Here is a 230,686-nt window from a genome sequence, read left to right on the forward strand (position 1 = left end):
GGCAGCGCGAGGCGTGATCGATCACGGCGCCGCGGTTCAGGGCGCCCGTCAGCGGGTCGTGCGTGGCGCGGTATTCGAGCTGGCCGGCCAGGGTTTGCAATTGGCGGTTCAGCAAATGCATGTCGCGCTCGGCGCGGTCGCTGCGGCCAATCAGGCGCCGCGTCTCGCGCATCAGCCGTTCGTAGTGATTGATCAGTTCACCGAGCACGCGCCGCTGCGCCTCGCCGCTGGCGTGAGTATCGGCGTGCATGCGGCGCGCGGCAGCCAGCGCCGCCGCTTCCACGGTGAACAGGTCGGGCTCCAGGCCGGACTCGGAGATGGCGGCGCGCATGCCCTAGCTGCCCTGCACGGGATGGTCGTGGAAGTCCAGCGCCATGAAGTCCTGCTGCAGCTCCTGGCCGAATTCCAGGATGGTGTCGTCGTCCTCGTCGTGATACCAGTTCAGGCGCACCTGGTTGCCATCGACGGCCGCCTGGTTCAGGGTGTCGAACAGGGTAAACAGCATCTTCGTGCTGGAGCTGTTGAAGTAGGCCAGCGAGACGTTGACGGTGATGGCGCTTTCGCGGCAGCCTTCCAGGTAGGCGCGCACGGCGGCGATCAGCGGGCCATAGAAGGCGGCTGCGTTTTCCGGATACGACTCGCCCTTGATCGACAGGGTGTGCTGCTCGAAACGGAAGTCGATTTCGGGCGAACTCGGGGTCGCGGCGATGAACAGTGGTGACGGTAATTGCATATGCTTTCCTGAGTCGGCTCTTTCAAATGATGGCTTTGATGCAGAAGATGGTGTGGCCCGGCTCCTGGGGATCCTGGACGAATTCGAATTCCAGCGGCTCGCTGGCGTCGCGCGCCATGGTCAGAAAACCCAGGCCCGCGCCCTTGCTGTCGGCCGGCGCTTCCTCGCGCAGGGCCTTCTTGTAGGCCAGGCGGATTTCTTCCATCGTCATGGTGTGCAGCGGCTCCAGCCGGGCGCGGATCTGCGCCACGTTGTCCGTCGAGACGGGGTTGGCGCACAGGAGGAAAAAGCTGTCGCCGCGCGTGCCGATGCAGAACGAGCCGCGCCGCATCTGCTGATCCAGCTGCGCATCGGGCGTCAGGCTGTCGGCGGAATAGTGCATGATGTTTTGCGACATCTCGATGAACGAGGAAAAGATGCGCCGCCGCGTGGGCCCGGCCGCGCCGGCCGTGTCCAGGCGCGCCTTGATGGTTTCGGAAATGGCGCTGACCACGTGCTGCGAGAAATAGCCCACGTAAAAAAAGATGATGTTGCGCTTGCGCGCCACATCCCAAAACTCGTTGAATTCTTCGTACAGCACGTCCGTGCTCCTGGCTAGCCGGTGACCCGGTTTCTTGTTGATAAGGTGGCTCGATGGCGCCCAACTACAGGCGAAAACAGAAAAAGGTCAGGTCGTCGCGGCGCGGCTGCTTGCCTTGCCATGCCGCGCTGTCCTGCAGCAGCGCCGCCGCCACGTCGCCGGCGGGCGCATCGCGCTGCGCCAGCAGCTGTTCGCGCATGCGCCGCTTGCCGTAGGCGATGTCGCGCGCGCCGCCGATCTGGTCGAGCAGGCCGTCGGTGGTGAGGAACAGCAGGCTGCCGGCGGGAATGTCCAGCATCTCGTTGTGCCAGCAGTAGCCGGCCGGCGTGTCGACATAGCCCACGCCCATGCGCGCGCCATCGATGGCGCGCACGGCCTCTTCGCCCGGCGCGACCACGTGCAGCGCCAGTTTCGCCCCCGCGAAACGCAGGCTGGCGCTGGCCGTGTCGTAGCACAGGAAGGCGCAATCCATGCCGTCGTTCGAGCCGGCGTGGCCCGTGGCTTCGCCGCTGCTGGCGCCGTCCTGGCCCAGCAGGGTCTTGATGGCGCGGCTGACGGCGCCGATCAGGGCGGCCGGATCGTGCGGCCCCAGCTCGCGCAGGGCCTGGCTCAGGGCCGACGAGGCAATCAGGGTCATGAAGGCGCCTGGCACGCCGTGGCCGGTGCAGTCGGCGATGGCGGCAAACCAGCCGCCCGCGTGGCGCTCGAAGAAGTAAAAATCGCCGCCGACCACGTCGCGCGGCTGCCATTCCAGGTGCGCGTCGGGCAGGGTGGCGCGCAGTTCCGCATCGGAGGTGCGCAGCAGCGCGCGCTGGATCACGCTGGCGTAATCGATGCTGTGCATGATTTGCCGGTTCTTTTCCGCCTGCATGGTGGCGACCACGTTCATCAGCTGCAAGCCGAAGCCCACGCCGGCCAGCGCGCCATCCTCGGTGATGATGAAGCCGTCGGCCAGCGCCTTCTCGCCCGCTTCCACGGCGCGGAAGGTGAGGTCTTCGATGCTCATGGCGCCGTCGACGATCAGCGGTTCCTTGTCCATGAAGGCGATGCAGCTCTTCTTGCCGTACACCTCGTGATAAAAGGGCTTGGACATCTGCGACATGAAGATGTTGCGGCTGATCAAACCGATGGGCTTCTGCTGCTCCGTGACGGGCAGGCTCATCATGTCGCGCCGTTCCGTGAACAGTTCCAGCACGGCGAAATTGCTGGCGTCGGCCTGCACGGATTCCGTGGGAATGCACAGATCAAACGCCACGGACGTGCGATAACGGGGAAGATGCAATCGAGAAGCGTTGAACTCCACAGCGGCTACCTTTACATGACGATCGGACCCTTGTTGTCGCGACGGCAAGGCGACTGACAAACAGGCAATATCATCATGGTAGCCTTGGAATATGACGGCTTGATTACCAGCTTGTCAAAACCGTATGCAAGATGGCTGCATGGCAAGCAACTTACAGGCGCCGGGCCAGCGCCTGTGCCTGGGCCAGCCAGCGCGCGCGCTGCGGCTCGGTGGAGTCGAGGAGGGGGCCGAAGCTGGCCACCCTGACGGGCTTGATGCCGCAAAATTCCAGCGTCGTCTTGCGCAACTGGTGGATGCCGGGCATGCGGTAGACCCAGCGGAAATACCAGGGCGGCGTATCCATCGTCACCAGCAGCTGCGCCGTGCGGCCCTTCAGCAATTGCGCCGGGAAGGCCTTGCCGGGGCGGTACTTGAAAGCGTAGCCGGGCAGGAAGACGCGGTCGACGAAGCCTTTCAGCAGGGCTGGCGCGCCGCCCCACCAGATCGGGTAGGCGAACACCAGGTGTTCGGCCCACCTGATGGCTTCCTGCGCGGCCAGCAGGTCCGCTTCCAGCGGCTGCACCTGGCGGTAGCCTTCGTGCAGGATGGGATCGAAGTCGAGCTGGCCCAGGCGCAGCTCGCGCACGGTGTGGCCCGCGCTGCGGGCCGTGGCGGCATAGGCTTCGGCCAGGGCGGCGCAAAAGCTGTCGCCCGACGGGTGGCCGAGGAGTATCAAAATGCGCTTGGGTGTCGTCTTGGTCATGGTGCAGGCTGTCCGTTAAAGAAGAGCTTGCATGCTAAAGCCTGCCCCTGAGGGCAGAGTCAAGCGGCCGCTTGAAGGTATTGGTGCGCCAGGCAGTCGTGGATTTCCGTGTCGATGTCGGCCAGTTGCGCGTCGAGCTGGCGCAGGCGGGCGATATCCTGCTGTATCTGCGTGCGCTTGGCGGCGATGTGCTGCGACAGGGCGGCCCAGTCCGTATCGTCGCCGGCCAGGATGGGCAGCAGTTCGGCCAGGCGGAAGCCCAGCGCCTGCGCCTGGCGTATGAGTTTGACTTGCGCCAGGTCTTGCTGCGTGTAGACGCGGTAGGCGCCGGCGCGGCGCACGTCGCCCAGCAAGCCCAGCGCTTCATAGTGGCGCAAGGCCTTGGGCGAGGTGCCCGCCAGGCGGGCGATTTCTCCGATGTACATGGGTGATCCTTTCTCAAGCTTGAGCGAATCTTACCGTATGGCAGCGGCGCCCAAACGGCCCAGGCATCCTCAGGCCCGGCGCGGCGGCACTTTCTTCGCCGTGCACTCGGCGCAGGTGCCGTACAGCGACAGCGCGTGCTCGTGCAGCACGAAGCCCCGCTCGGCGGCGATCTCGTTCTGGCGCAGTTCGATGCCTTCGTCGACGAATTCATCGACCTTGCCGCAACCCGTGCAGACCAGGTGGTCGTGGTGCTGGCCTTCGTTCAGTTCGAAGACGGCGTGGCCCGATTCGAAATGCCGGCGAAACAGGATGCCCGCTTCGGCAAACTGCATCAGCACGCGGTAGATGGTGGCCAGGCCCACGTCGATCTTTTCAGCCAGCAAGAGTTTGTAGACATCGTCCGCACTCAGGTGCTTGATCGTGCCTTCTTGAAACAGCTGCAGAATCCGCAAGCGGGGGATGGTCACTTTCAAGCCCGATTCACGCAGTTCCCTCAATATATCCATGTCTCCCATTCCTTTTTGTAGTCGCCCTAGCGAGGTATTGCATTATATCGCAAATGATAATCATTACCATTCTCATGTGTGTGCTGTAAATAGTATGCCGCGGGGACGGGCGGCAATCCAGTGACATCGGCGCAAGTGGCGCTTGCGTGGCAGGCAACTGATGCCAGCAGTATTGGTTGCTGCTGAAAAGTGGCGGTCGAATCGCTATACTGTGCAGCAAGAAATAACAATGGAGGGAGCATGGACCGATTTGATGCGATGCGCATCTTTACGCGCATCGTCGAACTGCGCAGTTTTACGCAGGCGGCGCATGACCTCGGCTATCCGAAGGCCACCGTCACGCATGCGATCAAGCAGCTGGAAGCGCGGCTGCGCGTGCGCCTGCTGCAGCGGACCACGCGGCAAGTGACGCCTACGCCCGATGGCGACGCGTATTACCAGCGCTGCGTGCGCCTGCTGGCGGACCTGGAAGAAACGGAAGCCGTGTTCAGTTCGGCGGCGCAGCAGCCGGCCGGCAAGCTGCGCATCGACTTGCACGCGACCCTGGCCATGCACTTCGTCATGCCCGTGCTGGACCGCTTCTGCGCCCGCTATCCGCTGATCGAACTGGAAATCGGCATGGGCGACCGCCTCGTCGACCTGGTGCGCGAAGGCGTCGATTGCGTGCTGCGCGTGGGCGAACTGGGCGACTCGTCGATGGTGGCGCGCCGCGTGGCGCTGCTGGAACAGGTGACCTGCGCCAGCCCCGCCTACCTGGCCGCGCACGGCACGCCGGAGCATCTGGCGCAGCTGGATGGCCACCGCGCCGTCAATTTCTTTTCCGCCCAGACGGGCAAGGTCTGGCCCTTCGATTTCAAGGTGGAAGGCCAGCGCCGCAGCGTGGCCTTGCCGGGCACCGTGTCCGTCAACAATGCCGACGCGTATCACGCCTGCTGCCGCGCGGGCATGGGCTTGATCCAGGCGCCCCGTTATCACCTGGAGCGGGCGCTGGCGGCCGGCGAACTGGTGGAAGTGCTGCGGGACTGGCGGCCCGACCCGCTGCCCGTGTCCGTGCTGTATCCCCACCACCGGCAATTGTCGCCGCGCGTGCGCGTGTTTGCCGACTGGGTCGCCAGCCTGTTTGCCGACGTGCATTGATGCGCTGCAATGCGGCAATTTTTGACCTGGGCAAAGGAAAAAATCCCTCTGGTGATGCCATATAGCACTATTTGATGTGGATCAAAGTTTTTGTTGCACTGCACTCTTAGACTTCGCAGCGTTACTTAACGACAGAGGAAAACATAATGAAAACGTCCGCAACTGCAGCAGCAATCGTCCTGGCCGCCATTGGTGCATTCGCCGGCAACGCCATGGCACAGGAAAGCCCATGGCTGGTCCGTGCGCGCGCCGTGCATATCGATCCTGCCAACAAATCCACGCCGGTCTTGGGCAATGGCGCATCGGACACGATCCACGTCAGCAGCAAGACGATTCCTGAAATCGATATTTCGTATTTCTTCACGCCGAACATCGCTGCCGAGCTGATCCTGACGTATCCGCAAAAGCATGACGTCACCCTGGGTGGCCAAAATATCGGCACGTTCAAGCATTTGCCTCCGACCTTGTCGCTGCAATACCACTTCATGCCTGAAAAACAGTTCAGCCCATACGTGGGTGCAGGCGTGAACTATACGAATATTTCGAGCGTGAAACTGCTGAATGGCGCTGGCCGTCTGGAGCATGACAGCTGGGGCTTCGCGCTGCAAGCTGGCGTCGACTACAAGCTGGACAAAAACTGGTCGCTGAACTTCGACATCAAGAAAGTGCAGATCCGCAGCGACGTCTTCGTCGGTGCCGCCAAGGCCAGCGAAGTCAAGATCGACCCTGTCCTGATCGGCGTAGGCGTGGGCTACCGCTTCTAAGCATGGCATGACAGCGCCCGCGCGGCGCGGACAATAAAAAAGGACGGCCTTGGCCGTCCTTTTTGCATGGCATGCAGCGGTCTATTTTTTCAGCGTCTTTTCCAGCGCCAGCTGGTAATCCGTCTTTTCGTAGCCGGCCAAATACTTGTTCGTCGCGTCGAGGAAGGCGCGCGAGCGGTAGGCCGCTTCCAGGTCCTTGACCCATGGCTTGGCCTTGTCGGCCGTGCGGATGGCTACCAGGTTGATGTAGCTGTCCGAAATCTTTTCCACGCTCAGGGCCGACGTCAGCTTCATGCCGGCGGCCAGGGCGAAGTTACCGTTGACGAAAGCGTAGTCGGCGTCGGCCAGCGAACGTGGCAGCTGCGCCGCTTCCAGCGGCACCAGTTTCAGCTTCTTCGGGTTTTCCAGCACGTCGCGCTCGGATGCGCGCAGCGGGTCGACGTTCGGTTTCAGCTTGATCCAGCCCATCTTGGCCAGCATCACCAGCGCGCGCGCCTGGTTGGTCGGGTCGTTCGGCATGGTGATGGTGGCGCCGTTCTTGACTTCCGCCAGCGTTTTCTGCTTGCCGCCGTACAGGCCGATCGGCATGGTCGGCACGGTGATCAATGAGCTCAGTGGCAGCTTGTTATCGGTGGCGAACTTGGTCAGGTAGACGATGTGCTGGAACACGTTGGCATCCAGCGAGCCTTCGGCCAGCGCATAGTTCGGCTGCACGTAGTCGTTGAATTCCACGATCTTGACCTTGTAACCCTGTTTTTCCAGGATAGGCTTGATGCCCAGCTTCAGCTGGTCAGAATACGGGCCGGAGCTGGTGCCGATGACGAGTTCTTTCGGGTCCTTGGCGTGGGCGGCGGTGGCGAAGGCCAGGCTGGCAGCGGCCAGGAGCAGGTTGCGGCGAATGTGGTTCATGCTTTTCCTTGTACTGAAATACTGAATATGAATTAACGTTTGTCGAGGCGCTTGGCGATGCGCGTGCCGGCGAACTGGATGGTTTGCACCAGCACGATCAGGATGGCCACGGTGGCGACCATGATGTCCGTCTCGAAGCGGTAGTAGCCGTAGCGGATGGCCAGGTCGCCGATACCGCCGCCGCCCACCACGCCGGCCACTGCCGAATACGACAGGAAGCTGATCGACAGCACGGTCAGGGCCAGCACCAGGCCGGAACGCGCTTCCACCAGCAGCACGCGGAAGATGATCTGCATTTCCGACGCGCCCATGGCGTGCGCCGCCTCGATCACGCCGCGCGGCACTTCGCGCAGGTTCTGTTCCACCAGGCGCGCCAGGTAGGGAATGGCGGCGAACGACAGCGGCACGCTGGCCGCCAGCGGGCCGATCGAAGTGCCCGCGATGATGCGCGTAAACGGCGTCAGGGCCACCAGCAGGATGATGAAGGGGAAGCTGCGCACGGTATTGACCAGCCAGCCGAGGATCATCGACAGCGGACGGTTTTCCAGCGACTGGCCTTCCGAGACGAGGAACAGCAAGATGCCCAGCGGGCCGCCGATCAGGATGGCGGCCGTCAGGCCGATACCCAGCATGGTCATGGTCTGGCCCAGCGCCACCCAGATTTCCGGCAGCAGGTTGATGACGTTATTGATCGATTCTTCAAACATGTGTTGCATCCTTCCATGCGGTGGCTTCAAACGCCTCGGTGCCGTAGTAAGCCAGCTCGCGTCCCAGCGCCGTCTTGCGCGGGGTGGCCGTGTCGCTCAAATCGAATTGTTCGGCGATGGCGCCGCTTTCCACGACGGCGACCCGGTTGCAGATGGCGCCCAGCACCGACAGCTCATGGCTGACGATGACGATGGTCACGCCCAGACGCGCATTGATGTCGCGCAAGGTATCGAGCAGGGCGCGCGTCGTTTCCGCGTCCAGCGCGGACGTCGGTTCGTCGCACAGCAGCACGTCGGGGTGGCTGGCCAGGGCGCGGGCAATCGCCACGCGCTGTTTCTGCCCGCCCGACAATTGCGCCGGATAGCTGTGCAGCTTGTCGGACAGGCCCACCAGCGCCAGGCATTCCTCGACGCGGGCGGCGATGTGCTCGCCCTTGGTGGTGCCATGGATTTTCAGGGGGAAGGCGACGTTGTCGAACACGCTGGCGTTTTGCAGCAGGTTGAATTGCTGGAAAATCATGCCGATATTCTGGCGCGCGTCGCGCAGTTCGCCCTTGCTCAAGCTGGTCAATTCGCGCCCGGCGACCGTGATGCTGCCGCTGTCGGGACGCTCGAGCAGGTTAATCAGGCGCAGCAAGGTCGATTTGCCGGCGCCGCTCTTGCCGATCAGGCCGAAAATATCACCGGGATAGACTTCCAGCGTGACCGATTTGACCGCGTGGAATTGTTCGCCCTTGGGCAGCGCGAAGGTCTTGTTTGCGCCATCGATGCGAATCACCGGCGTACGGTGTGGTGTGGTCATGCAGTGTTTCCTTTTTTATTGGACCGTGACAGGCGCGCTTGCAGGGGCCAAATCGCCCAGCCTGTTACGTCGGTTGCGTAGTATACCTCCGATCGTGTTATTACTCCTACGACAGAATCTTGCTTTGAATATGCAAATAATGTCTATATGGGTGTTTGGCGAGAGTAAAAGCGGTTTTTACGCGATCAGCCGATGGAAAATTCGACGGGAATCGATAATTCCAGCGGCTCCGGCCGTTCCTTGGGAATGCGCGGCAGTGGCGCCGCCCGTTGCAAAGTGTCGAGCGCGGCCTGATCCAGCGCAGCGGAACCGGAACTGCGCTCGATGGCGGCCGCCAGCACCTGCCCGTCGCGGTCGATGCGGCAGCGCAGGTATACCACGCCCTGTTCCTGCTTCGCGCGCGACGCCGTCGGATAGCGGCGGAAGCGTTCCATGCGCGCCAAAACCTTGCCTTCCCAGCTCGATACGCCGCTGCGCAGCTCCTGTGGTGCGGGCGGCAGGGCGGGCGAGGGAGGCGCCGCCGCGACGGATGCCGTGGCCACCGGTGCCGGCGTGACGGGGGCAGGGCGCACCTCGGCGACGGCCGCAACGGCCTCGGCTTGCGGCGGCATGGGCGCGGCACCCGGCTGCGGCGGCACGAATTGCGGCAGGGCTGGCGCTGCTTTTTTGGCAAGGGCGCGCGACGGCGCGGCCGCGGCGCTGGCCTGTTCAGCAAGATTCTGCTCCAGTGGGCGGGGCGGGGCGGCGGCCGGCAGGAACAGCAGCATGGCCGGCTGCGCGGAGTCGGGCGCGATGGCCAGCACGGGCGCTGCCGGCGCGCGGTGGTACACGGCCCATCCCAGCAGGGCGCCATGCATGGCGAAGACCGTGGCGATGGTCAGCGGCTTGTGCCAGTCCGCCGGCGGCGTCTTTTCTGGTGCTGGCACCGGCGCCGGCCCTTCCGGGCGGCGCAGCAGATAGATGATCACGGCGATTTCCATCGTTGCCACGAGGACGATGACCCACCAGGGCGGATGGCCGAGGCACATGGCGACAAAGCCGATGGCCATGCCCAAGCAAGCGAGGACCTTGCCGCGCCGCGACACGGCGCGGTGTTCGCGCCACTGGCGCAGCGGCGCGCCGAAGCGCGGGTGGTGCAGCAGCCAGTGTTCCAGGCGTGGCGAGGCGCGGCTGAAGCAGGCCAGCGCCAGGATCAGGAAGATCGTCGTCGGCATGACGGGCAGCAGGGCGCCGATCACGCCCAGCGCCACCATCAGCATGCCGGCGGCCGTCCAGGCCCAGCGGCGCAGCCGTGCCGTATGCGCTTCCGCGCCGGCCTGGATTACTGGCTCTTCCATCAGGCGCAAGCCTCCACGTGGCCATGCATGCGCAGGAAGGCGGCGCGCGCGCCGTCGATTACGCGCGCTTCACCGGCGGCGTCAAGGACGGCCGTATCGAGCACGGACGTAAAATCGCGCCAGTGGCGCGCGCGTCCGTCCGGATGGCCGGCCAGGTGGCGCGCGCCGTGATGCTCGTCCAGGCCGATCTTGCCGGCCAGCTTATACAGGATGGCCGCGCCCAGCTTCGAGCCTTCGCTCACGTACAGCCAGCCCAGCGCCGTGGCCAGGTCCAGCTGCGCGTCGAACGGCGGCGTGGCCGTATCGGCCGGCAGGACGGTGCCCAGGTCGTGCAGGTCGGCCGCGATGCTGGCGTAGCGGCGGCGCTGTTCCAGGTCCGGCAGCAGGGCGGCCAGCTGCGCGTTGTCGTACAGCGCGTCGACATCGCGCAGGAACGCGTACTGCGCCTGCAGGAAGCGCGCGTAGTTGTCGCGGCTGGAAAACGGCGCGCTGGCCATGATGCGCTGGTCCAGCAAGTCGTGGGTGGCCATGGTGTCGGCTTTCAGGCGCTGGCTGCGGCTAGGGGCCGCGTTAATCGGAACGGTGTTCAAGGTGCTGCTGGTGTCGCTTGCTGCATGCATGGAATATCTGCTCTCTATTATAAGGATGAATCAAATCAGAAACGAACGCCAAGCGTGACGCGCGCCGTGCGGCCCGGCCCCGGCATCAGGCTCAGGGTCAGCGGATCGAGGTAGTAGCGGTCCGTCAGGTTGTCCACCGCCACGTCGACGGTGGCGTTGGGCGTGATCTTGTAGCTGGCGAACAGGTCGGCCAGGGTGTAGGCCTGCGTCAGCACCTGCGGCGAGGTGCCCGTCCACGACTGCCACACGGCCTTGTCATCCTGGCGCGCCAGCGGATGGCCGACGTGCGTCAGGCGCGTGCCGACGGTGAGTTTTTCCTGCAGCCAGCGCGTGCCCAGGGTCAGGTTGGCGCTCAGCTTGGGCTGGATATGGTTGCTCACGTAGGAACTGGAAAAGCCGATGGGCGAGCAGTCGGGCGTGTTCCAGATGTCCGATTCCCACTTGCTGGCCTTGCGCAAATAGGCCGCCGTGGCCGCGTCGCAGATCAGGGTCTTGCGGTTCCAGGTACCGGAAAAATCGGCAAACACGCTACCCCGGTCATATGACGACTGCAGTTCGATGCCCGAGACGCTGTATTTGTCCGTGTTCGCCATCGAAAAATTCTGCGCGTAGGCCGGCAAGTCGGGAATCGGGCGGCGCGTGATGTAGCCGTGGGTGACGTTGTCGAAGTAGGAGATGCGCAGGCGCAGCTTGTCGGCGGCGCTCCACACGCCATCCTTGATCACGCTCACGCCCACTTCGCGGTTGTGGCTGCGCTCGGCGTTCAAGGGGGACGAATACGTGGCCGAGAAGCCCATCGTCGATTCGTACAGGCTGGGCATGCGCAAGCCGCGCGCATCGCGCAGGAACAGGCTGACGCTGTCGGACAGGCGCGCCGTCAGCGCAAACGTGGGCGCAAAACCGTGGTCCTTGCGGCGGATCGGCGTGCTGTACTTGAACAAGCCGGGGATGGCGTCGCGGTAGACATAGCCATTGCCGCTCCACTGGTCCACCTGCGAGACGTCCAGCGGCGCCGGCGCGGTGCCGTAGTTTTCCACCATGCCGCCCACCAGCGCGGGATTGGTGGCGGGCGTGAACCGGCCCTGCGCATCCTGGTACCACTTCGCCGCGCCGATCTGATCGCCGTCCTTGTCCCACATGGTGACCCATTGCCAGCCTTGCGGATGGTATTGCTGCTCGGCGCGGCGGTTGCGGTCGCGCGTATCGAAGCGCTGGAAGCGTCCGCCCGCCTCGACACTCAGCCAGTCGCGCGCCTGCCACTGCAGCGAGGCGAAGGCGCTTTGCTCGTGGCGCTTGCCGTTGCGCAGGGTGTGATTGGCGTTCAAGTCATCATCGAGGATGCGCACGCTGTCGGCCGGGCCGATATCTTCATTTTGCAAGGACAGGCCGTAATCGAGCTTGAGCGCACCCATGCCGGTGGCGAAGCGCGAGGTATTCGTCAGGTCCGCGCCCACGCGGCGCGCCTGGTTCTTTGCCAGGTACAGCACTTCCACGCATTCCTTGCATTCGTGGTCGCCTGGATTGGTCTTGCCTTCCAGCGGATTGCTGAAGATATCGCCGTTGCGCGACTTGCTCTGCATGTCCGTCAGCCACAGGTTGGCCTTCAGGTCGATCAGGTTCTGGCCTTCCGGCTTCCATTCGTAGCGCGCCGTCAGCGCGTTGGTGCGCACCTGGCTGGGGTCCCATTGCGGGATGCTGCCGGTGCTGTTGCGGTAGATTTGCGAGGGCATGATTTCGCCATAGCTGCTGTCGAAATAGCGGTAGCCCAGCTCCAGCTTCTGTTCGTGCGGCAGGCGCAGGTTGGCCTTCAGCAGGACCGAGGTGGTGCGGTTGGCCGTGTTCAGCACTTCATCGCCTTTCTTGAAGAACTGCGTCACGCCATCGTCGCCACCCCATGCATTGGGCAGCTGATAGCGTTCGAAACCGCGCGTGCCGGAAAAATAATTGCCGATGCTGCGCTGGCTGATGGCGGCCACCAGGTCGTAGTCGTCCTGGCGCGTGGCCACGGCGATGCTGCCAAAGCCGCTGCGCGGGTTGCCCAGCTTGTTGCGGTGCGTGCGCGGCGCGCTGCCGAAATCGTCCGGCGCCGAGACGCTGTTGTCCTGGATGCCGCCGCGCAGGCGCACGCCCGTGCGCTGGCCCGGGCGCAGGATGTCTTCCGGGCGCAGGGTCTGCATGCTGACCATGCCGCCGATGGCGCCCGCGCCTTGCGCCGACAGGTTCGGCCCCTTGTCGATGCGGATGGCGCTGATCAGGTCAGGGTCGATGTAGCTGCGGTCGGCGATGCCCGCGTAACCGCGGTAGACGGTGGATGATTGCAGGCTGCCGTCGATCAGCAGGGGCACGCGGCCCTGGCCCTGCATGCCGCGCACGTTGACGTCGACGGCGCCGCTATTGCGGCTGTCGCCCACCTGCACGCCGGCCACCCCCTTGAAGATGTCGGCCGGCGAGGTGCCGCGGAAGCGTTCGATCTGTTCGCGCCCGATGTAGGCGGACGAGGAGGACGTGACGTAGGGCAGGTCGGCCGGGTCCGTGTCGTCCGTCTCGAACGTGCCGCTGCCGCCCTGGCCATTCACGCGCAGGGTGCCGATCTGCACGGCGCCTGCGGCGACGGGGGCGGGCGCGCTGATGATGATGGTCGTGCCGCCTTGCAGCTGCGCCTGCAGGCCGCTGCCGGCCAGCAGCTGGCGCAGCGCCTCGGGCAGCGAATGGCGGCCTTGCAGCGGCGCGCTTTGCCGTCCCTGCGTCAGGCGCGCGTCGGCCAGCAGCACCATGCCGGCCTGGCGCGCCAGTTCGTTCAGCGCGCGGTTCAAGGGCTGCGCGGGGATGTGCCATTCGACCTGCGCCACCGGCGCGGCGGCGGCATGCACGGCGGGCGTGGCGAAGGCCAGGCCGATGGCCAGGAAGAGGGGAGACAGGCGGGCGTGCAAGGGATGGCGCGGTGGAGTCATATGCATGTTTTTCCTATGGTGATGTGGTGATCCTTCATAGTTAAAACGAATGAGTCTCATTTACCCTGACGTGCGGATGCATTTTATTTCGCTGCATGTGGACTACATCAGCGGGCGAGAATGTGCAGCCTGCCGTCCTGGCGCAGCAGGCGCACGGGCAAGGCCAGGGGCAGGGCGGCGGCAAACTGCGCCGGCAGCTTCGCGTCGAAGCTGCCGTTCAGGCGCAGGCCGGCCAGGGCCGGGTCGTCAAGCACGAGGCCCGAATCGCCATAGCGCTCGAATTCGGCCAGCGCCTCGGCCAGGGTGGCGTCCTCGAAATCGAGGCGCCCGGCACGCCAGTTGCCCACCGCTTGCGCGCTGACCCTGGCCAGCGCTTGCACGCCCTGCGGCGTGACGGTGACCGTGTCGCCCGCCCGCAGCACTTCGGCATGCGCGCCGGCTTCGCTTTCCACGCGCACCGTGCCTTGCGCCACGCTCACCTGGGTCGTGGCGCCCACGTGGCGCACTGAAAAATGCGTGCCCAGTACCGTCGCCGTGGCCGCTCCCGCGATGACCTGGAACGGACGCGCAGGATCGGCCTGCACATGGAACATGGCCTGGCCGCGCAGCAGGCGCACGCTGCGCCGGTCGCGGTACAGGGCCACGTCGACGGCGCTGCCGCTATCGAGTTCGATGCGGCTGCCGTCGGGCAGGACTTGCGTGGCGAACTGGCCGCGCGCGGTGCTGTAATCGTGCTGGAATCCGGGGCGCTGCAGATGGCCGGCCAGCGGCCAGGCCAGCAGGCCGCACAGCAGCAGGCAGCCGCCGGCCAGCGCGCCGCGCGGCGGGAAAGAGGCCGCCTGGCGCAGCCGCCGCAGCAGCGATGACGGCGTGTCCGCCGCCGCGACGGGCTGGCTGAAGGCCGCCACGCGCTGCACCGGCAGGCTGGCCAGCAGCGAATCGGTGCGGGCCAGCGCCTGCCAGGCCTGCTGGTGGCGCGGGTCCGCTTCCAGCCATTGCTGCAATGCCGTCAGTTCGTGCGCGGCCAGGCCGGTATCGCGGCGCAGCAGCCATTGCGCCGCCAGGAAGTCGATGTCGTCTGCCGTCGTGTCTTGTGATGTCATGTGCTGTTTCATAGCGTATCCCGCTCGGGCAAGCCTTTTTTACAGGCGAGCATGCCGTTGATGATGTGTTTTTCCACCATGTTGACGGAGATATCCATCTGCGCGGCGATCTCGATCTGGCTCAGGCCGTCGAACTTGTACAGCGCGAAAGCCTGGCGGCAGCGCGGCGGCAAGCCCTCGATGATGAGCAGCAGGCGTTCCATGGTTTGCCGGTCGTGCAGCCGTTGCTCGGGTTCATCGGCGCGCGGCGCGCGCAGCTGCATGTGCGGCTCGTCGAGCGCGTCATGGGGCCGCCTCTGGCGCAAACGCTGTTCGTCGATGGCGATGTTTTTCGCCGTGACGTACAGCAGGGCGCGCTGGCCGCTGTCGGGCGGCGCATCGCCATGCAGGGCGCGGGCGCCGCCTTGCGGCTGGCGCGCCAGGAGGCGGGCGTAGGCTTCCTGCACCACGTCCTGCGCCTTGTCGCGGCATCCCGTGGAGCGCGAAATCAGGCGCAGCAATTCCTGGTAATAGCGTTCAAGCACCGCGCATGTCCCCGTGATCAAAGCGCGCCATGATAGCAAGCCCATCAAATAATAACAAGAATCATTCTCATTTATGATGTAATCTGAGGTGCCGGATAACGCTGGATATTTTTGGCAATGCAGACAATAATCGGCAGCAGAAGGCGCTGTCACAGAGAATATCGCCATGTATTATCGATTTTATCGATGCTAACTAGGTATATTTTCCGTTTTACATCGATCTTCATGCCATGCATAATCTGTTGCAACTGAAGCCAGACAATCAGCCGCATGCGCCAGTCGCCTGCAGCTAATTGCGGTTTTGACATCCTCCACTTTCTGTTAGGAACCAACAATGAAAAAACTGCTCGCTTTTATCGCCGCCGCCGGCTTCTCGCTGTCCGCCGTTGCCGCTCCTGAAGTCTATGTCATCGATGGCAGCCACACTTTCCCCCGCTTCGAGTACACCCACATGGGCTTCTCGACGCAGCAAAGCCGTTTCAATAACACCACCGGCAAGGTCACCCTGGACCGCGCCGCCAAGACGGGCGCCGTCGAAGTGCTGATCGACACCAAATCCGTCGACACGGGTTCGACCCTGTTCAACTCGCACATCCAGGGCGAAGACTTCCTCGACACGGCCAAGTTCCCGGTCGCCACCTACAAATCGACCAAGTTCAATTTTGACGGCGACAAGCTCGCTTCCGTCGACGGCAACCTGACCCTGAAAGGCGTGACCAAGCCAGTCACCCTGACCGTCACCTCGTTCACCTGCGCACCGCACCCGATGCTGAAAAAAGACGCTTGCGGCGCCAACGCCACGGCCAAGATCAAGCGCTCGGAATTCAACGCCGGCAAATATGCGCCAGCCGTCAGCGATGACGTCACGCTGACGTTTGCCATCGAAGCCATCAAGCAGTAATTGTTGGCTGCATGATGCAAAATGGCGGCGGACTTCGGTCCGCCGCCATTTTTTTTATCTGCTTGCCCCTGCCATCACGCCAGGTGATGTACCTCCTGCTGCCCATACACGGGGGTGGTCAAGCCTTCCATGCGCGCCTTCAGCTGCAGCGACAGGTACTGGGAATAGTGGCGCGACTGGTGCAGGTTGCCGCCGTGGAACCACAAGGCTTGCTGCTGCGTGGGCTTCCACATATTGCGCTGCTCGCCTTCCCACGGACCGGGATCCTTCGTCGTGGCGGAGCCCAGTCCCCACACCTTGCCCACCTTGTTCGCTACTTCCGGCGAAATCAGGTCGGCCGCCCAGCCATTCATGGAGCCGTAGCCGGTGGCGTACACCACCAGGTCGGCCGGCAGTTCCGTGCCGTCCGACAGCACGATGGAATGGCTTTTCAGTTCCTGCACGCCGACGCCGCTTTTCAGCTTGATCTTGCCCTCGGCGACCAGCTCCGAGGCGCCCACGTCGATGTAGTAGCCGGAGCCGCGGCGCAGGTATTTCATGAACAGGCCGGAATCGTCATCGCCGAAATCGAGCATGAAGCCCCGTTCTTCCAGGCGCGCATAAAAGTCCGCGTCGCGCTCGCGGATGGCCTTGAAGACGGGCTTCTGGAAGTCGGCCAGCAGCTTGTACGGGATCGAGGCGAACGTCAGGTCGGCCTTCGCCGTCGTCATGCCGGCCGCCAGCGCCCGTTCCGAATACAGGTCGCCCAGCGCCAGGTCCATCAGCGAATCGGACTTGACGATGTGCGTGGACGAGCGCTGCACCATGGTCACGTCCACGCCCGCTTCCCACAGGGCGGCGCAGATATCGTGCGCGGAATTGTTCGCGCCGATGACGACCACCTTCTTGCCGACATACGCGTCCGGCCCCGGATGCTGCGACGAGTGCTGCTGCTCGCCCTGGAACACGTCCATGCCCTTGAACTTCGGCATGTTCGCCTTGCCCGACATGCCCGTGGCCAGCACCAGCTGCTTCGGCTTCAGGGTGACGGGCTGGCCGTCGCGCAGTACTTGCACCGTCCACTCGCCGGACGCTTCGTCGAAGCTGGCCGATTCGCAGGAAGTCGAGCCCCAGTAGTTCAGTTCCATCACCTTGGTGTACATTTCCAGCCAGTCGCCGACCTTGTCCTTGGGCGTGAAGACGGGCCAGTTGTCGGGGAAGGGGATGTACGGCATGTGGTCGTACCAGACGGGGTCGTGCAGGCACAAGGACTTGTAGCGCTTGCGCCAGCTGTCGCCCGGGCGCGCGTTTTTCTCGATGATGATGGTGGGGACGTTCAGCTGGCGCAGCCGCGCACCGAGCGCGATGCCGCCCTGGCCGCCGCCGATGATGACGCAGTAGGGCTGGCGCGCGTAGCCCAGTTCCTTTGCTTCCTGCTCGCGGTGCTCCAGCCAGCTGCTGCGGTTGGTGCGCGCGCCGTGTTCCGCGCCCATGGGCCGCCGGCCGCCCTTGGCTTCCTCAAAACCCTTCAATTCGCTCATGGTGGTGAGCAGGGTCCAGATATTGCCGTCGCGGATGCGGATGAAACCCACGCCGCGCGCCGCCTTCGTTTCCACCGTGATCCAGCTTTGCAGCACGCCGCCGGCTTCCGCCGCATGTTCGCCGTCGGCGATGCGGATGGAGAGCGGCTGCACGGCGCCCAGCTGGGCGGCCAGCATGGCGGCGATCTGCTCGCGGCCTTCCAGGGTTTTCAAATTCCAGGTAAACAGCACCAGGTCGCGCCAGTAGCCGTCCTGTTCGAACAATTGCGCGGCGCCCGTGCTGTCGCCGGCGCGCAGCGCGCCTTCGAGCTGCTCCAGGATGCCGGCCACGGCCAGGTCGTGCGGGTTGCTATCGGTTTGCATCGGGTCTCCTCCAAGTCTGCTGACTTTATGATGGGATGCGGCTGTGTTGCCGCTGACGATGTTGTAACACTGGCGTTCCGGCGCTGCATTGCGCAGCGCAGCATGGCTGAATTTGAGACGGAAATCTCAGCTTTTCGGATGGCTACTGGCGGTGCGGCGGCACGATGTGCAACTGCTTGAGGCGCCGGTACAGGGTGGCGCGCGAGATGCCCAGCATGGCCGCCGCTTGCAGCGGGCGCCATTTGGCGGCATTCATGGCGTGGGCGATGCGCGTGCGTTCGGCCTGTTCCGGCGCGGTGTATGCCAGTGCGTCCGGCGCGACAGGCGCCTCGCGCGTGGCGCGCACGCCGGCCTGGCGCAGCGGTGCGCGCACGCGGGCGTGCAGCCAGGTGCTGCCGCCGGCCAGGCGCAAGGACAGCAGATTGTGTCCCATGCGCGCATCGAACAGCCGCTCGGCGCGCACTTCCAGCACGTCGCCGACGGGACGCGGCAGGGTGTCCAGGCCCCCGATGACGTCGCGCGCGCAGCGGTTGGCGGCGACGATGTCGCCATGCTCGTCGATGGCGAGCAGCATCTCCGGCTGCACTTCCACGAAGTGGCGGTTGCGGTGCGCCAGCAGGATGCAGCAATGGCCGTAGGACTTCAGGAAAAAGCCATCCTCGATCAGGGTCGCGCCTTGCCGCACCAGTTGCCTGACCAGGCGCTGGCTGTCGCGCGCGTCGGGAGAAGTCAGCGCCGAGGCATCGAGCACGCCGATCAAGTCGCCGTGCGGCGAAAAGATCGGCGCGGCGCTGCAGGTCAGGCCCGTGAACGCGGCGCGAAAATGGTCGGTCTTGTGCACGGTGATGGCTTCCTGGTCGAGCAGCACGGAAGCGATGCCGCACGTGCCTTCCTCCTCTTCCGACCAGCACGAACCCGGGTACAGGCCCGCCTTCTTGAAATCCTTGCGCTGGTCCGCATCGACCGCGTAGTCGATGGTCACGCCGCGCGCATTGGCGAGGATGACGCAGTAACCCGCTTCGCGCACCATGGCGTGCAGGCGCGGCAGGCACTGGCCCGTGGAGCGCAGAAAATTTTCTTCGGATTGCTGGATGGCGCGCAGCTCGGCGCCAGTCAGGATGCGCGGCCCCGTGGTGGAGGCGGGGTCGAGCCGGTAGTCGTCCAGCGAGCGCCGGTACGATGACGCCAGCCTGGCCGTATCGGCCCCTGGATTGACGATGCGGCCGGCGATCAGGTCGCGCACGCGGTCGATATGGCTGGTCTGGCGGACGTAGGGCATGGCGCTCTCCGGTGTCTCGGTATTTTTTATGGTATGCCCGTTTTTAGCACGAAGCGCAGGCACATGCATGCCGCATTGCAGCATGGGACTGCCGTGAGACGTTCGTCTCACCACAGCCGCGTCGCACAATAGGATGCTTTACAACAATAAAAAAGAGCATCTCTGATAACATTCGCTCAAATTGACAGTCAGCCAGCGCAAGGGATATCTATGGCAATGCAAGCGATGTTCCTGGCACGCAGAACGATGGTGCTGGTCTTGCTGGGAGCGAGCGCCGCCTGCGCCGCCGCCGGCCAGCTCGATCCCGATGGCCAGAGCAGCCTGGAAAAGGAAGTGGCCCGGCGCGCCGCCGTCGAACCGGCCATAGTCGCCAGCTGGCAAATGACGCGCTCCGTGGAAGCGGGCGTGCAGGTGGCCGGCGAAAGCAATCTGTTCTGGAAGCTGTCGAATACGCCAGCGCGTAATCCCGGCTTCGAATTCAACCCCTATTGGTACGAGTTCTATGTCAAGCCGGCTCTTGGCTTCAAGCGCAATCTGGGCGACGGCAAGCAGCTGTATGCGCGCGTGTCCGCCGTCGGCTCCGGCACGGCGCGCCATGATCCGTTCGGCGCCGGCGATACGGGCCGCATCTCAATCGAGGAATTCGTCGCCGGCATCCGCATGCCGCTCGGCGGCACGCGCGCCATGCTCGACCTGTCGGCCGGCGCGCAAAATTTCACGCTGGGCACCGGCATGCTGATCGCCAATGGCGGCTCGAACGGCTTTGACCGTGGCGCGCTGAAACTGGGGCCGCGCAAGGCCTTCCAGAATTCCGTGGTGGCGAAAATAAGCCAGGATGCGTTCAGCGCCCAGGCGTTTTATCTCGACCCGAATGAAAACCCCGACAACGATTCGGGCACGCGCGTCGCCGGCGTTGATTTCAGCTACGCGCCAGCGAACGACCGCAAGGCCGGCATTGCATATGGCAAGGTGCCCCGTTCGCATGCTGCGTATCCGCAGGCGGCGCCAGGCGGCATCGGCGCGCCGCTGGCCGTGCCCGAAGGCCGCAAGGACTTGCAGTTCGTGTATGGCTACGCGCGCGTTCCCGTATTGCCCACCGTGCTGCCGAAAGGCTGGTTCGGCGTCGACGCGGCGCGCGAATGGAATACGCGCGAGCCGATGCGGGCCTGGGGCTGGCGCACGGAAGGGGGCTTTTCGCTGCCCGACGTGGCCTGGACGCCGAAGTTTACGCTCGGCTACCAGAGTTTTTCCGGCGACGACCCGCACACGGCCCGCAACGAGCGCTTCGACCCGCTTTTCTTCGAAGGCACGCCCGGCGCCTGGGCCTCGGGCAGCAAGGCGACCTGGGTCTTCGTCAACGCCAACGTGAATGCGCTGCAGGCCACCATCGAGCTGCATCCGACGCCGAAAGACACCGTGATTGCTTACCTGGCCCAGGTGCGGGCCAACCAGATGGGCAGCCCGCTGCAGTTCGGCCAGGCCACGCGCCTCGACGTGCCGGGCGACGCGCCCGTGGTGATCGCCGGCGTGCTGCGTCCGATGCTGGCGAACGATGTCTTCGTCAAGTACGTGCGCGTGGTGAACCCGAATACCTATCTGACCCTGGGCTTCAGCGCCTCGTTCGCGCAGTCGGGCGTCAACCAGCTGGTGAATGGCCAGGCCAGGACGTGGACGGGCTGGCTGGCGAACGTCGTATGGGTCTATTAAGTATTCTGTCTATCAAGGAGAGCATCACATGAACAATTTCCCCAGCATGAAACGCCTGGCCCTGGCCGCAGCCTGCCTGGCGCTGGCCGCCGGCGCCCATGCGGCAGAAGCGACGGCGCCGCTGTCGGCCGCCGCCAGCGACCCGGCCACCTTGCAATGGATGGTGGGCGCGCCGCCGCCGGCCGATAAGATCATCCGCTTCGACGATGGCAGCTACTTCACCTTCCCGCAGCTGCGCTGGAGCGTGTCGCATTTCCGCCAGCTGATGCCGACGGTGGAGGTGTCGCGCGGCCTGAAGGCGCCCGTGCCCTTGCCGCGCGCGCTGCGCACGGATATCGACAGCCTGCGCTTTACGCCCCTGGGCGCGACGGAAACGATGACCTGGGAGCAGTCGCTGGGCGCCAACTACACGGACGGCATCGTCGTGCTGCACCGGGGCCGCATCGTGTATGAGCGCTATTTCGGCGTGCTGAAGGACAGCGGCCAGCATGGCGCCATGTCCGTGACGAAGTCCGTGATGGGTACCATCGGCGCGGCACTGGTGGCCGAAGGCAAGCTCGACCCGAACAAGAAAGTGGCCGAGTATGTGCCGGAACTGGCCAAGTCCGCGTTTGGCGACGCCACCGTGCGCCAGGTGCTCGACATGACCACGGGCCTGAAATTCAGCGAAGATTACGCCGACCCGAAAGCGGAAGTGTGGCAGCATGCGGCGGCCGGCAATCCGCTGCCCAAGCCGAAGGATTACACGGGGCCGCGCAGCTATTTCGAGTACCTGCAGACGGTGCGGCACGAGGGCCGGCATGGCGAGGCGTTCGGCTACCGCACGGTAAACTCCGACGTGCTGGGCTGGATCATCGCCCGCGTCACGGGGCAGAACGTCAACGCCTACCTGTCCGAACATATCTGGCAAAAGCTGGGCGCCGAACAGGATGCCTACATGAGCGTCGATTCGACGGGCACGCCGTTTGCCGGCGGCGGCTTGAGCGCGGGCTTGCGCGACCTGGCCCGCTTCGGCGAAATGCTGCGCAACGATGGCCGCTACAATGGCCAGCAAATCATCCCCCGCGCGGCTGTCGCGGATATCCGCCGCGGCGGCGACAAGCAGCTGTTCGCCAAGGGTGGCTACGATTTGCTCAAGGGCTGGAGCTACCGCGACATGTGGTGGGTCACGCATAACGACCACGGCGCCTACATGGCGCGCGGCGTGTATGGTCAGCGCATCTACGTCGACCCGAAGGCGGAAATGGTGATCGTGCGCTTCGCCTCGACGCCGACGGCAGCCAATGCGGCCAATGACCCGACCACCACGCCAGCCTTCGAAGCGCTGGGCAAGCTGCTGCTGGCCAGGCCGAAGTAGGGTGCCAGGCTGACCCTTGCCAGCCGTGCGGCGAAACGGGCACAACTGCAATATACTGTCCTTTCGTCACTACTTGTTGCTTGAGTGGTAATTTATTCGTTGCGCGCAAGGAGCAGGCACCGTGGAAACCAGCCAGCCGGATCAACCGCACCTGCCGCTCTGGCGGCGCCTGCTGTGGCCGGTTACCCAGCTGGGTTCGGCCTTCAAGCTGACGGGCACGCACCTGCTGCACCACGTGATCGGCGCCAGCCTGATCGCCTCGCTGATGCTGGCGCTGGAAGGTTTTCACGTGCTCGAATGGCTCGATGCGGCCATGCTGCGCGCCAGCGCGGCGCAGGAGCAGTTGCTGGACCGGGGCAAGGACCCGGGCGCCGCCTACCGGCCCGGCATCATCGAAATCGACCAGCCCGCGTTCGAACAGGTCTTCGACGAGCGCGAACCGCTGGAACGCACGCGCCTGGAGCAATTGATCGCCAGCGCCGCTGCGCGCGGCAGCCAGGTGCTGGCCATCGACCTGGACCTGGCGCCGGCCGTGTACGAACAGCACAAGGCGGGCGAGCGGCCGCTGGACCGCCTGCTCGACCGGCTGGCCGCCGATGGCCGGCAACTGGTGCTGATCCTGCCCGAGCAATCGGACGAGAATGCGAACCTGCCCTGGATACGCGCGCGCTGCGCGGCCGGCATCCACTTTGCCAGCCCGCGGATCCGCGAACGCATGGGCGCCGTCACGCGCATCGAGCTGAAAAGTCCCGTGCTGGCGGCCGTGGCCTTCGAGCTGGCGCATGGCGCCGATGAACAGGAGCAGAAGCAGCCCATGCCGGCCGTCCTGTCCGAGCAAAAGCAAGGGCTGGCGCTGGCGGGCCGCGTGTGCCAGCTGGCGCGGCGCTCGGGCAGCGAAAGGGACTTGGCACGCTGGGCGTTCGAACCCGTCATCCACGGCGACGCCAAGGATGCGGCAGAGCAGAACGCCGTCACGGCGCCGTTTCATCCGGCCGCCGTGGCGCCGGCATTCCTGAACCCCACGCGCACGCGCGTCAAACTGATCGAAGGCCAGGCCGGCGTAGATGCCGGGGCGTTGCGCAAGAACGTCGTGTATATCGGCAGCACGTATGATGTGCGCGACCGCTATACGACGGCCGAAGGCGAGCAGGCCGGCCTGCACCTGCATGCGGCCGCCCACACGTCGCTGGGCATCGGCACGGCCGACGTCAATAAATATGCGGTGTTCGTAGCCGATATCGTCATCGGCGTGCTGCTGGGCTGCCTGTTCGGCGGCCTGTGGACCCTGTACGGCCGCGCCGAACTGGCCATCGACAAGCGCATGGAAGACCACGATTTCAGCCGCCTGCACCGCATGGGCACCCTGGCGGAATTCTATGGCATCCGCCTGATGCTGGCGCTGGTGTGGGCTTCGCCGTTTGCCATCGGCGCGCTGGCCATCTACCTGTCGCGCGGCTTGCTGGAGCTGGGCTGGTGGGTCAATCCCGGCCCCCTGATCGCCGGCATGTTCCTGCACGCGATGTCGCTGCGCGACGAAGCCCACCATCCGCACGAGGAAGTGCCGGGCCTGAACGTCTGGGCCCAGCTGCGCCGCACGCATCCCGGCATCGTGCTGGTGCAGGCGCCGCTGGCGGTGGTGTTGCTGGTGGTGGCGCTGGTGTAGCGAGATGGCAGTTGATTAATTGATCAGCTTCAACCCCGGCGGCAGCGCCTCGCCCAGCATGCGCTTGGTATTCGCTTCGTCCAGCTGCGTCACTTCGCTGACCATCGCTTGCCACAGGGGCGGGGCGCCGACGGCTTTCAGGCGGGCGAGGATGGTGGCGCGCAGTTCGTCGGCGATGTCGCGCGAGCGGTCTCCTGTCATGCGCGCCAGGTGGGTGGCGGCGAAGGCGGCCGGTTCCACCTTTTTCCAGTCCAGCGCCAGCAGCACCTGCAACCAGTCGGCCACGGTGGCGCTGTCGACCACTTCGTGCGCGCTGCCGTGGAAGGGCTGGCGCGCGCCGACCCTGGCCAGCGCCCACAGGGTGTTCGTGTCCGCCGCTTCCCCCTTCTTGCCGGCTTTCTCCAGGCGTTTCAGCAGCCAGGCGCCCACTTCCGCCTTGTAGGCGCCAGGGATGCGCTCGAGCGAGGCGCCCAGGCGCAGCATGTCGTCGTCGCTGCCGTTCACGAGGGTGACGGGGCGGCTGCCGCGCTGGGCCGCATCGGCTTGCAGGTTGAAGGCGAAGTCGTCGAGCAGGCGCAATTGCTGCTCCGTGTTCAAGCCGCCGGCCACCCGGCGCCACAGGGTCCACCATTCGGCGCACACCTGGCTATCCTTGTGGTGCTGCACGCCCGTGTCGAACATCGCCCACAGCTGCTCGATGCGCCACGGGTCCAGCACATCGCCGTAGCCGGGACGCAGGCAGTAGCCGGCCAGGTTCAGCCAGGCCCGTTCATGCTCGGCGGAGCGGCGCCGGCCGCGGGCGCGCAGCAGGAGGGCGTCGAACAGCTGGCGCAGCAGCGGTGTATCCCAGCTTTCGCGCCCGCCCAGGCCACGTTCCAGGTGCTGGCGCAACTGGCGCACTTCCTTGGCGTCGACTTTTTGCGCCTTGCCGCCGAAAATGCGCTCGATCTTCTCGACCGCTTCCTTCATGCGCGGCGACACGGCTTGAGCCTCGCCATCGCCTTGCTCTTCCTTGCCAGCGCGCAACTGGAATTCCAGCAGCCAGCGCGCGCTGGCATCGGCTGCGGCCACGCAATGCACTTCCAGCGTCCCCACCTCGGTCATGACTGTCGCCAGCTGCACGGTGATTTCGCGTTTGTCATTGCCGTCGTCTTTGGCGTGCAGCACGCTGGCCAGCGGCGGCAGGCGCAAATACTCGCCGTCGTCCAGGTCGACGATCTCGCCCAGCTGCGGCGGCGTGCCCGCCTCAAAGAGGGACGTGGCCAGGTGGAAGCGCACGGGCCGGCCCAGGCGCAGCGCGAACAGGCGCTCCGTCAGGCGGATTTCTTCGCCGCTGGCGCTGCCACGGGGCAGGATGCAGACGGCGCGGTGGTCCTTGCCCGCCTCGCCCAGCACGAGGAAATAGCTGCGCGGCGAACCGCCGCCGATGCGCGGCGCCTGGCCGCGCCGGGCCAGCGCGTAGGCGACGGCGCCACGGGCCACGGCCACGTCGGGATTGTCGTTATGCAGGATGGTCAAGGGCTGTCCGCGCCAGTGCGCCAGGGTCTCGGCCAGGCGGCGCGCCAGCGCATAGGCACGGAACACGCCGCCATTGAGCAGCAGGGTATCGGGCAGTGCGCCCGCATGCTGCTGCAGAAAGCTGGCCAGGTGGCGCGTGATGGCCGCGTCCTGCGCATACGGCAGGCCGAATTCGACGATGCCGGCGCGGCCTTTTTTCGCCGTGTCGCCCAGTTCCCCCTTCGGGAAGAAGCCGTCGACCACCATGGCCGCCACTTCCTCGCGCGTGACGTCGACGGAACGGCTGCCGCCGATCAGGCGCGAACCGGCGCCCAGCAGGGTGACGGTGGCGCTCTCCGGCGCATCGTTCGACAGCAGCAATTCCTTGGCGGCGCGGCAGCGTTCCATCAGTTGCGACAGGCGCGCGGCGGACAGCTTCATGCCGCCTTCGCTGCCTGCCGCCATGCGCGTTTCTACCAGGTGGGCCAGCGCCAGGTCCATATTGTCGCCGCCGAGTATCAAATGGTTGCCCACGCTGCTGCGCGTGAGCTGCGGTTCGCCGTCGTCATCGAAGGCCACGTCGATCAGGCTGAAATCCGTGGTGCCGCCGCCCACGTCGCACACCAGAATGCGGCGCGTATCGGCCAGGTCCTCGCGCAGGGTGGCGCGTTGGCGGTGCAGGAAATCATAGAAGGCCGCCTGCGGTTCTTCCACCAGGCGTAGCGCAGGCAAGCCCGCCATGCGGGCCGCTTCCAGGGTGAGTGCGCGCGCACCCTCGTCGAACGAGGCGGGGATGGTCAGCACCAGTTCCTGGTTTTCGAGGAGAGCCTGCGGGAATCGGTGGTTCCAGGCGGCGCGCACGTAGGCCAGGTAGCTGGCGCTGGCCGCGACAGGCGACACCCTGGCCACGTCGGCCTCGGCGCCCCACGGCAGGATGGGCGCCTGGCGGTCCACGTTCGCGTGCGACAGCCAGCTCTTCGCGCTGGAAACCAGGCGGCCCGGCACCTGGGCGCCGAGCTGGCGCGCCAGGGCGCCCAGTACGGCATGGTCCACGCCGGCCACGTCTTGCTGCGGCCAGGGCAGCTGCAAGTCGCCCGCCGCCAGTTCGCCGGCGGCGGGATGGTAGCGCAAGGAAGGCAGCAGGGGGCGTGCGCCCACTTCACCGGGAGCGACCAGCTGCTCGATGGCGAACAGCTCGATGCCCGCCTGCGCATCGGCGGCATTGGCATAGGCGACCACCGTGTTGGTGGTGCCCAGGTCGATGCCGACCAGGAAGGCCGGCTTGCCCACAGCGCTGCGCATGCCTATTGCTGCGGCGTGCCGCGCACGTCGAATTCCACTTTCCAGCGCTCGGCGCCGTCAGGGGAAACTGCCAGCAGTTCCAGGGTGCCCGCTTCCGTCACGCGCGCGTGCAGTGTCACCTGCACCACGTCGCCGGCCGACCGGCCTTCGGCGGACAAGGTCGCCTGGATTTCGCTCAGTTCCTGCAATTCGTCGGGACCCCAGAAATCGAGCAAGTCGCCGATCTGGTCGTTGCGGCGCGTGGACGAGGCGAAGAAGCGGAAGTGCACGGGTTCGCCCACCACCAGGCCGAATTGCTGGCCCGGCAATTCCAATTCGCTGCCTTCTTCCATGCCGAACGGCGCCACGCACAGGGCCTGGATCGGCGGTTCCATGCCGGGGATGGCGGGCATGGCCGATTCGATGGCGACATAAAAGGCGCTGGCGGTGCCGCCGCGGATGCGCACGCCATGGCCGCGCCGCACGTAGCTGTAGTAGGCGGCGCCGCGCGCCACGGCCAGGTCCAGATCGGCCCCGGCCAGCATGCGCGCCGGTTCCGCGCCTTCCATGTACAGCCAGTCGTTGACGGTGGCCATGATGCGCTGCACCAGCAGGTCGGACTTGAAGACGCCGCCGTTGAACAGCACGGCCGTCGGGTGCAAGAAGCTGGCGTCGGCCGACTGGCGGCCCGCAAAGCCTTCCAGTTCGCTGGTGGCTGCCACTTGCCGGCCCAGGAACGCGGCCAGGTGGCGCGTGATGGCCGCATCCTGCGCATACGGCAAGCCCAGTTGCGTCAGGCCGGCGCGCGTGCGCACGGCAGGACGGCTCGATGCTTCCACTTGCGGGAAGAAGCCGTCGAGGATGAAGGTGGACACTTCCGCGCGCGTCAGTTCCGTGCGGATGGAGCCGCCGATCAGCTTCGAACCGCGGCTCGGCACGACGATGGGCGCCACATCGAGGCCGCTGTCGGCCAGCAGGCTTTCCTTGGCGCTGCGGCAGCCGTAGGTCAGTGCGCGCATCTGCCAGGCGTCCAGCTGGGTGCCGTTGGCGGCCAGCTTGCGGGCCACCAGGTGGGCCAGCGCCAGGTCCATATTGTCGCCGCCCAGCAGGATATGTTCACCGACGGCCACGCGGTGCGGTTCCAGCACGCCATCGCGCTCGAGCACGGCGATCAGCGAAAAGTCGCTGGTGCCGCCGCCCACGTCGACGACCAGGATGATGTCGCCCGGCTTGACTTCCTTGCGCCAGCGCCCTTCGCTGGTCTGGATCCAGCTGTACAAGGCCGCCTGCGGCTCTTCCAGCAGGGTCAGCGAAGCGTAGCCGGCCGCCTGCGCCGCTTCCATCGTCAGCTCGCGCGCGGCCGGATCGAACGAGGCGGGTATCGTGACGGTGATTTCCTGCTCGGCGAACGGCGCTTGCGGATGGGCGTTGTCCCAGGCCTGGCGCAAATGCGTCAGGTAGCGCGTGGCGGCCGTGATGGGCGAAATGCGCGCCACTTCCGCTGGCGCGTCGTTCGGCAGGATGGCCGCGCGGCGGTCCACGCCCGGGTGGCACAGCCAGCTTTTCGCGCTCGACACGAGACGGATGGGCGTGGTGGCGCCGCGGCTGCGGGCCATCTCGCCGACGACGAACGGCGCTTGCGCTTCCTCGGTGACCCAGGGCAGGGCCAGGTCGCCCGCCGCCACTTCATCGGCGTGCGGCAGGTAGACGAACGACGGCAGCAGCGACAATTCTTCGACGGTGCCCGGCGCCGACAACTGCGGCACTTTCAGCACGCCGTGGCTCGATTGCTCGCCGTCGCTCTCGACCAGGTTCACATACGACAGGGCGCTGTGGGTGGTGCCCAGGTCGATGCCGATGGCGTAGCGCGGGCTTGGGTTGGCTTGATCGTTCACAGTTCCACCTCGGCTGGCGCCAGGATGGCGGCGTCGTGCTGCTCGCTCAGTTTCGGCAGGCGCACGCTGGACGCGCGCCAGCCGCGGTGGCTGAGGGTGCCCGTGAACGGCGCGGAACCGACCACGTTGCCCGTCAGGCGCACTTGCGCGGAATCAAAACCTTCCTGCAGCACGATGCGGCTGCCTTCGGCTTCCTGGCGCACGGCCTCGATGGTGAAATACTCGCGCATGACCTTGGCGCAGCCTTCATGCACGACGCGGGCGGCCGCGCCGATGTCGGCATCGGCATGGCTGCCCAGGTTTTCCTGGGTAAAGTCGATCAATCGCGCTTCGCGTTGCAGCAGGGCCAGCAATTGCAGGGCCGCATCGGGCGTCGCTTCCTTCAAAATGACGGGCGCGGCGGCCGGCGTCGGCACGGGGGCGGGCGCCGGAGCCGGGGCCACTGGCGCCACCGGGGCGGCTTCGGGCAAGGAAAGCTTTTCCACGCGGGCCGCATAGGCGGCGTCCGACAGGGTGCTGAAGAAGGCGCCGAAAGCCAGCGGGACTCGGCGCCAGAACGATGGGTGGGACGATGAAGTGCTCATAGGGAACTCGTTTCTCTGATCTGTAGGGAGGCGTCGGCGGCGGGGGCCGCTTCGCAAGGTAGTGCCATGTGCGGGGCCAACAGGGCCGGCTGCGTTTGCCCGCATGATACCAGCTACCGGGCCGCCGCCAAAGTCGCCGCCCCCTGGCAGGCAGGCCGAAGCGTGGATTTTCTTTGTTCTTGCGCAAGGAAACGTTCGATTTCGTGCCGCTTCGACTAGAATCGCGCATTATCTTTTTGCATGACCTCGATGCCATGTCTACCGACTTTTCCCTGTATTTAGCCAGCAGCACTTACATCGACAGCGACCATCCGGCCGTGCGCGCCAGGGCGGCCGCGCTGGCGGAGGGCGCGGTGGGCGACGCCGCGATCGCGGCCCGCTGCTTTGCCTTCGTGCGCGACGAGGTCGCCCACAGCTGGGATTACCAGCGCAATCCCGTCACTTGCCGGGCGTCCGACGTCTTGCAGCATGGCACGGGCTACTGCTATGCGAAGAGCCATCTGCTGGCGGCGCTGCTGCGCGCCAACGGCATTCCTGCCGGCCTGTGCTACCAGCGCCTGGCCGTGGGCGAAGTGGGGCCGCCGTTCTGCCTGCATGGCTTGAACGTCGTGTATCTGCAGGAGTTTGGCTGGTACCGCATCGATGCGCGCGGCAACAAGCCCGGCGTCGCTGCCGCCTTCACGCCGCCACGGGAACAGCTGGCCTTTCCCGTGCTGGCGCCGGAGGAACGCGATTTGCCGGAAATCTGGCCGGCGCCGTTGCCGCAGGTGATCGCCTCCCTGACGGGCCATGCGACGGTGCAGGAAGTGGCGGCGCACCTGCCCGATATCGAATTGTTGCCGTTGCAAAAATAATCCAAAGAAAGAAACCATGAAAAAAATCTGTATTGGCCTGATGGGCCTGATGCTGCTGGCCGGTTGCGGCAGCAAGGGCGAGAGCGGCGGGCAGTCGAGCGCCGCGCGTCTCGATGGCAAGGAAAAGGGCAGCGAGTTTCTTGCCTATGAACATAATGTCAGCGTCGATACGCACGAGGCGCAAGTGCGTCCCCTGTATGAAAAAGTGGTCGCCGCCTGCAAGGCCGATACGGAAAACGGCTGCCTGCTGCTCGATTCCAGCGTCGACAGCGGCCGCTACCTGCATGCGCGCATCAGCATGCGCGCCAAGCCGGCCGGCATCAGGAAGCTGGTCGCGCTGGTCGCGGCCGAAGGCGACGTCACCAGCCAGGGCACCAAGGTGGAAGACCTGGGCCGTCCGGTGCTCGACAGCAAGAAACGCCTGGAAATGCTCAAGCAATACCAGGCGCAGCTGCAAGACCTGGAAAAGCGCTCGGGCACCAACGTCGATGCCCTCATCAAGGTGACCAAGGAGCTGGCCACCGTGCAAGTGGAACTGGAGCAGGCGACGGCCGCCAACGCGCTGTTGATGCAGCGCATCGATACGGACTTGCTGAACGTGGCCATCAGCGCCGAAGGCAAGCAATCGTTCTGGCGCCCCGTCAAGCGCGCGCTGGGCAATTTCACGGAAAACCTGTCGGAAGGCGTGGCCAACGCCATCACGGCCATGGCCTACATCCTGCCGTGGCTGATCGCTTTCGTGCTGCTGTTCCCGCTGGGCCGCAAGGGCTGGCGCCGCCTGCGGGGCGCGCCGCGCAAGGATTGATGTCGGGATTGTTGCTTCCTACGCACCGTTTTACGGCAATTTGAAACCTGGCTGCACAGTCCTTGTGCAGCCAGGTTTTTTTTCGTGCGGCGCTGGCCCCGTGCACCATGGCGGACACCTGCTGGCGCTGGCATGCATTCTGCTTTAACAACATCGCAGGCCCAGCTCGACCCCCCACGAACCCATCACAGGAGTCCCCATGTCACGACGCATCATCCTGAAAGCGGCCGCCGCCGGCGCACTGGCCCTGGCCACCTCCACCTATATGCAGGCAGCCTTGGCCGCCGATACGATCAAGGTGGGCATTTTGCACTCCCTGTCGGGCACCATGGCCATTTCCGAAACGTCGCTCAAGGATGTGGCGCTGATGACGATTGCCGAGATCAATGCCAAGGGCGGCGTGCTGGGCAAGAAGCTGGAAGCCGTCGTCGTCGATCCCGCATCGAACTGGCCCTTGTTCGCGGAAAAAGCGCGCCAGCTGGTGGCGCAGGATAAGGTGGCTGTCGTGTTCGGCTGCTGGACGTCCGTGTCGCGCAAGTCGGTGTTGCCCGTGTTCAAGGAACTCAACAGCCTGCTGTTTTACCCGGTGCAATACGAGGGCGAGGAGCTGGAAAAGAATGTGTTCTATACGGGCGCCGCGCCGAACCAGCAGGCGATTCCCGCCGTGGAATACCTGATGAGCAAGGATGGCGGCGGCGCCAAGCGCTTCGTGCTGCTGGGCACGGACTACGTGTATCCGCGCACCACCAACAAGATCCTGCGCGCCTTCCTGAAAAGCAAAGGCGTCAAGGATGGCGACATCAGCGAGGTCTACACGCCATTCGGCCACGCCGACTATCAAACCATCGTCGCCAACATCAAGAAGTTTTCCACGGGCGGCAAGACGGCCGTCATTTCCACCATCAATGGCGATTCCAACGTGCCGTTCTACAAGGAACTGGGCAATGCGGGCTTGAAAGCCACGGACGTGCCCGTCGTCGCGTTTTCCGTGGGCGAGGAAGAGTTGCGCGGCATCGATACCAAGCCGCTGCTCGGTCATCTGGCGGCCTGGAATTATTTCGAATCCGTCAAGAATCCCGTGAATACGGCCTTCATCAAGCAGTGGAAAGCGTATGCGGTGGCGCAAAAGCTGCCGAACGCGGGGTCGGTCGTGACGAACGACCCGATGGAAGCGACCTATGTCGGCATCCACATGTGGGCGCAAGCCGTGGAAAAGGCGAAATCGACGGACACGGACAAGGTGATCGCCGCCATGGCCGGCCAGAGCGTCAAGGCGCCGTCCGGCTTTACCCTGACCATGGATGCCACGAATCACCACTTGCACAAGCCCGTGATGATCGGCGAAATCAAGGCTGATGGGCAATTCAATGTCGTTTGGAAAACCAAGGAAGCAATACGCGCCCAGCCGTGGAGCCCGTTTATCAAGGGCAATGAGGGCAAGCAAAAGCTGTAAAAGCCACGCCGGCGCCATCGGGCCATGCGTCCGGTGGCGCCGACCATCAACGCTTTCCCGGGATATCAATGAGGCTATTCACATCGCTGCTGGTCTTCGCCTGCCTGTGCCTGTCGTCCATGGCGCAGGCTGCCATCCCTCCAGACCTGCTCAAGCCGCTGGCCGGCGATGACCCTGACGCCCGTGTCGCCGCCGTCGCGCAGATCGCCGCCCTTGCCACGCCCGAGGCCGCCCGTGTGCTGCAAGCCTTGCAGGACGACGCGTTGTACGCCACGCCCGACGGCAAGGTGTACATCGTCGACGGCGAGCAGGCGCTTGACCCGGCACTCGGCAAGAACGTGCCGCTGCCCGACGGCATCGATGGCGTGATGGTCAACAACCGCTTGCGCTCGGCCGTGGCGGGCGCCTTGTCGGGGCTGAAACTGCTGGCACCGGAACGGGCCGAACGGCTGGCGGCCGCGCAAGCCTTGCAAAAGGCGGTTGATCCCGCGCAGCTTCCCTTGATCCGCGCGGCGCTGGGGCAGGAAAGCGATGCTGACATCAAACAGATATTGCAGGTGCTGATCGCCAGCGCCAACCTGCATGCGCCCGACGTCGCCACGCGCAAGGCCGCCGTGCAGGCGCTGGCCGGCAGCAGCGATGCGCGCCTGCTGCCCGTGCTGCAAGCCATGCTGGAGAAAGGGCCAGATGGCAAGGCCGGCGAGCCGGACGAGGCCGTGCAACTGGCCGCCATCGAGACCATGCGCCAGATCAAGGGACGGGTGGCGCGCATGGAGTTTGCCGGCAATGTGTTTTACGGCATTTCGCTGGGCAGCGTGCTGCTGCTGGCGGCCCTGGGCCTGGCCATCACGTTCGGCTTGATGGGCATCATCAACATGGCGCACGGCGAACTGCTGATGATAGGCGCTTACACGACGTATCTGTGCCAGCTGTTTTTCCGCCACTTCCTGCCTGGCGTGCAGGACTGGTATTTGCTGACCGCCTTGCCGGCCGCTTTTTTCGTCTCCGGCCTGGTGGGCGTAGTGCTGGAACGCACGGTGATCCGCTGGCTGTATGGCCGGCCGCTGGAAACCCTGCTGGCCACCTGGGGCATCAGCCTGATCCTCATGCAGGCGGTGCGCACGATCTTTGGCGCGCAAAACGTGGAAGTGGCCAATCCGGCCTGGATGTCGGGCGGCGTCACCGTGCTGGGCGGCCTCGTGCTGCCGTACAACCGCCTGGCCATCATCGTTTTTGCCATCGTCGTCGTGGTGGCCGTGTGGTTGATCTTGAACAAGACGCGGCTGGGCCTGTTCGTGCGGGCCGTCACGCAAAACCGCCGCATGGCCGATTGCGTGGGCGTGGCCACGGGCAAGGTCGACATGCTGACCTTCGGCCTCGGTTCCGGCATCGCGGGCCTGGGCGGCGTGGCCCTGTCGCAGCTGGGCAATGTGGGACCGGACCTGGGGCAAAGCTATATCGTCGATTCCTTCATGGTGGTGGTGCTCGGCGGCGTGGGCCAGCTGGCCGGCACCGTGATTGCCGCGCTGGGCCTGGGCGAAGTGAACAAATTCCTCGAGCCGGTGGCGGGCGCCGTGCTGGCGAAGATCGCCATTTTGATATTCATCATCATTTTCATCCAGCGCCGGCCGCAGGGCCTGTTTGCCATGAAGGGACGCAGCGTCGAATGATTACCTCCCATCAAATCAAGCCTGGCTTGTTCACGCGGCCCGTGTGGCTGGCGATTGCCGCCTGTACATTACTGGCCGCGTTGTTGCCGATTTTTAACCTGGCGTTTGCCGAAGGGCATGCTTTGCACGTGTCCGCCTATACGGTGGCGCTGGTGGGCAAGTTCATGTGCTACGCGCTGGCCGCGCTGGCGCTGGACCTCGTCTGGGGCTACACGGGGATATTGTCCCTGGGCCACGGCGTGTTCTTTGCCCTGGGCGCGTATGCGCACGGCATGTATCTGATGCGCGCCATCGGCGACCAGGGCCAGTACCACAGCAGCTTGCCCGACTTCATGGTCTTTCTCGACTGGAAAACCTACCCGTGGTACTGGGCTTTCACGGAACATTTCTGGTATTGCATGGCCCTCGTCGTGCTGGTGCCGGGCGTACTGGCCTTTGTGTTCGGTTACTTTGCCTTCCGCTCGCGCATCAAGGGCGTGTATTTTTCCATCATCACGCAAGCGATGACGTATGCCTTCATGCTCTTGTTCTTCCGCAATGACACCGGCTTTGGCGGCAACAACGGTTTCACGGACTTCAAGACGATATTGGGCCACAGCATCACGGCGCCCGCCACGCGGGCCGTGCTGTTCCTGCTGACCCTGGCTTTCCTGCTGGCAGCGCTGGTCGGCGCGCGCGCCATCGTCCGCTCGAAGCTGGGACGGGTGCTGCAGGGCGTGCGCGACAGCGAGGCGCGCTTGATGTTTCTCGGCTACAACCCGCTGTGGTTCAAGCTGTTCGTGTGGACCTTGTCGGCCGTGCTGTGCGGCATCGCCGGCGCCCTGTACGTGCCGCAAGTGGGCATCATCAACCCGTCCGAGATGTCGCCGGCCAACTCCATCGAGATGGTCGTGTGGGTGGCCGTGGGCGGGCGCGGTACCTTGCTCGGCCCGATTCTGGGCGCTTTCACCGTCAACGGCTTGAAAAGCTGGTTCACGGCCGCCATGCCGGAACTGTGGCTGTTTGCGCTGGGCTTGCTGTTCATCGTCGTCACCCTGTTCATGCAGCAAGGCATGCTGGGCGTATTGAGCAAGCTCAAACGTAAAAAAGCCGCCGTCGTGGCAGAGGAGGCTGCATGAGCATCCGCATGCTGCCCGGCATGGCCAGCGCCGAAGCGGCCCCCACGTATGCGCGCGTGAAGGGCGAGGGCGTCGACACGACGCATGGCGCCATTTTGTATCTGGAAGATATCAGCGTGTCCTTCGACGGTTTCAAGGCCATCAACAAGCTCAGTCTCGATATTTCCGTGGGCGAATTGCGTTGCATCATCGGGCCTAACGGCGCGGGCAAGACGACGATGATGGATGTGATCACGGGCAAGACGCGGCCCACGTCCGGCACGGCCTGGTTCGGCCAAACGATGAACCTGGCCACCATGACGGAAGCGCAGATCGCCCACGCGGGCATCGGCCGCAAGTTCCAGCGCCCCACCGTGTTCGAGCAGCACACGGTGTTCGACAACCTGGAACTGGCGATGAAGATGGACAAGCGCGTGGCGCCCACCCTGTTTGCGCGCCTCACGTCCGAGCAGGCAGGCAAGATCGAAGCGGTATTGCGCTTGATCCGCCTCAACGGCCACGAAGCGCGGCCGGCCGGTTTGCTGTCGCACGGGCAAAAACAGTGGCTGGAAATCGGCATGCTCCTGATGCAGGAGCCGCAGTTGATTTTATTGGATGAACCCGTGGCCGGCATGTCGGACGCGGAAACGGCGCGCACGGCGGAATTGCTCAATGAATTACGGGGCAAACATTCGATCATGGTGGTCGAGCACGACATGGGCTTTGTGACGGAAATCGCCCGGCAAGGCATCGTCACCGTGCTGCACGAGGGTTCCGTGCTGGCGCAGGGCCGCATGGACCAGGTGCAAGCCGACGAGCGGGTCATCGAAGTCTATCTGGGAAGGTAATAGGGGAGATCGCAGACTATGCTGGAAGTGCAACAGTTAAATCAATACTACGGTTCCTCGCACACCTTGCGCGGCATCAACCTGTCGGCGCGCAAGGGCGAGTGCCTGGCCTTGCTGGGCAGGAATGGCGTGGGCAAGACGACCTTGCTGAAATGCCTGATGGGCGTGCTGCCCGTGGCGCAGGGCCAGGTGCTGTTCCACGGGTGCGACATCACGAAGCTGGCGCCCCATGCGCGGGCCAAGCTGGGCATCGCTTACGTGCCGCAGGGGCGCGACATCTTTGCGCGCCTGACGGTCGAGGAAAACTTGCTGATGGGCATGGCGGTGAAGCGGGGCAGGCAAGCTGCGCGCATCGATCCCCACGTGTATGAACTGTTTCCGGTATTGAAAGAGATGCTGCAGCGGCGCGGCGGCGATTTGTCAGGCGGGCAACAGCAGCAACTGGCCATCGCCCGCGCCCTGCTGGCCGAGCCGCAGCTGATCATTTTCGACGAGCCGACGGAGGGCATCCAGCCGTCCGTCATCAAGGATATCGGCAGGGTCATTTCCTTGCTGAAACAGCGCGGCGACATGGCCATCGTGCTGTGCGAGCAATATTTCGATTTCGCCCGCGAACTGGCCGACGAATTTATCGTGCTGTCGCGCGGCAGTGTCGTGGCCAGCGGCAATGCAGAACAGATGGATGGCGAGGAGGTGAAGCGGCACCTGGCGGTGTAGCAACTACACCAGCTGCAGCCAGCCCAGCACGGCGCCGGCCGCCAGCAGCCACAATAAATGGATCTTCGTGCGCCAGATGATCAGGCCAGCCACGATGGACAGGGTCCACAGGGGCCAGTCGGTGCGCCATTGGTGGTTGGCGCCGCCCAAGATCATGCCCGTGGAAATCAAGAGGGCGACGACGATGGGCGCCATGCCTTGCTTGAAGGCGCGCACGGGGCGCAGGTCGCGGTTGCGGTAGCCCCACTGGGCTGCCACGTAGGTGAGGGTGGTGCTGGGCAGCATGATGCCCACCATCGTGATGAACACGCCAAGCCAGGCGGCCGTGTAGCTGCCCGCGTTCATGCCCACGTTCCAGCCCATCAGGGCGACGAACAGCACGTTCGGGCCGGGTGCGGCCTGGGCGATGGCGATCGATTCATTGAATTGCGCCTGCGTCAGCCAGCCATGCTGCTCGACGAGGAAACGGTGCATTTCGGAAGTGGTGGAAATGGCGCCGCCGATCGACATCAGCGACAGCATCAGGTAATGGCCGAACAGGTTCAGCCAGTCGCCCGCGCTCAATACCAGTTGCAGGGGCGGCGTCATGCGGACAGCTTTCGATACGTGAGCAGGCAGCCGATGCCGCCCAGGCCCAGCAGGATGTACAGCAGGGGCCAGCGGAAGATCGCCACCATCAGCACGCCCAGCACGGTGATGGGCAAGGTCAGCCACAGGGGCAGCGGATGCCTGGCCAGCGCGGTCGCCAGTTTCACGCCCGTGGCGGCGATCATGCCGGCCGAGACGGCCGCCATGCCGCGCAGGGCACCCGCCATCTGCGGATTGTCGCCGAAGCGCGTGTACAGCACGCCCAGCACGAGCACGATGACGAGGGGCACGGTCAGCATGCCGACCAGCGCCGTCAGCGCGCCTTTCAAGCCGAAATAGCGCCCGCCCACCATCAGGGACAGGTTGACGACATTCGGCCCTGGCATGATTTGCGCCACGGCCCAGTCTTCCAGGAATTCCTCCTGCGTCAGCCAGCGCTTGCGCTCGACCATCTCGCGCTGGATCACGGCCAGCACGCCGCCGAAGCCTTGCAGGGCCAGCCAGGTGAACGAGAAGAACAGGTCGGCAAGCGAGGCGGGCTGGGGGCGGGGGAGGTCGGGCTGGGTGGCGGAGGGGGCAGGCATGGCTGATTATCGCCGTGGCCGCTCGCGCTTGTCCATCGCTTTCGGCTGCGGTTGTGCCTGGAAGAAAAAAACCGTGGCTCATGTTTCCCTGCCATTGACATCGAGAGTTTATCGGCAATACTTTTATCGGCACCATGATCGCTGTCCCTGTCCGCGCTGTCGCGGTTCGCACCGCTACGCCGTCTCCCCCCTCCGTCCCCTTCGCAGGAGTTGTCCATCATGCCTCAATCCACAGAAACGCTGCATATGCCCGTCAAAACCGTGGTGCCGCATGCCCGGGTCGACCAGAAGATGTGCGATATCGTCAATCTGGGCATCGCCGTGCAGGCGGCCTTCAGTACCTTGTGCGCACTGGAATACCTGAAGTCATACAATGTCGCCCCGGAACTGATCGAGCGCGTGCTGCTGCACCCGGAGCAGCGCCGGCAGACCGTGCATTGAGTATCCGCACGGCAACTGTGTTGCCGGCGGCCGCGATCCGCTGTTGTCGGATTGATCATTACGGCTCAGTTATGCACAAATGATGAGTTAACGAAATTGGCGAAATAATTTTCTTGTGATTATGTGTGAGTTTCTAAGTGCTTGATTTTAATGGCTTTTATTTTTGCTGTTTGATTGAGCAGTTTATTGAAAGCCGCACGGGCTGTGGCTTTGAGGGCTGTCAATAGGCGCTTATCCACAAAGATATCCACAGTCCGTGTGGATATCTGAAAAAGCGCTTAACAATCCGCCACTTAGGAAATTGACGCCGCTCAGCCCATGCAATCGGCGGGCAAGATGGGCCGGAATGGGGCATGCCGCAAGCCTGTATGCCTATCCAGTGCTCTTGTTTTTATGACTGAAAGTAGCGTCGCAGGGTCAGGGCGTGCCGCCGGCCGGCGCCGCTGGCGTATCGCCGCACTGGGCCAGGGCGGCGGCCAGTTCGGCGACCTGTTGCTGCGCTTCGCGCAAGGTGGCGTAGGTACGCAGCGAGGCGATCACGGTGGTAAACAACTTGCGCGTGGTGAGGTCGGTCTTGCACCAGAAATCGTTGATGTCGTAGTCGATGATGATGCGGTGTTCCAGCGCCTGGCCGGGCTGGCCCGTGCGCAGGATGATGCGCACGGCGCTGTTGTGCAAGTCTTCGCGCACCTGGCGCGCCACTTGCAGGCCGGCATCCTGGGTTTCCATGATGACATCGAGCAGCACCACGGCGATATCTTGTGTGCCACGCAGCAAGGCCAGCGCCTCGGCGCCAGAATACGCGTGCAAAAAGCTCAGCCGGCGGCCCTGGAAGCTGGCCTGGCTGAGGGCGAACTTGGTCACCACATGCACGTCGACATCGTCATCGACGATCAGCACGCGCCAAGGCGCCGCGTTGGCGGGTTCCGCCGCCGCTTCTGCCCGTTCCAGCGGTTCGTCGACCAGCCAGTCGGGTTCGTCCGCCCCCTTGGCGGAATTATCGCTATCCATATTCATGCGTTTATCCACCGTTGATCGTCGTCGCTACTCCACACTATGCCAGTCTGCGGGGTTTGTCAAAACAATGCTGTTCAAGCAAGACGGCCTGGACCGGGGATTGCCAATGCACCGCAAAATATATTTTCATGGTGACAGAGAAAGTTTGTTCTAGCGCAAACTCCTGATTGCAAGTCATTGATTTCATTGGGGTAAAAAATTGCCTGTGAAATCAGCAAATTGTTGAAACCCGCATCAATGCTGGTGTTGCGGCTTGTCAAGAGGGGCTTATCAACAACTTTATCCACAGTTGCTGTGGATATCTAAAAAAGCCGTGCAAAAACCGGGGCTTAGCGCCCGTTCGTGCGGCTGGGGGCAAGCATTCATGCGGCGACCCCGAGGCCGCCCCACTGGGCAAACGCCTGCAGGAAGCGCTGCTTGGCTTCGGCCGGACCCATGGCCTCGATTATACCGGGCAAGGGGGCGATGCCGTCAAGGTAAGCCCAGCGCTCGGCCGAGTGCGGCATCAGGTCGCGCTTTTCTGTCGCCAGCGCGATCAGGTCGGCCCGTTTGATGGGGGCGTAATCGGAAAAGTCCAGGCCATACGTGGCGGCGATGATGGCGCTGACCTTGTCTTCCAGCACGGCAAACTCTGGCAACAGCACTTTCAGGGGCTTCACCATGTCGCCCAGGTAGGCTTCGGCCGCGTCGTGCAGCAGGGCGGCCAGGCGCAAGGGGGGCGGCACCAGCTCGGCGACGATCAGGCTGTGCTGGGCAACCGAGTAAAACACTTGCGTCTGTCCATTGAAGCGGCACTGGTAAGCGAGGCCGTGGGCGATGTCTTCGATGGAGACCTTGTCGATATGCGGGCGCAAGGGATAAAAACGGTTGCCTGAATAAGTGGATACGTAGTCGGTAGTAATCATTTCTGGATCAGCTCGCCTGCTTTGCACGGATGATCCATCCTACACCCGATGGCCGCCGCTTGCCTTCCGCCCGTCCTTCGCCCTTCCGGCCGAGCCTATGCATCTTGGCAAATCCTTTAATTTATTTCATATCATTCATTGATATTTCTCAAATACACTGTGGAAATCTTGTTTGTCTGAAATTTAAATTGGGGGCAAGGCAATGACGGCGATACCTACGGCAAGACCTTCGTATATCTATCAGGGCGGTTCGGTGATGATGCACTCGCCGCTGCAATTGAAACAGTCGGAAATGTACGGCTATTTCGTCCGGGGCGACCTGGCGAAGCTGCAGGCGACCGTGAATACTACCCTGAACCAGGTGGCGGGCAGCAAGATGACACTGAAAGCCCTGTCGCCGTATGTGATGCTGACGTTTACGCGCGTCAACCATGCGGATTCCGCCAACCCCGTCGACCAGGCCAAGGGCTGGATCACGGAAGTCGATATCGTCACCTGGATCATGGTCGGCCAGATGGATGCCGCTGGCAAGCTCGCGCATATCTACTGGTATCCGTGCCATATCTTCGTCGATGACGCCATGGCCTTGATCAACGGGCGTGAACTGTTCGGCTACCCGAAGTATCTGTGCGACTACGAGATCCCCGCCGCCGGCAGCGAGCCGCTGCGCTGCTCCGTGGCCGCCAAGGGTTTCCAGCATTTTTCGCCGGAAACAAAACTGGCCCTGCATCCATTGCTGGAAGTCAACGCCACCGTGCAGACGGGGCAGCACAAACCCATCAATAGTTTCCTGGAACTCATCGAGCAGGCGTTCCAGATTTTCCTGTCCATCCCCGATTTCTTTGACATGGATCAGGCCGGCTGGGCCGATGTTTTGTCGCTGCTGCGCAATCCCCGCATCGACCAGATTTTCCTCAAGCAATTCCCCGACAGTGCGGGCGTGAAAGCCGTGTACCAGGCCCTGGTGGCCGCGCCGGCCGAGATCAACCGCCTGCACAGCGCGCGCCTGCTTGGCTACGAATACGAATGCACGCTGCACGCCTTCGACAGCTTCCCGCTGGACCAGACCCTGGGCCTGAAACTGGGGCCGCAGGCGGCGATCTTGCCGTTCCAGGTGAATTTCGACTTCACGGCCATGCCGGGCGAGGAGCTGGTCGACAATTCCCGCATCGCGCCGGAAAAGATCGCCATCCTCGGCGGCGGCGTGGCGGCCATGACCACGGCGTACTATCTGACGAACCAGCCGGGCTGGCAAAACCGGCACGCCATCACCGTGTACCAGCTGGGCTGGCGCCTGGGCGGCAAGGGCGCCAGCGGACGCAATGCGCAAGCGGGCCAGCGCATCGAGGAGCACGGCCTGCACATCTGGTTCGGCTTCTACGCGAACGCTTTCAAGATGATCAAGGAAGCGTATGCGAGCCTGGACCGTCCGCCCGGCGCGCCGCTGGCCACCTGGCGCGACGCTTTCAAGCAGCACGATTACGTGGCCCTGTCGGAAGACGTCAAGGGCAAGTGGCGCAACTGGTCCATCGTCTTTCCCACCTTGCCGGGCGAGCCGGGCGAGGGCGGCGAAGACATCACCCTGTGGCAGATGGCCGTCGCCATGGTGGGCTGGATCGAGCAGTGGATACGCCAGATCCGGCAGGTGGCGGACGCCGATGCGCGCATCGTGCGCGCCAGCGCATCGCAAGGCGAGGGCGTGTGGCCGGGCTGGCTGCGCCGCCTGGCCGATGAAGTGGTGGGGCAGGCCGATGAGCTGGGACTGGACGTGGGCCTGTCCGTGGGCGCGCTGGCGGCGCTGGTGGCCGACCTGGCGCCGGACTCCACGCGCCATGACCAGGCCCGCCACCAGTTGCTGGCCAGCACCCTGAACGGCATCCGCGCCTGGCTGCGCCTGCGCTACCGCGCCCTGATCGATGGCGACGATGAATTGCGCCGCCTGTTCATTTGCCTGGACCTGGGCATCACGGTCATGAAGGGCATGTTCCAGGATGGCGTGTTCAAGAACGGCTTCGACGTCATCAACGATATCGATTTCCGCGACTGGCTGCGCAAGCATGGCGGCGACGAGCAGTTCAGCGTCAACTCGGCGCCCGTGCGCGGCTTCTATGACCTGGTGTTCGCCTACGAAGGCGGCGATTTTTCGAAACCGAACATCGAGGCGGGGACGTTGTTGCGGGCGATGGCGCGCATCGGCCTGGCCTACAAGGGCGGCATCATGTTCAAGATGCAGGCCGGCATGGGCGACACGATCTTCACGCCGCTGTACCAAGTGTTGAAAAAAAGGGGCGTGGAATTCAAGTTCTTCCAGCGCGTGGAAGAACTGGTGCCCGGCGCGGGCGACATCGACAGCATCCGCATCACCGAGCAGGTGCAATTGAAGGACCCCGCCGCCGGCTATGCGCCGCTGGTCGACGTGAAAGGCTTGGCGTGCTGGCCCAGCGCGCCCGATTATGCGCAGATCGAAGCGGCGCAGGCGGCGCTGCTGCAGGAAAAAGAGGTCAACCTGGAATCGTACTGGAGCGACTGGCCGCAGCAGTACCAGCAAGCGTTCGGCCGCGCGCTGCCCGCCACGGTATTGAAGAAGGGCGTCGACTTCGACAAGGTGGTGTTCGGCATTTCCATCGGCTCGCTGCCCGCCTTGTGCCCGCAACTGCTGGTACAAAGCCCGGCCCTGCAACTGGCGGCCGACAAGGTGAAAACCGTGGCCACGCAAGCCTACCAGGTGTGGCTGAACAAGGATTTGCGTCAGATGGGCTGGACCACGCAACCGAAGGGCCAGCAGCCCGTGCTGTCGGCCTTCACGGAGCCGTACGACACGTGGGCGCCGATGGATCAATTGTTGGCGCACGAGGATTGGCCGGCGGGACTGGTTCCGAAAAACGTCTCCTACTTTTGCAGCGCCTTCCCCGTCGACAGCTATCCGCCCGTCACCGACACGGATTTCCCGGCCCGCTGCGCGGCCAGGGCGAAGCAGGGCGCGCTGCACCAGCTGGAACGCGAGATCGGCGCCCTGTGGCCCGAGGCGGGCGGGCCGGGCGCGTTTCCATGGCAATGGCTGGTCGACGCCAAGGCGGCCACGGGCGCGGCCCGTTTCGACAGCCAGTACTGGCGCGCCAACGTCGACCCGTCCGAGCGCTATGTGATGTCGGTGGTGAACAGCACGCAGTACCGGCTGGCCACCGACCAGTCAGGGTTCAGCAATCTGTTCCTCACGGGCGACTGGATCAAGACGGGCATCAACGCGGGCTGCGTGGAAGCGGCCGTGATGGCGGGCATGCAGACGTCGCGCGCCATGACGGGGTATCCGGCCGTGATCCAGGGCGAGACGGATTTTTAGTGATTTCGCTATGATGGCGTTTCATTGTTCCCTGCGCGAGCGAATCATGCAACGCCTGATGCTGTTGTTTCTGATCTGTATCAACCTGCACGCGGTCGCAGCGCCGCCCGGCGCGATCATGCTGTGGCCCGGCGCGCCGCCCGGTGGCGCGGCGCCTGGGCCGCAGCGCGACAGCGCCAAGGGTTCCATCACGCAGGTCGAACAACCGTATCTGATCGCGCACCGCCCGGCGCAGCCGAACGGTATCGCCATGCTCCTGGTCAGCGGCGGCGGCTATGCGCATATCGAGGCGGGCAAGGAGAGCGGCCCCACCGCCCGCTGGCTGCAGGCGCAGGGCGTCACGGCGTTTGAACTCGTGTACCGCCTGCCGCAGGAGGGCGGAGGCGTCAGCGCGCCGTTCCAGGATGGCCAGCGCGCCATGCGCGTGATCCGTGCGCGCGCGGCCGAATGGGGCATCGACCCGGCGCGCATCGGCATGCTGGGATTTTCCGCCGGCGCGCACCTGGCCGGCATGACGGCCGTGCAGCCCGACGCGGCCCGCTACGCGCCCGTCGATGCGGTCGATACCGTCTCCGCGCGGCCCGACTTTGCCGTGCTGCTGTACCCCGTGCTGACCATGCAAGCGCCATTCGACACGACGCATGCGAAAAAGCAGTTGCTGGGACGTCACCCCGCGCAGGCGGCGCGCGATGCGCTGTCGGTGGAATTGCACGTCGATGCGCGCACGCCGCCCATGTTCATTGCGCAGGCGCTCGATGACCCGATTGCGCCGCCCGAGAACAGCCGGCTGATGGCGACCGCCCTGCGCCGTGCGGGCGTGCCCGTCGAGCTGCATTTGTTCCAGCATGGCGGCCATGGCTGGGGCCTGGGCAAGCCGGGCAGCGAGCCGGCCGCCTGGCCACGGCTGTTGCTGGCGTGGCTGCAAGCGCATGGCTGGATGGCTCAGCCGGAGGGCTGAGTTTCCAGGTCGCGCCGCGCCACGCTCAGCGCCTCCTGCAGCTGCGGCAGGAACTGTTCCACGTTATCGAGCTGGCCGTTCGAGGCCAGGGTTTCCATCTGGTGGCACAGGCCGTGCAGGGTAGGGCGGCTCAGGTAGCCGGCGCTGCCCTTCAGGGCGTGGAAGGCGGCCGCCGCCGCGCTGGCGTTGCCATCGCGCACGGCGTGGCAAGCCAGGTCCAGGCGCCGCGGCGCTTCCGTCAGGAACGCTTGCGCGATGCGCTGCAAATGCTGCGGCGACAGGCCGGCCAGCGGCAAAATGTGCACGGGCGCCGTCATGGGGTCGGCCGGCGTCTCCGCCTGCGCCGTGTTGGCCTCGTCCAGGCCGAACTGGCGCGCCAGGCTGTCGTCCCCGGTGGGCGCGGCAGGCGGCAGCGCGTGGCCGCGCGCCAGCAGCAGGTCGATGAGGGCGTCGATTTTCTCGAACAGCAGCGCTTCGTCGACGGGCTTGCTGAGGAAGTCGTCCATGCCGGCGGCCAGATAGCGTTGCCGGTCATGTTCGCTGGCGTTGGCCGTCAGCGCGAGGATGGGAATGTGTGCGTCGGGAATGGGGAATTCGGCGTTGCCGCCGTCGCGGATCAGGCGCGCCGCCTGTTCGCCATCCATCAGCGGCATGCGGCCATCCATCAGCACGCAATCGTAGGCGCCCGCACCCAGTGCGCGCAGCGCCTGCTCGCCGTTTTCCACGATGGTGACCTCATGCCCCATGCTTTCGAGCAGGGTGCCGATGATGATCTGGTTGGTGCGCACGTCTTCGGCGCACAGGATGCGCAGGCGGCAGGCGTGGCGCGCGTGGCGTGCCGGCCGGCGCGCGTCGGCCGCCGGCGCGCTGCCTGGCGTCAGCGGCAAGGTGAAATGGAAGCGCGAGCCGATGCCGATGCGGCTTTCCACGCCGATCGTGCCGTTCATCAGTTCGACCAGCTCCTTGCAGATGGCCAGGCCCAGGCCCGTGCCGCCGTAGCGCCGCGTGGTGGAGTGGTCGGCCTGCTCGAATTTCTGGAACAGGCGCGGCAAGGTGTCCGCGTCGATGCCGGGGCCCGTGTCGCTGATGATGAATTCGATCTCGCTGCGGCCGTCGCGGCGCGGCGGCGTGCGGGCGCGCCGCACTTCCAGCAGCACTTCGCCATTCGCCGTGAATTTCAGCGCATTGCCCAGCAGGTTGATGAGGATTTGCCGCAGGCGCGTGGGATCGGCGCGCACGTAGCGGGGCAAGTCCAGCGCCAGTTCGCGGCGCAGCAGCAGGCTCTTGGCGTCGGCCTGGCCCTGCACGATGCCGGCCGCGTCCCCGATCAGCGCCAGCAAGTCGAAGTCGACGGTTTCCAGGGTCAGCTTGCCCGCGTCGATCTTCGAGAAATCGAGGATGTCATTGAGAATGGTCAACAGCGACACGCCATTGTGCAAGCCGATGCGCAGGTATTCCTGCGTGCGGCCTTTGACGGACTGGTCGCGCAGGGCGAATTTCAGCATGCCGATCACGCCGGCCAGCGGCGTGCGGATGTCGTGGCTCATGGCAGACAGAAAATCGATGCGGTGGCGGCTGACCACTTCCGCGTGTTCCTTGGCTTTCAGCAGGGCGTCGTTGCTGAGGGTGAGCGCCAGGGTGCGCTCCTGCACGCGCTGTTCCAGGTTGTTGCGCAGCAGGCGGATCTGGTCGGCCAGGGCGAAGGCCAGCAGCAAGCCGTCGAGCGTGCCGCCGAGCAGGGTCACCAGCTGGGCGTTGGCCACCATGGCGGGCATCAGGCCCAGGTTGGCCGGCAGGATCAGGAAGCCGGGCAGCATCAGGGCGACGAAGGCCAGCACGAAGAAGCGCGCCGGCTGGTAGCCGCGGCACCAGACGACGATGCCGCAGACGAGCGCCAGCAGCATCCAGATGCTGATGACGATGGTGGCCAGCGTGTGCGCATACGACAGGGCGAAGAAGCAGCTGGGCAGCAGCAGCAGGGGCAGCACCAGGTTGATCTTGCTGATGCGGTGCAGCAGGGGCGAGTAGTCGCGCAGGCGCAGGAAATGCGTGTAGAACAGGGTGCTGAAGACGGGCAGCAGGAAAAACGGCACGTAATGCAGCTGCAGCAGGCGCCAGTCGAACAGGTCGGCAAAGACGTGGAAGGTCATGGCCCAGGCCAGGCCATAGGTCAGCACGTACAGCGCGTAATAGGCCGAGGCTTTTTCCAGGGTGATGGAAAAGATGAAGAAATTGAACAGGCCCAGCGCCAGCAGGGCGCCGATCGACGCCACCATCAGGAAGTTTTCCTTGCCCACCAGCTTGCGGTAATCCTGCTGCGTCTGCACGCCGAACAGCGGCGCGCGCGCGTAGTAGGGGCTGGAAAAGCGGATCAGGATGTCATACGTGGCGCCCGGCGCCAGTTGCACGTTCCTGCCGTAGTGCAACAAATACTCGTGCGGACGCTGGTAGCCCGTCAGCAAGGTCTGCGGCGCCGCCTGCAGTCCGGGGCCATACACGTACACGTCGACCAGGTCGATCAGGGTGTCGTTCGGGTCGATGACCCAGGCCGTTTCGCCGCTGTCGTTGCGCACCTGCGCGTGCAGCCAGTAGGCGCCGCCGAACAGGTCGACCTGGCTGGCCGGGCGCTGGTGCGCCAGCCAGGCGGGCAGGGCGGCCGCATCGGCGGGCGCGGCGTCATTTCCGGCGAGAAACAGTTGCCCACCGTTGCCCAGGTGCTGGATGCCTTGCTTGCTCAGGGGCAAGGGCGCCGCCTGCGCCCCACCTGCCAGGCCCAGCAGGCCGATCAGCAGGCCGACCAGGAGCGGCCAGCCGCATAGCCAGGCGCAGATGCGGGAGCTGGAAGCGCGGTGGCGGGAAAGGGGCGGGTGGGCTGGCATCGATGGGTTTGGTGATGGTCGCGCGGGAAGCGGCGGCAACGCCGTTTGCTGTGGAGTGCCCATTTTAATCGACTCTTGCTGGCATACGGGCAATTTCATGTCCTGCCGGCATGACGCCCGCTCCGGTATCATGGCGCCTTTGCCCGCGAGATATTCATGCTCAGTCCCGACCAGTTCCTGGCCTTCCTGGCCGCCGCCGTCCTCATTACCGCCAGTCCCGGCCCCGACAACCTGATGGTGCTGGGCGTGGGCATGTCGCGCGGACGCCGCCAGGGCATGGCGTTCGGCCTGGGCTGCGCCCTCGGCTGCCTCACGCACACGGTGCTGGCGACCATCGGCGTGTCGGCCCTGCTGGCCGCCTCGCCCGCCGCCTTTACCACGCTGAAAGTGGCTGGTGGCCTGTACCTGGTATGGCTGGGCATCGGCGCCTTGCGCAGCCGCGGCGGCGCCAAGGTCGATGGCGCGGCGGCCTTGCCGGACGAATCGCTGCTGCGCCTGTTCGGCAAGGGTTTGTTTGCCAACAGTATCAATCCGAAAGTCGTGCTGTTTTTCCTGTCGTTCTTGCCGCAGTTCATCGTCGCGGGCCAGGGCAATGCCAGCTGGCAAACGGCGCAGCTGGGCCTCGTCTTCACGGCACAGGCTTGTGTGCTGTTCGGCCTGCTCGGCTATTTTTCCGGCGCCGTGGGACACTGGCTGAACCGCCGTCCGCGCGCCGGCCTGTGGCTCGACCGGGTGGCCGGCACGATCTTCATCGGCCTGGGCTTGCGCCTGATCCTGGCGCGTTGAGCTCTTGCCTGGCGGTAATGCGAAACGCCAGTTCCATCTGATCCTGCACGGCCATGGCGCCGCCCAGGACGGCGAAGGGCACGATGCCGAAGTCGCTCTGTTTCAAGAGCAGGCTGCCGCTGGCCTGCAGCTGGCGGCCATCGGCCGATTCCTCAATCCGCACCGGCAGTTGCAGCGTGCGCGTCACGCCATGCAGGGTGATGTCCGCCTCGAGCACTTCCTTGTCGTCCGTGCGGCGCGCCTCGATGTTCACCCACGGATAGCGTTCCGCCTCGAGCACGCGCACCAGCATGTTGTGGCGCGTGCCGGCGATGGCGTCGGCCGACGGCGTCGTCGTCAAGCCGGCCGCCTGGCGCAGGCCGGCTTCATCCACACTCATCTCGTCGAGCCGGAAACGGAACTGCGCGCGTCCCGGCGCGGGCGCCACCACGCCCTGCAGGCTGCGGCTGGCCACCACGTGGTCATGCCCGAGCCGCGCCAGCGCGCCGCCGCGGCGCACGGTGATGGTCAGCAGGGATTCCTGCGGGGCGATGTGCAAGATGCGCACGCCCGGCTGTTGCCAGGGCGGCGCCTGCATGGCTGGCGTCGCTGCCGGCGCGGCCGGGAGCGAGGCGGCGGGCGGCGGGGCGAACGGGCTGCAGGCCGCGAGCAAGGCGCAGGCGCAGGCCAGCAGCAGGCGGCGATAGGCGTGGGGCATCAATGAGGACTCCTGGCAAAGGGATGGCGGTGGCGCAGGGCGCGATGGGACGATAGTAAGCGATCCGGGCACCGGTGCGATAGCCGCGACGCATGCGCCCCCGTTTTGCAAGACCAATTCCTTCAGCCGCATGCCCTGTCTTGCAGGGAAATGGACGTGAATGCAATGGGATTGGTATTAACAGCAGGCGCCAGAAAATGAATGTGCGGCGGTGCAAAATCGAATGGCGGAATTGCCGCGCATGCCGGGAAAAGGCATATTCGAATTAATGCTGTTAATTGGCATTAATAGTTTCTTTTGAAAAACAAACTACGCGTTTGATAGTTTCGCATGATTGTGCAAATGATAATTTAAATATAATGCCGAGCTAATCAGTATGCGGTAAAAATAGAATGTCGGCGTGTCTACACGATGAATTCGATGAATGTGTTGTGAAATATCAACGAGATAATTTAATTTCATTGTTGGAAACAAAAAAACCACTGTTGTCGTACGCTTGAAGTGTTACTTGTTCATATAATCATGACAAATAAATGTCATTTTTATATTTGTCTGCATCTTGCAGCGGTACATTTCTTAGCGAACAACATGATCAAAACACACCAGGAAACGGCAGGCCGTTCCGGCCGCCACGCAGCTTTTTCGTCCGCCGGGCGCTATCTGGGGATGCTGGCCGCGCTTGTCGGCCGCGCCCGCCTGCCTCATTTTTCCAAGTGTCATGTTGCGCCGCTGGCGCTCGCTTCCCTGCTGCTGGGCGCCGCCGCGCCCGCCGCCGCACAGGTGTTATGGGAGGATTACCGCGGCATCGAGCGGGTGCCGGCCAATCCGCCCGCGCCCAATTACAACAACGGCTTCAACGCGGGCAGCACGGGCCGGCTCGCCAGCCTGGCGGCGCTGGCCGCCAATCCCGCTGCCAACGCGGCGCGCACGGGGACGTCGGCGCAGCTGGACTGGGCCAATGGCACGACCGCCAATCCCGGACAGCTATGCAACTTCGATACGCAGCAAACGTCGGCCGCCTGCCGGGCCTGGATCATGGGCCGCGTGATGTACACGCTGGTGGTATTTCCCCAGGCGGGCAATTACAAATTCAGCGTCGCGCACGATGACGACGTGAAGGTGGATTTCTCGACCCAATATTCGACCAATTACCGCAATACCGTGTACAACGTGGCCGTGGGCAGCGTGGCCGAATATTCGAATAATGAAACGGATTTCCAGAATTTGGCCGGCAATTTCAATAGCGCCACGCCCGGCGGCTGTTATCTGGCCCGCGTCCTGTGGAATAACGTGGGCGGCATCAATTATTTGCACATGCGCTGGACGCGTCCTGACAATGTGACGGAAATTATTCCTGCTGCGCAATTGCGCGATCCCGGCCTGGCCAGTTCCTATGCCGACTGTACCAATAGCAAGACGGACCTGGCCGTCAGCAAGGTGGGACCGGCGCAGTTTTCCGTCGGCAAGCCCCTGAGCTACACCATGAAGGTGTGGAACCGCGGCCCGGCCCTCAGCACGGGCGCCACCTTCAGCGACGTGCTGCCGGCTAGCCTGAGCAATGTCAGCTGGACCTGCGCCGCCAGCGGCAGCGCTTCCTGCGGCACGAAAACCTCGGGTGCGGGCAGCAACAACGTGAGCATTACCATGGGCAACCTGCCCGTGAATGGCGCCGTCAGCGACCCTACCGCGGGTGCCTACCTGACGGTGACGATCACGGCCACGCCGGGCGACGCCGCCAGCATCGTGAATACGGCCAATGTGACCGTTTCGCCCAACGAAACGGATAGCGACCTGAGCAACAACAGTAGCAGCACCACGGCCACGGTCAGGACGAGTACCTTGACGGTGCTCAAGGTGCTGGCACCCGTTGGCGACAGCGGCCTGTTCATCATGAATGCCAACGGCACGGCAGGCGTGCAGGGCGGCAACGGCGCCACGGCCAGCGCCGTGGTGCGCGTGGGCAACCTCGTCACGTTTGCGGAAACCGGGGGCACGGCCACCGTGCTGGCCCAGTACCAGAGCAGCTACAGCTGCGCACGCACGGATACGGCGGCCGTCATTTCCAGCGGCGCGGCCAACGCGGGCAACTTCACCATGCCCGAGGCGCCCGTCACGTGTACCATCAGCAACCGCCGCCTGCAGGCGGACATGCAAGCCGTCACGACGGTGCCGGCCGGTCCCTACAATGCCGGTTCGCCCGTGACGGTGACGGGCGTGTGCACGAACAACGGCCCCGACAGCGCGGCCGCGCCCACCTGCGTGATGAGCGGCTTGCCCGCCGGCGCCACGGCCAGCTGCAGCGCACCCGTGTCGCCCTTCATTCCCGGCTCGCGCATCAATTGCAGTTCCACCTTCAACCTGCCCGCCAGCGGCAGCCTGACGATCACCACCACGGCCGGCGCGAGCACGCTGGACCCCATCCCCGCGAACAACGTCGACAGCGACACCCTGGGCATCGTCAGCCCGCTCGTGCGCGTGCAAAAAAGCGTCGACAAGACCAGCGCCTTCATCGGCGACACGGTGCAGTGGACCTTGACGGCGAACAATACCGGCACAGGCGCCACCACGGCCATCCTGACCCTGACCGATACCTTGCCAGCCAACCTGGCCGGCATCGTCGTCACGCCCACGGCGCCCGCCACCTGCGCGCCGCTGGCCGGCAATACGCTCAGCTGCAGCGTGCCGGCCGGCCTGGCGCCGGGCGCCAGCGCCGTGGTCAGCCTCACTGGCGTGCCGACGGCGGCCGGCAATTTCGTCAACAGCGTGGCGCCGTCCGGCGGCAATGGCGCCAGCTGCGCCACGGCCGGTGCCTGCCAGACCACCACCGTGGTCAGCAAGGCGCTGGTGGACGTCACCACCACCCTGAACGGCTTTCCCGGCTCGACGAATGCGGGCGATGCCATCAGCGGCACGGTCACCTACCGCAACATGGGACCGGGCGCGGCGGAAAACGTCACATACACGCTGCAATTGCCGCCTGGCTTGACGGGCGTGTCCGTCGGCGGCGTGACGGGCGTGTACAACGCGGGCACGGGTTTCATCGTCCTGTCGGGCCTGCCGCCGAACTTGGCGGCCGGGCAGGGCGTCACCTTCAATCTCAGCTATACGCAGCCACCCACGAACAGTTCGTTTGTCACCAGCGTGATCGGCACCTCTTCGGTCGAAGTGGCCAACGATTTGCCGAATACGGCCACCGTGATGGTGCCGGGGCCGAACGTGCGCGTCACCAAGGTGGCCGACAAGCTGACGGCCAACGTGGGCGAAAACATCACGTGGACGATTACGGCCAGCAATACGGGCAATATCGCCAACCAGGGCGTCGTGAGCCTGGCCGATCTGCTGCCGCCCAACCTGGTGGTGACGAACGTGGTGGCGGCGCCCGGGGTGACCTGCCCGCCGCTGGCGGCCTGGGTGGCATCGAGCACCCAGACGTGCACCATCGCCGCCGGCCAGCTGGCGGCCCTGAACGGCAGCCGCAGCGTCAGCATCACGGCGCATGCGACGGCTGGCGGCAGCCTGGCCAACCGCATCATGCCGGCCGGCCCCGATAATCCATCCTGCGCCACGGCGGAAAATTGCAGTACGGTCACTGCGATCACCAGCCCCAAAGTGGCGGTGACGAAATCCGTCGACCACGCCAGCATCAATATCGGCGCCACCCTGACCTGGAGCGTCACGGCGACCAATAGCGGCGATGGCGCGAGCACCGCGCCCATCACCCTGACCGACACCTTGCCGGGCAACCTGACGGGCGTGAACGTGGCGCTGGTCGGCAGCGCCACGTGCGCCGCGCCGGTGGGCAATACCCTCACGTGCACGGTGCCGGCCGGCCTGGCCGCGAATGGCGGCGTGGCCGGTTTCACCGTCACGGCCCAGCCTGCGGCGGCGGGAACGTATGCCAACAGCGTCGTGCCGTCCGGCGCCGACAACCCGGCCTGCGCCACGCCTGCCGCCTGCGCCACCACCAGCACGGTGACCAGCCCCAGCGTGGCCGTGACGAAAGGCGTCGACAGGACCACCGTCAACCTCGGCGACACCATCACGTGGACCCTGAAAGCCATCAACAGCGGCAGCGGCCCCACGAATGGCCCGATCACCCTGACCGACACCTTGCCCGCCAACGTGGGCGCGCTGCAGATCCTGCCCGTGGCGCCCGCCAGTTGCGGCGTGCCCGCCGGCACCACACTGACGTGCACGGTGCCGCCAGGCCTGGCCAGCGGCATGCAGGCAACGGTGACCATCAAGGCCGTGGCGAATGCGGCCGGCACGGTGGCCAACAGCCTCGTGCCTGGCGGCGTCGACAATCCTGCCTGCGCCACGCCGGGCGATTGCCAGACCACCACCACCGTCACCAGACCGAACGTGGCCGTGAAGAAAACCGTCGACAAGGCCAGCATCAACGTGGGCGACACGCTCACGTGGACCTTGACGGTGAGCAATAGCGGCACGGGCGCCAGCACGGGCGCCGTCACCTTGGCCGACACCTTGCCGGCCGGCTTGGCGAACGTCGTCGTCAGCCCGCAGGCGCCCGCCACCTGCGCGCCCGTGGCGGGCCAGAACCTCGCATGCAGCGTGCCGGCCGGCCTGGCTCCCGGCGCCTCGGCGAAAATCGTCGTCAGCGCCACGGTCACCGTGGCTGGCGCCGCCGTCAACAGCGTGCTGCCATCGGGTCCCGACACTCCCGCCTGCGTGCTGCCCGGCGATTGCGGCACCACCACCACGGTGGTCAAGCTGCTGGTCGACGTCACCACCACCCTGAACAATTTCCCGCCGAATACCCTGGCGGGCGACATGATTTCCGGCACCGTCACCTACGCCAACGTGGGACCGGGCCCGGCCGAAGGCGTCACGTACACCCTGCAACTGACGCCCGGCTTGAGCAATGTCACCCTGACGGGCGCCGTGGGCAGCTACAATCCCGCCACGGGCGTCGTCACCCTCAGCGGCTTGCCCGTGGGCCTGGCGAATGGCCAGAGCACCAGTTTCAACGTCAGCTACACGCAGCCGGCCGACAACCTGTCGATGGTGACGTCGAGCATCGCCACCACGTCCGTGGAAGTGGCGAACCACTTGCCGAACACGGCCACGGCAACCGTGCCCGGCCCCATCATCCGCGTGACGAAACTGGCCGACAAGACGACGGCCAACGTGGGCGAGACGATCACCTGGACCATCACGGCCACGAATACGGGCAGCCTGGCCAACCTGGGCGTGCTGACCCTGACCGACATCCTGCCCGCCAATGTGGCGGTGCTGTCCGTCACGCCGGGCGCGGGCGTCAGCTGTCCGCCGCTGGCCAGCTGGCTGGCCAACAGCGCGCAAGCGTGTACTATCGCGCCAGGCCAGCTGGCCGCCGTGAATGGCAGCCGCAGCATCACCATCACGGCCAGGGGCACGGCCGGAGGCAGCCTGGGCAATAAAGTGCTGCCGAGCGGGCCAGACAATCCCGCCTGCGCCCAGGCCGCTTCGTGCCAGACCGCCACCACCATCCTCAGCCCGCAAGTGGCCGTGCGTAAAACCGTCGACAAGAGCAATATCAACGTGGGCGAGGCGCTGACGTGGACGATCGCCGTGGCCAATACGGGCACGGGTGCGACCATGGGCATCATCACCCTGACGGACACCTTGCCGGCCAACCTGACCCTGTGGCAAGTGTTGCCCGCGTCGCCCGCCACGTGCGCGGTGCCGAACGGCAACCAGCTCGTGTGTTCCATTCCCGCCGGCATGGCGGCGGGCGCCACGCTCAATATCGTCGTCAAGGGCGTGGCCAATGCGGCCGGCGCCTATGTCAATACGGTAGTGCCGAGCGGCCCTGACAATCCCGTCTGCCCGCAGCCCGGCGATTGCAGCACCACCAGCACGGCCGTGAAACTGCTGGTCGACGTGACCACCACCCTGAACGGCTTTCCCGGCAGCACGCATGCGGGCGACACGATCGCGGGCACCGTCAATTTCAGCAATATCGGCCCCGGCCCGGCCGAAGGCGTGACGTACAGCCTGCAACTGGCGCCCGGCCTGGCCGGCGTCAACCTCGGCGGCGTGACGGGCAGCTACAACGGCGGCTCCGGCCTGGTGACCTTCAGCGGCGTGCCGGCCACCCTGGCGCAGGGGCAGGGCTTCAGCTTCCAGCTCAGCTATATCCAGCCTGCCAGCAACCTGTCGACCGTGGTCAGCCGCATCGCCACGACATCGACGGAAGTGCCGAACGACCAGCCCAACGTGGCCACCGTCACCATGCCCGGTTCCATCATTCGCGTCAGCAAGACGGCCAACAAGGCCGTGGCGAATGTCGGCGAGGAAATTATCTGGACGATTACGGCCAGCAACACGGGCAGCCTGGCCAACCAGGGCGCCGTGATCCTGACGGACTTGCTGCCAGCCAATATCGTCGTGACGAATGTGGCGCCCGACAGCGGCGTCACCTGTCCGCCGCTGGCCAGCTGGGTAGCCAACAGCAGCCAGAGCTGCAGCGTGGCCATCGGCCAGCTGGCGGCCGGCAACGGCCAGCGCCAGATCGTGCTGACCGGCAAGGCCAGCGCGGGCGGCAACCTGGCCAACCAGGTCATGCCGAGTGGTCCGGACAATCCAGCCTGCTTCCAGGCCAACAGTTGCCAGACGCAGACCACCATCACCAGCCCCAGCCTGGCGCTGAGCAAGAGCGTCGACAAGCTGGCCCTGAATATCGGCGACAGCCTGACGTGGACGGTCACGCTGGCCAATAGCGGCACGGGGGCCAGCACGGCCGTCGTCACCCTCACCGACACCTTGCCGGCCGGCTTGGCGAATATCGTCGTCACGCCCGCCGCGCCCGTCACCTGCGCGCCGCTGGCCGGCAATGTGCTCACGTGCAGCGTGCCGGTCGGCCTGGCCGCCGGCGCCAATGCCACGCTGCAAGTGACGGCGCGCGCCGCTGCCGCCGGCAGCCTGGTGAATGGCGTCAGCGCCAGCGGCACGGATAACCCCGTCTGCCTGCAGGCGGGCGATTGCAGCACCACCAGCACCGTCAGTTCGCCGCTGCTGCACGCCAGCAAGACGGTCGACAAGACGGCGGCCAACGTAGGCGATACCCTGACGTGGACCTTGACTTTGCGCAATACCGGCACGGGACCGAGCACGGCTATCGCCACCCTGGCCGATACCCTGCCCGCGGGCCTGGCGAACGTGCAGGTGACGCCCACGGCGCCCGTCACCTGCGCCGCGCCGGCGGGCAATGTCGTCAACTGCAGCGTGCCGGCCGGCCTGGCCGCCGGCAGCGCCGCCACCGTCAAGCTGAGCGCCACGGCGACCCTGTCGGGCAGCCTCGTCAATGCGCTGCTGCCGGGCGGGCCGGACAATCCCGTCTGCGCCGTGCCCGGCGATTGCCAGACCACCACGGTGGTGTCGAAACTGCTGGTCGACGTGACCACCACCCTGAACGGTTTTCCCGCCAGCAGCAATGCGGGCGATGCCATCCGCGGCGTGGTGACGTTTGCCAACGTGGGGCCGGGCGTGGCGGAAACGGTGACTTACAGCCTGCAACTGGAAGCGGGTCTGGGCGGCGTCTCCGTCAGTCCCGTCAGCGGCGCGCCCGGCATCAGCGGCGTCTACAACAGCGGCACGGGCTTGTACGTGCTGAGCGGCTTGCCGGCCACCCTGATCGCGGGGCAGAGCGCCAGCTTCAACCTGTTCTATACCCAGCCGGCCAGCAACAGCTCGCGCATCACCAGCGTGGTGGGAACCAGTTCCACGGAAATCGTCAACGACTTGCCGAATACGGCGACGACGAACTTGCCCGGCCCCGTGATTCGCGCCAGCAAGACGGTCGACAAGGTGAACGCTGCCGTCGGTGATATCCTGACCTGGAGCATCACGGCCACGAACTCGGGCAATTTGCCGAATCAAAACGCCGTCGTCATCGCCGACGTGCTGCCCGCCAATATCGTCGTGCTCGGCGTGACGCCCGATGGGGGCGTGAGCTGTCCGCCGGCCGCCAGCTGGACGGCAGGCAGCGTGCAGTCATGCACGATTGCGGCAGGTCAATTGGCCGCCGGCAATGGCAGCCGCAAGGTCGTCATCACGGGACGCGGCACTGCGGGCGGCAGCCTGTCGAACCGCGTCGTGCCCAGCGGTGGCGACAATCCTGCCTGCGATACGGCCAGCGCCTGCCAAGCCACGACGACCCTCGTCGCGCCGCAAGTGACGGTGCGCAAGAGCGTCGACAAGGGCAATGTCAGCGTGGGCGACTTGCTGACCTGGACCATTACTGCCAGCAATGGCGGCACGGGCGCGACCAAGTCCGCCATCGTGCTGACCGACAACCTGCCAGCGGGCGTCAGCGGCGTGCAAGTGCTGTCCACGCAGCTGGCCACCTGCGCGCCCGTGGCGGGCAATATCGTCACGTGCAGCGTGACGGCCGGCCTGGCGCCGGGCGGACAGGCGCAAGTGGTGCTGCGCGCCACGGCCAGCGCGGCCGGCGTGCTGCAGAACACGGTGTTGCCTGGCGGCCCGGACAATCCTGTCTGCGCGCAGGCGGCGGACTGCACCACCACCACCACGGCCATCAAGCTGCTGGTCGACGTGACCACCACCCTGAACGGTTTCCCCGGCACCACCAGCGCCGGCGACCAGATCAACGGCATCGTCAGCTACAGCAACGTGGGTCCCGGCATGGCCGAGAACGTGACGTACAGCCTGAAACTGGCGCAAGGCCTGATGGGCGTGACCCTGAGCGGCGCGGCCGGCAGCTATGACGCCGTCAGCGGCATGCTGACGGTGACGGGCTTGCCCGCCAGCCTGGCGGCCAACGAAGTGCACAGCTTTGGCCTGTCGTATATCCAGCCGGCCAGCAATGTCTCGACCATCGTCAGCATCATCGCCACCAGCTCGACGGAAGTGCAGTACGACTTGCCGAACACGGCCACGGTGACCATGCCTGGTCCCGTGATTCGCGTCAGCAAGACGGCCAACGTCGGCAATGCCAACGTGGGCGACAGCATCATCTGGACCATTACCGCCATCAACAGCGGCGGCGTGGCCAACCTGGGCGTGGTGACCCTGGCGGACATCCTGCCGCCGAACCTGACGGTGCTGGCGGTCAACGCGGATGCGGGCGTGACGTGCCCGCCACTGGCGAACTGGGTGGCGAACAGCGTGCAAAGCTGCAACATTGCTGCTGGCCAATTGGCTATCGGCAATGGCACGCGCAGCGTGCGCGTGACGGCCACGGGCACGCTGGAAGGCGTGCTGTCGAACCGCGTCATGCCGAGCGGACCCGACAACCCGGCTTGCGCGCAGGCGAACAGCTGCGAATCGAGCGTCGTGCTGACGGGACCCAAGGTAGCGGTGCGGAAAAGCGTCAACCGCGCCAGCGCCAATGTGGGCGACACCGTCGTGTGGACCATCACGGCCAGCAACACGGGCACCGGCCCCACGCGCGCCGTCATGACCCTGGTCGACACCTTGCCGGCCGGCCTGGCGAACGTGGTGCTCACGCCCGTGCGCGCCACTTGCGCGCCCGTGGCGGGCAATGTGCTCACGTGCAGCGTGCCCGCCGGCCTGATCGGCAATGGCGGCGAAGCCAGCGTGGAAGTGTCGGCGACCGTCACCCAGGCGGGCGCGGCGCTCAACCGCGTCGTGCCGTCCGGGCCCGATGCGCCGCTGTGCTTGTCTCCGGCCGATTGCCAGACCACCACCAACGTCACCAGCCCCAGCGTGATGGTGAAAAAAGTGGCGGACAAGGCCAATGCCAGCATCGGCGACACCGTCAGCTGGACCATCACGGCCACCAACAGCGGCAGCGGCGCCACCACGGCGGCCATCACCTTGACGGACGACCTGGCCGCCAGCCTGGCCGAGATCGTCGTCACGCCCGCCTCACCGACCACGTGCGCGCCGCTGGCGGCGAATAAACTCGTCTGCACGGTGCCGGCCGGCCTGGCGCCGAATGCCGTGGCCGCCGTCACGGTGAGTGCGAAAGTGGCGGCCAGCGGCACCCTGAGCAATATCATCGTGCCGACAGGTCCCGACTTGCCGCGTTGCGCGCAGGCATCCGATTGCACGGCCGTCACGGAAGTGGCGAATCCCGCCATCGGCGCGGCGCTGGGCGTGGGCAAGGTGACCCAGCTGTCGGCCAAGGTCTTCAACGTGCCGTACACGGTGGTGATCCGCAACGTGGGCAAGGGCGCGGCGCAAAATGTACAGGCGCTCGACAGCCTGCGCGCCGCCTTCCCTGAACCGGTCGCGTGCCGCATCGTCGCGCCGCCTGCCGCGCCCGCCATTGGCGGCAGCCGGCAGCTGGCCGTCAATCCGGGCTTTACGGGCGGTTGCGGCGGCAGCGACTTGCGTTTGCTCAATGGTGATGCGGCCTTGGGCGAGGGCGAGTTGAGCGTCATTACTTTCACCGTGGAAATCACGGTGCAGGATACGACCTTGCCGCAGTACAACAACAGCGTGTTTGCCAGCGCGCTGGGCGGCAATGTCGCCAACGGAGGCGGCGCCATCAGCGTGCCGCCCGCCCCGGCGGCAGGCGTGATCGCCGCCAACCCGACGTACACGCCGCCCGTGGGCAGCCTCGTGTTCGATGCGTCCAACAATGGCGGCAGCCATGCGGGCGCCGCGGCGACGGCGGCGGAGGTGGCCGCGCTGGCGGACAAGGTCGATCCTAACCGCAACGGCAATGCGTCGGATACCGTGGGCGGCGTCGCCTTCACGGGCGAAGACACGCCCACGCCCGTGGTGTTGCTGCGGCAAGTGGTCGATGTCATCAAGGCCGTGTCGGTGCAGCAGCAGGTGGACGCCAGCAAGTTCGAGATCAGCTACACCGTGCAGGCGGCCAACCGCTATCCTGCCGGCTATCCGACCTCGACCATGGTGCAGGTGGCGGAAAACCTGAAGGCCGTCTTCCCCACGGCCACGAACGTCACTTTCAAGCCGGGCAGCCTGGCCGTTACGGGGCGGCCCGCCGGCGCCACGGCTTGCGCGGCGAATGCCGACTTCAACGGCGTCACCGTGTTTGGCTTGCTGAGCGGCCAGGGTGACTTGCAGCCGCAGGAAAGCTGCAACATCGTCTTCACGGTACTGGTCGACTTCGGCAGCGTGGCGGCGATTCCCACCGTGCCGCAATTGAACCAGGTGTATGCGAGCACCATGCTGGGCACGGATGGGAGCGGGCGCAACATCGGCCACAGCTACAGCGGCGCCGGCGGGATCAGCACGCCGGTGGCGCCGGCCAGCGTGCTGGCCCTGGCCAGTTCGGCCGACACCTTGCTGCTGCCGGCCACGCCAGGCGCCACGCCGCCCAGCTTTACACCCGTGGTGTTCAACACGAAGGACAAGCCGATGTTGTTGATCAGCAAGAGCGTCAACAAGACCCAGGCCGAGATCGGCGACAGCCTGCAATACACGATCGAGGTGAAGAACACGGGCCTGGCGACGGCGTTCGGCGTCAGCGTGCTCGATAAACTGCCGGCCGGCTTCCGCTACATCGACGGCACGACCACGCGCAACAATGTGCTGCAGCCCGATCCTTCCGGCAAGCCCGGTCCCCAGCTGAGCTTCAAGCTGGAATCGCTGGCGCCGAACGCCAGCGCCAGCTTCCACTACCGCCTGCGCGTGGGCGTCGGTTCGCTGCAGGGCGACGGCATCAACCGGGCCCAGGCAACCACCACCAACGGCCCGCCCTCGAACGAGGCGCGCGCGAAAGTGAAGGTGACGGGCGGCGTGTTCACGACGGATGCCTGCATCGCCGGCAAGGTGTTTGTGGACTGCAACAACAACCACGTGCAGGACGGCGAGGAACTGGGCATCCCGGGCGTGCGGCTGTACATGGAGGATGGCACGAACTTCACCACGGACGTGGAAGGCAAGTACAGCTATTGCGGCATCACGCCGAACAGCCATGTGATCAAGGTCGACGGTGCGACCTTGCCGCGCGCCAGCCGCATGATGGAAGCGTCGAACCGCAACCTGGGCGATCCGCACAGCCTGTTCCTCGATACCAAGAACGGCGAGCTGCTGCGCGCCGACTTCATCGAAGGTTCGTGCTCGAATCCCGTGCTCGAGCAAGTCAAGGCGCGCCGGGCGCAGGGCGAGGTGCGCAGCGTGGAAAGGGAGGGCGGCAAGGGAGGGGGCTTGAGTTTCAGCAGCCAGCCGGCCGCCGCGCCGGCCCAGGCAACGGACAGCGCCAACCAGCCTGTCGTCGCACCGCGCGTACCTGCCGCCGTGCCAGCCGCAGGAGGCAGCCATGCGCAATAAGCCTCTTCCACCTTACTTGCCGCTCGCCAATGCTGCTAAAGAGAAACAAGCCATGAAGAGAACTCTCCCCGCGCCCCGGCGCATGGCGGCCGCGCTGGCCCTGCTGGCCTTGCCGGCGGCCAGCCTGGCGCAACTGCCCTTGCCGGACCGTGCGGCAAGCTCCACCGTGGCGGCGCCATCCTTCCTTGCCGGCAAGGTGGGCGCCACCGATTACGCCATCAACCGGGGCGTGGCGCGCATCGCCGTCGAGACGGACGTGAACGGCGTGCCGGCCGATGGCCAGAGTCCCGTCAAGGTGACGGTGAGCCTGTTTGACGAGCAGGGCCAGCCCCTGGCGGGCAAGGCTTTGCTGACCATCGAAGCCAGCGGCGGGCGCATCCTGCTGCCCGGCGCCCGCACCGATGAACTGGGCCCGGAGCGGCGCGACGCCGACAAGGTCACGCCCGGCACACAGCTGGCGGTGGAAAACGGCGTGGCGACGTTCAGCCTGCTTGCCCCCGCCACGCCGCAGGACGTGCTGCTGCGCGTGTCGGCCGGTGCCGTGGCGGCGCAGGGCACGATCAGTTTCTTGCCGGAACTGCGCGACATGCTGGCCGTGGGCTTGATCGACGGCATCATCAGCAAGCGCAGCCTGTCGAGCAGCGACATTTCGCCGTCGCGCTTCAATGACGGTTTCGAGCGCGACATCCAGCGCTGGAGCCGGGCGTTCAACAATGGCAAGGCCAACGTGGCGGGCCGGGCGGCGATGTTTTTGAAAGGAACCATCCGAGGCGACGCCTTGCTGACGGCCGCCTACGATTCGGACAAGGATACGCGCGCGCGCCTCTTGCGCGATGTCAATCCGGAAGAGTTTTATCCCGTGTACGGCGACAGTTCCGTGCGCAATTTCGACGCCCGCTCCAGCGACCGTTTATATGTGCGCATCGACCGGCAAAAAAGCTATGTGCTGTACGGCGACTTTGCCACGGGAGACGGCTTCAGCCAGATGACGGGCGGCGGCGCCGTGGCGAACTTGCAGCAGAGAAAACTGGGCCAGTACAACCGCACGGCCACGGGCGGCCGCGGCCATTACGAACAGGATGGCATCGTCGCGAATGCCTTCGCCATCAACGATAGCCTGAAGCAGGTGGTCGAGGAATACCGGGCGAACGGCACGTCGGGGCCGTTCGCCGTGCGCAACAACAACGCCATCGAAAACTCGGAAAAGATCGAGATCGTCGTGCGCGACAAGAACCAGAACGGCAATATCGTGCAGGCGACGCAGTTGCGCCGCTTCGAGGATTACAGCTTCGAGCCGTTCAGCGGGCGCATCCTGTTCAAGCAGGCGATCCCCGCGCTGACACCGAATGGCGACCCGCAATCGATACGCATCAGCTATGAGGTGGACCAGGGCGGCGAGAAATTCTGGACCGTGGGCGTGGATGGGCAAGTGCAGCTGGGCAAGATGGTCTCGCTCGGCGGCTCGGCCGTGGAAGACAGGAATCCCTTGTCGCCGTACAAATTGCATAGTGTCAACGCGGGTGTGCGCCTCGGCGAGCACAGCCTGCTGGTGGTCGAGGTGGCGCGCACCACGTCCACCAGCTACAGCGCGGGCGGCAGCATCTACACGACGCCGTCGGGCCAGGCGGGCGAGTTGCGCGATGAAGTCAGCGGCAATGCGGCGCGGGTCGAGTTGCAGCACAAGGATGAGAAGCTGGAAGCGAAAGCCTTCTGGAGCCGTTCCGACCAGGATTTCAATAACACGGCGGCCGGCATCACGGGCGGGCGGGGCGAGGCGGGGCTGAAAGCGGGCTACAAGCTCAGTCCCTCCGTTACCGTGTATGGCGAGGCCATCCGTAGCGACGAGCGCAGCACGGATGCGCGCCGCGATGCGCAGCGCCTGGGCGTGGCGTGGAATGCCAGCGAGCGCTGGCTGCTCGATGTGTCCGTGCAGCACATGAAGGAGAGCGGCGGCATGCCGTCGACGGCCGGCATCGCGCCGAACACGTCGCCGCTGGGCACGGGCTTGAATCCCACGGGCGGCTTCTTCGGCAACGGCACGGCGAACACGGCCATCGACCCCGTCACGGGCGGCAGCATCACCACGTTTGCGCCGATCAATCCCGGCGTGGGCGCGGGCGCGACGGTGCCGCTGGACGCCACCACCGTGCGCCTGGGCGCGCAATACAAGGCGACGGACCGCTGGACCCTGAATGGCGACGTGGAAAAAAGTATCGCCGACGCGGACCAGCACCGCTACGGCCTGGGCGCGCAATACCAGCTGGCCGAACGCAGCCGGCTGTATGCGCGCTATGAAAACCAGACGGGGCTGGCGTCCGCGTATTCGCTCAATCCGGCCGACCGCAGCACCAGCTTTGTCGCCGGCGCGGATACGGGCTACATGCCGGGCGGCACCGTGTTCGGCGAGTACCGCATGCGCGACGCCATGGATTACAGCCTCAGCAACCAGCGCGACTTGCAGCTGGCGTCCGGCTTGCGCAACACGTGGAACCTGGGCGAAGGGCTGGCGGCGAACACGAATGTGGAATACCTGAAAGTCATGAACGGCCAGCAACAGCAATCCGTGGCCGTGGCGGCAGGCTTCGACTATGCCGTCAATCCCCTGTGGCGCGGTTCCGTCAAGCTCGAGTACCGGCGCCTGTTCGACAGCGACATCGCGCCGGGCAACCAGCGCCAGGATCAATGGCTCAATACCATCGCCTGGGCGCGCAAGCTGAGCCGCGACTGGACTTTGCTTGCACGCAACTACCTGCTGTACACGCGCAACAACGACGACGCCAGCGGCGCGCCCGTGGGCAATGTGCTGCAGGACCGGGCGCAACTGGGCTTTGCGTGGCGTCCCGTCGACGACAACCGTTTCAACGGCCTGGCCCGCTATGAGTACAAGACGGTGCGCGACCAGTCGCAGATCGATGGCGACAATTACCGCGCGCATATCGTTTCCACGCACCTCGATTACCACCCCAGCCGTCCCTGGTGGTTCACGGGCAGGGTTGCCGCCAAGCACAATAACGACAGGAACCTGCCCGCCGGGCAAGAGAAATACACGGCGTGGCTGTTTTCCGGGCGCACCGTGTACGACATCAGCAAGCACTGGGACATCGGCGTGCTGGCGGCCGTGATGGGCAGCCCGCAAGGGGGCAGCCGCCAGTGGGCCAACGGCGTCGAGGTTGGCTATCTGCTGGCGCAAAACCTGTGGCTGTCGGCCGGCCACAACTGGTCGGGCTTTTCCGACCGCGACCTGACGGGCGCCGACTACACGGCCCGCGGCCCCTATTTGCGCCTGCGCTTCAAGTTCGATGAAAACTTGTTCAAAGGCAAAGACGCCACCATCAACCGTACCCTGGCCCGGCCATGAAAGCTACCATGACTTCCTCACTGATACCGACGATGACACCGATGATGACCACGACGATGAAACTGCTGCCGCTGGCCGGCCTGCTGGCCATGGGCCTGGCCCAGGCGGCCACGCCGACCCTGCCGGCGGCGCCGCTGGCCATGCCCCAGCTGCGCATCAGCGACCAGGCCGTCTCTGCCGACCAGCAGGCGTACCGGCTGCTGCAGGAGCGCATCAAGAAGCTCAACGACGGCGGCGTGCGCGTGGGCGACTATTACCTGTCCAAGGCGCAATGCTGGCTCGACGTATCGTTCCACGAATACACGCGCAACGACCGCTCGGCCTTTCCCCTGCAGGCGCTGCAGGAATCGGCGAAGATTGTTGCCGCGCTGGAAGACGGCAGCACGCCCAATCCCGGCGACGCCACGCCGCTGGTGAACGACGCCACGCGCTTGCGCGACGACCTGTGGGCCGGCTTCGGCAAGTTGCGCGCCTCGCCGGGCTTTGCCTGCGCGGCGCAAAAGGTGGCGTGCGGCGAAGTGGAGCTGGCGCATGCGGGCAATGAATACAAGCAGCAGGGCTGGCGCCACGCGAACCCGTACGTGCAACTGGCCGAGGATGCGCAGGCGGCCGCCCAGTCCGCCGCGGCATCCTGTCCTGCCGACCAGCCGAAGCGGGTAACGCCGCCGGACATCTTGCCGCCGCGCATCGAGCATGAACGCATCACCCTGGACATGGACGCCCTGTTCCGCTTCGACAAGGCGGGCGCGGCCGACGTGCTGCCGCAGGGCATCGAGAAGATCCGCGACCTGGCGGCGCGCCTGAAGCAGGGCTATGTGCAGATCGATACGCTGTCCGTGACGGGGCACACGGACCGCCTGGGCTCGGACAGCTATAACCAGGCCTTGTCCGAGCGGCGCGCCTTGACGGTGAAACAGTTGCTGCGCGAACAGGGCATCGCCAATGTCATCAGCGCGTATGGCAAGGGCAAGGCGGAACCCGTCGCCGCTTGCGAGAAGGTGGCGCCGGGCGCGGCCCTGATCGCCTGTCTGCAGCCGAACCGCCGCGTGGAGATCGAGTTGACGGGTATCAAGAGTTCTGCAAAGGAGGGCGGCGCACCTTAGCGCTACGTCATAAGGCGGTCATATGCCGCTGTTATGATGCTTTTGTTGGCACACAGCATGCGGTGCGCAAATCACTACGTTCCGGGAGCGATAGGATGCAGGCATGACTCAACAGCTTAGCCGGTGAGCTCAACCATCGGCACCAGACAGGCCGGCGCAGCGTGAAATTGCTGCGATGGCAAGGCATGCAGGGTGAAAGCGGGAAAATGAAGGGGCTTTAATGAAGTCCTAAGCCTGACTTAGTGAAGGGCTGGCATAGTGGATACATGGCGCACGGAAACCCCGGGCGCAAGGTTGCCGGACACCTCAATGACCGGCACGATTTCCACTTTTCCATGTGTTTTCCGTTTTATCCCTGCGCTCTGAAACAGCGTTTCAACCGGCTGCCGCGACTTGCGAAGCCGGTTTTTTTTGCCCGGATTTTCGTGCAGGGCCGGAAAATGCCCGGCGCCGCCATACTGCGGCGCCGGGCGCGGGCGCTTAACCCGTTTGCTTGGCCAGCCATGCATCGACAGCCGGCAGGCGCTCGGTACGCACCTTGATGCGGTACTTGATGCCGGCCACGGAACTGTCGGCGTCGCCGCGTGCGCTGGCCGGCAGGTTGGCCTGCGCATACGCTTCCAGCTTGGCGATCATTTCCGGCTGCGCCGAGCCGGCGGCCAGGCGGGGGAAGTAGCGGCTGCGCGAACTGGCGTCGATGCGCGCATTGACTTGCTCCAGGTGGGCCAGCGCGAAGTCGAACGCCAGTTCCGGATGCCTGCGCGACACGCGCGAAATCATGGCCGGGCTGTTGGTCACGCCAGGTTCATCCGTCAGCGCCAGCGCCAGCGCGCGCTGCGCCAGGGCCGCGTCGTCGGTCGAGGCCAGCAAGTCGTACAGCTGGTTCTTGACCAGCGGCGTCTTTTCCTGCTGCGCCCTGGCGTGCAGCTGTTCCCAGGTGGCGGCGTCCGCATGCTGGGCCACCACGCCCAGGATGGTGCGGCGCAGCGGCGCGGGCATGGCGGACGGATCCTGTTCGCTGGCCGCGTAGCGGCGGCGCGCTTCCGCGATCACGCCCGGCTCGCCCATGTCGCCGAGGATGGCAATCAGGCGGCCGCGCAGGGTCGCCACGCTCGATGCTTCGCCCGCGCGCGCTTCCCAGCCCGTCTGCTCCATCATCGGCGCCAGGCGCGCCATGGCAAAGCGGGCGAAAGCCTGCTGGCGCGCCGTGTCGCCCGCATACTGTTCATACAGGCCGTTCAGCGAGCCGGCCACGCGGCCCAGCACTTGCGGGTCGGCCGACAGGGGCGTGGCCTTCACCAGTTCCAGGAAAGCGGCCGGGTCTTGCAAGCCCGCCATGCCCAGCGACTGGCTGTCCGCCAGCAAGCCCAGCTGGTCGATCGGCGCCAGGCGCGCGAAGCTGCCCGCCAGCGCGTGCGTGCCGGCCGGCGCGTACAGGGTGCGGTAGTAGCCGCTCTGGCCCGCGTTCACCAGCAGGGCGCCGCAACCGGGCACGTTCAGGGTGGCCTTGCCATTCTTGACCAGCACGCGGGCCAGCTTGCCGTTGCCGACCGTCGACGCGATGACGGGCACTTTCCACGACAGCGGTTTCTTGTCCGGCTGGTCCTTGGAAAATTCCGTCTGCGTCAGGGTCACGCGCGTATTGCCCTTCCTGCACACGGCGTCGCCCACGGTGATCATGGGCACGCCCGGCTGCAGGGTGAAATCATGGGCGATGGCGCTGACAGGCTTGCCCGCGGCCGCGTCGACTTCGCGCCACAGGTCGTCGGATACCGTATTGCCATACGCATGCTTGCGCATGTAGCTGCGCACGGCCGTGCGCCACGTGTCGGCGCCCACGTACGCTTCGAGCATGCTGATCACGGCCTTGCCCTTTTGATAGGTGATGCCGTCGAAGGCCTGGCTGGCCTGTTCCACGGTGGCGATGCGCTGCACCACCGGATGCGTGGTGCGCAGCGCATCCTGGCTCATGGCCGATTCGCGCCCGCCCACCTTGGACAGGGTCGTGTTCCATTCCGGGTGCAAACGCTCCGTGGTGCGGCTTTCCATCCACGAGGCAAAGCCTTCGTTGAGCCACAGGTCGTCCCACCAGCGCATGGTGACCAGGTCGCCGAACCACTGGTGCGCCATTTCATGCGACAGGGTGGTGTAGATGTTTTCCTTGTCCGACTGGGTCGAGATGGCCGGGTCGAGCAGCAAGCCATATTCGAAGGTGAACACGGCACCCCAGTTTTCCATGGCGCCGAAGAACTGGCTGCGGCCCGGCGCGGCGATGTTGTCGAGCTTGGGCAGCGGGTAGCGCACGCCGAAATAATCGTTGTATTCGCGCAGCAGGGCGGCCGACTCGTCGAGCGCGAAGCGGCTTTGCGCCAGCGCGCCCTTCTTCGTGATGACACCCAATTCCGTGCCGTCGGCCATCTTTGTCGCCCGCTCGAAGTCGCCCAGGCCGAAGAACAGCAAATACGTCGACATGCGCGGCGTGGTGGCGAAATACACGTGCTTCATGCCATTGCCCAGTTCTTCGCTGCTGGCGATCGGCATGTTACCGACGGCCATCTGGCTGCTCGGGACGACCACGTCCAGCGCGAAGGTAGCCTTGTAGTCCGGTTCATCCCACGACGGCAGCATGCTGCGCGCGTCCGAATTCTCGAACTGCGTGTACAGCGCGCGCTGGCGTCCTTGCGGCGTGTCGTAGTCGAGCGAGAACAGTCCCGTGGCCTGCGTGCCGATCTTGCCGGTGTAGTCGATGCGCAACAGGTACTCGCCCTTGGCCAGCGGCTCGGCGAAATGCACGGTGGCCGTCTGCTTGTCCGCGTCGATGTCGATCTTGCGCGTCACCTGCTTGCTGCCGCCCGCGCCTTCGATGGCGGCGGCGGCAAACGCCAGGTTCAGGGCATTGAAAGTGATGCTGGCCGTCGGCGTGTCGACGGCCACCTTGATGGCGGCTGCGCCCTTGAAGGTGGAGGCGGCGGCGTCCGGCGTGATCGACAGGATGTAGTGCAAGGGCGTGACCCCGCGCGGCAGCTGCGTGGTGGTGCCAGGGGAGTGGCTGGCCGAGGCGTACTTGGCGGCGGGTGCGGCGTGGCCAGCGCTAAAGGCCGTGACGGCGGCCAGGGCCAGGACGGCGGCGGCCAGTTGGCTGCGGCGGAAACGCGGAGTCGGTGTGCGATGCATGGTATGCCCTTCGTTCATGGGTAAAACGCCCGCCGGCCGGGTAGGCTGCGAGCGTTGATGGCGGTTGGGGGACATCGCTGGAACTGGAAGCCAGCGTTCCCGTACAGCAATCTAAGTGGAAACGGGGGCAAAGTCAACGCGCCAGGAGCGCCGCACCATCACGGTGCGCTGGTATGATGGGCGCCTGACCGCCTTGCCACAGGCCGGTGCCGCACCTGATTGTCAACCACCCTAACGAGACGAGACTTGCACATGAAACTGTATATCAGCCCCCGCACGCCGAATCCACGCCGCGTCACCATGTTCATCGCCGAAAAAGGCATCACCGGCATCGAGGAAGTGGCGCTCGACCTGATGGCGGGCCAGCACCGCGATCCCGCCTTCCTGGCGAAAAACCCGCTGGGCCGCGTGCCCGTGCTGGAATTGGCGGACGGGCGCGTGCTGACCGAGACGCGCGCCATCTGCACTTACCTGGAAGGCTTGCAGCCGCAGCCGAACCTGATGGGCGAAGGTTTCGAGGAGCGCGCGTTCATCGAAATGGCCGACCGCCGCGTGGAACTGCATTTGTTCAGCGCCGCCGCCAACTGGGTGCGCCACGGCCATCCGGCCCTGGTGGCGCTGGAAAACCCGCAGTTTCCCGATTTCGCCACGGCGCAGGCGGGCAAGCTGCGCGAGACGGCGCAATGGCTGGACCAGGTGCTGGCGCAGCAGCCGTACATCGCCGGCGAGCGCTTCACCATTGCCGACATCACGGCCTTCTGCGCGCTGGAGTTTGCGCGCGGCCTGATGAAGTACCGCCCCGGCGCGGAAGGCTTGCAGCACCTGCAGGCCTACCGCGACCGCATCGCCGAACGCCCCAGCGCGCAGGCGAAGTAGGCCCATGAAAAACGCCTGCGCCGGAAGATCCGGTGCAGGCGTTCTGTCTTGCGGGGGCCGTCAGGCCGGGTTTACTTCGACTTCCTTACTTCAGCTGCTCCAGCAGGAAGGTGTAGGTCAGCGCCCACATCAGCGCCTGCTGGTCGTTATTGGCGGCGCCCGCATGGCCGCCTTCCGTGTTTTCCCAGTACAGCACGTCGTGGCCTTGCTCTTCCATCTTCGCCACCATCTTGCGCGCATGGCCGGGATGGACCCGGTCGTCGCGCGTCGAGGTGGTAAACAGCACGCGCGGATATTTCTTGTCCTTGAAGACGTTCTGGTACGGCGAGTACTTGCTGATGTACGCCCATTGTTCCGGCACGTCCGGATCGCCGTACTCTCCCATCCACGAGGCGCCCGCCAGCATCTTGTTATAGCGGCGCATGTCGAGCAGCGGCACCTGGCTGACGACGGCGTTGAACAGGTCGGGACGCTGCACCAGCACGGCGCCCGTCAGCAGGCCGCCATTGCTGCCGCCCATGATGCCCAGGTGGCGCGGACTGGTGATCTTGCGCTGGATCAAATCCTGCGCCACCGAGATGAAATCGTCATACGCGCGCTGGCGGTTTTCCTTCAGCGCCGCCTGGTGCCAGCGGGGGCCGAATTCGCCGCCGCCGCGGATATTCGCCAGCACGTACACGCCGCCTTTTTCCAGCCACGCGACGCCCGTGGTGCCGCTGTAGCTCGGTTTCAGCGACACTTCGAAGCCGCCGTAGCCATACAGCACGGTGGGGTTGCTGCCGTCGAACTTCGTCTTCTTGCCCATGATGGCGAAATACGGCACCTTCGTGCCATCCTTCGACGTCGATTCGAACTGCTCCACCTTGTACGGCGCCGCGTCGTAGTAGGCGGGCAGCGACTTGATCTTTGTCCGCTTGTCGCTTTGCGCCGTGGCCAGGTACAGCGTGGTCGGGTTGAGGAAGTCGGTCACCGTCAGGAAGTACTGGTCCGAGTCGACGGGATCGAGCGCGCTGACGGCCAGGGTGCCCAGCTTCGGCGCATCGACGGCGCGGCGCTGCCACTTGCCGTTCACGTGGCGCAGTTCCGTCAGGCGGTTCTTGACCTTGTCCAGGGTAGTGACGAGGATGGCCGATTTCGTCGCCGTGACATTGTCCAGCGATGACGTGGCCGTGGGCGCGTACAGCACTTCCAGCACCTGCTTGCCCTGCATGAAGGACTTGAAGTCGGTCGCCAGCAATGAGCCTTGCGCATAGGTCTTGCCATTGACTTTCCAGTCCGAGCGCAGGGTGATGACCAGCTGGTCGCGCACGGTGAAGGCCGTCGCGTCGTCCGGTTTCGGCACTTTCTTCAACTCGGCGCCGTCGCGCAGGAACATTTCGCCGCTGTAGAAATCGATTTGCCGCTCGATGAACTGGTGTTCGTGGCCGGGCGTGAAATCCTTGTAGGCGCCCGCGCTCAGGTCGTCGGCTTTGGCTTCATACAGCGTTTGCGCCTGCGCCAGCGGCGTGCCGCGCTGCCACTGCTTGATGATGCGCGGGTAGCCGGAGCTGGTCATCGAGCCGGGGCCGAAATCCGTGGAGACGAACAGGGTGTCCTGGTCGATCCAGCTGGCGCTGCCCTTCGCTTCGGGCAGGGTGAAGCCGCCGTCGACGAAGGCGCGCTTGGCCACGTCGTATTCGCGCACCACCTTGGCGTCGCCGCCGCCGCGCGACAGGGAAATGAGGCAGCGTTCGCCCTTCGGATACAGGCAGGAAGCGCCGCCCCAGACCCAGTTTTCACTCTCGCCGGCGGCCAGCTGGTCGAGGTCGATCACGGTTTCCCACGCGGGTTCGGCCTGCTGGTACTGCGCCAGCGTGGTGCGGCGCCAGATGCCGCGCACGTGCTGGGCATCGCGCCAGAAGTTGTAGTAATACTCGCCTTCCTTGCTGACGTAGGGAATGCGTTCCTTGGAATTGAGGATGGTTTTCAGGCGCGCCTGCAGGGCGGAAAAGCCGGGCTGGGCTTCCAGTTCCTTGGTGGTGACGGCATTGTGCTGCTTGACCCAGGCCAGCGGCTTGTCGCCGAGGACGTCTTCCAGCCACAGGTGGGGATCGGTGTTGGCGGCGGCGGGCGCGGGGGCTTGTGCATGGGCAATGCCCGCTGCGGCCAGGCCGAGCAGCATGCTGCCGGCGAGAATGCGATATGACGACATGTAGGGTTCCTGGTTGGTCCGATGGAGGCCGCGTTGCAGGCAAAACGGCGCAGCCATGGTGCCATGGATTGCTGTGAGGAACCAGTGTCTATGGGCGACTACTTAAAAAATAGCATGCTTTTCCAATATTGTTTGCTGGAATGGAAGCAGGCCGCAGAATCTGCGGCGTGTCGCGCCTTTCAGCATATGCCAGGCCCGATCAGCGAGGTCAAGGTGAGCCGCGTCGGTTCGACATCGCCGCCGTCGCAGTGATAGATCCACAGTGCATCGTTGTCGCGGCTGTCGATGAACAGGATGCGCGTGTTTTCCTCGCCGATGGACAGGCAAGCCGCCAGTTCGGCAAGGCTGAACGGTGCTGCCTGCTTCGACCCCGTTCCCGCCGCTTGCGCCAGGGCCTGCGCAAAGCCGGCCAGCTGCCTGACTGCCAGGTAGCTGGTTCCATCCACATCGACGTCCTGGCACAGCGCGTCCAGGCTGTACAAGGTGAAGGGCTCTTCGTCCTTGAAAATCGCCACGCCGGGTAGTGACTTTGCGCTGCGGAGGTGCGCGAGATAGGCCCGGGGCACGGTCACTTGTTCCCTGGCCAGCAATTTTTCCAGCTGCTTGCCGTTTTTCTTCGCGACTTTGGCGGCCCTGGGCGCAGCCGTCTCGCAAGCCTGGGCTATCCAGGCGACCGGATTGAACTGGAACATCCTTGCACATGCGGGGCAGTGCAGGAACATGAACGTCATTTTCTTGCCGATGGCCGTGTTTAAAAACGCAGCATCCGGGGCATCCATGGCGCTGCTGTCGAAGCGGCGCCCGCAGTCGCCGTCGTAGGGACAAGTAATCTCGGTCATGGCGTAGCGTGTTTAGGCATTGAAGTATTTCTCCATCCGTAAAGCGATTGCTTCTTTTTCTTCGGGAAAAGAGGCGCCGGGATTTTTCTTCCAATAGGCAAGGCCCTCGTTCAGTGCCCACAGGGCTTTTTCCTGCAGGCCCGCCATCAGATAAAAATCGCAGGCCCTGGCATGCGCGTCTTGCGCTTCGACCAGGCTCAGGGCGGCATTTTCCCAATTGGAAAGGCGCTCAAGCCAGGGCAGGGCCAATGTGTGCAGATTGTGCCGCAGGCAGTGCATGACTGTCGCACTCCGGGCCGGATCGACGAGCTGGTGATGCGCTTCGCCGTCCACGCTCGCGCATTGCCAGTTCGGAATATTCCAGTCCGCCACGGCGCCAACGATGTGATTGGCAGGTTCATGACCGTAACGCGCCTTGTGCCACGAGGCGTAGGATCTGGACGAAACCTGATAGTGGCTCCAGAATGCCACGCAGACATGCTCTTCATTATGGCGGTTGGCCTGGAAATGGATGGTCTGGACGAATTCGTTCCGCGCGCGCTTGAAGGTCAGCTGGCCTGGCGAGAACTTGAAGCCCGCTGCGGTCAGCGGCTCCAGCAAGAACGCTTCAATATTGGCGATGATCAGCGCTTTTGGCTTCATTCTGTTTCCTGGCATGGGTTGCTTGCGCCGCCTTGCTGTCAAAATGCTGTCCAAACGGCGCTGTCATGTTGCCATAGATCAGCGCCAGCGCACCTTGCGGCGGGCAATCGTGCGAGGGGAAACCTGCCGCTATTTTTCCTGCACGCTTCCAGGGGCTGTGTGGTGGCCAGGCAGCCTGGCCACCACCTTGATCTCGAACTGGAAACCATACAGCCACGTCACGCCAACGGCCGTGACGGTGGGGTGGGGAGCTTCGCCCCAGTAACCGGCTTGCACGATATCCCAGATGCGCTGGAAGTTGGCCTGCGGGTCGACGATAAAGATGGTCACGTCCTGCACGTCGTCGAACGAGCAGCCGGCCGCTTGCAAGATGGCATTCAGGTTGTCGAAGGCGCGCCGGACCTGGGCTTCGAGCCCGGGTTCGGGCGAACCGTCTTCGCGGCTGCCGACCTGTCCCGACACGAACAGCAGGCCGTTGGCGCGCACGGCGGGCGAATAGCGGTTCTGCTCATACAGGGCTTGGCGGCCCGGAAGGAATACGACGTCGCGTTTCATCAGTTTTCCTTTGTCGATGCAGCGAAGTTGCTGCCTGGAGAACACTTTATCTGCTGCCAGCCTGCTGATAAAGCGGCCAGAATCGCCTGCACTGTTTGTATAATCCAAACAATAGGGTGGCGGAGGTGTGGATGGACAAGTTGGATACGATGCGGGCATTCGTGCGGGTGGTCGAGACGGGCAGTTTTACGCGGGCGGCCGCGACCTTGCATATGAGCCGCACGACGGTGACGCAGCTGGTGCAGCAGCTCGAGGCGCGGCTGCGCCTGAAGTTGCTGAACCGCACCACGCGCAAAGTCAATGTGACGGCCGATGGCGCCGCCTACTACGAGCGCATCGTGCAGGTGCTCGACACCCTGGAAGAAATCGAAACGAGCTTGCCGCATGCCGCTGCCTTGCCGCGTGGCCAGTTGCGCGTGGACGTGCCCAGTCCGCTCGCCGCTTTGCTGCTGGTGCCGGCGCTGCCCGGGTTTCATGCGCGGTATCCCGATATTGTGCTCGACATGGGCGCCAGCGACCGCATGGTCGACGTGATCGGCGACAATGTCGATTGCGTGATACGTGGCGGTGACATCACCGACCAGTCGCTGATGGCGCGCAAGCTGGCCGACTTGCCGCTGGGCGTGTATGCGGCGCCTGCCTACCTGCAACGGGTGGGCACGCCCTTGCATCCGCTGGACTTGCAGGACAGCGCGCACCGCATCGTGCGCTTTCGCTGGGGACGCAGCGGCAACGGCTTTCCGTACGTGATGCATCGCGAGGGCAAGAGCGTGAAGATCCACGGCCAGTACGTGCTGTCGATCGACGACGGCAACGCCTACCTGGCGGCCGGGGTGGCGGGGCTGGGCGTGCTGTGGCTGCCCGATTATATGGCGCGGCCGCACGTGGCCAGGGGCGAGCTGCTGCCGCTGTTCCCCGCATGGACGGTCGACGCCATGCCGCTCCATCTCGCCTATCCGCCGAACCGCCATGTCAGCAAGAAACTGCGCGTCTTCATCGACTGGGTCGCCGAACTGATGGCCCGGCATTCCGCCCCCGCTGTCACCGTCACGGCAACTGATTGACCCACACGGGCGCCGACCAGACGATATTGCCGTCGTCCTGCGTCAGCCGCGCGTAATAGAAATGGGGGCCGGGCGCGGGCGTGAGGGTGAGCTCGGCCTGCTCCGATACCTGTGTGACGGAGCCATTGCTTCCCGGCATGCCGTGGAAAATGGCGATGGCGGCCGCCTGCCGCCCCGCGCTGTTGCTGAAGCTGATGGCCAGGTGCAAGGGACCGTGGTTGTCGAAGCGCTCGCCCATCAGCTTGCCGTTGGCCGTGAACAGCAGTTGCGCGTGCTTGTCCATGGTGGCAAACACGCGGCGCGCGCGCAGCGCTTCGAGGAAGCCGTCGCGTGACACGGGCGTGCCGGCGGCCGGGCTGGCCACCAGTACGGCCGTGCGGTTGCCGTAAGCCGCGCCCCAGTTGGCGCAGTGGTTGTCCTGGTTGCTGCTGAAGGCCACGTGGTAGCCGGCCGCCAGGGCCCGGTTGCAGGCCGCCTCGTAATTGCTGCGCCGCGTCTCCGTTTCCTCGTCGTTGGTGGAAAAAGCGGACGTGTTCATGACTTCGCACAATACCATGGCCGCGTCGCCATCCGGCGTGTAGCCCAGCGGCTGGCCATCGACGAGAAACTGGCCCGCATAGGCGGGGTGGTTGAATTGCCCGATCCAGCCCCGTTCGCGCATCAGCGCGTACAGGCCAGCGTAATCGCTTTTCGGCGTTTCCACGTCGGCCAGCAGCTCGCCCAGGGCATTCCTTTCCCAGCCCAGCAACTGGTCGCTATTGAAGATGTTCAGGTGGCCGCCCTTGTTGATGACGCCCCATTCCATGCCATACAGGGCCAGGAAGCCGGGATGGGCGGCGGTATACGCGGCCGCTTCGGCCAGCCCCGTCTGGTACAAGGCTGTCGCTTCGGCCGGGATGGCAGCGGCGTTGGTGCCATCGGAACCGTCATACATATGGTTGTGCTCGGATGTCAACAGGGCGTCGAGTCCATGTTGCTGCGCATATTTGTAGGCATCGATGGGACCGAAGGGCGCCGTTTGCGGTTCCTGCGCGCCATGACAGGCATCGAGCGCCGCGCCGCCGTCGCTGTGGCGCGTCTGGCTGTGCAGGTTGGCGTAGACGATGCGGTACGCAAGCTGGCCATCCAGGCTGGGCAGCTGCTGCAAGCCCGCCTGGAAGGCGGGCACCCTGGGCGCCGTGTTTGCGCCCCGCTGCACCTGGATGTGCCATTGCTGTTCCACCTGCGCTTCCTGCGGCGTGCCGGCATCGGCCACGGCCAGCAGGCGCAGTTCATATAAACCGTCCGGGACCGGCACGCGCCGTGCGCGCGCATCGGCGTCGGCGCGGCCATCCCAGGGCAAGGTGACGCTCTGGCCGCCGGCCCCTACCTGTTCCGTGCCCGACCAGTGCCGCAGCACGGCGCCTTGCGGCCCCGGGCCGGACAAGGTCAAGGTCCAGCGCACCGCATGCGCGCGCCCCGCGTCGGGATAGGCGAGGCGGACCAGAAAGGTGCGCGCCTGCGTTGTCCGTGCCCCGGGCGCGGCGCGGAAGGGCGCGACGACAGTGGCGTCGAGTTCGCTGTGTTCCTTCGGCTCTTGCGCGGCGGCGCTGTTGCTCCACGTTATGAGCAACACGCCGGCACACACGCAAGCGAGCCACGGCGGCCAGGGCGACCAGGGTGGCCGCCAGCGGCGCAGTGTCTTGAGCATCGTGGCCTCCCGCAACTGCTTCAGATGGTAAGTTAGACAAGAGTTGCTACGTGCCGGTTCCCGCATGCACCAGCAAGTGGCGTGCTTGCACCGTGATTGGCCATGATCTGGCGCAAAGCCAGTGCAAATGGTGCCGCGTACCCCTGAAAAAGCTGGCACGGCGCTTGCTACACAAGAGATACGGATCAACGGCGATCCCCTGAATAAACGCACAACGGTCCAACGACGGACCACATGGACAACGGCGTCCGCCCAGGCTGATTTTTTTGATCGGCGGGGGCGGGCGCCGTTTTGTTTTATCAACGGGATACTTCGGGAACCATCATGGCCAGCCAAAAAGCAACGCGCATCGCGCTCTTCTCCCTTGCCACGCCGCCCATGCGCGCATTCCACCTGACGTGGATGGCATTTTTCGTGTGTTTCTTCGCCTGGTTCGCCTGCGCACCCCTGATGCCTGTCATCAAGGGCGAGTTCGGCCTTTCCTTGGCGCAAGTGGCAAATATCAATATCGCGGCCGTCGCCATCACCATCCTCGTGCGCCTGATCGTGGGGCCCTTGTGCGACCGCTACGGCCCGCGCAAGACCTACACGGGCTTGCTGCTGCTGGGCGCCATACCCGTGCTGGGCGTGGCCGCGTCGCAAAGCTATGAAAGCTTCCTGTTCTTCCGCCTGGGCATCGGCGCCGTCGGCGCCAGCTTTGTCATTACGCAATATCACACCTCCGTGATGTTTGCGCCCCGCGTGGTGGGCACGGCGAATGCGGCCGCCGCCGGCTGGGGCAATGCGGGCGGCGGCGCGGCGCAGGCATTGATGCCCTTGCTGCTGGGCGCCGTGCTGATGCTGGGCGTGTCCGAATCGATGGGCTGGCGCATCGCGCTGCTGGTGCCGGGCGTGCTGATGCTGGTGATGGCTGCCCTCTACTGGCGCTATACGCAGGATTGCCCGGAAGGCAATTACGCGGACTTGCGCGCCGCCGGCGCGGCTATCGAGGGTGGAAAGGCCGGACATGCTCCGGCCGGTGGCTGGGACAGCTTCAAGGCCGCCAGCAGCAATTATCGCGTGTGGCTGCTGTTCGTCACCTACGGCGCCTGCTTCGGCATCGAAATCTTCATCCACAATATCGCCGCCGTGTACTACGTCGACCATTTCGGCCTGTCCTTGAAATCGGCGGGACTGGCCGCCGGCAGCTTCGGCTTGCTGGCCCTGTTTGCCCGGGCTTTGGGCGGCTGGATGTCGGATAAATTGGCCCTGCGCGGCAATTTGAACAGCCGCGTGACCCTGCTGTTCATGCTGATGATCGGCGAAGGCGTGGGCTTGCTGTGGTTTGCCAAGGTCGACAGCGTCACGTATGCCGTCATCGCCATGCTGGTCTTCGGCCTGTTCACCCACATGGCGTGCGGCGCGACCTATGCGCTGGTGCCCTTCATCGACAGCCGCGCGCTGGGCGGCGTGGCCGGCATCATCGGCGCGGGCGGCAACGTGGGCGCCGTGGCGGCCGGTTTCCTGATGAAGGGCACGGGCGACATCCGCCAGACCTTGATCATCCTCAGCGCGCTGGTGGTGATCTCGGCCCTGTGCGCCATCGCCGTGCGTTTTACGCGCGAAGCGGCCGAACCGAACATGGCCGCGGCCTGAGGAGACAGCAATGAACCACCCCCTGAACATCGTCGTCCTTGGCCATGGCATGGTCGGGCATAAATTCCTCGAACGCCTGGCCCTGGAAAATGCGCCGCACCTGCACGTCACCGTGTTGTGCGAAGAGCCGCGCCCCGCCTACGACAGGGTGCACCTGTCTGAATTTTTCAGCGGCAAATCGGCCGACGACCTCTCCTTGGTGGCGCCCGGCTTCTTCGACAAGGGCAACGTCGTGCTGAAGCTCAATGCGCGGGCCGTGTCCATCGACCGCGCGGCGAAAACCGTCACGGCCAGCACGGGCGAAGTCTTGATCTACGACAAACTCGTGTTTGCCACCGGCTCGACGCCGTTCGTGCCGCCGCTGCCGGGCAAGGAGCGCGACGGCTGCTTCGTCTACCGCACCATCGAAGACCTGGAAGCCATGCTGGCCTGGGGCGCCAAGTCCCGCACGGGCGTGGTGATCGGCGGCGGGCTGTTGGGCCTCGAATGCGCGAAGGCCTTGCGCGATCTGAAGCTGGACACCCATGTGGTGGAATTCGCGCCGCGCCTGATGGCCGTGCAGGTCGATGAAGGCGGCGCGCGCGTCCTGCGCCGCAAGATCGAGGAACTGGGCGTGACCGTGCACACGCAAAAGAATACCCTGGCCATCCTTGACGGCGAAGCGGCCACGCACCGCATGCAGTTTGCCGACGGCAGCCACCTGGAAGCGGACATGATCGTCTTCTCGGCCGGCATCCGCCCCCGCGACGAGCTGGCGCGCGCCTGCGGCCTGGAGGTGGGGCCACGGGGCGGCATCGCCATCGACGACAGCTGCGTCACCTCCGACCCGGACATCTACGCGATCGGCGAATGCGCGCTGTGGGGCGGCCTGGTCTTCGGCCTGGTGGCGCCCGGCTATGAAATGGCGCGCATCGCGGCGCGCCATGTGCTGCAGGAGGAGGAAGGAGAAGCGGGCGAAGCGTCGTTCAAGGGCGCCGACATGAGCACCAAGCTCAAATTGATGGGCGTGGACGTGGCCAGCCTGGGCGACCCGCACGGCAATGCGCCGGGCAGCCGCTCCTACCAGTTCATGGACGAGCGCAAGCAGATCTACAAGAAGATCGTCGTTTCCGATTGCGGCAAGTACCTGCTGGGCGGCGTGATGGTGGGCGACGCCAGCGAATACGGCACCTTGCTGCAGATGATGCTCAACAAGATAGAGCTGCCGGCATCGCCCGAATTCCTGATCCTGCCGCAGGCGGACGGCCAGCAAAAGATTGGCCTGGGCGTGGACGCCTTGCCCGAATCGGCGCAAATCTGCTCGTGCAACGACGTGTCGAAAGGCGCGCTGTGCGCGGCCGTCGCCGATGGCGCCACGACCATCGGGGCACTAAAATCCTGCACGAAAGCCGGCACCGCGTGCGGCGGCTGCGTGCCGCTCGTGACGCAGATCATGAAGGCGGAAATGCAGAAGCAGGGCCTGGCCGTCAACAACCACGTGTGCGAACACTTTGCGTACTCGCGCCAGGAATTGCACCACCTGGTGCGCGTGGGCAAGATCCGCAGCTTCGGCGCGCTCCTGGGCGCGCATGGCCAGGGTTTGGGGTGCGACGTGTGCAAGCCCGTGGCGGCGAATATCCTCGCCTCTTGCTGGAACGATTTCGTGCTCTCTCCCGTACACGCCAGCTTGCAGGACAGTAACGATTATTTCCTTGGCAATATCCAGAAGGATGGCACGTATTCCGTCGTACCCCGCATGCCGGGCGGCGAAGTGACGGCCGACGGCTTGATCGCCGTGGGCATGGTGGCGAAAAAATACGGTCTCTACACGAAAATCACGGGCGGCCAGCGGGTCGACCTGTTCGGCGCGCGCGTCGACCAGTTGCCTGCCATCTGGGAAGAGCTGATCGCGGCCGGCTTCGAGTCGGGTCACGCCTACGGCAAATCCTTGCGCACGGTCAAATCGTGCGTCGGCTCCACCTGGTGCCGCTACGGCGTGGCCGACAGCGTGGGCTTTGCCATCCAGCTGGAAAACCGCTACAAGGGCTTGCGCACGCCGCACAAGATCAAGTTCGGCGTTTCCGGCTGCACGCGCGAATGCGCCGAGGCGCAAGGCAAGGATATCGGCCTGATCGCCACGGAAAAGGGCTGGAATCTGTACGTGTGCGGCAATGGCGGCATGAAACCGCGCCATGCGGAATTGCTGGCGTCCGATCTCGACGAAGCCACCCTGGTGCGCTACGTCGACCGCTTCCTGATGTTTTACGTGCGCACGGCCGACCGCCTGCAGCGCACCAGCGTGTGGCGCGACAACCTGGAAGGGGGCCTCGATTACCTGAAGTCCGTCGTCGTGGCCGACCGCCTGGGCATCGCCCACGAACTGGAGGCGGACATGCAGCACGTGGTCGACACCTATGCGTGCGAATGGAAAGCGGCCGTCACGGACCCCGCCGTGCGCCAGCGCTTCCGCCATTTCGTCAACAGCGAAAAGAACGATGAAAACGTGGTGTTTGTCGAAGAGCGGGGCCAGATCCGGCCCGCCACGCTTGACGAACGCCGCGGCACCGTGATCCCCATCCTTGCCGTGGAGGCTTGAGCCATGAATGCGATGAATGAACTTTCCGGCGCCACCGCCGACAACTGGGTGGCCATCTGCCCCTTGACCGACATCGTGCCCGACACGGGCGTGTGCGCCTTGCTCAATGGGCGCCACGTGGCCGTGTTCCGCGTCGGCGATGCCGCGCCGCGCGTGTACGCCATCGACAATATCGACCCGAACGCGGGCGCTTCCGTGCTGTCGCGGGGCCTCGTGGGCAGTATCGGCGAGCGCGTCGTCGTCGCCTCGCCCATCTACAAGCAGCATTTCGACCTGGCCAGCGGCGAGTGCATCGAAGCGCCGGAACACTCGGTCGCCGCCTGGCCGGCGCGCGTGTTTGCGGACATGGTGTGGGTGGCCCTGTGAATCCGCCAGTCAGGGCCACTGCGCGTCCCTCGCTGGTCGTCGTCGGCAACGGCATGGCCGGCATGCGCACGGTCGAGGAACTCTTGAAACTCGCGCCGGACCTGTACGACATCACCGTGTTCGGCGCCGAACCGCACGGCAATTACAACCGCATCCTGCTCTCTCCCGTGCTGGCCGGCGAAAAGTCGGTGGACGATATCATGCTGCATACGCGCGACTGGTATGCGCACAACGGCATCACCCTGCACGCGGGCGACCCCGTCGTGCGCATCGACCGCCAGGCGCGCACCGTGCAGTCGCTGTCCGGCATCACGGTTGCCTATGACCGCCTGCTGCTGGCCACGGGTTCCACGCCCTTCATCGTGCCCGTGCCGGGCCATGCGCTGCCCGGCGTGATCGGCTTTCGCGATATCAGCGACGTCGACACCATGCTGCAGGCGGCGCGCACGCACCGCCACGCGGTGGTCATCGGCGGCGGCTTGCTGGGGCTGGAAGCGGCCAACGGCTTGCAGCGCCAGGGCATGGACGTCACCGTGGTGCACATGAGCGGCGCCCTGATGAACCAGCAGCTGGACGCACCCGCCTCGATGCTGCTGAAAACGGCGCTGGAAGCGCGCGGCCTGCGTTTCCTGATGCAGGCGCAAACGTCCTCCATCCTGGGCAGCACCCGCGTGGAAGGCGTGCAGTTTGCGGACGGCAGCAGCATTCCCGCCGACCTGGTGGTAATGACGGCTGGCGTGCGGCCCAACATCGCCCTGGCGCAAGCGGCTGGCCTGCACTGCGAGCGTGCCATCGTCGTCGACGATTGCCTGCAAAGCTATGACCCGCGCGTGTACGCCGTGGGCGAATGCGTGCAGCACCGGCGCGCCACCTTCGGCCTGGTGGCGCCCATCTGGGAGCAGGCGCGCGTGTGCGGCGCGCACCTGGCCGGCGCGGGCCACCGCCGCTACGTGCAGCAAGCCAGTGCCACCAAGTTGAAGGTGACGGGCATCGACCTGTATTCGGCCGGCGACATCATCGGCGGCGAAGGCAGCGAAGACCTGGTGCTGCGCGATCCGCGCCGCGGCGTCTACAAGCGCCTGGTGGTGCAGGGCAGCCGCCTGGCCGGCGCCGTGCTGTATGGCGACGTGCAGGACGGTCCCTGGTATTTCGACCTGATCCAGCAGCGCCGCGACATCAGCAAGCTGCGCGCCCATTTATTGTTTGGCCAGGCGCTGTGCGCCCAGGCCGCCTGACAGCGACCAACAGGATACTTTCATGACTAGCTGCACGCCCGTGAAAACCACTTGCCCGTACTGCGGCGTCGGCTGCGGCGTGGAAGCAACACGCCTGCCCGACGGCGCCATCCGCATCGCCGGCGACACGGCCCACCCGGCCAACCTGGGCCGCCTGTGCGTGAAAGGCTCGGCGCTGGGCGACACCCTGGACCTGGAGAACCGTTTGCTGCAGCCGCAGGTGCGCGTCGACGGCGTGCTGCGGCGCGCTTCCTGGGACGCCGCGCTGGACCAGGTGGCCGGCGGCCTGCGCGCCATCATCGCCGAACACGGCCCCGACGCCGTGGCCCTGTATGTCTCGGGCCAGCTGCTGACGGAGGATTATTATGTTGCCAATAAATTCATGAAGGGCTATGTGGGCAGCGCGAATATCGACACCAATTCGCGCCTGTGCATGTCGTCCGCCGTGGCCGGCCACAAGCGCGCGTTCGGCGAGGATATCGTGCCGGGCTGCTATGACGACCTGGAACTGGCCGACATGGTGGTGCTGGTGGGCTCTAACACGGCCTGGTGCCACCCGATCCTGTTCCAGCGCATCGCCCGCATCCGCGAAACCCGGCCGCACATGAAACTGGTGGTGATCGACCCGCGCCGCACGGCCACCTGCGAGCTGGCCGACTTGCACCTGCCCGTCAAACCGGGCACCGACGTGTGGCTGTTCAACGGCTTGCTGTGCTATCTGGCGCGGGAAGGCGCGATCGACGACGCTTTCGTCACGCAGCACAGTGCGGGCCTCGACGACGCGCTGGCGGCCGCCCACGTGGATTGCGGCGACCCCTTGCAGGTGGCGGCCATCTGCAAGGTCGACCCGCACGCCTTGCTGGCGTTTTACCAGGCGTTTGCCGCCACGCGCAAGGTCGTCACCGCGTTTTCCCAGGGCGTGAACCAGTCATCGAGCGGCACGGACAAGGTCAACAGCATCATCAACTGCCATCTGGCGACGGGACGCATCGGCCAGCCCGGCATGGGGCCGTTTTCCCTCACGGGCCAGCCGAACGCCATGGGCGGGCGCGAAGTGGGCGGCCTGGCCAACATGCTGGCGGCGCACCTGGAGCTGGACAAGCCGCTGCACCGCGAGGCCGTGCAAACCTTCTGGGACTCGCCGCGCATGGCCAGCAAGCCTGGCCTGAAGGCCGTGGAACTGTTCCACGCGATTGAATCCGGGAAGGTCAAGGCCGTGTGGATCATCGCCACCAATCCGCTGGTCAGCATGCCGGACGCGGACCAGGTGCGCCGCGCGCTGGCCAAGTGCGAACTGGTGGTGGTGTCGGACATCAGCGCCGGGTCGGACACGAATGTCCATGCCGACGTGCTGCTGCCAGCCCTGGGCTGGGGCGAAAAGGATGGCACGGTGACCAATTCCGAGCGCCGCATCTCGCGCCAGCGGGCGTTTCTGCCGGCGCCCGGCGAAGCGCGCGCCGACTGGGACGTGCTGTGCGACGTGGCGCGGCGCATGGGTTATGCCGGCTTCGATTTCGCGTCGCCGCAGGCCATTTTCGATGAACACGCGCGCCTGTCCGCCTTCCGCAACGAGGGGGAATTGGCGCGCCTGTTCAATCTGTCGCACCTGGCGGCGCTGAGCGCCGCGCAATACGACGCGCTGGCGCCGCAGCAGTGGCCGCAGGGCCAGGCGCGCCTGTTCGGCGACGGCCGCTTCGCGCATGGGGACGGGCGCGCGCGTTTCGTGCCCACGGCGCCGCGCGCGCCGCGCAACATGCCCGACGAGGACTATCCGTTGATCCTGAACACGGGCAGGGTGCGCGACCAGTGGCATACGATGACGCGCACGGGCAAGGCGGCCAAGCTGTCGGGCCACGTCGCCGAAGCCTTCATCGATCTCCACCCGCAGGATGCGCTGCTGTACAGCGTGCGCGAAGGCGAGCTGGCGCGCATTTCCAGCGCCTGGGGCGCGATGGTGGCGCGCGTCGTGCATGGCGGCGGCATCGCGCGCGGCCAGGTCTTCGTGCCCATCCACTGGAGCGATGCGAATGCGTCCGACGCGCGCGTGGGCGCCGTCGTCAACCCGGTCGTCGACCCCGTCTCGGGCGAACCGGAATTCAAGCACACGCCCGTGCGCATCGAGCAATTCCGCGTGCACTGGCATGCGTTTGTCCTGAGCCGCACGCCCTTGAACCTGGATGGCGTGGCGCACTGGACGCGCATCCAGGGCGAGCAATTCCTGCGCTACGAACTGGCCGGTCGCCAGCGCATCGAGGATCTCGGCGCCTGGGCGCGCGCGCTGCTGGGCGTGACGGACGAGCATGCCGACTGGCTCGATTATGCGGATGCCAGCGCGGGCGTGTACCGCGCCGTGCACCTGGACGAGGGGCGCATCGCGCAATGCGTGTATGTCTCGCCGCGGCCCGACCTGCCGTCGCGCAGCTGGCTGGCGGGCCTGTTTGCGCACGCGCAAATGGATGCGCTTGATCGCGCCGGCGTGCTGCTGGGCCAGCCCATCGGCAAGGGCATGGACGCCGGCCCCACCGTGTGTTCGTGCTTTGGCGTGGGGCGCAACACCATATGCGCGGCCATCGTGGAACAGAAGCTGACGACGACGGCGCAGGTGACGGCCTGCGTCAAGGCGGGCGGCAATTGCGGCTCCTGCGTACCGGAGATACGACAGTTGCTGCTTGAGGCGCGCAGCGCGGCCTGAAAATCTGTCCTTTCCGGCACGGCTTTGTTATATTGCCAGCTCTATAACAGAGAGGCAGTGTGATGACAGCAGTACAACACCCGACGGTCTGGCTGACGGGCTTGAGCGGCGCCGGCAAGACCAGTATCGCCCTGTCGCTGGCGCAGGCGCTGAAGGCGCAGGGCCGCGCCGTGGCCATGCTCGACGGCGACCAGCTGCGCCATGGCTTGAACCGCGACCTGGGTTTTACGCCCGAAGACCGGCATGAAAACATCCGCCGCGTGGCCGAAGTGGCGTGCCTGATGAACGGCGCGGGCCTGACCGTCATCGCCGCCTTCATTTCCCCCAGCCGCGCCGACCGGGCCATGGCCGCCGCCATCATCGGCACGGCGCATTTCATCGAAGTCCACGTCAGCACCCCGCTGGCCGTGTGCGAGGCGCGCGACGTCAAGGGCCTGTACGCGAAGGCGCGCGCGGGGCAGATCGCCGAATTCACGGGCGTGTCCGCTCCCTACGAAGCGCCGCTGGCGGCCGCGCTGACCCTCGACACGGGCGCCCTGGCGCTGGAAGAGTCGGTCGAGCGTCTGTGCCGGCATTTGCAGCAGCGGCCGTGACGACCTGGCGCAAATGGCTGCGCCGGCACTTGCCCGCCAGCCTGAAGGCGCGCATGAGCGTGGTCGTCTTCCTGCTCGTGCTGGGCGCGGTCGCCTCGCTGGCGCTGGCCACCCTGGCCGTGGCCGAGCGCGGCATGCGCGACGTGACGGGGCGCCAGCAGTACGTATCGCTGTCCAGCGCCGCCGTCTTCATCGATGAAGAACTCGACGCGAAGCGCAATGTGCTGCGCGCGATGGCGGACAGCCTGGCGGCCGGCGGCGCGCACGACGGCGCCAGCCTGCAGCGCTTCCTGGCCGCGCAAACGGTGCTGGGCAAGGAGTTTTATTCGGCCGGCGTGGTCGGCATCGACGGCGTTGTCCTGGCCAGCGTGAGTCCCTTCAAGCCGCAGGCGGGGTTGAACGTCAAGGGCCGTCCTTACTTCGAACAGACGCTGGCGACGCGGCGCTCGGTGATTTCCGCGCCGCTCAACGGCAGCATTTCCGGCATGCCCATCGTCGTGGTGACCCAGCCCGTGTTCGACGCGCAGGGCGGCGTGCGCTATGTGCTGGCGGCCAGCGTGAACCTGCGCCAGCCCGATTTCCTGGGCCGTCTCGGCGCGCTCAAGCCGGGTCCGGGCGGCTACCTGTACATCATGACCAGCGCAGGCGTGATCGTCGAGCATCCCGACAAGTCGCGCATCATGCAGCATATCGAAGCGCATGGCCCCATCAGCGTACCGACGCGGCGCGCCATGCAGGGTTTCGAGGGCTGGCTGACGGGCACCACCTCGCAAGGCGTCGATGCCCTGTTTGCCTACCACCGCATCGCCTCGACGGACTGGATACTGGCTTCTGTCTATCCCATGAGCGACGCGTTCGCGCCGCTGCATGCCATCCGCAGCAAGATCCTGCTGGCCGCCGTGCTGCTGGCAGCGCTGGCGGGCCTGGCCGGCTGGCGCGTGGTGCTGCGCCTGTTGCAGCCTTTGGCGCGCTTGCGCCACCAGGTGCATGAGATCCGCCGTCATCGCCTGGGCATCGATGTGCTGCAAATCGAGCGGCGCGACGAAATCGGCGACTTGAGCCGCGACTTTTATTCACTGGTGGCCGAGCGCGAAATCGCCGAGGCGCAGACGCGCGGCAGCGAACGGCGCCTGAAACTGCTGACGGACCATGTGCCCGTGGTGATCGTGTATATCGACCGCGAGCACCGCTACCAGTTCATCAACGCCACGTTTGAAAAATGGTTCGGCAGGTCGCAGCGGGAAAGCCTGATGCAGTCGATCCGCGACGTGCTCGGCGAAGAGGCGTATCAATTGCGCGAAGCCTACCTGCGGCGCGCCTTCGCGGGCGAGGAGGTCGAATATGAATTTACCATCGGCGGCGAAGGGGAGGCCGGCCCGCGGGCCTTCCAGACCAGCTACGTGCCCGACGTGGGCGAGAGCGGCGCGGTGGAAGGCGTGTATGGCCTGATCCACGAAATCACCAAGACCAAGGCGGTGCACACGGCGCTGCAGTCTGCCGCCGCCACCGATACCCTGACGGGCATCGCCAACCGGCGCCGCTTCGACGAGCAGCTGGCGCAAAGCATGCAGCGCACGCGGGCCGCGCGCGCGCCGATGGCGCTGGCCTATCTCGATATCGACCGTTTCAAGGCCATCAACGACAGCCTGGGACACAAGGCGGGTGACGAGGTGCTGAAGGAATTCGCCGCGCGCCTGGTGCGCAGCGTGCGCGCCAGCGATCTGGTGGCGCGCCTGGCCGGCGATGAATTCGTGATCATTCTCGAAGGCGTGAACGGCGCGGCCGAAGTGCGCCAGGTCGGCGCCAAGATCATCGACGCCATCCGCCAGCCCTTCGCGCTGGCCAGCGGCCCGCTGCCGGTGACGACCAGCATCGGCATCGCCATCTTCCGCGAAGGCGCGCTGACGCCGGCGCAGTTGCTGGACCTGGCCGACCAGGCCCTGTATGCCGCCAAGGGGCAGGGCCGCGATGGCGTGGCGCTGCTCGAGGCGGCGCCGTAGGTTTTACTTACAGGGTGGCGCTCCAGTGGTCGAGCTGCTGCGTGGTGGCCGTCACGCCGCCGCAGACGATGACGAGCACCTTGCGGTAGGGCGCCAGTTCCGGCGCCTTGCCGTAGACGGCCGCCAGCGCCGCGCCGCAGGCCGGTTCCACCACCAGGCGCTGGTCGGTGATGAAGCGCTGGCAGGCGTCGACGGCGTCCCGGTCCGACACCACCACGCTGTGCAGCAGGCGCGTCTGGCTGATGGCAAACGCCTGTGCGCAGACCTGGCGCGCGGCCAGCGACGTGGCGATGCTGCTCACGGCCGGCAGGGCCACGTGTTCGCGCGCGGCCACGGCCGCCGCCAGCGAGGCGGCGCCTTGCGTTTCCACGGCCACCAGGGCCACGTCATCCCAGCCATTGCGCTGCAAGCCTTCGGCCACGCCGGCCAGCAGGCCGCCGCCGCCCACCGACAGCACCACGGCGTCCGGCTTCAGGCCCGCGCGCGCCACTTCATCGATCATGCCCGCGTGACCCTGCCACAGCAGCGGGTCGTCGAACGGATGCAAAAAGGCGTCTTGCGGCGTGAGCATCGACTGCGCCAGCGCGTTCGCTTCCTGCCACGCGGCGCCGTGCACGATGACTTCGGCGCCTTCCTGCGCGATCAGGGCCTTGGCCCGTTCGCTGGTCGTTTCCGGCACGACGACGATGACGGGGATGCCCAGCTGGCGTCCCGCATAGGCGACGGCGATGCCGGCATTGCCGCCGGAAGAGGAGATGAAACGGCTGGCGCCGCGCCGTGCGTATTCCTCGCAGGCCAGGCCGATGCCGCGGATCTTGAAGGAGCCGGGCGGCTGCAAGGCTTCGAGCTTGAGCCAGATGGCGCGTTCGCTGTGCAGGCTCAGGGCGCGCGAGTTGAGCAAGGGAGTTTCGATGTGCAGGGCCATGCGGATTCCTGGTAAACGGTCAGGCCAGCATCATAGCCGAAGCGCCCGCGCCACCGCGTCACCCTTGCTGATACATGACTGCTGCTAGTTCAGCGGGGCGTTCTTGAGCTGGTGCGTGCGCGCCACTTCCTTCATCGCTTCGAGCAGGTCGTCGCGCAGCTGGCGCGGCAGCTTGCCGAAGAATTCCTCGTCGTTCTGGTCGGCCATCCCGGCCAGCACGGGCACCAGCGCCTCGCCTTCCGTGGTCAGTTCGATCGAATGCTGGCGGCGGTCGGCCAGCAGGATCGACTTGCTGACCATGCCCTTGCTTTCCAGGCGGTCGATCAGTTTCGATACGGCGCCCTTGCTCATGCCGGACACTTGCGCCAGCACCGTGGGCGAGGTGCAGCCCAGGCGGAACATTTCGCGCAGCACCACCCATTCGGAGACCGTCACGCCATTGGCCTCGGCTTTTTTCTGGAAGCTGTGGGAAACGTGGTTGGAGACGAAACGCAGCCAGTAACCGAGATGGGCTTCCAGCTCGCTGACGGGGACGCTGTTGGGGTGGGCGGCTTGCGGCATGGCGGCCGTTTCAAAATTATGGCTCATTTCTTTTCCTTCACTGGGCGGCGTTGCCGGCATGGTTAAGGCCTTCACGCTTGCTGTCGAGTGGTTTGTTTGGGAACAATCATCGTGCTTGAGGTATTTCTAACACTGTTTTCACAGGAAATCACTTACCGGCAAAGAGTTTTTCCTTTTTTCTTGCTCTGGATAGATAAAAAACAATATCAAGCGAATAATCGTATTGCCAGAGAGGAAGATTAAAAAAATAACTCATGTTGCATCAATGGTAACAGGATTTTTGCCGAATTGATAAATATTTCATATCATTCCGTGTGCTTGCCCACATACGACGTATTGCCCACGCGACAGTGCGAGGTTTTGATGCAGAAATGCGGCCCGCTCAGGCCAGCACCACCTTCACGCCCGCTTCGCGCAGTACTTCGGCAAAGCGGGGCGGCGGCGGCGCATCCGTAAACAGGATATCGACTTGCGCCAGGTCGGCCAGCCGCACCAGCGCCTTGCGGCCGAATTTGTGCTGGTCGGCCACCAGCCACACTTCGCGCGATTGCTCGATGATGGCTTGCGCCACCTTCACTTCGCGCGCGTCGAAGTCGCGCAGGCTGCCATCCTCGTCGATGCTGGAAATGCCGATGATGCCGATGTCGACCTTGAACTGGCGGATGAAGTCGATGGTGGCTTCGCCCACGATGCCGCGGTCGCGCCCGCGCACCACGCCGCCGGCCACGATGACTTCGCAGGCGGCGTTGTCGGCCAGGATGGCGGCCACGTTCAGGTTGTTCGTCACCACGTGCAAGCCCGTGTGCCGCCCCAGCGCGCGCGCCACTTCCTCGGTCGTCGTGCCGATATTGATCAGGAGTGAGCAGCCGTGCGGCACTTGCGCGGCGACGGCGGCGGCGATGCGCCGCTTGGCCTCGCTGTTGAACACTTGCCGCTGGCTGTAATCGATGTTTTCCACGGACGAGGGCAAGCCGACCCCGCCGTGGTAGCGGGCCAGCAGGCGCGCTTCTTCCATCTGCTTGACGTCGCGGCGCACGGTTTGCGGCGTCACGCCCAACTGCTGGGCCAGCTCTTCGACGGACATGGTGACCTTCTGGCGCACCACTTCGAGCAGGCGGCGCTGGCGGGGATTCAAAATCATGGGCTTGTCTCTTTAAAAATCAAAAACGAACAGAAACGAACAAATAGTGATGAAAATATGTTGCTATGAGTTCGCATTCTGGCGTATCTTATTCATATTGCATGCGTATTACTAGATGGTGATCTTAACGACAGTCGCCGGCGATGCCTAGTCTTTCCTCGCCGCCCTTTCCCCGACAGACACGGAGTCCCGATGGCCGCAGCACAGCAAGGTGTGGAGACAGCGATGGCATACGACGTGCTGGTGGTGGGCGGCGGCATCAATGGCGCCGGCATCGCGCGCGACGCGGCCGGACGGGGCCTGTCCGTGCTGCTGTGCGAAAAGGACGACCTGGCCGCGCACACCTCGTCCGCGTCCACCAAACTGATACACGGCGGCCTGCGCTACCTCGAATACTATGAATTCGGCCTCGTGCGCAAGGCGCTGATCGAGCGCGAAGTGCTGCTGCGCTCGGCGCCGCACATCATGTGGCCGCTGCGCTTCGTCATGCCGCACGCCAAGGGCCAGCGCCCGGCCTGGCTGATACGCGCCGGCCTGTTCCTTTACGACATGCTGGCGAAGCGGGAAATCCTGCCGGCCTCCAGCGGCATCGACCTGACCCGCCACGCGGCCGGCACACCGTTAAAACCCGAGTTCAAGCGGGGTTTCGTGTATTCCGACGGCTGGGTCGACGATGCGCGCCTGGTGGTCCTGAACGCCATCGACGCGGCGGACAAGGGCGCGCAGGTGCTGACGCAGACGCGCTGCACGGCCCTGTCACGCGACGGTGCGGGCGGGGACGCTGCCTGGCTGGCCACCTTGCAGCACGCCAGCGGGCGGCAGAGCACGGTGCGTGCGCGCAGCATCGTCAACGCGGCCGGGCCGTGGACGGCCGAGTTCCTGCAGCAGGCCGCGCCCGGTGGACAGGGCCGGCATTTGCGCCTGATCAAGGGTAGCCATATCGTCGTCAAGCGCCTGTTCGAGCATGATCATGCCTACATCTTCCAGCATCCGGACGGGCGCATCGTGTTTGCCATTCCGTATGAGCACGATTTCACCCTGATCGGCACTACTGACCTCGACTACCACGGCGACACGGGCACGGTGGAAATCGATGACGAGGAAATTCGTTACTTGTGCGAGCTTTCCAGTTACTATTTCAGCAAGCCAATCTCGCCGGCCGACGTGGTCTGGACGTATGCGGGCGTGCGCCCGCTGGTGGAAGACGCGGCGGCCGACGCCAAGGCCGTCACGCGCGATTACCGCTTCGAGCTGGACCAGGAAGGTGCGCCGCTGCTCAGTGTTTTCGGCGGCAAGATCACCACCTTCCGCAAGCTGGCCGAGGAAGCCATGGACATGCTGGCGCCCTTGCTGGGCAATACACTGCCGGCCTGGACAGCCAGCGCCTGCCTGCCCGGCGGCGACGTGTTCGGCAGCACGCCGCAGAACCGGTCCGTGCGCGAGTTCGGCCAGTTCGTGCAAGGCTTGCAGCGCGAGTACGCGTGGCTGCCGGCGGCGCTGGTGGCGCGCTATGCACGCGCCTACGGCACGCGCATCCACGCGCTGCTCGCCGGGCGCAGGGACGTGGCGGCCATGGGCGAGGAAATCGCCGCCGGCCTGTACGCGGCGGAAGTCGATTATCTGCGGCGCCACGAATGGGCCGTCAGCGCGGCCGACATCCTGTGGCGGCGCTCCAAGCTGGGCCTGCACCTGCCGCGCGGGACGGCGGACACGCTCGACGCCTGGCTGTTGCAGCATCCTTTGCCGTAAGCAGCACACGTTGGCGACCGCGCCCCGCAGAGGGTGCGGCGAAGAACAAGAAACCATCACTGGAGGAGAAGCGCGTGCAACTGGTACTGGACAAGATCAGCAGGAAGCAGGGGGCTGACGACTTTTTATATCCGATGTCGCTGGCCCTCGTGCCGGGCGCCATCAACGTCTTGCTGGGCACCACGCGTGCCGGCAAGACGACCCTGATGCGCGTGATGGCGGGCCTGGACAAGCCTAGCGGGGGCACCGTCACGGCCGATGGCGTCGACGTGACGGGCGTTCCCGTCAGCAAACGCAACCTGGCCATGGTGTACCAGCAATTCATCAATTATCCCGCCTTCACCGTCTATGACAATATCGCTTCGCCTTTGCGCTTGCGCAAGGAACCCGAGGAACAGATCCGCACGAAAGTGCTCGCGCTGGCCGAGCGCCTGCACATCACGCCGTATCTGCAGCGCACGCCCGGAGAATTGTCGGGCGGCCAGCAGCAGCGCACGGCGCTGGGGCGCGCGCTGATCAAGGATGCGTCCTTGCTGCTGCTCGACGAGCCATTGGTCAACCTCGACTATAAATTGCGCGAGGAATTGCGCCGCGAATTGACGGAACTGTTTTCCGGCGGCAGCACGACGGTCGTGTACGCCACCACGGAACCGCTGGAAGCGCTGCAGCTGGGCGGCCACGTGGCCGTGCTGCACGAGGGACGCCTGCTGCAGCAGGGGCCGACCCTGGACGTCTTCAACGCCCCCAATTCCATCGATGTGGCGCGCACCTTCAGCGATCCGCCCATCAACCTGATCCCCGCGCGCGTGGATGCGCACGGCGTGGCGCAGGCGGCCGACGGCCTGGCCATCCACCTGAGCGGCGCGCAGCGCGCCCGCCTGGGCGACAGCACGGAGGTGATCCTCGGCGTGCGCGCGCACAGCCTGCATCTGTCTCCCCAGTCCGATGGCGACGTGCCCATCGCGGCGCAGGTGGACCTGGCGGAAATCAGCGGCTCGGAAACCTATGTGCATGCGCGCCGCGGCGAGCTGGCCCTGGTGGCGCAGCTGGGCGGCGTGCACAACCTGGAGATTGGCAGCGCCTGCACCGTGTATTGCCAGCCGCATGCCTTGCTGATCTTCGCGCAAGACGGCGGGCTGCTGTTTGCTCCAGAACAAGGAGGAGCTTGACATGGCGCGCATCGAACTGGTGGACCTGGCCCACGCCTATAAACCGAACCCGACGGCGCCAAGCGACTATGCGCTGCGGCCCATGAGCATGGAATGGCATGACGGCGGCGCGTATGCCTTGCTGGGGCCGTCCGGCTGCGGCAAGACGACCTTGCTCAATATCATTTCCGGTCTGGTGAAACCGTCGCATGGCAAGGTGCTGTTCGACGGCAAGGATGTGACGCAGCTGCCGACCGAGGCGCGGAATATCGCGCAAGTGTTCCAGTTTCCCGTCATCTACGACACCATGACCGTGCACGACAACCTGGCGTTTCCGTTGCGCAATCGCGGCTGGAAAGAGATCGAAGTCAAAAAGCGCGTGCAGCAGGTGGCGCAGATGCTGGAATTGACGGGCGACCTGAAGCTGCGCGCCAGCGGCTTGTCCGTGGACGCCAAGCAAAAGATTTCGCTGGGGCGGGGCCTCGTGCGCCCGGACGTGGCGGCCGTGCTGTTCGACGAACCGCTGACGGTGATCGACCCGCACCTGAAATGGCTGCTGCGCCGGAAACTCAAGGAAATCCACCACGAACTGAAATTATCCTTGATCTACGTCACGCACGACCAGGTGGAAGCGCTGACCTTTGCCGACCAGGTGGTCGTCATGACGCAGGGCGAAGTGGTGCAGACGGGCAGCGCGCAAGCGCTGTTCGAGGAACCGGAACACACGTTTGTCGGCTATTTCATCGGCAATCCGGGCATGAACTTGCTCGATTGCACCTTGGACGATGGCGGCGTGCGCGTGGCGGGGCAGGCGCTGGCCGTGTCCGCCGCCGCGCGCGCGGCGCTCGCTGGCGCGCAAGGCAAGATCACGGTGGGCGTGCGGCCCGAGTTCGTCGAGTGCGTCAAGGCGTATCCGGGAGAAGAGGGGGGCGACCATTGCCTGGACGCCACTGTCACGGCCGTGCGCAACATGGGTACGCATTACCTGGCGGAATTCCAGCTGGGCGGCGCGACGGTGGCGGCCAAGCTGCGCGCCATCGATGCAGCAGCGGGTGATGCCGTGCGGCTGCGCTTCCCGCCGCAACGTACCTTGTTCTATGTCAACGATAAGCGGGTGGCCTGATGATACATAACGGTAAAACCGATAACAACCGCCGCGCCTGGCTTTTGATCTTGCCCGTGCTGCTGTGCGTGGCCTTTTCCGCCATCCTGCCGCTGATGACGGTGGTCAACTATTCCGTGCAGGATATTCTGAGTCCCACGCAAAAAGTGTTCGTGGGTACGGAGTGGTTCCGCATGGTCATGCTGGACGGCGACTTGCACAGCGCCTTGCTGCGCCAGCTGCTGTTTTCCGGCTCCGTGCTGGCGATCCAGATTCCGCTGGGCATCTTGATTGCCCTGTGCATGCCGGCCGATGGCTGGAAGGCGTCGCTGGCGCTGGTGCTGATCGCGCTGCCCTTGCTGATTCCCTGGAACGTGGTGGGCACCATCTGGCAAATCTTTGGCCGCGGCGACATCGGCCTGATGGGCTATAGCTTGAATCAATTGGGCTTTGACTACAATTACAACGGCAACTCGCTCGACGCGTGGCTGACGGTGATGGTGATGGATATCTGGCACTGGACGCCGCTCGTCGTGCTGCTGTGCTATGCGGGCTTGCGCGCCATTCCCGACGCGTATTACCAGGCGGCGCGCATCGACGGCGCTTCGCGCCTGGCCGTGTTCCGCTACATCCAGCTGCCGAAACTGCGCAATGTGCTGATGATCGCCGTCTTGCTGCGCTTCATGGACAGTTTCATGATCTACACGGAGCCGTTCGTGCTGACGGGCGGCGGTCCCGGCAATGCCACCACCTTTTTGTCGCAATACCTGACGCAAAAGGCCGTGGGCCAGTTCGACCTGGGGCCGGCCTCGGCGTTTTCATTGATTTACTTCCTGATCATCCTGCTGTTCTGCTTTGTGCTGTACACGTGGATGCAGCGCGTCGGCACGGGAGACCAGAAATGATGCACAAGAAAATGAGCAGCGCCATCCTGATCGTATTCCTGCTGGGCTCCTTGCTGCCCATCTACTGGATGCTCAATATGTCGCTCAAGACCAACGAGGAAATCGTCGGCGTGCTGAGCCTGTGGCCCCAGCAATTGACGTTCGCCAACTATCACACGATTTTTACGGACCGTTCCTGGTACAGCGGCTACATCAATTCCATGATCTACGTGGCCTTGAACATGGTGATGTCCGTCACGGTGGCCTTGCCGGCAGCGTATGCTTTCTCGCGCTACAACTTTGTCGGCGACAAGCATCTGTTCTTCTGGCTCTTGACCAACCGCATGACGCCGCCCGCCGTCTTCCTCGTGCCGTTCTTCCAGCTGTACTCGACGGTGGGCTTGATGGATACGCATCTGGCCGTGGCGCTGGCGCACATGGTCTTCAACGTGCCCTTGGCCGTGTGGATACTGGAAGGCTTCATGTCCGGCGTGCCGAAGGAAATCGACGAGACGGCGTACATCGACGGCTACAGCTTCCCCCGTTTCTTCATCCGCATCTTCTTGCCGATGATCAAGTCTGGCGTGGGCGTGACGGCGTTCTTCTGTTTTATGTTCAGCTGGGTGGAACTGTTATTGGCGCGCACCTTGACGTCCGTCAATGCCAAGCCCATTGCCGCCACCATGACGCGCACCGTGTCGGCGGCCGGCATGGACTGGGGCGTGCTGGCGGCGGCGGGCGTGCTGACCATCGTGCCCGGCGCGCTGGTGATCTGGTTCGTGCGGCATTACATAGCCAAGGGTTTCGCGATGGGGAGGGTGTGACATGGAAAATACCGATAGCACCGCCAGCCTGTTCGGCTGGATGGCCTGGACGCCTGAAGTGGCCATCTTCTTCATTTGCATCGGCCTGATGCTGGCGGGCATGACGGTGTGGCAAATCCGTTCGCCCAGCATCGAACGAAAAGGTTTCCTGCCGATGCCGACGACGCGCGGCGACCGTTTGTTCATCGGGCTGTTGACGGCTGCGTATGTCAATCTGGCGTGGGCGGGGTTCACGGAAATGCAGCAGGCCATCGGGGCCGGCATCAGTTTTGTAGTGTTGTTGGTGGTAATGCGTTGGGGATAAGTCGTAGATGAGAATACCGGCCCGCCACCGCAGGCCGGATGACAACTAAAAAGGAGATTCACGATGAAATTGAAGTTCACGGTCTTCGCGGCTGCGGCCATGCTCGTGTCGAATGCGGCCCTGGCCGACGCCAAGCAGGCGCAAACCTGGATCGACAAGGAATTCCAGCCATCCAGCCTGAGCAAGCAGCAGCAGCTTGCTGAAATGAAATGGTTCATCGATGCGGCGGCCAAGCTGAAAGCCAAGGGCATCAAGGAAATTTCCGTGGTCTCGGAAACCATCGACACCCACGTCTACGAATCGAAGACCCTGGCCAAGGCTTTCGAGGAAATCACGGGCATCAAGGTGCGCCACGACATCATCCAGGAAGGCGACGTGGTGGAAAAGCTGCAAACGTCCATGCAGTCCGGCAAGAGCATCTATGACGGCTGGATTTCCGATTCCGACCTGATCGGCACCCACTACCGCTATGGCGCCGTGGAACCCCTGTCCGACTACATGGCCGCCAAGGGCAAGGAATTCACGAATCCGGGCCTGGACTTGAAGGATTTTATCGGCATCAGCTTTACGACGGCGCCGGACGGCAAGGTGTATCAATTGCCCGACCAGCAATTCGCCAACCTGTACTGGTTCCGCGCCGACTGGTTCGCGCGCAAGGATTTGCAAGCCAAGTTCAAGGCCAAGTATGGCTACGAACTGGGCGTGCCGCAAAACTGGTCCGCGTATGAAGACATCGCCGATTTCTTCACGAATGACGTGAAGGAACTGGATGGCAAGAAAGTCTATGGTCACATGGATTACGGCAAGAAAGATCCGTCGCTGGGCTGGCGCTTCACGGATGCGTGGCTGTCTATGGCTGGCGCGGCCGACAAGGGCATTCCGAACGGCATGCCGGTCGACGAGTGGGGCATCAAGGTGGCGGCCGACAAGTGCACGCCCGTGGGCGCTTCGATGTCGCGCGGCGGCGCCACCAATTCGCCGGCGGCCGTGTTTGCGCTGACGAAATATATCGACTGGATGAAGAAATACGCGCCGCCGCAGGCGAACGGCATGAATTTCTCGGAATCGGGCCCCGTGCCGGCGCAGGGCGAAATCGCCCAGCAAATCTTCTGGTACACGGCATTTACGGCCGGCATGACGAAACCGGGCTTGCCAGTGGTCAACAAGGATGGCACGCCGAAATGGCGCATGGCGCCGTCGCCGCACGGCCCGTACTGGAAAGAGGGCATGCAGAACGGTTACCAGGACGTCGGTTCCTGGTTCCTGTTCAAGTCCACGCCGGACGACCGCAAGGCCGCCGCCTGGCTGTACGCGCAATTCGTCACGTCGAAAACCGTGTCGCTGAAGAAATCCATCGTCGGCCTGACGTTTATTCGCGATTCCGACATCCGCCACGATTATTTTACGAAGCACGCGAACGAGTACGGCGGTTTGATCGAGTTCTACCGCAGCCCCGCCCGCGTGGCGTGGACGCCGACCGGCAACAACGTGCCCGACTATCCGAAGCTGGCGCAGTTGTGGTGGAAGAACGTGGCCACGGCGATTACGGCGGAAAAAACGCCGCAAGCCGCCATGGATAACCTGGCCGAGGAAATGGACCAGGTCATGGCGCGATTGCAGCGGGCCGGGATGAAGGCGTGCGCACCCAAGCTCAATCCGAAGGTCGATCCGAACCAGTATCTGTCGGATCAGCACGCCCCATGGAAAAAGCTGGCGAATGAAAAGCCGAAGGGTGAAACGATTGCCTACGATAAATTATTGCAGGCTTGGAAAGAAGGCAAGGTAAGGTAGTCGTGTAAGCTTCTGCCGGGGCTGTCCCGAGGGCACGGAGCGAATCAGCTCCGTGCCTGTTTTTACCCGATTTTCGCACCACCAGACAATGACCAAATACATACTTGCTTTAGATCAGGGCACCACCAGTTCGCGCGCCATTTTGTTCGACCATGCGGGTCGGCCGCACGCCAGCGCGCAGCGCGAGTTTCGCCAGATTTTTCCCCAGCCGGGCTGGGTCGAGCATGACGCGAACGACATCTGGGCCTCGCAAGAGGCCGTACTGCAGCAGGTGTTGCGCGACAGCGGCGTGGCCGCATCCGACGTGGCCGCCATCGGTGTGACCAACCAGCGCGAAACGACGGTGCTGTGGGACCGCGCCACGGGCGCGCCCGTCGCCAACGCCATCGTCTGGCAAGACCGCAGAAACGCCGCTTACTGCGAGCAACTGGTCGAACAGGGCAAGGCGGACGTGATCCAGCGCAAGACGGGACTCGTGCTGGACGCCTATTTTTCCGCCACCAAGTTGAAATGGCTGCTCGACAACGTTCCCGGCGCCCGCGCGCGCGCCGAACGGGGCGAGCTGGCCTTCGGCACCGTCGACAGCTGGCTGATCTACAAGATGAGCGGCGCCCACTTGACGGACACGAGCAACGCGGCGCGCACCATGCTGTTCAATATCCATACCTTGCAGTGGGACACGGACTTGCTGGCGCTGCTCGACATTCCCGCCTCCCTGCTGCCCGACGTCGTGCCATCGAGCGGCGTGGCGGCGCACACGCATGCCAGCTTGCTGGGCGTGTCCGTGCCGATTGCCGGCATCGCGGGCGACCAGCAGGCGGCGACTTTCGGCCAGGCGTGCCTGAAACCGGGCATGGCGAAGAATACCTACGGCACCGGTTGCTTCATGCTGATGAACGTGGGCAAGCGCCCCTTGCCATCGAAAAACCGGCTGTTGACGACGGTGGGCTGGAGCCTGGGCGCGGGCAGCGACCAGACCGATTATTTACTGGAAGGCAGCGCCTTTATCGCGGGCGCGGCCGTGCAATGGATGCGTGACGGCATCGGCATCATCCGCGACTCGTCCGAAGTGGAAGCCTTGGCCACCAGCGTGCCCGATTCGGGCGGTCTCGTCTTCGTGCCCGCGTTCGCGGGCCTGGGCGCGCCATACTGGGACCCGTATGCGCGCGGCACCCTGATCGGTATCACGCGCGGCACGGGCAAGGCGCACATCGCGCGCGCGGCATTGGAGGGTGTGGCGTACCAGAACGTGGATGTGCTGTCCGCCATGCAGGACGACGCGGGCATCGCGCTATCCGAGCTGCGCGTGGACGGCGGCGCGGCCCGCAACGACATGCTGATGCAGTTCCAGGCCGACATATTAAATGTGCCCGTGGTGCGTCCCGTGGTGACGGAAACGACGGCCCTGGGCGCCGCCTACCTGGCGGGACTGGCCGTGGGTTTCTGGGACTCGCAGGAAGAAATCGCCGCCCAGTGGCAGGTGGGGCGCCGCTTCGAACCGGCCATGGCGGCCGACGAGCGCCTGACGCGCTTGCATAAATGGCAGCGCGCCGTGGAACGGTCGCGCGACTGGAGCGAGTGAGCCAGGGAATCAGCCGGGATCAGGGCCGCGCGTAATACACGGCATAGCCCACCGTTTCGCGCGGCACTGAATACAGGTCGCGCAGTTCAAAATAAGGGGCGTGCACCTGGCCGCTGACGACGATGCCGCTGCGCTCCAACGCCAGCTTGAAGCGGGGCACGTGGAAATATTGTGTGGCGACCATGGCCGTCGTCCAGCCGTGCTCGTGCATCAGGGCCGCCGCATTGCGGGCCGTGGCCTCCGTGGTCCAGCCTTGATTATCCTCAAGGATGGCGCTGGACGGCACGCCGCGCGACTGCAGGTAGCGGGCCATCGATGCGGCCTCGTCAAAACCTTCCTTGCCCGTGGCCCCGCTGACGAGGATGCGCGGCGCCCGGTGTGCCTGGAATTGCTGGAGCGCCACGTCGAGCCTGGCCTGCAGGCGGGGGCTGGGCGTGCCGTCGGGCAAGATCGTATTGCCGGGCACGACGATCACGTCGGCGGACGCCAGCTTGTCGTTGAGTCCGGCCAGTACCAGGGCGGCGGTGGCCAGCAGGAACACGCCAACAGCGCTTGAACCAAGCACAGTTATTTTTCGCATAGAGCATCATCAAGTAAGGAATGGACGCATGATACCCGTCCATTCCCGCCGGCGTCAGTTCGCCTGCGCCTTGCGCGCGCGCTGGTTCGACAGATAAATATTGTCCTTTTCCAGCGGCTTGCCCTCGCGCACGGCAGCGAGCCAGTCCTGCGTGCTGACGACGGCGGCGAAATTCGAGTGGAACACGGCGCTGAAGACGCGGTGGATTTCCTCGGCGCTGGCCGTGCCGCCCGCATTGCTATAGGGCAAGGTGCCCGTGGCGTCCTGCAGGAACTCGACTTGCAAGCCGTCGTGCGCGGCGTGGAAGATCGTGGCGGCGTCGCAATTGTGCGTCATGTAGCCGACCACCGTCAGGGTGTCGATGCCGTGGCTGCCCAGCCAGGCCTGCAAGTCCGTGCCCGCGAAGGCGCTGCCCATGACCTTGTTGATGCGGTGGTCGGCGGCAAAGGCGGCTACTTGCGGATGCAGCTGCCAGCCGTCGCTGCCCTTGGCAAAGATGGGGGAGGCTTCCGGCGCATCGTGCTGGACGACGATCACGGGCACGCCGGCGGCGCGCGCGGCAGCCATGGCGGTGACGATGTTGGGCAGGGAAATATCGACGGACGGATATTCGATGGGCATGTCGCCCGTAAAGTATTCATTTTGCACGTCGATGACGAGCAGGGCGCGACGTGGGGCGGTGGAAGCGTGGGTGGACATGGTTTCTCCTGGAACGGTTGAAAGAGGATGGACTTCCTCGATAGCGCCATTTTCAAGCCGCGCGCCGCAAATAAAAAGTGGCCCGAAGGCCTATGTACGATAAAATCGGGCCATGCCTACTGTTCCTGCACCTTCCTCCCCCTTGAGCGTGGCCGTGATCGCCTTCGACGGCATGACGCCCTTCCACTTGTCCGTGCCTTGCCTCGTGTTTGGCGCCCAGACGGACGAGGCCGACCTGCCGCCTTTCCACGTGCGCGTGTGCGCCGCCGATCCCGCGCCCTTGCGCACGGCGGCCGGCTTCGGCATCACGCCCGAGTTCGGCCTGGAAGGGCTGGATGGGGCCGATATCGTCATCATGCCGGCCTGGCACGACGATTGCCGCGATGCGCCGCCGCCCCTGGTCGCGGCGTTGCAGGCGGCCAGCCGGCGCGGCGCGCGCATGGTGGGGCTGTGCCTGGGCGCGTTTCCCCTGGCGCAGGCGGGCTTGTTGGATGGCAAGAGTGCTGCCACGCACTGGGGCATGGCGGAGCGGCTGGCGACCCGCTATCCCAGGGTCAGGGTGGACCGGGAAGTGCTGTACGTGGACGATGGCGGCGTGCTGACGTCGGCCGGCGTGGCGGCCGGCCTCGATTGCTGCCTGTATCTGCTGCGCCAGCTGGCGGGCGCCGAGGTGGCCAACCGGGTGGCGCGCCGGCTGCTGGTGGCGCCGCACCGCCAGGGCGGGCAGGCGCAATTCATCGAGCGCCCACTGCCCGTGTCCGGCAGCGAAGGGCGCTTCGCCGAGGTGCTGGCTTGCGTGACGGCCAATCTGGGCATACCCCACAGCATCGATGCGCTGGCCGAACGGGCCGCCATGAGCCGGCGCAACTTTACGCGCCATTTCCGCCAGGCGACGGGCACGTCGTTCAAGCAGTGGCTGCTGAACCAGCGTCTTGCGCATGCGCAAGGCTTGCTGGAAAAGAGCGGGGCCTCGATCGACGTCGTGGCGCAGGAGGCCGGCTTCGGCACGGCCCTGTCCCTGCGCCAGCATTTCCGCGCCAGCTTGCAAACCTCGCCATCGGCATACCGCAAGCTGTTCCGCCAGCAGCTAGGCCAGCTCGCTTGACCAGAGCAGCGCCGGGTCCCGGCTGCCCTGGGGCAGCAGTGCGCTGACGGCGATTTGCCGGGCGATGAAGGCGGCCGGCTCGAAGGCATGGCGTTCCTGGAAGGAGACGGTTTCCGCGCTCATCAGTTCCGCATAGGTTTGCATCAGGGTCGCGGCGCAAACATGCTTGCCCTGCGCCAGGTAGGTATCGATGGCGGCCAGCAGCACGGGGTAGTCGGCATTGTCCTTGCTGCCGCCAAAGTTGAACGACAGCTGCCCGCAGGCGCGCCAGATGGGGTCGATTTCCCCTTCCGGCACAGGCTGCGTGCGCAGCCATTGCAAGGCTTTCAAGGGAGGGCCGCCGAACGAGGGGGGCGAGATGATGGCCTGGATCGCCACCTTGACGGCCTCATCGATTCTTCCCGCGCGCACATACTGGCCGTGCAGCAGCACCAGGGCGTCCGTGTATTCGGGCACGATGGCCAGCGCCGCTTCCAGCAGCGCGATGGCCGCGCCCGGGTTGCGCTGGGCGATCAATTCCTTGGCCGCAAGGAAGGTGGCACGCGGCGAAGCGGGGTCGTCGGCCAAGGTGGGCAGCGCCACGTAGACGTCTTCGTCTTCAGCGTCGCCGGCTGCCGCATGGGCGCGCAGGAAAGCGGCCAGGCTGGAAAAATTCGGCTGCAAGCGCGATTCGTCATGCCACGTTTCGACGACGATCGGTTCGGATGCTTCGCGGCCGATGGGCCAGTACAGGCCGAACGTGTCGCCATTGCCCAGCGCGCCTTCGGAAAACGGGGTGAAGCCGAGCGGTGGATACGCTGTCGTGTGTTGCCAGTCTTGTTCCGCCGAAATGTGGGTGAGGCTTGCGGGTAGTTGCATGGAGGCACCGGAGAATAAAACGCCAGTGTAAAACAAGAGGGCGCGGCGGGCGCGCACCGTCGAACTGCGCGGCGGCACGCCAGGCCAGGCGGACCGCCGCGCCGAAGCGGCATGAGCAGTGCAGGGCCAGGCCCTTCAGTCGCGTTCCGGCACCGGCACGTTGAAGCCGTTCAAGGTGGTCGATACCAGTGCGTACAGGCCCACGAGGTAGATCAGCTCGTTGATGCCATGCTGGCCGAAGGTGGCCAGCGCCAGCCGGTACAGCGGTTCAGGCAGCGTGCCGCCACGGCTGAGCGCGTAGGCCAGGTCGTAGGCCACGCTTTCCTGCTTGTCCAGGTCGAGCGGCTTGACGTCCGCTACCAGCGTGGCGAGGCGCTCGGCAGGCATGCCTTCGCGCTCCGCGACGGCGATGTGGGCGTAGATTTCATAGGCGGCGTTGTAGCGCGCGCCGACCACCAGGATGGCAATCTGGCGCACCTTGTCGGGCAGCGTGGCGTTGGCCGTCATGGCCAGGGTCAGGTTCCAGATCGCCTTGCCGATGGCCGGTTCGTGCAGCCATGGATTCCACGGCCCCATCAGGGCGCCATCTTCGCGCACGGCGATGAAATCGTTGAAATTGCTGGTGATGCCTTTGCGCATATCGTCGTACAGCGGCTTTTGTTCGGTCGTCAGGTCTTTCGGAGCGATCAGGGGCAGGCGCATGGAAACTCCTTGCAGGGTAGGTGGGTGGTGGGCGGCGGGAGCCAGCAGCCAGTATAGCCATCTGGCTGGCGGCTGCCTTACGCTGTCGCACACGTGCGCGGCCTGCGCCTACCTGCGCGGCTCGTGGATGCGGAATTTCTTGACGATGCCCGCCTGGTCGAACATGACGGCCACTTCGCGCGTGCCTTTTTCGCCCAGCAGGGGGATCAGCCGCGTCACGCTGGGCGTTTTCAGCTGGTTCTTGTAGACCCAGACTTCATAGCCGGGATCGAAGCTGACGACGGTGGCGTTGCCCAGGGCCGCGTCGAGGTCGAGGCGGGTGGTCTTGCCGACCTTGATGTTTTGATAGATGGCGCCATTGTCCGGCGCACGGTTGACCTTGTATTCACTGGCGGTGCACATGGCCACGGCCAGGCCCGCGAGGCAGGAAGCTGCCAGTTTTATCAATGTGTTCATATGGACTCCCAGTGTGCATCACTGCTTCCAATCTCAGAGGGGACGGGCGTGATGTCAGGAGGGAGTGTGCTTGTGTCGCCGCGAATGTGCTACAAGATTATACAAAGGTGCAAAATTTGATGCTGTCGGTACCGGCAGGCGGTACCTTTAGCGATTTTGCAGCACGTCGGTCGACAGCGCCAGGGTTTCCTTGATTTCTTCCATCACCACATAGCTCTTCGATTGTGCGGCGCCCGGCAACTGCAGCAGCATGTCGCCCAGCAACTTGCGGTACTCGGCCATTTCATGGATGCGCGCCTTGATCAGGTAATCGAAGTCGCCCGACACCAGGTGGCATTCCTGTACTTCGGGAATCTGCAGCACTTCGCGGCGGAATTGCTCGAAGGCGGACGCGGATTTTTGATTCAGCGTAATCTCTACAAAGACGAGCAGCTTGGCGCCCAGCGCGGCCGGGTTCACCTTGGCGTGGTAGCCCGTGATGACGCCGTCGCGCTCCATGCGCTTGACCCGTTCGATGCAGGGCGTGATGGACAATCCCACCTGTTCGCCCAGGTCTTTCATCGAGATGCGGCCATCCTGTTGCAGGATGCGCAGGATGTGGCGATCCAGCTTGTCGAGGCCACGTGCCGATTCTTTAAGGATTCTCATGATTTATTGCTGAATATCTCGATTTATACGTGAACAAATACTGGCTCTTTCCCAATATGATAGCGGTTAATCTGGCGTCAGCCTAAAAAATATAATGAGGAAACTATGCGTATTGTGATTCTGGGTAGCGGCGTCATCGGCGTCACCAGTGCTTACTATCTGGCCAAGGCAGGACATGAGGTGACCGTCATCGACCGCCAGCCGGGCCCGGCACTGGAAACCAGCTTCGCGAATGCGGGGCAAATCTCGCCCGGCTACGCTTCGCCATGGGCTGCGCCCGGCATTCCCCTGAAGGCCGTGAAGTGGATGATGCAGCGCCACGCGCCCCTGGCCATCTCGCTCGACGGCAGCGCCGCCCAGCTGAAATGGATGTGGCAGATGTTGCGTAATTGCACACCGGAAGCGTATGCCGTGAACAAGGAGCGCATGGTGCGCCTGGCCGAATACAGCCGCGACTGCTTCAAGGTGCTGCGCGCCGAGGCCGGCATCACGTATGAAGGCCGCCAGCAAGGCACGATGCAATTGTTCCGCACCGAAAAACAATACAACGATGCCGCCAAGGATATCGAAGTATTGAAAGACGCGGGCGTGCCGTATGAAGTGCTGCAGCGCAACGAACTGTCGCGCGCCGAGCCGGCCCTGGAAGCGGTCAAGGATAAACTGTTCGGCGGCTTGCGCCTGCCCAACGATGAAACGGGCGATTGCCAGCTGTTTACCACGCGCCTGTCCGAGATGGCCGAGGCGCTGGGCGTGAAGTTCCGTTATGGCGTGTCCATCGATGCATTGCTGACACAGGGCGACGAAATTGCTGGCGTGCAATGCGGCGCGGAAATCGTCAAGGCCGATTCCTATGTCGTGGCGCTCGGCTCCTACTCGACGGGCTTCATGAAGCCGCTGCTGGACATTCCCGTGTATCCATTGAAGGGCTATTCGATCACCGTGCCTATCGTTAACGCGGCCAAGGCGCCCGTGTCGACCATCCTCGATGAAACCTACAAGATCGCTGTCACGCGTTTCGACGACCGCATCCGCGTGGGCGGCATGGCGGAAATCGCCGGCTATAACCTGAACCTGAACCCGCGCCGCCGCGAAACCCTGGAAATGGTCGTCAACGACCTGTTCCCCGGCGGCGGCAACACGGCCGAGGCTACCTTCTGGACGGGCTTGCGCCCGATGACTCCGGACGGCACGCCGATCGTCGGCCGCACGCCGTTGCGCAATCTGTTCCTGAACACGGGCCACGGCACCCTGGGCTGGACCATGTCCTGCGGTTCCGCGCAATTGCTGGCCGACCTGATGTCGTCGAAAAAGCCGGCCATCCTGGCCGACGACCTGTCCGTCAGCCGCTACAGCGGCGCGCAGGGCAATGGCAAACTGCAGCACGCGGTGGCTTGAGATGGGGGCCAGCATGCCTCCCAAGGAACGTAGCGGCGCCATCCTGACGGTGGACCTCGATGCCGTGCGCGCCAACTACCGCTTGCTGCGCGACAAGGCGCACCCGGCCGCCTGTTCGGCCGTCGTGAAATCCGACGCGTATGGCCTGGGCGCCGCGCAAGTGGGCGCGGCCCTGTATGAAGAAGGGTGCCGCCATTTCTTCGTGGCGCACCTGGAAGAGGGCATCAGCCTGCGCCCCCACGTGGCGCCGGACGCGTCCATCTTCGTGCTGCACGGCCCGCCCGTCGGCACGGAAGGCGAATTCACGGCCCATGGCTTGACGCCCGTGCTCAACAGCGAGCCGCAGGTGGCGGGCTGGCGCGCGCATGCAAAAGCGCTGGGCAGCACCCTGGACGCCATCGTGCAGGTCGATACGGGCATGTCGCGCATGGGCTTGTCGCCGCAGGAAATCGACGCCTGGCTGCTGGACCCGCACTTTCTTGACGGCATCAAGGTGCGTTACCTGATGAGCCACCTGGCCTGCGCCGACGAGCGGAGCAACCCCATGAATGGCGAGCAGCTGGCCCGTTTCATCGCCATCCGCGCCCGTTTGCCGCAGTACCGCGCCAGCCTGGCCAATTCATCGGGCATCTTTTTGTCGCCCGATTATCACTTCGACCTGGTGCGCCCGGGCGCGGCCCTGTACGGCATCGGGCCGCAGGGCGGCGAACCGAACCCCCTGCGCTCGGTCGTGCGCCTGCAAGGCAAGGTCTTGCAGACGCGCACGATTGCCGCCGGCGACCACGTGGGCTACAGCCGCCGCTACACGGCCAGCGAGCCGCGCCAGGTGGCGACGGTGTCCGTCGGCTACGCCGATGGCTGGCTGCGCAGCATGAGCAACCAGGGCCTGGCCATCGTCGACGGCGTGAAGGTGCCGCAGATCGGCGCCATCTCGATGGATTCCATCACCCTCGACGTGAGCGCCATCGCCGGCGACCGCGTCGCGCCGGGCAGCCTGGTCGACCTGATCTGCGCCGAACACCCGGTCGACGCCGTGGCGGCCATGGCCAATACCATCGGCTACGAGGTGCTGACCAACCTGGGCGGGCGCTATTACCGCGAGTACCAGGGCTTGGCTGGCGGCGCACGCTAAGCAGCGCAAACCCCATGATTGTGTGGCAAGATAGTCCTGCAGTGAAGTTCACTCCAGGGCTATTTTTTCACCATCATCGGGGATATATATGAGTCAATATAACGTTGCTATCATCGTCGGCAGCTTGCGCAAGGATTCCTTCAACCGCAAGCTGGCCGACGCCATCATCAAGCTGGCGCCGCCCGAGTTTTCCTTCAAGCACATCGAGATCGGCGATTTGCCGCTGTACGACCAGGATGACGATGGCGCGCAGTCCGAGCAAGTGCTGCGCCTGAAATCCGAAATTTCCGCATCGCAAGCCTTGCTGTTTCTCACCCCCGAATACAACCGCTCGATTCCCGGCGTGCTGAAAAACGCCCTCGACCAGGGCTCGCGTCCGTACGGCCAGAGCGTGTGGGGCGGCAAGCCGGGCGCCGTGCTCGGCGTTTCCGTCGGCGCCACGGGTACGGCCCTGGCGCAGCAGCATTTGCGCAATGTGCTCGCCTACCTGGACGTGCCGCTGCTGGGACAGCCTGAAATGTTTATCCAGGCCAAGGAAGGCTTGTTCGACGAGCATGGCGGCATCGGTCCGGCCAGCCTGGGTTTCTTCCAGGGCTGGATGCAGCGCTACGTGGACTGGGTCCGCAAACACGCCATCCACGCTTGATGCATGTCAAGGCGGCAACGCTCGGCGTTGCCGCTTGTACACATTCTTTGACCATTGATGCCAAGATTTCAATATTGGCACGGGTGTCTCGGTATAATGCGCCCTTTCTTTAGCGCAATACTTTCCCGACCATCCCATTTCTTGTCGACCCCATGTGGACTAAACCTGTTCTGCGCATGAATTTGCGCCGCTTGATCGTGCTCGTGGCCTTTGCCAGCGCCCTGGTGTCCCTGGCCAATACCTTCTACGCCAGCTACAGCGTGCAGCGCCAGCTGCTGATCGATACCACCCTGGAAGCGAACCACGCGTATGCGAGCAAGCTGGCCAGCACGGCCGAGGATTTCCTGCAATCGGCGCGCCAGCAACTGGCCTACAGCGCGAGCGGCCTGCCTTCGCGCATGGGCGACGAGCAATGGCTGACGGACGAGGCGCAACGCCTGCGCCTGCAAACGAACAGTTTCAATTCCGTGCTCATCGTCGATGCCCAGGGCAAGGTGCTGGGCGTGTCGCCGGAAACCCTGGCCCTGAAAAACCGCACGCTCGATTCGGTCGGCGCCATCCAGGCGCTGCGCGAGCGGCGCCCGCTGGTGACGCAGCCGTACGTATCGTCGGCCGGCAACCTGGTCGTGTTCATTTCGCATCCCATCCTGGGCAAGGATGGCCGCTACCTGGGCTACGTGGGCGGCAGCATTTACCTGAAACAGAAAAACATCCTGTACACCATGCTGGGCCAGCATTACTACCGCGACGGCTCCTACCTGTACGTGGTCGACCAGAACCGGCGCCTGCTGTACCACCCGGACCCCGACCGCCTGGGCGACGTGGCCGGCAGCAATGACGTCATCGACGCCATCATCGCGCAGCAGGGCGGCGGCAACCGGCGCATGAACAACAGCCTGGGCGTGGACATGCTGGCCGGCTACGCCATCATGCCGTCGACGGGCTGGGGCATCGTGGCGCAGCGCCCGACGGCCATGACCCTGGCCCCGCTGAACCAGCTGATGGCCAACACGGTATGGCATTCCCTGCCCATCGCCTTGCTGAGCCTGCCATTCATCTGGTGGTTGGCCAGCCTGATTTCGCGCCCCCTGGTGCAGCTGGCCGAAGGCGCGCGGCGCATGGATGCGCCCGGTACGGCCGAGCACATCGCCGCCATCCGCTCGTGGTACGTGGAAGCGGCGCAAATCAAGAAAGCCTTGCTGAAAGGCTTGGCATTGTTGCAGAACAAGATCGGCAAGTTGAAGACCGATGTGCAGACGGACCCGCTGACGGGCCTGTCGAACCGGCGCGGCATGGCGGCGGCGCTGGAAGGGTGGCAGGCGCAGGCGCGGCCGTTTTCCGTCATCGCCATCGACATCGACCATTTCAAGCAAGTCAACGACCGCTGGGGCCATGCCGTGGGCGACGAAGTCATCCTGCGACTGGCGCAGCTGATGCGCGCCTGTTCGCGCGATGCCGACGTGCTGTGCCGCAATGGCGGCGATGAATTCATCATGCTGCTGCCCGATGCCGACCTCGACGTGGCCATGCAGGTGGCCGAGCGCTTGCGCGCCAAGGTGGCCGCCGCCGTGATTCCCGGCGCGGGCCTGGTCACGATATCGCTGGGCGTCGTGTCGTCGGAACAGGAGGCGGGCAGCACGGACGCCGTGCTGCGCGCCGCCGATGCAGCCCTGTACGTGGCCAAGGAAAACGGCCGCAATTGCGTGGGCATCACGGAGCCCGCCTGACGCGGTTTTCCGTTGGACCGGTTCGATCTTGTCATTCGGCAAACGTCAAACTGATCCTATGTTTTCTCCCGTTTCTGAGTCTGTTATGTTTTGCCCGGAAAGCCTAGAGTGGAGGCCTGGGTAAAACAGACGTCACACGTCGGGAAGGCAACACATGTTAGGGCTTACGGCACTGGAACTGGCGCGCGTCCAGTTCGGCTTCACCATCTCGTTCCACATCATTTTTCCTGCAATCACGATCGGCCTGGCCAGTTACCTGACGGTGCTGGAAGCGGCGTGGCTGCGCACGCAGGACGGCGTGTACCGCGACCTGTACCATTTCTGGTCGAAGATTTTCGCCGTCAATTTCGGCATGGGCGTCGTTTCCGGCCTCGTCATGGCGTACCAGTTCGGCACCAACTGGAGTTTCTTTTCCGATTACGCGGGCAGCATCACGGGGCCGCTGCTGGCCTATGAAGTGCTGACGGCCTTCTTCCTGGAAGCGGGCTTCCTCGGCGTGATGCTGTTCGGCTGGCACCGCGTGGGTCCCGGCCTGCACATGTTCGCCACGGCCATGGTGGCGCTGGGTACCCTGATCTCGGCCACGTGGATCATCGCCTCGAACAGCTGGATGCAGACGCCGCAAGGCCATGAAATCATCGACGGGCGCGTCGTGCCCGTGGACTGGCTGGCCGTCATCTTCAATCCCTCGTTCCCGTACCGGCTGCTGCACATGAGCGTGGCCGCCTTCCTCGCCACGGCCTTGCTGGTGGTGGCGTCGGCCGCCTGGCATTTGCTGCGAGGCAACGACAACGCGGCCATCCGCAAGATGATGACCATGGGCTTGTCCATGCTGCTGGTCGTCGCGCCCATCCAGGCCGTCATCGGCGACGTGCACGGCTTGAATACCCTCGAGCACCAGCCGGCCAAGCTGGCCGCCATGGAAGGCCACTGGGAAAACACGGGCAACGAAGGCACGCCGCTGATCCTGTTCGGCTGGCCCGACATGGCGCGCGAAGAAACCTTGTACAAGGTGGAAATCCCCCGCTTGGGCGGCCTGATCCTCGCGCACGACTGGAATGGCACGATTCCCGCCCTGAAGGAATTTGCGCCGCGCGACCGGCCCCCTTCCGCCGTCGTATTCTGGTCGTTCCGCCTGATGGCGGGGCTGGGCATGCTGATGATCGCGCTGGGCATCTGGAGCGCATGGTTGCGCTGGCGCAATACCTTGTGGCGTTCGCGCCTGTTCCTGCGCTGCGCCCTGTGGATGGGACCGAGCGGACTGGTGGCCATGCTGGCCGGCTGGTACACGACGGAAATCGGCCGCCAGCCGTGGACCGTGTACGGCTTGCTGCGCACGGAAGACGCCGTCTCGGCCCACGGCGCCACGCAGCTGGGCATCACCTTGCTGTTGTTCATCGTCATCTATTTTGCCGTGTTCGGCACGGGCATCGGCTACCTGCTGCGCCTGATCCGGGTGGGGCCGCAGCCGCACGAGGGGGAGAGCGTCGAGCATGGCGGCCCCGGCCAGGAACGTACGCCTGCACGGCCGATGTCGGCCGCGCATCTGGAAGAGCAAGCGCAAGGAGGACATTCGCATGGGCATTGATCTGCCGCTACTGTGGGCCATTATTATCCTGTTCAGCATCATGATGTACGTGGTGATGGATGGCTTCGACCTGGGCATCGGCATCCTGTATCCGTTTTTCCAGGACAAGAGCGAGCGCGACGTGATGATGAATACGGTGGCGCCCGTCTGGGATGGCAATGAAACCTGGCTGGTGCTGGGCGGCGCCGGCATGCTGGCGGCCTTTCCGCTCGCGTATTCCGTCGTGCTCAGCGCCTGCTATCTGCCGCTCAGCTTCATGCTGATGGGCCTGATCTTCCGCGGCGTGGCCTTCGAATTCCGCTTCAAGGCGCGCGAGCACGAGCGCCACGTGTGGGACAAGGCCTTCATCGCCGGCTCGGTGGCGGCCGCCTTCTTCCAGGGCGTGACCCTGGGCGCCTACATCCAGGGCATGCCGGTGGTCAACCGCAGCTATGCGGGCGGCGCGCTGGACTGGCTCACGCCGTTTTCCCTGTTCACGGGCGCCGGGCTGGTGGCGGCGTATGCCTTGCTGGGCAGCACCTGGCTGATCATGAAGACGCAGGGCGGCCTGCAGGCGCGCGCCGTGCGCCTCACGCGCGTGCTCGTCTGGCTGCTGCTGGGCGTGATCGCCGTCATCAGCGTCTGGACGCCGCTGGTCGACCCGGCCATCGCCGCGCGCTGGTTTGCGCTGCCGCAATTGTTCTGCTTCCTGCCCGTGCCGCTGCTGGTGCTGGGCGCGGGCTGGCTGCTGCTGCGCTCCCTGCGGCAGGGGCGGCAGGCGGCGCCGTTCCTGTGCACGCTGGCGCTCGTCTTCCTCGGTTATACGGGCCTGGGCATCAGCGTGTGGCCGCACATCATCCCGCCATCGGTCTCGATCTGGGAAGCGTCGTCGCCGCCGCAAAGCCAGGGCTTTACGCTGGTGGGCGCGCTGTTCATCATTCCCGTGATCCTGATGTATACGGTGTGGTCATATTATGTGTTTCGTGGCAAAGTCCTGCCGGAAGATGGGTATCACTGATGCAAGGACAAGGACAACAGACATGGTGGAAACGACTGGCCTGGATGGCCGGCCTCTGGCTGGCCAGCGTGGCGACCCTGGGCTTGGCGGCCTGGGCGATGCGCCTGCTGATGCGGGCGGCGGGGATGGGCAGCTGATGGCGGACGGCCAGGCATCCGGCATCCGCTGCGAGGTCGGCGGCCGGCGCCATCCGCTGGCCTTCCTTGGCTGCCGCGGACTCAATTACGGCCAGCACAGCGCGCTGCCGCTGCATCCGTTCCGCCTGAGCGTGCCGGAAACGGCGCTGGCGGGCTTGCTCGACGAGCCGTTCAACAGTTTTCTCCAGACTTGCCGCGAAGACGACTTGCAGTACGAGGAAAGCGACTTGCCCGAGCTGATGCATGCCGGCTATCCCGACATCACGGCCATGCTGGTGGGCCACCGGCCGCTGCTGGCCGGAATGCTGCTCGACTTCATGATCGGCGATGTGATGGATGCGATCGGGCGCGCCAGCGGCTACCGCCCCTTGCACGCGCGCTACTGGGGCGATGTCGAGGCGGCGGACGGTCGCGCGTATTTCACCGTGAATCAAGTGCAGACCGTGTCGTTTGCCGATGGCCAGGTCATCTTCGAAGGGCAGGGCTACTACGGCGTGTACGTAATCTGGCTGACGCATGGGCAGCGAGCGTGAATAGGGACTTGACCTTCCTCATGTGGGAAGGTTTATAGTGGCGCCATGAACCGTGCCTTTTCCCGCTTTCTCGCCCGCTCGCTGCTCTGGCTGCTGGCCGTCACGCTGCCCATGCAGGGCTTTGCGTCGGCCATGCGCAGCTGCTGCGTGGACGAGCTGGCGGCGGTGGTCACGGTCGCCGTCGAGGCGCTGCCAGCGCCCCAGTGCCACAGTATGGCCGACATGGCCGACATGCGGATGGCGGACCAGCCGATGAAAATGGCCATGGACGATGGCGGCGCCATGCACCATGGCCACGATTGCAGCAACCATGGCGCCTGCACCGTGGGCGCCGCGGCGCCGCCCGGCATGCCGCCCCTGCATGCCTTGACCCTGCGCGCGCCGCCCCCGGCGCTGGCGCCCGATTCCCTGTTCGCCGGGCATATCCCGTCCGGTCCCGAACGTCCCCCGAGAAGCACGCGCTCCGCCTGACCGCCCGTTGAACCTGGCGGTGCCGCCGTCGCACGTCCCTGCAGCTTGTATCGTGCACCTTGCTCCGGCCGCGCCAGCGTTCCAGTCGCGCGCCCGCCGCGCCATACCCTGTTCTTCAAGGAATACCATGAAATACCTGTTCAGCTTTGCGCTGGCTGTGCTGCCGCTGGCCGCCGCAGCGCAGTCACAGCCCGCCCCGCAAGAGGCGCAAGCCTCCGTGCCGGCCACCACTTACCGCTCCGCCTTCGCCGGCTACCGTCCCGCCGCCGAGGATGACGCCACGCCCGACCAGGCCTGGCGCGCCGTCAACGACAAGGTCGGCAAGGCCGGCGGCCACATGGGCATGATGAAGATGGGCGGCCACAAGATGGAAGGCCATGCCATGAAGGGCCACACGATGCCGATGGATAAGCCCAGCCCCAAGCCCGATGCCCAGCCGGCCCCGCAACATCAGCACGAAGGACACTGACATGCCACGTTTCACCAAATCAACTTGCCTCACGCCGCTGGCGCTGGCGGCCGTCCTGCTGCTCAGCGGCTGCGCCAGCTTCAGCGCCGATGGCGGCATGCAGGCCGTGTCCGCGCTGGCCGACGCCCGCACGGGTGCGCCCGAGGCGCTGGCCGACAAGGGCGGCCAGGAAAAACTGGCTGCCTTGCTGGCCCAGCCCCTGGACGCGGACGGCGCCGTGCGCATCGCCCTGATGAACAACCACGGCATGAAGGTGGCGCTGGCCGAACTGGGCGCGTCCGAGGCGGACCTGGTGCAGGCGGGGCGCTTGCGCAATCCCGGCCTGTCGTTCGGCCGCTCGCATGGCAGTCACGGCAATGAAATCGACCGGGGCGTCAGCTTCGACCTGGCCGGCTTGCTGACCATGCCGATGCGCGTGAACATCGAACGGGGCCGTTTCGAACAGGCCAAGCTGCAAGCGGCCGGCAGCGCCGTGCAACTGGCGTCGGATACGCGCCGCGCCTACTTCAACGCGGTGGCCGCCGTGCAGACGGAACAGTTCATGCAGCGGGCGCTGCTGTCGGCCGAGGCGGGCGCCGAACTGGCCACGCGCTTGCAGCAGGCGGGCAACTGGAGCCGCCTCGACCAGGCACGCCAGCAAGTGTTTTACGCGGACGCCGTCGGCGACCTGGCCCGCGCGCGCCACCAGGCCACGGCCACGCGCGAGCACCTGACGCGCTTGCTGGGTCTGTGGGGCAAGCAGGCCAGCTTTAGCTTGCCGTCGCGCTTGCCCGATTTGCCGGCCAAGCCAGCCGAGGCGGGCAATATCGAGGCGCAAGCCATGGAGCAGCGCCTCGACGTGCAAAGAGCGAAACTCGACGCGCATGCGACGGCCAGCGCGCTGGGCCTGTCCAAGGTGACGGGTTTCATCAACGTGCTCGACGTGGGCTATACCAACAAGAGCACGAGCGAGGCGCCCCGTGAAAACGGCTACGAAGTGTCGCTGGAACTGCCCCTGTTCGACTGGGGCTCGGCGCGCAATGCGAAGGCGCAAGCCTTGTATGAGCAGTCGCTGCAGCGCACGGCGGGCACGGCAGTACGGGCCCGCTCGGAAGTGCGCGAGGCGTATTCCAGCTACCGCACGGCCTATGACCTGGCGCGCCACTACCGCGATGAAGTCGTGCCGCTGCGCAAGACGATTTCGCATGAAGTATTGCTGCGCTACAACGGCATGCTGGCCAGCGTCTTCGAACTGCTGGCCGATGCGCGCGAGCAAGTTGCCAGCGTCAACGGCGCCATCGACACCCAGCGCGATTTCTGGATTGCGCAAACTGAACTGCAAGGCGCCATCAATGGCAGCGGCCCTGCCAACAAGGAATAATGATGATTACACGTAGAAACTTTTTCATGAATGCGGGCGCGGTCGCCCTGAGTGCGGCAGCGGTGAGCCGCGTGGGCGCGGCATCGCTGCCGGAAGCCGTCAGCATGGCTGGCGCGGAGACGAAGGCGCCGCCACCGCCGCCGAACGGACGGCCGTACAACCCCGTCGTCACCCTGAATGGCTGGTCCTTGCCCTGGCGCATGAACAACAACGTCAAGGAATTCCACCTCGTGGCCGAACCCGTCGTGCGCGAACTGGCGCCCGGCATGATGGCCAATCTATGGGGCTACAACGGCCAGTCGCCCGGTCCCACCATCGAAGTGGTGGAGGGCGACCGCGTGCGCATTTTCGTCACCAACAAGTTGCCCGAACACACGAGCGTGCACTGGCATGGCCAGCGCTTGCCCAACGGCATGGACGGCGTCACGGGCCTGACCCAGCCGGGCATTCCTCCCGGCAAGACCTTCGTCTATGAATTCGTCGCCAAGCGGCCCGGCACCTTCATGTACCACCCGCACGCGGATGAAATGACGCAGATGGCCATGGGCATGATGGGTTTCTGGGTCACGCACCCGAAAGACCCGAATTTCATGAAGGTGGACCGCGATTTCGTCTTCTTGCTGAGCAATTACGACATCGATCCGGGCAGCTACACGCCGAAGATCATGACCATGACGGATTTCAATCTGTTCACGTTCAATAGCCGCGTCTTTCCCGGCATCGACCCGATGGTCGTGCGCCAGGGCGACAAGGTGCGCGTGCGCGTGGGCAATCTGACCATGACGAACCACCCGATCCACATGCATGGCCATGAATTCGAGGTGACGGGCACGGATGGCGGCTGGACGCGCCCCGAATCGCGCTGGCCCGAAGTGACGACGGACGTGGCCGTGGGCCAGATGCGCGCCGTCGAGTTTACTGCCACGGACCTCGGCGACTGGGCTTTCCACTGCCACAAGTCGCACCACACGATGAATGCCATGGGGCACGACGTGCCCACCATGATCGGCGTCGACCACCAGGGCGTGGCGGCGAAGATCAATCAATTGGTGCCCGGCTACATGGTGATGGGCGAACGGGGCATGGCCGACATGGGCGAGATGCAGATGCCGATCCCCGACAATACCTTGCCGATGATGGCGGGCGACGGCCCCTTCGGCGCCATCGGCATGGGCGGCATGTTTACGACGGTCAAGGTGCGCAAGGATCAAAAAACCGGCGACTACCGCGATCCGGGCTGGTACAAGCACCCGGCCGGCAGCGTGGCCTATGAATGGACGGGCGCCTTGCCGGAACCCGTGCGCGGCCAGGGTACGGGCAAGCTGCCGGCCAAGGGGAGCGTCGAGATGACGGTGCGCAAGCCGGCCAGCCATAGCGGACATTAATTGTCGGCATTTCCGAGATGACAGCGAACGGCTTGCCTAGCATGGCAAGCCGTTTTGCATGTTGCTATAAATCAAGGAATTGTTGTTTGGTGACAATCCGAGCATTTTTTTCCGTGTTTTTTCTTTATATTCAAGCCAGTACGCTCCAGTTGCATCGAGTATCGGCCAGTCTATGGGAGAAATCATGTTGAACCGGATGAAGGTGGGAACGCGCTTGCTGGCGGCATTCTTTTGCGTCGCGCTGATGGGGGCCATCGTGGCCGGCATCGGCATCTTCAACATGGGCAAGATCGATACCATGGCGGGGCAGATGTACAACCATGAACTGTTGGGCTTGTCGTACATCAAGGAAGCCAACATCGCCTTGATCAAGGTGGGCCGCGCGCGCAGCAATTTCTTGCTGGCCACGACCGCCGAGGAGCGCGCCACGCGCCAGGCCGACATCGCCAAATTCCTCGAGTTGAATAAAAGCTATTTGGCCAAGGCGGAACCGCTGTTCGTCACGCCGGCCGCCAAGGAACTGTTTGCCCGCTTCGCCGCCGTCGAAGCGGAATATATCGCCACCATGCAGCAGGCGCTGACCCTGGCGGCAGCCGAACCGCTGGCCCAGCGCAGCGCGCAACTGACCGAACTGCTCAACAAGACGCGCCAGCATGCCGATGAACTCGACGGCGTGCTGGACAAGCTGTCGCAGCAGAAGGAAGAGCGCGCCAAGGCCGCTTCCGAGCAGGCGTCCGGCGTGTACCAGGCCAGCCGCAGCTTCATGATTGCGCTGGTGCTGGGCAGCGTGGCGGCGGGCCTGGCGCTGGGGGCGCTGATCACGCGCGGACTGACGCGCCAGCTCGGTGGCGAACCGGCGTATGCCGTCAAGATCGCCGGCGCCATCGCCGAGGGCGACCTCACCGTCGATATCCGCACGGCCAACCACGACAGCGCCAGCCTGCTGTTTGCCATGAAAACCATGCGCGACAAGCTGGTGGGCATCGTCAGCCAGGTGCGTTCGGGTACGGACACCATCAACACGGCCTCGGGCGAAATTGCCCAGGGTAACCTCGACTTGTCGTCCCGCACGGAAGAGCAGGCCAGTTCGCTGGAAGAAACGGCGTCGTCGATGGAAGAGCTGACGTCGGCCGTGCGGCAGAATGCGGACAATGCGCGCCAGGCCAATGCGCTGGCCGGCGCCGCGTCCGACGTGGCGGGCAAGGGCGGCGCCGTGGTGGGGCAGGTGGTGCAGACGATGGAATCGATCAACGCGTCGTCGCGCAAGATCGTCGACATCATCAGCGTCATCGACAGCATCGCCTTCCAGACGAACATCCTGGCCTTGAACGCGGCCGTGGAAGCGGCCAGGGCGGGCGAGGAGGGGCGGGGATTTGCCGTCGTCGCGTCCGAAGTGCGCAACCTGGCGCAACGCTCGGCCAGTGCCGCCAAGGAAATCAAGATTCTGATCGGCGACTCCGTCGAGCAGGTGGAAATCGGCTCCAGACTCGTGCATGACGCGGGCAAGACGATGGATGAAGTGGTCACCAGCGTGCGCCAGGTGGCCGACATCATGCAGGAAATCACGGCCGCCAGCGCCGAGCAAAGCGCCGGCATCGAGCAAGTCAACCAGGCCGTGCTGCAGATGGATCAGGTGACGCAGCAAAACGCGGCCCTGGTGGAAGAGGCGGCGGCCGCCGCCGAATCGCTGCAGGACCAGGCGCAAACCCTGACGGAACTGGTGGGCGTGTTCCGCCTGCATGCCCAGGCGCAACAGATGGCCGTGCCGGCGTCCAGCAATGTCACGCCGCTGCGCCGGCCGGTGCCGGCCGCCAGGCAGGGCGTGCGGCGCCTGGCCTGAAATGGGGCGGGTCCGGGCGCAATCGGCGCGGCAGTGGTAGGCTGTCGTTATTGCGCGTTTGCCACTTCCGGGTTTCCCATGCCGTCTCCTTCCCTGCCGCTGTTGTGTTTCTCCGTGTTATTGCTCTCCCTGCCGCCGCTGGCGCAGGCGCAGGAGGGCGATCCCGTGCTGCCGTACCGGCCTTCCGTGGCCAGTCCCGCCCAGCTGCCCGTGCCGGGCCAGCTGGAATTCGAGGCGGGCGGCCTGCTGTCGAAAACGGACGACACGCGCCGCGCCAGCCTGCCGTACACGTTCAAACTGGCGTTCAGCCCGGAATGGGGCGTGTTGCTCGAAGGCGAGGGCTTCGTGCGCGCGCGCGACGACACGGGGCGCCGCGAAACGGGCGTGGGCGACACGACGGTCGTGCTCAAGCGCGCCTTTTTGTTCGACAGCGCCACGGCGCTGGGCCTGGAACTGGGCTGGAAGTTGCCCACGGCCAAGGACAGCATCGGCAGCGGCAAGAGCGACGTGTCGCTGAACGGCATTTTCAGCCGCGACCTCGGCGCCGTGCACATGGACGCCAACCTGAACGCCACGCGCCTGGGCGCAGCCGACCCGCATACCGGCAGGGTGCAAACGGGCTGGGCGACCTCCTTTTCCACGCCCGTCAGCGAGCGCTGGGGCGCCACGACGGAAGTGTCGGGCACGCGCTTGCGCGGCGCGCCGGCCACGGCGCAGCTCTTGCTGGCCGCCACCTACAGTCCCACGCCGCGGCTGGCCATCGACATCGGCATGGCGCGCGGCTTGACGGCGGCATCGCCGGACTGGTCGCTGTTCAGCGGCGTGGTCGTGCCTTTAGGCAAGCTGTGGTGAGATTGCCACGGCAATCCTTATGTGTCCTTGCGAACAAACAGTTGGTTGCACAAGGTCTACAATTGCGGCATAACTGATAAAAGGAGTGTCCCCATGAAAACCCTGATTCTTGCCGCCGTCTTGCTGTCGGCCGCTACCGCTGCCGTCGCCCAGGTGGGCGTCTCCGTCACCGTCGGCCAGCCGGGCTTTTACGGACGCATCGACATAGGCGACTATCCCGCGCCGCAATTGATCTATGCCCAGCCCGTCATCGTGCAGCGCCCGCAATACTATTCGGCGCCCCCCATCTATTTGCGCGTGCCGCCCGGCCATGCGAAACACTGGTCCAAGCACTGCCGCAAGTATAATGCCTGTAACCAAGAGGTATATTTCGTCCAAGATAGTTGGTATAACAACCAATATGTGCCCCGTTACCGCCAGCAGCATGGCGACCATGGCCGTCCCGACTACCGGGATCATGACCGTGATCGCGGCCACTATGACAAGCATGATGACAAGCGCGACAAGCATGAAGGCAAGCGCGACAAGCATGATGACAAGCCAGGCAAGGGCCATGGCAACGGTCATGGCAATGGCAATGGCAATGGCAACGGGCACAGGGATTAACAAGCAGGAGGATCTTTGCATAGTAAAATCGTTATCGTAGGGGGAGGTGCAGGCGGCCTGGAGCTGGCCTGCAAACTCAGCCGCAAGCTCGGCGCCGGCCAGGTCACCCTGGTCGACAGCCGCCTGTACCATATCTGGAAGCCGTCGCTGCATGAAGTGGCGGCCGGCACCCTGGACATTCATCAAGAGGGCCTGTCGTATCAGATGTTGGCGCATGACAATGGTTTCACCTATGTCTATGGCCCCCTGATCGCACTCGACGCCGCGTCGAACAGACTCACCGTGGGCGCCATCGCCACGGACAAGGATGAGCAACTCTTGCCGCAACGCACTGTCAGCTACGACCAGCTGGTGCTGGCCGTGGGCAGCACCTCGAATTACTTCGGCGTGCCCGGCGCCCAGGAAAACACGATTTCCCTGAATGCCACGGAAGATGCCGAACGTTTCCGGCTGACCCTGCTGAAACTGCTGGCCATGGCCGAGCAGCGCCAGGGCGACGCGGGCCATCCCGGCGTCGACATCGTCATCATCGGCGGCGGTGCCACGGGCGTGGAACTGGCGGCCGAATTGCGCGAAGCGAGCGGCGTGTATGCCGCGTATGGTTTCCAGAATCTCAACGCCATCAAGGATGTGCGCATCACCCTGCTCGAAGGGGCGCCGCGCATCCTGGCGCCGCTGCCCGAGCGCGTTTCCATCGCCGCCTCGAAATTGCTGCACCAGCACGGCATCACCGTGGTGACCGATACGCGCGTCACCACCATCGAAGCCGACAAGGTGACGGTGGCCAGCGGCACCAGCTATGCGGCCGACATCTGCGTGTGGGCCGCCGGCATCCGCGCGCCGGAATTCCTGTCTACCCTGGGCTTGCCGACCAACCGCGCCGGCCAGCTGGAAGTGACGGGCATGCTCAACGTGCAGGGCCATGCGAATATCTTTGCGCTGGGCGACTGCGCCGCCTGCATGGGGCTGGACGGCAAGCTGGTGCCGCCGCGCGCCCAGGCTGCCCACCAGCAAGCCGATTACCTGCTGAAAACGTTCCTGCTGCAAGCGAAGGGCAAGCCGCCGCAAACCAAGCCGTATGAGTACCTGGACTACGGTTCGCTCGTGTCCTTCGGCCGCACCACCTCGGTGGGTACGCTGATGGGTTCTCTGAAGGGCCTGAGCTGGTTCGTCGAAGGCTTTGTTGCGCGCATGATGTATGTGAGCCTGCACCTGATGCACCACAATGCCGTGCTGGGCAGCGTGCGCACGGCCGTCATGGCCATGGGCCGCTTCCTGATCAAGCGCAGCACGCCGCAGGTCAAGCTGCACTGATCGCGCTGTAGTAAACGGTTTGCGCCGGATCAAACAAGGGGCCTTGCGGCCCCTTTTTTATTTGCCGCGCGCGACAGGCGCCGCTTCGCAACGGCCCCGCGTCATGGGAAAGTCGATGGTGGTGAATTTGCCCTTCAAGGTGCCGACGATGCTGGCATGCAAGATGCGCTCGCTGTCGCGGCGGTAGATGATGCGGCTCGGAAAATCGTTGTCCAGGTTGGCGAAGATGAATTCATTCGGCTTGTCCTGGCGCAGCAGGTTGAAGATCACGGGCGGCTGTCCCGACGGCTGCACGATGTAGGCCAGCTGGCCCGGTTCCGTGAGGCGGATCTGCACGAATTCAAAGGCCGTCGTCTTGCCGCCCTTGACGGTGCGGCTGGTGCCGAGGATGGTGCCGCCGGCGGCCGCGCTCCATTGTTCGCCGGAACCGGGTTCGGCACCGTCGACGTTCCAGCAGCCGGCCAGCCAGGCCAGCTTGTCCACGGTTTCCGGCGGCGGCACGGTATTGTCGGCGGCCTGGGCGGCGCCCATGGCCAGCAGCGCTGCCAGCAAGGTCGTTGCGAGTCGTTGCATGCCATCTCCTGTCGTTGCGATGTTAGCGGTTGCTGGGGCACGCCGGCGGCGCGCCTGCCCAGTGTAGCCGATGCTGGGCTGCACACGGCAAACACTTTATACTCGGGAAAGATGCCGACCGTCACCACCATCACGCCAAGGACAATCATGCACGATACTTCCACGCAGCCGCGCGGCGCCGCCAGGCCGGGCCAGTTCGACGATCGCTACATCAGCCTGAAAAGCCTGGGCCTGGACCCGGAGCAGCTCGATTTTTACCAGCTGCTGCTGGCCTGCAGGGCCAGGGGGGAGGCCGGGGAAAGCCTGCGGCAGGTCGTGCGTTTCCGCACGGATGGCTATGGCAAGTCCCGCTTCATCAGCAGCCTGGACGCGTTGCCGGCGCCGCTGGCCACGTTTCCCCTGTGGCGTGCCGAGCTTGACGGCTGGCCCGGCGAGCTGGCGCGCGAGGACTTGCTGGTGCGGGCCAGTGCAGCGCTGGAGCAGCCGGCCGGCGACTTTCTCGCCTCGGCCGGCTGGCGCACGGCATTGCCTGACATTTGGCAAACCCTGCTGGTGCTGGGATGGCGGCAGGCGGGTTCCCCGGCCGATGCCGCCCTGGCGGCGCAATTGACGGATGTGTTGCGTGTTGGACATTTCTTGCAGGTGCTGGAAGGCGATCGCACCAGCCTGGCCGGGCATGGCGCGCGCCGCGATGTGCTGGGGGCGCAACTGCTGCTGCCGGAAGAGGGCATGCCGCTGCCCCGTTGAGGCGGGCAGGGCGCCCGCTGCGGGAAATTATTCTTTTGGCGTAATGCGCGGCAAGACGACGGTCAGGGCCGTGCCGCCTTGCGGATTGGCCGTCAGGCTCAGGGTGCCGCCCAGGTAATGCACGCGCTCGCGCACGGAGCGCAGGCCGTGCTTGCTCATTTCGACGGGCTCGTTGGCCGGCAAGCCGCTGCCGTTATCCTTGACCGTCATCATCAGCGCCTCGTCATTGTCGTCGATGATGATGTCCACCTGCGTGGCGTGGGCGTGCGCGGCGATGTTGCCGAGCGCTTCTTCCAGGGTGCGCAGCAGGGCCACGCCCACGTTGCGCGGGCAAATCAATTCATCTTCGGGCAGGCTGCAGCGCACGGTGATCTTGTGCTGTTCGGCAAATTGCGCGGCCAGCTCGCCGAGCGCGACATTTACGCCGAGAAACTCGAGCTTGTCGTTCCACAGCTTCATCTGCATCTGGCGGTTGGTCTCGATCACATTCAGCAGCAATTGCTTCATCGTCGCCGCGCGGTCGAGCAAGGCGGCTTCCTGCGGCATCTTTTGCGTCAGCAGCGAGAGGTGCATGGTGAGCGCCGTCAGCGAGGAACCGAGGCTGTCGTGCAGCTGGCGCGACAGGGCGCGCCGTTCATTGTCCCAGCTGGTGTTGACATGGCCGAGCAATTCGCTGAGGTCGGCGGCGCGTTCCGCATCGGCCTGGGACGCTTCCTTGTTCGGATCTGTTTGTGCGGACATAGCGCCCCGTGAATGGTGAAAGGTGAGGACCAAATTCAAGTTGTGGATCATACATGAGGATTTCATCGCGGGGCGCATGGATGAAAAATTTCTGTCTTTTCGGCAATTTTAATCTCCTCCCATCATTTTTATGTGATAGACAATATTATCGTTTGCGCCAGTGGGCGCCGTTCCCGTCGTTACGTACGGCTGCGCACATACCAGGGCGCGGCACGCTGCCATAGTGGGGCTGTCATTACCCCATGCGGCCTGGCGCCAGTGCGGCGCGGGGCGCAGCACTGGCCCGCTTACCGAAACGAAAGGACATGCCATGAATATCGATACCATCGTCGACAAGGAATACCTCGACAAAAGCTTCCGCGACATCGTCAATGCGCCCATCAGCGCCCTGCGCGGCGTCAGCGCAAAAGACGCCAAGGCCTTGCAGCAGGCGTTTGGCGTGACCACCGTGCGCGAATTGTCCAACCTCAACTTCGTCAAATGGGCCAGCGCGCTGGCCATCCTGGCCGATGAAGAGGGCATGAGCGGCGAAGGGCGGGCCAAGGAAGAATTGCTCGACGACGCCGTGGAAATGACCTTCCCCGCCAGCGACCCGATCTCCGTCGATGCGGGCATCACGCGCATCGAAGTGTCGCCCGACACCGTCAATGCGCAAACGGACCACCAGCATGCGGGCCAGCATGAAGTGACGGCTGGCAAGAAATAAAGCCTGCTGGACATGAAAAAACCGGCTGGCCGCGAGGCTTGCCGGTTTTTTTACGCGCCTTTACGTGCCGCGCCGCGTCACGGTCAGGCGATCGATGGAATGCTGCTTTTCTGCATGTTGACCTGCGCCGCGATCACTTCGTGCGGCGTGCAGCAAAAGCGGTTCTTGCCGGCGCGCTTGGCTTCATACAGGGCCGTGTCCGCCGCGCCGAGCAGGGATTCGACGGTGCTGGCGTCGTCCGGGTAGATGGCGATGCCGATGCTGGTCGACAGGCGCAGGGTCAGGTCGTTGATGAAATACGGCTCGGAAATGACTTCGATCAGCTTGGCGGCAGGTTCGCGCGCGTCGCCCTTGCCGGCCAGGTTGCCCAGCACGATGACGAATTCATCGCCGCCGATGCGCGCCACCGTGTCTTCCTTGCGCGACGCGCCCACCAGGCGGGCCGCCACCATTTTCAGTATCTCGTCGCCATAGCCGTGGCCGTAACTGTCGTTGATGGCCTTGAAGCCGTCCAGGTCCAGGTACAGGATGGCCGACTTGCCGCGGTTGCGGGCCGATTGCTGCAGCGTATGCTCGATGCGGTCTTCCAGCAGGCGCCGGTTCGGCAAGCCCGTCAGCGGATCGTGCAGCGCCAGTTCCTGCTGCTGCTTGCTGTATTGCGCCAGTTCCTTGTACAGCAGGCGCACTTCCAGCATGTTGTGGATGCGCTTGTGCACTTCCATCAGGTCGAAGGGCTTGCTGATGAAGTCGCGCGCGCCCGCTTCCAGGGCGGCGATCTTGAAACTCGGTTGCGCCGTCAGGGCCAGCACGGGCAGGTAGCCGCCATGTTCGATTTCTTTCAAGCCTTTCATGACCTGGAAACCATTGAGTTCCGGCATTTGCAGGTCGAGCAAGATCAGGTCGTAGCAATGCTCCCGGTGCAGGGGGCAAACCTGTGCCGGACGCATGGTGGCCGTGACGTTGGTATAGCCGGCATCGCGCAGGATTTCCAGCATCAGGTCGACATTGTCGGGTGAATCGTCGACGACCAAAATTTTGGCTTTCAAAATCTCATCTTGGCTGGGCATGTAAGGTCTCGGTTATACGGTCTATGCAACGCTGGCTTCTACCGCAGATGATGGGCTGACGGCGGTGGAAAAGATAGTAGCGCCTTGCAACAAGATAGGGCGCACAACTGCGCATGAACTCGCTTCTGCCGTTCTCCCCGGCCAAGGTCGCCGCTTCCAGCCTGCCGTGCAGGTGTGCTTCTGCATTTCAGTGTAGCAAACTTCAGCTTAGTTGCTTGTAGGACAGTGCCGCGTCTGAAAGTAGGAAGGCTAACCCATGAAAATAGTCATTTTGTACTGCACTATTTATTTCTTTGCATCATCTTTTTAAGATGATGTTTTGCGCTCCCGTCCAGGGCGCGCAGCGGCCAGCTGCGCCACGGCCGCCACCAGTCCGGCCGGGTCGAGCGGCTTCGAGATCCAGGCCTGGAAGCCGCTGTCGAGCGCCCGCTGGCGATCTTGCGGTTGCGCAAACGCCGTCAGCGCCAGCGCCGGCAGCCGGGCCAACTCCGGGGCGGCATGCGCGCGCACTTGCGCCAGCAAGTCGAAACCGTCGGCCTCGGGCATGCCGATGTCGCTGACCAGCACATCCGGGCGCACCTGCTCCAGCAGTTGCAGCGCTTGCGCCACGCCGCCGGCGCCGTGCACTTCGGCATTGTTGTCGCGCAAGATGCGTTCCGTCAGTTCGCGCGCGTCGGCGTCGTCATCGACCAGCAGCACCTTGACGCCGCGCAAGTCATGGCTGGAGGGCGGGGCGCTGCCCGCCTGGCGCGCGGCGGCCGGCGTGCCCAGCGGCAGGCGCACGGTAAAGCTGGCGCCCTGCATGTCGCCGGCGCTGCTGACGGTGACCGTGCCGCCATGCTGCTCCACCAGATGCTTGACGATCGCCAGTCCCAGCCCCAGGCCGCCGTGCCGGCGCGTGGTGGAGGCATCGGCCTGGCGGAAGCGGTCGAACACGTGGGGCAGGAAATCCTTCTTGATGCCGACGCCGTTGTCGGCCACCGTGATGGACAGGCGCGACGCCTCGCGGCGCACGCCGATATCGACCCGCCCCCCTTGCGGCGTGAACTTCAGGGCATTCGACAGCAGGTTCCAGATCACTTGCTGGATACGGCTGGGGTCGCCCGTGATGGTGCCCGCATCGCTGGCGATGTTGCAGTGGATGGCGATGTGCTTGGCGTCGGCCGCCGGGCGCAGGGTTTCGATGGCCGAGGCGATGATGCTGGCGGGCGCCAGGGTTTGCAGGTCGAGCAATACCTTGTCGGAAGTGATGCGGCTCATGTCGAGCAAGTCCTCGATCAGCTGCGCCTGCGCGCGCGCATTGCGTTCGATGCTTTGCAGGCCGCGGTGCAGGTCGGCCTGGTCGCGCGTGCCGCGCCGCAGCACCTGGGCCCAGCCGAGGATGGCCGACAGGGGCGTGCGCAGCTCATGCGACAGGGTGGCGAGAAAATCGTCTTTCAGCTGGTTGGTGCGTTCGGCTTCGGCGCGCGCCTCGCGTTCGCTGTCGAGCAGTACCTTGCGCTCTTCGGCGGCGCGCGTGGCGGCCGCGTACAGGCGCGTATTGTCGAGCGCGACGGCGGCCTGGGCCGCGATGGCCGAGACGATGCGTTCGCTGCGCGCGCTGAACATGCCCGCCTGCGGATGACCGAGCAGCAAGCGCCCCAGCAACAGGCCCGAGCGCGAGCTGACGGGCAGGCTCAGGCAGCTGCGCAGCGGCGGCGCGCCATCGGCGCTGGCATCGGGCGCGGCCAGCAAGTCGTTCTGGCGCATGGCCGGCCCCTGGCGCAGTTCGGTGGCGATGGCCTCGGCCTGGCGCAGGCTGATGCCGTTGACGGCGCGCGCCGAGGGCAGGGGCGCGGCGCTGTCGGGGATCTCGCCCGCATCGTCATAATAGAAGGCGCCGAAGCGCGCGCCGCTGATGCGCGTGGCCGCATCGACGGTTTCCTGCAGCAGGGCGGGCAAGTCGAGGGTGCCGGCCAGGGCCGCCCCTGTATTGTTGAGCAATTCGAGCACGCGCGTTTCATCGCGCAAGGCTTCCTGCGCGCGCTTGACCTGGTCGACGTCGGTGCTCGTGCCAAACCAGCGCAGCAGCTGACCGCCCCGGTCGCGCACGGGATTGGCGCGCGTCAGGAACCAGCGGTACTGGCCGTCGGCGCCGCGGATGGGAAATTCCATTTCGAAGGGCGTGCCGTCGCGCAAGGCGGCCTTCCACGCGTGCAGCATGGGTGGCAAATGCTGTGCGTGATAGGCGATGCTCCAGCCGTCGCCCGCCATCTGTTCGGCGCTGGTGCCCGTGTAGTCGTGCCAGCGCTGGTTGTACCAGGCAATGGTGCCGTCGAAGCTGGCGATCCAGGCCAGTTGCGGGATGGAATTGGCCAGCGCGCGCAAGTCTTCCTCGCTGTGGCGCAAGCTTTCCTCGGCCGCCTTGCGCTGGCTGATATCCTGGATGTACGTGGTCAAGCCATCGCTGGAAGGGAAGATGCGCACTTCCAGCCAGCGCCCCAGCGGCCGGTACAGCAGTTCAAAGCTGCAGCTGTGCTGTTGCGCCATGGCGCGCCGGTATTGCACTTCCAGTTCCGTTCCCTGCAGGGCGGGGCAGGCTTGCCACAGGCTGCTGCCCGCCAGGCTGGCGCCGGGTGGATGCTGCTGCGGTGCGAGCATGTCGGCGCCGCGCGTATTGATATAGCGGATGGTCCAGTCGCGGTCGAGCAGGCAAAAGCCATCGGTGATGCTTTCCATTAAGTTTGCCAGGCGCTCGCCGGAGAGGCTCAGCGGCGCTGATGGGGGCAGCAGATCTTGCGTGCGGTCAGGCTTGGCCATCGGAAATCCTGCAACAGTGAGTCTGCCGCACGGGCTCTTGCCCCGCCGGGCCGCCGCCGCTAAGCTCAGTTAAATGGGTCATGATGGTCAATGCCCGCGCCATGAATGAGGGGAGGCACAAGCGCCCCTGTCTGGCTGGTATTGTAGCCCCAAGCGGCGCAGCGCCACCGCACGCTTGCGCGTTGCCTGCAGATAGCACTGGACAGGCTGGAAAGCAGTCCCTATAATCCCGCTTCTTTCGAGACAGCAACTTCTCGATTCGCTGGAAGCTCCTGTGAAAGCAGAAGTGTCCATCGATAAAAAGGCGTCAGCTTTTTAGCAGTGAAAAGGTAGTCGATCATGCGGGGCGGTATTCTGCAAAATCAGCTAAGCGATTGAAAAATCGAACTTTTCAAAGCGAAATGAATACGCTATAATGTTTGCCTGCGCGGCTGTAGCTCAGCTGGATAGAGTACTTGGCTACGAACCAAGGGGTCGTGGGTTCAATTCCTGCCAGCCGCACCAGAATACTGAAAATCAGACTTTGCCTGGTTTTGTTGTAACAAGTTTTACCTCCATGTTGTTAATGGAATGTTGTAGAAGTTTTGCGGCTGTAGCTCAGCTGGATAGAGTACTTGGCTACGAACCAAGGGGTCGTGGGTTCAATTCCTGCCAGCCGCACCAGTATTGCCAGCATCGGGTTTTCCCGTGTTGATGAAAGTTTCAAGCTTCGCGCCGTCCGGCGAAGTGTGTCAGAGTTTGCGGCTGTAGCTCAGCTGGATAGAGTACTTGGCTACGAACCAAGGGGTCGTGGGTTCAATTCCTGCCAGCCGCACCAGTATTTGTAGTAAAGAAAAACCCGGAAAGTTCGCTTTCCGGGTTTTTTTTCGTCCGGCGCAACTGCGGCGGGCCGCCGATGGCGCGGCCTGCCGCAGTTGCGCCAATGTCCCATCAATTCGGATACGGCTGGCCCGAGGACGCCTGGTTGCCCAGCACGATGGTGGTCACCCACAGCCCGCCATTCGTCACGGGGCCGGTGAACTTGAACAGCGAACCGCCCGACTGCGCCGGGTCCGCCACATTCGACGCCAGGCTATTCAAGCCCGAGGTCGTGAAGGTGCACGCGGTTTCTTGCCCAACAGCATTTTGTTCCGCGTTCAGCACGGGCGTGGCGCCATTGAACAGGTACAGGCCGCAATTGTCCATTTTCGATCCGTAGGTGGCGGACTGCGTGTAATTGAAGGTCACCGCGCCATCGAGCAGGGTCGCGGCCGGGATGGACGACAGTTTCGCCGGCGTGATGCTGGTGATCGTGGCGAACAGGCTGGCCTGGTTCGCCCGGGCAAACGCTTTCGACAGGGGCACGGCATTGATCTGGAACGGGAAGGCGCTGACGGGGCCGTTCGCTGTCTTCAGGGTCCAGACATACACCTTGCCCGGCGCCACTTTCGTCTCGTCGATGCAGGCCGTGCCGGCGCCCAGGCCCGGCGTGCCGGCGGGCAGGCTGGCCAGGTCCTGGCAGCTCTGGATCGCTTCCCCGTTATTGTAGAAAGCGCTGGCAGCGCCATTGCTGTCGGCAATCCGCATGTGGGTGTAGCCCGTGGCTGGCAGGATCAGCTGCAATTTGCTGCCGGCCGTGCCCGGTGTCTGGAAGTCGCCGAATGTCGTCAGGCCCGGTCCCCGCACGTCGATCTTGTTGATGGCCGGATTGTCCTGCAGCACGGTGTCGAGCTCGACGTGGGCGGCCCATTCGCGCGCAAAGGTGGCCGCGCCAGCACTGTCGAGGCTGCGCTGGATGCGCGCATTCATGTGCATGTCCAGGTGGCCGCTGCCGGCCAGCTTCCAGCCGCCGGCACAGGCGCTGGTATCGCTCGTCTTGACCAGCTTCCAGTTGAGCATGCCCGCATCTGTTCCTATGCGCAACTGTACCCAAGCGCTGCTCGGCTTGCCTGCGGTGAAGCCGATGGCCGTCGCCCCGGCGCCCAGGCGATTGTTGATGAAGTCGGCGACGCGCGATGTCGAAGTGCTGCTCGACGACGTCAGCGTGGCGATTTCATCCGTGCTTAACGGTTGCATGTTGACGCTGGCCAAGCCCAGCGCTTCGATCGTCAGCCCGGCATGGGCGGCCTGGTCCGTGCTGGTCAGGGCCGACACGATTTCCGCCTGGCCCACGCCCGTCCCCATATTGAAGGAACTGTCGATGAACGGCGACACGGCCGCCGTCGACGGCGCGACAAAGCCCGTCTTCGGATACAGGGCGCTGAGCGAGGCCATGCAGGCGCGGATTTCCGGCAAGACGCTGGCCGCGGCGTTCGCCTTGAGCAAGTCGGCATCCGATGGCGTCGTCGCTGCGGGGATGGTGGCGGCGCCGCCAGCGGCGGCAGGCAAGGTCACGCTGCCCAGCGTGCTGTTGGTGGCAATCAGGGTGACCGTCGCCATGGCGCCTTGCGCTTCCGCGGGCGCGACGAGGATCTGGTCCAGCACGGCATCCATGCCCGTACCGTTGGCAACAAAGGCGCCCGTCAGCGGATTGGTGTTGCTGGTGTTAATCGGTTTGATCATGGCGACGACTGCGGCGATGGCCGCATCGAGCCGTTGCTGGGTCGCGGCACTGGCCAGCGCCGCGGTGCAGGCGGCCGGGACGGCATTGGCAACGGGCGCGCAAACGCTTGCCAGGGCGGCACCGCCGGGCTGGCCCGACGCCGTGGACACGATCAGGTCGGTCAGCGGCGTGATATTGACGGTTTGCCCCGCTGCCGTGGCGATGGAATTCATGGTCACTTGCTTGCCGCCGGCCGTGCCGGTGATGCTGAGGAGAAAGGGCGCCGTCATGCCGCCCACGTCGAGCGTGTATGCCCCGCCGGCGCCGGTACTGACGGCCACGGATACTTTGCCCTTGCTATCGATGGCAATCACGCTGCCCGCGACGGGCGCGCCGACGGCGGCGGTGCCGCTGAGCGTCGTGGCTGGCGGCGGTACAACGGGCACGACGGGCACGACGGGAGGAATGGGCGCAACGGGTGCGACCGGGTCGGCGGGGCTGCTGCCGCCGCCGCACGCGGCCAGCATGAGGGCGGCGGCGCAGGCGGCAGCCAGAGGCAATAATTTGTGCAAGTTCTTCTTCATGGTATCCCCTTAGTATTTTTATTAAAATTACTGCTAGTAAACATTCTCAAAGTTTTCCATGAATTGCAATTTATTTTTCTTGGATGCATTAATAATGAGCAACAAGTAACAAAGCTGTCGGTTTCGCGCCGCAGTCTGAAAAGAAATGTGATGAAATGAGCAAGAGTGCGGCGTGCGTGTGCCGCCGCAAGACAGGAGTGGCCGCCAATTGTGAAATATCGCCGCCACGGCTTTGCCATTCTGCAAAGCCCTGCTATAATCTTGTCTTAGGCGGCTGTAGCTCAGCTGGATAGAGTACTTGGCTACGAACCAAGGGGTCGTGGGTTCAATTCCTGCCAGCCGCACCAGAATATTGGGGGTCAGATTGTAAAATCTGATCCCCTTTTTCGTTTCCGAATGGATTTACGCTGCGCCTGTGGCGCCGCGCCGGTATTGCTGGCGAAACGCGCGCGGCGTCACCTGCCTGGCGGCGCGGAACTGGCGGTTGAAATGCGCGAGGTTGCGGTAGCCCGCCTCTTGCGCGATGACGGCGATGGCCAGATTGCTTTCGATCAGCTGTTGGCAGGCCCGGCCGATGCGCAGCCGCGCCAGGTACTCGCCGGGCGTGCAATGCGCGTGGCGCTTGAAACAGCGGTGGAAGGCGCCCAGCGACAGGGCCGCCCGCTGCGCCAGCGTTTCCAGTGCAATCTCTTCCCGGAAATGCGCGTGCATGAAGTCAAACACGATTGCCATGCGCTTTTGCTGCCCATCGGCATGCACCGGCGCCAGCGCTTCCGAGGCCAGCGGCTGCGCACCGCCATCGCCAGCCAGGTCCAGCAGCACGTCGAGCAGCAGCGGCAGGCGCTGCGGCACGGGCAGTGCATTCAATTGCAGCAGTTTCTCTGCGCTGCGCGCGCTCGTTGCCGGCGAAAAATGCAGGGCAGGGCCGGCGCGGCGCGCCAGTTGCCGCACGCCGTGCAACTCCGGAAAACAGGCCGCCAGCTGTTCCACCCATTCCAGCGAAAACCACACGACGACGGCCAGCATCGGCTGCGCGCTGTCGATGCGCTCGCTGGCCGACCATGTGTGCGGCAAATTCGGCCCCAGCAGCACCAGGTCGCCCGGTTCGAAATCGCCCAGGTGGTCGCCGATATAGCGTTGCCCCCGCGCATTGACCGTCAGGGTCAGCTCGAATTGCGGGTGGTAATGCCAGAGGAAGGGAATCGCATCGAGTTCGCGCCACAGCAAGCCCCAGGAGTGGCCCGTCGGGATCGTGACTTGTTCAAATAAAGGCGTCATTGTGACGTTTTAAAGAGGGTGATGGTCAGGATAGTATCAGTTTTGGTTGCTGCGCACGCATTTTACGCGGCACTGCCGGAGCACAATCTGTCCACACCAACACAGGAGACAGCGATGCAAAACCGATATCAGTACGGCGAAGACCGTCCCGGCAATCCATCCGTGGCTTACACGGAACAAACCCAGTTGCGCGACATACAAAAACAGCTGCCCCTGCGCGTGCTGTCCGACAGCGATTTCCTGCACTGGCAAACCTACGGTTACGTCATCGTCAAGGATGCCGTGACGCCGGAACAGGTGCGCCGCACGACCGATTTCCTGTGGGAATTCCAGGGACTCGACCAGCACGACCCCGCCACCTGGAACCGGGACCAGCTGCGCGACCACGCGATGAAAGAGCTCAACGGTTCCGGCATGGTCGAGGCCTATCACAACCAGACCCTGTGGGATAGCCGCCAGACCCAGCGCGTGTACGACGCCTTTGTCGACATCTGGGACCGTCAGGATCTGTGGGTGACCATCGACCGCGCCAACCTGAACACGCCGAACAATGGCAAGCGCAAGTTCGGCGGCTTCATCCACTGGGATGCCGACACCACGCTCGACCCGCTGCCCGTCAACGTGCAGGGCGTGCTGGCCCTGTCCGACACTTCGCCCGACAGCGGCGGCTTTCAATGCTATCCGGAATTGTTCAACAACTTGCTGGCGTGGCGCAAGACCGTGCCGCAAGACCGCAACCCGTGGCAGCCGGATCTGGCGACGGTGCCGTATCCGATGGAATTCATCGCCATGAAGAAAGGGGAGTTGTTGATTTTCAACAGCCTGCTGGCGCACGGCATCCGCCCGAACACATCGACGGACCAGGTGCGCCTGGCGCAATACATTTCCTTCACGCCAGCCCAGGAAGACAATCAAGCCTTGCGCGACTGGAGAGTGCAAAGCTGGCGCGAGCGCAGCGCGCCGCAAGGCTATGCCTTCCCTGGCGATCCCGAGGAAAAGGAACAGCTGCGCTATCCGCAGGCGCAGCTGACTGCGCTGGGCGAGAAGATCCTCGGCGCGCGCGGCTGGTAAGCGTGGCGCCACGTCCGATGGCATTGCCTGCCGGATAGACAATTGCCGGCAAATGCACGATCATGGCTTGACTTGCCATCGACCGAGGAAACGCATGAGTATCATCACCTGCATCGAAGACTTGCGCGTGCTGGCCCAGAAACGGGTGCCGCGCATGTTTTACGACTACGCCGATTCCGGTTCCTGGACGGAATCGACGTACCGCGCCAACAACAGCGACTTCGCCAAGATCAAGTTCCGCCAGCGCGTGGCCGTCAACCTGGAAAACCGCAGCCTGGCCTCGACCATGGTGGGCCAGCACGTGTCGATGCCGGTAGCCCTGTCGCCCACGGGCTTGACGGGCATGCAGCATGCGGATGGCGAAATTCTCGCGGCCCAGGCGGCCGAGCAATTCGGCGTGCCGTTCACCCTGTCGACCATGAGCATTTGCTCGATCGAGGACGTGGCGGCGAACACGACAAAACCGTTCTGGTTCCAGCTGTACGTGATGAAGGACCGCGAATTCATCAACCGCCTGATCGACCGCGCCAAGGCCGCCAAGTGCGGCGCGCTGGTATTGACGCTGGACTTGCAGGTGCTGGGCCAGCGCCACAAGGACTTGCGCAACGGCCTGTCGGCGCCGCCGAAACTCACCATCCCCAACATCCTCAACATGGCCGCCAAGCCGCGCTGGGTGGCGGGCATGCTGGGCACGAAACGGCGCGGCTTCGGCAACATCGTCGGCCACGCCACGTCCGTGTCGGACATGTCGTCCCTGTCGGCCTGGACGCAGCAGCAGTTCGACCTGAGCCTGTCGTGGGCGGACGTGGAATGGATCAAGCAGCGCTGGGGCGGCAAGCTCATCATCAAGGGCATCATGGACCCGGAAGACGCGCGCCTGGCCGTGGAAAGCGGCGCCGACGCGCTGATCGTCTCGAACCACGGCGGACGCCAGCTCGATGGCGCGCAATCGTCGATCGAAGCCTTGCCCGCCATCGTCGGCGCCGTCGGCAGCCAGATCGAAGTGCACATGGATGGCGGCATCCGCTCGGGCCAGGACGTGATCAAGGCCGTGGCGCTGGGCGCCAGGGGCGTGTACATCGGCCGCCCGTTCCTGTACGGCCTGGGCGCCATGGGCGGGCCGGGCGTCACCAAATGCCTGGATATCATCCGCAACGAACTGGACTTGACGATGGCGTTTTGCGGCTTGCGCGACCTGCAGCAGGTGGACAAGAAGATCCTGCTGCCGGGAACGTTTTAAGCGGCAATCCGCACGATTTCAAAACCTTCCGATGCCTGGGGCGGCACGAAGTGGCGCGTGATGTCATCAAATTGCGCGTCGCTGGTGGAAAACGGGTGCAGCCCGCTGGCATTGCGCTGGCGCAAGCGCGCCTTGCATTCCTCATCCGTCACGTCGAGGTAATGCAGCACGTGCGGCGTGCCTGCCTGCTGGAACAGGTCGCGCATCCAGGCGCGGCTGGCCGGCGTATTCGCGGGAAAATCGAGGACGACGGACACGCCCGCCTGCAGCATCTGCAGGCACAAGGGGGCGATGGCTGCGCGCAGCCGCGCCGCGCAAGCCGCGTAGTCGGCCAGGCTGGCGATCTGGCCCGGATACAGCTGCGCCAGCAAGCTGTCTTCGCTGATGCGCACGGTGTGCGGCGCCGCCGCAAGGCGGGCGGTCAGGGTGGATTTGCCCGAGGCAATCTTGCCGCACACGAGGTGCAGGGTGGGGGAAGCGGTGCTGCTGGAGGTAGGGGGCATGGTCGCTCGCTAGAAAGAAATAATGCCTGCGAGACGTCTTGATCTATTGCTGCAAATCAAAGCCGCCTCCCGGGCGGCTTTGGCAATCACACTGCTGCTAAGCCACCATCGTTGGAATGGCGGCAATAATCGATGGCAGGGGCGGGAATGGCGATTGCATGACTGAACGATGCCATGGAATGGCGGGCGCTGTCAATTGTCCAGGCGCGTCCACGGCTCGCGGAACGCGGCCGCATCGAGCGGCTGCGCATGCGGGTCGTCGTGCTGGAACAGGCCGCCGATCAGCATATCCTGGATGGCGTCCGTGAAACCGCCGTATGGCGAGGCGCTACCCCACTGGCGTTGCGTGTGGGCGAAGACGACGGCGTCTTGCTGCGCCGCCAGCTGCGTCAAGGCGTGCCGCAAGGCGGCGGCCGCTTCCGGGCCCATGTCCGTGGCGATGGCGCACACCAGGCGCTGGCCAAATTGCAAGGGTTTGTCCGCCAGTCCCAGCAGCGATTCATTGGCCAGGGCGAGGAACACATCGGGCGCCTGGTCGTCCTTTTCGCAAATGGTCCAGGTGGGCGCCCACGCTTCCAGGCTCATGAAGCGGGCGTCGCGTGTTTCCGGCGTATGCGTCCACTTCGCGTGCGATTTGTCGTCCCAGCCCAGGCGGCCAAAGGAAATCGGCTTGCCCTTGGGATTGTATTGATGGCTGCGCACGCCGGCCTGGCCTCTCGTCCGCGTTTGCGTCATGAGTCCATCGAGGCTGGCGGCGAACGGCATCCATTGCGCCGCATCCCATAGCGGCGCCGCAGCGGGCGCGGCCAGCAGCAGGAATACTTCGTAATCACGTGAAAAAAACGCCATGCAGCTTCCTCGGCAAGTGGATGGAAAATTGTGTCGCAATATTATAGTGGCGCTTGCGACAGGGCGGCGCGCTGGCTGGGGCGCAGCAGGTAGACGCCGTACAGGCACAGGGGCAGCACGGCCAGCAGGGCGATATACGGCAGGATAGACGCGCCGTCTTCGGCCGGGTTGGGCAAGGTGGCCGTCACCAGCGCGTAGTCCCACAAGCCATGCACGAGCACCATGGGCCAGATGGAGCGGGTGCGCAGGCGGATGGCCGCGTAGCCGACGCCCTGCAAGGTGGCGGCCACGGCTTGCCACAGGGCGCCGCTGACGTCGCCCGTGGCCAGGCCATTGGCCGTATGGGCCAGGCCGAACAGTGCCGAGGACATCAGGACGGCGGGCCAGACGGCGTAGCGCTCCAGCATGCCTTGCAGCAAGATGGCGCGGAACATCAGCTCTTCCGAGACGGCCACCAGGGCCGCATTGCAAGCGACGATCAGCAGCACGCGCGGTTGCGGCCAGCCGCCGGCCCAGGCCAGCAACAGCATCAGCAGCGCATACAGCAGGGGCGGCGAGACGAGCCACAGCGTTTTCCATGGCTGCGGCGCGCACAGGCCCGCCGCGCGGCGCCGGCTTGAGGCCAGCAGCAGCGCCAGCGCGAACAGGGCGGCCAGCGCCCACGACAGGCCGATGCGGCCGGTGACGGCGGCGCCCGGCAAGGCGTAGCCGGCCGCTTCCAGCCAGCGGCCGCCCAGGCTCAAGCCCAGCCAGATGGCCAGTGCGATGAGGGTGACGGGCATGGTGAGGGCGATTCTAGGGAAGGGCATGGTTGGCTTCGGTGTTGGCCGCGTCGGCTACTGCGTACATGGGCGAATCATGAAGTTGCATCAATGATATGGTGGAAATATTGCCATACTACATTAAAAGCAGGCGTACAAAATTGCCACATCGTTATAGTTGCATGGAATAATAAGCCTTCGTCCGTTTGCCGCCAGACTGGAGAGCCATGACCTACAGCAAGACCATCACCACTGAACGATTGATCCTGCGCAAGCCGCAACCATCGGATGAGGCGGCGCAGTTCGCCATGCATTCCGATCCCGAAGTGATGCGCTATTTCAGCGAACCGCCCTGGGAAGACACGGGCCGCGCCACGCGCCAGATTGCCGAGGACATCGCCGCTTTCGAGAAAGAGGAATTCTTCCGTTTCGCCGTCGAGCTGAAGGCGACGGGCGAATACCTGGGCAGCTGCAGCCTGTTTTCCGAGCACCGCCAGAACCGCCGCGCCGAGATCGGCTACGCGCTGGGCCGCCCGTACTGGGGCAAGGGCTATATGCACGAAGCGCTGTCGGCGCTGCTGGAATTCGCCTTCATCGAGCGCGACCTGAACCGCCTGGAAGCCGATATCGACCCGCACAACGCCGGTTCGGCCAGCGCCCTGGAACGCCAGGGTTTCAACAAGGAAGGTTTTCTGCCCGAACGCTGGATCGTCGGTGGCCAGGTCAGCGACTCGGCGCTGTATGGCTTGCTGCGCCGCGAGTGGGAAGCGCGGCGCAAGGGCGCCGCGTGAGCGGACAGGTTGGCGGCGCGTTCCAGCGATCGCCAGGCCGCAGCTGAGGAGGATGCCAGGCGATGATCGCTGTCGATTTACCCGCTTCAGGCCACCCGCTGGTGACCTTGCGCCCGCTGGAATACAGCGACGCGTCCGCCTGGTATGCCTACCTGGCCGACCCTGCCGTCGTGGAGCACACGAGCTGGAACTTGCAGTGCGCCGACGATCTGCAGGCCAATTTCGATGACTATGCATCGGCCCAGCCATCGTCGTCCATACGGCTGGCCGTCTTGCTGCGCGACGGCGGCCGGCTGGTGGGCACGATTGGCTTCAATGCCATTTCCCCGCAGCACCGCACGGCTGAAATCGCCTACGACCTTGCCCCTGCCGTGTGGGGGCAGGGCGTGGCCACGTCCGTCGTGAACGCTGTCGTGGATTGGGGCTTCCAGCGCCTCGGCTTCCTGCGCATCCAGGCAACGGTGTTGGAAAGCAATCAGCGTTCGATGCGCGTGCTCGAACGCTGCGCTTTCGAGCGGGAAGGCTATCTGCGCTGCTACCGGCAAATTCGTGGAAGGTCAGGCAATTTCTGGCTGTATGCGCGCATTGCCGGCGTGCAATGAATAAACTTCCCTTGAATATCCTGCTGGTGGAAGACCACCTTGCCATCGCGCGCCAGGTGCTCGATTTCCTCGACGGCTTGCGCTGGCAGACGGACCATGCGGGGACGGGTGCGCTGGCCGTGCAATTGGCCACGCGCAACAGCTATGACGTGGTGCTGCTGGACCTGAACTTGCCCGACATGGATGGCTTGCAAGTGTGCCGCGCCATCAAGGCGGCCGCGCCCAGCAATGTGCCGATTTTGATGTTGACGGCGCGCGACGCGTATGAAGACAAGGCGCGCGGCTTTCGCGACGGCGCCGACGATTACCTGACCAAGCCGTTCGACTTGCGCGAAGTGGCCTTGCGCTGCGAAGCGCTGGCGCGCCGGCAGCAGTTGCACGTGCACCAGGAAATGCGCGTGGGACCGTTCACCTTGCAGACGCGCGCAGGGCGCGCCCTGTATGGCGACGCACCGCTGCCATTGACGCAGACGGGTTTTAAAATTCTGCTGCTGCTGTGCCGCGAATACCCGCACGCCGTCTCGCGCTCGGCCTTGCTGCAGCAGCTGTGGGGCAGCCAGCCGCCCGACAGCGATGCGCTCAAATCGCACATCTACGCGCTGCGCAAGCAGCTGGAGTTGCTTGGCGGGGTTGGCGCGGCAGGCATGCTGGTGACCATACCGCAGCTGGGCTACCGCTTGGCCTTCGACGCTGCGGCATCGCCATGAGCCAGTCGATCCGGCAGCGCCTGTTCGCCGCCCTGGCCGGCTTCACCGTCTTGCTGTGCCTATGCTACACGGGCCTGGCGCTGGTGATTGCGTATGTGACGGAAGACATGCTGGTGCAGCGCCTGCTCGAGCGCGAAGCGGCGGCCGTCAGCATGCGCTGGCAGCAGCACGATAAGCTTACGCCTTCTGGCAGCGACCTCATCACGGTTTATGGCAGTTACCTTGACTTGCCTCAAGCGGTGCGTGCGCACGTGCCGCCGTCCGCCCCGCGCGGGGAAGTGTTTACGACGACGGGCCAGCATTATCACGTGCTGGCGCTGGATATTGTTGCCGGCGGCCAGCCGCAGCGCGCATACCTGCTGGCCGACGTGGCGCCCGTGCTGGTGGTCTCGCGCCTGGCGCGGGAAGTGGGCGGCGTCGTGGCTGGCGTGGCGCTGGCGCTGATCGGCCTGGCGCTGCTGCTGGCGTACTGGCTGGCGCGGCGCCTCGTGCTGCCCTTGCAGAGATTGGCCCAGGAAGCGCGCCGGCTGGCGCCCGGCGGCGCCGTCCATTTTAGCGAGCGCGACCGCCCCGACGAGATCGGTTTCCTGGCGCGCCGCCTGGAAACCACCTTTGCCGAATTGCAGGCGGTGTTGCGGCGCGAACAGGCATTTGCCCGCGACGTCAGCCATGAATTGCGCACGCCGCTGACCCTCATGCACAACACCCTGGCGCTGGACGATGCGCCGCCGCTGGGCAAGCAGGAGCAGGCGCAGCTGCGGCAATCCACGCACGAGATGCGCGCCACCATCGACGTGCTGTTCGCGCTGGCGCGGGCCGAGCAATTGCCGGGCGACGTGGTCGAATTGCGCAGTTGCATCGAGCAATGCCTGCTGCGCCTGCTCGACGAACACCCTTGGGATGCCAGCCTGCTGGCCCTGGACTTGCCCGAGCGGCTTGAGGTGGTCGGCAATCCGCAACTGGTCATGTTGCTCCTGAATAATTGCCTGGCGAATGCGTTGTTCCATGGCGGCCCCGATTGCCGCATCGGTATTGCGTTTGCGCAAGGTTGCCTGAGCATCGACAATACCGTGCAGCCGGGACAAGCGCCACGCATCCACGGTTTCGCGCACGGGCAGGACCTGCTGCTGCGCCTGGCAAAAGCCATGCACTGGGACATTGCTTTCCATCCGGGCGCGACGCAGTTCCGTGTCGCCATCGTGCCGGCCCGGGCGCAATAAAGTCGGTGGATTTCACCGCGATTTCACCTGCCCTTGCATATGCTGGCTGCTCTTTTACTTAAGGGAAGCCCATGAAAATCGCCGTCAGCCTGTTCATCCTGTCCTGCCTGTCCATGCCCGTGCTGGCCCAGGTGCAATCGCTGCAGCTCAAGGACGACAAGCGCCGCTACATTGTCTACACGCCGGCTGCGTATCAAAGCCAGCCTCAAAAGACCTTTCCCGTCGTCTTCAATTTCCATGGCGGCGGCATGAGCATGGCGGAACAAATGCTGTACACGCAGATGAACAGGACGGCCGAGCGGCACCAGTTCATCGTTGTGTATCCGCAAGGTATCAAGCAGGATTGGAACGTGGGCTTCGGCATGGATTACCTGGCGGGCACGGACGACGTCGGCTTTACGCAAGCGATGTTGAGCAAACTCAAACAGGATTACCGCATCGACGAGCAGCGCGTGTATGCCACGGGCCTGTCGCGCGGCGGTTTCTTTGCCCTGCGCCTGGCGGCCGAGCTGCCGCAACAGTTCGCCGCCGTCGCCTCGGTGGGGGCGCCCATGCCGGAACCGGTACGGCAGCATCACAGGAAGACGGACAAGGTCGGCATGCTGCTGATACAGGGCACGGCCGACAAGGTCGTGCTGCTCGAGGGCAAGGCCGCCAGCTATCTGTCGGCCGAGGATACGTTCGATTACTGGCGCCAGCACAACGGCATCGAAGGCGCCAGGCCGCAGCCGCGCCTGCTTCCTGGCCCCGCGGGCGACGCCACGCAAGTGAGCTGGCTGGAGCAGGGCGCCGCTGGCGTCAGCGTGGCCTTGATCACCGTCAAGGAGGGCGGCCACACGTGGCCGGGCGCCGATGCCTTCAACGTCGGCCTGCCCATCGGCAAGACCACGCGCGCCATCGATGCGAATGAGGTCATGTGGGAGTTTTTCAGCCGCCATCGCCGTTGACGCCATGCTAGGATGGCGGCGCATGGCGTAACCATCAGGCAACAGGAAAGGCAGGCACAGTGGCATTATCAACAGCAGGCATCGCGGCCATGGCCGCGGCAATCTTTGCCAAGCCCGGCGCGGCCGTGGCGCAGGCGTATTCGCAGATGGAGCGGGAAACGCTGTATTTCCACTCGCCTGCCGAGCTGTGCGCGTATGCGGCCAGGCTGGAGGCCGAAGGGGCCGGCGAGGTGCTCCTGGCCGTGCATTACCCGGACATGGCCGGGCACTTTGCCCCGCGCCGTATCGCCCTCGACCCGGCCAAGTGCGGCGGCCTCACCTACCGTTACGTGTGCGAAGGCTGGGGCGTCATCCGCGTCTACCTGCGCCTGTCCAGCGGCAAGGGACTGGCCTCGCATGTGAGCGCCAATTCGCAGAAGCGCGCGGAAAAATGGCAGCCCCTTTACCCGGACTTTGGCCAGACCGATGCCTGGGACTGGGCCGCCGTGGGCCGCCATGAACGCCGCCTGATCCGCGTGCTGAAGCAGGCCGTGGCGCACGATGCGGCGGCAGGAGGCTCGGCATGACAGGCGTGATGCCCATCCACCCGGCCGCCATCTTTTGCCGTTCCCTGGCGCAGCTTTCCGCCATGCTGGACAAGACCGGCACCGCGCCGCACATGCTGGCGGCGCGCCTGCACCCGGACATGCTGCCATTTTCCCAGCAAGTGCGCGCGGCCGTGAGCTTTTCCCTGCGCGGCTGCTGTCCGCTGGCGGGGCTGGAGGTAGCCGATTTCAGCGCCGCCGCCAGCCTGCAGGAACAGATCGCACACACCATGCGCTACCTCAAGGACATTCCCGTGGCGCGCTTTGACGGGCCGCCAGACCGCATCTGCCGCGACCGCGCCGGCTTCGCCGACATCGCGCTGCCGGCCGATGAATTCTTGCAGCTGTACATACTGCCGAATTTCTACTTTCACTTCAGCATGGCGTATGCGATTGCGCGCAGCGCCGGCGCGGCCATCGGCAAGGGCGATTTCGATGGCTACCACGCGTATGCGCCGGGGTTTTCCTTCGAGCGGCCTGCCGCGCCGTAGTTCCTATAAGCCCGCGTCTTTCCACGACGCCAGTCCCAGCCGCTTCAACAGCCGGCCCGACAGTCCGCAGCTCCAGCAACTGATCTGGATTTGCCGCTGCCGCGCCGGGGCCGCATGCCAGGCTTGTTCGGCGTAGGCGAGCAGGGCGTCGCTGAGGGCAGAGTTGTCGGCGACGGGCGGCAGGCGCGACATCAATTCAAGCACGCCGTGGGCAGGCTCCTTGATCTGCAGCAAACCGGCCAGCAGGGCGCGCAGGACGGCGCCGTCGATGTTGCTGCTCGCTTGCGTGAAACGCTGCTGCCAGCACGGGCTGCGCGCCCGCCACAGGGCCAGCAGCTCGGGCACGTCGGCCGCTTGCAGTTGCCCGATCAGCTCGTCCGCCTCGAGAAACAGGTCGAGGCGGTCGTATTCATCGTCGTCGCTGCACAGCAGTTCATCCAGCTCGTTTAACAGGCTCATGCCACCACGTTCGTGGGCGCACCCCGTTCGAACGCTTCCACGTTGCCGATCAAAATGTCGGCCAGCTTCTGCATGGCTTCGCCGCTGGCCCAGGCCGTGTGCGGCGTGAGGATGAAGTTGGGCAGGCGCAAATTGAGCAGCGGGTTGTCGGGCGGAGGCGGCTCCTTCGATAGCACGTCGAAACCGGCGCCGGCGATCACGCCGTTCGTCAATGCCTCGGCCAGCGCCGCTTCATCGACGAGGCCGCCCCGCGCCGTGTTGATCAATAGCGAGGTCGGCTGCATGCGCGCCAGTTCCTTCGCTCCGATGATGTTGCGCGTCTTGTCCGTCAGGGGCAGGTGCAGGCTTAGCACGTCGGAACTGGCCAGCAATTCGTCGAAGCCCACTTCCTTCACGCCATCTTCATTGATGGGCGAACGGTTGTGCACGATCACCTGCATGCCGAAGGCGCGGCCCAGCTGGGCCACGGACTTGCCCAGCGCGCCGTAGCCCAGCAAACCCAGGCGGCTGCCGGCCAGGTCGCGGATCGGGTGGCCGAACAGGCAGAAGCGGTCGGACGCCTGCCACAGGCCCGCCTCCACGTCCGCGCGGTAGGCGACCAACTGGCGGCGCAGGGCCAGCATCAAGGCGAGGGTATGCTCGGGCACGGTGGCGCGCGCATAGTCGCGGATATTCGCCACGACGATGCCCCGCTCGCGGCAGGCGGCCAGGTCGAGGATATCCGTGCCCGTGGCGGCCACGGCGATCATTTGCAGGTCCGGCAATTGCGCCAGCTCGGCCGCGCGCAGCGGCACCTTGTTCGTGATGGCGATGGTGGCGCCTTGCAGGCGAGCCACCGTCTGTTCGCTGCCCCTGGTGTGCGCATGTTCTTGCCAGCTGTGGGCGAAGGCGGGCGGGCGCATGGTGGCGATCAGGCTGTCGCGGTCGAGAAAGACGATGCGGTGCGGGTGCGGCGATGTGCTTGCTGCGGTCATGGCTGGGCCTCGGTCTGGGTGGCGCGCGCGCTGGGAAGGCTGCTCTTGCCTTTCAGTTGCGTGGCCGGGTGGTTGGTAAACATGTCGGCGACCCATTCGACAAACACGCGCACCTTGGCGGACAGATGGCGGTTGGGCGGATAGATCACGTGGATGGGCAGCGGGTCGGATTCCCATTCGCTGAGCAATTCCACCATTTTGCCTTGTTCTATCAGGGGCGCAAGCATGAAATGCGTCATTTGCACGATGCCCAGGCCCGCCAGGCCGGCGGCCGTGTAGGCATTCGAATCGTTCAGGGCGATATGGCTGGGCATGGCGATCTGGATGCGGTCGCCGGCGCGCGTGAAATCCCAATCGAAGGTCTTGCCCGTCTTGGCGGAGAAAAAATTCACGCCTCGGTGCTGCGCCAGGTCGTCCGGATGCAGCGGGGTGCCGTGCTGCGCCAGGTAGCCGGGCGAGGCGCACGTCATGAAGTGCAGCACGCCGACCCGGCGCGCGATCAGGTTCAGATCGCCCAATTCGCCGCCGCGCACGGCGCAATCGACGCCTTCCTCGATCAGGTCGACGGGGCGGTCGCTGCAGCCCAGTTCCAGCGAGATGTCCGGGTAGCGGGCAAAGAAATCGGGCAGGGCGGGGATGATCAGTTCGCTGGCCAGGGCCGTGGGCGCGTCCACGCGCAGCCGCCCGCTGGGGCTCAAACGCGTGCGCGACAGCGATTCCTCCGCCTCGCGCACGTCCGACAGGATGCGCACGCAGCGTTCGTAATAGGCGGCGCCATCGGACGTGATGCTGACGTGGCGCGTGGTGCGGTTGAGCAACTTAACCGACAGGCTCGCTTCCAGCGACTGGATCAGGGTCGAGACGGTGGCTTTCGGCAGCTGCATGTTTTCCGCCGCGCGCGTAAAGCCGCCCGCATCGACGACTTGGATGAAAACTTCCATGGCTTGCAGCTTGTTCACTTGATTCCTTATCACTTCATGCTTGATTATTCATAATCCTGAACAATCAATTCGTCATTGCACTCTTTATCAGATTGTAGATCAAGTCTATAGTTGTTGTACTGCAGCATAAATGTGATTGTCGCAGGAAGTTCACAGGAGAAAAATCATGGGTCATCGGAATGGAATCTTTGCAGTGCTTGCTCTCGCTATGAGCTCGCTCGCTCTGGCCGCGATGGTATCGACGGATGCATACTCGATGGCGGCGCAAAGCGAAGCCAGCGGTTATAGCGCCCTGACCCATGAAGTGGGCGGCGTCGCCCTGTTGTGCCTGAACGACACGGTGCTCGATGCTGCGGTGCAGCCGGTGGTGGCGCAATGAGCTTTGCCGACACCGCTGCCGAACTGGCACCTGGCCAGGCGCTGAAGATACGTGACATCCAGGTGCAGGGCGCGCAGGATGCGCTCGGCGCGCGCGTCTACATGGCCGGCGTGCCGGGCGCCAAGCAGCCGAACCTGATGGTCTTCTTCCATGGCGGCGGCTTTGTCGACGGCGACCTGGACGATGCGGACGACTTCCTGCGCTGCCTCGTGCTGAGCAACCCCGACCACGTGGTGCTGGCCGCGAACTACACCCTGGCCCGTGTGCGGCCATTTCCCGCCGCCGTGGAAGACGCGCATGCCGTGCTGCTGTGGGCAAAAAAGAACAAGTCCAAACTGGGCTGGACGGGCAAGCAGATGGTGGTGTCGGGCATCGAAGCGGGCGCCAACCTGGCTGCCGTATGCGCCATGATGTCGCGCGACCGGGGCGGACCGCCCCTCGCGGGCCAGGTGCTGATCATGCCCATGCTCGACCCCGGCCTGTCGACCTGCTCGATGCGCAACTTGCCGACCTGTCCTGACCTGGCGGAAGTGGCCGATCAATGCGCCGCCGCCTACCGCGGCTACCTGCCGAATGCCGCTGACCGTACCCATCCGTATGCGTCGCCATTGCAGTCGAGCCGCCTGAAGAACCTGCCGCCAGCGCTCATCCTGTCCAGCGAAGACGACCCATTGCGCGACGAGGCTGAACAATACGGCAGCAAACTGATCGCCTGCGGCATCAAGACGACCGTGCGGCGCATGGCCGCCGCGCCGCTGCAGGACGCCACCGCCCGCAATGAGTGCGCTTGCAAGGTGCAGGTATTGAGCGAAATTAGCAGTTTCGTCGCCGGACTGGGGCAGGAGCCCGAGTCATGACGCCGCCATCCGCGGCACCGCAAAAAAACTTACACTAATCAGTTTACTTTTTGAGTTTTGGTTGCTACACTACGCAGTGTAGTTCCCTTCCTGCCTGAGTTGTGCGTTCGCACAGCCAGCTTCGTCGTCCCCGTCCGCTTTTAAGCAGCTGGCGGCCTGTTTACCTTTGATCGAGCGCCGTCGGGCGCCATGGCACCACCATTCACTTTTTAAGCTGGGTTGCTTCCTGCCGCCCATACCATTAGAAATTTTCATAAAACAGGGAAATAAAATGAAAAACGTTCAACAATTTTCCACTCTGCTGAAGCCCCTGGCTGCCTCGCTTGCGCTGGCAGGACTGGTGGCCGTGAGCCTGGCCGGCTGCGATTCGGCCAATAGCAAGGTGCCCGACGCGCCAGCGGCCGGCGGCCCGCCCATCTCGGCCGCCGCCGTGGTGGAAAAACAGATTACGGAAACGCAGGAATTCTCGGGCCGCCTGGAAGCGATCGAGCGCGTGGAAATCCGTTCGCGAGTCGGCGGCTTCATCACGGCCGTCAACTTCAAGCCGGGCAGCGAAGTCAAAAAAGGCGACGTGCTGTTCGTCATCGACCCGCGCCCATTCCAGGCCGAAGTGTCGCGCGCCGAAGGCACGGCCGCTTCCGCCCGCGCCAAGGCGGAACTGGCCAAGCTGGAACTGTCGCGCGCTGAAAAGCTGCTGGCTGAAAAAGCCATCGCCCAGCGCGAATTCGATGAAAAGGCATCGGGCTTGAAAGAGCTGGACGCGAATGCCCGCTCGGCGCAAGCCGCATATGAAGCAGCCAAGCTGAACCTGTCGTACACGCAGGTGCAGGCGCCGATCAGCGGCCGCGTCAGCAAGGCGGAAATCACCGTCGGCAACCTGATCGACGCTTCCGCCATCCTCACCTCCGTGGTGTCGACGGACCGCATCTACGCCAGCTTCGACGGCGATGAAGATACGTATCTGCGCGTGGCCGGCACGGCGCAAAAGGGCACGCCCGTCACCGTCAAGGTGGGCCTGGCCAACGAAACGGGCTTCCCGCACGAAGGCAAGCTGGAATTCGTCGACAACCAGCTCGATCCGGCCACGGGCAGCGTGCGCATGCGCGCCACCTTCGCCAACGCCGAGCGCCAGCTGGTGCCGGGCCTGTTCGCGCGCATCCAGCTCGACGGCGGCAACGGCCCGCAGGCGCAAAGCACGGCGCTGTTGATCAGCGACCGCGCCGTCGGCACGGATCAAAGCCGCAAATATGTGTACGTGGTGGGCGCCGACAACAAGGCCGAATACCGCGCCGTCAAGCTGGGCCCGAATTCGGACGGCTTGCGCGTGGTGCGCGAAGGCTTGAAGGCGGGCGAAAAGATCGTCGTCAACGGCTTGCAGCGCGTGCGTCCCGGCGCACCCGTGACGCCGCAGATGGTGGCCATGGATTTCGACCCGACCGCGCCTGTCGCTCCCGCAAAACCTGAAGTAAAAGACGCCAAGATCGCCGCGAAAGCAGCATCGACTTCCAAGGAATAAACATGAATTTTTCCCGCTTTTTCATCGACAAGCCGATTTTCGCGGCGGTGCTGTCGATTGTCATATTCGTGGCCGGGCTGCTGTCGATTTTCGGCCTGCCCATCTCCGAATATCCCGACGTCGTGCCGCCATCCGTGGTGGTGCGCGCGCAATACCCGGGCGCCAACCCGAAAGTGATCGCCGAAACCGTGGCCGCGCCGCTCGAAGAGCAGATCAACGGCGTCGAGAACATGCTCTACATGTCCTCGCAAAACACGTCCGATGGCGCGATGATGCTGACCGTGACCTTCAAGATCGGCACCAACGTCGAGCAGGCCGAGACGCAGGTGCAGAACCGCGTGCAGCGCGCCTTGCCGCGCCTGCCCGAGGAAGTGCGCCAGATCGGCGTGACGACCGTCAAATCGTCGCCCAACCTGACCATGGTGGTGCACCTGGTCTCGCCGAACAAGCGCTATGACGACATGTACCTGCGTAACTACGCGGTGCTGAACGTCAAGGACCAACTGGCGCGTCTGCCCGGCATGGGCGACATCCAGATCTTCGGCGCCGGCGACTATGCCATGCGCATCTGGCTCGACCCGCAAAAGGTGGCGGCGCGCGGCATGACGGCCAATGACGTCGTCGACGCCATCCGCGAGCAGAACGTGCAGGTGGCTGCAGGTGTCATCGGCGCCTCGCCGGCGAAAAACTCGGACTTCCAGCTGACCGTCAATACCCAGGGCCGTCTGCAGACGCCCGAGGAATTCGGCGCCATCATCGTGCGCACGAATGCCGACGGCGCCGTCACGCACCTGAAAGACGTGGCGCGCGTGGAAATGGGCGCCAACAGCTACTCGCTGCGTTCGCTGCTGAACAATAATCCGGCCGTCGGCATGGGTATTTTCGAAGCGCCGAATGCCAACGCGCTGCAATTGTCGTCCGACGTGCGCGCCAAGATGGACGAACTGAAGAAAGACTTCCCGCAAGGCGTGGAATACCGCATCGAGTACGACCCCACGCAGTTCGTGCGCTCGTCCATCGAAGCCGTGATCCATACCTTACTTGAGGCGATTGCCCTGGTGGTGCTGGTGGTGATCATCTTCCTGCAAACCTGGCGCGCCTCGATCATTCCGCTGCTGGCCGTTCCCGTGTCGATTGTCGGTACCTTTGCCGTGATGCTGGGCTTTGGCTTCTCGATCAACACGCTGTCGCTGTTCGGCCTCGTGCTGGCCATCGGTATCGTCGTCGATGACGCCATCGTGGTGGTGGAAAACGTCGAGCGCAACATCGAGGAAGGCTTGTCGCCGCGCGACGCCACCATCCAGGCCATGAAAGAGGTCAGCGGTCCTATCGTCGCCATCGCCCTGGTGCTGTGCGCCGTGTTCGTGCCGATCGCCTTCGTGCCCGGCCTGTCCGGCGAGTTCTATCGCCAGTTCGCGCTGACGATCGCCATTTCGACCGTGATTTCCGCTTTCAGCTCGCTGACCCTGGCGCCAGCCCTGTCGGCCGCGCTGCTGAAGCCGCACGATGCGCCGAAAGACGCGCTGACGCGCGGCATGGACATGGTCTTCGGCCGCTTCTTCGCCTGGTTCAACCGCTTCTTCGGCCGCGCTTCGCACCGCTATGAAGCGGGCGTGAAGGGCGTGTTGGGCCGCAAGAGCGCGTCGCTGGGCGTGTATGCGCTGCTGGTCGTTGCCGCTATCTTCACCTTCAAGTCCGTGCCGGCCGGTTTCGTGCCGGCGCAGGACAAGCAATACCTGGTGGGCTTTGCGCAATTGCCTGACGCCGCTTCGCTGGACCGCACGGAAGATGTCGTGCGCCGCATGTCCGACGTCATCAAGTCGGTGCCTGGCGTCGAATCGACCATCGCCTTCCCCGGCCTGTCGATCAACGACTTCACCAATGCGCCGAACGCCGGCATCGTGTTCGCCACCCTGAAACCGTTCGATGAGCGCAGCAGCAAGGAATTGTCGGGCGGCGCCATCGCGGCCGAGATCAACAAGCGCCTGGGCGGCATCCAGGACGCCTTCATCATGGTCTTCCCGCCACCGCCCGTCAACGGCCTGGGCACCATCGGCGGCTTCAAGATGATGATCGAAGACCGCGGCAACCTCGGTTACGACGCGCTGTACAACGCCACCCAGTCGCTGGCCGCGAAAGCGTACCAGACGCCGGAACTGGCGGGCGTGTTCTCGGGTTACCAGATCAACGTGCCGCAGCTGTTCGCCGACGTCGACCGCGTGAAAGCCAAGCAGATGGGCGTGCAGCTGCAAACGATTTACCAGACCTTGCAGATCAACCTCGGTTCGCTGTACGTGAACGACTTCAACCAGTTTGGCCGCACCTACCAGGTGCGCGTGCAAGCCGATGCCGCGTTCCGTTCGCATGCCCAGGATATCGCGCAGCTGAAGGTACGCAATGACAAAGGCGAAATGATCCCGCTGTCGTCGTTGATGCGCGTCAAGGATAGCTATGGTCCGGACCGCGTGCAGCGCTACAACGCGTATGCCGCAGCCGACTTCAATGGCGGCGCCGCCCCTGGCGTGTCGAGCGGCCAAGCGCAAGCCGCGCTGGAACGCATCGCCAAGGAAGTGCTGCCGCAGGGGATTTCGTATGAGTGGACGGAGCTGACCTACCAGGACATCTTGTCCGGCAATACGATGATCTATGTCTTCCCTCTGTGCGTGCTGCTGGTGTTCCTCGTGCTCGCCGCCCAGTATGAAAGCTGGACCCTGCCGCTGGCCGTGATTTTGATCGTGCCGATGTCCATCCTGTGCGCCTTGCTGGGCGTCAAATTGACCGGTGGCGACAACAACGTGTTTACCCAGATCGCGCTGTTCGTGCTGGTGGGGCTGGCGTCGAAGAATGCGATCCTGATCGTGGAATTTGCCCGCGAACTGGAAGAGCATGGCCGCACCGTCGTGCAAGCGGCGCTGGAAGCGTGCCGCCTGCGCCTGCGTCCGATTTTGATGACGTCGATCGCCTTCATCATGGGCGTGGTGCCCCTCGTGTTCTCGCACGGCGCCGGTTCGGAAATGCGCCATGCGATGGGTGTGGCGGTCTTCGCCGGCATGCTGGGCGTGACCTTCTTCGGCCTGTTCCTGACGCCCGTGTTCTATGTATTGCTGCGCACCCTGGCGCAGCGTTTTGAGAAAAAACCAGCCGATGCTGCCGCCAAGCCTGCCGCCGCGCCAGCATTGAACCTGGAAGGAGATATATATTGAAAACCAAGGAAATCATCTGGCGCGTCAAGCCTGTGCTGACCGCCATGGCCGCAGCCGTGCTGCTGGCCGCCTGCGCGGCGCCCGAGTTCAAGCAGCCGCAGATCGAGACGCCTGCGGCGTTCAAGGAAGCGCAAGCCTTGTCCGCCGTGCAGACGGCGGCCGACGGCACGCGCTGGAAGCAGGGCGTGCCAGCCGAGCGCCAGGCGCGCGGCGAGTGGTGGCTGGCCTTCAATGATCCGGCCCTCACAAGCCTGATCAACGAAGCCACGCAGGCCAATGCCAACCTGGCCGTCGCCGCCGCCCGCGTCAAGCAGGCGAGGGCGATTGCCGGCATCGCCGAAGCGGACCGCATCCCGCAAGTGGGCGTGAACGTGGGCGGCCAGCGCAACCGCGCTTCCGCCGTGTCGCTCGGCTTGCCGAACGGCGCGCCGGTGGCCGCCACGAATGTCTACCAGGCGAATCTGACGGCCAGCTACGAAGTCGACCTGTTCGGCAGAGTGGCGGCTAACGTCAGCGCCTCGCGCAGCGATGCGCTGGCCGTGGAAGCGACCTATCGCTCGGTGCTGTTGTCCTTGCAGGCCGACGTGGCGCAAGCCTACTTCCAGCTGCGCGCCACGGATGCGGAACTGGCGACCCTGGCCCAGACGGTGAGCCTGCGCGAGGAAAGCGTGCATGTGAACCAGCGCCGCTATGACCTGGGCGACATCGGCGAATTCGATCTGTCCCGTGCCCGCACGGAGCTGTCGACCACGCGCGCCGAAGCCATCGGCCTGCAGCGCCAGCGCGCGACCAGCGAACATGCGCTGGCCGTCCTGCTGGGTAAGCCGGCCGCCAGCTTCACGGCGACCGTCAACCCGCTGCAGGACAGCGGCTTCCTGCCCGTGATCCCGGCCGGCATGCCGTCGTCCCTGCTGGAGCGCCGTCCCGACATCGCGTCGGCGCAGCGCACCATGGAAGCGTCGAATGCGCGCATCGGCGTGGCGAAATCGGCCATGTTCCCCGCGTTGACCTTGAACGCTTCCGGTGGCGGTGCGTCCGATACGTTCTCGGACATCTTCAAGTGGAGCAGCCGCTCCTGGCTGCTGGGCGCCCTGATGTCGATGCCCATCATCGATGGCGGACGCAATAAAGCTGCCGTGAGCCGCAGCGAAGCGCAGCTGGAAGAGTCGGTGGCGACGTATCGCCAGAGCGTGCTGGTGGCGTTCGCCGAGGTGGAAGACAACCTGGCCGGCCTGCGTATCCTGTCGGGCCAGACGCAGCAGATCGACGAAGCCGTCGTCTCGGCGCGCCGCTCGGCCGACCTGGCGCAAAAGCTGTACGACGCGGGCCGTTCCAGCTACCTCGATTTGCTGGACGCACAGCGCAACCTGGCGGCCATCGAGCGCAACGCCGTGCAATTGCGCGGCAACCGCGCCGTCACCACGGTGGCGCTGATCCGCGCCCTGGGCGGCGGCTGGGGCGAGACGGAGCCGCAGGTGGCGGCTAACTGATTTCCGGCACCGCGGGTTGGCATGCCCGGCCCGCGGCAAGGAAAACATCGTCAAAACGGTGTCGTGCGCTTGCACGGCGCCGTTTTTTTGTTTTCAGCGAGTTGAATCCGTTTGCGGCAAGGCCGCGTAAGTACTCCTGCAATCACGCAAATGCAGTCATCCAGGAGATACCATCATGCGCACCTTTATTCCCGCAGCACTGTTTGTCACCGCCTTTACTTCCCTGCTGGCCGCCAGCGCCCCGTTTGCCGCCGACATGACGACCATGGTGGGCGGCCAGAGCATGTACCCGAGCAAGGACATCGTCGACAACGCCGTCAATTCGGCCGACCACACGACCCTGGTGGCTGCCGTCAAGGCCGCCGGCCTGGTCGATACCTTGAAAGGCAAGGGCCCGTTCACCGTGTTCGCGCCGACGAATGCGGCCTTTGGCAAGCTGCCGGCCGGTACCGTCGACACCCTGGTGAAACCGGAAAACAAGGCGACCCTGACGAAAATCCTCACCTACCACGTGGTACCGGGCAAATACGACTTCAAGGCGCTGGCGAAGGAGATCAAGATGCATGACGGTAAGGCGACCCTGCCCACGGCCAGCGGGGGCAAGCTGATGTTCGCCATGAACGGCATGCACAACATCGTCGTGATGGACGAGGGCGGCAATAGCGCCAACATCAGCACCTATGATGTGTATCAATCGAATGGCGTGATCAATGTCATTGACACGGTCTTGATGCCGAAATAAGCGGACGAAAGAGAGTACGAAATAGCGGACGAAAAAAAAGACAGGGAAGCCCCTGTCTTTTTTGCCTGCATGGCGCCGATTACTTGGCTGGCGCTGCTGCTGGTGCGGAAGCTGCCGCTGCGACCGGAGCTGCTGGCGTTGCCGGTGCTGCTTTCTTCGCCTTGTGATGCTTGGCTTTCTTGTGCGCGGCCGGTTTGACGGCGGCTGGTGCTTCAGCCTTGGCTGCCGGTGCGACGGCGGCGGCAGAAGCTGCTGGAGCGGCCGGTGCTGCAGGTGCGGCTGGCGTCTGGGCGAAAGCGGCGGTGGCGAACAGGCTGGCGATCAGGGTGGCGATAACTTTTTTCATGATGAAATCCTATAAGGTAATGGTGCGAATAAAAATCGGGTGCTGATGGACTGGATTACTTGCTTGCTGCAGGTGCTGCTTCAGCGGTGGCCGACGCCAGTTTGGCATCTGCCTTGGCCTTGGTTTTTTTCGCAGTGTGATGCGCCTTGGCCTTGGTGGTGGCAGCTTCCGTTTTTGCGCTGGCGACTTCCGTTTTGGCGGCGACGACAGCTTTCGCTTCCTTGGCGTCCGCTTTCACGACGGCTTGCGCTTCCTTGGCGTCAGCCTTGACGACGGCCTTGGTGTGGGCTGCTTCCACTTTGGCGGGAACCGAGGCTGCGGGAGCTGCTGGCGTTTGAGCAAAGGCAGCGGTTGCGAACAGGCCGGCGATCAGGGTAGCAATTACTTTTTTCATGGTGCAGTCCTCAGTGGTGGTTTGTCTGGTATGTCTGTTGGTGCCGGGATGATTCCCGTGTCACTGAGCATAAAACGCGCCCCCGGACGCTTGCGTTGACGGTCATTACAATCGCTTACATCTGCGTGGCATCCGCGGCCAAAATGGCTTTCAGGATGTCTTCCGAGCGGCGCTGCCCGTAGCCCTTGCCGTAGGCGCTCGATGCGATGCTCACCACCATGCGGCGCGCCGGTATCACGTAGATCTTGTTGCCGCCATTGCCCGAGGCGAAATGCACGGCGATCTTTTTCCCGGCCACGTCCTGCGTCTTCGCGTACCAGAAATAGCCGTAGCTGTCGGCATAGCGGTCGACGGCGCCGATGGCCACGCGCGGCGCCAGTGCTGCCTTGAGCCAGGCGGCGTCGATTACCCTCTTGCCGTCAAATACGCCGTCGTCCAGCACCATCTGGCCGATTTTTGCCGTGTCGCGCGCGCGCAGCGACAGGTTGCCCTGGCCTTTAGGGTGGCGTGCCACGTCGCGGCCCCAGCTCCAGCGCGTGATGCCCAGCGGCGCGAACAGCGCCTTGGCGGCGTAGTCTTCCAGGTCGGCGCCGCTGGCGTTTTCCACCACGCGCCCGGCAATGTACGAACCCAGCGAGTTGTAGCGGTAGATGCTGCCCGGCTTTGTTGCGGCCGGCACGCCGCGCACGAAGGCGGCGGGGTCGGGCGCTTCATCGAGCTTGTCTTCATTGCCGGGCGAGTGTTCGTCTTCATCGAAGGCGGCCAGGCCCGAACGCATGGTCAGCAAGTCGTCGAGGACGACCTTGCCCGCCGGGCTGGCAGCGACTTCGGGCCAGTAGCCGCCCACCGTTTTTGTTGTCGCCAGCTGGCCGCGCGCCACGGCCGCACCGACCAGCAGCGCGGTGATGCTCTTGCCGGCCGAGCGGATGTCGTGCAGGGTGTCGGCCGTCTCGCCGTTGTAATAGCGCTCGGCGACGATGGCCCCGTCGCGCAGCACGACGACGGCGCGCAAGTCGCCATGGCTGTCGCCGTCCTGGGCTTGCAGGACTTGATCGAGGGTGGCGGGGGCCCTGTCCTGCGCCAGGACAGGGCATGACAGGAAGAGGGTACTCAATAGTGAGAACGGCAGGCGGCGCATGGACAGCTCTCGTGGCGATGGTCGGATTGCCAGTGTCGCCCAATTGCGCCGTTTTGTCGCGCGCAAGCTGGCCTGTTCGATGAAGTTTGCGTGAAGGCGCGCCGGACGAGCAAAATGCAAAAGGGACAGCCGAAGCTGTCCCTGGTACGCGAAGTGGCCACGCAAGCGCAGACCCGGCGGATGCGCTCCCGTGGCTACATCTGGCTTACTTTGCCGGTGTGGCAGCAACTGCGGCGTCCGCTTTTGCCGCATCCGCTTTTACTTTGGCTTTGCCGGCCTTGTGATGGGCCTTGGCCTTGGTGGCTTTGGCGTCGGCCTTGGCGCTGGCGACATCGGCTTTCGCATCGGCTGCGACGACCGCTTCCTTGGCGTCGGCTTTCACGACAGCCTTGGTTTCCTTGGCTTCTGCCTTGGCGACGGCTTTCGTGTGGGCCGCTTCCGCCTTGGCGGGAACCGACGCTGCCGGGGTGGCAGGGGTTTGGGCAAAGGCTGCGGTAGCGAACAGGCCGGCGATGAGGGTAGCGATAACTTTTTTCATTTTATTTTCCTGGCAAGTGGTAAGTGATGGTGTGTCGATGATTACTTGGCGGCTGCTGGCGCTGGTACAGATGCTGGCGCTGCAGCGGTGGCAGAAGCCAGTTTTGCGTCGGCCTTGGCCTTGGTTTTCTTGGCTTTGTGGTGGGCCTTGGCCTTGGTGGCAGTTGCTTCCGTTTTTGCGCTGGCCACTTCCGTTTTCGCGGCGACGACGGCTTTCGCTTCTTTTGCATCCGCTTTCACGACGGCTTGCGCTTCCTTGGCGTCGGCTTTGACGACAGCCTTGGTGTGCGCCGCTTCCGCCTTGGCGGGAACCGACGCTGCCGGGGCGGCAGGGGTTTGGGCAAAGGCTGCGGTAGCGAACAGGCCGGCGATCAGGGTAACAATTGCTTTTTTCATGGTGCAGTCCTCTGTGGTGGTTTGTCTGGTATGTCTGTCGGTGCCGGGATGATTCCCGTGTCACTGAGCAGAAAACGCGCCCCGGAAGGTTATGGTTGACCTTGTTTACACTTTCTTACAATCAGGTGATTTAAGCGACGTTCATTGAATAAGGCGGCATGAAAATGCAAAAAGACAGCCGAAGCTGTCTTTTTGTGTGGCGCCAAAAGTGCGCGGAGGGACTTACTTGGCTGCTGCTGCGGTCGCTTCAGTCTTGGCTTCGTCAGCCTTGGCTTTGGCTTTTTTCGCTTTGTGATGGGCTTTTGCCTTGGTGGCGGCTGCGTCGGCCTTGGCGCTGGCGACATCGGCCTTGGCATCGGCGGCGACGACTGCTTCTTTCGCATCGGCTTTGACTACGGCTTTGGTTTCCTTGGCTTCCGCTTTTGCCACTTCCTTGGTGTGCTTGGCTTCGGCCTTGGCAGGCACGGCTGGCGTTTGAGCAAAGGCTGCGGTAGCGAACAAGCCGGCGATCAGAGTAGCGATTACTTTTTTCATGGTGCAGTTCCTCGAGAAGTGGGGTTGTAGTTCAGGAGATGCATTTCCCCTGTCACTGAGCCAAAAACGCGCCGTATGGCAATCGCGTTGACAACGATTTGATCTAATTACAAACACTTACATTTGCCGGGGCAGGCGCTCTGTTAGCTGGCGTACCGCGCCAAGTGCCGCGGCGGCCCAGACTCAAGGCCACGCGCCGTTCCGGGGACGGTGTCAAGCTCAAATGCGGGCTGCGCCAGGAATTCGTCACCGGCGGCGGCCCGATCGACAGGGAGAAGACGATGCAGAACACCTCCACGCCGGACGGCGCCTTGCCGGCCAGTTTCAGGGTCAGCCATGCGGACCGGGTCATCGACAGGGACAGCGGCGCCAGGAAGATCGACCTGGTGCGCTATTACGCGCTGGTGGGCAAGCTGATGCTCGTGCATCTGCGCGGCCGGCCCGTGTCGCTCGTGCGTGCGCCGGCCGGCGTGGGCGGCGAGCTGTTCTTCCAGAAACATGCGGAGTCGTCGGCCATGCCCGGCGTCAAGCAGCTCGATGCCCGGCTGGACCCCGGACACCCGCCCATGCTGGCAGTGGCCAGCCTGCAAGGCTTGCTGGCGGCGGCGCAGTGGAATGTGGTGGAATTCCACACGCAAAATGCGCTGGCCAGCGCCTACGACACGCCGAACCGCCTGGTGTTCGACCTGGACCCGGGCAAGGGCGTGGCCTGGCCCGCCATCCGGGAAGCGGCCGTGCTGCTGCGTGCCTTTTTGACGCAGCTGGGCTTGCCCGCGTTCCTGAAAACCAGCGGCGGCAAGGGCTTGCACGTGGTCGTGCCGATCCGCCCGCAACACGACTGGGAGACGGTGAAGGCGTTTTCGCAAGCCATCGTGGCGCACATGGCGCAGCACATCCCGGCGCGTTTTGTCGTCAAGAGCGATCCCGCCAACCGGGTCGGCAAGATTTTCATCGATTATTTGCGCAATGGCCGGGGTGCCACCACCGTGTGCGCCTGGTCGGCCCGCACGCGTTCCGGGCTGGGCATTTCCGTGCCGCTGGCCTGGGATGAACTCGACCAGCTGAAAGCGGGCGACCAATGGAACGTGGGCAATGTCCACAGCCGTCTCGACGTGGGCAACGCGCCGTGGAATGGCTATGCGCGCAGCGCGAAGGGACTCGATGCGGCGATGAAAAAGCTGGCCTTCAGTCCTCTTGCCTGAACGGCAGGACGGCGCGCGCCAGCTGCAGCGCTTCCTCGATGGCCGCGTTGAGCAGGGTGATTTCGACGGGCTTGGTCAGGTAGCGGAAAAACCCCGCGGCCAGGCCATGCCGGATATCGCCCTTCATGGCATTCGCCGTCAGGGCGATGACGGGGATGTGCGCCGTGCGCGTATCGTTGCGCAGGATGCGCTGCGCCTGGTTGCCATTCATGCCGGGCAGGTTGATATCCATCAAGATCACGTCGGGGCGGCGTTCCAGCGCCAGCGCGATGCCCTGGCGCGCGTCGGTGGCCGAAATCAAGCGCAGGTGGGGCAGGAAGCTGACGATGTCTTCCACCAGGCGCAGGCTGGCCGGATTGTCTTCCACGTACAGCAGCAGCGCCTGGCCGCCGGCATCGTCCCCGGCGTCGACGGCATCGCCGGCGGCTACGGGCGGGCATTCCGTTTCCGCCTGCCCGGCGGGCGGCGCAGCCATCGTATCGAGTTCGATCCAAAACACGCTGCCCACGCCGAGGCAGCTGTGCACGCCCATGTTGCCGCCCATCAGCTCGACCAGGCGCTTGGTGACGACCAGGCCGATGCCCGTGCCTTCCTCGCTGCCCGCCTCCTGTCCCAGGCGGTTAAACGGCTGGAACAGTTCGGCCATCTGCGCATCGTCCAGTCCCTTGCCCGTGTCGCGGATGGCGATGCGCACGCGCTGCGCCTCGGGCTGCGAGACTTCCAGCTCCACCTTGCCGGCCGGCCGGTTGTACTTGATGGCGTTTGACAGCAGGTTCAGCAGCACTTGCTTGAGGCGCGTATGGTCGGCTCTGAGCGTCAGCGCCTCGCAGGCCGGAAACACCAGGTGAATCTGGCGCTGCTGCGCCTGTTCTTCCACCATCACGCGCACCTCCTCGATCAGCGCGGGCAGCGTCACCGCTTCCATCGACAGGCTCAGGCTGCCCGATTCGATCTTCGCCAGGTCGAGGATTTCATTGATCAGGGTGAGCAGGTGGCGGCCCGAGGTGACGATGTTTTGCACGAAGGTGCGCTTTTGCAGTGCGGTCGCGGGCAGGGCTTCATTGGCCAGCAGCTGGGCGAAACCGAGGATGGCGTTCAGCGGCGTGCGCAATTCATGCGACATGCTGGTGAGAAAGCGGTCCTTCGCCTGGCTGGCCCGTTCCAGCTCGATTTTCTGTTCGTTCAGCGTGCGCTCGATGCGCTTGCGCTCCGTGATGTCGCGGATGGCCGACGAAACCAGCATGCCTTCCTCCGTTTCCAGCGGCGACAGGCTGATTTCGACGGGAAATTCGGTGCCGTCGCGGCGCAAGCCGTACAGTTCCAGCCCCGCGCCCATGGAGCGGGCGCGCGGCGCCGTGGAAAAGGCCTGGCGGTGGCGCGGATGGTCGGTCGCGTAGCGGGCCGGGATCAGCACTTCCACATTGCGCCCAAGCAACTCCGCGCGCGAGTAGCCGAACAGGCGTTCCGTTTGCGAGTTGACGAGCACGATCTCGCCATCGCCGTTGACGATGACGATGGCGTCCGGCGCCGATTCGAGCAAGCCGCGGAACTTTTGCTCGGCCCGGCGGCGGTCGCTGACATCGCGGATGGCGCTGATGACGAAGGTGCCGATTTCCGTCTGGATGGGCGAGAGGCTGATTTCCACGGGGAATTCGACGTTGTCCTTGCGCAAGCCCAGCAATTCCAGGTCGGCGCCCATGGTGCGCGTGCGCGGCTGGTCGAAATAGCGCGCGCGGTGCCCCACGTGGGCATGGCGCAGGCGCTGCGGCAGCAGGCTATCGATTTGCCTGCCGCTCAATTCGCCTTCTTCGTAGCCGAACAGGTGCTGCGCCTGCTGGTTGGCCAGCACGATGGCGCCCGTCGCATTGACCATGATGACGCTGTCCGGCGTCGACTCGAACAGCACGCGGTAGCGCACGTCGACGAACTGGGCGTCGCGCGCCGCCTTCAGCAAGGTCGTGTCCTTCATGGTGGAAATCAGGTAGCGGGGGCCGTCCGGCGCGGCTTGTGCGGCCTGGCAAGCCACGTCGACGTAGATGAGTTCGCCATCCTTGCGCCGCCGCAGCGATTCGCGGTCGTAGCTGCCGTGCAGGGCCAGCTGTTCGGCGATCAGCGGGCCTGCCTCGGCCTGTCCCGGCAGCGAGATCAGTTCCCACAGCGTGCGGCCCAGCGTTTCGTCGCTGGCATAGCCGAAAATGCGCTGCGCCCCGGCCGTCCAGCGCACGACGACATGGTCTTCGTTCGTGATGACAACGCCGCCAGGGGCGCCGCTGAGGATAAGCTGATCTAACTCGGCATCCATTTTTCCGTACGCATGACAGGGCTTGCCGGGTGGCAGGCTGTGTGCATAACGTAGCGAGAAGCCTGCTCAAAGTCAATGCATTTATCTTCCTGGCGATGCGCCTGCAGCGGGTGCGTGGTTCAGGCCGTCTTGCGCAAGTTCCCGCGCGCCATCGCTCAATCCCCTGCGCTGCCGGTGACGGGCAGGACGATGCCGCTGATGTAGCTGGAACAGGCGGGCGAGGCCAGGAAGACGTAGGCGGGCGACAGTTCCTCGGGCTGGGCCGGGCGGCGCATGTCCGTGTCCGCGCCGAATTGCCGGATGTCCTCGGGCGACTTGTCGGCCGGGTTGAGGGGCGTCCACACGGGGCCGGGCGCGATGGCGTTGACGCGGATGCCCTTGTCCATCAAGTTGCCGGCCAGCGCCATGGTAAATGCGTGGATGGCGCCCTTGGTGGTGGAATAGTCGAGCAAGTGCTTCGAGCCGCGCAAGCCCGTCACGGAGCCCGTGTTGATGATGGACGCACCGCGCTGCAAGTGGGGCAGCACGGCCTTGGCCATGTGAAAGTAGCCGTAGACATTGGTTTTCATGGTGAGGTCGAAGCGTTCCTCGCTCAGCTCCAGCAGCGATTCGGCGTGTTCCTGGAAGGCGGCGTTGTTGACCAGCACGTCGATATGGCTGAACTTGTCCAGTACCTGGCTGACGGCTTGCTGGCAAAAGCCCTGGTCGCGCACGTCGCCGGCAATCAACAGGCAGCTCTGGCCTTCCGCTTCCACGTAGCGCTTGGTTTCGTGGGCGTCCGCGTGCTCGTTCAGGTAAATGATGGCGACATCGGCCCCTTCGCGCGCGTACAGCACGGCCACGGCGCGGCCGATGCCCGAATCGCCGCCCGTGACGATGGCCACCATGCCGGCCAGCTTGCCGCTGCCGCAGTAGTCGGGCGCCAGGAAGCGCGGTTTCAGCTGCATCTGCCCTTCGACGCCCGGCTTGTCCAGGTGCTGGGCGGGCAGGGGAGGCGCAGGCTGGCTGCGGCTCCCCGTCTGCACGGGCGGCTTGCTATCCCGTTTGTCTTGCCTGGCGGCATCGGGCTGTTTATCTTTCTGATCTTGCTCCTGCTGGATGCTGCGCTGCAAATTGCCGGCGGACTGGTCCTTGTTCTCGTTCATGCTGGCCTCCCTGGAAACGACTATCCAGTATCGGCGCGGCACCCGCATCGCACGGTGCGCTTGCTAACAGAGTGGCGCAAACGGGCGCAAAGTTATATGATGGTTGACATAAATGTGGGAGGCAGCATGAAAGTGAGCAGGGAGCAGGCGGCGCTGAACCGCGAGCGCATCGTGGAGGTGGCGGCAAGATTGTTCCGCGAAAAGGGTTACGACGGCATCGGCGTGGCCGACCTGATGAAGAACGCGGGCCTCACGCATGGCGGCTTCTATGGCCATTTCGCGTCCAAGGAAGACTTGATGATCGAGGCGTGCCAGCATGCCTTGAATAAGTCGCTGGAAGGCTGGCGGGCGAAGGTCGCCAGCGACCCGCAGCGGGCGCTGCCGGCGATTATCGACAACTACCTCACCCCGAAACACCGCGACCAGCCCGGCGGCGGCTGCCCGGCGGCGGCCATGGGCGTCGACGTGGCGCGCATGTCGCCCGGCGCGCGTCCCGCGTTTACCCAGGCCACGCAGCAGCAGTTCGCCTTGCTGCAGGGCTTGCTGCCCGACGGCGCGCCGGAAGAGCAGCGCCAGCAGGCCATCGCCACGTTTGCCGCCATGGTGGGCGCCATGGTGCTGGCCCGTTCCGTCGATGACGAGTCCCTGTCGGGGGAAATCCTCGACGCCGTGAAGGCGCAATTGCTGCAAGACTGATCCCGTGCCCCCTGTCAGCCGGCCTCGTTGCATGATAGGCTTCGGTTTTCAGATTTCGGGATCATTCATGCTGCTCTGGCTCAGGCAATACCGGCGTCCTCTGTTGGCCGGAGACATCACCGCCGGTATCGTGGTCGCCATGATGATGGTGCCGCAAGGCATGGCTTACGCGCTGGTGGCCGGCTTGCCGCCCGTGGTGGGCATCTACGCCAGCATCCTGCCGCCCGTGCTGTACGCCCTGTTCGGCAGCAGCATGACGCAATCGGTGGGCCCCATGGCCATCGTTTCCCTGATGACGGCCGCCGCCCTGGCGCCGCTGGCCGACCCCGGCTCCTCCCTGTATATCGTGCTGGCCGCCCAACTGGCCTTCATCAGCGGCCTCGTCCTGCTGCTGTGCGGCGTGCTGCGCCTGGGCTTCATGGCCAGTTTCCTGTCGCGCCCCGTGATCAGCGGTTTCAGCAATGGCGCCGCGATATTGATCATCTGGGGGCAGATCACGCCCTTGCTGGGGGCGACGCTTTCCCACTGGCATGCGCCCAGCCTCGTGCTTGGATTGTCCGGCCTGCTGTTCCTGTGGCTGGCCAAGCGGTACGCGTCGCGCCTGCTGCGGCGCTGCGGCCTGAACCAGGTGGCGGCCGACGTGGGCGCGCGCCTGGCGCCGATGGCGCTGGTGCTGGCCGGCATCGCGCTTGTCGCCTATGGCGGCCTGGAAGCGATGGGCGTGCAGACGACGGGCCACGTGCCCAGCGGCTTGCCGGGCCTGAACCTGGCCACCTCCGGCGCCCATTGGCGCACTTTGCTGTCGCCAGCGCTCCTGATCGCCTTCATCATCTTCCTGATGAGCATGTCCGCCGCACAGACCCTGGCGCAAAAACGGGGCGAAAAGCTGCATACCAACCGCGAACTGCTGGGCCTGGGCGCGGCCAACGTGGCCAGCGCGCTGTCGGGCGGCTTTCCCGTCACGGGGTCGATTTCGCGCTCGGCCGTCAATTTCCAGGCGGGCGCCAACACGCCGCTGGCCAGCATCATCACGGCCGGCCTGCTGGCGCTGGCGCTGGTGGCGCCCACGGGCTGGCTGGCCCTGCTGCCGCTGCCCGTGCTGGCGGCCACCATCATCTTCGCCGTGTCCAGCCTGCTGGACTGGGATACCTTGAAACTGTCGTGGCGCTACGACCGCAGCGATGCGCTGGCCCTGCTGGCGACGACGGCCGGCGTGCTGGTGCTGGGCGTGGAAGCGGGCGTGGTGATTGGCGTGCTGTTGTCGATGGGCACCCTGATCTGGCGCGCCAGCCGCCCGCACATCGCCGTGCTGGGGCGTATCCCGAACAGTGAGCACTTCCGCAACGTGGAGCGCTATGAAGCGCAAACCTTGCCGGACGTCTTGCTGTTGCGCATAGATGCGGGCTTGTTCTTCGGCAATGTCGAGGCCGTGACGGAGAGGGTGGAAGACGAATTGCGCGGCCACCCGACGGCGCGCCACCTGGTGCTGGTGCTGTCAGCCGTCAACCAGATCGACAGCACGGCCTTGCTGGGCTTGATCGAACTCAACAGCGCGCTGGCCAAGCGCGGCATCAGCCTGAACCTGGCCGAAGTGAAGGGACCCGTGATGGACCGTTTGCGCCAGAGCAGCTTATTGAAAGATCTGAGCGGCAAGCTCTACCTGAGCACGGCGCTGGCGACAAACGATTTGAGCGGGAGCAAGACATGACGATGGAATTGAATCTGCATGGCGAACCGCGCGCCGTTGACACCATTGCTGCGCTGGAGCAGGCGCTGCAGGAGGCGCGCGCGCTGGCCCAGTGCGAACTGTGGCTGACCCTGGCCATGGATGCGGAGCAGGGCCCGGCCCTGTGCATGCTGCGCAATGGCGGCAATGCCTGGCTGATGTATCTGTCGGGACAGGGCGACCTGAGTTTTCACTCGCTGGGCGACGAAGAGGCGGACGGCGCCTGCAGTTACCTGCTGGCAAATGGCCAGGTGGACGAGTATCCGGAAGCGTGGTGCGTGGAGGTGGAAGAATGCCAGCACGCCTTCGCTGCGTTTTTCAGGACAGGCGGGGCGCGGCCGGCCGCCATCGAATGGGAGGCCGATTGACATGCCGCAAACCATCATCGCCGACATCGACAAGGACTTGCTGGCCGCGCTGGACGCCAGGGCAGAGTTATTGACGCTGCACGCCATCCTGCTGCGCTACCGCGCCAGCGGCGTGACGGCGCAGCAAGTGGCCGCCTTGCTGCAGGAATTGCGCCCGTCTATGGAGGACGGCGCTCAGGAAGGGCCGCTGGAAGACGTGATACTGGACGCCCTCGACATGGTGACGGGCTGGTGCACGCCGCAGCTGCGGGTATGGGACGAGGCAGGAGGCGAGCATGCATCCTGACAAGTTCAAGCAGGTGGCGGGGCTGCCGTCCGCCGAGCGTCATGCCTACTTTGTGCGCAAGGTGGCCGATACGCAAGAAGTGTGGGGCTTGCACCATGACGGCTGGGCCACGGCGCAGCTTGACGGCAAGGTGGCGATACCGTTCTGGCCGGAAGCGGCATTCGCGCAAGCGTGCGCCAGCGGCGACTGGGAACATTTCCAGCCGCGTGCCATCGCTCTCGATGATTTTCTGGCTAAATGGCTGCCCGGCATGGCGGAGAATAAACAGCTGGCTTTCGTGTTTCCCGTGCCGCAAGGCAGCGCCAGCGTCGCGGCGCCTGCCGATTTGCTGAGCGATGTGCAACATGAATCAGAGCAATATGAATGAGGGCAAGGAACGCCTGGACGCGTGGTACGACGGCTCGGCCATCTGCCTGATCGCCGTCGGCGCGCAACGAGTCCGAAGCTGCTGCGATGGGCGATTGACGGCTCAGGCGGCCGCCAGCGCCTTTTCCATCGCCATGCTGGCCAGGCTGATGCCGCTGGGGTGGGCATACGCTTCCTCGCGCAAGGAAATAAACCCTGCGGCCCGGTAAAACGGCACGGCATTGAGCGATGCGGACAGGTGCAGGCACGCAATGCCGTGCCCGCGCGCCAATTGCTCCAGCGCCGCCAGCAGCCGCTTGCCGATGCCGAGTCCCGCGCGCGCCGGATCGACGAACACGGCCTCCACTTCCTGCTTGTCCGCATCGAGCATGGCATAGCCGGCAATGGCCTCGCCCTGCATCGCCACGACGCCGCCACCCGCGGCCAGCATGGCGGCATACGCCCGCGGCACAGGCGTAGCCGTCCACGCAGTAATTTGCTCCGGCGCATAATGCATGGCGCAACTGACGCGCACGGCTACCGTGCGCAGGGCCCACAGGGCGTCGATATCCGAATCAAGGGCGGGACGCAGGGTGATGGTCATGGACGCTTTCCGGGCAAAAGGCCATGCTAGCGCAATGGCTGGCATGGCGCCAGCAAGAGTTCATGCCGCGCTCAGCCAGCAGATGACCGGCGGCGCCTGGGTCATATAGAAAGACATGGCGATCACCAAAAGATTGCCCTAAGGAATAGACTTGCCCCTGCAGTTGACGTTATCATGTTTTTGTAAGTGTCGGTGGCTGAGCAGTCAGCGCATAGTTGAAACATGGTGACAGGCGGGGGTGAGCATGGGCATGGCGAAGGATGCGTGAGGTGCCTGGCGGCGGGCTGGGCAGGGCAGCGGTGCGCCGCTGTGGCTGCGCATTGCTGCTGGTATGCTGTGTTGCCGCGGCCCCGGCCGCCGTGCCGGCCGCGACGCCGGACTCGGCGGCGCCGCACCAGGGGCAGCGGGTGCTGTTTCTCAACGCTTACGATTACGGCCGCGCCGGTGTGGAATCGTACACGCGCACCTATGTGGCCGCCATGGCCGCTGCGGGCCTGGCCAGCGAAGACATCATGGTCGAGCACCTGAACCTGAATACCCAGGGCGACCCGGCGCTGCGCAATGAGATGCGCGATTTGTTGCTTTTAAGATACACCAGGATGATGGGCCGCAAGGCCGACCTGATCATCGCCATGCAGCAGCCGGCGCTCGATTTGCTGCTGTCGGACTTGGCGCCGCTGGCGCGCGGCGTGCCCGTGCTGGCGATCAATACCTCGGGCAAGGCCTTGCCGGCCGGTAGCCCGTCTTCCATCTGGCAGCAAAAGGCGAACGTCGATTTTGCCGGCACGCTGGCGCAAGCCATGGCGCTGTTCCCGGAGACCAAAACCATCGTCATGGCCGTCGGCGCCAGCGAGGCCGACCAGGCCCTGAAGCGCAACATGCAGCAGGCGGCGCAGGCGTGGCAGGGCAAGGTGGCCATGCGCTACCTCGATGACCTGAGCCTGGAACAGATGCGCGCGGCCGTGGCGCGCTTGCCCGCCGATACGCTGCTGGTGGCGGGCAATGTCAACCGCGACGTGGACGGCAACATCGCCACGCCGGTGCAGTTTGCCGCCCAACTGGCGCGGCTGGCCAATGTGCCCGCCTTTGGCATGTATAACGCGACGGTCGGCAAGGGCATCCTGGGTGGCTCCATCCTGCACATCGAGCGGGCCGCGCAGCAGGTGGCGCAGATGTCGCTGGCCGTGTTGGCCGGCAAGGCGCCTGCCGCGCCGGGCGCCCTGCTGCCGCCGGCGCACCCGGTGCCCATGTATGACTGGGAACAGCTGCAGCGCTGGGATGCGGATATCAGCCGACTGCCGCCGCACACCCTGTTCTTCAACCGTCCGCCGCAACTGTGGCACGAGCACCGCGTCGCCGTGCTGTCGGCCGGCGCCGTATTTCTCGCCATGGCGTGCATGCTGAGCGCCTTGCTGCTGCAGCGCCGCCGCCTGCGCCGCGCCGAGAGCGATGCGCGCGAAAGCGAGCAGCGCTTCCGCATCCTCGTCGAGCATGCGCCCGAAGCCATCGTCGTATATGACCTGGACCTGGACCGCTTCATCGACGCCAACAGCAGCGCGCAGCGCATGCTGGGGATGTCGCGCGAAGCGCTGCTGGCGCGCGGGCCGTTCGACCTGTACACGGGCGAGCAGCCCGATGGCCTGCCGCTGGGACTGATGATGGAAGAGCATCTGCGCCGCGCCATGCTGGGGGAACCCATCCTGGTCGAGCGCAATGTGCGGCGCGCCGACGGCAGCATCTTTCCCTGCGAAGTGCGGCTGGTGCGCTTGCCGATGGAAGGGCGGCGCCTGGTGCGCAGCGGCATCGTCGACATTTCCGAGCGCAAGCACAGCGAGCAGGAACTGCTCGGCTACCGCGACCACCTGGAAGAGCTGGTGCAGCAGCGCACGGCGGCCCTGTCGGTGGCCGTCACCGAGGCTGAATCAGCGAACCGCGCGAAAAGCGTCTTCCTGGCCAACATGAGCCACGAATTGCGCACGCCCTTGAATTCCGTGATCGGTTTTTCGCAGATGATGGCCGATTCGAGCAGCATGTTCGAGGAAGAAAAGCATAACCTGGCCATCATCAACCGCGCCGGCCATCATTTGCTGACCTTGATCAACGATATCCTCGAATTGTCGAAGATCGAGGCGGGCCGCATGCAGCTGCAAGCGGGGCCCGTGGACTTGAACGGCTTGCTCGACGAGGTACTCGAGATGGTGCGCATGCGCTCCGGCGACCAGGGCATCGCGCTGCGGCTGGAGCGTTCCGGCGTGCCGCCGCTGGTGCGCCTCGACGGCGCCAAGCTGCGCCAGGTGCTGCTCAATTTGCTGTCGAATGCGCTCAAGTTCATCGAGCAGGGCAGCGTGACCCTGTCGCTGGCCTGCCAGGCAGACGATGATGGGCAAGTGGCGCTGGCGTTTGCCGTGCGCGATACGGGCAGCGGCATCGCGCAAGAGGACCTGGAACGCATCTTCGAACCGTTCGTGCAGGCCGACAGCGCCGTGGCGCAGGCCGGCACGGGACTGGGGCTGACCATTTCGCGCGAATTCGTGCGCCTGATGGGCGGCGAGCTGCGCGTCGAGTCGACCTTGGGGGCCGGCTCCGTGTTCCACTTCGACTTGCGCGCCCCCTGCGTGCAGTGCCCTGCCGCCGCACCGCTGGCGCCGGGCCGCGTGGCGCGCCTGCCGGCGGGCCAGCGCGGGCGCACGGTGCTGCTGGTCGACGATGACGACAACTGCCGCAAGCTGCTGGCCGGCTTGCTGGCGCCGCTGGGCTTCCAGCTGCAGGAGGCTGCCGGCGGCGTGCAGGCGCAAGCCATGCTGGCGGCGCAGCGCTACGACATCGTGCTCAGCGACTGGCGCATGCCGGACATGGACGGCCTGGCGCTGACGCGCTGGCTGCGCGCGCAACCGGCGCTGGTGCAGCCGCGCCTGGTGATCATGACCGCCTCCGCCTTCGAGGAAGAAAAGCAGGAGGCGCTGGCCGCCGGCGCCGACGGCTTCCTGCGCAAGCCGATCGAACAGGAACACCTGTTCGCCATGCTGGAGCAGCAACTGGGCGTGCGCTTCCAGCGCACCGCCGCCGCGCCGCCGCGCGTGCCGGCGGCCGCCTTCGACCTGCAGCAGGCGCTGGGCCAGCTGGGCGCGGCCGAACGGCAGGCGCTGCTCGAATCCGTGCGGGCCCTCGATTTGCGGCGCAGCGCCATCGTGCTGGCCGGCGTGGCGACCAGCCTGCCGCAGCTGGCTGCGCACATCGCCGCCATGCTGGAACAGCATCAGTACCAGCCGCTGTGCGCCTTGCTGGCGCAGCTGGCCAGCGAACCACAGGGCGAAGACGCATGATGGTTCACGCATCCAAGGGCGCGCGCCTGGGCGGCGTCTCCATCGTGCTGGCCGTCAGCGTGGCGCTGACCTTTGTCGTCACCGCGCTGCTGCTGGTGTTTGCCGTGCTGTTTTACCAGTCCGAACGCGAGCAGCGCTGGCAGCAGCTGCACCGCAGCCTGGCCCTGAGCGCGGACCAGCTGGCCGTGGCCATCGAACTGCCCTTGTGGAATCTCGATGAAAAGCAGATGCAGGCCATCATGCGCAGCACGCTGGGCAAGCGCGACCTGGTGGCCAGCTCCCTGACGCCGGGCATCGGCAAGGAAGCGCTGGTGCTGCGCCGCACCGCGACCGGCGCCATCGGCAGTTTTTCCTCGCTGTCCGCGGAACCCGGCTGGCTGGTGCAGCGGCGCCCCGTGACGATGGGCGGGCAAGTCATCGGCAACGTGGCCGTGTATGCGACGCCGGCCCTGCTGCACGCGCAGCTGCGGCAACGCGCGCTGGGCATCGGCGCCATGATCGTGGCGCTCGACGTGATCCTGGTGGCCAGCATCTGGCTGCTCATGTGGTGTCTGATGCTCAAGCCCCTGAAGGCCATCGGCCAGTATGCGGCCGGCGTCCAGGCAGGGCAGAGCGAAGCGGCCGGCACCCCGCCGAAAGCGTGGTTCCTGGGCGAGCTGCGCACGCTGTACCGTTCCATCCGCGACATGGTGGCGCTGCTCGACAGCCGCTACCGCGCCTTGCAGCGCAGCGAGGAGCGCGTGCAGATGGCCACCGGCGCGGCCAGCATCGGCATCTGGGACTGGAACGTCATCAACGATGCCTTGCAGTGGGACGAGCAGATGTATGCGCAGTTCAAGGCCGATGCGGACAGCACGATGGCGCCGGCGGCGATCTGGCGCGCGGCGCTGATGCCGGACGACGTGCCGGCCGCCAAGGAGGCCCTGCGCGCCGCGCTGGGCGCCGGCCAGGCCTTCACGCACGAGTACCGCATCCTGTGGCCCGATGGCGCCATCCGCTACATCAAGGCCGATGCCGTGATCTTCCGCGACGGGCAGGGGCGGCCCATGCGCCTGGTGGGTTCGAACTACGACATCACGGCGCACCGCGAGGCCGAACTGGAACTGCTGCGCCACCGCCATCACCTGGAAGAACTGGTGGCCGAGCGCACGAGCGCCCTGTCGGTGGCCGTCAGCCAGGCGCAGGCGGCGAACCGCGCCAAGAGCACCTTCCTGGCGAACATGAGCCACGAACTGCGCACGCCCTTGAATTCCGTGATCGGCTTTTCGCGCCTGATGGCCGCCTCGCCGAACATGCAGGACGATGAAAAGCGCAACCTGGCCATCATCCACCGCTCCGGCAATCATTTATTGACGTTGATCAATGAAATCCTCGAACTGTCGAAGGGCGAGGCGGGGCGCCTGCACGCGCAGACGGCCGTGGTGGCGCTGGCGCCCCTGCTGCAGGAAGTGATGGACATGCTGGGCATGCGCGCCGAGCAGCAGGGGCTGGCCTTGCGCCTCGATTGCGCCGACGTGCCGGCGGCCGTGCTGCTCGACGCGACGCGTTTGCGCCAGGTGCTGCTGAACCTGATGTCGAACGCCGTCAAGTTTGCCGGCGGCGGCGAGGTCGCCTTGCGCGTGCGCGGCGAGCGGCGCGATGACGCCACGTGGCGCCTGTCGTTCGCCGTCAGCGACACGGGCATCGGCATCGCCCCGGAAGACCAGCAGCGCATCTTCGAGCCTTTCGTGCAGGCCGACAGCGCGGGACCGAAGGATGGCACGGGCCTGGGCTTGGCCATCTCGCGCGAATTCGTGCAATTGATGAAAGGCGAACTGACGGTGGAATCCATGCCGGGGCAGGGCGCCACCTTCCGTTTCAGCATACCCGCGCAGGCGGCCGAGGCGCCCGTGGCGGCGCCCGTGCCGCTGCCCGTGGCGCCGGCGCCCGAGGCGCCGCCGGCATTGCGGGCGCAAGACTTGCTGCTGCTGGCCGGGGAAGAGCGCGCCGCCTTGCTGGTGGCGCTGCGCGAATTGAACCTGGCCAGGGTGGCACTGTTGCTGGGCGCCTTGCCGCCGGCGGCCGCGCCCGTGCTGGCGCCGCTGCAGGCGATGCTTGACCAGCATCAATACCGTCAGCTGTGCGACTTGCTGGAGAATGAGGGCGCGCTGGCGCACGCTTGAAAAGTGTGGGCTGACAACATCGGATTCGCTGAAAAGACGGACTAAGTGCCGCCGATGGATGGTGCTAAATTGCAATAAAGATTATGATGATAGTACGTAGTTCATCGCAAAGAAATGTCTTGTCCAGCGCGGCAACGGACCGCCGCGCCTCATCCAAAGCTGAGAGAACTGCTACATGCACCGCGATTTTTCGGAAGTGAATTCGAAGGGCGAAGTACTGATCGTTGAAGATACGCCGGCTTCGCTGAAGCTGTTGAGCGATTTGCTGGGCGGCGCCGGCTATGCGGTGCGCCAGGCGCCGAACGGCGAACTGGCCCTGTGGACGGCCCAGGCGCGCCCGCCCGAGCTGATCCTGCTCGACGTGCGCATGCCCGGCCTCGACGGCTTTGAAGTGTGCCGCCGCCTGAAGGAGATACCGTCGCTGCGCCAGGTGCCGGTGATCTTCCTGTCGGCCCAGTACGACACGGACGACAAGGTGCGCGGCTTCGCGCTGGGCGCCGTCGATTTCATCGCCAAACCCTTCCAGGCCGAGGAAATCCTGGCCCGCACGGACGCCCACGTGCGCCTGGCGCGGGCGCAGCTGCAGCTGGCGCAGGAGCGCGCCAACCTGGAACGGCGCGTGGCCGAACGCACGGCCGAACTGGAGCAGGTGGCCAGCACCTTGGCGCGCGAAGTGCAGATCCGCCGCGCCAATGAGGAATTGCTGCGCCTGTCGGGCCAGGTCTTCGAAGCGACGCAGGACGCCATCCTGATCACCGATCCGGCCGGCGTCATCGTCACGGCCAACCCCGCCTTTACGCGCATCACCGGCTACGCGGCGCAGGAAGTGGTGGGCACGGACATTTTGCGCCTGCACGCCGAATACACGGGCGAGGCGGTGCTGCTGGCCCTGCGCCAGGGCTTGCGCAGCAGCGGCTGCTGGTCGGGCGAGGTGCAGACGCGGCGCAGGAGCGGCGACACCTATCCCTGCCTGCTCAGCGTCTCCACCGTGCACGGCCCCGACGGCGCCGTCGTCAACTACATCGGCGTCTTCCTCGACATCAGCGAGCGCAAGGCCGAGCAGCATCTGATCGATTTCCTCTCCTACCACGACGCGTTGACGGGCTTGCCGAACCGCGTGCTGCTGCGCGAGCGCTTCGAACAGGCGCGCGCGAACGCCCTGCGCGACGGCCAGCAAGTGGTGCTGATGTGCCTGGACCTGGACCGCTTCAAGAACATCAACGATTCGCACGGCCAGGCCGTGGGCGACAAGGCGCTGCAAGTGGTGGCGCGTTTCCTGTCCGGCTGCGTGCGCGAAGGCGACACGGTGGTGCGCCAGGGCGGCGACGAATTCCAGATCCTGCTGCAGGACGATGCCCTGCTGGGGCGCACGCTTGCGCTGGCGCAAACCATCCTGGCCGGCTTGCGCGAGGAACTCAGCGTCGATGGCGAGCGCCTGGCGCTGACGACCAGCATCGGCATCGCCATGTGCCCGGCCGACGGCGACAGCCTCGACGACGTGCTGCGCCACGCCGACACGGCCCTCGTGCGCGCCAAGGAAATGGGGCGCGACCATTACGCCTTCTTCACGGAGCGCATGGGCAGCGACATCCGCGCCCGCCTGGCGATGCAGCAGCAGCTGCGCGGCGCCATCGGCCGTGATGAATTCGAAGTGCACTACCAGCCGCAGATGTGCTTGCGCACGGGCGCCTTGCTGGGCGCGGAAGCCTTGCTGCGCTGGGATAACCCGGTGCTGGGCAAGGTGCCGCCCGGCCTGTTCATCGCGCTGGCCGAGGAATATGGCTCGATCACGGCCATCGGCGAATGGGTGCTCGAAAGCGTCTGCGCGCAAATCCGCGCCTGGCACGACGCGGGCCTGGGCAGCATCAAGGTGGCCGTCAACCTGTCCGGCAAGCAGTTCGCGCAAGACCGCACGGTGCCGTTCGTCGAGGCGGCCTTGCGCAAATACGCCATTGCGCCCGCCTGCCTGGGCATCGAAATCACGGAAAGCACGGTGATGGGCGACCCGGACAAGGCGGTGGCGGCCCTGACGCGCCTGAAGGATATCGGCGTGGGCATTTCGCTCGACGACTTCGGCACCGGCTATTCCAGCCTCGGCTACCTGAAACGCTTCCCCATCGACGTGCTGAAGATCGACAAATCGTTCGTCGACGACGTCACCACCAGCAGCAGCGATGCGGCCATCGCCCGTTCCGTCATCTCGCTGGCGCACAACCTGGACATGCGCGTCATCGCCGAAGGCGTGGAAACGCGCGAGCAGGTGGATTTTTTGACGGAACACGGCTGCGACGAAATGCAGGGCTATTATTTCAGCCGCCCCCTGGCCGCGGAAGCCTTCACGGCGCTGCTGCGCGAACGGCGCGTGCTGACGGTGGCGCCGGCAGCCGTGTCGGCATAAGCACACCCCGCGCCGCGCCTGCACTGTAATTGCACTGATATGGTGCGGGCGCCGCAATGCGGTGCATGATTCTCACGTTTCTTCCCTCTGACGCTGGCATGCATCCTGCTTTGTAAATCGTTATTTACACGATTGCAGTGCATGCCAGACAGCCCACATTTCGCAACGCCTTCTGCCGCCAGCGCGCACAGCGCCTGGCAGGCGCATTTGCGCCTGGGCTTTGCGCTGCACGATGGCGTCAGCCGTCTCGTCGAGCGCACGCACAGCGGCCCCCTGCGCGTGCAAAAGCCCCTGTATCCGGAAGGCGATGCCGTCTGCCACGCCATCGTCATCCATCCGCCCGGCGGCGTGGTGGGCGGCGACCAGCTGGCCGTCGACGCCACGGTGGGCGAGGGCGCGCACGCCTTGCTCACGTCGCCGGGCGCCGCCAAGTGGTACCGCGCGAACGGCCATGTCTCGGGCCAGCACCTCGTGCTGCGCGCCGGCAGCGGCGCCGCCATCGAGTGGCTGCCGCAGGAAAGCATCTTCTTTGACCAGGCTTGCGTGCGCCTGCGCCACGAGGTGGAACTGGCGCCGGACGCCGGCTACATCGGCTGCGACATCGTCTGCCTGGGCCGCAGCGCCTCGGGCGAAATGTTCAACACGGGCAGCATCAGCCAGCAGGTGCAGATACGCCGCGGCGGCAAGCTGCTGTGGTGGGAGCAGGGCGTGCTGGCCGCCGGCGGCGCCCTGATGGCCAGCCCGCTGGGACTGGGGGGCCACACGGTGTGCGCCACCCTGATCGCCGTCGGCATGCCCGTTTCTCCCGCCGTGCTGGCGGCCGTGCGCGAGATCGCCGTGCCGGCCGGCGCCGCGTTTGGCGCCACGCACATGAAAGCGCTGGTGGTGGTGCGCCTGCTGTGCGGCGACAGCGAGGCGGCGCGCCGCATCATGCTGGCCGCCTGGCAGCTGCTGCGTCCCGCCATGCTGGGACGCGACGCCGTCGTGCCCCGCATCTGGAACACTTAATCAGGAAAGAAGCGCAAGGAAAACCATGGACCTGACTCCCCGCGAAAAAGACAAGCTGCTCATTTTTACGGCCGCGCTGCTGGCCGAACGGCGCCTGGCGCGCGGCTTGAAGCTCAATTATCCGGAAGCGGTGGCCCTGATCAGCGCCGCCATCATGGAAGGGGCGCGCGATGGCAAGTCGGTGGCGCAGCTGATGTCGGACGGTACAAAAATTCTGTCGCGCGCCGACGTCATGGACGGCATCGCCGAGATGATCCCCGATATCCAGGTGGAAGCGACCTTCCCCGACGGCAGCAAGCTGGTGACCGTGCACCACCCGATACCGTAGTTTTGATTGCATGGCAGGGCGCCATCCGCGCCGTGCCTGTGTGGCGCCGGCGATCCGCCGGCCAGCGTAGAGCGCTTTGACGAAGGAAAATATTATGACCCCAGGCGAATACCAATTGGAAGAAGGCGAAATCAGCCTCAATGCGGGCCGCGCCACGGCTACCGTGGTGGTGGCCAACCGGGGCGACCGGCCGATCCAGGTGGGCTCGCATTTCCACTTTTTCGAAGTCAACCCGGCGCTGGCCTTCGAGCGCTGGCGCGCCTACGGCATGCGCCTCAATATCACGGCTGGCACGGCCGTGCGCTTCGAACCGGGCCAGCAGCGCACGGTGGAACTGGTGGCGCTGGCGGGCGAGCGCAAGGTCTACGGCTTCAATGGGGCAGTGATGGGTGAACTGCAAGACACTCCACCGGGAAAGGATTGAGATGGCCAGCATTCCCCGCAGCGCGTACGCCGAAATGTTCGGCCCCACCAAGGGCGACCGCATCCGCCTGGCCGACACGGAACTGTTCATCGAGATCGAGCATGACTACGCGATCTACGGCGAAGAAGTGAAATTCGGCGGCGGCAAGGTGATCCGCGACGGCATGGGCCAGTCGCAGCGCTGCGCGGCCGAGGTGATGGATACCGTCATCACGAATGCCGTCATCCTCGACCACTGGGGCATCGTGAAAGCCGACATCGGCCTGAAAAACGGCCTGATCTTCGGCATCGGCAAGGCGGGCAATCCGGACATCCAGCCGGGCGTCACGCTCCCCATCGGCGGCGCGACGGAAATCATCGCCGGCGAAGGCATGATCGTCACGGCCGGCGGCGTCGACACGCACATCCACTTCATCTGCCCGCAGCAGATCGAGGAAGCCCTGATGAGCGGCGTGACCACCATGCTGGGCGGCGGCACGGGGCCGGCCGTGGGCACGGCCGCCACCACCTGCACGCCGGGGCCGTGGCATCTGCACGCCATGCTGGCGGCCGCCGACGCCTTCCCGATGAACCTGGGCTTCATGGGAAAAGGGAACGTCAGCTTGCCGCTGCCCCTGGAAGAGCAGGTGCGCGCGGGCGCCATCGGCCTGAAACTGCACGAAGACTGGGGCAGCACGCCGGCCGCCATCGACAATTGCCTGTCGGTGGCCGACCGCATGGATATCCAGGTGGCGCTGCACAGCGATACCCTCAACGAGGGCGGCTTCCTGGAACACACCTTGGCGGCCTTCAAGGACCGCACCATCCACACCTTCCACACGGAAGGGGCGGGCGGCGGCCATGCGCCCGACATCATCGCCGCCGTCGGGCAAGCCAACGTGCTGCCCTCGTCGACCAACCCCACGCGCCCATTCACCGTCAACACGCTCGACGAGCACCTGGACATGCTGATGGTGTGCCACCACCTGGACCCGGCCATCGCCGAAGACGTGGCGTTCGCCGAGTCGCGCATCCGCCGCGAAACCATCGCCGCCGAAGACATCCTGCACGATATCGGCGCCATTTCCATGATGTCGTCCGATTCGCAAGCCATGGGCAGGGTGGGCGAAGTGATCATGCGCACCTGGCAGACGGCGCACAAGATGAAGGTGCAGCGGGGCGCGCTGGCGCCCGACACGGCGCGCAGCGACAACTTCCGCGCCAAGCGCTATATCGCCAAGTACACGATCAATCCGGCCATCACGCATGGCATTTCGCACGTGGTGGGCTCGATCGAAGCAGGCAAGATCGCCGACATCGTGCTGTGGAAGCCGGCCTTCTTCGGCGTCAAGCCGTCGATGATCTTAAAAGGCGGCATGATCGCGGCGGCGCAGATGGGCGACCCGAACGCCTCGATTCCCACGCCCCAGCCCGTGCACTACCGCATGATGTTCGGCGCCTTCGGCGGCGGCCTGAAAAAGTCGTTTACGTTTGTCTCGCAGGCGGCCTACGAGCTCGATATCGGCCATCAGCTCAAACTGAATAAATCCGTCATCGCCGTGAAGAACATGCGCGGCTTGCGCAAGCACGACATGGTCCACAACAGCGCCACGCCGCACATGGAAGTGGACCCGGAAACCTATGCCGTGCGCGCCGACGGCCAGCTGCTCGTGTGCGAGGCGGCCGCTGTGCTGCCCATGGCGCAGCGCTATTTTCTATTTTAGGCAGGAGACAAGCATGCTCACTTTGCATACCAAACTGACGGCAGACGATCATCGCGCCGCCGTCGCCCAACTGGTGCTGCCCTACGACCAGCGCGAAAAATGCCGGCTGCGCGCCGTGCTGTCGAATGGCGAGGATGTCGCCGTGTTCACCGTGCGCGGCACGGTGCTGCGCGACGGCGAACGCATGACGGGGCCGGAAGGAACGGTGGTGCAGATCGTCGCCGCGCGCGAACCGACCTATCTGGTGCAGTGCGCGGACGCGCACACCCTGCTGCGTTGCGCCTTCCATCTGGGGAACCGCCACACGCAGGCGCAGGTGGGCGACGGCTTTTTGCGCATCCGCAAGGACGTGGTGCTCAAGGAGATGCTGGAAGGTTTACAGGCGACGGTGACGGAAGAAAGCGCGCCGTTCGAGCCCGAGGCGGGCGCGTATGGCGGCGGCCATGGCCACCACGATGGTCACGGCCAGCACTTGCTGGCGCCCGTGCCGCTGCGGCAAAAGATCCACCGCCCCGGTGACGCTGCATGATGCAGGCGTCGGCCCTGCTGCATTTGCTGCAGTTCGCCAGCCCGGCCTTGCCGATCGGCGCCTACAGTTATTCGCAGGGGCTGGAAGCGGCGCTGGAGTCAAACCTGGTGACGGATGCGGCCACGGCGCGCGAATGGATCGCCCAGCATCTGGCGCAGGTGGTGGCGCGCTGGGAGGCGCCCCTGTGCTGGCGCTTGATGCAAGCCTTCGAAGCGCAGGATCTGCACGCCGTGCAGCGCTGGAGCGAGCGATTCATCGCTTCGCGCGACACGGCGGAATTTCGCGCCGAAACCATCCAGATGGGATATTCGCTGACCAAATTGCTGGCCGAGCTGGGCGTGGCCGACGGCGTGCTGATCGACATGCTGCAGGGCCAGCCGGAGGTGGCCCTGCCCACGGCCTATGCGTGCGCCGTGGCGGCGCTGGCTATTCCGCGCGAAGAGGCGCTGCTGGCCATGCTGTTTGCGTGGGCGGAAAACCAGGTGCTTGTCTGCGTGAAATCCGTGCCGCTGGGGCAGGTGGCGGGCCAGCGATTGCTGCTGTCGCTGCGGCCGGACTTGGAAGCGGCGGCCCTGACGGCGCAAACCTTGCAAGACGACGAGATGGGCAACTGGACGCCCGGCCTGTCGCTGCTGTCGATGCGGCACGAAGTGCAGTACAGCCGGCTGTACCGCTCCTGAACACTATCACGAGAGACTACAACATGACATCGATTACCTCAAACCCTCTGCGCGTCGGCATCGGCGGCCCCGTCGGCTCGGGCAAGACGGCCCTGTGCGAAATGCTGTGCAAGGGCATGCGCGAACGCTACGACATGGCTGTCATCACGAACGACATCTATACCAAGGAAGACATGGAAATCCTGCTGCGCGCCGATGCCTTGCCGGCCGAGCGCCTGATGGGTGTGGAAACGGGCGGCTGCCCGCACACGGCCATCCGCGAAGATGCGTCGATCAACCTGGAAGCCATCGCGCGCATGCAAGCAGACTTTCCGAATCTCGACTTGATCCTGGTCGAATCGGGCGGCGATAACCTAGCCGCCACCTTCAGCCCGGAATTGTCGGACTTGACGATTTACGTGATCGACGTGGCTGGCGGCGAAAAGATCCCGCGCAAGGGCGGGCCCGGCATCACGCGTTCCGATTTGCTGATCATCAACAAGACGGATCTGGCGCCCTACGTGGGCGCCAACCTAGACATCATGGCGCAGGACGCCAAGCGCATGCGCGGCGAGCGTCCCTTCGTGTTTACCAACCTGCGCAGCGGCGACGGCGTGCAGATCGTTATCGATTTTATCCGCGAGCAAGGTTTGCTCGATCAACCAGGCAAGGAGTTGCAATGAGAGCAAGATTGATGAAGAAAACGGCCGCCGTGGCGGCGCTGTTCCTGCTGGCCTTGCCCGCCATGGCCCATCCCGGTCATGGAGAGAGCGCCGGCTTCCTGGCCGGTTTCGCCCATCCGTTCACGGGCATCGACCATTTGCTGGCCATGCTGGGCGTGGGCATCTGGGGCGGCCAGCAGCGCGGCGGCCTGGCCCAGCCCGTCACTTTTCTCGGCATGATGCTGCTGGGCGCGCTGGCCGGCATGGTGGGATTGACGGTGCCGGGGCTGGAAACGGGCATCGCCGCCACGGTGGCGCTGGTGGGGCTGGCCATCGCGCTGGCGCTGGCCTTGCCGAACTGGCTCGGCATGGGCCTGGTGGGCGTGTTTGCCTTGGCGCATGGCAATGCGCACGGCCAGGAATTGCCGGCCGCCTCGGCCGCGTGCGGCTTCATGCTGGCCTCGGCTGTCTTGCTGGGTGCGGGACGTTTCCTGGGCCAGGTATTGGCCGAGCGCATGCTGCGCGTGGCCGGCGTGGTCTTGACGGCCGCCGGCGTGGTGTTGATGGGACTGAATTAAGAACCGGGACGGCGCTCCGACAGCACGATGGGCGCCGCCTTTTCCGGGTGCAAGCCCTGGTGGCCCGCATACACGGCGGCGATGGCGGCCATGTCGGCATCCTTGTCGCCCGTCAAATATAAATGGTCGACGACGCCCAGCACCTTGTTCGGGTAGTCGATGTACACCAGCAACAGCGGTACCTTGGCCGCCACGGCCAGGTGATAAAAGCCGCTTTTCCAGTTCGGACGGTAGCTGCGCGTCGCTTCCGGCGTGATGGCCAGCCAGTACCAGTCGGCGGCCAGCATGCGTTCGGCCTGGCGCTGAATGGTGCCGCTGGTGGTGCTGCGGTCGACGGGTTCGCCGCCCAGGTAGCGCAGCACCTTGCCCATGGGGCCGCGGAACAGGGAATCCTTGGCCAGCCAGCGGAAGGGCAGCGACAGCGCCCATTTGCCGAACAGGCCCACCATGAAATCCCAGTTGGACGTGTGCGGGTAGACGACGGCGATGCCGCGCGGCCCCGGCAGGGGACGGAAGCGCATGCGCCAGCCAAACAGGTGCAGCACGCGCAGCGCGCAACGCTGGTGCCAGGTCGGCAAGTCGCCCGCTTGTACAAATAAATCGTCCATTGATACCCTTCAGTGACACTGTTCTTAATGGGATGGCGCTGGTGGCCATTTTCCTTGAAGCAAAATTCTGCGCAGGCATTCTATACGGGGCTGGCGATGGCGACAAGCAGCCGAGGCCGCTATTCATGCGGTGTCGGGGCCGTTGCTGCTGCTATTTTAACGATGCTTGACCTGCGTGTCGGGCACTAAATGCGCACAATGTGGTCAAAACTTCATGCAGTGTTGATCCACCCGACAGGGAGCCATGGCATGAAAAACAGCATCGATGAGGTGAATGGGGAGAATGTGCGAACGGATAAGGTGATGGCCGAGCTCGTCGAGCGGGGCGTCGCTTTCCATCACGCACTGGGGCGGACGGTGGCGACAGCGTATTTGCGCGAGCACGCGGTACCGGTCGAGGTGATACGCCGCGTCTTCAGCAGCGTGCAGGCGCGCCGCCCGGCCCGGCCGGCACGGCGCCGATGGCGCTGAAGGTGAGGGAACGGCGCGGCGGCGTCAATAAAAAAGCGGCGGACGCGGCGATCGTCACGCAGTCAGTGCGTTGGTATCGTTGCGTCCGCCGCCAGGGGGGGAATGGGCGGCGCAGTGCCGCTCAGGGGGCTTTCAGGGTGCCGCTCAGCTTGCCGTTCAGGCTTGTGCCGCCAGCGCCGGGTAGTCCGTGTAGCCGGCAGCGTCCGGCGCGTACAGGGTGTCCGGGTTCAGCGGATTCAAGGGTGCGTCGCTGTGCAGGCGGGTGGGCAGGTCGGGGTTGGCGATGAACCACAGGCCAAAGGCGACGGCATCGGCTTCGCCCTTGGCCAGCAAGGCTTCGGCCGCTGCCTTGTCCATTTTCTCGTTGGCGATGTACACGCCGCCGAATTCCTGCTTCAGGTACGGACCCAGGCGGTCTTCGCCCAGCGCTTCGCGGGCGCAGATGAAAGCGATGCCGCGCTTGCCCAGCTCGCGTGCCACGTAGCCGAAGGTGGCGCGCGGGTCCGAGTCGCCCATGTCGTGCGCGTCGCGGCGCGGCGCCAGGTGCATGCCCACCTTGTCGGCGCCCCAGACTTCGATGCACGCGTCCGTCACTTCCAGCATCAAACGGGCGCGGTTTTCAATCGAACCGCCGTAGTTGTCGGTGCGCAAGTTGGTGCTGTCTTGCAGGAATTGGTCGAGCAAATAACCATTGGCGCCATGGATTTCCACGCCGTCGAAACCCGCTTTTTTTGCATTTTCGGCGCCCAGGCGGTAGGCTGCCACGATGCCGGGAATTTCTTCCGTATCGAGCGCGCGCGGCGTGACGAACTCCTGTTTCGGGCGCACCAGGCTCACGTGGCCGGCCGGTTTGACGGCGCTGGGCGCCACGGGCAAGTCGCCATCGAGGAAGACGGGGGCGGAAATGCGGCCCACATGCCACAGCTGCAGCACGATCAGGCCGCCAGCGTCATGCACGGCCCGGGTGATGTGTTTCCAGCCTTCCACCTGTTCCTCGGACCAGATGCCCGGCGTGTCGGCGTAGCCCACGCCCTGCGGCGTGACGGCCGTCGCTTCCGAGATGATCATGCCGGCCGAGGCGCGTTGCGTGTAGTACTCGGCCATCAGGGCGTTGGGCACGCGGCCCGGATTGCCGGCGCGCGAACGCGTCAGCGGCGCCATGATGATGCGGTTTTTCAGTTGCAGACTGCCAATGGTGATGGGGTCGAATAAAGTTGCCATGATTATCATTTCCTTGTTGGGGCCGGTCGAGCGGCGTTGAGACAGAGTTATCGAGATGAAAGCTGTGCTTACAAACCTTGCTGCATGTGATCGAGAAAGGCCTGGATGGTGGCTTCGTTGCGGCTGAAGAAACTCCATTGGCCCACCTTGGTTGCGGAAATCAGGCCCGCCTTTTGCAAGCTGGCCAGGTGCGCCGAGACCGTCGATTGCGACAGGTTCAGGCGGCGGTCGATCAGGCCGGCGCACACGCCCAGGTGCAGCGGGTGGTCCTGCTCCTGGAAATACTGTTCCGGCTCCTTGAGCCATTGCAAAATCTGCCGGCGCACCGGATTGGCCAGCGCCTTGTGGATGGCGTCGATATCCATATTGTTTCTCCTGAACATACAATTCGCTTTTCAGCGATGTATATATCGTAGTTATTCAATTCTAATATCGCTGTTTTACGATATATCTATCTTACGATATAAATGAAAAGCGTGCTGGCGGCGCGCGTTTTTGAACGGATTCAGGCGGGAAGGGGATTGCGCTGCAGCACGGCCGGGCTCGTCAACACGATGCGCACCAGGTCCACCTGGCGCTGGGCGCCGGCCTTGGCGGTGGCGCTCTTGATCTGCGTGCGCGCCGTGTGGATGGAAATGCGCTGGCGTTCGGCGTATTCCTGCAGGGAATAGCCATTGACGAGCGCTTCCGTCAGGCGCGCCTCGGCCACCGTCATGCCATAGAAATTGCGCAGGGTGGCGGCCAGGGAGGTGATCAGGTCGCTGCTATCGCTGAGAAAGACGGCGATGGCGCTGGCCGAGCCGAACGGACTGTGCCAGGAGGGCAGGGGCGTGACGCGCAGGCGCAGCTGTTCTCCCGTCAAGCCGCTCAGGTTGAGCACGCCGCCGGGGCCGCCTGCCGCCGCCGTGCCCGTTTGCGCCGCCTCATGCAGCATGCGCCGCAGCGCGCCGTTGTCCGCTTCTCGCGGGCAATACAGGGGCGCGCCTTCACGCAACTGCAGCAGCCGCGTCGAGGCCGTCATGGCCAGCGCCCGCTCGTTGGCGTACAGCAATTGCGACGTGGCGTCGAGCAGCAGCACGCCAAACGGCAGCAATTCCAGCACCTGGGTGGAACTCCGGGACAGCACTTCCAGCCGACGCAGCTTGCGCTGCAGGGCAAAGGCCGTCTGCAAATGCGGCATCAGGCTGCGGATCAGCGCCAGTTCGCCCGCCTCGTAGGCGCCCGCCCGTTCGCGGCGCACCACGGTGACGTTGGTGGAGCGTTCGGCGCGCAATTCGACGATGGCCGCCGCCGTATAAAAGATGTCTTGCGGGCGCAGCCAGTCGTTCCAGTATTCGGTTTTCTTCAGGCAATGGTCGGGAAACAGCATGGAGCCGGTGACGACGGCGCCTTCGTGGTGCAGGGTGGCGTCTTCCAGCCAGACATTGCGCGCGCCGTAATAGCTGGCAAAGCTGGCCATGGCATCCGTTTCGAAGCCATAGGTGGCGGACAGGCCGCTGCCGGGCAGCTGGACGTCGACCGAGCGGTTGTTGAAATCATTGGCCCAGATCAAACCCGCGTGCGATTTCAGCTGGCGTGCAAAGGCGGCAAGGAAATCTTGCCATTGGATATGTTGTGTGGCCGCTTCGTAGATCAGGGTAATCAGTGCCTGGCTGGCGACGGCGAGCGATGGCGTCATTGGCGATCCTCATGGCGGCAAGCGGTGGACAAGGCATGGCGCGGGCGGCCTTGGCAGCGGCCGCCCGGCTTCCCTAGCGCGATTCCAGCCAGCTTTTGCCGCCGGAGGTGCACGTGCTGAGGCTGGCGTACTGGCTCACATAGTTATAACCGCTGCCGCAGCCCCCTTCGCCGGATTTGACAGGGCCGTAGCAAGCGCCTTCATAGCTGAGCTTACCATTGACGGTGGTGCTTTTGACACAGAAATTGTAGTTGCTGGCCACGGTGTTGTTGGGCAAGGTGGCGCCGTTGTTTTGCCCGCAGCCGAGTTCCTTGCTCACGGAGCGCGCGTAGTCGACCATTTTCTGGTACGTGCCGCTGTAGTAGGTATCCGCCTTGGCCTTTTCGCCCTGCTTGCAGGCGGCGATCACGCTGTCATAGCCGGAATCGGCCTGGGCGTAGTTGCCCGATACCTGGATGCCGCAGGCGCTGGCTTGCTTGCGTTCCGTATCACTGATCAGATTGTTGTACTGGCAGGTGGACGAGGTGCCGCCGCTGGCGCTGGTGGAACCGCCGCCCGAGCCACTGTCGGCGCTGCCGCCGCCACCGCAGGCGGACAGCATGAGGCAGCCGAGCAAAGTGACGGCAAAGGTGGTTGGATGTGCTTGCATGATTTTCCCTGTGGACGGTGACTTGCCACCATGTGTCTGGTGGTATCTTTGCTACAAGGAATTGTATCGGGCATGTTTTTTGGAAACATCACCCATTTGGGGTATGCGCCGGCGGCATGGAGTGGGGTAGGGCGGCCGGCTGGCCGCCCCGGCGGGGATCAGGCGAAGTGGAACAGCAGCAAGGCGATGACGGCAGGCACCGTCTGCAGGTAGAGGATGCGCGTCATGACGGTGGCCGCGCCCCATGCGCCGGCCACGGCGATGCACGCCAGGCCGAACACGGTAAACGCATGGGCGATAGCCGCGTCCGGGTGAAAAAAGCCCAGCGCCAGCGCCGCGACGAGAAAACCGTTGTAGCAACCCTGGTTCGACATGGCGGGACGCACGATCTCCGCTTTTTCCTTCGACAGGCCAAACACCTTGCGTCCGCGCACATCGAACAGCACGGTTTCCAGCAGCACGATATACACGTGCAGCAGCAGGATGAGGGCGGTAAGAATCTGGGCCAGTAGCAGCATCATTGTTCCCGAGAGTGTATGGATGCGCCAATTATGCTGCCAAGTGCATGTTTTTTGGCAACTTTCGATTGGAGCGGCCGCACTAGAAAAATGTGCTGGCGGCAAGCCTTTTCACCCGATGGTATACTTTTCCTTTTGCTCCTGTGGGGACGACCCCGCTCGATGACGGGGCTGCATGGCGGGGACGACCCTGCCGCCTCAGGAGAGTACGATGGCGTGGATTATTTTGGTATTGGCTGGTTTGCTGGAAATCGGCTGGGCCATCGGCCTCAAATACAGTGCCGGCTTTACCCGCCTCGTGCCATCCGTGCTGACGGCTATTTCCATGCTGGGCAGCGTGGTGATGCTGGGCCTGGCCTTGCGTACCTTGCCGCTGGGCACGGCGTACGCCATCTGGACGGGCATCGGCACCGTCGGCACGGCCATCTTCGGCATCATGGTGCTGGGCGAACCGGCCAGCGCCGCGCGCATCGCCTGCATCGCCCTGATCGTGTCGGGCATCCTGGGCTTGAAATTGCTCAGCCCCCAATAAAGGATGCCAGCATGAGTCTCGCCATGACGTATTTCTACCTTGCCATCGCCATCATCGCCGAAGTGATCGCCACCAGCGCCTTGAAGGCGTCCGACGGCTTCAGCCGCTTGTGGCCCAGCGTCATTACCGTGCTTGGCTACAGCATCGCCTTCTGGTGCCTGTCCCTGACCTTGAAGGTCATTCCCACCGGCATCGTGTACGCGATCTGGTCGGGCGTGGGCATCGTGCTCATTTCCGCCGTCGGCTGGTTCTGGTTCAAGCAAAGCCTGGACACGCCGGCCCTGATTGGCCTGGGGCTGATCATTGCCGGCGTGCTCGTCATTAACTTGTTCTCCAAGTCGGTCGGGCACTAAGAGCCTATCCCAGTAGATGAATACATCCCCTGCTGGCGCCCCTCAGAAGCGGGGACTGCGTTGATCGTCGTCGCGTGGCTCGCCACGCGTCCTCCTCACGCCTTGTCCGCGCTCCTGATGAACTGCCAGCAGATGACGCTCCCTACTGGAATAGGCTCTAATCAAAAGCTGCTGGCAACCCGCGCCAGGTAATACCACTCGGCATTGGCCGCCGCATTGACGTCGGGGAACAGGATATAGGCGTCGAATTCGGCCGTCACGGGCGTGCCGTCTGCGCGCACGCCGATCTGCTCGCCCTGTTTGACCTTGTCAAAGCTGGACCAGGTCTTGATGAAGCGGTCGCTTGCATGCAGTTTGTCGTGCACGACGACCATGTTCAGCGCTTCCATGTCGGCGTCGGCGATGGCTTCCGGTTGCGGCACGTCAATGAAACCGAGGAAAGCCAAGGTGTTCATGATGGCGCGGTAAGCGACATCCGGCGCGGCCGGGTCCGCGTGCTGGCCGCATTCCAGGGTGAGCGCATAGCCGCCCGTCGAGCGCATGTATTCGGTGGTGCCCACGCCGTAGCGCAAGACCAGGCCCACCTGGTCACTATTGCCCAGGCGGCGCTGCACGCCCTGGCCATACGCATGCAGCCAGCCGTCGACGAAGCGGCGCACGCCCAGGCGGCGCGCCAGCGCGCGTTCCTTTTCTTCATGTTTAAAAGGTTGCAGCGGGCCGTCGTTGTTGCGCGGTCCCACCATGACGAAGGGTTGGCTGTCGGCATTGAATGAGTGCAAGTCGAGCAGCACGTCGTGCTGGCCCAGCAGCGGGCACAGCCAATTGGCGATGCGGTCTTCGAAATCTTGCGGATCGTCGTTCGGGAACAGGTTGCGGTTCAGGTTGCGGTCGCCGCTGCGCACGCCCTTGGCGTAAGCGAGCGGGTTGGTGATGGGCACGAAAGTGACGCTGCCGGCCACGATGGACAGGGCGCCGCTGTCGAGTTCAGCCATCACGCGGTGGATGCCCTTGGTGCCGCAGGTTTCATTGCCGTGCACGGCGCCGGTGACGATCAGGCGCGGGCCGCTGCCCTGGCCCGTGTAGTTGATGGACTTGAAGTGGAGTGCGCTGCTCATGCTGGACATATCCTATTGGTATCAGGGAAGGGAAAGCGGGGTCGGCATATTTTAGCGGGATTCGCGGCAGGCACCCGTAAAAATGTCGCCAGGAATGTACCCATCGCCCACCCCGGCATGGCATGATCGGCGCCAATGTTGTTTTCCCTTGCCGATTCCATGACCAGTACGTCCCATCCTTCCCGCCTGTACGGCCTCGACACCTTGCGCGCGCTGGCCATCGTGCTGGTCTTCATGAACCATTATGTGTTGTTCGTCAGCGAGGGCGGGGCGTTTGGTTTCTGGGGAGAAATCGGCTGGACGGGCGTGGACCTGTTCTTTGCCCTCAGCGGCTACCTGATCGGCAACCAGATCTTTGCGGCCTTGCGCAGCGAGCAAGGCTTTTCCTTGCCGCGCTTCTATGCGCGCCGTTTCCTGCGCACCTTGCCCAGTTTCTATGCCGTGCTGGCCCTGTATTATTTGTGGCCCGCGTTTCGCGGCGATAGCGCGCTACTTCCCCTGTGGAAATTCCTGACGTTTACGCAAAACATCAATCTGACGCCGGGCACGGCGTTTTCCCATGCGTGGTCCTTGTGCGTGGAAGAGCAGTTCTACGTGCTGCTGCCGGCCGTGGCGCTGGCGATCGCGGCTTGCCGCAAGTCCCTGCTGTGGGCGTGGGTGGCCGTGGCCGCCAGCTTTATCGTCGGCATGCTGCTGCGTGCTTATCTGTGGGATGAATACGTGCACGTGCCGCGAGGCGGCCTCGGCTATTACAAATACATTTATTACGCGTCGTGGTGCCGTTTCGACGAGCTGGTGGCGGGCGTGGCGCTGGCGCTGCTGAAAAACTACCACCCTGGCGCCTGGCTGCGCCTGACGTCTTATGGCAATCGCACCTTGCTGGCGGGAATCTTTGGCACGGCGCTGATGTTTTACGTGTTCGTCGCCGATCACTATGGTTATTGGGTGACGGTGTTCGGCTATCCGGCCCTGGCCGCCAGTTTTACCTTATTGCTGATCGCCGCGCTGAGTCCTGCCAGTGCTTTGTATCAATTGCGCGTGCCGGGCGCGGCCAGCCTGGCCCTGTGGTCGTATGCGATTTACCTGCTGCACAAGCAGCTGTGCATCCTGCTACGGCCCTTGTTGCAAGACTTTGGCTACGGGCCGGATGGCCTCACCGCAATACTGGTCAGTATCGCTGTCAGCATCGCCACGGGCTGGCTCTTATATAGATTGGTGGAAACGCCGTTCATGCGCTTGCGGGCGCGCTATGTTCCCGCGAATCATGCGTGACGATTACATGTCGATCACGTCCAGTCCCCGCGGCGTGCCCACCAGCAGTTCCAGGATGGCATGCACGCGCAGGTTCGTCTCTTCATGTGCAGTGTTGAAGATCAGGGCGCGCAGGCCAGGCACGGCTTCCATGATGTGCTCGCTGGCGTAGGCATTGATCAATAACAAGACCAGGTCCGTGGCGCCTGCGCCCGGTTGGCGCCGCAGCCGGTCGTGGATCACGTTCAGCAGTGCGCGCTGCATGCGCGGCGTGGGATTGGTGATATAGGCGAAGACGCTCGGCGTGTTGGCGATGGCTGCGCAGAGGCGCCGTTCCATCTCGTCGGGTTTTACGTCGGAGGCGATATCGAAATACGCGGCATCCCAGCGCGTGCGCGCATACGGGTGGCCGGGCGGGAAAGAGTCGGCCGTTTCAAAACCGCAGATGCGGCTCAGGGTTTTCAGCCAGGCGAATAGGGTGGAGTTCATGCCGCGATTCTAGCGGCATTCCGCGTGTGCCGGGCCCTCTCTATATAAAGGGGGCTGACGCCCCGAGAAATGATTAAAGTTTCCTGTAAAAGAGCCCTTGTCATTCTGGGAAAGCCTCTCTATAATGCTGGTCTTCGGGGCGGTTAGTTCAGCTGGTTAGAATACTTGGTCGACATCCAAGGGGTCGGGGATTCGAATTCCTCACCGCCCACCAGAATTTAGCAGTAAGCAGTTTTCAAGAGTTTTAAGCTGGCGCAAGCCGCAAGCGGTCATTTGAAATACAATGATCAACAAAAGTTTTACGGGCGGTTAGTTCAGCTGGTTAGAATACTTGGTCGACATCCAAGGGGTCGGGGATTCGAATTCCTCACCGCCCACCAGAATGCAGTTAGAGAGAAAGGTAAAACCGGTTATGACACCGCGAACTACTACCAAGCTTTGGGAGTGACGCTAGTCGAACGGGTTTCCTTTGTCTCAAGAAAGTGAAAAACGCGGCTAGTCCGCGTTTTTTTGCGTCTGCGTTTTCCTTTCAGTTATTTGCCCATCACATTGCAGTTTTACCTGGCGCCAGCGCCGATATGGAGATCAATATGCTTACAATCCGACTTCCCGATGGTTCCGCCCGTCAATTTGACGGCCCGGTCACCGTGGCCCAGGTTGCGGCCAATATTGGTACCGGCCTGGCCAAGGCTGCCCTGGCCGGCAAGGTCGACGGCAAGCTGGTCGATACGTCCTATCTGATCGAGCAAGACGCGGAACTGGCGATCGTGACGGACAAGGACGCCGATGGCCTGGAAGTGATCCGCCACTCGGCGGCCCACTTGCTGGCGTATGCCGTCAAGGAATTGTTCCCGGAAGCGCAAGTGACCATCGGTCCCGTGATCGACAACGGTTTTTACTATGACTTCGCCTACAAGCGCCCGTTCACGCCGGAAGACCTGGTCGCGATCGAAAAGAAAATGGCGGAACTGGCCAAGAGGGATGAGCAAGTCACGCGCAAGGTTGTCGCGCGCGACGAAGCCATCGAGTACTTCAAGGGCATCGGCGAAGCCTACAAGGCTGAATTGATCGGTTCGATCCCGGCCGACCAGGAAGTGTCGTTGTATTCCGAAGGCAAGTTCACGGACTTGTGCCGCGGCCCCCACGTGCCATCGACGGGCAAGCTGAAAGTCTTCAAGCTGATGAAGCTGGCTGGCGCCTACTGGCGCGGCGACTCGAAAAACGAGATGCTGCAGCGTATCTACGGCACGGCCTGGGCCAAGAAGGAAGACCAGGAACTGTATCTGCATAACCTGGAAGAGGCGGAAAAGCGCGACCACCGCAAGTTGGGCAAGCAGCTCGATTTCTTCCATTTCCAGGAAGAGGCGCCTGGCCTGATCTTCTGGCACCCGAAAGGCTGGTCGATCTGGCAGCAAGTCGAGCAATACATGCGCAATGTGTACCAGGTCAATGGCTACCAGGAAGTCAAGGCGCCGCAAATTCTCGACCGTGGCCTGTGGGAAAAAACCGGCCACTGGGATAATTACCGTGAAAACATGTTTATCACGGAATCGGAAAACCGCGCCTATGCGCTGAAACCGATGAATTGCCCTGGCCATATCCAGATTTTCAACAATGGCATGCGCAGCTACCGCGACTTGCCATTGCGCTACGGCGAATTCGGCCAATGCCACCGCAACGAACCGTCGGGCGCCTTGCACGGCATGATGCGCGTGCGCGGCTTTACGCAGGACGATGGCCACATTTTCTGTCTGGAAGAGCAGATCGCCGGCGAAGTGACGGCGTTCCACCAGCAGGCGATGGATGTGTACACGGCTTTCGGCTTTACGAATATCGACGTGAAACTGGCGCTGCGCCCGGATAACCGCATCGGTACGGAAGAGTCGTGGGATTTCGCCGAGGAATCCCTGCGTTCGGCCCTGCGCGCCTGCGGCGTGGAGTGGACGGAATTGCCGGGCGAGGGTGCATTCTATGGTCCGAAGATCGAATACCACCTGAAAGACAGCCTGGGCCGCGCATGGCAAGTGGGCACCGTGCAGATCGATCCGTCGATGCCGGGTCGCCTGGGCGCCGAATATGTGGCCGTGGATAACACGCGCCAGGTGCCCATCATGCTGCACCGCGCGATCGTCGGTTCGCTGGAACGTTTCATCGGCATCCTGATCGAACACTATGCGGGCGCCATGCCGCTGTGGTTGTCGCCGGTGCAAGTGTCGGTGTTGAATATTTCCGACGCTCAAGCCGATTATGTACAGGAAGTTACAACAAAACTGCGCAAAGCGGGGCTGCGCGTACAGGCTGATTTGCGTAACGAGAAGATTACCTATAAAATACGTGAACATTCCGTACAAAAATTGCCTTACATCTTAGTAATTGGCGACAAAGAGCGGGATGCGAATACAGTGGCCGTGCGGGCGCGGGGCAATGTCGATCTGGGCGTCATGTCCGTCGATGCCCTGATTGAGCGACTCAAACATGAAGTCGACACCAAGGCCTGACGAGGAAACTCGCTGCACGACCGTCTTACAAGATTTTTAAAGGAAATTACAATAGCTACTGACAAGTCACATCGCATCAATGGCGAAATCACTGCCCCTGAAATGCGTTTAAGCGGGGTCGATAACGAGCCACTCGGTATCGTAAGTTTGGCTGAAGCCTTCCGCCTGGCGGAAGAGGCAAACGTCGACCTGGTGGAAATTGCGCCTACCGCGCAGCCACCGGTGTGCCGTTTGATGGACTACGGCAAATTTAAGTATTCGGAGCAAAAGAAAGCTCACGAAGCCAAATTGAAGCAAAAGATCATCCTCGTGAAGGAAGTCAAATTCCGTCCGGGGACTGATGATGGTGACTACAATATCAAGTTGCGTAATCTCATCAAGTTCCTCGAAGATGGCGATAAAACCAAGATCACCTTGCGTTTCCGCGGTCGTGAGATGGCGCATCAGGATATTGGCTTCCGCATGCTGGAACGTCTGAAAGCCGATCTGGAGCCGTACGGCCAGGTCGAGCAGTTCCCGAAGATGGAAGGCCGCCAAATGATCATGGTTCTTTCGCCTAAGAAGAAGAAGTAAGATACAATAGCGTTTTACTGTGGGTGGAAACTGCTCGCGCCGGCATTGGCGCGGTGTCAAACCCCAGGCAGAATTTGCGCGGCCCGGTCAGCAATGTCCGGGCCGCGTGAACTGTAGTGGACTCGCATCCGCTGCACAACATGTGAAAGCAGGCATCTAAGCGCAGCGTCGTGTTGCCACCTGCAATCCTGTTATAAATGGAGCTGTCCGTAAGAGGACAGATTGCTATGCCTAAAATGAAGACCAAAAGCTCCGCGAAAAAACGTTTTCGCGTGCGTCCAGGTGGAACAGTCAAGTCGGGTCACGCGTTCAAACGCCACATCCTGACCAAGAAAACCACCAAAAACAAACGTCAGTTGCGCGGTACCCGTAACATCAACGCATCGGATGTCACATCCGTCATGCGCATGATGCCGACTGCTTAATCTCACACTCAATTTAAGGAGTTACTATGCCTAGAGTAAAACGTGGGGTTACAGCTCGTGCCCGTCATAAGAAGATTCTTGTTCAAGCTAAAGGCTACCGTGGTCGCCGCAGCCGTGTATACCGTGTTGCCAAGCAAGCAGTTATGCGCGCTGGCCAATACGCTTACCGCGATCGCCGCAACAAGAAGCGCGTTTTCCGCCGCCTGTGGATCGCCCGTATCAACGCCGCTTCCCGTGAGCATGGCGTAACGTACAGCGTATTCATGAACGGCTTGAAAAAAGCAAATATCGAACTGGACCGTAAAGTCCTGGCCGATATGGCTGTGATGGACAAGCCAGCATTCGCTGCGATTGTCAACGCAGTTAAAGCAAAAATCGCTGCGTAAGCATCGGTCATTGCACAACGTCATCCGTAGGGTGACGTTAGAACGGCGACCGACAAAATCGTCGCGAGCGGAAGGGAGTTGCGGTCGAGAAGCGCAACCGTACGAAAGTACGGTGAGCATCGCAAACCGTAGATCACGACGCGCAGCAGATTAGGTCGGTCGTCATAAAGAGCGGGGCAGGGGTTTTAACACCTTATGCCCCGTTTCCGTTTTTGATTGTTGGATTTTAGATAACTGAGTCCAGAATTGATGTCCAAAACAGGAAATGCCGCATGAACTCCCTAGAAGAACTCGTCGTCTCGGCCCAGGCTGACTTTATCGCCGCCGCAGACGCTGCCGCACTTGAAAACGCCAAAGCCCGCTACCTGGGCAAGACTGGCCAGATTACTGAAATGATGAAGGGCCTGGGCAAGCTGGACCCGGACGCGCGCAAGGCGCAAGGCGCCTTGATCAACGCCGTCAAAGTGCAGATCGAGGACGCGCTGACGGCGCGCCGTGATGCGCTGGCCGATGCCCAGATGCAAGGCCGTCTGAACGCCGAAGCGATCGACGTGACCCTGCCAGGCCGTGGCCGCATGCCCGGCGGCATCCATCCCGTGATGCGCACGTGGGAGCGTGTCGAGGAAATCTTCCGCTCCATCGGTTTCGACGTGGCCGACGGCCCCGAAATCGAGAACGACTGGACCAACTTCACGGCGCTCAACAGCCCGGAAAACCATCCAGCCCGTTCCATGCAAGACACTTTCTACATCGACGGCAACGATACCGATGGCAAGCCCTTGCTGCTGCGCACGCACACGAGCCCGATGCAGGTGCGTTATGCGCGCACGCACACGCCGCCGATCAAGGTCATCGCGCCGGGCCGCACTTACCGCGTCGACAGCGACGCCACCCATTCGCCGATGTTCCACCAGGTCGAAGGCCTGTGGATCGCCGAAGATATCAGCTTTGCCGACCTGAAGGGCGTGTACCTGAATTTCGTCAAGGCCTTCTTCGAAACGGACGACCTGCAAGTGCGCTTCCGCCCGTCGTACTTCCCGTTCACGGAACCGTCGGCCGAGATCGACATCGCCTTCGGTTCGGGCCCGCTGAAAGGCCGCTGGCTGGAAGTGTCGGGCGCCGGCCAGGTGCATCCGACCGTGGTGAAGAACTTCGGCCTCGATCCCGAGAAATTCATCGGTTTTGCTTTCGGCTCCGGCCTGGAACGCTTGACGATGTTGCGTTACGGCATCAACGACCTGCGTCTGTTTTATGAAGGCGACTTGCGTTTCCTGAAGCAGTTCAACTAAGCATTGTTCCGTTTGATTCATGGCGCTTGAGCGCCTGTGCGCTCGCGCTGTGAGCTTTGACCCTTTGAAGGCTTGATTATGCAATTTTCCGAAAACTGGCTCCGTACCATGGTCGATCCGAAGATGACTTCGGACGAACTGGCCCATCTGCTGACCATGTCAGGTCTCGAAGTCGAGGACGTCGATCCTGTCGCGCCCCCGTTCTCGAACGTGGTGGTGGGCCTGGTCCTGGAGATGGAAAAACATCCGAACGCGGACCGCCTGAATGTGTGCCAGGTCGACGTCGGCACGGGCACCATGCTCAACATCGTTTGCGGCGCGCCGAACGTGCGCCCTGGCTTGAAAGTAGTGTGCGCCATGGCCGGCGCCGTGCTGCCGCCTGGCGCCGATGGCAAGCCGTTTGAAATCAAGGTAGGCCAGCTGCGCGGCGTCGAGTCGCAAGGCATGTTGTGCTCCGCGCGCGAATTGAAATTGTCGGAAGAAAACGCCGGCCTGATGGAGTTGCCGGACGACGCGCCGATCGGCCAGAATTTCCGCGATTACTTTGCGCTCAACGACTTGAAATTCACCATCAAGTTGACGCCGAACAAGGCGGACTGCCTGTCCGTGCTGGGCGTGGCGCGCGAAGTGTCGGCCTTGACGGGCGTGCCCCTGAATGCGCCGCAGTTCCGCACCGTGCCTGTCACCAGCGATGAAGTGTTGCCAGTGAAAGTCAGCGCGCCGGACCTGTGCGGCCGTTTCACGGGCCGCGTCATCCGCGGCTTGAACGCCCGTGCCGCCACGCCGGACTGGATGAAGCAGCGCCTCGAGCGCAGCGGCCAGCGTCCGCTGTCGGCCCTGGTCGACATTTCCAACTATGTCATGCTGGAACTGGGCCGTCCCAGCCACGTGTTCGACCTGGCAAAGATCCACGGCAGCCTCGACGTGCGTTGGGGCCAGGCGGGCGAATCCGTCAAGCTGTTGAACGGCAACACCATCGCCGTCGACGAGTGGCTCGGCGTCATTGCCGATGAGCAGGAAATCGAATCCTTGGCCGGCATCATGGGCGGCGACGCCAGCTCCGTATCGGACGATACGGACAGCATTTACCTGGAAGCGGCTTTCTGGTGGCCGAACGCCATTCAAGGCCGCGCCCGCCGCCTGAATTTCTCGACCGATGCGGCGCACCGCTTCGAGCGCGGCGTCGATTTCGCCACCACCGTCGAGCACATCGAGCGCATCACGGCCCTGATCGTGGAAATCTGCGGCACGCCGGCCACGACCGTCGGCCCCGTCGACGACCACGTGGTGAACTTGCCGCAACGCCAGCCTGTGTCGATGCGCACGGCGCGCGCGCAAAAAGTCATCGGCGTGCCGCTCAACGATGAGCTGATCGCCGATATCTTCACGCGCCTGGCCCTGCCATTCACCCTGGCGGACGGCGTGTTTTCCGTGACTTCGCCCAGCTACCGTTTCGACATCGAGATCGAGGAAGACTTGATCGAGGAAGTGGCGCGCGTGTACGGCTTTGAAAACATCCCGACCTTGCCGCCCGTGGCCGCGAACGTGATGCAGATTGCACCAGAAAATACCCGCTCCTTGTTTGCGGTACGTCATGAGCTGGCCGACCTGGGCTTCCAGGAAGTGGTTAACATGAGCTTTGTCGATACGGCATGGGAGCGCGATTTCTCGGGCAACACGAATCCGATCAAATTGCAGAACCCGATCGCCAGCCAGATGAGCGTGATGCGCTCCTCGCTGATTGGCAGCCTGATCGCCAATGTGCGCTACAACCTGAACCGCAAGACGAACCGCGTGCGCATCTTCGAAGTGGGCGCCATCTACCAGCGCGACGACAGCGTGGAAAACGGTCCCCTGTCGGTGGCCGGTTACGCCCAGCCGAAGCGCGTGGCGGCCATGGCTTACGGCGCGGTGGCCGACGAGCAGTGGGGCCAGGCTGCGCGCACGGTCGACTTCTTCGACGTGAAGGCGGATCTGGAAGCGCTGTTCGCGCCGCTGGTCTTGCGTTTCAGCAAGGCGGAGCATCCGGCCCTGCATCCGGGCCGTTCGGCCAACGTGGAGCTCGATGGCAAGGTCATCGGTTTCATCGGCGAACTGCACCCGCGCTGGATGCAAAAGTATGACTTGCCGCTGGCGCCTGTGCTGTTCGAAGTCGACGCCGCTGCCCTGACGCAACGAGTCGTGCCCGTGTACCAGGAAATCTCGAAATTCCCTGGCGCCAGCCGCGACCTGGCCGTGGTCGTCAAGCAATCGGTGGCCGTGCAGGATCTGCTCGACAGCTTCCACGCCGCCTCCAAGTCGAGCCCGGCAGCGCGTATCGTGCAAGCCATTGTTTTATTTGATGAATATCGTGGAAAAGGGCTGGAAGCGGATGAAAAAAGCCTTGCTTTCCGGATTAGCTTGCAAGATACTCAAAACACCCTGCAAGACGATGTCGTCGATGGCCTGATGGCCGTCCTGGTCGATGCGGCCAAGCAGGGCCACGACGCGAAACTGCGTTCGTAATTACCGGACTGGCCGTCGCCTTGCGTGACGGCCTTTCCGTCGTCAACCGTAGACGAGCTTGCCATGTGGCGAGCTCGGGCGCACAGAAAAGGCAGGGCAGGAAAATTAATAACAGCGACGTTGATTCCGCCGTACTGCAGTCCGCACTGGCCGCAGATCTGCATCGGGCCATGCTGGTTGCCAAAGTGCGCCAGGAAGCGGAAAAAGATTTACCCACCTTGACCAAGGCGGAACTGGCCGAACTGTTGTTCGAGCAGGTGGGCCTGAACAAGCGCGAAGCGAAGGATATGGTCGAGACCTTTTTCGACGAGATCCGCAATGCGCTCGAACGGGGCGAGGCCGTCAAGCTGTCCGGTTTCGGCAACTTCCAGTTGCGCGACAAGCCGCAGCGGCCGGGCCGCAATCCGAAGACGGGCGAAGAGATTCCCATCACGGCGCGCCGCGTCGTGACCTTCCATGCGAGCCAGAAGCTGAAAAGCATGGTCGAAGAGACCAGTCCGCTGGCACGTGCTGCCTGAGTGAGTGGCGATGAACGAGCGCATCAGTAAAACCGAGTTGATCGCCTTGCCGCCCATTCCGGCGAAACGCTATTTCACGATCGGCGAGGTGAGCGAGTTGTGCGGCGTCAAACCGCATGTATTGCGCTACTGGGAGCAGGAGTTTTCCCAGCTCAAGCCGGTCAAACGACGTGGTAACCGCCGTTATTATCAGCACCATGAGGTGCTGTTGATACGCCGCATCCGCGAATTGCTGTACGAGCAAGGTTTTACCATCAGCGGTGCCCGCAACAAGCTCGATAGTCGTGGCGCATCGCATGCCATCGCCGACGAGCTGCCAGTGCTGCCGGCCGTGCCCGTCGCGCCGCAGGAAGCGCCACTGGACCGCGTGTGGATACGCAATGAATTAATTGCGATTTTAAACTTGCTAAAATAAGATTTGTACCAATATAGGTGGGGTTGTCCGGTAGCAGTTGACTAAGTTGACTATACTGCATGGGCGCTCGGCCTTGGCGCTGACGCTACCGTACTGCGCGCCATATTTTGAATATAATGTTAATGTTGCGTTTTTGTTAGTGACGCTAAGCCGGAGCAGCGTTCAGGTTCCGGTAGTCTTTCCCAGGCCAGGAAAATTTAAGGGGAAACAATGATACGCGTTGCCATTTGTGATGATCACCAAATAGTACGAGCTGGATTCAAACAGATTTTTTCGTCGTCGAGCGATTTCAGTGTGGTGGCGGAAGCCGGTACGGGGCGCGAAGCGCTCGATATCGCCCGCCGCGAAATTTGCGATGTATTGCTGCTCGATATAGCCATGCCCGATCAGAGCGGCATCGATACCTTGCGCACGATCCGCCAGGGCCAGCCGGAATTGCCCGTGCTGATACTCAGCGGCTATCCCGCGCAGCAATACGCGTTGAACCTGTTCAAGATGGGCGCGAATGGCTATCTGAACAAGGAATGCGAGGCCGACGAGCTGATGACGGCCGTGCGCACCGTGTTCCAGGGGCGCCGCTATGTCAGCTCCACCGTGGGCGAATTGCTGGCGCAATCGTTCGACCGCGACACGAATGCCGCGCTGCACACGGAATTGTCGGACCGCGAGTTCCAGGTCTTCCTGCGCCTGGCGCGCGGCGCCACCGTGTCCGATATCGGTGTCGCTTTGTCGCTGAGCATCAAGACGGTGAGTACTTACCGTACGCGCATCATGGAAAAAATGGGCTTGCAATCCAACAGTGACTTGACCTATTACGCAATGAAAAACAATTTGCTTGACTAGCGCTGCGGTGCGATCATGGAAACATGATCGCTCAGCCAGCCAGCCGGCACGACTTGTGCAGTGCAGCAGTTTGTGGCGAGGACTATAATTGGCCGGCGCCGGCGCTTTTTCCCGCGCCGAACCTTGCTAAGGATGCACATCAGGATGTATTTCACCGCTGAACCGGCCCCGAATCACCGCCTGCCCCTCTACAAGACGATCCTGTGCGTGACTTGCGCCTTGCTGCTTGTACTCAATGGTTTCAGTCTCTATCATAATCTGCAATCGCTGAAGGGCACGAACGCCTTGCTCAGCCAGAGCGCCCGCGTGGCGGACCGCCTGCAGTATTTGAACGTGCTCGTGCTCGATGCGGAAAGCAGCTTGCGCGGCTATTTCATTTCCGGCTCCGAAACCTATCTGGGGCCGTCGAAGACGGCGACCACGGAAATCGAAAACGAATTCAACGAGCTGCAAACCTTGCTCGCGGGCAGTCCTACCCAGTTGAAAAACCTGGGCCAGCTGAAAAGCTTGATCCGTCGCAAGATGTCGATGCTGCAACAGTCGATCGATGTCTACAAGCAGGGCGGGCTGGCCGAGATCGTCAACATTTCCCGCGTGACCGATGACCGCGCCACCATGGACGAGATCCGCCTGCAAGTGGTGATCATGACGCGCGAGCAGAATGAAGCGTTGTCTTCCGGCAGCGCCGCCTTTTACCATGAGTACCAGAAAGCCGTGCTGCTCGGCATCGGCATCAATGCCTTGGCCATCCTCGTGCTGATCATGTTTTACCAGCTGGTGCGGCGCAGTTTCCAGAATCGCGCGGCCGTCGAGTATGCACTGCAAAATGCCAACGACACCCTGGAGTCGACGGTCAGCAAGCGTACGGAGCAGTTATCCGTGCTGTCGCGTCATTTGATCAGCGTCAATGAAGTGGAAAAGGCGCGCCTGGCGCGCGAATTGCACGATGAACTGGGCGCCAACCTGACGTCGATCAGCATGGACCTGGGCGCCGTCACGCAGCAACTGGCGCACACGCAGCCGGAACTGGCCGCGCAATTGCGCCGCGCCAAGGCCACCTTGCTGGAAACGGTGGAACTGAAGCGCCGCATCGTCGAAGACCTGCGTCCCAGCCTGCTGGACAACCTGGGCCTGTGCGCCGCCATCGAAAGCTATTGCGAGGATTTTGCGCGCATGAGTTCCGTGCGCTGCGAAACGGACGTGGCCATCAATATCGACAACCGCGAAGCCACCCTGACGATTGCCCTGTTCCGTATCGTGCAGGAATCGCTGACCAACATCCTGAAATATGCGCGCGCCGGCATGGTCAGCGTGACCTTGAAGCGCAATGAGCACGGCCTGGTGCTGCGCGTGATCGACGACGGCATCGGCATCACGGAAGATGCGCTGCAAAAACCCATGTCGCACGGCTTGCTGGGCATGCGCGAGCGGGCCTTGTTGCTGGGCGGCACACTCACCGTGCGCCAGGGGCCGGAAGGCAAGGGCACGTGCGTGGAAGCCGTGATTCCCCTGCCGCTGACGCCGGAGCCGGAAGACATCGATGCGGATGCCGAAGCGTAATGGACGTTGATGCAAGAAAAATGGCCGGGCATGCAGCCCGGCCATTTTTTTATCTGTCTTGCCTGATCAGCAGCGGATCAGCAGCGTGATACGTCGCGCAGCAAGCGGTCGTATTCCGTCTTCGCCACCTTGTAGCACTCGCCCGCATAGCATTCCAGGCCGGCGCGGTCCAGCACCGTGATATTGCCGCGGCGATAGTGGATCAAGCCTTCTTCCTGCAGCTTGCCGGCGGCGGCCGTGATGCTTTCGCGGCGCACGCCCAGCATGATCGAGATCAGCTCTTGCGTCACTTTCAATTCGTTCGATGGCGAACGGTCCAGGCGGTCCAGCAGCCAGCGGCACAGCTTTTGCTCGATCGAGCTGTGACGGCCGCCGACGGCGTTCTGCGCCATTTGCGCAAACAGGGCGTTGGTGTAGCGCATCAGCAGCTGGGGCAGGGCGCCGCCCTGGTTGAAGGCGTCGCGCAGGCTTTGCGTTTTCAGGCGGTAGCCGTAGCCGGCGCTTTGCACGACGGCCGTGCACATGGCGCGTTCGCCTGCCAGCAGCGAGGCACCGGCCACGCCTTCATGGCCGACGACGGCGATTTCCGTCGTGGCGCCGTCTTCCATGACATACAGCAAGGAAATGATGGCGGTGGTGGGGAAGTAGCTGTATTCCAGGTTGTTGCCGTAGGCATACAATTCCTTGCCGAAAGGCAGTTCCACCAGTTCCAGGTCTTCGAACAGCGATTCGAGCGCGGCGCGCGGCAGGGCGGCCAGCAATTCATTCTGTTGGGCACTGCTGAGGCTAACCCGCGACGCAAGCTTGATTTCCCGACCGGCCGCAGGCATGGCGCGCGGCAGCAACTGGTTCTTCTGGACCGGGGCGATAAGTTGAGTATGGCTCATAGTATTCCTCACAGGCTTTTTACATCGGAGTGCGACTGCCGCGTTGCTGGTCAAAAAAGTTGCCGCATCCATCTGGGAACAGCGTTTTTTTTCGACCGCGCGGTGCAGATCGCGATGTAGCTACTTTAAAAGCTTATGTAAGTGGCGAACATAAGATTAGCAGTCGCCACTTTGTAGTCTCTTTTGAGGCGAAATTGTAGTCCTTGTCCTACGCGCACACTTTTGACTAGCTAGCCTTGCGCCGTTCTGCGCGATTTTGTGATATGACGCGCGGCTTGTTGGCGCTCCACAGGCCGGCCGGACGCACGCTGGGCAAGCCGTCGCGCACGGTTGCGGCGGGTGTCTGGCGCACGTTTGGCGCCTCGTGCTCCCCCAGGCGGAAGCGGCTGACGGCCTGCGTCAGCGCTTCGCCTTCCTGGTGCAGGCGCTGCGAACCGGCGCGCGCCTCGTCGACCAGGCTCGCATTCTGGCGCGTCATGTCGTCGATTTGCGCCAGCGCGCCATTGATGCGGGCGATTTCGCCATTCTGCTCGGCGCCGGCGCTGCTGATGCGACCGATGACGACGGACACCTGCTGCACCGCGTCGACGACTTGCCGCATGGTGCTGCCGGCCGCGTTGACCAGGTCGCCGCCCGCGTCCACGGTGGCCACGGAGTCGCCGATCAGGCGCTTGATCTGCTGCGCCGCTTCGCTGGAGCGCTGCGCCAGGCTGCGCACTTCGGACGCGACGACGGCAAAGCCGCGCCCTTGCTCGCCCGCGCGCGCCGCTTCCACGGCCGCGTTCAGGGCGAGGATATTCGTCTGGAAGGCGATGCCGTTGATGACGCCGATGATGTCGACGATCTTGTGCGAGCTGGCCTTGATCGAGGCCATGGTCTCGACCACGGCGCTGACGGTCTCGCCGCCGCGCAGGGCCACTTCGGCGGCCGACGCCGCCAGGGTGCGCCCCTGTCCTACGTGGGCTTCGTTGCGGCCCACGGTGGCCGTCAGCTCGCGCATCGAGTCCACGGTGGCGCCCAGCGCGTCCGCTTGCGTGGCCGTGTGGCCGGACAGGGCGGCGTTGCCCTGGGCGATATCGGCGCCGGCTGCGGCGATGACGGCCGCGCCGCCGCGGATTTCCTGCACCAGGGTGGCCAGGCCATGCGTCATGGCGCCGAAGTCGCGCACCAGGTCGCCGATTTCGTCGTGCGCCTGTGAGGTGATGCGCTGCGACAGGTCGCCCGCCGCCGCGGCGCCCACGGCCACGCGCAATTGCTGCACGTCGCGCGCGAAGGCGGCATAAAAGCCCGCGCACAGGTAGGCGGCGGCCAGCAGCACCAGCAGCATGGCCGCCAGGATCAGGGCGCGGCGCGCCTCGTCGCGGGCGATGCGCTGCGCCAGCAAGCCGTCCAGCGCGGTGGCGGAGGTGCCGGACAGCGCGTGCAGGGCGTCGATGGCCTGCATGCCGGCCGCGTGGAATTGCGCGCCCGACGTCTGGTCGTAGGAATTCGTCACTTCATTCTTCGTGCGTTCGAGGAAGGCCAGCGCGGCCGGCACGGCTTTCAGGGCCGGCTGCAGGCTGGCGCGCAATTCCGGCTTGGCCGCGATGATTTCGTCGAAGCGGGCCGGCAGGCGTTCCAGTTCGTGGCGCGCGATCAGGGCGTTGGCGTTGACGAGTTGATCTTCATTCGCCTCGAACAGGCCCGTGTCGATGTAGGCGGCGCCGCGCCCGCCGATGTCGGACAGGCTCTCGGCCAGGTCGGGCAGGGTGGCGGTGAAGGCGGCGCTCAGGTGGTTGGCGCCCGCGTCCGGGTCCAGGCTCAGGTGCGAGCGGTCGGCCACCAGCTGGCCCAGCTTGGCCGCCTGGCGCAGCAGCGCCGTGTGCGCCGCGTAGCTGTCGCGCGCCGCGAGGCCCGCCTGGCGGCCCAGCAGGGCTTGCCACTGTTTCGTCAGCTCGGCCGCCTGGGGCAGGCCGGCGCCCGCCGGCAAGCGCGCCAGGGCGGCCAGCGCGGCCGTGATGCGCGCATTCAGGGCCGTGTTGTCCATGCCCGCCTTGCCGCTCAGGCGCAAGTGCTCGAGGCCGCGCCGCTGTTGCAGCAGCCGCGTGCCTTCCTGCAACTGGCGCACATAGGCCACGCCCCGCTGCGCATCCTGCGCCTGGGCCAGCGACTTGCCCAGTTCCGAGATCAGCAGGGTGGTCGCCAGCGCCAGCGGCAGCAGGAAGACCAGGCAGACAAGCATGAATTTGGGCAGCAGGCGCAAGCGCTGCATGAGGCGGATGGCGGGGGTGAGGAGCATTTTCATCGGGTTTCCAGGGTAGGGTGACAACATTTCTGCAGTGCAATGTTGCCTGCGGATTGTGACCCCTTGATGAAGTGCGCCGCGATGCAGTCAGTTTTGCCGTTCGCCAGAGTGAAGCAGTTCACACGGAAGGCCGATCCTTCTGTAAAATCGAGGGTTTTTTGCGAGGGCCATATTATGGTCACCAATATGGCCAACGAGAACGACATCAACACCCCCGATTCCAGCGACAGCGCGGACAACGCCGCAGCGCCGGTGAGCAGCAAGGCGCCGGCCGTGATCGCGCGCGAAGTGCAGCGCCGCCGCACCTTCGGCATCATTTCCCACCCGGATGCCGGTAAAACCACCCTGACGGAAAAACTGCTGCTGTTCTCGGGCGCGATCCAGATGGCCGGTACCGTCAAGGCGCGTAAATCGGGCCGCCACGCGACGTCGGACTGGATGGAGATCGAGAAGCAGCGCGGCATTTCCGTCGCTTCCTCGGTGATGCAGTTCGAATTCCGCGACCACGTCGTCAACCTGCTCGACACCCCGGGTCACCAGGACTTCTCGGAAGATACCTACCGCGTGCTGACGGCGGTCGACTCGGCGCTGATGGTGATCGATGCGGCCAAGGGCGTGGAAGCGCAGACGATCAAGCTGCTGGCCGTGTGCCGCATGCGCAATACGCCGATCGTCACCTTCATGAACAAGATGGACCGCGAGACGCGCGATCCGCTCGATCTGCTCGACGAGCTGGAATCGGTGCTGAAGATCCAGTGCGCGCCCGTCACCTGGCCTATCGGCATGGGCAAGAACTTCCGCGGCGTGTACCACCTGCTGAACGACGAGATCATGCTGTTCAAGGCAGGTGAAGAGAAGGCCGACGGCGCCTTCGAAATCATCAAGGGCATCGACAACCCGCGCCTGCAGGAGATGTTCCCGCTTGAGATGGATCAATTGCGCATGGAAGTGGAACTGGTGCACGGCGCGTCGAACCCGTTCAACCTGGAAGAATTCCTCTCCGGCGTGCAGACGCCCGTGTTCTTCGGTTCGGCCATCAACAACTTCGGCGTGCGCGAGATCCTGTCCGCGCTGGTCGACTGGGCGCCGGCGCCGCGCGAGCGCGACGCGACCGTGCGTTCGGTGGCGCCGTCCGAGCAGCCATTTACCGGTTTCGTCTTCAAGATCCAGGCCAATATGGACCCGGCCCACCGCGACCGCATCGCCTTCCTGCGCGTGTGCTCGGGACGTTTCGAGCGCGGCATGAAGGTCAAGCACTTGCGCCTGGGGCGCGAGATCAAGGTGTCGAACGTGGTGACCTTCATGGCTTCCTCGCGCGAACAGGTGGAAGAAGCGTACGCGGGCGACATCATCGGCTTGCCGAACCACGGCAACATGCAGATCGGCGACAGCTTTTCCGAAGGCGAGATGCTGACCTTTACGGGCATCCCGTACTTCGCACCGGACTTCTTCCGCTCGGTGCGCATCCGTAATCCCTTGAAAATCAAGCAGTTGCACAAGGGCTTGCAGCAACTGGGCGAAGAGGGCGCGGTGCAGGTCTTCAAGCCGGTGCAGGGCGGCGAACTGGTACTGGGCGCCGTCGGCGTGCTGCAGTTCGAAGTGGTGGCCAGCCGTTTGCTCAACGAGTATGGCGTGGACGCCGTGTTCGAGGGCACCAGCATCAGCAGCGCCCGCTGGGTCAGCTGCGACGACAAGCGCATCCTGCAGGATTTCGAAAATGCGCTGGGCCACAACGTGGCCTACGATGCGGCCGGCAACATGGCGTATCTGGCGACATCCGGCGTGAACCTGCGCCTGACGGAAGAGCGCTGGCCGAAATTGAAATTCCACGCCACGCGCGAGCATTCGGCCAAGCTGGCCTGATGACTCTGAGGTAGCGACGAGGGGCAGAACCACTGGTTCTGCCTTTTTTTACGCCGGCAGGATCGTGCGTGTACTCCAGTCGCGCCGTTCCAGCAGCAATGCCGTCAATTGCGCCGCCGTCATCGGACGGGCGAAGAAGAAGCCCTGCACATTGTCGCAGCCCGCTTTGCGCAAGAACTCCACCTGCTGCAGCGTTTCCACCCCTTCGGCCACCACTTTCAGGTGCAGGCTGTGCGCCATGGCGATGATGGCCGTGACGATGGCTTCGCCCTCGCCGGGCAGGTCGTGCACGAAGCTGCGGTCGATTTTCAGCTGGTCGATGGGCAGGCGTTTCAAGTACGACATCGAGGAATAGCCGGTGCCGAAATCGTCGATCGACAGGTGGATGCCCGTTTCCTGCAGGCGCCGCATCAATTCCACGTTGGCGTGGACATTGTCCATCAGGACGCCTTCCGTGATTTCCAGCTCCAGCAAGCCATGCGGCAGCTGCGTTTCGTCCAGGATGGCGCGGATATCGTCCATCAGGCCCGGATCGCGCGCCTGGCAGGCCGACAGGTTGACGGCCACGTGTTCGAGCGAGTCGAGCAGGCCCGCCTTGCACCAGGCGGCTGCCTGGCGGCAGGCGCTTTGCAGTACCCAGCGTCCCAGGTCGACGATGATGCCGCTTTCCTCGGCCACGGGGATGAATTCGGCGGGGCTCAGCTGGCCCATGTCGCGGCAATGCCAGCGTATCAGCGCTTCCACGCCGACGATGCGCCCGCTGCGCAAGTCGATCTGCGGCTGGTAGTGCAAATACAGTTCCTCGTTCTGCAGGGCGCGGCGCAGGTTCGCTTCCATGCGCAGGCGGCGCTGGGCGCGTAACTCCATTTCGGCCTTGAACACGGCGTAGCGGTTCTTGCCCTGGTGCTTGGCGTGGTACATGGCCGTATCGGCATTGCGCGTCAGGGTGGCCACGTCCTGCGCGTCGAACGGATACAGGCTCACGCCGATGCTGGCGCTGACGTACAGCTGGTGGCCTTCGAGGGCGAACGGCGCGGCCAGCACGGCGAGGATCTTGCGCGCCACGCTGGCCATCTCCGAGGCGTCGTCGGCCGGTTCCACGATGACGACGAATTCGTCGCCGCCGATGCGGCAGATGATGTCGGTGCCGCGCAGGATGGCCACCAGGCGCTCGGACACGAGCTTGAGCAGCTGGTCGCCGCAGTGGTGGCCCAGCGTGTCGTTGACGATCTTGAAGTTGTCCAGGTCCAGCAGCAGCAGGCCCACGCTGCTGTCCTGGCGGTCGGCGCGCGCCAGCGCATAGGCCAGCGCATCGTTGAATTCATGGCGGTTCGGCAGCTGCGTGACGGGGTCGACGTGGGCCAGGTAGTGCAAATGGCGCTCCGCATGCAGGGCGGCGGTGCGCGTGCGGCGCACCATCAGGAAGGTCAGGCCGAACGCGCACAGGCTGACCAGCAGGGTGAAGGCGGCAAATTGCGCCAGGCTGGCGTACAGCGGCGCCAGGCTGGCGCGCAGGTACAGCGCGCCGCCGCCGGGCAAGGCCGTCAGGATGGCAGCGCTGCCGTCCAGGTAATCGATGTGCAGGCCGCTGCGCGGCGCCGAGGGTGCGGTATCGCTGCCGCTGCGCGCATAGCGGGCAAACGGCGTGCCATAGGGGCTGTAGAGCAGTGCTTGCCGGATATGCGGGGCGGCGGCGAGGGGAGCGAGGAGTTGTTGCGCTGCAAGACGATTGTCCTGGCGCATGGCCTGCGTGGCGGCGGGCGCCAGCATGTCGGCCTGGATGCGCAGCGTGCGCTGGAAGGATGCCTGGAGGGAAAACAACTGGAAGAGGATCAACAGCAGGCTGGCCATGGCCAGCATGGCCGCCGCGGCCAGCAAGTTCAGCCTGGCTATGCGGTCGCCGCGCAATTGCGCCGACGGCAGCATCAATGGCGCCATCATGACGCTTTCTCCTGCCGGCCCCGCTTGCCGCCGCCCCGTGTGATCCCGCCTCGCCCTGCCATACTTTACGTTCCAGTCTGATGAAAACCGAAGTGAGCCGGAACTCTCGACGTGTTGTTAAGGCCGACATATTGTCATTTTGCAGCGTGAAAGTACAGGGCGCGCGGCAATTTTGTCTGCATGCCACAGGCCGGTGGCAGCAGGCTAAGTAGGTCGTAATAAATTATTGTGATTTCTGAGTTCCATAACCGGCGCTCTGCGGCGTTACCCGCTGCTGGCAGTGCCTGCACTGCGTCGCAACGGGCGCCTTGCAGCGCATCCGGTTCTGTTCGTCATAACTTCACAATAATTTCCCGCGACCTACTTAGGCGACAAGTCAGGCGGAAAAGGTGGGGCGTGTCTTTCTAATAATAATCCAAGCTGAATTTTAATCCTTTTTTTGCCGGCTGTTTTTTTCCTTTAAAAACATGCTGACAATAAACAAAATGCCATCAAGAATAACTTCAATGGCCCCGGCATCGCGCGCGGATTAACTTTTTGCCTGCATAGGCCATTGCAAGTCATTGATTTTAATAAATTTTAATGAAGAATGCGAGAACGCTATGGCCTTGCTCCGCGAGTTCGTCCATAATCCGCAGATGATGGACGTCCTGATGCTGTTTGTTTTGTCTGCCGCGGCCAGGCAAGCTGCCGCCAGCAAACCCGGACGTCGCCCTAATGATCAATAGTGAGGATATCTTGGAAAAAAAACCAAAAATTATTTTGTCGTCACAAGACCTGGAACGACTGGAAGCGTTGTTGTATGCCTTAGGTAATAATCTGTCGCCGGACAAGGCCGCCTTGCTCGACGAACTGGGCCGCGCCGAGGTACTCGAGCCGCAAGAGATTCCCCCGACCGTCGTGACGATGAATTCCACCGTGCGCTTCACGGTGGAAAACAAGGAGGAATTCTGCCTGACGCTCGTGTATCCGAAGGATGTGGAAGGCCAGGCCGACCGTATTTCCGTGCTGGCGCCCGTCGGCAGCGCGCTGCTGGGCCTATCCGTGGGCGACAGCATCGCCTGGCCCATGCCGGGCGGCGTGGTGAAGGTCAAGATCGAGGAAATCGTTTACCAGCCTGAACGGGCTGGCGAATACCACCGTTAAGCATCAATGGCGGACGGCGCCTGCCGTTCGCTTGCCAGGCCGTGCCGGGACGGGAATTAACTGTTTCGCTGCACGCGCACCACCAGCCATCCCGCCACCACCGTGAACGTGACGATGATGGCAACGATGATCCAGAAGCCCTGCGGGTGCTGGGCCAGCGGAATTCCCCCCACATTCATGCCCAGCATGCCGGCGATGATATTGATCGGCAAGGCCAGCACGGTGACGATGGTCAGCACGAACAGGCTGCGGCTGTTTTCCTCGTTGACGCTGGCGGCGATCTCTTCCTGCAGCAGCTTGATGCGTTCTTGTAGCGACGACATATCGCTGAGGACCACCGAAAATTCCTCCGTCGACTGGCGCAATTCCAGGCTGTCCAGCTCCGACACCCACGCGGGCGGGCGTTGCAGCAGGCGGAACAGGGCGGCCGGTTCCGGCGCCAGCAGGCGCTGCAGCCGCACCAGCACGCGCCGCATGGCGCCCAGGTCTTCGCGTTTCGGCACCAGGCGCCCGGCCAGCAAGTGATCTTCGATATCGTCGACCCGCGCCACGGCGTCGCGCACGATGTTGACCAGCACGTCCGCCTGGTCGCGCAGCAGGTGGATCAGCAGCTCCACCGACGAGCGGATCGGCTCGTGGTTCTTGATGACGGCCTGGCGCAGGCGCTCGATCGACTGCAGCGGCGCGCGGCGCGCCGTGATGACGAGGTTTTGCGCCACGCTGGCCCACATGGTGGAAATGTCGGACGCCTCGAACGAAAAATTGTGCACCACATCGTTGACCACGGCGATCAGGGTGTTTTCCGCCTGTTCGATGCGCGTCGAGCGTGAGCCCTGGTGCAGGGTTTCATAGAATTCGTCGGCCAGCTGCGTGTGCGTCATCAGCCATTTTTCGCTGGCCGCATGCGACAGGTTGAAATGCAGCCAGACGAATTCCTGCGCCGGGCGCGCCGCGCCATCGGCCAGCCAGGCCAGGGCTGCCGTCGAGTCGAGCGCCAGCGGCTGCGCCTCGCGGCCAAACAGGAAGCCCCAGACCAGGCCCGAGGTGTCCGAGCCGTAGGTGAAACCGGCAGTTTCCATCGCCATCGTGAATCTTTCTCGCGCAGTGTGATTGATCGTCGCGCGATTTTAATACACGGATGTGTCGGGAAAATGACAAGGCCACCGCGAGGGGTGGCCTTGATGCTACTTGGTGCTGACTACAGCGCGTCAGCTGCGGTTCGGGTTGTCCGGACGCCGGTCGTCGCGGTTCGGCACGCCGTCATGGTCGCGGTCGTGGCGGTTGCCATTGTCGCGGTCATGGCGGTTGGGGATGCCGTCGCGGTCGCGGTCGCCGTTCGGGCCCCGTGGCGACCAGCGGCCTTGCTCCATCTGCCAGCGGCCGTCGCGCTGGTTCCAGGCGGGCGGCGCATACGCATAGCCGGGGCGTTCGGCGATCCACACGCCTGGCGTCCAGGCGTAGCGCTGGCTGCGCCATTCCCAGTGGCCGGGCGCCCAGATGTAGCCGTGGCGGGCGCGCGGAATGGCTTCGCGGCGCGGTGGCGGCGGGGCGATGCGGATCTCGTCGTAGCGCACGGGCTGCACTTGCGCGGCGACCCAGCCGCCACGGTCCAGGCGCCAGCGGTTGTTTTCCTGTATCCAGGCGGCGCGGCGGTACTGATTGCCGCCCCGTTCGCGCAGCCATTCGCCATTGTTCCAGACATGGCGCTGGCCATCCCAGTTCCAGTAGCCGGGCGCCCAGACATAGCCGGCGCGCGGCGCTGGCACGCTTTCAAACCGTGGCGGAGGCGGGGCGTTGCCGACGACAATGCTGACGCCGAGCTGATTCTGGGCCATGGCCTGCGCGGGCAGGAAGGCCGCGGCGCTGATGGCAAGCATGGCTGCTGCGTAGAGTGTGATGGGTTTCATGGGTTGCTCCATTTCGGTGATTGCGTGAAATGGACTATAGGCGCTTGCCGGCGATTTTTCGCCTTTGATTCAACTTATTACAATTGACACAATGCTGTGTGTCCGTGTATCCGTGGCGGATACAAATCAGATGCCTATGGCGGCCTGGCGCGGCGACTGTCCGCAGTGCGCCAGGCGGCGTGGTGTCAGCATCGGCGGCTCACAGGGTGCTGGCGCTGGCGTTGCCCAGCAAGGCTTGCCGCTCCTCGATCAGCGAGATTTTCTTTTCCTGTTCCGTCAGGCGCTTGGCGCTGACCACGACGACGGGGATGGCGCCCGCTTGCGCCACATCGGCGGCCTTGGCGGCCGATGGCTGCATGAAGCTGGCATAGCTGGCACCGCAGGCGATGGCGACGGCGACGGTGAAGATGGCTTCCATGTTTTTCAAGGCTTTCATGATGTTTCCTTTCGGGTGGCGGGTGGGTATGCATGCACTGTAGCCAGGCGCGGGCCGCTGCGCCATGCGGATGCGACCAGCCGTGGTTTTGGCGGGATGGCCTGCAAAAAAACGGCGCTGAAATGCCTGCGCACGGGGCTGGCAAGCCGACCGCTTGAATTGAGGCCTAAATTGCCCTGTATCCGGGCATATGAATGTAATTGCCGCGTGGCATTATTTGACGCTGCACACTGCCGCGCGCGGCAAGTGCAGGGCCAGCTGTCCTGCTAGAATCGGCATGGCGGCCCCGTCGCGTGGATAAAAATATCATCAGGAGTCACACATGTTCCAATTGTTTGGTTTTGGCGGCGCCCGCTGCCCGCGCTGCGAGCACAAGAACGGCGCTGCCGCCGGCTATTGCGCGCAATGCGGCTTGTCGCTGGGGGCACCCGACAGCGACGCGGTGCTGCATGCCAATCAATGGCATCTTGCCGATGGGCAACTGGCCCTGTTCTTCGGCGTGCGCGAACTGTCCTCGCTGTTCGGCAGCGCGGTGCGCCGCCTGCAGGTACCGGCCGAGTCGCGCGCCTGGATCGTGCAATCGGACGCTTTCACCTTGATACCTGCCGGCGACTACGACAGCGCCGCCTTCTTCGCGCGCCTGCCCGCGCTGCTGCCGGCGCGTCCGGCCGAAGTGCTGATCGCGCGCGCCGACGCCGTCAGCCTGGAATTCGACTTGCCCGGCCTGGCCAGCACGGAGTTGCAGAACGTCGCCGCGTCCCTGCGCGTGGATATCGCCCTGGGCCAGCCCGACGCGTTCGCGCGCCAGTTCATGCGCGCGCCGGGCGCCGTCACGCGCGCCCACCTGCACGCCTTGCTGCTGCCATCCGTGCGCCAGATCGCGCTGGAATTCATCGGCAGCCGCGCGCTGGGCGAGATGGATGCGAATGCGGACCTGCGCCCGGAACTGAACGAGCGCCTGCAATCGGCCCTGACGCAGCGCCTGGCGCCCAGCGGCCTGGCCGTGACGCGCGTGGAAACCCTGGCGCTGCGCCACGACAAGCGCGAAGGCAACGCTGGCGCCAGCATCGGCACCCTGTGGCTGGGCGGCTTGCCGGCGCAGGAACTCGAGCAGCACAGCCTGGAACGCATGAAGCAGCTCGACCAGCTGTATGACGAGGAAGAGTGGCAGCGCATCCGCCGCGAGGAACTGGCGGCGCGCCATGCGCACCGCCGCGCCGAACTGACGCAGGATGCGACGGTGGAAAAGGCGGAGCTGAACCACCAGGAAGCGGAGCGCCTGCAAGCGCTGCGCGGGCGCCAGATCGACCTGTATGGCCGCATCCTGGAAGCGAAATCGCGGCGCCAGGCGCTCGACCATGGCGCCGCGCTGGCGCTGGGCGAGCTGGAACAGGAACTGGCGCAGAAGGGCGCGCAGCGCGCCGACGAAACGGCCAACTGGGAACACGTGCGGGCGCTGGCCGCCATCAAGATGCGCAGCGAGCTGGAATTGTCGCAGCTGCATGGGCGCGAACAGATCCAGCTGGCGCAGCAGCGCTTTACGCATCAGGTGCACTTGCAGTCGATCGCGCAGCAGGTGGAAAGCGCGCTGCTGATCGACGACGAGACGGGCCGCCGCACCCAGTTGGCGCGCCTGCGCCAGGCGGAAGCGGATGCGGCCCAGCGCGAGGCGCAGCTGGAGGCGGAGCAGCACCAGGCCGCCTGGCAGGGCCTGATGCTGGCGAATGCGGCGCGCAAGCGCGAGGCGGAGCGGGTGCAGGAGTGGGAAGAGCAGATGCAGCTGGCGCGCCAGCGCGAATTGCTGCGCGCCGAGGCGCACAAGGATGAAGCGGCGCAGGTGCAGGCGGCGGAAATCGCGGAAAAAGTGGCGGCGCTGCGGCGCGGCGGCGCGCGCGAAGACGCCATCGCGCAGCAGGAAAAGCTGTTGCGCACCATCGAGGCCGACGGCGTGCACGCGCGCCAGCTGCAGCAGCAAGCGCAGCTGGCGCAGCTCGACGCGCTGGCCATCGAGGAACAGCGCCAGCAACTGCGCCAGCTGGAACAGGAAGCGCAATGGCAGCGCGACTTGCTGGCCATGGCGCAGCAGCGCGAAAGCGATTACGCGCGCTGGAAGGGCGAGTACGAGGCCCTGCTGGCGCAGCAGGCGCATGCGGCCGAACTGGCGCGCATCGACATCGACCGCATCGAGAAAATCGGCTCCCTGAGCGACACGGGCAAGGTGGCCATGGCCGCGGGACAGAACGCGGCCGCGCTGGCGCAGGTGCTGAAGGTGCAGCTGCAGGCGGGCATGAGCGCCGAACAGATCCACGCGCTGGCGGCGCTGGCGGCGGCCGAGAACAGCGTTTCTCCCGCCGAGGCGCTGCGCATGGCGCAGGACAGCGCGGCGCAGGAGCGCAGCTACCTGGAAGGCCAGGCGGAACGCGAACGGCGCCAGCAGCTGGACTTGATCAACCTGCAGAACGCGGCGCACGCGCATGGCCTGTCGGCGCAGGCGCAGCTGGGCGTGGCCGTGGCGCAGGCGCTGCAGCCAGGCGCGGCGTCTGCTGCCGGCGCGCCGCTGCGCTGCAAGAACGGCCATGCGCAGCGCGCGGGCCATCCTGAAGATAAATTCTGCGCCGCCTGCGGCGTCGCCTTGCAGCCTTGATGGAAGCGTTTTACCCCAGATGATGCAAAAAGCACGAGACAAACTGCGGGAACTGCGCGCCCTCCACGACGACGGGCTGCTCAGCGAGCAGGAATTTGAACGCCGCAAGAACGCCATCCTCGACGCCGAGTACGCGCCGCCCGGCGCCGCACCCGTGGCCGCGCCGCTGCCCGTGCGGCAGGGCACGGAGCTGGGCTTCATGACGGGCCAGGAAATCGGCCCGCAAAACCGCCGCTACCGGCTCGAACGGCTGATCGGCACGGGCGGCATGGGGCAGGTGTGGCAAGCCACCGACCTGGCTACGCACGCGGAGCTGGGCAGCAGCGAAATGGTGGCGCTGAAGATCTTGCCGCCGCAGCTGACGCAAAGCGCCACGCACGCGAAACTGCTGATCGAGGAAGCGACCCAGGCGAGAAAACTCGCGCATGAAAACATCGTGCGCGTCTACGAGTGGGCGCAGGACCCGGCCACGGCCAGCTATTTCATCATCATGGAATGCCTCGATGGCGAAGACCTCGAACACTATCTGGGCCGCCAGGGCGCGCTGCCGCTGGCCGCCGTGCAGCAGCTGCTGCACCCGGTGGCCGAAGCCCTGGCGTATGCGTGGGAGAAGCACAAGCTGGTGCACCGCGATATCAAGCCGGGCAATGTCTTCCTGACGGCGAAGGGCGACGTCAAATTGCTCGACTACGGCATCGCGTCGCGCGTGCGCAATGCGGACAGCAGCCTGGCGCTGGAGATGCCGAATGCGGGCACGCACGGCTACCGGGCGCCCGAGGCCGGCGCCAACCAGCGCCAGCCCAGCCCGCGCCTGGACGTGTATGCCGTGGCCGTGATGATTTACCAGATGCTGGAAGGGCGCATGCCGTTCGACGACATGCGCAGCGCCAGCCACCTGCCGTCCGCGCCGCAGGCGCTCAACGCGCAGCAGTGGCAAGTGCTGCAGAACGGTTTTTCGCTGACGGCGGAATTGCGGCCGCTATCCGTGCAAGCCTTGCTCGAAGGGCTGGAGCGGGCCGCCGGGCCGTCGCCCGAAGAGCTGGCGGAACAGGCGCGCCAGCAGCAGGCGCGCCTGGCAGAGCAACAGCAGCAGGCGGCGCTGGCGGCGGAACAGGCCCGCGAGGAAGAGATCAAGCGGGCCCGGATACGCCAGGAAGAACTGGACCAGCGCCGCAAGGCGGAAATCCAGGCGGCCGCGCTGGAAAAGCAGCGGCAGGATAAGCTGCGCCGCGAGCAGGAGGCGCAGCGCCATTTCGAAGCGGAAGAGGCGCGCAAGCTGCGCAAGGAAGCGCTGCGCGGCCAGCTGCGCGCGCGCCGCGAAGCCGATGCCGCCACGGCCTTGCAGGAACACCAGGAATTGCAGCGCAAGGCCATCGTCGCCAAGGCGGAGGCGGCGTATCGGGCCGAGCAGGAACGCGCGCGCCGCGAAGAGGCCAGCCGCGCCGCGACCGCCGCCGTCCCTGCGCCGGCATCCGCGCCAGCGCCGGAACCGGAGCCGGAACACGCGGAACCGGTGGCCAATGCCGAAGGCATCTTGCGCGATGATTGGCTCGATGGCTCGGGACAGGGGCCGGAACTGGTGCTCATTCCCAGCGGCCGCTTCCAAATGGGCGCGCACGAGACGGAGCACAAGGCGGCCATCCAGGCCGGTTCGCAGCAGTCATGGCTGGACCGCGAAACGCCGCAGCACTGGGTCGGCATCGAGCGTCCGTTCGCGCTGGCCCGGCACCCCGTCAGCGTGGGCGAATGGCGTGCCTTCGTCAAGGCGACGGGATGGGCGGGCGGTTCGGAAACGGACTGGGATAATCCCGGCTTCGTGCAGAACGACCAGCACCCGGTGGTCGGCGTGAGCTGGAATGACGCGCAGCTTTACCTGGCGTGGCTGTGCGAGCGCACGGGCCGGCAGTACCGCCTGCCCAGCGAGGCGGAATGGGAATACGCGTGCCGCGCCGGCACGCGCACGGCCTTCAACGTGGGCGACACCATCAGCACCGAGCAAGCCAATTACGACGGCTTGTACGTGTACAACGGCGGCCCGCGCGGCGTGTACCGGGGCGGCACGACGCCCCTGGGTACCTTCGCGCCGAATTCCTGGGGCCTGTTCGACATGCACGGCAATGTGTGGGAATGGGTGCAGGACGTGGTGCACGACAATTACGAGGGCGCGCCCGTCAACGGCAGCGCGTGGGAAGAGGGTAGCGACAGCAGCCGGCGCATCCTGCGCGGCGGCTCCTGGCTGTACCACCCGCGCTATCTGCGTTCGGCCCTGCGCAACGGCTTTTCCACCGTGCTGTCGAACGACATCGTGGGCTTCCGGGTGGCGCGCACGCTGGACCAGGCCGGGTAGGCCGGGATTGCCATATTGACCATCTTGACGGATACTTCATGCACCTTAACCGTGCCGGAGTGTCGAAATGGCCCGCCGTCATGCGTCCGCTGCTGGCCATGCCCAACCTCGATGCGTTTGCCGTCACCTTCGGCGCCACGCAGCGCATCCGCCTGGAAGAGGAACTGATGGGCGAAGCCGTCAAGGATGCGCAGCGCAAGGCCGATGCCATGGCGCGCGGCTTCGGCAAGCGCGCGGGCGCCGTGGCCGGCATTTCGTCGGACCAGCTGAAAAACCTGGGCAATGCCGTGGGCCTGGTGCCGTCCGACCGCTACAACCGCGCGAACAGCCGCCAGCGGCAAAATCCCGACGACATGCTGATGATCACCAGCCTCAAAATGGCGCAGACGGTCGACGCCCTGTTCCGTATCAAATGACCAGGTAGCAGGGGAGCAGGCTGCGCAAAGCGGGCAAACGGTGTAAATTGTGGCTTTCCAAACGCACCAAGGAACGCCATGACCATCAAAGCCATCCGCGACCAGTCGCAACCCATGCGCCACATCGTGCACGTGCGCGACCACATCATTTCCGCCGACGCTTCGGTGGCGGAAGGGGGCGGCGATGCCGGCCCGTCGCCGCACGACCTGTACGACGCGGCCCTGTCGGCCTGCAAGGCGCTCACCGTCGTCTGGTACGCCAAACACAAGGGCATCCCGCTGGAACACGTGGAAGTGAGCACGGAGCGCGATGCCAGCGAAGAGCGCAAGGGCGTGTACCGCCTGGCCGCCACCCTGCACCTGACGGGCGAGCTGACGGATGCGCAGCGCGAGGAATTGCTGGCCGCGGCCGGCAAATGCCCGCTGCATAAATTGATGACGGCGGTGACCACCGAAGTGACGACGGTGCTGGCATGAGCGCGGCCATCCTGAAAAGCCACGAAAAAGACCTGGGCGGCGGCTTTGTCGTGCGGCGCCTGCTGCCTGCCGCGGCAAAACAGGCCGTCGGCCCCTTCATTTTCTTTGACCATTTCGGCCCCATCGACGTGGCGCCCGACGCCAACCACGACGTGCGCCCCCACCCGCACATCGGCCTGGCCACCGTCACCTACCTGTTCGAGGGCGCGATCGACCACCGCGACAGCATCGGTTCGTACCAGCGCATCGAACCGGGCGCCATCAACTGGATGACGGCCGGGCGCGGCATCGTGCATTCGGAACGCACGCCGCACGACCTGGCGGGCCAGCCGCACCGCACGCACGGCTTGCAGCTGTGGGCCGCGCTGCCGAAGGCGCACGAGGAAGACGAACCGAGTTTCACGCATACGCCGCAGGCCGACATTCCCGTCGTGCCGTTCGATGGCGCCGTGGTGAAGGTCTTGATCGGCACGGCGTTTGGCCGGACCTCGCCCGTGCGCACCTACATGCAGACGCTGTACCTGGACGTGGCGCTGGAGGCAGGCAAGGAGCTGCGGCTGGATGGCTTGCCGGCGGAAGCGGCGATTTACCCGATCAGCGGGGAAGTGCTTGTCGATGGCGTGGCGCTGGCGCCGCACACCATGGCCTTGCTGGAAGCGGGCGCCGTGCGAGCGGGCGCCGTACCGGTGGTGACGGCGGGCAGCGGCCCGGTGCAGTTCGTCGTCATCGGCGGCGAGCCGCTGGACGGCCACCGCTTCCTGTTCTGGAATTTCGTCTCGTCGAGCAAGGAGCGCCTGTCGCAGGCGGCCGACGACTGGAGCGCCCAGCGCATGGGACAGGTGCCGGGCGAAACGGAATTCATCCCGTTGCCGAAGGCGCCATTGCGCCCGGCGACCTGAGTCCCCCTTAGAAACGCGCGCGCAAGGTCAGTTGCGCCTTGCGCGGCTCGCCGTAGAAATTGCCCCACGCAGGTGCGCTCACCGTCTGGTAGTAGCGCTTGTCGAGCAAGTTCGTCACGGACAGCGACGCCGTCCAGTTGCGGTCGATCTGGTAGGCGGCGCGCGCGCTCCACAAGGCGTACGCGCCTTGCGCCACCTTCACGTCGCGCGTGGTGCGCGAGCTCTCCGTCTGGAAGTTCACGCCGCCGCCCACGCTCCACTTCTGCAGGGCGCCGGACAGGCGATAGTCGCTCCACGCGCGCAGCATGTGGCGCGGCGAGTAGGTGCTGGCGAACATCACGCCCGCATTCGACGTCTGCTCCAGGTACTTGAAGTTGTTCAGCGTGTAGCCGGCGAACAGTTGCCAGCCTGGCGCCACCTCGCCGCTAATTTCCGCATCGACGCCTTCGCTGCGCACCTTGCCCGCCGAGAAATAGCACTCCGTGCCGGACGAGCAGGTACTCACCAGGTCGAGTTCCGCGCGGTTGCGCTGCTCGATGCGGAACAGCGCCAGCGAGGTATTCACCTTGCCGTCGAACAGTTCACCTTTCACGCCCACTTCCAGGTTGCGGCCTTTCAGCGGGTCGAGCAGGGCGCCGTCGGCCGTGCGCTGGTTTTGCGGCTGGAAGATGTCGGAGATGCTGGCATAGCCTGACCAGCGCTTGTCGAACGCGTAGATCACGCCGCCATACGGCGTGACGACGCCGTTTTCGCGATACGGGTCGATATACACCTCGCCCGTGTCGCGGTACACGCTGTTCGATTTGTAGTTCGACACGCGCGCGCCGGCCACCACGGTGAGCGGGTCGCTGACGCTGAAGCGGGCCACGCCATACGCGCCCGTCTGCGTCATGCTCGTCAGGCTGTGGGCGCCGCCATACTTTTCCTTGCGTATCCAGGCATCGCTCGGTTCCGCCACGCCGTGATTGGGTTGCAGCGCGCTATTGGGCAGCTTCATCATGGCCAGGCTGTAATCGCTGTCGCTTTCCAGCCGGTTCGTGCTGATGCCGGCGCTGAAGCCGTGGCGGCGGCCGAAGGCGTTGAATTTGCCGTCGAGCGACAGGTCGATGCCCTTGTTGGTGGTGCCGTAGTCGAACACGCCGGTATACATCATCATGCCGGCCAGGGTGGCGGGATGGAGCGCGCCCAGGTTGAACATGTATTTCACGTCATGCTGCTCGCGCGTGTAGTTGGCGCTGGCCTTGAGCGACCAGTCGGCATCGAAGCGGTGTTCGAATTCGGCGAAGGCGGCCGTCTGGCGGCTGTCCCAGCGGTTCCAGTCCGCGCCCAGGAAGGTCGAGCGGGGCAGCTTCGGGTCGCTGCCATCGAGGTAGCGGGGCATGCCGGAGAAAAACGGCGTCGACTTCAGTTTTTCGTAGCTGGCGCCCGTCGTCAGCTTGCTGCCCGGCGCCAGGTCGAATTCCAGCACGCCATACAGCACGTCCGTGCGGCTGTCGGCCACGTCATAAAAATAATCGCGCTGGTCATGCGCGGCCACGGCGCGGCCGCGGATGCTGCCCGACTCGTTCAAGGGGCCGGTGACGTCGACTTCGCCGCGCAGGTCATTCCAGCGTCCCGCGCTGAGCGCCAGCTGCACCTGCTTTTCCGCCAGCGGGCGCTTGCGCACCATGTTGATGGCGGCGCCCGGCGAACCCGTGCCCTGCAGCAGTCCCGTGGCGCCGCGCACGATTTCCACCCGGTCCAGCATGGCCGTATTGCTGGTAAAGCTGTTCGCCTGGGGGTAAAACATGGCGCGGTTGACGCCGTCGAACTGGTACGTTTCGACCATGAAGCCGCGCGAATACACATAGCGCCCGCCCATGGGGCTGTCGTACATGGTGATGCCGGTGGTATTGGCCAGCACGGCGTCAATGGTGTTGAGGTTCTGGTCGTCCATCTTTTGCCGCGTGACGACGCTGACCGATTGCGGAATCTCGCGCAGGGTTTGCACGCCCTTGCCGACGGTGACGGCGCGCGCCGCATACGAGTTGCTGTGTTCACTGACGGGGTCGCGCTCCATGCTGGCGCTGACCGTCACGGGCGCCATGGTCTTTTCCGCGCCGCCTGCCGAGGCGGAGGAGGGCGCTGCCTGGCGCAGTACATAGGCGCCGTTCGGCAACTGCACGGCTTCCATGCCGCTGCCGGCCAGCACCTGGGCGAACCCCTGCGTGACGTTGAAGCTGCCGCGCACGCCGGGCGAGCGCAGGCCCCGCGTTTGCGCGGGATCCGTCGACAGGCTGACGCCTGCGGCGACGGCGAAGTCGTTCAGGGCAGTGGCCAGCGGGCCGGCTGGCACGGCGTAGGCTTGCGGCGCCGTGGCGGCGGCCTGGCCTTGCGCCAGGGCGGGCGCGGCGATGAAGGCGGCGGGGGCGGCGCAAGCCATGGCGAGGACGGCCAGGCGGATGGCGCGCGCGGCGGGATGGAGGACAGGGGTGGTCAGCTGCATGCTCGGTCTTTCTGCTCAGAGGGATAAGAAAATGGTCAATGAATCGGCTTCTTACTTGTCAAGCCGAAGCAGCGCATCGAAACACCAACCCCAAACGCAAAAAAACTGAAAATATTTATGCCGGCCGGGCCGATACCGTGGCCCAGTAGCGCGTGAAGTACGTCACTTGCAGCCCGTGCGAGGCGCACAGGCTTTCCAGCACGGCGTCGATATCGTCGAGGCGGTAGGTGCCCGTGACGGGGCGCCGCGCCACGGCGGCATCGCAGGCGAGACGCCCGCGCCGGTAGCGCGCCAGCTCCGCCACCAGCTGTTGCAGGGGCCAGTCGGCGGCCACCAGCATGCCGCGCAGCCAGCTGTCCTGGTGCGCGGGCGTGCTCAATACCTCATCCGCGCCGGTGGCGCCGAAGCGCAGCTGCTGCCCCGTTTCCAGGCGGTGCACGGCCTCCGGACGCGCCGCACAGCGCACTTCCACGGCGTGTTCGAAGACGCTGACGGTGCTGTCATCGTCGTCGCAGCGTATGCCGAAGCGCGTACCCAGCGCGCGGATCACGCCGTGCGGCGTATCGACGAGGAAGGGGCGCGGATCGGGCGCCGTCGTGATCATGATTTCGCCACGGTGCAGGCGGATGCGGCGGTGCGTGGCGCTGTAAGCGACATCCAGGGCGCTGGCAGTATTCATCTCCAGGCGCCCGCCATCGGCCAGCGTGACGTGGCGGCGCTGGCCCGGCGCCGTGCGCAGGGACGCCGTCAGGGCTTGCCATGGGCCGGATTGCCAGCCCGCCTGGCCCAGCGCGATGCCGCCGCCGGCCGCCACCAGCAGGGCAAGTATCTTGGCGGCCGCGCGCCGGCGCTGCTGCGCCGCCTGCAGCGCCGGCATCGCCAGTGCTGCCGGTATCGCGCCCAGCTGGCCGTCCATGCGCCGCAGCAAGTCCCAGGCCCGTTCATGCTCGGCGCTGGCGTCGCGCCATGCCTGCAGGGCGGCCGGGTCGGCGCTGCCGCACTGGAGTTCCACATGCCAGTGCGCGGCGGCGGCCAGCACCTTGCGGGCGATGGGGGCGGAAGGTGAGGTCGCGGGGCCGAACATCAGGCGGCCGCCAGCATCAGGCATTCCGTGTAGGCGCGCACCAGGTGCTTCTTCACGGTCGGCAGCGAAATGCCGAGGCGCCGGCTGATGTCCACGTAGCTGAGTTCCTCGATTTGCGCCAGCAGGAAGATGGCCCGCGTGCGCGCGCCCAGGCTGTCGAGCAGGCGGTCGACGGCGAGCAGGGTTTCGATGATGATGGCGTGCGTTTCGGCGCACATCGATGCTGGCTCGGCTTGCTGCGCCAGCGCTTCCAGGTAGGCCTGCTCCAGCGCTTGGCGGCGGTAGCGGTCGATCAGCAAGCCGCGCGCGATCGTCGCCAGGTAGCCGCGCGGCTCGCGCAGCGGTGCCGCCTCGCGCTTGCCCATCAGGCGCAAAAAGGTGTCCTGCGCCAGGTCGGCCGCTTCGGCGCGGTTGCCCAGCTTGCCGCGCAGCCAGCCATACAGCCAGCCGTGGTGCTCGCTGTACAGGGTGCTCAGGTGGCAGGTATGGACGGGACTGACGGTGCTCACTGCGTTCTCCAGGCAAGGGAAGGGCTGGGCTGACGGAACGCGGGGTGCCGGCTGGCTGGGCTGTTTGAGAATGATACTCATTATCACATTGCCACGCCGCCGGCGTCAATTGGCGTCGCCGCCCAGGCGCCAGCGCTCCTGCCACTGTTGCAGATCCGCCCAGGCTTGCTGCAGCGCGGTGGCGGACCAGTGCAGCAAGCCGTCCAGCGCCAGCACGGTGCGGCGCAGGTGGATGCCGTCAAAAAACACGTGGTCGGCCACGACGGTGGCGGCCAGCCAGGCGGCGATGATGACGATGATGTCGTGGCGGCCGCTTTTCCACCAGCGCAGCGAGTGGCGGCGGAAGATCCACGGCACGCCCAGCGGATTGGGCCAGTCGGCCAGCAAATGCATGATGCCGCCGGCCGCAAAGCCGAACAGGGGCGGCGCCCACAGGTGGTGCGGCAATTGCATCCAGGTATAGACGAGCAGGGCGATCCAGGCCAGTCCCCAGTGCGTCCACGTGCGGTGCGTGATCCACAGCCGGTGCGTGCGCGCCCACCAGGCCACTTCCAGCCAGTCCGGCGCCGTGCCGCCCAGCGCGCCCATGACAAAGGCGAGCATGCTCAGCACTTGATAGGGGCCGCCGGCGCCAGCGTGCGCGACCAGGGCTGCGGCGATCACGCCGGCAGCCCAACCGGTCGCGTGATGCGCTTTGTTGGAAGCCATAGGAAATGTAAAACGCCGTGCGGGCGCTGTGTGAAGTGCAGGGAAATATTAACTGGATGAATATACAGTATGCAAGGGCGGGGAGGGGTGCTATTTGCAGAATATCGGCGATTGAATTGTTAAATTGTGTGTCGGAATAGCCTGGCCAGCGAACTCGGCAACTCATGCCGGCCGGTCAAGTGTGTTGTGAGGCTGATAATGTAATCGGCGCCGGGCGCGCTATGCTGAAGGCAGTGCTGCGTTTTGAAGAGGTTTCGCCATGAAAATCCCACGCGAATTACAGATTCCCGCCATCGTGTTCACGCTGGAAGCGGTGTTCATACTCGGCCTGTCGATGATTTTTCTCGTGCTGGTGCCACGCTAGCGTCCGAAAAAAGGCCATAGCTGCGTTGCACTGCCTTGCCGTACATTCGTACTGTCTTCGGCAGCGCGCCTTGCTCTGACCATTTTTCAGGCGCTAGCGGTCAGGTGGCGGGAGGCGTTGTATCAGGCAGTTTGCATGGTGCTATCGCACAGGGCCGCGCCTTCGGTGCGGATGATCCAGCATTCCGGATACGGTTCGCTGGCGAAGCGGTTGTGCCGCGCGAAGCCGCTGAGCTTGTCGAGCGCGGTGGTGGGTGCCAGCGCGGTTTCCTTGCCGCTGGCTGTGTCCAGGTGCCAGAAACCACCATTGCGGTGGAACAGCACGGGCAGGCAGCTGGCTTGCGGCGTGGCAAGGTGGCTGGCCGGCGCAGGTTGGGCTTCCGGCAGCAGCAGGTAAAAACACTCGGCACGGGCGCCGTGGTCGATGCGGTGCAGGATCACGCCGTGCGCGAGCAGGGCCGTGACGCTGAGCACGACGATGCCCTTGATGCTGGCAGACAATTCGATGCGCATGCCCAGGCGCAGGGCGACGGGTTTGTGCTTGCCGGGCCACACGCCATCGAGCAGCACGCCGTAGCGCGACACATCCTCGATTTCAAAGCCTTGCTGGCCGCGCCGGATGATGGCGTGGCGGCCCGACAGGCGGCGCGTCAAGCCATTGTTGTCCTGGCCGTCGGGGCTGAAATGGCTGAGCAGCACATCGGCTTCCGGGTCCACCAGCTCGAAACGCCCCAGCATGCATTCTTCCAGCGCGAACAGGCGGATCTGGCGCTGCTCGCCCGCTTCCGGCGCCGCATTGACGAGACAGGCGGCCTGGCTCGGGTGCGGATGGCAGTGGCTGGCGGCGGGCAGGTCGACTTCGATCAATTCCTCGTCCCAGGCGATGGTGGTAAAACCCATGTCGATCTTGCCCTGCGGCGCAGAAAGATCCACGTGGGCGATGCCGGCATTGCGCGCCGTCACGTCGAGGTTGCAGCCGTCGCCGCCCGTCACGCGGGCGATCGACGCGTCGTCGGCCATCACGCGCACATTCTTGTGGGTGCTGAGGAAGATCTGGTGGATTTCCGTCAGGGTGGCGTCGCGGCGCGGCACGAGGATGACGAAGGTGCACACCCATTTCTGCGCCACGGCGCCATCGACGTGGCTGTGCACTTCGACTTCGATCTGGTATTGCCCGTGTTCCTTGTTGCGTGAGGAAAACTCGACAAACACGGGACGCCAGTCGCCGCGCGTGGTGCGCACGAAATCATGCTGGACGGCACCACGCGGGATCAGGTCCGAGCGCAGGCGCAAGGTCAGCTGCGGCGCGCAGGCGGCGCTCATGCCGCGCAATTCCATTTTCAGGGTTTGCCGTCCGCCTGCCGCGCGGGGATCGAAGCCGCTGATGTGCAGGTGGGCTTGTACGGGCTGGTAGGCGGCGTGGGCGGCAGCGGTGGCAGCAGGCGTGGAAGCCGGCATCGCCGCGGGAATGCGGGGCGGCAGCGCTGGCGCGGTTGTGCCCGTCAGCGGTGCGGTAACAGCGTCAGCAGCAGGGGCGTGCGGAAGCGCCGTTGCCGATGGCTCGGAACGGGCGCTGCGCAGTGCGGTCAACAGGTCGTAGCTGCTGGGGGCAGTCGTCGCTTGCGGGTGGTTGCCCGCGCAGACTGTTTCCCCAGGCAAGACCCAGAACGTACAGTGCGGGTGCTCCGGGTTGCTGCATTTTTTCATGACATTCTGACTCGAATCGAGCGGGGACATTTTGCCCTCTGTTATACATGAGAGCTTACGCGCTTTTGCGCTTGCTTGGCAACTTTCACGGCAGCGGAATGCGCTCTTTTTGTCCAAATTCATGTCCCTGGTCACACCTTGCAATACATGTCATGGAAACTATTTCTCAAAAACACATTTTATGTCTTTCTGGATATGTTATTTTGATATTATATGAAACAGGTTTTCCAGCCATGCGCGTGGACGCCGGTCGCGCATGGTGATGCCTGCGGCAAGAGCTGGAAGGCGTTTTGTATTATGCTGGCACAGCCGTTCCCCCGATGCCGCCTGACTTCGAAAGACGACCATGCCTGCCCAACGCCCGCTCCAGCTTGCCATAGCCTATGGCGCCACCTTGTGCGTATTCCTGGCCATCGATGCCCTGTGGCTGGCGGTGCTGATGAAGCCGGTGTACGCCGCGGCGCTGGGGCCGCTGCTGGCGGAGTCTCCCCGCTGGGCGCCGGCGACGCTGTTTTATCTGCTGTACGTGGCGGGATTGCTGGTTTTCGCCATTTTGCCGGGCTTGCGCGCGCGCCGCGGGCGCACGGCGGCAGTGCTGGGCGCGCTGCTGGGCCTGCTGGCCTATGGTACCTATGATTTGAGCAACTATGCGACCTTGCGCGACTGGCCGCTGGCCTTGACGGCGATCGACATGGCCTGGGGCGCCGTGCTGTCGTCCGTGTCGGCGACGGCCGGCTACCTGGCAGCTAGCCGGCTGGGGCGGTGAATTCCGCATCGAAGCGCAGCGCCAGCACGGTAATGTTGTCGCTATGCAAGCCTTTGGGAGGATGCGAGAGGAAGTCGTCGAACAGGGCGCTGACGGCTTGTGCCGCAGTCTTGCCGGCGCACAAGGCGGGCCAGCGGGCCGTGAGGGCCAGCGGGTCCTCGCAGGCCCAGAAGCCGTCGCTGGCCAGCAGATAGTGGGCGCCGGGGCGCACGCGCAGCACGCGGCGGTCGCCCAGGTGCGCCAGGAAGGGCGGCAAGATGGCCGCATCGAGGCCGCGCAAAGGCTTGTCGAGCTGCAAGCTGTCGCCGATGGCGTTGCCTAAAATGAATGCCTGCGAGATTTGCGGGTGGTGTTCGCCGTGCACGGCGGCCCGCCAGCGCGCCTCGTCGAGCGCGCCGCGCATGGCGTACACGGTGGCCGGCACGTGGTCCACGGTGAGGATGCTGGCTGTCCCGTCGGCAATTTCATACAGGCGCGAATCGCCCACGTGATACAGCAGCGGCGCTTCGCCGGGCGGCACTTCCAGCAGGGTCAGGGTGGTGCCGGGCGGACGCGCCTGGGCTGGCGCGGCCTCGGCGAAACTGTCCTGCAGCCGCGTGTGCAACGCGTCGAGCCTGGCCGCCAGGCTGGCCGTGTCAAGGCAGGCGGGCATGGCCAGCAAGCCTTGTACGGCCGCTTCCGCCGCTTCGCGCCCGTGGCCGTGGCCGCCCATGCCGTCGAGCACGGCAGCGCGCACATGGCCGCGCGGCCAGCCCGGCACCTGGCAGTGGAACGGCGCCTGCCGCGACAGGCAGACGGCGTGGCCGCTGGCATCGATCAGCAGGAAGTTGTCCTGGTTTTCGCGGCGCGGCAGGGGGCCGGCGCCCACGCTGGTGCCGGCGGCGGCGTCGAGCCAGGGGCCGAAGTCAAGTCCGTCTTTGATTAAATGCATCGGTTGGTGCGGTCCAGGCGGCCAGCAATGTTGATCATAGGACACAGCTTAGCCGATATTGTGCAGGGGCGATACCTTGCCTTTCACGCAAAAAAACCCGCGGCAGCAGGCTGGCGCAGGTTTTTCATGGAGCAAGTACAGGGCGCTGCTTAACGGCGATGGCCCCAGCCACGGCCATGGTCATGGTAGTCTCCGCGGTCATAGTAGTCGCGGCGGCCATGGTCGCGGTAGTAGCCGCGGCCCGGTTGCACGTAGACGACAGCCGGCGGGCCGTAGTAGCGCGGTGGCGGTGCGTAATACACGGGCTGCGGGGCAGGGGCGTAGTACACGGGCTGCGGCGCCGGCGCATAATAGGTTTCGCGGTAACCGCCGCGATAGCCGCCACGGTCGTAATAACGGTCATTCGTGCTGATGCTGTTGCCGACGGCCGCGCCCAGCACGCCACCGACGATCGCGCCATTGCGGCCGCCGGTGCTGTTGCCAATGGCCGCTCCGACAACGGCGCCTGCAACGGTATTGAAGTCGCGGTCACCGGCGACTGCGGCCGAAGACACAGCCACTGCCGCTACCATTACCGCACCCAGGAGTTTCTTGTTCAACATGGCATTTCCTTCCATTCCGGCGAGATCACAATGATCTGCATGGACTGGACTATATCTGCTGTCGCAACCGTGTTCCATGTCTAATACAACTTATTACAATCCTGCCCCAGCCGTAACAAGTCAGCGCAGGCGCGCCTGCCATTCGGGACGCAGCAGGCTGTACATTTTGACATCGCGCATCACGCCATTGATAAAGAAGGCCTGGCGCAGCAAGCCTTCCTGGGTAAAGCCGTTCTTTTGCGCGATGCGCTCGGAACCGATGTTCAGCGGGTCCATCAGCAGCTCCAGCCGGTGATACGGATAGGCGTTGAACAGGTAGTCGACCAGCAGGCGCGTCGCTTCGCTGATGTAGCCGCGTCCATCCCGCTGCCGGTCGAACAGGCGGTAGCCGATCTCGCGCGAGGCTGGCGTGCGGCTCTTGAAGTGCGTGATCGTGCCGATGATGTGCTGGGCGTGATCTTCGATGAGGAACAATTCGCTGTCCTCGGTCACGAAGCCCGATTGCAGGAAGTCGCGCCGCATGGCTTCGGGCGACTTGAATTGCATCGAGAAAAACTCGCCGCGCGAGGGCAGGTCGTTGACGAGGGAAATATAGGTATTCAGGTCGGCGGCCTGCAAATGCCGGACGGTACAGAGTGTTCCCTTGAGCATGGCGGTTTCCGGTAGCGATCACGATTCTGATGGTAATCGACTATGGGGGGCGAGGCAATCGATCCCGTAAAAGTTGCTGCAATGACAGAATAAATACGCTATCGTAGAAAAAGTCGCGCCTTGCCCATGGCCACGGCGTACCCGCTTCGACCTCGTTGACTGGATTTGAACACATGCATAGCATCCTGACTGGCGCGCCACTGCGCCGTTCCGCCGTATCCCTTGCCCTTGGCTGCATCGTCAGCGCCGGCGCCTTTGCCGCCGCGCCGGGCAATGCGCCGCAAGCGCTGGCGCAGGTGCGCGACACCGCGCTGCAAAGCGACTGGGCGTACGCCCGCCTGGCCGACATGACGGATCTGATCGGCCCGCGCCTGTCCGGTTCCGCCGGCGCGGCCGCCGCCGTGCAGCAGGTGGCCGACACCATGCGCCGGCTGGGCGCCACCGTCACCTTGCAGCCCGTGAAAGTGCCGCACTGGGTGCGCGGCGTGGAAACGGCGGAAATCGTCGATTACGCGGGCCGTCCGCAGGGCGTGTCGCAGCGCGTGGTGCTCACGGCCCTGGGCGGCTCCGGCGCCACGCCGGCCGCCGGCCTGACGGCGCCCGTGATCATCGTCAGGAGCCTGGATGAACTCAAGGCGCGCGCGTCGGAAGTGAAGGGCGCCATCGTCCTGATCGACACGCCGTTCGACCAGGAGATGGCCGAGCGGGGCCTGGCCGGCGTCACCTATGGCCAGGGTTCGCGCGCGCGCTTCCTCGGGCCGAAGGCGGCGGCCGACCTGGGCGCGGCTGCCGCGCTGGTGCGCTCGGTGGGCGGCGCCGATTTCCGCATCCCGCACGCGGGCGCCACGGGCCTGGACGAGAATAAACGCATTCCCGCCGCCGCCGTCACCGTGGAAGACGCCTTGCTGATGGGCCGCCTGGCTGCGCGCGGCCCCCTGAAAATGCACCTGACCCTGACGCCGCAAAACCTGCCGGAAGCGGACAGCTACAACGTCATCGCCGACTGGCCGGGCACGGACAAGGCCGACGAAGTGGTGGTGGTCTCGGGCCACCTCGATTCCTGGGACTTGGCGACGGGCGCGCACGACGACGGCGCCGGCGTGGTAGCAGCCATGGGCGTGGTGGAAACCCTGAAAAAGCTCGACTACCGTCCGCGCCGCACCATCCGCGTGATCGCCTGGATGAACGAGGAAAACGGCGGGCGCGGCGGCCAGGCCTATTTCGAGGCCCACAAGCAGGCGCTGGGCAAGCAGTACGCGGCCATCGAGATGGATAGCGGCGCCGGCCGCCCGTTCGGCATCCTCGCCAGCGTGGGGCCGAAGTCGGAAAAACTGTTCGCGCCCCTGCGCGCGGCCCTGCTGCCGATGGGCGCGCACGCCTTCACGCGCCGCGACGCGCTGGGCACGGGCGACTTGCACCGCCTGGAAACGGGCGGCGTACCGAGTTTCGAGCCGCTGGTGGACAGCCACAGCTACTTCCATTACCACCACACGGCGGCCGACACGCTGGACAAGGTCGACCCGGAAAACCTGAAGCGCAACGTGGCGCTGATGTCGTCGCTGGCCTGGTTCCTGGCCAATATCGACGGCGAGATCGGCCGCGCGCCGGAGCAGGGCGAGTAAGCGCCAGTGCTGGCGCCAGCAACTTGGCGCCAGCAATGCATGCCAAGGTAAACACCATGTCGCTACCCGATCTGAATCTGTTGATCACCCTCGATGTCCTGCTGGCCGAAGGCAGCGTCACGCGCGCGGCGCGGCGCTTGCGTTTGAGTCCATCGGCCATGAGCCGCGCCCTGGCGCGCCTGCGCGAGACGACGGGCGATCCGCTGCTGGTGCGCGCCGGCCGTGAACTGGTGCCCACGCCGCGCGCGCTGGAGCTGCGCGCAAGAGTGGCTCCCCTGCTGGGCGAAGTGCTGGCCGTGCTGGGACCGGCGCAGCAGCTGGATCCGCGCCAGCTGGCGCAAACGTTTACGCTGCGTTCGAGCGACGGTTTCGTGGAAAATTTCGGCCCGGCGCTGCTCGCGCATATCGGCGCGCAAGCGCCAGGCGTGCGTCTGCGTTTCGTGCAAAAGCCCGACCGCGAAAGCGTGCAGCTGCGCGAGGGCAGCATCGACCTGGAAACGGGCGTGATCGGCAGCCTCACCAGCCCGGAAGTGCGCACGCGCAGGCTGTTCGGCGACCGTTTCGTGGGCGTGGTGCGCAGCGGCCATCCGCTGGCGCAGGGCGACATCAGCGCCGAGCGCTATGCGGCCGGCCGGCATGTGCTGGTGGCGCGGCGCGACCAGGAGACGGGGCCGATGGACGATGCGCTGGCCGCGCTGGGGTTGCAGCGCACGATCTCCAGCATCGTCGGCGGTTTTACGGCGGCGCTGGCGCTGGCCGCCGGCTCCGACCTGATCGCCACCGTGCCGGAACGGCATACGGGCAATCTGCGCGCCGGCATGTTCAGTTTTGCGCTGCCGCTGCGCATGCCCGACCTGACCGTGTCGCTGATGTGGCATCCGCGCATGGATGCCGACCCCGCCCACCGCTGGCTGCGCGGCTGCGTGGTCGACGCTTGCGCGGCCCGGATCAACGCCGGCTGACGCCGCCGGCGCGCCAGCTCAGGGCCAGCAGCAGCCGGACAGGGTGGCGCCGCAGGCCAGGGCCAGCAGCAGAGGGACAGGCAGGAATGGGATTGCACGGGTGCGTATCATGCGGGATCTCCAGTTTTGCTCAGGGTGCGGCCAAGCACGAAAATGACCAGCGCGGCGAGTATCAGCGCGCTGGCCACGCCAAAGGCGGCGTGCATGCCGCCGATCGTGGCGGCTGGCCGGGCGCTGGCGATATCGCCGGCGCCGGCAGCGAAGACGGCGCCCATCACGGAGGCGCCCGTGACGAGTCCCAGATTGCGCGACAGATTGAGCATGCCGGAAATGACGCCGCGCTGATCGGCAACGATATCGCCCATGACGGCCGTATTGTTAGCTGCCTGGAACAGCGCATAGCTGGCCGTGAGCAGCATGATGGGCGCGACGTAGCCGGGAATGCCCAGGCTGGCGGGCAGCAGTGCCAGCGCCAGGCAGGCGGCGGCCGCGCCGCACAGGCCCGAGCCGCCCATGCGCTGCGCGCCGTAGCGGTCCACCAGCCAGCCGGACGGCACGCCGCAGAACGCCGCCACCAGCGGCCCCGCCGCCAGCACCATGCCGGTAACGGCCGTGCCCAGGCCCAGGCCGCGCGCCAGGTAGAAGGGGCCGACCACCAGGGTGGACATCATCACCGTCGCGACCAGCATGCTGGTCGCCAGGCCGGCGCCGAGCGCGGGCGCGCGCAGCATGGCCAGGCGTATCAGCGGCGCCGGCGCCTTCAGCTCGACCCGGACGAACAGGATGGCGCCGACGCAGGCGGCCAGCAGCAGCGCCGCGTTGCGTACGCCGAACTGGCCGCGGCCCAGGGTCATGGCCAGCGCATAGGCGGCCAGGGTCAGCGCCAGCAGCACGGTGCCGCGGTGGTCGAACACGGGCCGTTTGGCGTGCGCGCCGCGCTGGTCCGCCGGCAGGTAGCGCCAGGCCAGCAGCACCGCCAGGCCAGCCAGCGGCACGTTGACGAGGAAAATGGCTTGCCAGCCGAAGCGCGCGATCAGCAGGCCGCCCAGCGCGGGGCCCAGCGTGGTGCCGACGGCGGACATGGTGCCGAGCAGGCCCATGGCGCTGCCCGTCCTGGCCTTGGGGACGGTGCTGCCGACCATGGCCATGGTCAGCGCCATCATGACGGACGCGCCCAGGCCTTGCAGGGCGCGCGCGGCAACCAGCAGCCACAAGGTGGGCGCCAGCGCGCACAGGATGGAAGCCATGGCAAACAGCCCGATGCCGGCCAGCAGCAGGCGGCGCCGGCCGACCATGTCGCCGAGGCGGCCCACGCTGACGATCAGGGCGGTGATGGCCAGCAGATAGGCGAGCACGATCCATTGCACATCCTGGAACGGTGCCTGCAGGGCCCTGGCCATGTCGGGCAGGCCGACGTTGGCGATGCTGGTGCCCAGCGCGGGCAGCAGCATCGCCAGGGACAGGCTGGCAAGCGCGCCGCGCACGGGCATCGTGGCGCTGCCGGCCTGGGGCGCCTGCTGGTTGGGTGGAGCGGGTTTTGACGGTGCATGCATGGCGTGGCTGATCCTCGAATGGGGTCATTACATGGTATCGAGGGATCTGGCATGGCGGAAGGCGCATCATTTGCATTGTGTTGTTGCGTTTGACGCCATGTGTGCGGCGCGGCCGGGCCGCCTGGAAGCTCGCTGCGCGCCGGTGGCCAGTACTTGGACCTTATTTCGAGTAACCCTGCAAATTGTCCGCCGTGTCATGCCGGATGCCCCACCACGGCAAATACGCATTGTTTTCGCCGCGCGCGCGGAACCACGGTTTGTCGTGGGCGATGGGCCGTACCGTGGCGGGCGGCAAGACCAGCACGCCCGTGACGCCGTCAGGATCGCTGGTGCCCGCCACCAGCACGGGCTTGCCGACGTGGTTCGCATGGGCGATACCCAGGGCGACATTGGTCAGCGCCGTGCCGGCGCCCATTTCGCCCAGCAGGGCCGGCGTATTGAAGGTCTGCGGCAGGAAGTCGAATCCCGGCACTTCCAGGGTCAGCGCTTGCGCCAGCTGGCCCAGGCGGTCGGATGACGAGGGCAGGGTCTTGCTGGCGTCGTGGATGACGTAGCCGATGTCTTCTTCCGTCTTGCCGCCATGGCGCGCCGCCTCGGCAAATACCGCCTGCCACGCCTGCACGGCGCGCGGCGGCTTGTCCTTGCCCGCTTCAAAATCGGCCACCTTGCGCGTGGCCGGATAAGCTATCCACGCCAGCGCCGCGCGCTCCGTCTTGCAATCGGGGCCGGCCAGCACCAGCAGCACCAGGTTTTCATTGATCTGCATGGTCTTCGGCCGGCTCGGCGCATCCCAGTTCATCACCCACACGGTTTCCTTCGGATGCGTTTCCAGGTAGGCCAGCGCGGCTTGCAGGGAGGTAAAACCCGCGTTGTTGCCGCCCAGGGTGATGCGCACGTCGGGTGGGGTGGCGCGGGTCCAGAGGGTCGGGAAGTGGGTGTTGCCGATGCTGAAGGTGTCGGTGATGGTTTGTTGCGTGAATTGGTGTACTTCTGCCGGATCGAATTTTCCGTCAGGCAGGGCATATTCCACGCGGATGCCTGCCAGTTCGCGCCAGTTCTGTTTTTGATCCTTGGGGTAGACGTGGTAGAAGTAGGTGGGGCTGGAATAATAAATATCGTGAAAATTGGTCATCAGTTCGAGTAGATATTTATGGTGATAGCCCTTGAACGTTTCCCTTCCATTGATATCGTGGGCAATGGGGGCGACTGCCTGCAAGGTACTGAAACCCCTGGGATCCGTCCTGACCATATCGTCATTCTTGTTGGGTTTTGCCAGGCCAAGCGTCCAGAGCAGTTGCCACTCG

The 230,686-nt window shown here is 64.5% G+C and carries 197 protein-coding genes, 6 tRNA genes and 1 pseudogene (2 of these 204 running past the window's edge); 118 read left to right on the forward strand and 86 right to left on the reverse strand.

Annotated features, from left to right (window positions below; translation table 11 throughout):
* From CLU94_RS22735 to fur, 7 genes are all read right to left on the reverse strand, one after another.
* Positions 1-331: the beginning of a GGDEF domain-containing protein gene (locus tag CLU94_RS22735; protein ID WP_099667277.1), read on the reverse strand. 410 nt of this gene lie to the left of the window's left edge; the window shows 331 of its 741 coding nt (coding positions 1-331); its start codon is at positions 329-331; the stop codon falls past the left edge of the window.
* A 3-nt stretch (positions 332-334) separates the two neighbouring features.
* Positions 335-733: a DUF1987 domain-containing protein gene (locus CLU94_RS22740; RefSeq protein ID WP_099667278.1), complete on the reverse strand. Its 399-nt coding sequence runs from the start codon at positions 731-733 to the stop codon at positions 335-337.
* Between the two features lie 22 nt (positions 734-755).
* The gene (locus CLU94_RS22745; protein ID WP_071076508.1) at positions 756-1,313 is read right to left on the reverse strand and encodes a SiaB family protein kinase; all 558 of its coding nucleotides are present in this window, start codon (positions 1,311-1,313) and stop codon (positions 756-758) included.
* A gap of 64 nt (positions 1,314-1,377) precedes the next feature.
* On the reverse strand, positions 1,378-2,595 hold the full coding sequence (locus tag CLU94_RS22750) for a SpoIIE family protein phosphatase (RefSeq protein ID WP_218965312.1): 1,218 nt from the start codon (positions 2,593-2,595) through the stop codon (positions 1,378-1,380).
* A gap of 172 nt (positions 2,596-2,767) precedes the next feature.
* Positions 2,768-3,358: an NAD(P)H-dependent oxidoreductase gene (locus tag CLU94_RS22755; protein WP_099667279.1), complete on the reverse strand. Its 591-nt coding sequence runs from the start codon at positions 3,356-3,358 to the stop codon at positions 2,768-2,770.
* Positions 3,359-3,417: 59 nt separating this feature from the next.
* Complete coding sequence (locus CLU94_RS22760) at positions 3,418-3,783, reverse strand: MerR family transcriptional regulator (protein ID WP_099667280.1); 366 nt, start codon at positions 3,781-3,783, stop codon at positions 3,418-3,420.
* Between the two features lie 69 nt (positions 3,784-3,852).
* Positions 3,853-4,290 (reverse strand): ferric iron uptake transcriptional regulator, encoded by a 438-nt coding sequence (gene fur, locus CLU94_RS22765; RefSeq protein WP_099667281.1) that lies wholly within the window; start codon positions 4,288-4,290, stop codon positions 3,853-3,855.
* A 240-nt stretch (positions 4,291-4,530) separates the two neighbouring features.
* Here fur and CLU94_RS22770 point away from each other — a divergent pair, with 240 nt between their 5' ends.
* Together CLU94_RS22770 and CLU94_RS22775 are read left to right on the forward strand one after the other, a co-directional pair.
* Positions 4,531-5,427 carry a LysR family transcriptional regulator gene (locus tag CLU94_RS22770; protein WP_099667282.1) on the forward strand — a complete coding sequence of 299 codons (897 nt, stop codon included), beginning with the start codon at positions 4,531-4,533 and terminating at the stop codon, positions 5,425-5,427.
* A 146-nt stretch (positions 5,428-5,573) separates the two neighbouring features.
* The gene (locus CLU94_RS22775; RefSeq protein WP_099667283.1) at positions 5,574-6,191 is read left to right on the forward strand and encodes an OmpW/AlkL family protein; all 618 of its coding nucleotides are present in this window, start codon (positions 5,574-5,576) and stop codon (positions 6,189-6,191) included.
* Positions 6,192-6,272: 81 nt separating this feature from the next.
* Here the strand turns inward: CLU94_RS22775 and CLU94_RS22780 are convergent, their stop codons facing one another.
* The 8 genes from CLU94_RS22780 to CLU94_RS22815 all read right to left on the reverse strand — a co-directional run bounded on the left by CLU94_RS22780 (position 6,273) and on the right by CLU94_RS22815 (position 15,144).
* A complete protein-coding gene (locus tag CLU94_RS22780; RefSeq protein WP_099667284.1) occupies positions 6,273-7,100 on the reverse strand; it encodes a MetQ/NlpA family ABC transporter substrate-binding protein in 828 nt (275 codons plus the stop codon).
* A 32-nt stretch (positions 7,101-7,132) separates the two neighbouring features.
* A complete protein-coding gene (locus tag CLU94_RS22785) occupies positions 7,133-7,807 on the reverse strand; it encodes a methionine ABC transporter permease (RefSeq protein ID WP_058051319.1) in 675 nt (224 codons plus the stop codon).
* Positions 7,800-8,609: a methionine ABC transporter ATP-binding protein gene (locus CLU94_RS22790; RefSeq protein ID WP_099667285.1), complete on the reverse strand. Its 810-nt coding sequence runs from the start codon at positions 8,607-8,609 to the stop codon at positions 7,800-7,802. Before CLU94_RS22790 ends, CLU94_RS22785 begins: the two co-directional genes overlap by 8 nt.
* A gap of 185 nt (positions 8,610-8,794) precedes the next feature.
* The gene (locus tag CLU94_RS28920) at positions 8,795-9,946 is read right to left on the reverse strand and encodes a TonB family protein (protein WP_143451509.1); all 1,152 of its coding nucleotides are present in this window, start codon (positions 9,944-9,946) and stop codon (positions 8,795-8,797) included.
* Complete coding sequence (locus CLU94_RS22800) at positions 9,946-10,566, reverse strand: biliverdin-producing heme oxygenase (protein WP_218965313.1); 621 nt, start codon at positions 10,564-10,566, stop codon at positions 9,946-9,948. Before CLU94_RS22800 ends, CLU94_RS28920 begins: the two co-directional genes overlap by 1 nt.
* A 35-nt stretch (positions 10,567-10,601) precedes the next feature.
* On the reverse strand, positions 10,602-13,523 hold the full coding sequence (locus CLU94_RS22805; protein ID WP_180278738.1) for a TonB-dependent receptor: 2,922 nt from the start codon (positions 13,521-13,523) through the stop codon (positions 10,602-10,604).
* A gap of 101 nt (positions 13,524-13,624) precedes the next feature.
* Positions 13,625-14,620, reverse strand: a complete 996-nt coding sequence (locus CLU94_RS22810) for a FecR family protein (protein ID WP_180278739.1) — start codon at positions 14,618-14,620, stop codon at positions 13,625-13,627.
* Positions 14,621-14,628: 8 nt separating this feature from the next.
* Positions 14,629-15,144 (reverse strand): RNA polymerase sigma factor, encoded by a 516-nt coding sequence (locus tag CLU94_RS22815; RefSeq protein WP_099668443.1) that lies wholly within the window; start codon positions 15,142-15,144, stop codon positions 14,629-14,631.
* A gap of 334 nt (positions 15,145-15,478) precedes the next feature.
* On the opposite strand from CLU94_RS22815, the gene CLU94_RS22820 reads away from it, so the two are divergent.
* Positions 15,479-16,045, forward strand: a complete 567-nt coding sequence (locus CLU94_RS22820) for a YceI family protein (protein ID WP_099667289.1) — start codon at positions 15,479-15,481, stop codon at positions 16,043-16,045.
* Positions 16,046-16,119: 74 nt separating this feature from the next.
* On the opposite strand, the gene CLU94_RS22825 is transcribed toward CLU94_RS22820, so the two are convergent.
* Together CLU94_RS22825 and CLU94_RS22830 are read right to left on the reverse strand one after the other, a co-directional pair.
* The gene (locus CLU94_RS22825; RefSeq protein WP_099667290.1) at positions 16,120-17,928 is read right to left on the reverse strand and encodes an NAD(P)/FAD-dependent oxidoreductase; all 1,809 of its coding nucleotides are present in this window, start codon (positions 17,926-17,928) and stop codon (positions 16,120-16,122) included.
* Positions 17,929-18,070: 142 nt separating this feature from the next.
* A complete protein-coding gene (locus CLU94_RS22830; RefSeq protein ID WP_099667291.1) occupies positions 18,071-19,207 on the reverse strand; it encodes a sigma-54-dependent Fis family transcriptional regulator in 1,137 nt (378 codons plus the stop codon).
* A gap of 210 nt (positions 19,208-19,417) precedes the next feature.
* Between CLU94_RS22830 and CLU94_RS22835 the strand changes: the two genes are divergently transcribed.
* From CLU94_RS22835 to CLU94_RS22845, 3 genes are all read left to right on the forward strand, one after another.
* A complete protein-coding gene (locus tag CLU94_RS22835) occupies positions 19,418-20,914 on the forward strand; it encodes an alginate export family protein (protein WP_099667292.1) in 1,497 nt (498 codons plus the stop codon).
* Positions 20,915-20,942: 28 nt separating this feature from the next.
* Complete coding sequence (locus CLU94_RS22840; protein ID WP_099667293.1) at positions 20,943-22,271, forward strand: serine hydrolase domain-containing protein; 1,329 nt, start codon at positions 20,943-20,945, stop codon at positions 22,269-22,271.
* 121 nt (positions 22,272-22,392) lie between these two features.
* The gene (locus tag CLU94_RS22845; RefSeq protein WP_099667294.1) at positions 22,393-23,934 is read left to right on the forward strand and encodes a CHASE2 domain-containing protein; all 1,542 of its coding nucleotides are present in this window, start codon (positions 22,393-22,395) and stop codon (positions 23,932-23,934) included.
* A gap of 15 nt (positions 23,935-23,949) precedes the next feature.
* On the opposite strand, the gene CLU94_RS22850 is transcribed toward CLU94_RS22845, so the two are convergent.
* Genes CLU94_RS22850 through CLU94_RS22860 form a run of 3 tightly spaced genes read right to left on the reverse strand, consistent with a single transcriptional unit; the run spans position 23,950 to position 29,191 of the window.
* Positions 23,950-26,733, reverse strand: a complete 2,784-nt coding sequence (locus CLU94_RS22850) for an Hsp70 family protein (RefSeq protein WP_099667295.1) — start codon at positions 26,731-26,733, stop codon at positions 23,950-23,952.
* 2 nt (positions 26,734-26,735) lie between these two features.
* Complete coding sequence (locus CLU94_RS22855) at positions 26,736-28,607, reverse strand: Hsp70 family protein (RefSeq protein WP_099667296.1); 1,872 nt, start codon at positions 28,605-28,607, stop codon at positions 26,736-26,738.
* On the reverse strand, positions 28,604-29,191 hold the full coding sequence (locus CLU94_RS22860) for a DUF2760 domain-containing protein (protein ID WP_099667297.1): 588 nt from the start codon (positions 29,189-29,191) through the stop codon (positions 28,604-28,606). Before CLU94_RS22860 ends, CLU94_RS22855 begins: the two co-directional genes overlap by 4 nt.
* A gap of 254 nt (positions 29,192-29,445) precedes the next feature.
* Between CLU94_RS22860 and CLU94_RS22865 the strand changes: the two genes are divergently transcribed.
* From CLU94_RS22865 to urtE, 7 genes are all read left to right on the forward strand, one after another.
* A complete protein-coding gene (locus CLU94_RS22865) occupies positions 29,446-30,045 on the forward strand; it encodes a transglutaminase-like domain-containing protein (RefSeq protein WP_099668444.1) in 600 nt (199 codons plus the stop codon).
* Positions 30,046-30,061: 16 nt separating this feature from the next.
* Positions 30,062-30,850, forward strand: a complete 789-nt coding sequence (locus CLU94_RS22870; protein WP_099667298.1) for a DUF4349 domain-containing protein — start codon at positions 30,062-30,064, stop codon at positions 30,848-30,850.
* A gap of 199 nt (positions 30,851-31,049) precedes the next feature.
* A complete protein-coding gene (urtA, locus tag CLU94_RS22875; RefSeq protein WP_099667299.1) occupies positions 31,050-32,303 on the forward strand; it encodes an urea ABC transporter substrate-binding protein in 1,254 nt (417 codons plus the stop codon).
* Positions 32,304-32,371: 68 nt separating this feature from the next.
* On the forward strand, positions 32,372-33,973 hold the full coding sequence (gene urtB, locus CLU94_RS22880) for an urea ABC transporter permease subunit UrtB (RefSeq protein WP_099667300.1): 1,602 nt from the start codon (positions 32,372-32,374) through the stop codon (positions 33,971-33,973).
* A complete protein-coding gene (gene urtC / locus CLU94_RS22885) occupies positions 33,970-35,091 on the forward strand; it encodes an urea ABC transporter permease subunit UrtC (protein WP_180278740.1) in 1,122 nt (373 codons plus the stop codon). Before urtB ends, urtC begins: the two co-directional genes overlap by 4 nt.
* On the forward strand, positions 35,088-35,918 hold the full coding sequence (urtD, locus tag CLU94_RS22890) for an urea ABC transporter ATP-binding protein UrtD (protein ID WP_099667301.1): 831 nt from the start codon (positions 35,088-35,090) through the stop codon (positions 35,916-35,918). Before urtC ends, urtD begins: the two co-directional genes overlap by 4 nt.
* Before the next feature lie 18 nt (positions 35,919-35,936).
* Positions 35,937-36,635 carry an urea ABC transporter ATP-binding subunit UrtE gene (urtE, locus tag CLU94_RS22895; RefSeq protein WP_099667302.1) on the forward strand — a complete coding sequence of 233 codons (699 nt, stop codon included), beginning with the start codon at positions 35,937-35,939 and terminating at the stop codon, positions 36,633-36,635.
* Positions 36,636-36,638: 3 nt separating this feature from the next.
* On the opposite strand, the gene CLU94_RS22900 is transcribed toward urtE, so the two are convergent.
* Positions 36,639-37,223, reverse strand: coding sequence for a chromate transporter (locus CLU94_RS22900; protein WP_099667303.1), 585 nt, complete (start codon positions 37,221-37,223; stop codon positions 36,639-36,641).
* A complete protein-coding gene (locus CLU94_RS22905) occupies positions 37,220-37,807 on the reverse strand; it encodes a chromate transporter (RefSeq protein ID WP_099667304.1) in 588 nt (195 codons plus the stop codon). The genes CLU94_RS22900 and CLU94_RS22905 overlap by 4 nt, the downstream gene beginning before the upstream one ends.
* A 219-nt stretch (positions 37,808-38,026) precedes the next feature.
* Here CLU94_RS22905 and CLU94_RS22910 point away from each other — a divergent pair, with 219 nt between their 5' ends.
* Positions 38,027-38,248: a hypothetical protein gene (locus CLU94_RS22910; protein ID WP_099667305.1), complete on the forward strand. Its 222-nt coding sequence runs from the start codon at positions 38,027-38,029 to the stop codon at positions 38,246-38,248.
* Between the two features lie 417 nt (positions 38,249-38,665).
* Here the strand turns inward: CLU94_RS22910 and CLU94_RS22915 are convergent, their stop codons facing one another.
* Together CLU94_RS22915 and CLU94_RS22920 are read right to left on the reverse strand one after the other, a co-directional pair.
* Positions 38,666-39,265 (reverse strand): response regulator, encoded by a 600-nt coding sequence (locus CLU94_RS22915; RefSeq protein WP_251348103.1) that lies wholly within the window; start codon positions 39,263-39,265, stop codon positions 38,666-38,668.
* Between the two features lie 362 nt (positions 39,266-39,627).
* Positions 39,628-40,170: a phosphohydrolase gene (locus CLU94_RS22920; protein WP_099667306.1), complete on the reverse strand. Its 543-nt coding sequence runs from the start codon at positions 40,168-40,170 to the stop codon at positions 39,628-39,630.
* Positions 40,171-40,372: 202 nt separating this feature from the next.
* On the opposite strand from CLU94_RS22920, the gene CLU94_RS22925 reads away from it, so the two are divergent.
* Both CLU94_RS22925 and CLU94_RS22930 read left to right on the forward strand, forming a co-directional pair.
* Positions 40,373-43,510 (forward strand): NAD(P)-binding protein, encoded by a 3,138-nt coding sequence (locus CLU94_RS22925; protein ID WP_257218947.1) that lies wholly within the window; start codon positions 40,373-40,375, stop codon positions 43,508-43,510.
* Positions 43,511-43,556: 46 nt separating this feature from the next.
* Entirely contained in the window at positions 43,557-44,468 is a 912-nt protein-coding gene (locus CLU94_RS22930) for an alpha/beta hydrolase (RefSeq protein ID WP_257218948.1), read from the forward strand.
* Here CLU94_RS22930 and CLU94_RS22935 read toward each other — a convergent pair.
* Positions 44,453-47,347 carry a hybrid sensor histidine kinase/response regulator gene (locus CLU94_RS22935; protein WP_257218949.1) on the reverse strand — a complete coding sequence of 965 codons (2,895 nt, stop codon included), beginning with the start codon at positions 47,345-47,347 and terminating at the stop codon, positions 44,453-44,455. The genes CLU94_RS22930 and CLU94_RS22935 overlap by 16 nt on opposite strands.
* A gap of 156 nt (positions 47,348-47,503) precedes the next feature.
* Between CLU94_RS22935 and CLU94_RS22940 the strand changes: the two genes are divergently transcribed.
* The gene (locus tag CLU94_RS22940; RefSeq protein WP_099667308.1) at positions 47,504-48,133 is read left to right on the forward strand and encodes a LysE family translocator; all 630 of its coding nucleotides are present in this window, start codon (positions 47,504-47,506) and stop codon (positions 48,131-48,133) included.
* Here the strand turns inward: CLU94_RS22940 and CLU94_RS22945 are convergent.
* A complete protein-coding gene (locus CLU94_RS22945; RefSeq protein ID WP_257218950.1) occupies positions 48,096-48,830 on the reverse strand; it encodes a YceI family protein in 735 nt (244 codons plus the stop codon). The two genes, CLU94_RS22940 and CLU94_RS22945, sit on opposite strands and share 38 nt — an antisense overlap.
* A gap of 588 nt (positions 48,831-49,418) precedes the next feature.
* On the opposite strand from CLU94_RS22945, the gene CLU94_RS22950 reads away from it, so the two are divergent.
* From CLU94_RS22950 to CLU94_RS22960, 3 genes are read left to right on the forward strand one after another with little or no spacing between them, the layout of a single operon-like run.
* Complete coding sequence (locus tag CLU94_RS22950) at positions 49,419-61,061, forward strand: DUF11 domain-containing protein (protein ID WP_180278742.1); 11,643 nt, start codon at positions 49,419-49,421, stop codon at positions 61,059-61,061.
* Positions 61,062-61,113: 52 nt separating this feature from the next.
* A complete protein-coding gene (locus CLU94_RS22955; RefSeq protein ID WP_143451510.1) occupies positions 61,114-64,419 on the forward strand; it encodes a hypothetical protein in 3,306 nt (1,101 codons plus the stop codon).
* 8 nt (positions 64,420-64,427) lie between these two features.
* The gene (locus CLU94_RS22960) at positions 64,428-65,522 is read left to right on the forward strand and encodes an OmpA family protein (protein ID WP_143451511.1); all 1,095 of its coding nucleotides are present in this window, start codon (positions 64,428-64,430) and stop codon (positions 65,520-65,522) included.
* 480 nt (positions 65,523-66,002) lie between these two features.
* Here CLU94_RS22960 and CLU94_RS22965 read toward each other — a convergent pair whose 3' ends face one another.
* Complete coding sequence (locus CLU94_RS22965) at positions 66,003-68,696, reverse strand: M1 family metallopeptidase (RefSeq protein ID WP_099667312.1); 2,694 nt, start codon at positions 68,694-68,696, stop codon at positions 66,003-66,005.
* 252 nt (positions 68,697-68,948) lie between these two features.
* On the opposite strand from CLU94_RS22965, the gene CLU94_RS22970 reads away from it, so the two are divergent.
* Complete coding sequence (locus CLU94_RS22970; RefSeq protein WP_099667313.1) at positions 68,949-69,572, forward strand: glutathione S-transferase family protein; 624 nt, start codon at positions 68,949-68,951, stop codon at positions 69,570-69,572.
* Positions 69,573-69,657: 85 nt separating this feature from the next.
* Here CLU94_RS22970 and CLU94_RS22975 read toward each other — a convergent pair whose 3' ends face one another.
* The 4 genes from CLU94_RS22975 to CLU94_RS22990 all read right to left on the reverse strand — a co-directional run bounded on the left by CLU94_RS22975 (position 69,658) and on the right by CLU94_RS22990 (position 73,802).
* On the reverse strand, positions 69,658-71,763 hold the full coding sequence (locus tag CLU94_RS22975; RefSeq protein ID WP_099667314.1) for a prolyl oligopeptidase family serine peptidase: 2,106 nt from the start codon (positions 71,761-71,763) through the stop codon (positions 69,658-69,660).
* Positions 71,764-71,942: 179 nt separating this feature from the next.
* The gene (locus CLU94_RS22980; RefSeq protein WP_099667315.1) at positions 71,943-72,602 is read right to left on the reverse strand and encodes a hypothetical protein; all 660 of its coding nucleotides are present in this window, start codon (positions 72,600-72,602) and stop codon (positions 71,943-71,945) included.
* Between the two features lie 12 nt (positions 72,603-72,614).
* On the reverse strand, positions 72,615-73,244 hold the full coding sequence (locus CLU94_RS22985) for a DUF4304 domain-containing protein (RefSeq protein WP_099667316.1): 630 nt from the start codon (positions 73,242-73,244) through the stop codon (positions 72,615-72,617).
* Positions 73,245-73,373: 129 nt separating this feature from the next.
* Positions 73,374-73,802, reverse strand: a complete 429-nt coding sequence (locus CLU94_RS22990; protein ID WP_099668449.1) for a RidA family protein — start codon at positions 73,800-73,802, stop codon at positions 73,374-73,376.
* A 128-nt stretch (positions 73,803-73,930) separates the two neighbouring features.
* Between CLU94_RS22990 and CLU94_RS22995 the strand changes: the two genes are divergently transcribed.
* Complete coding sequence (locus CLU94_RS22995) at positions 73,931-74,863, forward strand: LysR family transcriptional regulator (RefSeq protein ID WP_099667317.1); 933 nt, start codon at positions 73,931-73,933, stop codon at positions 74,861-74,863.
* Here the strand turns inward: CLU94_RS22995 and CLU94_RS23000 are convergent.
* Positions 74,847-76,553 (reverse strand): CehA/McbA family metallohydrolase, encoded by a 1,707-nt coding sequence (locus tag CLU94_RS23000; RefSeq protein ID WP_099667318.1) that lies wholly within the window; start codon positions 76,551-76,553, stop codon positions 74,847-74,849. The genes CLU94_RS22995 and CLU94_RS23000 overlap by 17 nt on opposite strands.
* Before the next feature lie 324 nt (positions 76,554-76,877).
* Here CLU94_RS23000 and CLU94_RS23005 point away from each other — a divergent pair, with 324 nt between their 5' ends.
* The 7 genes from CLU94_RS23005 (at position 76,878) to CLU94_RS23035 (ending at position 87,649) form a co-directional block, all read left to right on the forward strand.
* Positions 76,878-78,188, forward strand: coding sequence for an MFS transporter (locus CLU94_RS23005; protein WP_099667319.1), 1,311 nt, complete (start codon positions 76,878-76,880; stop codon positions 78,186-78,188).
* A gap of 10 nt (positions 78,189-78,198) precedes the next feature.
* The gene (gene nirB, locus CLU94_RS23010; RefSeq protein WP_099667320.1) at positions 78,199-80,763 is read left to right on the forward strand and encodes a nitrite reductase large subunit NirB; all 2,565 of its coding nucleotides are present in this window, start codon (positions 78,199-78,201) and stop codon (positions 80,761-80,763) included.
* Positions 80,764-80,775: 12 nt separating this feature from the next.
* A complete protein-coding gene (gene nirD / locus CLU94_RS23015; RefSeq protein WP_099667321.1) occupies positions 80,776-81,129 on the forward strand; it encodes a nitrite reductase small subunit NirD in 354 nt (117 codons plus the stop codon).
* A complete protein-coding gene (locus CLU94_RS23020; protein ID WP_218965314.1) occupies positions 81,126-82,364 on the forward strand; it encodes an NAD(P)/FAD-dependent oxidoreductase in 1,239 nt (412 codons plus the stop codon). Before nirD ends, CLU94_RS23020 begins: the two co-directional genes overlap by 4 nt.
* Positions 82,365-82,386: 22 nt before the next feature.
* Positions 82,387-85,056, forward strand: a complete 2,670-nt coding sequence (locus CLU94_RS23025; protein WP_099667323.1) for a nitrate reductase — start codon at positions 82,387-82,389, stop codon at positions 85,054-85,056.
* Between the two features lie 62 nt (positions 85,057-85,118).
* Positions 85,119-85,649 carry an adenylyl-sulfate kinase gene (cysC, locus tag CLU94_RS23030; protein ID WP_099667324.1) on the forward strand — a complete coding sequence of 177 codons (531 nt, stop codon included), beginning with the start codon at positions 85,119-85,121 and terminating at the stop codon, positions 85,647-85,649.
* Positions 85,646-87,649, forward strand: a complete 2,004-nt coding sequence (locus CLU94_RS23035; protein ID WP_143451514.1) for a diguanylate cyclase domain-containing protein — start codon at positions 85,646-85,648, stop codon at positions 87,647-87,649. Before cysC ends, CLU94_RS23035 begins: the two co-directional genes overlap by 4 nt.
* Before the next feature lie 7 nt (positions 87,650-87,656).
* Here the strand turns inward: CLU94_RS23035 and CLU94_RS23040 are convergent, their stop codons facing one another.
* From CLU94_RS23040 to CLU94_RS23050, 3 genes are all read right to left on the reverse strand, one after another.
* Positions 87,657-88,574: a pyridoxal-phosphate dependent enzyme gene (locus CLU94_RS23040; RefSeq protein ID WP_099667326.1), complete on the reverse strand. Its 918-nt coding sequence runs from the start codon at positions 88,572-88,574 to the stop codon at positions 87,657-87,659.
* Positions 88,575-88,658: 84 nt separating this feature from the next.
* Positions 88,659-89,162, reverse strand: coding sequence for a MarR family winged helix-turn-helix transcriptional regulator (locus CLU94_RS23045; RefSeq protein ID WP_077406479.1), 504 nt, complete (start codon positions 89,160-89,162; stop codon positions 88,659-88,661).
* Between the two features lie 355 nt (positions 89,163-89,517).
* A complete protein-coding gene (locus CLU94_RS23050; RefSeq protein WP_180278743.1) occupies positions 89,518-90,276 on the reverse strand; it encodes a DeoR/GlpR family DNA-binding transcription regulator in 759 nt (252 codons plus the stop codon).
* A 225-nt stretch (positions 90,277-90,501) separates the two neighbouring features.
* Between CLU94_RS23050 and glpD the strand changes: the two genes are divergently transcribed.
* From glpD to glpK, 8 genes are all read left to right on the forward strand, one after another.
* Positions 90,502-92,025, forward strand: a complete 1,524-nt coding sequence (glpD, locus tag CLU94_RS23055; protein ID WP_099667327.1) for a glycerol-3-phosphate dehydrogenase — start codon at positions 90,502-90,504, stop codon at positions 92,023-92,025.
* Positions 92,026-92,099: 74 nt separating this feature from the next.
* Positions 92,100-93,194 carry an ABC transporter ATP-binding protein gene (locus CLU94_RS23060; RefSeq protein ID WP_099667328.1) on the forward strand — a complete coding sequence of 365 codons (1,095 nt, stop codon included), beginning with the start codon at positions 92,100-92,102 and terminating at the stop codon, positions 93,192-93,194.
* 1 nt (position 93,195) lies between these two features.
* Positions 93,196-94,296 carry an ABC transporter ATP-binding protein gene (locus CLU94_RS23065; RefSeq protein WP_099667329.1) on the forward strand — a complete coding sequence of 367 codons (1,101 nt, stop codon included), beginning with the start codon at positions 93,196-93,198 and terminating at the stop codon, positions 94,294-94,296.
* Entirely contained in the window at positions 94,296-95,180 is an 885-nt protein-coding gene (locus CLU94_RS23070) for a carbohydrate ABC transporter permease (protein ID WP_099667330.1), read from the forward strand. Before CLU94_RS23065 ends, CLU94_RS23070 begins: the two co-directional genes overlap by 1 nt.
* On the forward strand, positions 95,177-95,983 hold the full coding sequence (locus CLU94_RS23075; RefSeq protein WP_099667331.1) for a carbohydrate ABC transporter permease: 807 nt from the start codon (positions 95,177-95,179) through the stop codon (positions 95,981-95,983). The genes CLU94_RS23070 and CLU94_RS23075 overlap by 4 nt, the downstream gene beginning before the upstream one ends.
* Before the next feature lies 1 nt (position 95,984).
* A complete protein-coding gene (locus tag CLU94_RS23080; protein ID WP_369811512.1) occupies positions 95,985-96,287 on the forward strand; it encodes a DUF2160 domain-containing protein in 303 nt (100 codons plus the stop codon).
* 63 nt (positions 96,288-96,350) lie between these two features.
* Positions 96,351-98,078, forward strand: a complete 1,728-nt coding sequence (locus tag CLU94_RS23085) for an ABC transporter substrate-binding protein (protein ID WP_034779106.1) — start codon at positions 96,351-96,353, stop codon at positions 98,076-98,078.
* 88 nt (positions 98,079-98,166) lie between these two features.
* On the forward strand, positions 98,167-99,660 hold the full coding sequence (glpK, locus tag CLU94_RS23090; protein WP_099667332.1) for a glycerol kinase GlpK: 1,494 nt from the start codon (positions 98,167-98,169) through the stop codon (positions 99,658-99,660).
* 19 nt (positions 99,661-99,679) lie between these two features.
* Here the strand turns inward: glpK and CLU94_RS23095 are convergent, their stop codons facing one another.
* Both CLU94_RS23095 and CLU94_RS23100 read right to left on the reverse strand, forming a co-directional pair.
* Positions 99,680-100,225: a YdcF family protein gene (locus tag CLU94_RS23095; protein ID WP_257218952.1), complete on the reverse strand. Its 546-nt coding sequence runs from the start codon at positions 100,223-100,225 to the stop codon at positions 99,680-99,682.
* A 69-nt stretch (positions 100,226-100,294) separates the two neighbouring features.
* The gene (locus CLU94_RS23100) at positions 100,295-100,939 is read right to left on the reverse strand and encodes a cysteine hydrolase family protein (RefSeq protein WP_099667334.1); all 645 of its coding nucleotides are present in this window, start codon (positions 100,937-100,939) and stop codon (positions 100,295-100,297) included.
* Positions 100,940-101,081: 142 nt separating this feature from the next.
* On the opposite strand from CLU94_RS23100, the gene CLU94_RS23105 reads away from it, so the two are divergent.
* Positions 101,082-102,044 carry a helix-turn-helix domain-containing protein gene (locus CLU94_RS23105; RefSeq protein WP_099667335.1) on the forward strand — a complete coding sequence of 321 codons (963 nt, stop codon included), beginning with the start codon at positions 101,082-101,084 and terminating at the stop codon, positions 102,042-102,044.
* On the opposite strand, the gene CLU94_RS23110 is transcribed toward CLU94_RS23105, so the two are convergent.
* From CLU94_RS23110 to CLU94_RS23125, 4 genes are all read right to left on the reverse strand, one after another.
* Positions 102,027-102,902: a tetratricopeptide repeat protein gene (locus CLU94_RS23110; RefSeq protein ID WP_099667336.1), complete on the reverse strand. Its 876-nt coding sequence runs from the start codon at positions 102,900-102,902 to the stop codon at positions 102,027-102,029. The genes CLU94_RS23105 and CLU94_RS23110 overlap by 18 nt on opposite strands.
* Positions 102,903-103,037: 135 nt before the next feature.
* Positions 103,038-103,604 (reverse strand): carboxymuconolactone decarboxylase family protein, encoded by a 567-nt coding sequence (locus CLU94_RS23115; RefSeq protein WP_099667337.1) that lies wholly within the window; start codon positions 103,602-103,604, stop codon positions 103,038-103,040.
* A gap of 108 nt (positions 103,605-103,712) precedes the next feature.
* Positions 103,713-104,060 (reverse strand): hypothetical protein, encoded by a 348-nt coding sequence (locus CLU94_RS23120; RefSeq protein WP_099667338.1) that lies wholly within the window; start codon positions 104,058-104,060, stop codon positions 103,713-103,715.
* A 147-nt stretch (positions 104,061-104,207) separates the two neighbouring features.
* Positions 104,208-104,708 (reverse strand): Lrp/AsnC ligand binding domain-containing protein, encoded by a 501-nt coding sequence (locus tag CLU94_RS23125; protein ID WP_070222192.1) that lies wholly within the window; start codon positions 104,706-104,708, stop codon positions 104,208-104,210.
* Between the two features lie 105 nt (positions 104,709-104,813).
* On the opposite strand from CLU94_RS23125, the gene CLU94_RS23130 reads away from it, so the two are divergent.
* The 16 genes from CLU94_RS23130 to CLU94_RS23205 all read left to right on the forward strand — a co-directional run bounded on the left by CLU94_RS23130 (position 104,814) and on the right by CLU94_RS23205 (position 121,160).
* Positions 104,814-106,103: a D-amino acid dehydrogenase gene (locus CLU94_RS23130; protein WP_099667339.1), complete on the forward strand. Its 1,290-nt coding sequence runs from the start codon at positions 104,814-104,816 to the stop codon at positions 106,101-106,103.
* Positions 106,104-106,116: 13 nt separating this feature from the next.
* On the forward strand, positions 106,117-107,235 hold the full coding sequence (alr, locus tag CLU94_RS23135; RefSeq protein WP_251348138.1) for an alanine racemase: 1,119 nt from the start codon (positions 106,117-106,119) through the stop codon (positions 107,233-107,235).
* An 88-nt stretch (positions 107,236-107,323) separates the two neighbouring features.
* Positions 107,324-107,881, forward strand: coding sequence for an NADPH-dependent FMN reductase (locus tag CLU94_RS23140; protein WP_099667341.1), 558 nt, complete (start codon positions 107,324-107,326; stop codon positions 107,879-107,881).
* 176 nt (positions 107,882-108,057) lie between these two features.
* Positions 108,058-109,608, forward strand: coding sequence for a sensor domain-containing diguanylate cyclase (locus CLU94_RS23145; RefSeq protein WP_257218953.1), 1,551 nt, complete (start codon positions 108,058-108,060; stop codon positions 109,606-109,608).
* Between the two features lie 154 nt (positions 109,609-109,762).
* On the forward strand, positions 109,763-111,196 hold the full coding sequence (locus CLU94_RS23150) for a cytochrome ubiquinol oxidase subunit I (protein WP_099667343.1): 1,434 nt from the start codon (positions 109,763-109,765) through the stop codon (positions 111,194-111,196).
* On the forward strand, positions 111,186-112,193 hold the full coding sequence (gene cydB / locus CLU94_RS23155; RefSeq protein WP_099667344.1) for a cytochrome d ubiquinol oxidase subunit II: 1,008 nt from the start codon (positions 111,186-111,188) through the stop codon (positions 112,191-112,193). Before CLU94_RS23150 ends, cydB begins: the two co-directional genes overlap by 11 nt.
* A gap of 44 nt (positions 112,194-112,237) precedes the next feature.
* A complete protein-coding gene (locus CLU94_RS23160; RefSeq protein ID WP_306558458.1) occupies positions 112,238-112,330 on the forward strand; it encodes a DUF2474 family protein in 93 nt (30 codons plus the stop codon).
* Positions 112,330-112,863 (forward strand): hypothetical protein, encoded by a 534-nt coding sequence (locus tag CLU94_RS23165; protein WP_099667346.1) that lies wholly within the window; start codon positions 112,330-112,332, stop codon positions 112,861-112,863. Before CLU94_RS23160 ends, CLU94_RS23165 begins: the two co-directional genes overlap by 1 nt.
* A 45-nt stretch (positions 112,864-112,908) precedes the next feature.
* Positions 112,909-113,334, forward strand: coding sequence for a hypothetical protein (locus CLU94_RS23170; RefSeq protein WP_099667347.1), 426 nt, complete (start codon positions 112,909-112,911; stop codon positions 113,332-113,334).
* A 127-nt stretch (positions 113,335-113,461) separates the two neighbouring features.
* The gene (locus CLU94_RS23175) at positions 113,462-113,803 is read left to right on the forward strand and encodes a hypothetical protein (RefSeq protein ID WP_099667348.1); all 342 of its coding nucleotides are present in this window, start codon (positions 113,462-113,464) and stop codon (positions 113,801-113,803) included.
* Between the two features lies 1 nt (position 113,804).
* Positions 113,805-115,163, forward strand: a complete 1,359-nt coding sequence (locus CLU94_RS23180; protein WP_099667349.1) for a TolC family protein — start codon at positions 113,805-113,807, stop codon at positions 115,161-115,163.
* A 2-nt stretch (positions 115,164-115,165) separates the two neighbouring features.
* Complete coding sequence (locus CLU94_RS23185; RefSeq protein ID WP_099667350.1) at positions 115,166-116,548, forward strand: multicopper oxidase family protein; 1,383 nt, start codon at positions 115,166-115,168, stop codon at positions 116,546-116,548.
* Positions 116,549-116,732: 184 nt separating this feature from the next.
* A complete protein-coding gene (locus CLU94_RS28865; protein WP_099667351.1) occupies positions 116,733-118,388 on the forward strand; it encodes a methyl-accepting chemotaxis protein in 1,656 nt (551 codons plus the stop codon).
* A gap of 78 nt (positions 118,389-118,466) precedes the next feature.
* A complete protein-coding gene (locus CLU94_RS23195; protein ID WP_257218956.1) occupies positions 118,467-119,240 on the forward strand; it encodes a transporter in 774 nt (257 codons plus the stop codon).
* A 93-nt stretch (positions 119,241-119,333) separates the two neighbouring features.
* The gene (locus CLU94_RS23200) at positions 119,334-119,846 is read left to right on the forward strand and encodes a hypothetical protein (RefSeq protein ID WP_099667352.1); all 513 of its coding nucleotides are present in this window, start codon (positions 119,334-119,336) and stop codon (positions 119,844-119,846) included.
* A gap of 15 nt (positions 119,847-119,861) precedes the next feature.
* The gene (locus tag CLU94_RS23205) at positions 119,862-121,160 is read left to right on the forward strand and encodes an NAD(P)/FAD-dependent oxidoreductase (protein ID WP_099667353.1); all 1,299 of its coding nucleotides are present in this window, start codon (positions 119,862-119,864) and stop codon (positions 121,158-121,160) included.
* Positions 121,161-121,217: 57 nt separating this feature from the next.
* Here the strand turns inward: CLU94_RS23205 and CLU94_RS23210 are convergent, their stop codons facing one another.
* Entirely contained in the window at positions 121,218-121,733 is a 516-nt protein-coding gene (locus tag CLU94_RS23210) for a DUF6265 family protein (protein ID WP_143451515.1), read from the reverse strand.
* Positions 121,734-121,880: 147 nt separating this feature from the next.
* Here CLU94_RS23210 and CLU94_RS23215 point away from each other — a divergent pair, with 147 nt between their 5' ends.
* Positions 121,881-122,480 (forward strand): hypothetical protein, encoded by a 600-nt coding sequence (locus CLU94_RS23215; RefSeq protein ID WP_099667355.1) that lies wholly within the window; start codon positions 121,881-121,883, stop codon positions 122,478-122,480.
* A 27-nt stretch (positions 122,481-122,507) separates the two neighbouring features.
* Here CLU94_RS23215 and CLU94_RS23220 read toward each other — a convergent pair whose 3' ends face one another.
* Positions 122,508-123,221, reverse strand: a complete 714-nt coding sequence (locus CLU94_RS23220; RefSeq protein ID WP_099667356.1) for a sensor histidine kinase — start codon at positions 123,219-123,221, stop codon at positions 122,508-122,510.
* A gap of 310 nt (positions 123,222-123,531) precedes the next feature.
* Between CLU94_RS23220 and CLU94_RS23225 the strand changes: the two genes are divergently transcribed.
* Positions 123,532-123,927 carry a hypothetical protein gene (locus CLU94_RS23225; RefSeq protein ID WP_099667357.1) on the forward strand — a complete coding sequence of 132 codons (396 nt, stop codon included), beginning with the start codon at positions 123,532-123,534 and terminating at the stop codon, positions 123,925-123,927.
* Between the two features lie 83 nt (positions 123,928-124,010).
* Here the strand turns inward: CLU94_RS23225 and CLU94_RS23230 are convergent, their stop codons facing one another.
* Together CLU94_RS23230 and CLU94_RS23235 are read right to left on the reverse strand one after the other, a co-directional pair.
* Positions 124,011-124,994, reverse strand: coding sequence for a GGDEF domain-containing response regulator (locus CLU94_RS23230; RefSeq protein WP_099667358.1), 984 nt, complete (start codon positions 124,992-124,994; stop codon positions 124,011-124,013).
* 306 nt (positions 124,995-125,300) lie between these two features.
* Positions 125,301-127,793 carry a hybrid sensor histidine kinase/response regulator gene (locus CLU94_RS23235; protein WP_099667359.1) on the reverse strand — a complete coding sequence of 831 codons (2,493 nt, stop codon included), beginning with the start codon at positions 127,791-127,793 and terminating at the stop codon, positions 125,301-125,303.
* 427 nt (positions 127,794-128,220) lie between these two features.
* On the opposite strand from CLU94_RS23235, the gene CLU94_RS23240 reads away from it, so the two are divergent.
* From CLU94_RS23240 to CLU94_RS23250, 3 genes are all read left to right on the forward strand, one after another.
* Positions 128,221-128,297, forward strand: a tRNA-Arg gene (locus tag CLU94_RS23240).
* Positions 128,298-128,379: 82 nt separating this feature from the next.
* A tRNA-Arg gene (locus CLU94_RS23245) sits at positions 128,380-128,456 on the forward strand.
* 77 nt (positions 128,457-128,533) lie between these two features.
* Positions 128,534-128,610, forward strand: a tRNA-Arg gene (locus CLU94_RS23250).
* Positions 128,611-128,723: 113 nt separating this feature from the next.
* Here CLU94_RS23250 and CLU94_RS23255 read toward each other — a convergent pair.
* Complete coding sequence (locus tag CLU94_RS23255) at positions 128,724-130,898, reverse strand: hypothetical protein (RefSeq protein ID WP_099667360.1); 2,175 nt, start codon at positions 130,896-130,898, stop codon at positions 128,724-128,726.
* Between the two features lie 270 nt (positions 130,899-131,168).
* On the opposite strand from CLU94_RS23255, the gene CLU94_RS23260 reads away from it, so the two are divergent.
* Positions 131,169-131,245, forward strand: a tRNA-Arg gene (locus tag CLU94_RS23260).
* Positions 131,246-131,300: 55 nt separating this feature from the next.
* Here CLU94_RS23260 and CLU94_RS23265 read toward each other — a convergent pair.
* Entirely contained in the window at positions 131,301-132,176 is an 876-nt protein-coding gene (locus CLU94_RS23265; protein ID WP_099667361.1) for a helix-turn-helix domain-containing protein, read from the reverse strand.
* A gap of 114 nt (positions 132,177-132,290) precedes the next feature.
* Here CLU94_RS23265 and CLU94_RS23270 point away from each other — a divergent pair, with 114 nt between their 5' ends.
* Together CLU94_RS23270 and CLU94_RS23275 are read left to right on the forward strand one after the other, a co-directional pair.
* Complete coding sequence (locus tag CLU94_RS23270; RefSeq protein ID WP_099667362.1) at positions 132,291-133,247, forward strand: phytanoyl-CoA dioxygenase family protein; 957 nt, start codon at positions 132,291-132,293, stop codon at positions 133,245-133,247.
* A gap of 94 nt (positions 133,248-133,341) precedes the next feature.
* Positions 133,342-134,487 (forward strand): alpha-hydroxy acid oxidase, encoded by a 1,146-nt coding sequence (locus CLU94_RS23275; protein WP_099667363.1) that lies wholly within the window; start codon positions 133,342-133,344, stop codon positions 134,485-134,487.
* On the opposite strand, the gene CLU94_RS23280 is transcribed toward CLU94_RS23275, so the two are convergent.
* The 3 genes from CLU94_RS23280 to CLU94_RS23290 all read right to left on the reverse strand — a co-directional run bounded on the left by CLU94_RS23280 (position 134,484) and on the right by CLU94_RS23290 (position 136,648).
* On the reverse strand, positions 134,484-134,990 hold the full coding sequence (locus CLU94_RS23280) for an AAA family ATPase (protein WP_099667364.1): 507 nt from the start codon (positions 134,988-134,990) through the stop codon (positions 134,484-134,486). The genes CLU94_RS23275 and CLU94_RS23280 overlap by 4 nt on opposite strands.
* A gap of 192 nt (positions 134,991-135,182) precedes the next feature.
* Positions 135,183-135,839 carry a hypothetical protein gene (locus CLU94_RS23285; RefSeq protein ID WP_099667365.1) on the reverse strand — a complete coding sequence of 219 codons (657 nt, stop codon included), beginning with the start codon at positions 135,837-135,839 and terminating at the stop codon, positions 135,183-135,185.
* Between the two features lie 41 nt (positions 135,840-135,880).
* Positions 135,881-136,648, reverse strand: a complete 768-nt coding sequence (locus CLU94_RS23290; RefSeq protein WP_099667366.1) for a CPBP family intramembrane glutamic endopeptidase — start codon at positions 136,646-136,648, stop codon at positions 135,881-135,883.
* Between the two features lie 179 nt (positions 136,649-136,827).
* On the opposite strand from CLU94_RS23290, the gene CLU94_RS23295 reads away from it, so the two are divergent.
* The 7 genes from CLU94_RS23295 (at position 136,828) to CLU94_RS23325 (ending at position 141,942) form a co-directional block, all read left to right on the forward strand.
* Positions 136,828-137,391, forward strand: coding sequence for a GNAT family N-acetyltransferase (locus CLU94_RS23295; RefSeq protein ID WP_099667367.1), 564 nt, complete (start codon positions 136,828-136,830; stop codon positions 137,389-137,391).
* 62 nt (positions 137,392-137,453) lie between these two features.
* Positions 137,454-137,993, forward strand: a complete 540-nt coding sequence (locus tag CLU94_RS23300; RefSeq protein WP_099667368.1) for a GNAT family N-acetyltransferase — start codon at positions 137,454-137,456, stop codon at positions 137,991-137,993.
* Positions 137,990-138,700: a response regulator transcription factor gene (locus tag CLU94_RS23305; RefSeq protein WP_099667369.1), complete on the forward strand. Its 711-nt coding sequence runs from the start codon at positions 137,990-137,992 to the stop codon at positions 138,698-138,700. Before CLU94_RS23300 ends, CLU94_RS23305 begins: the two co-directional genes overlap by 4 nt.
* Positions 138,697-139,920 carry a sensor histidine kinase gene (locus tag CLU94_RS23310; RefSeq protein WP_099667370.1) on the forward strand — a complete coding sequence of 408 codons (1,224 nt, stop codon included), beginning with the start codon at positions 138,697-138,699 and terminating at the stop codon, positions 139,918-139,920. Before CLU94_RS23305 ends, CLU94_RS23310 begins: the two co-directional genes overlap by 4 nt.
* A gap of 71 nt (positions 139,921-139,991) precedes the next feature.
* A complete protein-coding gene (locus CLU94_RS23315) occupies positions 139,992-140,867 on the forward strand; it encodes an extracellular catalytic domain type 1 short-chain-length polyhydroxyalkanoate depolymerase (RefSeq protein ID WP_099667371.1) in 876 nt (291 codons plus the stop codon).
* 89 nt (positions 140,868-140,956) lie between these two features.
* Positions 140,957-141,433 carry a hypothetical protein gene (locus tag CLU94_RS23320; RefSeq protein ID WP_099667372.1) on the forward strand — a complete coding sequence of 159 codons (477 nt, stop codon included), beginning with the start codon at positions 140,957-140,959 and terminating at the stop codon, positions 141,431-141,433.
* Positions 141,430-141,942: a DUF1993 domain-containing protein gene (locus tag CLU94_RS23325; RefSeq protein WP_257218958.1), complete on the forward strand. Its 513-nt coding sequence runs from the start codon at positions 141,430-141,432 to the stop codon at positions 141,940-141,942. Before CLU94_RS23320 ends, CLU94_RS23325 begins: the two co-directional genes overlap by 4 nt.
* A 3-nt stretch (positions 141,943-141,945) precedes the next feature.
* Here the strand turns inward: CLU94_RS23325 and CLU94_RS23330 are convergent, their stop codons facing one another.
* Genes CLU94_RS23330 through CLU94_RS23340 form a run of 3 tightly spaced genes read right to left on the reverse strand, consistent with a single transcriptional unit; the run spans position 141,946 to position 144,334 of the window.
* Positions 141,946-142,401 carry a hypothetical protein gene (locus tag CLU94_RS23330; RefSeq protein WP_099667373.1) on the reverse strand — a complete coding sequence of 152 codons (456 nt, stop codon included), beginning with the start codon at positions 142,399-142,401 and terminating at the stop codon, positions 141,946-141,948.
* Positions 142,398-143,375, reverse strand: a complete 978-nt coding sequence (locus CLU94_RS23335; RefSeq protein WP_099667374.1) for a D-2-hydroxyacid dehydrogenase — start codon at positions 143,373-143,375, stop codon at positions 142,398-142,400. Before CLU94_RS23335 ends, CLU94_RS23330 begins: the two co-directional genes overlap by 4 nt.
* Positions 143,372-144,334: a LysR family transcriptional regulator gene (locus CLU94_RS23340; protein WP_099667375.1), complete on the reverse strand. Its 963-nt coding sequence runs from the start codon at positions 144,332-144,334 to the stop codon at positions 143,372-143,374. The genes CLU94_RS23335 and CLU94_RS23340 overlap by 4 nt, the downstream gene beginning before the upstream one ends.
* 190 nt (positions 144,335-144,524) lie before the next feature.
* Here CLU94_RS23340 and CLU94_RS28470 point away from each other — a divergent pair, with 190 nt between their 5' ends.
* From CLU94_RS28470 to CLU94_RS23365, 6 genes are all read left to right on the forward strand, one after another.
* A complete protein-coding gene (locus CLU94_RS28470; protein WP_156894740.1) occupies positions 144,525-144,695 on the forward strand; it encodes a hypothetical protein in 171 nt (56 codons plus the stop codon).
* Positions 144,692-145,552, forward strand: coding sequence for an alpha/beta hydrolase (locus CLU94_RS23345; protein ID WP_099667376.1), 861 nt, complete (start codon positions 144,692-144,694; stop codon positions 145,550-145,552). Before CLU94_RS28470 ends, CLU94_RS23345 begins: the two co-directional genes overlap by 4 nt.
* Positions 145,553-145,823: 271 nt before the next feature.
* The gene (locus tag CLU94_RS23350) at positions 145,824-147,068 is read left to right on the forward strand and encodes an efflux RND transporter periplasmic adaptor subunit (RefSeq protein ID WP_099667377.1); all 1,245 of its coding nucleotides are present in this window, start codon (positions 145,824-145,826) and stop codon (positions 147,066-147,068) included.
* A gap of 2 nt (positions 147,069-147,070) precedes the next feature.
* On the forward strand, positions 147,071-150,271 hold the full coding sequence (locus CLU94_RS23355; RefSeq protein ID WP_099667378.1) for an efflux RND transporter permease subunit: 3,201 nt from the start codon (positions 147,071-147,073) through the stop codon (positions 150,269-150,271).
* A 44-nt stretch (positions 150,272-150,315) separates the two neighbouring features.
* Entirely contained in the window at positions 150,316-151,761 is a 1,446-nt protein-coding gene (locus CLU94_RS23360; protein WP_099668453.1) for an efflux transporter outer membrane subunit, read from the forward strand.
* 265 nt (positions 151,762-152,026) lie between these two features.
* On the forward strand, positions 152,027-152,503 hold the full coding sequence (locus CLU94_RS23365) for a fasciclin domain-containing protein (protein ID WP_257219082.1): 477 nt from the start codon (positions 152,027-152,029) through the stop codon (positions 152,501-152,503).
* Between the two features lie 79 nt (positions 152,504-152,582).
* Here the strand turns inward: CLU94_RS23365 and CLU94_RS23370 are convergent, their stop codons facing one another.
* The 6 genes from CLU94_RS23370 to CLU94_RS23395 form a co-directional block, all read right to left on the reverse strand.
* Positions 152,583-152,849, reverse strand: a complete 267-nt coding sequence (locus tag CLU94_RS23370) for a hypothetical protein (RefSeq protein ID WP_099667379.1) — start codon at positions 152,847-152,849, stop codon at positions 152,583-152,585.
* A gap of 55 nt (positions 152,850-152,904) precedes the next feature.
* Positions 152,905-153,243, reverse strand: coding sequence for a hypothetical protein (locus tag CLU94_RS23375; RefSeq protein ID WP_099667380.1), 339 nt, complete (start codon positions 153,241-153,243; stop codon positions 152,905-152,907).
* A gap of 115 nt (positions 153,244-153,358) precedes the next feature.
* A complete protein-coding gene (locus tag CLU94_RS23380; protein ID WP_099667381.1) occupies positions 153,359-154,381 on the reverse strand; it encodes a serine hydrolase domain-containing protein in 1,023 nt (340 codons plus the stop codon).
* A gap of 205 nt (positions 154,382-154,586) precedes the next feature.
* Positions 154,587-154,919, reverse strand: a complete 333-nt coding sequence (locus CLU94_RS23385; RefSeq protein WP_099667382.1) for a hypothetical protein — start codon at positions 154,917-154,919, stop codon at positions 154,587-154,589.
* Between the two features lie 41 nt (positions 154,920-154,960).
* The gene (locus tag CLU94_RS23390; protein ID WP_099667383.1) at positions 154,961-155,314 is read right to left on the reverse strand and encodes a hypothetical protein; all 354 of its coding nucleotides are present in this window, start codon (positions 155,312-155,314) and stop codon (positions 154,961-154,963) included.
* 222 nt (positions 155,315-155,536) lie between these two features.
* Positions 155,537-155,848: a hypothetical protein gene (locus CLU94_RS23395; protein WP_099667384.1), complete on the reverse strand. Its 312-nt coding sequence runs from the start codon at positions 155,846-155,848 to the stop codon at positions 155,537-155,539.
* A gap of 299 nt (positions 155,849-156,147) precedes the next feature.
* On the opposite strand from CLU94_RS23395, the pseudogene ligD reads away from it, so the two are divergent.
* Positions 156,148-157,050 (forward strand): annotated as a pseudogene (gene ligD, locus CLU94_RS23400) (non-homologous end-joining DNA ligase); the annotation flags it as partial.
* Here ligD and CLU94_RS23405 read toward each other — a convergent pair.
* Positions 157,034-159,352, reverse strand: a complete 2,319-nt coding sequence (locus tag CLU94_RS23405; RefSeq protein ID WP_099667385.1) for a PAS domain S-box protein — start codon at positions 159,350-159,352, stop codon at positions 157,034-157,036. The pseudogene ligD and the gene CLU94_RS23405 sit on opposite strands and share 17 nt — an antisense overlap.
* A gap of 155 nt (positions 159,353-159,507) precedes the next feature.
* Positions 159,508-160,497, reverse strand: a complete 990-nt coding sequence (locus CLU94_RS23410) for an SDR family oxidoreductase (RefSeq protein ID WP_099667386.1) — start codon at positions 160,495-160,497, stop codon at positions 159,508-159,510.
* 126 nt (positions 160,498-160,623) lie between these two features.
* On the opposite strand from CLU94_RS23410, the gene CLU94_RS23415 reads away from it, so the two are divergent.
* From CLU94_RS23415 to CLU94_RS23435, 5 genes are all read left to right on the forward strand, one after another.
* Positions 160,624-161,193: a TetR/AcrR family transcriptional regulator gene (locus CLU94_RS23415; RefSeq protein ID WP_099667387.1), complete on the forward strand. Its 570-nt coding sequence runs from the start codon at positions 160,624-160,626 to the stop codon at positions 161,191-161,193.
* 67 nt (positions 161,194-161,260) lie between these two features.
* Positions 161,261-162,901, forward strand: coding sequence for a SulP family inorganic anion transporter (locus CLU94_RS23420; protein WP_099667388.1), 1,641 nt, complete (start codon positions 161,261-161,263; stop codon positions 162,899-162,901).
* Entirely contained in the window at positions 162,898-163,287 is a 390-nt protein-coding gene (locus CLU94_RS23425) for an Imm1 family immunity protein (RefSeq protein WP_099667389.1), read from the forward strand. Before CLU94_RS23420 ends, CLU94_RS23425 begins: the two co-directional genes overlap by 4 nt.
* 1 nt (position 163,288) lies before the next feature.
* The gene (locus tag CLU94_RS23430; RefSeq protein WP_099667390.1) at positions 163,289-163,573 is read left to right on the forward strand and encodes a hypothetical protein; all 285 of its coding nucleotides are present in this window, start codon (positions 163,289-163,291) and stop codon (positions 163,571-163,573) included.
* Positions 163,563-163,940, forward strand: coding sequence for a DUF2750 domain-containing protein (locus CLU94_RS23435; RefSeq protein ID WP_099667391.1), 378 nt, complete (start codon positions 163,563-163,565; stop codon positions 163,938-163,940). Before CLU94_RS23430 ends, CLU94_RS23435 begins: the two co-directional genes overlap by 11 nt.
* Before the next feature lie 102 nt (positions 163,941-164,042).
* On the opposite strand, the gene CLU94_RS23440 is transcribed toward CLU94_RS23435, so the two are convergent.
* Positions 164,043-164,522, reverse strand: coding sequence for a GNAT family N-acetyltransferase (locus tag CLU94_RS23440; RefSeq protein WP_099667392.1), 480 nt, complete (start codon positions 164,520-164,522; stop codon positions 164,043-164,045).
* A gap of 260 nt (positions 164,523-164,782) precedes the next feature.
* On the opposite strand from CLU94_RS23440, the gene CLU94_RS23445 reads away from it, so the two are divergent.
* The 11 genes from CLU94_RS23445 to CLU94_RS23495 all read left to right on the forward strand — a co-directional run bounded on the left by CLU94_RS23445 (position 164,783) and on the right by CLU94_RS23495 (position 178,295).
* Positions 164,783-167,845: a sensor histidine kinase gene (locus tag CLU94_RS23445; RefSeq protein ID WP_143451516.1), complete on the forward strand. Its 3,063-nt coding sequence runs from the start codon at positions 164,783-164,785 to the stop codon at positions 167,843-167,845.
* Positions 167,842-170,007, forward strand: coding sequence for a sensor histidine kinase (locus CLU94_RS23450; protein ID WP_099667394.1), 2,166 nt, complete (start codon positions 167,842-167,844; stop codon positions 170,005-170,007). The genes CLU94_RS23445 and CLU94_RS23450 overlap by 4 nt, the downstream gene beginning before the upstream one ends.
* 175 nt (positions 170,008-170,182) lie before the next feature.
* On the forward strand, positions 170,183-172,405 hold the full coding sequence (locus CLU94_RS23455) for a two-component system response regulator (RefSeq protein WP_099667395.1): 2,223 nt from the start codon (positions 170,183-170,185) through the stop codon (positions 172,403-172,405).
* 141 nt (positions 172,406-172,546) lie between these two features.
* Entirely contained in the window at positions 172,547-173,413 is an 867-nt protein-coding gene (locus tag CLU94_RS23460) for an urease accessory protein UreD (protein WP_099667396.1), read from the forward strand.
* Positions 173,414-173,438: 25 nt separating this feature from the next.
* A complete protein-coding gene (locus tag CLU94_RS23465; protein ID WP_034751936.1) occupies positions 173,439-173,741 on the forward strand; it encodes an urease subunit gamma in 303 nt (100 codons plus the stop codon).
* A 94-nt stretch (positions 173,742-173,835) separates the two neighbouring features.
* On the forward strand, positions 173,836-174,165 hold the full coding sequence (locus tag CLU94_RS23470; RefSeq protein WP_035819980.1) for an urease subunit beta: 330 nt from the start codon (positions 173,836-173,838) through the stop codon (positions 174,163-174,165).
* A 1-nt stretch (position 174,166) separates the two neighbouring features.
* Positions 174,167-175,867: an urease subunit alpha gene (gene ureC / locus CLU94_RS23475; RefSeq protein WP_099667397.1), complete on the forward strand. Its 1,701-nt coding sequence runs from the start codon at positions 174,167-174,169 to the stop codon at positions 175,865-175,867.
* A gap of 13 nt (positions 175,868-175,880) precedes the next feature.
* Positions 175,881-176,396 (forward strand): urease accessory protein UreE, encoded by a 516-nt coding sequence (ureE, locus tag CLU94_RS23480; protein WP_099667398.1) that lies wholly within the window; start codon positions 175,881-175,883, stop codon positions 176,394-176,396.
* The gene (locus tag CLU94_RS23485) at positions 176,396-177,076 is read left to right on the forward strand and encodes an urease accessory protein UreF (RefSeq protein ID WP_099668456.1); all 681 of its coding nucleotides are present in this window, start codon (positions 176,396-176,398) and stop codon (positions 177,074-177,076) included. Before ureE ends, CLU94_RS23485 begins: the two co-directional genes overlap by 1 nt.
* Before the next feature lie 23 nt (positions 177,077-177,099).
* Positions 177,100-177,738, forward strand: coding sequence for an urease accessory protein UreG (gene ureG, locus CLU94_RS23490; RefSeq protein ID WP_070258073.1), 639 nt, complete (start codon positions 177,100-177,102; stop codon positions 177,736-177,738).
* The gene (locus CLU94_RS23495) at positions 177,735-178,295 is read left to right on the forward strand and encodes a HupE/UreJ family protein (protein WP_257218960.1); all 561 of its coding nucleotides are present in this window, start codon (positions 177,735-177,737) and stop codon (positions 178,293-178,295) included. Before ureG ends, CLU94_RS23495 begins: the two co-directional genes overlap by 4 nt.
* Here CLU94_RS23495 and CLU94_RS23500 read toward each other — a convergent pair.
* Complete coding sequence (locus CLU94_RS23500) at positions 178,292-178,903, reverse strand: 1-acyl-sn-glycerol-3-phosphate acyltransferase (RefSeq protein ID WP_099667400.1); 612 nt, start codon at positions 178,901-178,903, stop codon at positions 178,292-178,294. The two genes, CLU94_RS23495 and CLU94_RS23500, sit on opposite strands and share 4 nt — an antisense overlap.
* 249 nt (positions 178,904-179,152) lie before the next feature.
* On the opposite strand from CLU94_RS23500, the gene CLU94_RS23505 reads away from it, so the two are divergent.
* Complete coding sequence (locus CLU94_RS23505) at positions 179,153-179,374, forward strand: hypothetical protein (protein ID WP_077406246.1); 222 nt, start codon at positions 179,153-179,155, stop codon at positions 179,372-179,374.
* Between the two features lie 156 nt (positions 179,375-179,530).
* Here CLU94_RS23505 and CLU94_RS23510 read toward each other — a convergent pair whose 3' ends face one another.
* From CLU94_RS23510 to CLU94_RS23530, 5 genes are all read right to left on the reverse strand, one after another.
* Positions 179,531-180,595, reverse strand: a complete 1,065-nt coding sequence (locus tag CLU94_RS23510; protein WP_099667401.1) for an alkene reductase — start codon at positions 180,593-180,595, stop codon at positions 179,531-179,533.
* 68 nt (positions 180,596-180,663) lie between these two features.
* Positions 180,664-180,960, reverse strand: coding sequence for an ArsR/SmtB family transcription factor (locus CLU94_RS23515; protein ID WP_034751927.1), 297 nt, complete (start codon positions 180,958-180,960; stop codon positions 180,664-180,666).
* A gap of 140 nt (positions 180,961-181,100) precedes the next feature.
* On the reverse strand, positions 181,101-182,273 hold the full coding sequence (locus CLU94_RS23520) for a helix-turn-helix transcriptional regulator (protein ID WP_099667402.1): 1,173 nt from the start codon (positions 182,271-182,273) through the stop codon (positions 181,101-181,103).
* Positions 182,274-182,346: 73 nt separating this feature from the next.
* The gene (locus tag CLU94_RS23525; RefSeq protein ID WP_099667403.1) at positions 182,347-182,922 is read right to left on the reverse strand and encodes a hypothetical protein; all 576 of its coding nucleotides are present in this window, start codon (positions 182,920-182,922) and stop codon (positions 182,347-182,349) included.
* Between the two features lie 158 nt (positions 182,923-183,080).
* Positions 183,081-183,443, reverse strand: coding sequence for a DUF1304 domain-containing protein (locus tag CLU94_RS23530; protein WP_373610383.1), 363 nt, complete (start codon positions 183,441-183,443; stop codon positions 183,081-183,083).
* Positions 183,444-183,651: 208 nt separating this feature from the next.
* On the opposite strand from CLU94_RS23530, the gene sugE reads away from it, so the two are divergent.
* Positions 183,652-183,972 (forward strand): quaternary ammonium compound efflux SMR transporter SugE, encoded by a 321-nt coding sequence (sugE, locus tag CLU94_RS23535; protein ID WP_034783172.1) that lies wholly within the window; start codon positions 183,652-183,654, stop codon positions 183,970-183,972.
* 23 nt (positions 183,973-183,995) lie between these two features.
* Positions 183,996-184,325 carry an SMR family transporter gene (locus CLU94_RS23540; protein ID WP_099667404.1) on the forward strand — a complete coding sequence of 110 codons (330 nt, stop codon included), beginning with the start codon at positions 183,996-183,998 and terminating at the stop codon, positions 184,323-184,325.
* 161 nt (positions 184,326-184,486) lie between these two features.
* On the opposite strand, the gene CLU94_RS23545 is transcribed toward CLU94_RS23540, so the two are convergent.
* Positions 184,487-185,449: a succinylglutamate desuccinylase/aspartoacylase domain-containing protein gene (locus CLU94_RS23545; RefSeq protein ID WP_099667405.1), complete on the reverse strand. Its 963-nt coding sequence runs from the start codon at positions 185,447-185,449 to the stop codon at positions 184,487-184,489.
* 150 nt (positions 185,450-185,599) lie between these two features.
* Between CLU94_RS23545 and CLU94_RS23550 the strand changes: the two genes are divergently transcribed.
* Positions 185,600-186,712, forward strand: coding sequence for an acyltransferase family protein (locus tag CLU94_RS23550; RefSeq protein WP_180278747.1), 1,113 nt, complete (start codon positions 185,600-185,602; stop codon positions 186,710-186,712).
* A gap of 3 nt (positions 186,713-186,715) precedes the next feature.
* Here CLU94_RS23550 and CLU94_RS23555 read toward each other — a convergent pair whose 3' ends face one another.
* Positions 186,716-187,180, reverse strand: a complete 465-nt coding sequence (locus tag CLU94_RS23555) for a hypothetical protein (protein ID WP_099667406.1) — start codon at positions 187,178-187,180, stop codon at positions 186,716-186,718.
* Positions 187,181-187,317: 137 nt separating this feature from the next.
* On the opposite strand from CLU94_RS23555, the gene CLU94_RS23560 reads away from it, so the two are divergent.
* The 12 genes from CLU94_RS23560 (at position 187,318) to CLU94_RS23615 (ending at position 198,192) form a co-directional block, all read left to right on the forward strand.
* Positions 187,318-187,394 (forward strand) — tRNA-Val (locus CLU94_RS23560).
* An 89-nt stretch (positions 187,395-187,483) separates the two neighbouring features.
* Positions 187,484-187,560 (forward strand) — tRNA-Val (locus CLU94_RS23565).
* 210 nt (positions 187,561-187,770) lie between these two features.
* Positions 187,771-189,678: a threonine--tRNA ligase gene (gene thrS, locus CLU94_RS23570; protein ID WP_099668459.1), complete on the forward strand. Its 1,908-nt coding sequence runs from the start codon at positions 187,771-187,773 to the stop codon at positions 189,676-189,678.
* Positions 189,679-189,690: 12 nt separating this feature from the next.
* Positions 189,691-190,251, forward strand: a complete 561-nt coding sequence (gene infC, locus CLU94_RS23575; RefSeq protein ID WP_205711303.1) for a translation initiation factor IF-3 — start codon at positions 189,691-189,693, stop codon at positions 190,249-190,251.
* A 227-nt stretch (positions 190,252-190,478) separates the two neighbouring features.
* Complete coding sequence (gene rpmI, locus CLU94_RS23580) at positions 190,479-190,676, forward strand: 50S ribosomal protein L35 (RefSeq protein WP_038493025.1); 198 nt, start codon at positions 190,479-190,481, stop codon at positions 190,674-190,676.
* Between the two features lie 26 nt (positions 190,677-190,702).
* On the forward strand, positions 190,703-191,062 hold the full coding sequence (gene rplT, locus CLU94_RS23585) for a 50S ribosomal protein L20 (RefSeq protein ID WP_010399214.1): 360 nt from the start codon (positions 190,703-190,705) through the stop codon (positions 191,060-191,062).
* 272 nt (positions 191,063-191,334) lie between these two features.
* Positions 191,335-192,351, forward strand: coding sequence for a phenylalanine--tRNA ligase subunit alpha (pheS, locus tag CLU94_RS23590; protein ID WP_034751917.1), 1,017 nt, complete (start codon positions 191,335-191,337; stop codon positions 192,349-192,351).
* A 78-nt stretch (positions 192,352-192,429) separates the two neighbouring features.
* Complete coding sequence (gene pheT / locus CLU94_RS23595) at positions 192,430-194,856, forward strand: phenylalanine--tRNA ligase subunit beta (RefSeq protein ID WP_099667407.1); 2,427 nt, start codon at positions 192,430-192,432, stop codon at positions 194,854-194,856.
* 170 nt (positions 194,857-195,026) lie between these two features.
* Positions 195,027-195,374, forward strand: coding sequence for an integration host factor subunit alpha (locus CLU94_RS23600; protein ID WP_010399205.1), 348 nt, complete (start codon positions 195,027-195,029; stop codon positions 195,372-195,374).
* Positions 195,375-195,384: 10 nt separating this feature from the next.
* A complete protein-coding gene (locus CLU94_RS23605; protein WP_099667408.1) occupies positions 195,385-195,789 on the forward strand; it encodes a MerR family transcriptional regulator in 405 nt (134 codons plus the stop codon).
* Positions 195,790-195,999: 210 nt separating this feature from the next.
* Entirely contained in the window at positions 196,000-196,632 is a 633-nt protein-coding gene (locus CLU94_RS23610) for a response regulator (RefSeq protein WP_034783185.1), read from the forward strand.
* Positions 196,633-196,776: 144 nt separating this feature from the next.
* Positions 196,777-198,192, forward strand: coding sequence for a sensor histidine kinase (locus CLU94_RS23615; protein ID WP_077406205.1), 1,416 nt, complete (start codon positions 196,777-196,779; stop codon positions 198,190-198,192).
* A gap of 77 nt (positions 198,193-198,269) precedes the next feature.
* On the opposite strand, the gene CLU94_RS23620 is transcribed toward CLU94_RS23615, so the two are convergent.
* Entirely contained in the window at positions 198,270-199,079 is an 810-nt protein-coding gene (locus tag CLU94_RS23620) for a Crp/Fnr family transcriptional regulator (RefSeq protein WP_034783188.1), read from the reverse strand.
* A 226-nt stretch (positions 199,080-199,305) separates the two neighbouring features.
* Complete coding sequence (locus CLU94_RS23625) at positions 199,306-201,363, reverse strand: methyl-accepting chemotaxis protein (RefSeq protein WP_099667409.1); 2,058 nt, start codon at positions 201,361-201,363, stop codon at positions 199,306-199,308.
* A 174-nt stretch (positions 201,364-201,537) separates the two neighbouring features.
* Here CLU94_RS23625 and CLU94_RS23630 point away from each other — a divergent pair, with 174 nt between their 5' ends.
* Positions 201,538-203,226 (forward strand): peptide chain release factor 3, encoded by a 1,689-nt coding sequence (locus tag CLU94_RS23630; RefSeq protein WP_373610388.1) that lies wholly within the window; start codon positions 201,538-201,540, stop codon positions 203,224-203,226.
* A gap of 48 nt (positions 203,227-203,274) precedes the next feature.
* Here the strand turns inward: CLU94_RS23630 and CLU94_RS23635 are convergent, their stop codons facing one another.
* Positions 203,275-205,167, reverse strand: coding sequence for a putative bifunctional diguanylate cyclase/phosphodiesterase (locus CLU94_RS23635; protein WP_099667410.1), 1,893 nt, complete (start codon positions 205,165-205,167; stop codon positions 203,275-203,277).
* A gap of 738 nt (positions 205,168-205,905) precedes the next feature.
* Between CLU94_RS23635 and rnk the strand changes: the two genes are divergently transcribed.
* Entirely contained in the window at positions 205,906-206,313 is a 408-nt protein-coding gene (gene rnk / locus CLU94_RS23640; RefSeq protein ID WP_162835757.1) for a nucleoside diphosphate kinase regulator, read from the forward strand.
* Positions 206,314-206,369: 56 nt separating this feature from the next.
* On the opposite strand, the gene CLU94_RS23645 is transcribed toward rnk, so the two are convergent.
* The 3 genes from CLU94_RS23645 to CLU94_RS23655 form a co-directional block, all read right to left on the reverse strand.
* Complete coding sequence (locus CLU94_RS23645) at positions 206,370-207,398, reverse strand: transporter (protein ID WP_175444840.1); 1,029 nt, start codon at positions 207,396-207,398, stop codon at positions 206,370-206,372.
* Between the two features lie 123 nt (positions 207,399-207,521).
* Positions 207,522-208,220 carry a YXWGXW repeat-containing protein gene (locus CLU94_RS28775; RefSeq protein ID WP_257218962.1) on the reverse strand — a complete coding sequence of 233 codons (699 nt, stop codon included), beginning with the start codon at positions 208,218-208,220 and terminating at the stop codon, positions 207,522-207,524.
* 199 nt (positions 208,221-208,419) lie between these two features.
* The gene (locus tag CLU94_RS23655) at positions 208,420-208,656 is read right to left on the reverse strand and encodes a hypothetical protein (protein ID WP_099667411.1); all 237 of its coding nucleotides are present in this window, start codon (positions 208,654-208,656) and stop codon (positions 208,420-208,422) included.
* Positions 208,657-208,978: 322 nt separating this feature from the next.
* Here CLU94_RS23655 and CLU94_RS23660 point away from each other — a divergent pair, with 322 nt between their 5' ends.
* The 5 genes from CLU94_RS23660 (at position 208,979) to CLU94_RS23680 (ending at position 215,439) form a co-directional block, all read left to right on the forward strand.
* Entirely contained in the window at positions 208,979-211,300 is a 2,322-nt protein-coding gene (locus tag CLU94_RS23660) for a hypothetical protein (protein ID WP_099667412.1), read from the forward strand.
* Between the two features lie 19 nt (positions 211,301-211,319).
* Complete coding sequence (locus CLU94_RS23665; protein ID WP_180278748.1) at positions 211,320-213,647, forward strand: SUMF1/EgtB/PvdO family nonheme iron enzyme; 2,328 nt, start codon at positions 211,320-211,322, stop codon at positions 213,645-213,647.
* A 38-nt stretch (positions 213,648-213,685) separates the two neighbouring features.
* Positions 213,686-214,063, forward strand: coding sequence for an SIMPL domain-containing protein (locus tag CLU94_RS23670; RefSeq protein ID WP_143451517.1), 378 nt, complete (start codon positions 213,686-213,688; stop codon positions 214,061-214,063).
* Between the two features lie 78 nt (positions 214,064-214,141).
* Entirely contained in the window at positions 214,142-214,540 is a 399-nt protein-coding gene (locus CLU94_RS23675; protein ID WP_034783198.1) for an OsmC family protein, read from the forward strand.
* Positions 214,537-215,439 carry a pirin family protein gene (locus CLU94_RS23680; protein WP_099667414.1) on the forward strand — a complete coding sequence of 301 codons (903 nt, stop codon included), beginning with the start codon at positions 214,537-214,539 and terminating at the stop codon, positions 215,437-215,439. The genes CLU94_RS23675 and CLU94_RS23680 overlap by 4 nt, the downstream gene beginning before the upstream one ends.
* 7 nt (positions 215,440-215,446) lie before the next feature.
* Here CLU94_RS23680 and CLU94_RS23685 read toward each other — a convergent pair whose 3' ends face one another.
* The 5 genes from CLU94_RS23685 to CLU94_RS23705 form a co-directional block, all read right to left on the reverse strand.
* Entirely contained in the window at positions 215,447-217,924 is a 2,478-nt protein-coding gene (locus CLU94_RS23685) for a TonB-dependent siderophore receptor (RefSeq protein WP_099667415.1), read from the reverse strand.
* A 115-nt stretch (positions 217,925-218,039) separates the two neighbouring features.
* Positions 218,040-219,008, reverse strand: a complete 969-nt coding sequence (locus CLU94_RS23690; RefSeq protein ID WP_180278749.1) for a FecR domain-containing protein — start codon at positions 219,006-219,008, stop codon at positions 218,040-218,042.
* Positions 219,008-219,517 carry a sigma-70 family RNA polymerase sigma factor gene (locus tag CLU94_RS23695; RefSeq protein ID WP_257218964.1) on the reverse strand — a complete coding sequence of 170 codons (510 nt, stop codon included), beginning with the start codon at positions 219,515-219,517 and terminating at the stop codon, positions 219,008-219,010. Before CLU94_RS23695 ends, CLU94_RS23690 begins: the two co-directional genes overlap by 1 nt.
* A gap of 105 nt (positions 219,518-219,622) precedes the next feature.
* Positions 219,623-220,225: a metal-dependent hydrolase gene (locus CLU94_RS23700; protein ID WP_099667418.1), complete on the reverse strand. Its 603-nt coding sequence runs from the start codon at positions 220,223-220,225 to the stop codon at positions 219,623-219,625.
* 486 nt (positions 220,226-220,711) lie between these two features.
* A complete protein-coding gene (locus tag CLU94_RS23705) occupies positions 220,712-222,295 on the reverse strand; it encodes an FHA domain-containing protein (protein ID WP_257218965.1) in 1,584 nt (527 codons plus the stop codon).
* A gap of 346 nt (positions 222,296-222,641) precedes the next feature.
* On the opposite strand from CLU94_RS23705, the gene CLU94_RS23710 reads away from it, so the two are divergent.
* Entirely contained in the window at positions 222,642-223,061 is a 420-nt protein-coding gene (locus CLU94_RS23710; protein WP_099667419.1) for a DUF2177 family protein, read from the forward strand.
* On the opposite strand, the gene CLU94_RS23715 is transcribed toward CLU94_RS23710, so the two are convergent.
* From CLU94_RS23715 to CLU94_RS23725, 3 genes are all read right to left on the reverse strand, one after another.
* Entirely contained in the window at positions 223,042-223,992 is a 951-nt protein-coding gene (locus CLU94_RS23715) for a PP2C family protein-serine/threonine phosphatase (RefSeq protein ID WP_099667420.1), read from the reverse strand. The two genes, CLU94_RS23710 and CLU94_RS23715, sit on opposite strands and share 20 nt — an antisense overlap.
* 149 nt (positions 223,993-224,141) lie before the next feature.
* The gene (locus CLU94_RS23720) at positions 224,142-224,594 is read right to left on the reverse strand and encodes a glycine zipper 2TM domain-containing protein (protein ID WP_099667421.1); all 453 of its coding nucleotides are present in this window, start codon (positions 224,592-224,594) and stop codon (positions 224,142-224,144) included.
* 120 nt (positions 224,595-224,714) lie between these two features.
* Complete coding sequence (locus CLU94_RS23725) at positions 224,715-225,245, reverse strand: GNAT family N-acetyltransferase (protein ID WP_099378762.1); 531 nt, start codon at positions 225,243-225,245, stop codon at positions 224,715-224,717.
* 173 nt (positions 225,246-225,418) lie between these two features.
* Between CLU94_RS23725 and CLU94_RS23730 the strand changes: the two genes are divergently transcribed.
* Entirely contained in the window at positions 225,419-226,867 is a 1,449-nt protein-coding gene (locus CLU94_RS23730) for a M20/M25/M40 family metallo-hydrolase (RefSeq protein ID WP_099667422.1), read from the forward strand.
* A gap of 56 nt (positions 226,868-226,923) precedes the next feature.
* Entirely contained in the window at positions 226,924-227,829 is a 906-nt protein-coding gene (locus CLU94_RS23735; protein WP_099668464.1) for a LysR family transcriptional regulator, read from the forward strand.
* 107 nt (positions 227,830-227,936) lie between these two features.
* On the opposite strand, the gene CLU94_RS23740 is transcribed toward CLU94_RS23735, so the two are convergent.
* Both CLU94_RS23740 and CLU94_RS23745 read right to left on the reverse strand, forming a co-directional pair.
* Positions 227,937-229,382 (reverse strand): MFS transporter, encoded by a 1,446-nt coding sequence (locus CLU94_RS23740; protein WP_099667423.1) that lies wholly within the window; start codon positions 229,380-229,382, stop codon positions 227,937-227,939.
* Between the two features lie 160 nt (positions 229,383-229,542).
* On the reverse strand, positions 229,543-230,686 hold the 3' portion of the coding sequence (locus CLU94_RS23745) for a T6SS effector phospholipase Tle3 domain-containing protein (RefSeq protein WP_257218966.1). It continues 683 nt past the right edge of the window; only the last 1,144 of its 1,827 coding nucleotides appear in the window; its start codon lies beyond the right edge, outside the window; the stop codon is at positions 229,543-229,545.

The organism is Janthinobacterium sp. 13 (assembly GCF_002749695.1).
In the GTDB taxonomy this organism is placed as follows: Bacteria; Pseudomonadota; Gammaproteobacteria; order Burkholderiales; family Burkholderiaceae_D; genus Janthinobacterium; species Janthinobacterium kumbetense.

Bases quoted from the DNA above. Each gene is read 5' to 3' on its own strand.
- CLU94_RS23505 (WP_077406246.1), top strand. From the start codon at position 179,153: ATGAAAAACAGCATCGATGAGGTGAATGGGGAGAATGTGCGAACGGAT.
- CLU94_RS22760 (WP_099667280.1), bottom strand. From the start codon at position 3,783: ATGTACATCGGAGAAATCGCCCGCCTGGCGGGCACCTCGCCCAAGGCC.
- CLU94_RS23150 (WP_099667343.1), top strand. From the start codon at position 109,763: ATGTTAGGGCTTACGGCACTGGAACTGGCGCGCGTCCAGTTCGGCTTC.
- urtC (WP_180278740.1), top strand. From the start codon at position 33,970: ATGATTACCTCCCATCAAATCAAGCCTGGCTTGTTCACGCGGCCCGTG.
- CLU94_RS23700 (WP_099667418.1), bottom strand. From the start codon at position 220,225: ATGGCTTCCAACAAAGCGCATCACGCGACCGGTTGGGCTGCCGGCGTG.
- ureG (WP_070258073.1), top strand. From the start codon at position 177,100: ATGACATCGATTACCTCAAACCCTCTGCGCGTCGGCATCGGCGGCCCC.
- CLU94_RS22995 (WP_099667317.1), top strand. From the start codon at position 73,931: ATGGACAAGTTGGATACGATGCGGGCATTCGTGCGGGTGGTCGAGACG.
- CLU94_RS23720 (WP_099667421.1), bottom strand. From the start codon at position 224,594: ATGTTGAACAAGAAACTCCTGGGTGCGGTAATGGTAGCGGCAGTGGCT.
- CLU94_RS23200 (WP_099667352.1), top strand. From the start codon at position 119,334: ATGAAAACCCTGATTCTTGCCGCCGTCTTGCTGTCGGCCGCTACCGCT.
- CLU94_RS23195 (WP_257218956.1), top strand. From the start codon at position 118,467: ATGCCGTCTCCTTCCCTGCCGCTGTTGTGTTTCTCCGTGTTATTGCTC.
- CLU94_RS23375 (WP_099667380.1), bottom strand. From the start codon at position 153,243: ATGAAAAAAGTAATTGCTACCCTGATCGCCGGCCTGTTCGCAACCGCT.
- CLU94_RS22770 (WP_099667282.1), top strand. From the start codon at position 4,531: ATGGACCGATTTGATGCGATGCGCATCTTTACGCGCATCGTCGAACTG.
- glpD (WP_099667327.1), top strand. From the start codon at position 90,502: ATGGCATACGACGTGCTGGTGGTGGGCGGCGGCATCAATGGCGCCGGC.
- CLU94_RS23080 (WP_369811512.1), top strand. From the start codon at position 95,985: ATGGAAAATACCGATAGCACCGCCAGCCTGTTCGGCTGGATGGCCTGG.
- CLU94_RS22865 (WP_099668444.1), top strand. From the start codon at position 29,446: ATGTCTACCGACTTTTCCCTGTATTTAGCCAGCAGCACTTACATCGAC.
- CLU94_RS23395 (WP_099667384.1), bottom strand. From the start codon at position 155,848: ATGAAAAAAGTAATCGCTACTCTGATCGCCGGCTTGTTCGCTACCGCA.
- CLU94_RS23275 (WP_099667363.1), top strand. From the start codon at position 133,342: ATGAGTATCATCACCTGCATCGAAGACTTGCGCGTGCTGGCCCAGAAA.
- CLU94_RS23520 (WP_099667402.1), bottom strand. From the start codon at position 182,273: ATGACGCCATCGCTCGCCGTCGCCAGCCAGGCACTGATTACCCTGATC.
- CLU94_RS23335 (WP_099667374.1), bottom strand. From the start codon at position 143,375: ATGACCGCAGCAAGCACATCGCCGCACCCGCACCGCATCGTCTTTCTC.
- alr (WP_251348138.1), top strand. From the start codon at position 106,117: ATGCCTCCCAAGGAACGTAGCGGCGCCATCCTGACGGTGGACCTCGAT.
- CLU94_RS23730 (WP_099667422.1), top strand. From the start codon at position 225,419: ATGCATAGCATCCTGACTGGCGCGCCACTGCGCCGTTCCGCCGTATCC.
- CLU94_RS23305 (WP_099667369.1), top strand. From the start codon at position 137,990: ATGAATAAACTTCCCTTGAATATCCTGCTGGTGGAAGACCACCTTGCC.
- CLU94_RS23605 (WP_099667408.1), top strand. From the start codon at position 195,385: ATGAACGAGCGCATCAGTAAAACCGAGTTGATCGCCTTGCCGCCCATT.
- cysC (WP_099667324.1), top strand. From the start codon at position 85,119: ATGACAGCAGTACAACACCCGACGGTCTGGCTGACGGGCTTGAGCGGC.
- CLU94_RS23145 (WP_257218953.1), top strand. From the start codon at position 108,058: ATGAATTTGCGCCGCTTGATCGTGCTCGTGGCCTTTGCCAGCGCCCTG.
- CLU94_RS23265 (WP_099667361.1), bottom strand. From the start codon at position 132,176: ATGACGCCTTTATTTGAACAAGTCACGATCCCGACGGGCCACTCCTGG.
- ureC (WP_099667397.1), top strand. From the start codon at position 174,167: ATGGCCAGCATTCCCCGCAGCGCGTACGCCGAAATGTTCGGCCCCACC.
- CLU94_RS22755 (WP_099667279.1), bottom strand. From the start codon at position 3,358: ATGACCAAGACGACACCCAAGCGCATTTTGATACTCCTCGGCCACCCG.
- CLU94_RS23225 (WP_099667357.1), top strand. From the start codon at position 123,532: ATGAATATCGATACCATCGTCGACAAGGAATACCTCGACAAAAGCTTC.
- CLU94_RS22740 (WP_099667278.1), bottom strand. From the start codon at position 733: ATGCAATTACCGTCACCACTGTTCATCGCCGCGACCCCGAGTTCGCCC.
- CLU94_RS23185 (WP_099667350.1), top strand. From the start codon at position 115,166: ATGATTACACGTAGAAACTTTTTCATGAATGCGGGCGCGGTCGCCCTG.
- CLU94_RS22935 (WP_257218949.1), bottom strand. From the start codon at position 47,347: ATGCCAGCCCACCCGCCCCTTTCCCGCCACCGCGCTTCCAGCTCCCGC.
- CLU94_RS23510 (WP_099667401.1), bottom strand. From the start codon at position 180,595: ATGGCAACTTTATTCGACCCCATCACCATTGGCAGTCTGCAACTGAAA.
- CLU94_RS23285 (WP_099667365.1), bottom strand. From the start codon at position 135,839: ATGGCGTTTTTTTCACGTGATTACGAAGTATTCCTGCTGCTGGCCGCG.
- CLU94_RS23330 (WP_099667373.1), bottom strand. From the start codon at position 142,401: ATGAGCCTGTTAAACGAGCTGGATGAACTGCTGTGCAGCGACGACGAT.
- nirD (WP_099667321.1), top strand. From the start codon at position 80,776: ATGAATGAACTTTCCGGCGCCACCGCCGACAACTGGGTGGCCATCTGC.
- CLU94_RS23290 (WP_099667366.1), bottom strand. From the start codon at position 136,648: ATGCCCTTCCCTAGAATCGCCCTCACCATGCCCGTCACCCTCATCGCA.
- CLU94_RS23000 (WP_099667318.1), bottom strand. From the start codon at position 76,553: ATGCTCAAGACACTGCGCCGCTGGCGGCCACCCTGGTCGCCCTGGCCG.
- CLU94_RS23320 (WP_099667372.1), top strand. From the start codon at position 140,957: ATGGCCGCGGCAATCTTTGCCAAGCCCGGCGCGGCCGTGGCGCAGGCG.
- CLU94_RS23635 (WP_099667410.1), bottom strand. From the start codon at position 205,167: ATGATGGCGCCATTGATGCTGCCGTCGGCGCAATTGCGCGGCGACCGC.
- CLU94_RS23045 (WP_077406479.1), bottom strand. From the start codon at position 89,162: ATGAGCCATAATTTTGAAACGGCCGCCATGCCGCAAGCCGCCCACCCC.
- CLU94_RS23100 (WP_099667334.1), bottom strand. From the start codon at position 100,939: ATGTCCACCCACGCTTCCACCGCCCCACGTCGCGCCCTGCTCGTCATC.
- CLU94_RS23280 (WP_099667364.1), bottom strand. From the start codon at position 134,990: ATGCCCCCTACCTCCAGCAGCACCGCTTCCCCCACCCTGCACCTCGTG.
- CLU94_RS22970 (WP_099667313.1), top strand. From the start codon at position 68,949: ATGAAACTGTATATCAGCCCCCGCACGCCGAATCCACGCCGCGTCACC.
- CLU94_RS22955 (WP_143451510.1), top strand. From the start codon at position 61,114: ATGAAGAGAACTCTCCCCGCGCCCCGGCGCATGGCGGCCGCGCTGGCC.
- nirB (WP_099667320.1), top strand. From the start codon at position 78,199: ATGAACCACCCCCTGAACATCGTCGTCCTTGGCCATGGCATGGTCGGG.
- CLU94_RS22900 (WP_099667303.1), bottom strand. From the start codon at position 37,223: ATGACGCCGCCCCTGCAACTGGTATTGAGCGCGGGCGACTGGCTGAAC.
- CLU94_RS23670 (WP_143451517.1), top strand. From the start codon at position 213,686: ATGCACCTTAACCGTGCCGGAGTGTCGAAATGGCCCGCCGTCATGCGT.
- CLU94_RS23455 (WP_099667395.1), top strand. From the start codon at position 170,183: ATGCACCGCGATTTTTCGGAAGTGAATTCGAAGGGCGAAGTACTGATC.
- CLU94_RS23165 (WP_099667346.1), top strand. From the start codon at position 112,330: ATGGCGGACGGCCAGGCATCCGGCATCCGCTGCGAGGTCGGCGGCCGG.
- CLU94_RS23175 (WP_099667348.1), top strand. From the start codon at position 113,462: ATGAAATACCTGTTCAGCTTTGCGCTGGCTGTGCTGCCGCTGGCCGCC.
- CLU94_RS23690 (WP_180278749.1), bottom strand. From the start codon at position 219,008: ATGTTCGGCCCCGCGACCTCACCTTCCGCCCCCATCGCCCGCAAGGTG.
- CLU94_RS23415 (WP_099667387.1), top strand. From the start codon at position 160,624: ATGAAAGTGAGCAGGGAGCAGGCGGCGCTGAACCGCGAGCGCATCGTG.
- CLU94_RS23040 (WP_099667326.1), bottom strand. From the start codon at position 88,574: ATGGCCCTGCACATCGAAACTCCCTTGCTCAACTCGCGCGCCCTGAGC.
- CLU94_RS23525 (WP_099667403.1), bottom strand. From the start codon at position 182,922: ATGCAAGCACATCCAACCACCTTTGCCGTCACTTTGCTCGGCTGCCTC.
- urtB (WP_099667300.1), top strand. From the start codon at position 32,372: ATGAGGCTATTCACATCGCTGCTGGTCTTCGCCTGCCTGTGCCTGTCG.
- CLU94_RS23705 (WP_257218965.1), bottom strand. From the start codon at position 222,295: ATGAAAAAATGCAGCAACCCGGAGCACCCGCACTGTACGTTCTGGGTC.
- CLU94_RS23315 (WP_099667371.1), top strand. From the start codon at position 139,992: ATGAAAATCGCCGTCAGCCTGTTCATCCTGTCCTGCCTGTCCATGCCC.
- CLU94_RS23180 (WP_099667349.1), top strand. From the start codon at position 113,805: ATGCCACGTTTCACCAAATCAACTTGCCTCACGCCGCTGGCGCTGGCG.
- CLU94_RS23600 (WP_010399205.1), top strand. From the start codon at position 195,027: ATGCTGGTTGCCAAAGTGCGCCAGGAAGCGGAAAAAGATTTACCCACC.
- CLU94_RS23005 (WP_099667319.1), top strand. From the start codon at position 76,878: ATGGCCAGCCAAAAAGCAACGCGCATCGCGCTCTTCTCCCTTGCCACG.
- CLU94_RS23310 (WP_099667370.1), top strand. From the start codon at position 138,697: ATGAGCCAGTCGATCCGGCAGCGCCTGTTCGCCGCCCTGGCCGGCTTC.
- CLU94_RS23380 (WP_099667381.1), bottom strand. From the start codon at position 154,381: ATGCGCCGCCTGCCGTTCTCACTATTGAGTACCCTCTTCCTGTCATGC.
- urtA (WP_099667299.1), top strand. From the start codon at position 31,050: ATGTCACGACGCATCATCCTGAAAGCGGCCGCCGCCGGCGCACTGGCC.
- CLU94_RS23545 (WP_099667405.1), bottom strand. From the start codon at position 185,449: ATGTCCAGCATGAGCAGCGCACTCCACTTCAAGTCCATCAACTACACG.
- CLU94_RS22860 (WP_099667297.1), bottom strand. From the start codon at position 29,191: ATGAGCACTTCATCGTCCCACCCATCGTTCTGGCGCCGAGTCCCGCTG.
- CLU94_RS23075 (WP_099667331.1), top strand. From the start codon at position 95,177: ATGATGCACAAGAAAATGAGCAGCGCCATCCTGATCGTATTCCTGCTG.
- CLU94_RS23470 (WP_035819980.1), top strand. From the start codon at position 173,836: ATGACCCCAGGCGAATACCAATTGGAAGAAGGCGAAATCAGCCTCAAT.
- CLU94_RS23210 (WP_143451515.1), bottom strand. From the start codon at position 121,733: ATGCAACGACTCGCAACGACCTTGCTGGCAGCGCTGCTGGCCATGGGC.
- CLU94_RS23295 (WP_099667367.1), top strand. From the start codon at position 136,828: ATGACCTACAGCAAGACCATCACCACTGAACGATTGATCCTGCGCAAG.
- CLU94_RS23645 (WP_175444840.1), bottom strand. From the start codon at position 207,398: ATGGCGATGGAAACTGCCGGTTTCACCTACGGCTCGGACACCTCGGGC.
- CLU94_RS23530 (WP_373610383.1), bottom strand. From the start codon at position 183,443: ATGATGCTGCTACTGGCCCAGATTCTTACCGCCCTCATCCTGCTGCTG.
- CLU94_RS23430 (WP_099667390.1), top strand. From the start codon at position 163,289: ATGCCGCAAACCATCATCGCCGACATCGACAAGGACTTGCTGGCCGCG.
- CLU94_RS23465 (WP_034751936.1), top strand. From the start codon at position 173,439: ATGGACCTGACTCCCCGCGAAAAAGACAAGCTGCTCATTTTTACGGCC.
- CLU94_RS23070 (WP_099667330.1), top strand. From the start codon at position 94,296: ATGATACATAACGGTAAAACCGATAACAACCGCCGCGCCTGGCTTTTG.
- CLU94_RS23445 (WP_143451516.1), top strand. From the start codon at position 164,783: ATGCGTGAGGTGCCTGGCGGCGGGCTGGGCAGGGCAGCGGTGCGCCGC.
- CLU94_RS23215 (WP_099667355.1), top strand. From the start codon at position 121,881: ATGCACGATACTTCCACGCAGCCGCGCGGCGCCGCCAGGCCGGGCCAG.
- CLU94_RS22960 (WP_143451511.1), top strand. From the start codon at position 64,428: ATGACTTCCTCACTGATACCGACGATGACACCGATGATGACCACGACG.
- CLU94_RS22945 (WP_257218950.1), bottom strand. From the start codon at position 48,830: ATGCCCCACGCCTATCGCCGCCTGCTGCTGGCCTGCGCCTGCGCCTTG.
- CLU94_RS23620 (WP_034783188.1), bottom strand. From the start codon at position 199,079: ATGAGCCATACTCAACTTATCGCCCCGGTCCAGAAGAACCAGTTGCTG.
- CLU94_RS22790 (WP_099667285.1), bottom strand. From the start codon at position 8,609: ATGACCACACCACACCGTACGCCGGTGATTCGCATCGATGGCGCAAAC.
- CLU94_RS23435 (WP_099667391.1), top strand. From the start codon at position 163,563: ATGCATCCTGACAAGTTCAAGCAGGTGGCGGGGCTGCCGTCCGCCGAG.
- rplT (WP_010399214.1), top strand. From the start codon at position 190,703: ATGCCTAGAGTAAAACGTGGGGTTACAGCTCGTGCCCGTCATAAGAAG.
- CLU94_RS23160 (WP_306558458.1), top strand. From the start codon at position 112,238: ATGGCCGGCCTCTGGCTGGCCAGCGTGGCGACCCTGGGCTTGGCGGCC.
- CLU94_RS23740 (WP_099667423.1), bottom strand. From the start codon at position 229,382: ATGCATGCACCGTCAAAACCCGCTCCACCCAACCAGCAGGCGCCCCAG.
- glpK (WP_099667332.1), top strand. From the start codon at position 98,167: ATGACCAAATACATACTTGCTTTAGATCAGGGCACCACCAGTTCGCGC.
- CLU94_RS23615 (WP_077406205.1), top strand. From the start codon at position 196,777: ATGTATTTCACCGCTGAACCGGCCCCGAATCACCGCCTGCCCCTCTAC.
- CLU94_RS22840 (WP_099667293.1), top strand. From the start codon at position 20,943: ATGAACAATTTCCCCAGCATGAAACGCCTGGCCCTGGCCGCAGCCTGC.
- CLU94_RS23325 (WP_257218958.1), top strand. From the start codon at position 141,430: ATGACAGGCGTGATGCCCATCCACCCGGCCGCCATCTTTTGCCGTTCC.
- CLU94_RS23710 (WP_099667419.1), top strand. From the start codon at position 222,642: ATGCCTGCCCAACGCCCGCTCCAGCTTGCCATAGCCTATGGCGCCACC.
- CLU94_RS22800 (WP_218965313.1), bottom strand. From the start codon at position 10,566: ATGCATGCAGCAAGCGACACCAGCAGCACCTTGAACACCGTTCCGATT.
- CLU94_RS22780 (WP_099667284.1), bottom strand. From the start codon at position 7,100: ATGAACCACATTCGCCGCAACCTGCTCCTGGCCGCTGCCAGCCTGGCC.
- CLU94_RS22980 (WP_099667315.1), bottom strand. From the start codon at position 72,602: ATGACCGAGATTACTTGTCCCTACGACGGCGACTGCGGGCGCCGCTTC.
- CLU94_RS23125 (WP_070222192.1), bottom strand. From the start codon at position 104,708: ATGAGAATCCTTAAAGAATCGGCACGTGGCCTCGACAAGCTGGATCGC.
- CLU94_RS23485 (WP_099668456.1), top strand. From the start codon at position 176,396: ATGCAGGCGTCGGCCCTGCTGCATTTGCTGCAGTTCGCCAGCCCGGCC.
- CLU94_RS23440 (WP_099667392.1), bottom strand. From the start codon at position 164,522: ATGACCATCACCCTGCGTCCCGCCCTTGATTCGGATATCGACGCCCTG.
- CLU94_RS22930 (WP_257218948.1), top strand. From the start codon at position 43,557: ATGCAACGCCTGATGCTGTTGTTTCTGATCTGTATCAACCTGCACGCG.
- CLU94_RS23655 (WP_099667411.1), bottom strand. From the start codon at position 208,656: ATGAAAGCCTTGAAAAACATGGAAGCCATCTTCACCGTCGCCGTCGCC.
- sugE (WP_034783172.1), top strand. From the start codon at position 183,652: ATGGCGTGGATTATTTTGGTATTGGCTGGTTTGCTGGAAATCGGCTGG.
- pheS (WP_034751917.1), top strand. From the start codon at position 191,335: ATGAACTCCCTAGAAGAACTCGTCGTCTCGGCCCAGGCTGACTTTATC.
- CLU94_RS23715 (WP_099667420.1), bottom strand. From the start codon at position 223,992: ATGCATTTAATCAAAGACGGACTTGACTTCGGCCCCTGGCTCGACGCC.
- CLU94_RS23385 (WP_099667382.1), bottom strand. From the start codon at position 154,919: ATGAAAAAAGTTATCGCTACCCTCATCGCCGGCCTGTTCGCTACCGCA.
- CLU94_RS22870 (WP_099667298.1), top strand. From the start codon at position 30,062: ATGAAAAAAATCTGTATTGGCCTGATGGGCCTGATGCTGCTGGCCGGT.
- CLU94_RS23050 (WP_180278743.1), bottom strand. From the start codon at position 90,276: ATGATTTTGAATCCCCGCCAGCGCCGCCTGCTCGAAGTGGTGCGCCAG.
- CLU94_RS22820 (WP_099667289.1), top strand. From the start codon at position 15,479: ATGAAAAAACTGCTCGCTTTTATCGCCGCCGCCGGCTTCTCGCTGTCC.
- CLU94_RS23425 (WP_099667389.1), top strand. From the start codon at position 162,898: ATGACGATGGAATTGAATCTGCATGGCGAACCGCGCGCCGTTGACACC.
- CLU94_RS23550 (WP_180278747.1), top strand. From the start codon at position 185,600: ATGACCAGTACGTCCCATCCTTCCCGCCTGTACGGCCTCGACACCTTG.
- CLU94_RS23120 (WP_099667338.1), bottom strand. From the start codon at position 104,060: ATGAACACATTGATAAAACTGGCAGCTTCCTGCCTCGCGGGCCTGGCC.
- CLU94_RS23365 (WP_257219082.1), top strand. From the start codon at position 152,027: ATGGTGGGCGGCCAGAGCATGTACCCGAGCAAGGACATCGTCGACAAC.
- CLU94_RS23625 (WP_099667409.1), bottom strand. From the start codon at position 201,363: ATGAAAATGCTCCTCACCCCCGCCATCCGCCTCATGCAGCGCTTGCGC.
- CLU94_RS23725 (WP_099378762.1), bottom strand. From the start codon at position 225,245: ATGCTCAAGGGAACACTCTGTACCGTCCGGCATTTGCAGGCCGCCGAC.
- urtE (WP_099667302.1), top strand. From the start codon at position 35,937: ATGCTGGAAGTGCAACAGTTAAATCAATACTACGGTTCCTCGCACACC.
- CLU94_RS28865 (WP_099667351.1), top strand. From the start codon at position 116,733: ATGTTGAACCGGATGAAGGTGGGAACGCGCTTGCTGGCGGCATTCTTT.
- CLU94_RS22915 (WP_251348103.1), bottom strand. From the start codon at position 39,265: ATGAATATGGATAGCGATAATTCCGCCAAGGGGGCGGACGAACCCGAC.
- CLU94_RS22830 (WP_099667291.1), bottom strand. From the start codon at position 19,207: ATGCCCTACGTCCGCCAGACCAGCCATATCGACCGCGTGCGCGACCTG.
- CLU94_RS23140 (WP_099667341.1), top strand. From the start codon at position 107,324: ATGAGTCAATATAACGTTGCTATCATCGTCGGCAGCTTGCGCAAGGAT.
- CLU94_RS23230 (WP_099667358.1), bottom strand. From the start codon at position 124,994: ATGCCCAGCCAAGATGAGATTTTGAAAGCCAAAATTTTGGTCGTCGAC.
- CLU94_RS28775 (WP_257218962.1), bottom strand. From the start codon at position 208,220: ATGAAACCCATCACACTCTACGCAGCAGCCATGCTTGCCATCAGCGCC.
- CLU94_RS22905 (WP_099667304.1), bottom strand. From the start codon at position 37,807: ATGCCTGCCCCCTCCGCCACCCAGCCCGACCTCCCCCGCCCCCAGCCC.
- CLU94_RS23270 (WP_099667362.1), top strand. From the start codon at position 132,291: ATGCAAAACCGATATCAGTACGGCGAAGACCGTCCCGGCAATCCATCC.
- CLU94_RS23410 (WP_099667386.1), bottom strand. From the start codon at position 160,497: ATGAACGAGAACAAGGACCAGTCCGCCGGCAATTTGCAGCGCAGCATC.
- CLU94_RS22965 (WP_099667312.1), bottom strand. From the start codon at position 68,696: ATGCATCGCACACCGACTCCGCGTTTCCGCCGCAGCCAACTGGCCGCC.
- CLU94_RS23675 (WP_034783198.1), top strand. From the start codon at position 214,142: ATGACCATCAAAGCCATCCGCGACCAGTCGCAACCCATGCGCCACATC.
- CLU94_RS23235 (WP_099667359.1), bottom strand. From the start codon at position 127,793: ATGGCCAAGCCTGACCGCACGCAAGATCTGCTGCCCCCATCAGCGCCG.
- CLU94_RS23680 (WP_099667414.1), top strand. From the start codon at position 214,537: ATGAGCGCGGCCATCCTGAAAAGCCACGAAAAAGACCTGGGCGGCGGC.
- rpmI (WP_038493025.1), top strand. From the start codon at position 190,479: ATGCCTAAAATGAAGACCAAAAGCTCCGCGAAAAAACGTTTTCGCGTG.
- CLU94_RS23300 (WP_099667368.1), top strand. From the start codon at position 137,454: ATGATCGCTGTCGATTTACCCGCTTCAGGCCACCCGCTGGTGACCTTG.
- CLU94_RS22920 (WP_099667306.1), bottom strand. From the start codon at position 40,170: ATGATTACTACCGACTACGTATCCACTTATTCAGGCAACCGTTTTTAT.
- ureE (WP_099667398.1), top strand. From the start codon at position 175,881: ATGCTCACTTTGCATACCAAACTGACGGCAGACGATCATCGCGCCGCC.
- CLU94_RS23370 (WP_099667379.1), bottom strand. From the start codon at position 152,849: ATGAAAAAAGTTATCGCCACCCTGATCGCCAGCCTGTTCGCCACCGCC.
- CLU94_RS23665 (WP_180278748.1), top strand. From the start codon at position 211,320: ATGATGCAAAAAGCACGAGACAAACTGCGGGAACTGCGCGCCCTCCAC.
- CLU94_RS22835 (WP_099667292.1), top strand. From the start codon at position 19,418: ATGGCAATGCAAGCGATGTTCCTGGCACGCAGAACGATGGTGCTGGTC.
- CLU94_RS22775 (WP_099667283.1), top strand. From the start codon at position 5,574: ATGAAAACGTCCGCAACTGCAGCAGCAATCGTCCTGGCCGCCATTGGT.
- CLU94_RS23065 (WP_099667329.1), top strand. From the start codon at position 93,196: ATGGCGCGCATCGAACTGGTGGACCTGGCCCACGCCTATAAACCGAAC.
- CLU94_RS23110 (WP_099667336.1), bottom strand. From the start codon at position 102,902: ATGCAACTACCCGCAAGCCTCACCCACATTTCGGCGGAACAAGACTGG.
- CLU94_RS22805 (WP_180278738.1), bottom strand. From the start codon at position 13,523: ATGCATATGACTCCACCGCGCCATCCCTTGCACGCCCGCCTGTCTCCC.
- pheT (WP_099667407.1), top strand. From the start codon at position 192,430: ATGCAATTTTCCGAAAACTGGCTCCGTACCATGGTCGATCCGAAGATG.
- CLU94_RS23450 (WP_099667394.1), top strand. From the start codon at position 167,842: ATGATGGTTCACGCATCCAAGGGCGCGCGCCTGGGCGGCGTCTCCATC.
- CLU94_RS22950 (WP_180278742.1), top strand. From the start codon at position 49,419: ATGATCAAAACACACCAGGAAACGGCAGGCCGTTCCGGCCGCCACGCA.
- CLU94_RS23115 (WP_099667337.1), bottom strand. From the start codon at position 103,604: ATGCGCCTGCCCCTGATCGCTCCGAAAGACCTGACGACCGAACAAAAG.
- CLU94_RS23555 (WP_099667406.1), bottom strand. From the start codon at position 187,180: ATGAACTCCACCCTATTCGCCTGGCTGAAAACCCTGAGCCGCATCTGC.
- CLU94_RS23170 (WP_099667347.1), top strand. From the start codon at position 112,909: ATGAACCGTGCCTTTTCCCGCTTTCTCGCCCGCTCGCTGCTCTGGCTG.
- CLU94_RS23540 (WP_099667404.1), top strand. From the start codon at position 183,996: ATGACGTATTTCTACCTTGCCATCGCCATCATCGCCGAAGTGATCGCC.
- CLU94_RS23420 (WP_099667388.1), top strand. From the start codon at position 161,261: ATGCTGCTCTGGCTCAGGCAATACCGGCGTCCTCTGTTGGCCGGAGAC.
- CLU94_RS22940 (WP_099667308.1), top strand. From the start codon at position 47,504: ATGCTCAGTCCCGACCAGTTCCTGGCCTTCCTGGCCGCCGCCGTCCTC.
- CLU94_RS23085 (WP_034779106.1), top strand. From the start codon at position 96,351: ATGAAATTGAAGTTCACGGTCTTCGCGGCTGCGGCCATGCTCGTGTCG.
- CLU94_RS23460 (WP_099667396.1), top strand. From the start codon at position 172,547: ATGCCAGACAGCCCACATTTCGCAACGCCTTCTGCCGCCAGCGCGCAC.
- CLU94_RS23735 (WP_099668464.1), top strand. From the start codon at position 226,924: ATGTCGCTACCCGATCTGAATCTGTTGATCACCCTCGATGTCCTGCTG.
- CLU94_RS23350 (WP_099667377.1), top strand. From the start codon at position 145,824: ATGAAAAACGTTCAACAATTTTCCACTCTGCTGAAGCCCCTGGCTGCC.
- thrS (WP_099668459.1), top strand. From the start codon at position 187,771: ATGCTTACAATCCGACTTCCCGATGGTTCCGCCCGTCAATTTGACGGC.
- cydB (WP_099667344.1), top strand. From the start codon at position 111,186: ATGGGCATTGATCTGCCGCTACTGTGGGCCATTATTATCCTGTTCAGC.
- CLU94_RS23405 (WP_099667385.1), bottom strand. From the start codon at position 159,352: ATGGATGCCGAGTTAGATCAGCTTATCCTCAGCGGCGCCCCTGGCGGC.
- CLU94_RS23515 (WP_034751927.1), bottom strand. From the start codon at position 180,960: ATGGATATCGACGCCATCCACAAGGCGCTGGCCAATCCGGTGCGCCGG.
- CLU94_RS23660 (WP_099667412.1), top strand. From the start codon at position 208,979: ATGTTCCAATTGTTTGGTTTTGGCGGCGCCCGCTGCCCGCGCTGCGAG.
- CLU94_RS23130 (WP_099667339.1), top strand. From the start codon at position 104,814: ATGCGTATTGTGATTCTGGGTAGCGGCGTCATCGGCGTCACCAGTGCT.
- CLU94_RS22810 (WP_180278739.1), bottom strand. From the start codon at position 14,620: ATGACATCACAAGACACGACGGCAGACGACATCGACTTCCTGGCGGCG.
- CLU94_RS23500 (WP_099667400.1), bottom strand. From the start codon at position 178,903: ATGGACGATTTATTTGTACAAGCGGGCGACTTGCCGACCTGGCACCAG.
- CLU94_RS22985 (WP_099667316.1), bottom strand. From the start codon at position 73,244: ATGAAGCCAAAAGCGCTGATCATCGCCAATATTGAAGCGTTCTTGCTG.
- CLU94_RS23355 (WP_099667378.1), top strand. From the start codon at position 147,071: ATGAATTTTTCCCGCTTTTTCATCGACAAGCCGATTTTCGCGGCGGTG.
- CLU94_RS22975 (WP_099667314.1), bottom strand. From the start codon at position 71,763: ATGTCGTCATATCGCATTCTCGCCGGCAGCATGCTGCTCGGCCTGGCC.
- CLU94_RS22910 (WP_099667305.1), top strand. From the start codon at position 38,027: ATGCCTCAATCCACAGAAACGCTGCATATGCCCGTCAAAACCGTGGTG.
- CLU94_RS23685 (WP_099667415.1), bottom strand. From the start codon at position 217,924: ATGCAGCTGACCACCCCTGTCCTCCATCCCGCCGCGCGCGCCATCCGC.
- urtD (WP_099667301.1), top strand. From the start codon at position 35,088: ATGAGCATCCGCATGCTGCCCGGCATGGCCAGCGCCGAAGCGGCCCCC.
- CLU94_RS28920 (WP_143451509.1), bottom strand. From the start codon at position 9,946: ATGGAAGAGCCAGTAATCCAGGCCGGCGCGGAAGCGCATACGGCACGG.
- CLU94_RS23220 (WP_099667356.1), bottom strand. From the start codon at position 123,221: ATGTCCGCACAAACAGATCCGAACAAGGAAGCGTCCCAGGCCGATGCG.
- CLU94_RS28470 (WP_156894740.1), top strand. From the start codon at position 144,525: ATGAGCTCGCTCGCTCTGGCCGCGATGGTATCGACGGATGCATACTCG.
- fur (WP_099667281.1), bottom strand. From the start codon at position 4,290: ATGGATATATTGAGGGAACTGCGTGAATCGGGCTTGAAAGTGACCATC.
- CLU94_RS23390 (WP_099667383.1), bottom strand. From the start codon at position 155,314: ATGAAAAAAGCAATTGTTACCCTGATCGCCGGCCTGTTCGCTACCGCA.
- CLU94_RS22850 (WP_099667295.1), bottom strand. From the start codon at position 26,733: ATGCGCAGCGCTGTGGGCAAGCCGGCCTTCCTGGTCGGCATCGACCTG.
- CLU94_RS23610 (WP_034783185.1), top strand. From the start codon at position 196,000: ATGATACGCGTTGCCATTTGTGATGATCACCAAATAGTACGAGCTGGA.
- CLU94_RS23025 (WP_099667323.1), top strand. From the start codon at position 82,387: ATGACTAGCTGCACGCCCGTGAAAACCACTTGCCCGTACTGCGGCGTC.
- CLU94_RS23630 (WP_373610388.1), top strand. From the start codon at position 201,538: ATGGTCACCAATATGGCCAACGAGAACGACATCAACACCCCCGATTCC.
- CLU94_RS23345 (WP_099667376.1), top strand. From the start codon at position 144,692: ATGAGCTTTGCCGACACCGCTGCCGAACTGGCACCTGGCCAGGCGCTG.
- CLU94_RS22925 (WP_257218947.1), top strand. From the start codon at position 40,373: ATGACGGCGATACCTACGGCAAGACCTTCGTATATCTATCAGGGCGGT.
- CLU94_RS22785 (WP_058051319.1), bottom strand. From the start codon at position 7,807: ATGTTTGAAGAATCGATCAATAACGTCATCAACCTGCTGCCGGAAATC.
- CLU94_RS22825 (WP_099667290.1), bottom strand. From the start codon at position 17,928: ATGCAAACCGATAGCAACCCGCACGACCTGGCCGTGGCCGGCATCCTG.
- CLU94_RS23495 (WP_257218960.1), top strand. From the start codon at position 177,735: ATGAGAGCAAGATTGATGAAGAAAACGGCCGCCGTGGCGGCGCTGTTC.
- CLU94_RS23360 (WP_099668453.1), top strand. From the start codon at position 150,316: ATGGCCGCAGCCGTGCTGCTGGCCGCCTGCGCGGCGCCCGAGTTCAAG.
- CLU94_RS23255 (WP_099667360.1), bottom strand. From the start codon at position 130,898: ATGAAGAAGAACTTGCACAAATTATTGCCTCTGGCTGCCGCCTGCGCC.